Here is a 230,686-nt window from a genome sequence, read left to right on the forward strand (position 1 = left end):
AGAATTGAGGAATTGGAGAATTGAGGAATAGGAAAATTGAGGAATTGGAGAATTGAGGAATTGGAGAATTGAGGAATTGGGGAATTGAGGAATCGGAGAATTGAGGAATCGGAAAATTGAGGAATAGGAGAATTGAGGAATTGGAGAATTGAGGAATAGGAAAATTGAGGAATTGGAGAATTGAGGAATTGGAGAATTGAGGAATTGGGGACCTTCTATGCAAATTTGAATTTAAAACAATCCCTTAGGGATTGCACATCTATAGAATTAAAAATATTCCCAAGTATTTAGACCCCAGCGGGGTCTTTTTTTTGTATTTAACAAATAAAAAAAATAGTGAAAGTCGAAACCCTCACTATTTTGAATTTTAAAACATATTTTCTAAAGCTCTACAGTTCTTCAGTTCTACAGTTCTACAGTTCTTCAGTTCTACAGTTCTACAGTTCTACAGTTCTTAAGTTCTATTTCAGCGTTCTCTTCACTTCCTTCATTTCGTAACACTCAATCGTATCACCTACTTGAAGGTCATTGAATCCTTTGATAGAAAGTCCGCATTCGTAACCGAATTTAACTTCTTGAACATCGTCTTTGAAACGCTTAAGTGCTGAGATTTCACCCTCGTGAACAACCACGAAATCGCGAATTACACGTATTTTATGGGCACGTTTCACGGTACCATCTAAAACGTAACATCCTGCAACTGTACCAACTTTTGAAATCTTGAATACATCACGAACCTCAATATTCGCAGTTACTGCTTCTTCAAACGAAGGAGCTAATAAACCTTCCATTGCGGCTTTGATATCATCAATCGCCTGGTAAATTACCGAATACGTTCTAATTTCAATTTGTTCAGTTTCTGCCAAACGACGAGCATTTACAGAAGGACGAACTTGGAATGCAATAATTACCGCATCAGATGTTATGGCTAATGAAACGTCAGATTCAGATACCTGCCCTACCCCTTTATGAAGAATTCTAACTTGAACTTCGTCAGTTGATAATTTCAATAAGGAATCGGAAAGCGCCTCCACGGAACCATCCACGTCACCTTTGATAATAACATTTAATTCATGGAAAGTACCAATTGCCTTACGACGACCGATTTCTTCCAAGGTAATGTGTTTACGCGTACGTAAAGATTGTTCACGCAAGATTTGCTCACGCTTATTTGCAATTTCTTTTGCCTCGCGCTCATTTTCCAAACAGATTAATTTATCACCTGCTTGAGGAGCACCGTTCAAACCCAAAACCTGAACAGGAGTACTTGGACCTGCCTTGGTTACTTTGTTACCTAAATGATCAAACATTGCCTTCACACGACCATAATTGTCGCCAGCCAACATCATATCACCTATTTTCAATGTACCCGCTTGCACCAATAAAGTAGTTACATAACCACGTCCTTTATCCAATTCAGCTTCAATCACAGAACCTGTTGCACGTTTGTTTGGATTTGCTTTCAAATCCAACATTTCTGCTTCAAGTAAAACTTTTTCTAACAAGTCATTAACACCTAAACCAGATTTAGATGAAATTTCTTGTGACTGGTATTTTCCACCCCAATCCTCTACCAACATATTCATTCCAGCAAGTTCTTCACGAACCTTATCTGCATTAGCACCAGGCTTATCAATTTTAGAGAATGCAAATATGATTGGAACATTAGCTACCATTGCGTGATTGATTGCCTCTTTAGTTTGTGGCATCACAGAGTCGTCTGCTGCAATCACAATGATAACAACGTCTGTCACTTTTGCACCACGAGCACGCATGGCGGTAAATGCCTCGTGACCAGGAGTATCTAAAAACGTAACTTTCTTTCCAGAATCTGTCTGAACCGAATAAGCTCCAATGTGCTGAGTAATACCACCGGCCTCTCCAGCAGCAACTTTTGAACGACGGATATAATCCAACAAGGAAGTTTTACCGTGGTCAACGTGACCCATGATAGTCACAATTGGTGCTCTTGGTAATAAATCTGCCTCGTTATCTTCTTCTTCTAATTCAGAAGCTTCAATTTCTTCTTCTGCAGAAACAAAACTCACTTCATAACCGAATTCATCAGCAATGATGGTGATAGCTTCTGCATCCAAACGTTGGTTGATTGAAACGAACATTCCCAAACTCATACAAGTAGAAATAACTTCGTTTACAGAAACATTCATCAATGAAGCCAAATCTGAGGCTGAAATAAATTCAGTTACTTTTAAGATTTTAGACTCCTCATCTTGTGCCATTTGACGCAATTCTTCTTGCTCAGCACGTTGTTGACGTTTCTCTCTACGTTTGTCGGCACCAAAATTTTGCTTGGCACTTGTATTTTGCAAACGAGCCATTGTGGCTCTAATTTGCTCTTGAATATCTTTGTCAGATAATTCCTCTTTAGGGGCAACCTTCTGATTTGAATTTTGGTTTTGTCCTCCTTTTTTGAAGTCCTTACCACCTTTTTGGAACTTATCATTGCCACCTCCCTGACCTTGTGGTCTTGGATCTTGGTTGGCAGGACGAGGTTTCTCATCCTTGATTATTCTCTTTCTCTTTTGTTTGCGATCGCCTCCGCGTTCTGCTTGGGTAGGCAATTCAATTTTACCTAAAACGGTTAATCCTTTTAAAGTTTCACCTTTAGCCTCAATCAATTCAACCTCCTCCTCTTTGATGGGTTCAGCAGGAGCCGCCACCTCAACTTTTTCTTCCTTTACAGGTTCCACCGCTTTAACCTCTTCAACTACTTTTTCAAGTGGCTTTTCAGGTTCAGCTTTCTTAGGCTCTTCTTTTTTACGAACAGGATTACCTTTGCTATCCAATTCTATTTTCCCTAAAATCTTTAATCCTGGAGCATCTTTAGCTTCTTCCTTCTCCTCAATTGGAGCTACAGGTTCTTTTTCAACTTGCACTTCCTCCTTCACAACCGTTTTAGGAACCTCTACCACTACGGGCTCTGGTGCCTTTTCAATGATCGGTTCTACAACCTTTTCAACCGGTTTTTCTTCAGGAACTTCAACTTCAGGAGCTTTTTTAGGAGCCTCAGAAGCATCTAAGATTTGGTGTGCGCCGTACTCATTGGCCAACAAACTCAGTTGTTCAAAATTTAATTTAGCATTCGGATTGTTATCGACCTTATGCCCTTTAGCAGAAAGAAATTGTAGAATCGTAGACGTTCCTACATTAATTTGCTTTGCTACAAGGCTCAATCGCATTGTTTTTTCTTCTGCCATATATTTTTATAATTTCAATTTAATTTTTATTCAAACTCCGCTCTTAAAATACCTAAGATTTCCTCTATGGTTTCTTCTTCTAATTCAGTTCTACGCTCCAATTCTTCCTTGGAAAGGGCTAAAACTTGTTTTGCAGTATCTAAACCAATTTTGTGCAATTCATCCAAAATCCACTCATCAATATCATCTGCAAATTCTCTCAATTCTACATCCTCGTCATCCATCTCATCTTTTGGTACATCTCTGAATACATCAATCTCGTATCCAACCAATTTACCTGCCAATTTAATGTTTTGACCACCTCTACCAATAGCCATTGAAACTTGATCTGAGTTTAAGTATACCGCAATTCTCTTACGCTCTTTATCAATTTTCATAGAGTTTAATTTCGCAGGACTCAAAGTTCTTGTTACCAATAACTCCAAATTATCTGTGAAATTAATTACGTCAATATTTTCATTTTGTAACTCACGAACAATTCCATGAATACGAGAACCTTTCATACCCACACATGCTCCAACTGGGTCAATTCTATCGTCATAAGATTCCACGGCAACCTTTGCTCTTTCACCTGGCTCACGAACAATTTTACGAATTGTAATAGTTCCATCGTAAATTTCAGGAATCTCTTGCTCAAACAATCGCTCTAAAAATACAGGCGAAGTTCTTGACATGATGATTTTCGGCGTTCCATTCACCATTTCAACTTTGTGAATAACAGAACGAATTGTATCTCCTTTTTTGTAACGATCTTTAGAAATCATTTCTGATTTTGGCAAAATCAATTCATTATCATCTGCATCAATCAAAATTAACTCTCGACCTAAAGTTTGATAAACCTCTGCAGTCACCAAATCTCCTACTAAATCTTTATACTTGTCGAACAAACTCTCTTTCTCCAAATCTTTGATTTTTTGAATCAAAGTCTGGCGAGCCGTTTGTACCACTCTGCGACCAAAGTCTTCTAGTTTAATTAACTCTGCAACTTCTTCTCCGATTTCAAAATCCGGCTCAATTTCCTTTGCTTCAGCCAATGGAATTTTATCAAAATCCCAAATATCTTCTGAATTATCATCTACAATCTCACGTGTACGCCACATTTCCAAATCACCACTTTCCGGATTGATAATTACACTAAAATTCTCATCAGAACCATACTTCTTGCGAATCATTGTTCTAAATACTTCCTCCAAAACCGAAATCATCGTTGGTTTGTCGATGTTCTTTTCTTTGGCAAAATCTGCAAAAGAGGAAATCAATTCTGCACTATTCATTGCATCTATTTTTAAAATGAAACTTGAACTTTTACTTTATCTATTTCAAGCATCGGAATCTTAACCGTTTCCTTTGCTTGTATTACTCTATGCTTAACCGTTTTTTCAGGCAATATTTCCACCTCATTATCCTTAAAGCCCTTCAACTCACCTTCCAAACTCTCCAATTTCTTTCTCCAAACCTTAACTTTTCTACCCAAATTCTTCTCAAATTGCCAATCGTATTTCAATGGCGCATCAACTCCAGGAGAAGAAACCTCCAAATTGTATGCCCCTTCAATCCATGACTCTTCTTCCATTACAAATGACAACTTACGACTCAAAAGCGCACATTCATCAATTGTAACACCTTCTTTTGTATCGATCAAAATGGTCACTTGGTTTCTCTTTAATCCAGGACTCACCTGAATATCCACCAAAAACAAAGGCCCTTCCCCTACATAATTCAATACCCAACCTTTAATTCTTTCAGACAAATCAGCCATTTTATTCAATTTTAAAAACAAAAAGAGGGATTCAAAACCCCTCTTCTTGCTATAAATCTCTGCAATTTACCATTATTTTTTCGAATTTCAATGAAAAAACATATTATTTCCTCCCAATTACAAGATAATTCCCGTTTTCTGACAAAAATTTTGTTACTTTGGAACAATTTAAAATTTTAACCTTCAGCTATTCATTCATTATGGCTTATCAATTACTTAAAGGAAAAAAAGGAATTATTTCAGGAGCATTAGACGAAAATTCTATCGCTTGGAAAATTGCACAACGTGCTCATGAAGAAGGAGCAACTTTCACTTTAACAAACGCGCCTATCGCTATGCGTATGGGCGAAATAAATAAATTAGCTGAAGCTTGTGGTGCAAAAATCATTGGTGCTGACGCTACTTCTATCGAAGATTTAGAAAACTTATACGACGAATCGATGGAATTCCTAGGAGGCCCAGTAGATTTCGTACTTCACTCCATCGGAATGAGTACTAACATTCGTAAAGGTCGTGAATATGGCGATTTAAACTACGATTGGTTCATGAAATCATTGGATGTTTCCGCGCTTTCATTCCATAAAATGATGCAAGTAGCTCAGAAAAAAGATGCTATTGCACAAGGTGGATCAGTTGTTGCTTTATCTTATATTGCAGCACAACGCTCATTCCCAGATTATACAGACATGGCTCAAGCAAAAGCAATGCTTGAATCTATCGCTCGTTCGTATGGATATCACTACGGAAAAGCTAAAGGTGTTCGTGTAAATACGGTTTCTCAATCGCCTACTAAAACAACCGCAGGTACAGGTATTAGTGGTTTCAATGCATTTTATGAATATGCTAATTCAATGTCGCCACTTGGCAATGCTACAGCAGACGACTGCGCAGACTATGTAATTTCATTATTCTCAGATTTGACAAGAAAGGTAACTATGCAGAATTTATTCCACGATGGAGGCTTCTCTTCTGTGGGTATCTCTGCTGATATTGTTGAATTGATGGAATCTAAAAACGCCTAATAGTTTTTGATTTCTATGTCTCGGTCTTTATTGTTTATTTTTTGCCTCACCATTTCAAATTTTATTTTTGGCATAACTAACAATGGAGACCGATTTCCATTTCCACCAGATTCACCCAACAGACTCTTTTTTATCCAAAGGTCCAACAACGCAAATTGCGTAGTTTATGATGCAAATTTGACTGGTAAACTTCTAAAAGGAAAAGACCCTGTCCATACGTATTGGATTAGATTTGCCGACAAAGGAGAAAAAGAGGAGCTGACCACCATCCAAAGAACTTTAGCCTACGGACTTTACACCAACAAAATCAACACCAACGAAGACGCCTACGAAGGCTACTTTTTAGCCTATCGCAAGCGAAAATTCATTGTCAAAACTACTCCAGATGGACCAGTAGCGCTTTTTCCCATCAACGGAAAAATGCAAATCCTTAAACGCGTATTCGTTAGTGTTGACGAATCTGGCTTTATGCCATCTGTAAACTACATTGATCTATTTGGTAAAGATGTGGTTACTGGGAAAGACATTTTTGAGAGGTTTAAACCGTAGACAAGTAAGCAAGTGAGCAGAGTGAGCTAGTTATGAAAAAAAAAGTATACATATACTTGCTCACTCTGCTCACTTGCTCACTCTGCTCACTTGCTCAATGGCTCACTGGCTCACTGGCTCACCACAACTCCCACTTGCCCCATCACCGGAACCCCACTATACCCATACAATTCAGTAATTTTTTGGTTCAGTACGTTTTTAAACAATAAATTTATTCGTGCTTTTGGATGAACCTGATAAGAAAAAGACACATCCATCCAATGATAAGAATTTAAATCCTTTTGAACAGTAGTAAATGTTGCATCATCGTAAACCAAATCAATGCGCTTATCTACAAATTGGTAGGTCAAATTCGTACTTATTTTTTGGAAAAGCGGAACATTTGCTTGAATAGTCAACTGATTGGTTGGTCTTCTAACTAAAAAGTCTTTTTTGTTCCATACGCCATTTTCCTTTAGTTCCGTAGAACCTACTAAATAGGTATAATTTCCTGAAAATTTCACTGATTTTATCTTTGTTGATGCCTCAATTTCCAATCCCGAACTTTTTTGTGCAGCAATATTATAGTATTGTCCATAGGGTGCTTCGTTTTTCGATTGAAATCCAATACCATCCTTTAATTCTTGATTAAACCATACGGCGCGGAAAAAATCAGTGCCTTTTTTGAACTGAACTCCTAGTTCAGTTGTTTTACTTTTTTCGGGCAATAAATTCTCATTGCCATAGGCCGAAAACAATTGATATAAGGATGGCACCTTGAATCCGGCATTCAAATTTCCAAACAGCTTCCAATTGGTATTCAGTTTTAGATAAGGATTGATTGAATACGTTGAAAAGGTCCCAAAGGTAGATTGCTTGTTAATTCTTCCTCCAATTTCAATTCCAAACTTTGCCCATTCCTTTTGCAAGGTCAAATAAGTAGCCCAAATAGATTGCTTAGCTAATTCAGGTTTTATTTCAGGAGAAGAAAATCCATACCCAAATCCATAATAGAAATCAGATTGTGCTGTATGCTGCCATCTATATTCGGTTCCATAAACTAATTGAAAAAGATCCCTAATTTTAGATTTTGCATACATTTCAAGGCCTTGACTCAAACCAGAATATTCTGCAAAGTAATAGCTATTGTAAGCATTTATAGGCACATAAGTGGAATCATCCTGAAATCTTCTTTTTGAAAAATCGCTAAAAAATCTAAGATAATAATCGCTCAACTTACCTACATATTTCAATTGTCCATTTACTGAAACAGCATGCGCCTTGCTGGTATAATCTAAATCGTCCGTAAAGGGTCCTGCATCTAAATTACCGGTATATTGTGACCAATTAACCTGTGTATTAAATTCCAAACGATTTGTTAGGAAGGAGGTCCATGCAAACCTAAATTGTTCCCGTTGAAAGCCATCTGCCTCTCCATTGGCAACATCGGCTGCTGAAAACCCATTTGCCTTGAGGAGAGAACCCGACAAAGCCACAACATTAGATTTCCATTTATTTTGAATAGAAAAACTGGGTGAAAAATATCCCAAATTTCCTGCAGAAATTGAGGCATAGGCTTCCAATTTTTTGTTAGAATTTTTATGTGTTACAATATTTATCACTCCGGCCATAGCATCTGAGCCATATAAAGTAGATTGCCCCCCTTTCAGCACTTCAATTCGACTTACCTGACTTAAATCCAACAAATTCCAATCAAACACCTGAGAAATATGTGAAGGATCATTTAAAGGAAAACCATCTACTAAAATTAATACTTGACCAGTATTTGAGCCACGCATATACAATTCTTGATTTGCCCCCCAGGCACTTCTTGCACCCACACTTTGCAAACCTGCTTGGGCTTGCAGTAACTCTACAATACTTTTTCCCTGCGCCTGTGCAATTTGGGCAGAATCGATGATGGATACGACCTTTCCTGTACGCGACAACTTTTCCTGAAATTTGGGAGCAGAAATAAATACTTCCGACAATTCAACAGATTTTTGCGCATAATTTAGAAAAAAGGAAAAACTGAAAAAGACTGTAAAAAAACAGCTTTTTGAAAAAAAATAATTCATAAAACGGCCTTGCGGCATAAAAAATAAAAAATACTCGAACGCTCAATCCGAACTCATCCTCCGTGAATTTTGACCAAGAATTGATTTGGGCAGGTTTCCTGACTCATTTTCCTTCCTTTTCGTCTTCCCAGCTTTTGCCAGTGACATTAATGAAAAGTATTTTAAAAACTTACAGTTGCGGGGACAGTCTTGGCATCTCACCAAATTCCCTATTAAGTTAACAGCTTTGAAAACTGCAAACACCGAAATCTTCTGCAAAATTATGAATTATGAGTTATGAATTATGAATTAAGGGGAAATTATTGTTAATTGTTAATTGTTAATTGTTAATTGTTAATTGTTAATTACAATTTTGAAATTCATAATTCATAACTCATAATTCATAACTCATAACTCATAATTCAAACCATGCCCCGCTGCCAATGGGTTTCCAATGACCCACTTTATCAAAACTATCACGATACCGAATGGGGTGTTGCATTGCATGACGAAAGGGCTCTATTTGAATTACTTATTTTAGAAGGCTTTCAGGCGGGATTAAGTTGGATAACAATTCTAAAAAAAAGAGAAGATTTCAGAAGTACCTTTGAAAACTTTGATTACAAAAAAATTGCAAATTGGAGCGATCAGCAGCTGGAAATTGCACTTCAAAACCCAAAAATTGTTAAAAATCGTTTAAAAGTATATTCAGTAAGGGCAAATGCGATTGCTTTTTTAAAAATTCAGGAAAAATTTGGTAGCTTTGATAATTACATTTGGGAATTTGTAAATTTCCAAACCATAAAAAATCATTTCCAATCTAGTAAAGAATTACCTTCCAAGACAGAACTATCTGTCCAAATAAGTAAATCTTTGAAAAAAAATGGATTTAATTTTGTGGGACCTACCATCGTGTATTCGTTTATGCAGGCCGCTGGACTCGTAAACGACCACACAAAAAACTGTGATTTATACTAAATGAACAACCGGATTGTTATCATTCCTACCTACAATGAAATCGAAAATATCGAGGCAATCATCCATGCCGTTTTGCATCTTGAACCGGCTTTTGATATTTTAATTGTAGATGATGGCTCTCCAGACGGCACAGCAAACGTTGTAAAATCTTTACAAACTGACACTCCCAACAGAATTCATTTACTGGAAAGAAAAGGCAAATTGGGCCTAGGAACTGCTTATATTGCAGGTTTCAAAATAGCCCTAGAAAAAGGCTATGAGTTTATTTTTGAAATGGATGCCGACTTTTCTCATAATCCAAATGACTTGGTAAAACTATATGCTACTTGCTCCAATGGAGGTGCAGACATGTCGGTAGGCTCTAGGTACATCAAAGGATTAAATGTGGTTAATTGGCCCATTGGACGCGTCTTGATGTCATACTTCGCCGGATTTTATGTTCGATTTATTACTGGCATGAAAATTCAAGATGCAACTGCTGGATTCGTTTGTTATCGCAGAAAAGTTCTCGAAACCATTCCTTTAGATCAAATCAAATTCATTGGTTATGCCTTTCAGGTAGAAATGAAATTTACTACATGGAAATACGGATTTAAAATCATTGAAATTCCCATTATTTTCACAGACCGAACCAAAGGGGAAAGCAAGATGTCTGCCAATATTTTCAAAGAGGCCATTTTTGGTGTAATTCAAATGAAAATTAGTAGTTTATTTAAAAGCTATCAAGCCTAATTATGTCTTACGAAGTCCTTAAATCGCTTCATATTATTTTTGTCATCAGCTGGTTTGCAGGTTTGTTTTATTTACCCCGTCTTTTAGTTTACCATGTTGAGTCACAGGACAAACCAGAATTGGAACGAAATATTCTTTCTACCCAATTTGAAAAAATGGCAAAATTATTATTTAATGCAATTATGGTTCCTGCCATGGTCCTCACATGGATTACAGGACTAAGTTTGATCTACACAGTTTATTGGGAAGCATTTGCTAGCTTAACTTGGCTACATTTAAAACTAGGATTTGTGATTTGTATCACAATTTACCACTTTTACTGCAGATACGTAATCCAACAATTTAGAGCTAAAAACTTTATTCACTCGGGTTCATTCCTCAGATTATTCAATGAAATAGCAACAATACTTCTTGTGGCGGTAGTCTTTCTTGTTGTTGGAAAAAACACCATAGATTGGGTGTATGGACTGGTCGGATTTATACTTTTTGCAGTAGTTATTATGGTAGCAGTAAAGGCAGTAAAGAGGAAAGAGGTAAGAGGTAAGAGGTAAAAGTTAAAAGTTAAAAACTCTTACCTCTTACCTCTTACCTCTTACCTTCTACTCCCTCTCCATCCCACGTTTAATATCTTTTTCTTTAATATCCTCTCGCTTATCATATAACTTTTTACCCTTAGCAAGCGCTATATTGATTTTAGCAAATCCTTTGTCAGTAATAAATAATTTGGTTGGAATAATAGTTAATCCAACATTTTTAAGTTCGTTTTGTAATTTTTTCAACTCCCTTTTACTTAACAATAATTTGCGATCGCGTAAGGGCTCATGATTGTAATGAGTACCTTCTTCATACTGAGAAATATGAAGGTTTCTAATGTACAGTTCATTTTGAAAAAACAAACAATACGCATCGGTAAGATTCACTTTACCTTGGCGAATGGATTTTATTTCAGTCCCTGTCAACACCAAGCCAGCCGTAAAAGTTTCCAAAAAATGATATTCAAAGGAAGCCTTTCGGTTGTGTATTTCAAGTGTTTTTTGAATTTTATCTTTTGCCATTAGCCAAAAAAAAGCCACACAGGAAACTGCGTGGCTCCATTGTAATTTATTTTTTTATTTTCCCGACTTCTTAGCCGCGTATTCTTTGTTCAATCCATCAAGAATTTTTTCAGTAACATCAACCGATTCGTCAGCGAATAAAATTCCACCACCGATTCTAGAATATCCTAACACAAATTCAAATTTATTGTCCTTGTTAATTTTCTTGATATACTCACGAATGTTGTTGTATAACTCTTCGTTTTTCTTTGCTTGCTCTTGTCCTAATTCAGCTTGTTTTTGTTGAGAATATTGTTGCAATTCTGCACCTTTTTTCTTCAAAGTCAAATCAGCAGCCTGCAATTCTGCTTGAGTCATAGCTGATGCTCTTTGTTGAATAGCAGCAACCTCTCCTTGTAAAGATCTTTCTTTTTGACCCAAATCAACTTGTAAACGATAACCTTTATTTTCAAACTCTTTTTGAGCATCTTTGTAAAAATCGTATTTAGTTAAAAGGGAATCTGTATTAACAAAAACGATATGTTTTCCATTTGCAGCAACAATTCCAGCTCCAGAACTAGATCCACCATTTTGTTTGTAAATTAAAAATCCAACCACAAGGGTTAATACTGCGCACCAAATTAAGGGTAAGTTTTTCACGTTTAGTATATTATTATTAATGTTCGCAAAAATAGTATAAATGATTGAGTTGTCCTAAATTTTTTTATTTGGCTCTTAATTTTGCCCCTGCTAGCGTCCAAACTCCGCCTATTAGCCCGCCAACAATTGATGTGCATACATAAAGAAGTATTACATTTCCGCCCAAAGGCAAGATTGATGCCATTTTTTCTGGAAGAGTACTAGGATGCGTTTGAGACATCCATATAGCCGAGATCAACCATACGAGAGCCCCTGACAAAAATCCAAGCCAAAAGGGTTTAAAATCTAATTTAATCAAATAGGACAAAACCCCAAAAGCAATGCCATAGGCATACCAATTAAAATATAGGCTGGTTAAGATCCCAACGCTAAAAAAAATTATTAATAACAATAAGATTCCACTTTTTTTCATAACAATTATTTTTTCACCTCCCCCTTCCCCCTCCTTGCGAAGGAGGGGGTGGCGCAACGCGCCGAGGGCGGTCAATTATTTCAACAAAAACAACTTTTTTTTAATTCTATTTGAATTTTGATTCACATCTTTCAAAAAAAGTAATTCTTTCAACTCTCCTTTCGCCCAAGTATCAATTAAATCGTCGTAATGGGAACTCCCTGGATTGCCCGATTGTCCACCTGGATAAACACCATATGCTTTTGGATTTCCTTTTTTTGACAATTCTACTACCAATCGCCAAGAAGGCCCTGATTTAGTAGAAGACGCATTTACTATACCGCTACCTCCTCCTATCGGAATTTTCAATCTACTCAATGCATCCATGCCTGGAATTAAATGGCGAACCCCAGTTTCTTTGGCTTTGTACCATTCCCAATTTTCACCCAAAGCACCATTTTTGTCTTGTAAATCTTTCATTCCTTGATTAAAGGCTGCAGTAACATCCTCATTAATCGTTTCAATTTGCTTAGTTTTTATATTATCAAACCATTTAGCACCAGGAGTTTGCAAAAACATGAGCAAGGTTCTATCAATGGAAGGTTGATTCATCGGAATATGCTCATCTGCTGCAAATTCATCATTCCAAATCGTATCCATTAAAACATCTATCCATTTGTCGAAAATTGTAGGTGCTATTTGATGAGGATCATTTACTAAATTCCACTTTTTTAACAATTCCAATGCTTTTTTATTTTGCACTTTTTCAACATCCAAATGGGTCAATAAAATTGGAATCCATCTTCTAGCACGCATGTTGAAATTATCGTTTTGGAGATTACGTAAGGAATCAATTGTTATTTTTTGCATCACCTCTAAACGTTCATTAATTCTTCTTCCCCTTTCTGATGGTGAAAATTGCCAGCCTAAATAATAAGGGTAACTCGGATCCGTTGAAAATTGATTTGCTGAACTAACAAATTGTCGAGATGGATTTTTCACATGTGGATTTTGATTTTGTGGAATATAACCCACCCAATCAGCTTTTGCATCTGTACCATCTAATAAATATTTTCCCTGCAAATGTGACTTAAGGGGAAATTTACCGTTTACCCAAAGTGCAATATCGCCTTCATTACTTGCAAAAACGAAGTTTTGAGCAGGAGCCGACATATCTTTTAAAGCATCCACATACTCGTCATAATTTTTAGCTCTATTTAAATTATAGAACATACTAACTTCTTTCGATTTCTCAAGGGCAGTCCATCGCAAAGCATGTCCAACTGGAATATTAGACTTAAATGGTTTATCATTTGTCAAATATACAACGGGCCCATGGTGAGTAAAATAAATAGAATCAACTACCTCTTTACCTCCCTTAATCTTATATTTCTCAATTCTCAAAGTTGTTTTCTTCCATTTTCCATCATGAAAATATTCCTTTTTAGAAGCATCTTTGAATTTAACCTGGTACCAATCTAATACATCGGAACCCACATTAGTCACACCCCAGGCAATATTTGAGTTAAATCCAGCAATTACATGTGGGGCGCCAGGCATGGTTGCTCCATAAACATTTACTCCGGGTGCATGTAATTGAATCTGATACCAAATTGAAGGTAAACTCAAAGTTAAATGTGGGTCATTGGCTAAAATGGGCATTCCTGAAAAGGTTTTAGAACCCGCAACCGCCCAGTTATTTGAACCCAAATTTGGATCCTTTTCTGCTTGATTTATGGCACTGCCCAACCCTACAAAATCTTTAGGCCCTTCCGGAGTTTGCAAAGGCTTAAAATCCCAAGCAGTTCCTTTTGGAATAATTGGACTTTCTTCAAAAGGATAATTAGGAAACAAATCTTCTGCGACATCCTTTCCATAAACTCGAAGGATATTGGTCATTTTAAGATCATCTGTCCCACTGGCCAGAACGAATGACATATTTTTCAAAAACAAAGCAGATTTCAAAGGAGTCCATTTTTCAGGAGCATAATTCAATAATTTGTACTCTAAAGGATAATCTTTGGGACTTAAACTTTCGATATATTTATTAACTCCTTCGGAATATGCCTCAACTGCGACTTGTGCTTTGGGGTCACTTTTCATACCTTCAAGCGATTGCTCTGCCCCATAAACCGCACCCATTCTTCTTTGGTATTTATCTGATTCTAAACCTTTTTCTCCTACCAATTCTGCAATTCTGCCACCCGCGAAATGCGTTTGAAATTCCATCTGCCATAAACGATCTCGCGCCGTTAAATAGCCTTGTGCGAGGTATAAATCGTGCTCATTTTGAGCAAAAATATGTGGAATACCCATTTCGTCCACTAAAACCTGAACCTCTGCTTGAAGGCCGGGAATTTTTAGTTCTTCTTCTAAACCAGCTGTCTGCTTTCGTTCAGCATTTTGCCAAAAACCTTGAAAAGGGCTTAGCAATTTACCCATTGGGGGCACAGAGCCCAATGAACTATTTAACAGATAGGTTATTACAAAGGCAAAAAATAGCGGGAAAATTTTAGAAATTATTTTCATAGAATGATGATGAAATGCAGTAAATTCTCAAGATTTTTTATAACTTTTAGTTGACAATTTATATAATTTCAAAATCAAAACCAATTTTATCTTCCTTATGAAAAGAAGAAACTTCATCCAACAAGCTGGCTTCTTAGGACTTAGCAGTTTTTCCGTTCCCAATAATACAATCCATTCAGGCAACCCAGAACCTGTTATCATTGCCACTTGGAAAAATGAAGGTGCAACAAAAGCAGGTTTTGATAAAATTATACAAACTGGGAAAGCACTCGACGGCGTTGAGGCTGGCGCGTGGATTCCCGAAGCAAATCCTGAAGAAACAACCGTGGGTTATGGAGGTTTTCCAGACCGTGATGGACATGTAACCTTAGATGCATGTATCATGGACCACAAGGGAAATGCAGGATCCGTTACATTTTTGGAAGGTATTATGCACCCAATTTCGGTGGCTCGTGCCGTTATGGAAAAAACGCCACACGTAATGCTTTCTGGAGAAGGAGCATTACAATTTGCCCTTTCGCAAGGATTTAAAAAAATGGATTTACTGACTCCAAAGGCAAAAAAAGCCTGGGAAGAATGGAAAATTAAATCAAAATACGAACCCAAAGTAAATATTGAGCGACATGATACCATTGGCCTATTAGCCCTGGGTAAAGAAGGTGAAATCGCTGGTGCTTGTTCTACTAGTGGAATGGCTTTTAAAATGCATGGCCGTGTGGGCGACTCCCCTATCATAGGAGGTGCTGTTTTTTGTGATGATGAGGTCGGAGGAGCATGTGCCACAGGATTAGGAGAATTTGTAATGAAAACGCTTGGCTCTTTCCTAATTGTAGAATTCATGCGAAATGGCATGAGCCCTCAACAAGCTTGTGAAGCTGCCATTATGCGTATTGTTAAACGTTATAATTACAAGGAATTTCAGGTTGGATACCTTGCAATCAATAAAAAAGGTGATGTAGGAGCTTATTCTATTCAAAAAGGTTTTAACTTCACTATTACAAAAAATGGGCAAACTAAAGTAATTGAAAGTGCCTCCTACATGAGTTAATATTGGATTTATGGAAAAAGCCGTAAAAAAAAGCAGAACAAAAAAGAAGTTTCTTATTGAAGCCGCCTGGGAAACGTGTAACCAAGTAGGTGGAATTTACACGGTTATAAGAACAAAAGTTCCTGCCATGGTGGAAAAATGGGGGGATGATTATGCTTTAATTGGACCTTATTTCCCACAAACCGCTGCCGCTGAATTTGAACCCTTGAAGGTAACTGATGAAACTCCTTTAGAACGTGCGGTAAGCTTTGTTCGTAAACAAGGCTTTGATGTTCATTATGGCTATTGGCTTATTACCGGCAAACCTAAAATTATTTTATTTGATATAAACAGCATTATTGATAAGGTTAATGATATCAAAGGGCGACTATGGCTTGATCACAAAATTTCTACTTTAGGTGCTGAAGAATTAGTCAATCAAACCATTGCGCTTGGTGAATTAATACGTTATTTTTTAAGTCAATTAACCATTGAATTCAACGGAAAAACAGATTTAGTGGTACATTTCCATGAATGGATGGCCTCCACTTGTTTGCCTGATTTAAAGAAACAAAAGGTTAAAATCTCAACTGTTTTTACCACGCACGCAACCATGTTGGGTAGGTATTTGGCTGGAAATGTCCCCAATTTTTATGATTTAATTGATACTTTCAATTGGCATAAAGAAGCTATTCATTATGGAATAGAGGCTCAAGCAACTTTTGAACGAATGGCTGCCCAAAAAGCAGATGTTTTAACCACGGTAAGTGATATTACTGCCAAAGAATGCCAATATTTTTTAGGCAGAATCCCTGAATTAATCCTTCCAAACGGATTAAACATTCAAAGATTTGCAGCCCTACATGAGCACCAAAACTTGCATTCAAAGTACAAGAAAAGTATTTCTGAATTTGTGATGGGTCATTTTTTCCAGAATCAGCCGTTCGAATTAGACCAAACCTTGTACTTTTTTACCTCTGGCAGATTTGAATACAGCAACAAAGGATATGACTTGTGCATTGATGCATTGGCGCGACTAAACCATAAAATGAAGGAGTCTGGTTCGAAAAAAACCGTGGTCATGTTTTTCATTACTCGACAACCTTATCATTCTATCGACCCCGAAGTTTTGCATTCTCGTGCCGTATTAGATGAAATTAGGGAAAATTGTGAGGCGATTGAAAAGGAAGTGGGTGATAAATTATTTCTGGCATCGGCCTCCTCAAACGACTTAAGTTTACCCGATTTAAACCAGTTTGTAGATGAATATTGGAGAATGCGTTTGCGGAGAACCGTTCAAACGTGGAAAACCAACAAGCTGCCTAAAATAGTAACGCATTTATTGAAAAACGAAGACGATATCATCCGCAATTTACACAGAACTCAATTGCTCAATAAACCAGATGACAAGGTGAAAATTGTTTATCACCCAGATTTTGTGGTCTCAACCAATCCCTTATTTGGTTTAGATTATGGACAATTTGTACGAGGTTGTCATTTAGGCGTTTTCCCTAGCTACTACGAGCCATGGGGCTATACTCCATTGGAATGTATGGCACGCGGTGTCCCTACCGTAACCTCAGATTTATCAGGTTTTGGAGATTACATGATGCAAATTATGCGCGACTATGAGCAATGGGGTGTAAGTGTTGTCAATAGAAAAAGCCAATCGTACGACGAGGCCGCCGAACAATTGGCTAATCAATTATTCAAATTTGTACAACAAGGTCAAAGAGAACGAATTCTTCAAAGAAACCGTGTTGAATCTATTGCAGATACTTTCGATTGGTCTAACCTGCGGAGTTATTATGACACTGCGCATGAACTTGCTGGTATGAAAAGTAAAAAGTGAGCAAGTGACCCAGTGAGCAAGTATAGTTTTAAAGTAACTTGCTCACTAGCTCACTTGCTCACTTGCTCACTGGCTCACTCAAGCCTACGGCTTATTAGAATCCACTGGCAACCTTTGCTCTCTATTCGCAATATCCCAAGCCATATAAAACACTAATCGACCAACTTTTTGGGCTTTTTCGAACTCAATTTTATCCACATCATCTGTCGGTTGGTGGTAGTCGGCATGGACTCCATTGAAGAAAAAGGCAACAGGAACTCCGTGCTTAGCAAAATTGTAATGGTCTGAACGATAATAGAAACGGTTCACGTCATTTGGGTCATTGAATCTATAATCCAAATCTAAACCTGTATGTTTTTTGTTTTGATCTTCCATGATTTGATGCAAATGAGAAGATAATTTATCTGAACCAATTACATAAATAAAATCTGGTTTACCCACGTGCTCATCATCATCACGACCTACCATGTCAATATTTAAATCACAAACCGTATTGGCCAAAGGAAATAAAGGATGGCGTGAATAATATTCAGATCCCAACAATCCTTTTTCTTCACCAGTAACTGTCATAAACAAAATACTTCTTCTAGGTTTTTTGCCTTCTGCAGCCGCTTTTCCAAAAGCTTCTGCCAATTCCATTACAGTTACAGTGCCAGAACCATCGTCATTAGCTCCGTTATTTATTTGTCCATCAAATGAAATACCGATGTGATCATAATGTGCTGTTACTACTATTACTTCGTCTTTCTTATCGGTTCCTTCTAAAAATCCAACTACGTTATAGGTATCCACTGGCTTTTCTGATCGCTCAATTGTTACCTCGATAGAACTTGGATTAAATTTAGATGCTATTGATTTTTTTTCAGTGCCCAATTGAGCTTTGAATGCCAACAAAGTTTTAGCATCTGTTCCTAATAATTGAGCTGCCATATCGGTTGAAATTACCAAAACTGGAAACTCCGCTGAGGCATCTTTAGTATCTTCCGTAAAGACCATGCGTTCATTGCCAAAACGTTGAGCCATCACTTGGCGTTGACGAACAAAATTTCCGAAAGCCACCTCATCGCGATCCGTAATTAATATTAATCCCTTCGCTCCAGCTTCTTTGGCATATTTCATTTTTTCCTTCCAACCATCTCCTTTACCAAAGGCTGATGGATCTTTTGTTCCTGAAAGAACATAATTTCCATTGGCATCTTTTGCCTCGCCTTCAAACGCTAAAAGTAAATTTCCTTTAGCCTTTAAGCCTTTAAAATCTTGAAATCCTTCTTTCTGAATCCCAAAACCAATAAAATTTACTTTGAATTTCGAATTGGCTGCAACAGGTGCCAAGGCGTTTGCCATAAAATCTTTTAAATAAGCAAATGTCTTGCCTTTGGATTGCAATTCGACCTTTGTCCATGCGCGATTCACCAAATCAACTTTTTGAAAATAACTACCATTGACAGGAGCTAGACCAACTGATTTAAAATGATTCGCAATATATTGGGCTGCTACCCATTGCTCTTTGGATCCGGTATTTCTACCTTTTAAGCTATCCGAAGCAATAAAGGTTAAATGTTTTTCTAAATCTTTTGCTTTGATGGTAGCAGCATATTGTACTGCCAGATCTTGTGCGAACAGTCCGAAACCAGCACAAAACACCAGCAAAAACAAGCTAAATTTCTTCATTTTTAGAGATAATTATTTGTTGATTAAAATATTAAAAAACGAAGATAACAATTCCGTGATAAATCACATAAAATGCGTAAATTTGTCGCTTGAATTTCACCTACATTTTTCATCAATTATGATTTCTAATTTTAAGTATCGCGAGGATTTTTCATTACGTCACAATAATTCAAATCCAGATGATATTAAAAAGATGCTTTCAGTCATTGGAGTAGATAGCATCGATACGTTAATTCAACAAACTGTTCCTGAAAAAATTCGTTTGAAGCGTCCACTTCAATTACCTGAAGCGCAAACTGAATTTGAATTTCTACAAGATTTCAAACAGATTGCACAACAAAATATTGTTGCCAAAAGTCACATTGGTTTAGGCTATTATAACACAATTGTACCTTCAGTAATTTTAAGAAATATTTTAGAAAATCCATCTTGGTACACTGCTTACACTCCTTACCAGGCTGAAATCGCACAAGGAAGATTAGAAATGTTGTTGAATTTCCAAACAATGATCATTGATCTTACGGGTATGGAAATTGCAAATGCATCTTTGTTAGACGAAGGAACTTCTGCGGCAGAGGCGATGAATATGTTGTATCACCAACGCCCATCTTCCAAAGAAAATGCAAAAACCTTGTTTGTTTCTGAATTATGTTTACCGCAAACTATTGATGTATTAAAGACTCGCGCTGAGCCTATCGGCATTCAGATCGAAATTGGGAATCATGAAAAAGTTGAATTGAATAATGAAAAATATTTTGCTGTTTTAGTTCAATATCCAGCAGCAAATGGTGAAGTATTTGATTACCAAGATTTAGTTGGAAAAGCCAAAGAAAAAGAAATTGCCACAATTGTTGCCGCTGATTTATTAGCTTTAACCTTATTAACTCCTCCGGGTGAATGGGGAGCCGATGTGGTAATTGGTACCTCACAACGCTTAGGAGTTCCGATGGGCTTCGGTGGTCCGCATGCTGCTTATTTTGCAACTTTAGATAAATACAAGCGTTTTTTACCTGGCAGAATCATTGGTGTATCAGTAGATTCCGAAGGTAATCGTGCACTTAGAATGGCCCTTCAAACACGTGAACAACATATTCGTAGAGAAAAAGCTACCTCTAATATTTGTACTGCTCAGGTTTTATTATCGATCATGGCAGCCGCCTATGCTGTGTACCATGGTCCTCAAGGATTAAAAAATATATCTGGAAAAGTATTTGGCTTAACCACTTTACTTGCTGCAGGGTTAAATAAACTTGGATTTATAACAGAAAATAAATCCTATTTTGACACCTTAACTGTTCAAACTGGAGATTTAACAGCAGAAATTAGGGAAATTGCCGAAGAGAAAAATCGCAATTTTCTCTACTATAAAAAAGACAGCTCAAAATTATCCATTTCTTTAGATGAGACTACTTCTGAAGAGGATGTAACAGATATTTTAGCAATCTTCCAACGTGTTTTAGGCAAAGGAATAATTGGTGAAGAATTGGAACTTAAAAATCCATTAGCTCCTAATCAAATTAGAACTTCTGATTTTTTAACTCATCCAGTTTTCAATTCATACCACTCAGAACATGGTATGTTGCGTTATTTAAAATCTTTGGAAAACAAGGACCTTTCCATGGTGCATTCTATGATTTCTTTGGGATCTTGTACCATGAAATTAAATGCAACCTCAGAAATGATACCCGTAACTTGGCCTGAATTGGGAAACATTCATCCATTTGCGCCTGCTTATCAAACCAAAGGTTATCAACATTTAATCATTCAATTGAGTAGATGGTTGTGTGAAATTACAGGCTTTGCAGCCATGTCAATGCAACCTAATTCCGGTGCACAAGGCGAATATGCGGGACTAATGGTCATTCGTGCCTATCACGAATCTAGAGGAGATGCCCATAGAAACATTGCCTTAATTCCATCATCTGCACACGGAACAAATCCTGCCTCGGCAGTAATGGCTGGAATGAAAGTGGTAGTAACTGCTTGTGATGAAAATGGTAATATCGATGTAGCAGATTTACGCGCAAAAGCCGAGGAACATAAAGATAATCTTTCTTGTTTAATGGTTACTTATCCAAGTACCCACGGAGTATTTGAAGAGACCATCATTGAAATTTGCCAAATGATTCATGAATTTGGTGGACAAGTGTACATGGACGGTGCTAATATGAATGCACAAGTTGGGCTTACTTCCCCAGCAACCATTGGAGCGGACGTTTGCCATTTGAACCTACATAAAACTTTCTGTATTCCTCACGGTGGAGGTGGTCCTGGAATGGGTCCAATTGGGGTAGCTCCGCAATTAGTTCCGTTCTTACCAGGACACGTAATGACTGATTCAGTTGATGCAGAAAAACATGGTGCAGTTTCTGCTGGTCCTGTAGGTTCAGCAAATATTCTGGCTATCTCCTATGCCTATATTGCCATGATGGGAGCAGATGGATTAACCCAAGCAACAAAAACTGCTATATTAAACGCCAATTATATCAAATCAAGACTTGAAAAAGAATTTTCAATTCTATATACTGGATCTAAAGGACGTTGTGCTCACGAAATGATTGTAGATTGTCGACCTTTCAAACAATCTGCTGGTGTTGAAGCCGAAGATATCGCAAAACGCTTAATGGACTATGGTTTCCATGCACCTACCCTATCCTTCCCTGTGGCTGGCACCTTGATGATTGAACCAACAGAATCTGAAAATTTAGACGAATTGAATCGATTCATTGATGCCTTATTAAGCATCCGTGAGGAAATAAAAGAGATTGAGAATGGTTCTGCCGACAAAGCAAATAATGTTTTAAAAAATGCTCCGCATACTCAATCGGTTGTTATTTCTGGTGAATGGACTCGTCCATATTCGCGCGAAAAAGCTGTTTTTCCATTGGAATATATAAAAGCCAATAAATTCTGGCCTAGCGTTTCAAGAATCAACTCTGCCCACGGAGATAGAAATCTTGTATGTGCTTGCGAGCCAACAAGTTCTTATGCATAAATTTTTTCTCCCCCAGCCGGGGGAGAAAAATAAAATAGTATGCTTGCATAACATTTCATAATTTTTGGTAAATTAGGTTCTCAATAAAACCTAAACTACCTACCAATGAATCGTTCCATCAAAAAAGTAGCTATACTAGGCTCTGGAATAATGGGTTCAAGAATTGCATGCCACTTTGCTAATATCGGTGTGCAAGTACTTTTATTAGATATCGCTCCCAAAGAATTAACTGCTGAGGAATCTGCCAAAGGTTTATCCCTTGAAAAAGTTAAAAATAGAATCGTTAACAATGCCTTTCAACAGACCTTAAAAGCAAAACCTGCTTCATTATATTTGGATTCATTTGCAAATCAAATTACACTCGGTAATTTTGACGATAATTTGAAAGACATTACTACTGCAGATTGGATCATTGAAGTAGTTGTTGAAAACCTGGAAATCAAAAAAACGATCTATGAAAAAGTTGAACAATTCCGGAAGCCAGGTACACTCATAAGTTCCAATACTTCTGGAATTCCTATTCATTTAATGACGGAAGGTCGCACAGAAGATTTCAAAAAACATTTTTGTGGGACACACTTTTTCAATCCCCCAAGGTATTTGAAATTATTAGAAATTATTCCTACAGATCATACTGACCCTCAGATCATTGATTTTATTCAAAAATATGGAACCAATGAATTAGGAAAAACTACTGTTATATGTAAAGATTCCCCAGCTTTTATCGCCAACAGAATTGGCGTTTATTCCATGATGCAAACCATGAAAGTGGTGGAAGAATTAGGATTAAGCGTTGAACAAGTTGACAAATTAACCTCAAAAGTTGTTGGTAGACCAAAATCAGGTACTTTCCGACTTTCAGACGTGGTTGGCCTCGACACTACTGTCCATGTAGCAAATAATTTATACAAAGCTCTTTCAACAGACGAAAGTCGCGAAATTTTCCAATTACCATCGATGCTTCAAAAATTGATGGAAAATAATTGGTTAGGCGATAAAACTGGACAAGGGTTTTATAAGAAAGTAAAAAATGAAAAAGGCAAAAGTGAAATTTTAGCACTTGACCTAAAATCATTTGAATATAAACCAACACAAAAAGTTTCCTTTGAGACTTTAGAAAGAACCAAAGCCATAGATTCTTTGCCTAAAAGATTTGGATATCTGCTGGAAGGCAAAGATTTAGCTGGAGAATTTTATCGAAAAACCTTCCTAGATGGTTTCCGATATGCTTCATTCAGAATTCCCGAAATAGCCAATGAATTGTACAAGATTGACCAAGCCATTTGTGCAGGATTTGGATGGGAAATGGGCATTTTTGAAACTTGGGATGCCATTGGTGTAGCCAAAGGGGTTGAGCTGATGGAAGCAAATGGACTTTCCCCTGCCCCTTGGATAAAGGAAATGCTAGCTTCAGGAAATGAAAGTTTTTACAAAAGTCAAAATGGAAGTTTATTATTCTACGACCAGAAAACTAAAACCTATCAAGAAATTCCTGGCTCTAAATCCACTATTTCTCTAAATATTTTGAAGCCAGAAAAAGTCGTTTTCCAAAACGATGATGCAAGCATTATAGACATTGGAGATGAGGTAATATGCCTTGAATTTCATTCCAAAATGAATACCATGGGACAAGGGGTTTTGGAGGGATTACAAAAGGCTATTGATTTAGCCGAAAAAAATTACAGAGGTTTGGTTGTTGGAAATGAAGGAATAGAAGCCTTTTCAGCTGGAGCAAACTTAGGCATGTTGTTCATGTTTGCAGCCAATCAAGAATTTGACGAGGTCAATCATATGATTGCCTTGTTTCAGCAATCCATGATGCGTGTGAGGTATTCATCCATTCCTGTTGTGATTGCTCCTCACACTCTTGCACTTGGAGGTGGAACCGAAATTTGTTTGCACTCCGACAAATTAGTGGCACATGCAGAATTATACATGGGTTTAGTGGAAGTTGGAGTTGGCTTAATTCCTGCAGGTGGAGGAACAAAAGAAATGGCCTTACGAATGGGCGATGCCCGCCAAAAAGGTGACATCGAATTGAATCGTTTACAAAATGCCTTCATGAATATTGCAACTGCTAAAGTTAGTACTTCTGCTCATGAGGCGAAAGAAATGCAGTATTTACGAAGTTTCGACAGAATTGTATTGAATAGAAGTCAACTGATCACCGAAGCAAAAAATGAAGTATTAGGCCTTGCCAATGCAGGTTATGTTCAAAAACAACCAAGAAATGACGTTTGGGTGGAAGGAAAACAAGGATTGGCCCTTTTCAAAGCAGGTATTCATGGCATGAGGAAAGGCAACTATATTTCCGATCACGATGCAAAAATTGCAAATAAATTAGCCTTTGCTATTTGTGGAGGCGATTTAGATGCCCCTCAGTTTGTGAGTGAGCAGTACTTATTGGATTTGGAAAGAGAAGCCTTCTTATCCTTATCCGGAGAACCAAAAACATTAGAAAGAATTTCCAGTTTATTGGGTGGAGGAAAACCACTTAGAAATTAATAAGCTTATGAATGCATATATCATAGCCGGTTACCGCACAGCAGTTGCCAAAGCCGGAAAAGGAGGGTTTAGAACCATGCGACCTGACACCTTGGCCGCAGAGGTTATCAAACATTTAGTTGCCCAAATTCCAAGCCTTGATCCAGCACGAGTGGAGGATCTAATTGTTGGAAATGCCATACCAGAAGCTGAACAAGGCATGCAGATGGGTAGATATATATCTTTGATGTCGCTACCTGTAAATGTCCCCGGATTCGTCATCAATCGGTATTGTGGCTCGGGATTAGAGGCCATTGCTTTGGCATCCGCAAAAATATCTTCAGGTTTGGCTGATTGTATCATTGCCGGTGGTACAGAATCAATGTCCATGGTGCCCATGATGGGACATAAAACCGTTTTAAATTATGATTTGGCAAACAATACCCCAGACTATTATATTGGAATGGGTTTAACTGCTGAGGAGGTTTCCAAGATTTACCAGGTTACTCGAGAAGATCAAGATGCTTTTGCCTTTAATTCTCACCAAAAGGCCATCGCAGCCCAAAAAGCAGGGAAATTTGATGGGGAAATTGTTCCTATCAAGGTTTCAGAAAACTATTTTGATCAAAATACTGGCAAAAAAGCTACCAGAGAATGGATTGTAACAAAAGATGAAGGTCCTAGAGCCGATACATCTTTGGAAGCCCTTGCTAAATTAAAACCAGCCTTTGCAATGAATGGTTGTGTAACTGCAGGTAATTCATCCCAAACTTCCGACGGTGCAGCCTTCGTAATGGTGGTTTCTGAAAGATTATTGAAAGAGTTAAATATAGAGCCAATTGCCCGCATGGCCAGCTATTCAACTTATGGAGTAGAACCAAACATTATGGGTATTGGGCCAGTAGAAGCAGTTCCAAGAGCCTTATCAAAAGCGGGACTTCAATTGAAAGACATTGAACAAATTGAACTTAACGAAGCATTTGCCGCTCAAGCCTTGGCTGTCATAAAAACCCTAAATATTAATCCTGAAATCGTAAATGTAAACGGGGGAGCAATTGCTCTCGGTCACCCACTGGGTTGTTCTGGGGCAAAACTTTCGATTCAATTAATCAATGAGATGTCGAGAAGAAACCAAAAATATGGCATAGTTACAGCCTGCGTTGGTGGAGGACAAGGGGTAGCGGGGGTGTTTGAAAAATTATAATTGTTAATTGTTAATTGTTAATTGGTTAATTAAATAAAGACCTAAGGACTTTACTTTCATAGCTCGGGGTGGCAACCCGGGGAATTGTAATTGGTTTACATCACCTATTTATGTAATGCAAAAATCCGAAATTCGACAACTATTTCTTGCCAAACGAGAGGCCTTAAGCGAGGAAGAATGGAACAATTTGAACAACAAATTGGCATTAAATATTATTCAATATATTCAAACTTTACCATCAAATTTAAACGTCGGTTCTTTTTTACCGATGGAGCATAAAAAAGAGATTTCAACCCATTTGTTCCATTCACAATTAGAAGGATTTCCATTTTTACATTCATTATGCTTTCCAAGAGTAGCGGAAAACAATCAAATGACTTTTTATAAAATTTCTTCTGAAAATGATTTAGAACTTTCCCAATGGAAAATTCCAGAACCCAAGGCAATTGAAAAACATTTATTGAGTCCTGAATCCCTACACCTACTTTTTATACCACTTTTGGCTTTCGATATAAATGGCCAACGCGTTGGATATGGTAAGGGTTTTTATGATCGATATTTAGAAAAGTGTAATTCAAATTTAATAAAGGTAGGATTAAGCTTATTTAGTGAACCAGTTGAAATTGATGATTTACATGCAAATGATATACCTTTAGATGTTATCATAACTCCTTATAAGGTAATAGGTAATAGATAAAAGGTAAAAGAATGTTGATTTAAATTTTCTCTTACATCTTACATCCAACATCTTACATCTTACATCTTTTTTTATTATTTTTACACTCTTAAACCCTTTGGCATTGTGAAATTCAAGCATTTAGTCTTTTTTTTCGGCGTTGTTTTTGGGCAGCAAATTTTAGGTCAAAGTATTCAAAATTCTGCCTTAGAACCGATTGAAACCAGACTAAATTGGTGGGGTCAAAAATTTATTTACAAAAATCAAATTATAGACCAACCGCTTGCTTTACAAATTCCACTTTTGGAGGCCAAGGACCCAGAAGTTTCATATGAATTCCTGAAATTTAAAAGTCAGAGGAAGACTATGAGAATAATTTCAGGATTGACGACGGCTTTTGCTTTATATTCAGTTTTTGAGAGCAGCCGGGTGTCAGATGGGTTTTACTGGTCGGTAGCCGGTACAGCAGCATTGGGCAATGTGATATTGGCCTCTGTGAGTATGAAACACCTAAATAAGGCTTTAAAGAAGTATAATAGTTTAGTACCTAGTAAAATAAGTTTTCAAGTTTCAGGTGGTAGGTCTCAGAATGGGATAAATCCACAACTTGGAATAAATTATCAATTTTAAAACAAAAAAAATGAAAGTTGCAGTTGTAGGCGCCACAGGTTTGGTAGGCGGCGAAATCTTGAAAGTTTTGGCGGAAAGAAATTTCCCAGTTACAGAATTAATTCCAGTAGCGTCTGAACGCTCAATTGGTAAAAAGGTAAGCTTCAAGGGTAAAGACTATGAAGTAGTTGGATATGATACTGCAATTGCGATGAAACCAAACGTTGCTATTTTCTCCGCTGGTGGAGGAACATCCTTGGCTATTGCTCCAAAATTCGCAGAAGCGGGAATTACAGTGGTTGATAATTCATCTGCTTGGAGAATGGACCCAACTAAAAAATTAGTAGTTCCTGAAATCAATGCAAGTACTTTAACTCCAGCAGATAAAATCATTGCAAATCCGAACTGCTCAACTATTCAAATGGTAGTTGTTTTGAATCCTTTGCACAAAAAATATAAAATTAAGCGTGTAGTAGTTTCTACCTACCAATCGGTAACTGGTACTGGTAAAGCAGCAGTTGATCAATTATTTGATGAAAGAGCAGGCAAAGAAGATTATGCAAAAGTGTATCCGCATAAAATCGACTTGAACGTATTACCTCACATCGATGTATTTTTAGATAATGGTTATACGAAAGAGGAGATGAAAATGATTTTGGAAACCAAGAAAATCATGATGGACGACAACATTGCTGTAACTGCAACAACAGTTCGAATCCCTACCATCGGTGGACACTCAGAAGCGGTGAATATTGAATTTGAAAACGAATTTGATTTAGCTGAAGTTCGTGCAATGTTAGAGGCTGAGGAAGGCGTAATCGTTCAAGATGATCCAAAGAATTTTGTTTACCCAATGCCAATTACAGCACACGGTAAGGATGAAGTTTTTGTAGGTCGTATCCGTAGAGATGAAACACAGCCAAAAACCTTAAACCTATGGATTGTAGCAGATAACTTGCGAAAAGGAGCAGCCACAAATGCAGTTCAAATTGCTGAATATTTGGCCAAAAATAATTTGATTTAATAAATATGTTAGGCCGGTTCATCCGGCCTTCTTTTTGATATGACTCGATTAAGCGTAAACATCAATAAAATAGCAACCCTTCGTAATTCTAGAGGTGGAAATAATCCAGATTTAATCCAAGTTGCTTTAGACTGCGAAAGATTTGGGGCAGAGGGTATCACTGTTCATCCAAGACCAGACGAGCGACATATCCGTTACCAAGATGTTTATGATTTAAAAAAAGTAATCGCAACTGAATTTAACATTGAAGGGAATCCTTTGGAGGATAAATTTTGTGAATTAGTCTTGGCAGTTAAACCTGCCCAGGTTACCTTAGTGCCTGATGCATTAGGACAAATAACCTCCAATCATGGTTGGGACACCATCATAAACAAAGATTTACTAATTAAATTAATCGACCAATTTAAGTCTGCCGGAATTAGAACATCTATTTTTGTTGACCCTGTTTTAGAAATGATAGAAGCCGCAGCTGAAACAGGTACTGATCGTATCGAATTATACACAGAACCCTTTGCAACAGAATTTCCAACGAATCCAACGACTGCCGTTGCCCCTTACAGAAAGGCAGCCTTCAGAGCAAACCAATTGGGCTTAGAAGTAAATGCCGGCCACGATTTAAGCCTAGAAAACCTAGCATTTTTCAAAGCCAATGTAAATCCTCTACATGAAGTTTCTATTGGTCACGCACTCATTTGCGATGCCTTGTATTATGGATTAGAGAATACGATTCAGTTGTATAAAAGGCAGCTTAGTTAGGGATTAGGTATAAGGGATAAGGTGTAAGGTTTAATTAGATTTTAATTGTATCTATTTCCATAAAATCCTCTACAAGTGGAATCCAATATGTTTGGACAAATTCATTGTGTAGAGAATGATTAGAATAAGCATCATAAATTTCTTGTGTATCAAAAATCATTGAGAAAAAATATTCAAAGTGATTTTTAGTGCTAATTTGTTTAGAAATTTCCAATTTTTGTACACCTGAAATTGATTCCAAATTCTTCAAAGCTTTGAAAAATTCCAGTTTTTCTTGTTCAGAAACTGCCGGTTTGAATTTTAAAACTGCAGTGTGACTAATAGGAGATAACATATTATTTTTTTATTGTCCAATTAATGGAATTTTCAATCATTTTTAAATAATCTGGATTAGTCCAAACATCTTTAGAGTGTCCCATAGAGGTATAAAATGCCTTTCCTTTTCCCATTTGACGATACCATGCCACGGGGTGATATTTACCCATTCCAAAGTTTTTATCCTTTATCCAAAGCATGTTTCCGTTTGGAATAATTTTATCTCCATCGATATAATACAATACTTTTGCACCTTTGGGCTGACTCAAAAACACGTACCATTCATCCGTATTATTCCACGATTTAGCTAAATTCTTTCCAAGTAAGGTATCAATATCTGTTTCTAATTTCACCTCAGTTTTTTGTAAATGTGGATTGATGGAATGGTGAGAAAATACAGCCCCTAAAAATTCATTGGTATACCAATCCCAAGCATGATGCGAATTATCTCCTGCCCCATGAATTCCAAGCAAGCTACCACCATTTTCTACATATTCCTGTAAGGCCTTTTGCTGCTCATCACTAAGAACTCGACCAGTAGAATTATTAAACACAACCACCTTGAATTGTTTCAATTGCTCCGCATTGAATACTCCACCCTGCTCCGTTGCATAAACATACCAATTATTTTTTTCCTCCATTTTCTTAATGGCGGGAATAGATGCATCGATCGATTCGGCATGTCGAAATCCTGTAGTTTTAGAAAAGACCAAAATGGCAGATTTGTTTGCAGGAATAGACAAAACGGGCTTTTCTGTTTCATAAGATACTGGAAAGCCATTTTTTACTTTATAGAAAAACATAGCACCAACACCTACCAACAATACGATCAAAACTAAAATTGTCCCAAAAAATATTTTTAAAAACTTTTTCATAGATATATTTTTTACCTCATACCTTATCCCTCATACCTTATCCCTTATCCCTCCTAAATCCTCTCCCCAGTCAACACCACAGCCCCTCCAGCAACTGAAAGTTTGATCGACTTTACCGCATCATTTGCTTTCGTAAAGGTCACTTCGGCATCATATCCTCGTACATTCGTAGTAAATGATCCAACATCTTTAGTTGAGGAAAGCAATGATTTTTGTCCATCATTTGCATCGGAAGTTAAATACAATTGTCCTTCTGCATAACTGATAACTAAATTCTTTACATATTCATTTTCAATCATTTTAAAAGTACCTGCAAAAGAACTTAAGCCATTTTCTATGGCTAAAACTCCTTTTATTTCTTGTCCGGAACCCATAATTTTACAGCCCACTACCTTACCATTTGCTCGAGAAAATTCAATGGACAAATCTCCTGATCCAATTGCAAATTGATCGACAGCCTTCCCTGCAGTTAATTCTGAATCTGGAAAACCCTCGGCAATCACCATTAATTTGGCATCACGTAGTTCAACTTTCACTTTTTTTACATAAGGATTATCCTCTAAATTAAAGGTTCCAGGATAATCAGAAAGATTTTGAGCAGAAAGACCAAAGGCTGCAAATAAGATAAAAGCAATTGAAAGAAGGGAATGTTTCATTTTGAGTTATAAGTTATGGGTTATGGGTTATGGGTTATGGGTTATGGGTTATGGGTTATGAATTATGAATAATCGAAGGATAAATATAACAATTTTTAACTTTTAACTCTCAACTTTCAACTTTTTTGTTTTGTTTTTAAAAAGTTTTACCTACATTTGAGACAGATTATTCATACACCAAAAACCTAGGAAGGAGAAATTACATGTAAAAACCTCTACGTTAACCAATTTTTAATTTTTATGTTTATTAAGAATCAAGTTAGCGATGCAGCGTTAATCTCCGCCTATCTTCAAGGGAATGATAAAGCCTTTGAAACTCTTGTAAAAAAATCTAAATCTAAAGTTTACACTACTATTTATTTAATTGTAAAAGACCGTTACATTGCCGAAGATCTTTTGCAGGAAACCTATATAAAGGCCATTGATGTAATGAAGTCGGGCCGATACAACGAGGAAGGAAAATTTATGCCCTGGATTGTTCGAATTGCCCATAATTTAGCCATTGATTATTTCCGAAAAGATAGAAGATATCCAACAATTATTTTAGAAGATGGTTCAATGGTTTTCAATAGTTTTGAATTTTCAGAAGATTCTTTCGAGGATATACAATTAAAACAAGATCAGATCGTTAATATACGAGAGTTAGTAAAAAGGCTACCAGATGAGCAACGTGAGGTCCTTGTTTTGAGACATTATGAGGAATTAAGTTTTCAAGAAATAGCCGATTTAACCCAAGTGAGCATAAATACAGCTTTAGGTAGAATGCGATATGCATTAATTAACCTAAGAAAAATGTTAAACCAACAAGAACTTGCCTATGACGCAAAACTTTACCCCAAATGAAAAAACCACCAGTAAATCAAACAATTCAGAAATTTTACAAATGAATATTTCCTCTTTAGAAGATGAACTATTTGCTAATGAAATTTTTAAAAAATTAGATGATGAGCTATTGGAGCCTTCCGAATCTATAATTAGCAAGATTATAGCGTATTCAAAAAGGTAAAAAAAAGATGTTGTGGTTCTCACAACATCTTTTTCAAATTATTCCAAAATTGGATTTTAAGCTGTTTATCCGAATCTGTTAAACTATTTAATGTTTTTGGAAAATAGTAGAAAAATCTATTTGCCTTTTCAATGGGCTCAGGTTTAAGTTTCAAGAATTCAAAAGCGTGACCTAAAAATACCATTTTTGATGAAGTAGATTTTTTAACAAAATCTCTCATTTGTTCTATACTCCAACCCTCAGCTGGTTGAAATGTAAATTTTTCTTCAGGGAAACTAAATGGTGCAGAAGTAAAAATTGCTAGTACACTTTTTCTGTCCGCCTCTTCACCTATTATTAACCATTCGGTTTTGATGCCGATGGTTTCACCATCGGTTACTTGAATTTCAAGTACTTCGGACTTGTTAGAAGATTCGTTTTCATTTTTTCCGGTAGTTTCACTGCCGGTTACTTGAATTTCAAGTCCTTCGGACTTGTCCTCTACGCGCTCACTCTGCTCACTCTGCTCACTCTGCTCACTCTGCTCACTCTGCTCACTCTGCTCACTTGAAATCCTATAGATCTCATCAAACTGATACAGCGCTTGCAGATCAACCTTCTCCATTTTAAGCTAACTTTCCTCTCAAGACACAAGCCTCACGGTCTGGTCCTGTAGAAATAAAATTGATTGGTAAATTCAAATGTTTCTCTAAAAATGCAATATAAGTAGCTAATTCAGCTGGTAATTCTTCAAACTTACGCATACCTTCCAAGGAACAATTCCATCCTTTTAAGGTTTCATAAATTGGAGTCACCTTCACATCACATATATCATAAGGAATTTGATCAGTTACCGAACCATCGGGCATTTTGTAACCCACACAAACATTAATTTCCTCAAAAATATTCAATACGTCAACTTTCATCATGATTAATTGAGTTACTCCATTAATCATCATTGCATATTTTAATGCCGGCAAATCAATCCAACCACATCGACGAGGGCGACCAGTTGTTGAACCAAATTCTCTACCCTCCTGACGCATTCTCTCCCCTACCTCATCTTCCAATTCTGTTGGGAATGGGCCAGAACCTACGCGAGTTGCATAAGCCTTGAAAATTCCATAAACCTCCCCAATATTCTTTGGAGCAACTCCTAAACCAGTACAAGCACCAGCTGTAACTGTATTAGAGGATGTAACAAATGGATAAGAACCAAAATCAACATCCAACAATGAACCTTGTGCACCTTCAGCTAAAATGGTTTTACCTGCTGTAAGGGCTTTGTTGATAGAATATTCAGAATCTACCAAAGCAAATTCTTTCATAAAATCTACAGCCTCAAAAAATTCTTTTTCAGCAGCTGCTAAATCATATTCAAATTGGTAAACATCTAAAATTGCTTTATGACGTTCTACCAAAGCATTGTATTTTTTTGAAAAATCAGCCGAAACCATATCGCCCACACGTAATCCCTGGCGAGAAATTTTGTCCGTATAAGTTGGACCAATTCCTTTCAAGGTACTTCCAATTTTCGCATCTCCTTTTGCTTTTTCGTAGCAAGCATCCAACAACCGATGCGTCGGGAGAATGATTGATGCCTTTTTAGACACCTCTAAGTTTTTTCTTAAATCTAAATTAAATTTGGCAAGGCCTTCTATTTCCTTTTTGAAAATAATCGGATCTAAAACAACTCCATTTCCTATGATGTTTTGTACCTCTTGACGGAAAATCCCTGACGGAATTTGGTGTAAAACATGCTTAAATCCGTCAAATTCTAAGGTATGTCCTGCGTTTGGACCACCTTGAAAACGTGCTACAACCTGATAACGTGGGGCCAATACGTCAACAATTTTTCCTTTCCCCTCATCTCCCCATTGCAAACCTAATAATACATCAACTGCCATAATTAATCTTGATTTCTTGCCTGATACTGCGCCTTAAACTCGCAATTTTTTCGGGTACAGGAACCGTAAAATATTAATGAATGGTGCATGACATTAAACTGTAACATGTCACCTACTAAACTCTGAATTGTTTGAACGCGAGGATCACAAAATTCTGTTACTTTGTGACAATCGGTACAAATTAAATGGTCGTGCTGTTTTCGACCGAAGGACTTTTCAAATTGTGCTTGATTTCTCCCAAACTGATGCTTAGCTACCAAATCACATTCTACCAACACATCCAAGGTATTATAAACGGTAGCACGAGAAACCTGATATTTCTTATTTTTCATGGAAATATAGAGCTCCTCCACATCAAAATGATCGTCTCTCAAATAGATTTCCTCCAAGATGGCAAAGCGCTCAGGCGTCTTTCGCAAACCTTTGTTTTCCAAATAGGCAGTGAAAATTTTCTTGACCGAATCTAACTTATCTTGTTCCTGAGACATCTACTATAAAAATCACGTAAAATAAGGCAAATTTTCTGTAAAAAACTAAAAATTCTCCCTCGAAACCTCAATTACTCCAGGCACGTTTTCCAACTCATGCACCAGCTCATCTAGGTGCTGAGTATCCTGTATCATAAGTGATATTTTTCCTTCAAATAATCCTTCATTTACACCAATCGTAAGTCCAGTAATATTTACTTTCAATTCTGATGAAATCAATTTGGTCACATCATTGATTAATCCCACTCGGTCGATTCCTCTAATGATTAAATCAACCACAAAAGACATCTTAATTTGACTCGTCCATTGGGCTTTGATTACGCGATCACCATGTCTAGAAAGCAGCTCTGTTGCATTAGGGCAGGCATTTCTGTGAATTTTAATCCCTTCATTGATTGTCACAAAACCAAACACTTCATCACCTGAAATTGGGTTACAACATTTGGCTAAGGTGTAATCCACCTTGTCCATATCCTCGCCAATCAAGAGTGTATCTGATTCCTTCCGACCTTCTTCAATGCGCTGCATTTCTTTTTTAAAGGTCTTGGTATCCACAATTGGAGCCTTGATAGCCTTTTCTGCCTGTTTCCTTTCCTGCAATTCACGGGCAGATTTCCAATGTTTTAATTGGTCAATTGACAAATAACCTTTACCAAATCTGTAAAACAAATCATTGGCATCTTTTGCATTAAAATAAGCACGCAATTGATTGGTGATTTCTAAGGTCAAAGCTGAAAATTGAAAATGCTTCAGTCGTGCTTCAATCATATCTCGACCTTGAACGACATAAACCTTATTTTCCTCCTTGATAAATTCTTTTATCCTCGATTTAGCTTTTGTGGTTGTAACAATTCTCAACCAATCTTCCGAAGGTTTTTGTTTAGAAGAAGTTAAAATTTCAATCTGATCCCCATTGGCTAATTTGTGCGATAAGGGCACCAATTTGCCCCCCACCTTAGCACCAATACACTTCGCACCTACTTCAGTGTGAATATCAAAAGCAAAATCTAAAGCGGTTGATCCCGCCTGCAAAACTACTAATTTACCTTTGGGTGTAAACACAAAAATCTCCTCATGATACAGTGAATTTTTGATATCATCTACCAATTCAACAGCAGATTGTCCCCGGTCATTCGATTCCAATGCCTCACGAACTTGACTTAACCAAGACTCAAAGGCCTGGGAAGTTCTGGTATCTGTTCCCTTGTATTTAAAATGAGCCGCAACACCTTTCTCTGCAATTTCATCCATTCTCTTGGAACGAATTTGAACCTCCACCCAGCGACCTTCCTTGTCATTTCCAAATGGCAAACTCATCACAGTGGTGTGAAGGGACTCATATCCATTTGATTTTGGAGTAGAAACCCAATCTTTTAATCGACTTGGATTGGGACGATAGTGATCGGTCACAACTGAATAAACCTCCCAACAATCTGCTTTTTCCCTATCCAAAGGCACATCCAATACAATTCGAACGGCAAATAAATCGTAGATTTTCTCAAACGGTGTATTGCTTTTTTTTATTTTATTGTAAATTGAATAAATTGATTTTGGACGACCTTTAATCGTGTAATTCAGATTCTTTTCATCCAATGATTTTTTTATTGGACGAATGAAATGATCCACAAAATTTTCTCGGCTTCGCTTATTTTCGGTTAATTTATTCGCAATTTCCTTGTATGCTTCAGGCTCAGTATATTTCAAACCTAAATCCTCTAACTCGGTCTTTATCGCATTTAAACCCAAACGGTGAGCCAATGGTGCATACAGATAGATGGTTTCGGAGGCAATTTTCATTTGCTTTTCCTTAGCCATACTCGTAAGAGTGCGCATATTATGTAATCGGTCTGCACACTTAATTAAGATTACCCGAATATCATCTGAAAGTGTCAATAACATCTTTCGGAAATTCTCTGCTTGTTGGGAAGTACCGTATTCAAATGTGCCAGCAATCTTAGTAAGACCATCTATGATGGAAGCAATTTTGGGATTAAATTGCTTTTCAATGTCTTGAAGCGTCACATTGGTATCCTCTACTACATCATGCAATAAAGCTGAAATGATAGAAGTTGTACCTAAACCAATTTCTTCCACACAAATTTGAGCAACTGCCAATGGATGGTAAATATAAGGTTCACCAGATTTCCTACGCATGTCTTTATGCGCCTCCATCGACATCAAAAAGGCTTTTTTAATTTGCTTGGCATCGTCATCTTTCAAAAACGGCTTTGCTGTTCGTAATAATTTACGATACCTTTTTAAAATCTCTTCACGTTCTTTTTCTGGTGATTTTTGCATGGTTTGTCCTGGGGTTTCACCACAGGTTATTTAAAATTGAACCCCTGCGGGGTTCGTTGTAATTGCTCATTATATCCCGGAGCTTCGCACCGGGCTATTTAAAATTGAACCCCTGCGGGGTTCGTTGTAATTGCGCATTATATCCCGGAGCTTCGCACCGGGCTATTTAAAATTGAATCCCTGCAGGGTTCGTTGTAATTGCTCATTATATCCCGGAGCTTCGCACCGGGCTAAGCAAGTAAAGTCCTTCGGACTTTGTAAAGTCGGTTGCTGAGCCTGTCGAAGCATCACTTTTAACTTTTAACTAAAAGCGCTACTCCAGTCGCTGCAATACCTTCTCCCCTTCCTACAAATCCCATCCCTTCTGAGGTGGTTGCTTTGATGGAAATATCTTCAACGTCAATCTTCATGACTTGCGCTAAATTTTCTTTCATTGCTGGTATATGTGCATTTAATTTGGGTGTATCTAAAATAATAGTTACATCTGCATTAGACAACTCAAAACCTTTTTCACGAATCATTTCCATTACTTTTTTCAATAATTCAGTTGAGGCAACACCTTTCCATTGTGGGTCTTTGTCGGAAAAATGATAGCCAATATTTCGCATATTCGCAGCGCCCAAAAGTGCATCACACAAGACATGACAAACCACATCCGCATCTGAATGTCCTTGAGGACCCTTATCAGATGGAATTTGAATTCCACCTAAAATACAAGGGCGACCCTCCACCCATTTATGCACATCATAGCCTTGTCCAACCCGAATTTTCATACAGTAATTTATTGATTTTTTTGATACCAAAGCACATGATGCTTATCTTTTTTTATCAATTTATCTGACCAAAAACGAATGTCATCAAGCGTAACCGAATTGATTTTTTCAGATTCTAAATTAACACCATTGGCGTCGCCGGCAAGTGCCGCAATGGCTAAATTCATAGCCTTATTCAACACCTCAACCTCCATAAATACCAAAGATGATTCCGCTTGATTTTTCACTTTTTGTAAAGATTTTTCAGAAATACCTTCTACTAAAAATCTATCAAGAGTATTGTACAACTCTGCCATTGCTTTTTCATAAGTAATTCCTTCACAAACTGATCCTTGAATCACCAACAATCCTGGATCCATTGAACCCGTCATATAGGCACTGATTGAATCAAATATCCGTAATTTTTGCACCAATTCAATGAATAAAAAAGACGAATCACCACGTCCTAAAAGATCCGAAATTAAATCAATTGAGTGATAAGGTTTTTCATACCTACCCACTACAGGAAATGCCAAGTACAAACAATTTGCAGGCACATTTCCCTTGATTTCTAAAAAAGTATTTTCAGACAACACCTCCTCTTGAGGTAGTTTTCTTTCTAATTTTTTACCTGCATCTATTGGCGCAAACCATTTTTCACACAAAACCTTAACCTCATCCAATTTTACTCGACCTGCTACCACCAAAATAGCATTGCTCGGATTGTAAAACGTATTAAAAAACTCCTTAACGTCTTCTAAGGTTGCCTCCTCAATATGTTTGATATCTGCCCCAATGGTTGGCCATTGATAGGGGTGCTTTTTGTAAATTATAGGTCGCCATTTCAACCAAACATCTCCATAAGGTTGATTCAAATAACGCTGCTTAAATTCCTCAATCACCACTTTACGTTGCACTTCCAAAGACTGTGGATTAAAAGCCAATTGCTTCATTCGATCCGATTCCAACCAAAATGCTGTCTCCAAATTTTGATAGGGAACAGAAATATAATAATTTGTTAGATCTGGTGTTGTAAAGGCATTATTTTCACCACCAACTCGCTGAAGGGGCGTGTCAAATTCGGGGATATTTTCAGAACCTCCAAACATTAAATGTTCAAATAAATGAGCAAAGCCAGTTTTACTAGATTTTTCATCCCGAGAACCTACATCATAAATAACATCCAAAACGGCCAAGGTGGTGCTTGGATCCTCGTGAACAATAACCTTCAATCCATTATCCAGCTGAAACTGCTCAAATTGTATCATAAACTAAAAAATATTGACAAAAATAATCATTCTGCTCGAAAAACCTTATTTTTGTAGTAGATTATCAATTAAATGATTCTTAGAAAAATCCTATTTTTTTTACTGATTTCGTTTGTAGGGCAAGCTCAATTGCTTAAAGATGCATGGGCCCGCAAGACAATCAAGTCGGGCTTAGATGCCATGTATAGCTTTGATTTCAATGAATCAAATGCTACTTTCAATCAATTAAAGACAAAATACCCTAACCATCCTTCCAGCTATTTATTGTTAGCGATGCAAATGGAATGGCAATATTTTCCCTTACAGGATCATCCAAATCAAAAAAATTCTTACAAGTCATTACTTGAAAAGTCCTATAATTTAGCCTCAAACGCATACGAAAAAAATGAGGAAGATTTAGAAGCTGCATTTTTTTGTTCGGCATCTTTGGGATTTTTAGCAGCTCAGGAAGCTGACAGTCAAAATTTCATGAAAGCAGTATCTTATGCCAAAAATGCCTACGGTTTTTTAAAAATTGGCATAGATAAAGTAGAATTGCAACCTGAATTTTTATATGCAACTGGAATTTACCATTATTACCGCATAGCCTATCCCGAATTGCATCCCATCATCAAACCGTTTATGTGGTTTTTTAAGGATGGCAATAAACGATTAGGATTAAGCCAACTAGAAAAAGCTGGCTCAGAAACTGTGTTCGTTCAAAACGAGGCTCAATTTTATTTACCTTATATCCTGAATAAATACGAAGGCACTCCAGCGGCTGGACTAGGAATTTCAGCCAATTTAATCAAAGACCATCCGAATAATTTAATTTACATTTTGCAAAGGGCAGAATTATTGACCTTGACTAAAAATTTTGAAGCTGCTGAAGATTTTTGTGAAAAATTACTACAATCGAAAAATAAATATTTTCAAGGATGTTATTACACCTTGGAGGGAATGAAATACGAAGCACAAAAAGATTACACAAAAGCAGAGGCCTTTTATTTAAAATCAACATTTTTCCCATTTGAAGAGCGATTTACAAAAGATATCAGAGGATTAAGTTACCTAGGACTTGCCCGAATTCATTTGAAGAAAAACCAAAAATCCATTGCCAAAAAATATGTACATTTGGCGGAAAATTTTGTTGAATATAAAAACTCTTTAGAGGAGCTGGAGCGACTAAAAAAATAATTTGAAATGCTTAAACTACTTCGAATTTCTTACATACCGCCCAAAATTGTCCCATTTATTCAACATCAATTTGTAGAAAAAAAACCTACAACTTTCAAGGAGGCTTACCGCTTATTTTTTGACAATTTCATTGCAATTTCAGATGCAATAACTTTCGAATTAAACAAATTAGAAGATTTTGAAGCAATTGAAGTAGTAATTAATCATACGCAATTACAAGAATTTTGGTTAAAGGAAAATTCCCAAAAAACGAACTTGAATGCTTTGGAAATTCTCCATGAACAAGTCAATTTTTACCAGCCAGATGTGATTTTGGTAAATACCGGACTCATTCAAGAAACTGAAATTAGAGCTATGGCTCCCAGGGGATGTTTTATCATGGCCTGGGATGGTTTTGTCAAACCTTTACTGCAGCAAAATAAAAAGTACGACCTCATTTTAACTTGCCTAGATTCCATTCAACATAAATTTGAAAAAATAGGAACCAAGTCGGCCTTACTTCCTTTTGCATTTGACCCTCGAGTTTTAAATTTTGTAGATTCCACTAAAACAGAAACTTGTACTTTTAGTGGAAGTATTTCCGCCGTTCATCAATCGCGATTGAATTTCTTACATAAATTAACAAAATCTGGACTAGATTTCAACCTGTACCTTGGAAATTACGACACTGGATTAAATCCTTTTTCAAGAACCATTTTGCGCGAAATCATTCAGAACAAAAACAGTAGAAATTTGTTGAAAATTTTCCAATTACAGGCAAATAACAACAAGGGCGGTTGGGGATTAGAAATGTATAAAATTTTAGCAAGATCTGTTTCTACTCTCAATTTCCACGGAGATGAGGTGGAAAAAGCTTGCAATATCCGTTTATTTGAAGCAACAGGTTTTGGAACTTGTTTGGTAACCGATAACAAACCCGGCTTGGAAGATTTTTACAAAAAAGATGAGGAAGTTCTAACTTTCGACCATATTGATGACCTCATTGATAAATTAAAGTACTTGGAAAATAATCCACAAATTGCTCACCAAATTGGTGAGGCCGGTAAAGCCAAGGTTTTCAGTTCTCATTTATGGGAACATCGAGTGCAAGATTTAGTTTCAATCATTCATAAACATATTTAAAAGTGGGGATTGTAATCAGACAAAGCATCAAATACTCAATCTTAAGTGCCTTTGGCTCGTTGATTGGAGCATTAAGTGTGCTTTTCATTTACCCCTTAGATCTTTCACTGTATGGATACGCCAATGGAATCAATAGTTTAATTGTATTTTCGGCACCAATTTTAGGATTCAGCAGCAATGCCATTCTGACCAAGTATTTTCATTCCAAATCCCTAAATGCTGGCCAAACCCTTTCCCTATCATTTGTTTTCACTAGCCTATTTTCAATAAGTTTAAGCCTATTCGTTTTTTTTGCACAAAAACCAATTTTTCAAATTTTACAAAAATCAGGTTATAATACATTATTTTTGGAGGAGAATCTGTTTTACATCCTTATTGGGGGAATTGCCTTGGCCTTTATCTCACTTCTAACGAATCTTTCTGCAAATTTTCAACGAACAGTCGTACCAAATTTAATTCTAAATTTAGGTGTAAAATTAGTATTCCCCCTATTAATTCTTGGGGCCTATTTTGCTATACTTTCCAAAACTTCAGTTTCATGGATTCTCATTACCTATTATGTTTTAGCCTTATTATTTCTCTTTTTTTATACCTACAAAATAGGACAAAAAAGAGATTTTAGTTTTGAAAAATTCAAATTTAAGTCGATCCCCAAAAGCCTATTTACCTTTACCTTCATTTCCGGATTTACAGGAGTAGCCAATTTACTGGCAAGCAAATTAGATATTTTGGCCTTGGCCGGCTTTGGAAGTTTAGAAGACATAGGAAAATATTCCATTGTATTTTTCATTGCAAGTTTTATTGAAATTCCAATGGCTGGCATCTCAAGTATTTCGGCACCGATTATTGCCAAACACTTAGAAGAAAAAGAATATGCTGAATTGAACCAATTGCTTAAAAAAGTGTCAAACACATTATTCCTTTCTGGAACTTTTTTATTCGTAGTTTTGGGAAGTATTTTTCAAAACTTGGGAGATATTTCAGGACATTCCGAATTATTCAATAAAGGAATAAATGTATTTTTAATTTTAGGTTTAGCCAAATTAGTCGATATGGTAACAAGCCTCAACACACATGCGATTAGTTACTCAAAATTATACCATTACAATTTATATTTTGTTATTATCTCTGCGATCTTCAATGTATTTTTGACGTATTTTTTTACCACAAAATATGGTATCACAGGAACAGCTTTAAGTATTTTGATTTCTATTACACTATTTAATTTACTTAAATTCATTCTTCTAAAAATAAGTTTCGATCTAAATCCTTTTTCAAAAGTTACATTCAAAATATTACTCATACTAATCATTTTGTCTAGTTTAAATTATTGGATGCAGACTAATTTAAATGCATTTTTAGAACTCATTTTAAAAGGAAGTTTATCCGTGATTTTATTTTTAATTTTATTGAAAATTATCAAGCCTATTCCGGAAGTGGATGAAAAAATATTTTCCAAAAACGGATTACTTCGAAATATTTTTAAGAAAAATTATATTCGTAAAAATTTAGGATTTTAATTGACAAAATTTTGAAAAAATTATTCTCCAAAATACCCATCTTAAGAGAGCTTGTCCGACAATTTGAGATTTCTCAATTCAAAAAAAATTGGAGAAAAATGAACACTCATAATTATACGGTTCCGGGCGACAGACCCTTTCCAATCAACAATGTCAAAGTAGGAATTCATTCCTACGGGGAACTCAATGTACAAAGTTTATACGAGCAAGAAGGTGAATTTTTACAAATCGGAGATTTTGTTTCAATCGCTCCAGGTGCTTGGTTTATCTTGGGAAACAATCATCAAACAAATACCCTGACAAGCTACCCACTTTGGTCTAGATTTATCGCATACAATCCCATCGATTCTACCACAAAAGGCCCAATTATTATCGAAGATGAGGTTTGGATTGGCACCAATGCATTAATTTTAAGTGGTGTTAAAATCGGTAAAGGTGCCATTGTAGCCGCGGGTGCTGTGGTAACCAAAGATGTCCCCAATTATGCCATAGTGGGAGGCAATCCCGCAAAAATTATCAAATATCGCTTTTCAGAAGAGGTAATTTCTGAACTAAATAAGGTAAATTTGAAGGATTTTCCCCTTGATAAAATCAAAAACAATATCCAAGAAATTTATAAAGAAATTAAAACCCCAGAAGACTTAAAAACCCTATTAAATAGAATAATTGTTAATTGTTAATTGTTAATTGTTAATTGTTAATTGTTAATTGTTAATTGTTAAAAAACTATAACTCATAACCCATAACTCATAACTCATAACCCATAACCCATAACTCAAAAAAATGTCCAAAATAATTGCCTTTTACCTTCCCCAATTCCATCCCATACCAGAAAATAATGCTTGGTGGGGAGAGGGTTTCACGGAATGGACAAATGTGGGTAAGGCAAAACCACTTTTTAAAGGACATTACCAACCCCGCGTACCAGCCGATTTAGGATATTATGATTTACGTTTGCCTGAATCGAGAATTGCTCAGGCAAAAATGGCAAAAGAATATGGAGTAGATGGATTTTGTTATTGGCATTATTGGTTTGGCAATGGCAAACGATTAATCGAAAAACCATTTGAGGAGGTACTTCATTCAGGAGAACCTGATTTCCCTTTTTGTTTAGGATGGGCAAATCATAGTTGGGAAGACAAACAATTTAATGCAGAGGGAACTTCCAAGCTATTAATTGAACAAAAATATCCAGGTAAGGAAGATTACATTCTACATTTCAATTCCTTACTAAAAGCTTTTAAAGATCCTCGATATATTCAAATAGAAAACAAACCTGTCTTTTATATCCATTCACCTTATCGAATTCCCGACATTCAGGTTTTATTTCAAACTTGGCAGGAATTAGCAAAAGAAAATGGATTGAAAGGAATTCATTTTGTTGCCAATACCTATAATATGGAGGATATTGAGGTCTTTTTACAAATGGGGTTTGATGCAGTCAATACGGTTCGCATGTTTCATATTTTCAAAAAAGAAAATGACTTCCTTTCCGCATTGAAATCAAAAATTGGCAAATTACTTTTAAAAAAAGGACAAGTGGTTGATTACGCAAAGGCTGCCAAATTCTTTTCGGGCAAAGAGGACGAATCCGAACATGTTTATCCAAGTATATTCCCCAATTGGGACCATTCCCCGCGCTCAGGTAGAGGCGGACATATTTTGCACAATTCTACCCCTGCAAAATTTAAAAAACACGTTAAAGAAGTGCTAAGATTAACAAAAAAGAAAAATCCACCACATCAAGTTATTTTCCTTCGATCTTGGAACGAGTGGGCGGAAGGAAATTATATGGAACCCGATTTACGATTTGGCAAACAATATTTAGAAGCTTTAAAAGAAGCTAGAAGCGAAGAAAATTTTTAAAAATATGGGAGCAACTATTCAAATGGTGGACTTGAAAAGTCAATACAATCGCTTGAAAGGTCCAATTGATGAGGCCATTCAATCGACAATTGACAACACCCGCTTCATCAAGGGTCCCAATTTTACTAAATTTCAAGAGGAATTATCAGCTTATTTAAACAATGCGTACGTAATTGCTTGCGCCAATGGGACCGATGCCCTTCAAATCGCTTTCATGGCGCTGAACCTTGAAAAAGGTGATGAGGTAATCGTTCCAGCGTTCACTTACGCTGCAACGGCAGAAGTCATAGGCTTATTGGGTTTAACGCCTGTTATGGTAGATGTTGATCCACAAACCTTTAATTTAACAGTTGAAAATATACGACCAGCACTTACTTCCAAAACAAAAGCCATTGTACCGGTTCATTTATTTGGACAATGTGCAGAAATGGAAGGTATTTTAAAATTTGCCAAGGAACATAATCTGTATGTTATTGAAGATACCGCTCAGGCAATTGGCTCAACCTATACCTTTTCAGATGGCACAAAAGAATTTGCAGGCTGTATGGGAGATATAGGAACTACTTCCTTCTTTCCTTCCAAAAATTTAGGCTGTTTTGGAGATGGTGGCGCTATTTTCACTAGAAATACAGAATTAGCAGAGCGCTTACGCATGATTGCCAATCACGGACAAGCCAAACAATATTTTCATGAAATCATTGGGGTAAATTCACGCTTAGATGAACTTCAAGCTGCTATATTACGTGTAAAATTGCCTGAATTAGATGATTTCAACGAAAGAAGAAGAAATGTAGCGGATTTTTACGACCAAAGACTAAGTAAAATCCCAGAGATTAGCACACCTTTCAGAAACCCGAAATCCAGCCATGTTTTTCATCAATACACTATCCTAGTGAAGAGTGAGCGAGTGATTAGTGATCGAGTGGAAATTGGGGGGCGTAGAGATGAATTAAAAAACTATTTAGCAACAAAAGGAATTCCCAGCATGATTTATTATCCAATGCCCTTGGATGAGCAAAAAGCCTTCAGCAGCATTGGTCGAGTGGTTGGTAATTTGGAGAAAAGTAAACAACTTTGCAAGGAAGTCCTTTCTTTGCCCATTCATACAGAAATGGATGAAGAGCAATTAACTTACATAACTGAACAAATCATTGAATTCTTCAAACAACAATAATCCTTTTATTCACCCAACTGCAGTAGTTGACGATGGTGCGCAAATTGGCAATGGAAGCAAAATTTGGCACTTTTCTCATATCATGCCAGGTGCTGTGATTGGGGAACAATGTAATATAGGACAAAACGTAGTTGTATCGCCCAATGTAATATTGGGTAAAAACGTTAAGGTTCAAAACAACGTTTCCATTTATTCAGGAGTGATTTGTGAAGATGATGTATTTTTGGGACCTTCCATGGTTTTTACCAACATCTTAAATCCACGCTCTGCCGTCATTAGAAGAGATTCCTATATTAAAACCTTAGTTAAAAAAGGGGCAAGCATTGGCGCAAATGCGACAATTGTTTGTGGAAATGAAATAGGAGAATTTGCATTAATTGGTGCTGGGGCAGTAATTACAAAACCTGTTAAGCCGTTTGCATTGGTGATTGGGAATCCAGCCCGACAAACGGGTTGGGTGAGTGAATACGGACATAAATTACAATTTGACGAATCAGGACTTGCTATTTGTCCTGAATCTCAACAAGAATACAAATTAGATCAAAATACAGTAAAACGAGTTAAATGAAAAATTTTGCATTAATTGGTGCAGCGGGGTACATTGCACCTCGACACATGAAGGCCATCAAAGATACAGGCAATGATTTAGTTGCGGCCTTTGATCCCTATGATGGAGTTGGAATCATGGATAGCCACTTCCCAAATGCCGATTTTTTTACAGAATTCGAACGTTTTGATCGCCATGTTGATAAATTAAGAAGACAAGGAAATCCCATTGATTTCATTTCTATCTGCTCTCCCAATTATTTACATGATGCCCATATCCGCTTTGCATTAAAAAGTGGTTGTGATGTAATTTGTGAAAAACCCTTGGTGCTCAATCCATGGAATTTGGACGCAATTGCAGAAATTGAACAAGAAACAGGCAAACGCGTTTATTCTATTTTACAATTGCGCTTACACCCAAGTATCATTGCTTTAAAAGAAAAAATTAAAAACGGCCCGAAAGATAAGGTTTATGATATCAATCTAAACTACATCACTTCTCGCGGCAAATGGTATCATAGAAGCTGGAAAGGGGTTTTAGAAAAATCAGGAGGAATTGCAACCAATATTGGTGTACACTTTTTTGATATGTTGAGCTGGATTTTTGGAGAAGTTCAAGAAAACTTAGTGACTTCTATCAATTCCGAAACTGCAAAAGGGAATTTGAAATTAAAACAAGCCAATGTAAATTGGTCACTGAGCATAGACTACAACGAAATCCCCGAACAAGTCCGTTTGCAAGGAAAAAGAACTTACAGAACCCTGACAATTGAAGGGGAAGAAATAGAATTTTCAGATGGTTTTACAGAATTACATACCAAATCTTATGAAGAGATTTTGAAAGGAAATGGGTTTGGAGTGATGGAGAATAAAACTGCGATTGAGATAGTGAGCAAGATTAGAGGTAATAGGTAATAGGTAATTGGTAATAGGTAATTGGTAATTGGTAATTGGTAATTGGTAATTGATGAATCCCATGAAAATAGCAATGCTTTCTTTTCACCACAACAATGGGGGGGCTGCAATTGCTTGCGGGCGATTGGTGAAGGCATTGAGAGAAAATGGACATGAGGTACACTGGATCGTTCAGGAAGGAGGAATATCCAAAGAATATGATTCTTTAGGAAACACATTTTTTCAAAAAATTGGAAATTACATACGATTTGTAGCTGAGCGACTTTACTTCTTACCATTCGAAAAAAATAAATCTATCCGATTTCTTTTCAATCCAGGCATATTTGGACAAAACCTAAGCCATCATCCATCCATTCAATCAGCAGATATCATTCATTTGCATTTTACCAATTTTGGGTTTTTGTCCATTCAAAATATTCAACAACTGCTAGCCTTAGGCAAGCCTGTGTTTTGGACTTTACACGATATGTGGGCTTTCACCGGTGGTTGTCACCATTCGGGAACCTGCGAAAATTACCAGTCGCAATGTGGTTTTTGTGAAGAATTTATAAAAAAACCAGCCAAAAATGATTTATCAAATCAACTATGGCAGAAGAAATTAAAGGCTTTCAAAGCACCAAATTTACAGGTAATTACTTGCTCAAATTGGCTAAAACAAAGAGCACAAAAAAGTAGTATTCTCAAAAATCACAACATTTCTGCAATTCCAAACACTTTAGATTCTCATCAAATTTTTGTCCCGAATCCTAAAGAGAAAGCTAAAAAAGCACTAGATTTAAATACTGACCTCCCCTTGCTGTTGTTTGTAGCTGTCAGACCCAACGCAATCAAAAAAGGATTCAAACAATTTATAGAGGCAATAAAAATCCTAGAATCTCAAACAAATTTTCAAATCGGAATTGTTGGAAACGTAATAGATAAATCTGTTTTTGAGTCCATAAAAACAAAAATACATTTTTTTGGACACATTTCAGAGCTTGAAAAAATGGCAATGATTTATCAAGCGGCCGATACTTATATCACCACCTCTTTGGAGGAAAATCTACCGAATACCATCATGGAGGCCATGGCATGTGGAACTCCCTGCGTTGGATTTGAAATAGGCGGAATACCAGAAATGATAGACCATCAAAAAAATGGATATGTGGCCAAAGCTTTTGATACGGCCGACTTTGCCCATGGCATTCTTGAAACAATAAAAAATAAAGAATCATGGGGCAAATTAGCCAGAGTAAAAGTTGAAGAACAATATGCAGAAAAAATCATTGTCCAAAAACATTTGGAAGTCTATCAAAATGCGCTGAACAATGAAGTATAAATTGAGCATCATCACTATCACCTACCAGGCCAAAGACTATATCAATAGTACCTTGCAATCTGTGTTTGAACAAAAAGATTTACAAGCTGTTGAATATATTGTAGTCGATGGCGCTTCTACAGATGGCACTTGGGAAATTATCCAAAATCATTCGGACAAAATTCAACAAAAAATTTCTGAAAAAGATAAAGGAATTTATGATGCAATGAACAAAGGCTTGCAAATGGCAACTGGAGAATATGTGCTTTTTTTAAACGCTGGTGACACCTTTGCAAACGCTGAAACACTTTCTAAAATCTTAAAAGACTTAGAAGGCAAACCCGATGTATTATACGGCGAGGCTCAATTCATCAACCTAAAGCATGAAATTTTAGGACTCCGCTCGGACCTAACTCCCCAAAAATTACCCACTCAAGCTACTTGGAAAGACTTTAAATTTGGCATGGTAATTTGCCACCAATCCTTCATTGCAAAAAAAACCATTGCACCCTTATTTGATTTAAAATATCGCTTGAGTTCCGACGTTGATTGGGAAATTAATTGCTTGAAACGTTCAAATAAAATCCAAAAAACAGACTATCCGATTTCCAATTACCTCATGGGTGGAGCCTCCGTACAAAACCTAAAAGATTCTTGGAAGGAAAGATTCGAGGTATTAAAATCACATTTTGGCTTAATACCTACCATTTTCCATCACCTATTTATTATATTTAGAGGATTAATTTTTGCCTTTCAAAAAAAGGGCAAATATTGGTAATAAATATGAAGAATTATTTAGCCATCTTTTTTTTGATTGCATCAACATTTATAATTAATGCGCAGAAATTTCATTTGCGTTCCGGTGTAGGCATAAGCAGTTTAAATTGGTATGAAAACCAATCAACAGCTAATTTTTCTTTTCAATTAACTTACCAAAAACCCAACTCAAGCAAGCTTTTTTTTAGTGAAGTGAAAACCTTTGGTAACATTGCCAATTCAAAGGTTGATCCTGCTCATTATGAATTTATTCCATACCAAATGCAGGGACAAACTCAACCCATGGAATTGGACATCAATAAATTATCTGCAACCTATAGAGGAGGAAGTGCTGAAATTGGTGTATTATTTAACCAAACTAGAGGTAAATCCCAACCTTTTCTATCGCCAGAGGTAAGTTTTTTCAGTATTTCTTTGGCTAGAAAAATATCTACCGACATCACACAATATGTAGAGGAAGAAAAATATGCTTTACATGGATTATCTGCCGGATTAAATTTAATTCTGCCAGGAAAAGCAAAATGGATTTTTTCAACTAAGGCATTTTTACCAATCTTAACAAATTTTACACTGTACGGTAGATATATTGGGGTTCCTTATGAAACAAGCTCTCAAAAAAATGAAGTTAGTTGGAGAAACCAAGTAGAAGTTGATATTAAAAAATTCAATTTTGGAATTGACTATGATCTGTATAATTTGGGGGGTACAGAAAATTTAAAATCAAAAACTATTTTCAATAGTCAGAATAAAATGTTATCCGTCTATATAAATTATTTATTTTAAGTGTTGAAAGCCTATTATCTACCCTTATTATTTGCAATTTCCTTTTCCGCTTTTTCACAAAATACAAGTACTGAACTTCCCGATGTGGTAGTTCATAGTTTTGAGAAAAATAGAAAAAAATTAAGCAATCCTGATGCTATTTCTCATCTCGACTCCCTGCAATTGCGCATAAATTCTGGCACATCTTTTGTCAATGTTTTCAATGCTATCACCGGAGTGAAAATGGAAGAACGCTCGCCAGGAAGCTACCGACTAGCCATTCGTGGCAGTTCGCTTCGTGCACCTTTTGGCGTTCGCAACGTGAAAATTTATTGGAATAATATTTCCTTAACAGATGCTGGGAACAATACCTATTTCCAACTATTTGAACCCGATTTTTTCCATCAAGCCACTATTTCTAAAGGACCTTCTGGCGGACTTTACGGCGCTGGTACGGGTGGAACGATGCAATTGAACTCAATTATTAATAATTCACCCTTCGACAAGCTCAGGGACCGATTAACAATTAACAATTCATATAATTCTTTGGGGGGAAACAAGCATACATTCGACCTGAATTTTGGAAACAAATCAATCCAAAACCGGGTTTACGTTTCCTACAGAAATCAAAAAGGATACCGGGAACAATCGGATATGGAAAAGACTTTCCTTAGTTTCCAAGCACAAAAATCCTTTGGCGATGCGGGAAGAATTGAATTTTTAAGTTATTATGGCAATTTACGCTATCAAACACCTGGTGGACTAACGCTCACCCAATATTTGGCTAATCCCAAACAGGCTCGTCCTACGGTAGGTACTGCAAAAGGTGCCATCGACCAAAAAGCAACCTTTTACATACAAAGTTTTTTCTCAGCCTTATCCATAAAAAACCAAATAGATAATCATTGGGCATACGATGCTTCTCTAGGATACCAACAGAATGATATTCAGAACCCAAGTATCAGAAATTACGAAATTAGAAACGAGCCAAATATCAATTCAAGAGGGGTTCTCCATTTCAAAAACGATGCCAATAATTTCTCTTGGGATGCCGGTTACGAGTTTTTATCCGGAAAATTCAATAGCTCAACCTATGCCAATAATTTAGGAGAAAAAGGAGCTTTACAAGTGGAACAAAATGCGCAAATAGAACAATATACAGCATTTTTCCAAACCGACTACCAAACTAAAAACCATTGGAATTTTACTATTTCTGGTAGTTTAAATAAACTTTGGACCAATTTAAACAATCCAGAAACGGTATTTTCTCCCCGCATTTCAATTGGTAAAAAAATAGGACAAAATCAATATTTGTTGGGCAAAATAGCCCATGGATTTTCACCTCCTAGCATTGCAGAAATTAGACCGTCAAGCGCGGTTTTGAATCCCAACTTACAAGCAGAAAAAGGCTGGAATCACGAATTAACCTACCGAAATAATTTTACAAAAGGTAATTGGGAATTAACTGCCTATTGGTTTGAACTGCAAGAAAGTATTTCATTAAGACGTACCGCAGATGGTGCAGATTATTTTGAAAACGTTGGACAAACCCGACAAAAAGGAATTGAAAACACCTTCAATTACAAGCTAAATAAATTATTAACACTAACCGCTGCCACAACCTTGCAAGATTTTCACTTCATCAATTACAAAAGTGTAAACACTAACTACAGTGGCAATCAATTAACGGGCACCGCACCTTTTGTTCAATCTTTTGTTGGAGTTGTTCAAGTTCATCCAAACTTCAACATCATCCCTCAATTCATTTATACCGATGCCTTGTATCTAAATGACGCAAATACAGACCTCCTTCCAGCTTCAAGATATTGGAATTTAAAATTTAACTATTCCAAGAAAATTAGGAATTTCGGGACAAAAATTTGGATAAATCTTGACAATGTCTTGAACGAAAACTACAGCTCGGGTCCCGATTTAAACGCTGTCGGAGGACGTTATTACAATGTATCTATGGGAAGAAATTTCAGCCTTGGACTTCAATTAGAATGGTAATGAACAAAAAGGAACGTTTTGCAGAACTTGTAAATCATTTTTCAACCCATTTCCCTGAGGCAGAAACAGAACTCCATTATTCCAATCCATTTGAATTATTGGTTGCAGTGGTTTTATCTGCCCAATGTACCGACAAGCGGATCAACCAAGTTACACCAAAATTATTTGAGCGTTTTCCGAATCCACAAGCCTTGGCCGACAGCTCAGTGGATGAAATCTTTTCATACATCCGTTCCGTCTCCTATCCTAATAACAAGGCAAAGCACTTGTTGGGTTTAGGGCAAAAATTAGTAGATCAATTTGAGGGAGAAGTACCATCTACCATTGAAGATTTGCAAACCCTACCGGGTGTTGGGCGAAAAACGGCTAATGTGATAGTTTCGGTAATCTACAACCAACCCGCCATGGCGGTCGACACACACGTTTTCAGGGTTTCGCACCGACTGGGACTAGTTCCTAAAACGGCCAAAACGCCTCTTTTAGTAGAAAAAGCATTGGTCAAACATTTACCAGAAGAGATCATTCCGAAAGCACATCATTGGCTTATTTTACACGGAAGGTACGTTTGTTTGGCAAGAAGTCCGAAATGTGAATCTTGCAAAATCACAACTTTTTGTCAATATTTTGAGAAAACAAAAGGCAAGAAATGAGTACCCTTGAAATCATAGGAGTTATTTTATCGATCTTGGGCGTAGTTTTTACAGCCCAAAAAAAGATGATTGCATGGTACATCAACATCTTGGCTTCCTTGGTGTATGGATATATATTTTATGAAGCGAATTTGTATGCGGATGCAGAGTTGCAAGTTTTTTTTATAGGCTCCGCCATTTATGGCATTTTTCAATGGTCTAAAAATCAAAAAAATTGGCAGGCAACCAATTCACAATTTAAGTCTTTAGCCATTGGATTTATTTTAACTCTTAGTACAGGAAGTCTATTGGGATATTTTCATCAACAATTCACCCAAAACGTATCCTTCCCTTATTTTGATGGAATTTTAACGGCAGCATCCATTTGGGCAACTTACCTAGCTGCACATCAAAAACGAGAAAATTGGATTATTTGGATGGTAATTGATGCCCTTTATGTCCTTATGTATATCTATAAAGACCTTTACCTAACAGCAGGCCTATACGGATTATTTGTGGTATTGGCGTGGAGAGGACTTTTTAAGTGGAAAGTGGAAAGTTGAAAGTGAAAAATTATGCAATCCCATTTCAACTTTCAACTTTCACCTTTCCACTTTCCACTTTCAACTTTCCACTTTATCTAGGTATTCCATCAACTTATCCTTAGCCAAAGAAAGAGCGATGGCAATGGCATAAGAAGTTAGAACGGAACCGATGGCAGAGCCTTCTTTGGATTCTGACTTTTCGTTTTTTTCTTTTTTATCGGAGCCAGACAATAAAGAATAAAGCAAGTAACCACCTGCCACAACAGCACCAGCAACTAAAATTTGGGTACCACGCACCTTGGCAGTTTCTTTAAGGTCCTCTATGGATTGATTCAATTCATTCTGAAAAGTTTGAGCCTGGGCTTCCAACTCTTCTCTATTCGGCTTCTGGCTCATAGTGTATTTCTTTGGTAGATTCTTCCGCCTCCTCTGAGGTCTTGAAAGTCGGTTGTTTTTGGAAAGACCAAAATAAAATTAGTCCAACCAATAAACTTAAAACGGCCATCAATAAAAATCCAAGGTAAGAACTTTGAAAATAATCGTTAATGGCAAATGCGAGTGCGAATAAAATAAACAAAAAGGCAACGGCCAAGGCAAAGGCGGCGAAAATAAATTTTACCACCTTAATCAAAAAGGCTTCAATTGCCTCTTGAACATCCAATTTGATCAATTCAAATTGGGTTCGCAGGTAATTTGTCAATAAATCAACTATTCGATTATTGTCAAAAAGTCCCATTTATTTTTGTTTTAATTTAGCCTCAATAGAATGTTGTGTATGAGGAACTAAGCGAAGGCGATCTTTAGAAATCAATTTACCTGTTTCGATACAAACTCCATACGTTCCATTTTTAATACGCATTAAAGCTTTTTCAAGATTTTGGGCAAACTTTTGTTGTCTACCAGCCAACTGGTTTAAATTTTCTTTTTCAGCTGTATCTGCACCATCTTCTAAAACTTTTGAATTTCCCGAGGTATCATCGGTACCCGAATCATTTTTTTTACTGATGGTTGCCATCAAATAGTTTAATTCAGATTTAGTTTCCTCTAATTTCTTTAAAATGATTTCCTCAAATTCTTTCAATTCCTCTGCGGAATAACGTTGTTTTTCCTCGGCTGCCATAATATTTTAGCGTAAATTTTTTGTAAATAGAACCTGTACAAATATACTTAATTAGTGGAAAGTGGAAAGTGGAAAGTGGAAAATTATTTTTTTATTAAATTTTAAAACTAAAAACTAAATTAAACTTTTCACTTTTCACTTTCAACTTCTTTTCCTGATTTTTATATTCAAAAACTCTACACCTACAGAAAAGGCAATGGCAAAGTACAAATAGCCTTTGGGGATGGCGCCGATGTGGTTGCCGAGGATGCTAAGTTCTGAATTATGAGAAGCCTCAGCGATGAGCATGAATCCGATCATGATGAGGAAAGAAAGTCCAAGCACTTGTAAAGAAGGGTGATTGTTTACGAAATCGCCAACGGGGCCAGAGAAAAGCATCATGATGAGTGCAGATAGGATAACGGCGATGATCATGATGAAGATTTGGTCGGAAAGTCCGATGGCAGTCAGAATGGAATCGATAGAGAACACCAAGTTAATCACTGCAATTTGAATGACCACGTTCATCATTTTTTTTGTGGCATTTGGTTTTTCAATCGGGTCTAGTGGCGATTCCACATGTTCAATTTTTTCATAGATTTCATTGGTGGCCTTGTAGATGAGGAATAATCCACCGAGAAAAAGAATGACTGCTTGTCCAGACGGGGCAGCTTGTATAAAAGTTGAATGAAAATGCAGAAAAGGTTCTTGAAGTGAGATCAGGAAAGATATTCCAAAAAGCAAAAGAATTCGAAAACCCATGGCCAGGAAAAGTCCGATATTACGAGCTTTACCTCGTTCCTCCTTAGGAAGTTTGGAAGATGCTATAGAGATAAAGATTATGTTATCTATTCCGAGAACGATTTCCAGAAAAGTTAAAGTGATTAAGGAGACGATGGCGTCTAGTGTAAAAATGGAACTCATAATTTTTTCTTGCAAAGATGTTGGAATTCAAGCAGATAATCAATGGGGGCACAAATTTTTCAAAAAAACTTATATTTTTTTAAAAGCAACTCTTGCAAAAAACAAAAAAATCTACCATCTTTGCAGACCAATTCAACGGAATGGTCTAATAGCTCAGCTGGTTCAGAGCACCTGCCTTACAAGCAGGGGGTCCTAGGTTCGAATCCTAGTTGGACCACCATTCAAAACACAAAAACACCTTTCACCTCAAATGGAAGGTGTTTTTTTTATGCCTTTAATTTTGAGGAATAAAAAATCCCCTAACCCACTGAAGCAGGGCACATTATCTCCAAAAAAAGTATAACTTTAAATTGATGTTCATGTCTAATTTTATTAAACCTATAATCGATGAGTATTCAATTGACGATTAACAAGAAAAAAGTGTCTTTGGATATCGATCCAAATACACCTTTACTTTGGGCCTTACGGGATCATTTATCACTGAAAGGAACCAAATATGGTTGTGGAATTGCCCAATGCGGGGCATGCACCGTTTGGGTGAATGGTGAAGCTACTCGTTCCTGCGTTTTACCTCTTTCTGCTGTGGCAAATGCAGATGTAACCACCATTGAAGGATTAAGCGAAAAAGGCGATCATCCGGTGCAGGTAGCTTGGGACCAATTGGACGTTCCGCAATGTGGCTATTGCCAAGCGGGACAAATCATGACCGCTGCCTCTTTCCTAAAGAAAAATCCGAAACCAAGCACGACAGAAATCATAGATGGGATGTCGGGAAATATCTGCCGTTGTGGCACTTACCACCGAATCCAAGAAGCAGTTAAATTGGCTTCTGAAATAGCAGCAAAGAAAAAAACTAGCTCCACCAAAAAATCGGCAAAAGCATGAAAAATTCAAGAAGATCATTTTTGCAGCAAACCGCCTTGGCAACCAGCGCCTTTTGCTTGGGTTTCGATTGGTTTAAAGCAGAGGGCAAGGCAGGCGCTATGGTCGCTTCAACGGTTGAAGCAGGCCGATTCAATGCGTATTTAGAGATTTCATCCCTAGGAAAAGTAATTATCTATTCACCCAATCCAGAAATTGGACAAGGAATTAAAACGGCTTTCCCTGTTGTGGTGGCTGAGGAATTGGATGTGGATTGGAAAGATGTAGAGGTGCGTCAATCAAATTTGGATACCCAACGTTTTGATCGACAATTAACAGGTGGTAGCGGTGCCCTCAAACATTCGTGGGATCGCTTGCGAAAAGCCGGTGCTACGGCTCGACAAATGTTCATTCAAGCAGCAGCCCAAACTTGGAAAGTGGATCCGAGTGCCTGTAAAACGGCAAGCGGTTTTGTGATAGGACCTGCTGGCCAAAAAGCGAGTTATGGTTCTTTAGCTTCTTTGGCAGCTACCCTACCTGTTCCGACAGAGCCAACCTATAAAAATAGAAAGGACTATAAAATTATCGGAAAACGTACCAAAGGCGTAGATAACGCAAATGTGGTTACGGGGAAGCCAGTTTTTGGTTTAGATATTGAAAAGCCTGGAATGGTGATTGCGCAAATCATTCGTCCACCATTTGGGGCAACATTGAAATCGTTCGACGCAACGGATGCCCTAAAAATGCCAGGGATTATTGATGTTGTATCATTCAAAAATAAAGTTGCCATTGTAGGCCAAAGTACTTGGCAAGTGATGCAAGCACGTGCTGCTGTATCTTGTAAATACGATGGACAAAATTTAGAAAGCGAATCGACTCATAAAAAGTGGTTTGATGAGGGAATGGTAACAGAAAATGCACAGGTGAATCGAAAAGATGGGGATTTCAAAGCAGCTATTGCAAAGGCGGCCAAGGTCGTAGAAGCGACTTATGAGTGTCCGTTTATTTCCCATTCTCCAATGGAACCGATGAACTTTTTTGCGGATGTGCGTTCGGATGGGTCGGTGCTATTGGCAGGTCCAACACAAGTGCCTCAGTCTGCTCAAAAGGCTGTTGCTACTTTGCTGAATCGTGATGAGAAGAAAATTGAAGTAGAATTAAGTAAAATGGGTGGTGGATTTGGACGTAGATTAAACAATGATTATGCGCTAGAAGCAGCAGAATTGTCGAGCCTCATCAAAAAACCCGTAAAGGTTATGTGGACACGTGAAGACGATATGATGGGAGGTATTTATCGACCGGCAGTTCGCTATCATTTCAAGGCAGGCTTAGATGCTGCTGGAAATATGATTGCCTTTTATTTACGCGGAGTTGGATTAAATGCAGGCAATTCTACTCGACAAGACAACTTCCCGGTAGGAGCCATTGAAAATGTATTAATTGAATCGGTCAATCAAGTTTCTTCGGTTACCACAGGACCTTGGCGCGCACCTATTACTAATTTCTTAGGCTATGCAGAGCAGGCCTTTTTAGATGAAGTTGCAGAAGCAGCGGGTAAAGATCCGATTCAGATGCGATTGGATTGGTTGGCGCGCGTGAAGAGCAATCCAGTGGGTAAGATTACTTATGAACCCGATCGATTTATTGAGGTGATCAAACAAGCAGCTGAAAAATCGAATTGGAAGAAAAAACCGGGAGTTTCTCAAGGATTCAGTGTGTATTACTCGCATTTATCCTATGTAGCGCAAGTGGCGGATGCGGTAATGGTGAATGGAAAACCGAAAATTACACACATAACAGCTGTAACGGACTGTGGAGAAGTAGTGAATTTAAGTGGTGCTGAAAATCAAGTAAAAGGTGCTATTATTGATGGCATCGGTCATGCGATGTTTGCCAAATTGCGTTTTAATGAAGGGGTGGCATCACCATCAAATTTTAATTCCTACCGATTAATTCGCGGAAATGAAATCCCTACGATAGATGCACATTTTGTGGACAATGGCATTGCGCCAACGGGTTTAGGAGAACCGGCCTTACCACCAACGGGTGGTTCGGTGGCCAATGCGATATACGCCGCTTCAAAAAAACGCTTATATCGTCAACCATTTGATATTTAAGAAAAAGGTGCAGATAATGCACCTTTTTTTACTTATTTAATTCAATTTATGAAAATACTGATTATTTGTTTCTTTGGCATTTCTTTTTTGGGTTTTGGACAAAAGGCACCGTTTCTAAAAGATGCTTTAAACTATCGTTTGGGGGCATCAGTTAATCCAAAAAATAAATAAATCTTTTTTCTACTCCAAAGCCTTCATCAGGTTTTCATAAAAATGCTTTTGAGTTGACTCTTTTTCCAACCAAGGAAAATGACCACTTTGCTCAATGAATAGAAACTGTGACTGTGGAATAACGGATTTGATATCATAGGCAGCAAATCCAACCGGGTCTTGATACCCTTGAATGATAAATGCTGGACCTTTATACTTTTTCAAATTTATCATTCGTTGTTTCTCTTTTGCAGCATAGTCGGCTACCATGATTTTATTTATTCCAGCCTGTCCAGAATTTTGGAGAAATCTATTGCAGCCTTTGACTTTAACGCAGCTTCACGATCGAAAAAATACCCAGGCCAAATTTGCTTCATTCCAGGCTTTTCAGCAAGATCTTCGGGGCGAAGTCTCATTTGGATATTGTCTGAAAAATAATTGGCAAATTTCATACTCGGACTCCCAGAACCCACAAAAACCAGTTTTTCTACTTTTTCTGGATTTTGCGCACAATACTCCATAGATAACATTCCTCCCCAAGACTGACCGATTAAAATTAATTTTTTCAATTTTAACTCACTTCGCAGGGCTTCCAAATCTTCTATGTATTTTTCCAATGAAAGTGTTGTTGAATCAATTTTTGGCATGATGGTTTTTCCTGTCCCCCTTTGATGCAAGATAATTGAGCGAAAATTTTTACTTAAAAACTCATGAATCGGATACACATAATCTGGGTTTAATCCGGGTCCACCCGAAAGCAAAATAACAGGTGTTCCTGTTCCTTTTTCTTCAATAAAAATAGCTGTTTGGTCTTTGCTTTTAATAAAATAGCCCTCTTGTGCAAGGACTGAAATTGTAGAAATAAAAAGAAGTAATCCGATTAGTCTGATTCGCATGATATTTTTTTTAGGATCAATCAAATTGATTAATTCTAATTTAAATTAAAAATGAATTTTGTACCGATTTTCACAAAAAGGAACATTTTAAAAATTAAACAACAGAATATTTTATAGGTTTTAAATAAGTTAGAGGCTGTAAATTTAAAGTACAATTAAACTAAAACTTATATCATTATGAAAAAATTAATCTTACCCCTATTGTTTGGAACAATTCTTTTTACCTCTTGCGAGAAAGCCGCAGAAAAAAAAGAAGCTGTTAGTGCCGATTCATTGAAAGCATCCGTAGAAGCTTGGAATGTAAAATTTGAAGAAATTGTAAAAAATAAAGACTCTGTAGGTTTTGCCAATTTGTATTCAGAAGATGCTGTAAGAATGAACCCAAATTTTCCATCAACGGAAGGAAGAGCGGCCATCCAAAGAAGTGTGGTAGAACCGTTTAAAGTTATTGGCTCAACTAATCTTACCATGACAGATGCCATTGGTGATGAAAATACGATTACTACCTTTGGAACCTATGAGCACTTTTTACCCGATGGAAAATCTTTAGAAAAGGGTAAATACATGGGAATCCTTAAAAATGTTGACGGCAAATTAATTTCAATCAGAGATATTTGGAATTCTGATTCAGCTGCATCGCTCCCACCAACCAAATAATTTATTTACACATAAATTAATTTAGAAAACGGAGTGAAATTAAATCCCAATTTAGGTAAAATTGGGATTTTTTGTAGGCTAAAAATTAATTGAATTTTTGATAAAAAGCCTGATTAGCAATAGCCAGCATTGGTTTGTCGCCCGAGCTGTCACCATAGGCATAAATTTCTTTATAATTGTCTAAATTATATTCTTGCAAAATCCGAGAAACCTTTTCATCTCCATGGCAATTTTTACCTATTAAATTACCGCTTATGTTTCCTTGTATAATTTCCAATTTACTTGCCAAACAATTTATGTCTTGAGAAACACACCAAGGTTTCAACCAATTTTCTGCAGATGCAGAAACAAGGACAACCTCATGACCTGCTTTCTGGTGCCATTTCATTTTTTCATAGGCTTCTTTCCTGAGCATTTTCGGAATTATTTTCTCTGAAAATTGATCGCAATAATTTTGAAAGGTAGTAACAGGCATTCCCGCAAAGAAGAAGTGTAAATATTTTTCTTTTGTAAGTTGACGGTCAATAAGTCCTAATTTAAAACCAATTAAAGTTGGTAAAAGTAAAAACATACCCCAATAAAAATACCCATTACCATATACATATTTCACTATGGCAAACATGGAATCCTTGTGGGTAAGTGTTCCGTCGAAATCAAAAAAAGCAATTTGTTTTTTCACAGGCTCAGTTTCTTGAAAATACCTTCAGGAATCAATCGAATGATTAACATGATCCATTTCCAAAACCACTTTATATAAACAATGTCTTGCTTTTTTTCTAAGGCATTGTAAATCGAATTTGCCACATCCATGGGTTGCGCCGTTAGAATTGCAGGCAAATCTAAATTTTCCGTCATTTTGGTGTACACAAATCCGGGTAAAACGGTAGTAACTTGTACTCCAAATTTGAACAACTCGTTTCGTAAGCCTGAAAGGTAAGCAATTAATCCAGCCTTGGCACTTCCATAAATGTAATTAGAACCCCTTCCTCGTAAACCGGCCACTGAAGCAATTCCGGCAATTTGTCCCTTTTTATTTTCTTTGTAAGTCCGAGAAATAATATTTAGAATCGATACAGCTCCTGTGTAATTTACTTGAATTGTATTTAAGAGGATGGAAGAATCTGTCACTGCTTTTTCATTTTCTTCCATGAATCCAAAAACCAAGATACTTGTTTCAGGAACAGTAGGAAGTGATTTCCAAAAATCTATGTGGCTCTCCAGTTTTGTAGCATCAAAGGCTATTGTTGTACAATTTATGTTGTATCTAATACTTACATCGGATTGCAATGAGTTTAAATCATTTGGATTTCTGGCAGCCAGTAGCAAATCATACCCTTTGGAAGCATATTTGCTGGCCAAGGCTCTACCCATATCAGAATTTGCACCTAAAATTAAAGTTGTTGCCATTATAATTTAATTTGAAGTCGTTTAGATTGTAGTGAAATGAATTTTGAAGGATTGTATTTTCCCAATATGGACACAAATTTTTGTGCATTGGGGTAGGTTTCAAAAAACATTTTGGATTGCATGCGTGCATCTTTTGATAAATAAATCCGCCCTTTATATTGTAAAACTAATTCATCCAATTCATCTAAAAATGGAAACAGATTTTTACGCACCGGCAGGTCAAGGGCCAGTGTGTAACCTTTCATAGGAAAAGAAATAAGGCTTTCGTCTTCACCAAATATTTTTAAAACTGCTAAAAAAGATGCATGACCATTGCTGGAAATTTTCTTTAAGATCTCTACTAAGCCTTCACGCGATTCAAGTGGAAGTACGAATTGATATTGAACAAATCCTTTTTTGCCATATCCCCTATTCCAATGTTGAATGGCATCTAAGGGATAAAAAAAGGGTTCATAGGATATTACATTATTAATTTCTCGTTTGAACATTTTGTTGTAATAGAGAAAATTAAAAATAGATACAGTCAATTTGTTTAAAAGAAATGATGGCAGGTAAAATGGCAGTGTCAGTAATTTCTTTTTAGGCAATTTTAAAGGTGATTTTTGTAAGGATTCTGGCAAATCTTCCACTTTAGCATGCTCACCCAACATTAAAATGCTTCGACCAAATCCTTCACCCGATTTCAGACAGTCAATCCAGGCAACTGAATAGGTATATGAACTATATTTATCTAACAGTTCGATGATTTCATTCAGATTTTTAGCTTTAATCATTTTTTGCTTGATATAAGCTGTTTCAATTTTTTTCAATTGGAACTTCACTCGAGTAATAATTCCAGTTAGTCCCATACCACCGGCAGTGGCATGAAACAAATCTGAATTCTGAGTTGGCGAACATGTCAAAATTTCCCCTGAGGCGATCATCACATCCATTTCAAGCACGTGCTTGCTAAAGCATCCTTCCACATGATGGTTTTTTCCATGAACATCTGAAGCAATTGCCCCACCAACAGTAATATATTTTGTTCCGGGTGTTACTGGCAAAAACCAACCTTGGGGTACAACAAAATCCAAGATGGATTCCAAGGTAATTCCTGCCTCTAGTTCAATGAGGCCTGTTGAAGAATCGAAACCTAGTAAATGATTAAATTTTAAGGTAGAAAATACATTTTTTGCTAAAGAAGCATCTCCGTAACAACGTCCCATTCCGCGAGCAATAACTTCCTCGGATTTCGACAATTTTTCCTCCAATTCACTTACTAGAGAAAAGGATTGTTCGTTTGATTGTATCACTGGGTAATTCCCCCAGTTACTGATACTTTTCTTCATATTTAAAATGTAATATCCTTCTTATAGATAAGTAAATAAAAACTCAGTATCCAGAGAAGGAGTGTAATTTGTAAAAATCGATCTTTGTATAAGATTTTTGTAGGAGACCCAGAATCATTTTGCACAAAGATAATTTGTAAATAGCGCAATACCCCCACTAATACAAAAATACTTGTATAAAATAAATGCTGAGTTTTAAGTCGTGCCACCACTTCCGGACTGATACAATACATGAGGTAACATACTAAAATAACAGAACTTACAATGGTTATACTAACATTTAAAAACTCTTTATTGTAGCCATCAATTGCCTTTCTCATTTCAATTCCGGATGACATTTGTAATAAAACATCATCTCTTCTTTTGCCCAATGCCATAAATAAGGCCAATAAAAAGACCATCAAAATTAGCCACATTGAAAGTGGAACATTTGCCAAAACGGCACCTGCATGAATGCGTATAACAAAGCCAATGGCTATTATTAGCACATCAATAATGGGAATATTTTTTACGCCGAAAGAATAAAATAGATTTAATATAAAATAAAACGAGAGGTATAAAAAAAAGATTTTATTTAATAAAAATCCGCCTACAAAAGCTACAAGAAATAAAACCACTGCCAAGGCTAAACCCACAACTGGATTAATTGTCCCTGCTGCAAAAGGTCGATTTTTTTTCACTGGATGCTGCGCATCTTTAACTCGATCCTGATAATCATTAATTACATATATGCTACTGGCAGCAAAAGAAAATAAGAAAAATCCAATAAATAAATCTAAAGGTAAAGGTCCAAAAAAATCTCCTGCAAAAAATATAGGCAGGAAAAAAAACAAATTTTTAACCCAATGACTTACCCGTAGCAGTTGAAAATATTTCATTAAAAATTACTTAAAGAAAATATAAGACTAATTTATAGCCAATTTTCCTTTTATAAAAGAAACTTTAAATGTTTCAAAAGGAATTTGGTTGGAATAAATTTCAATCTGGTGCATTGAATCTGCTTCTTCTTTCAACTGAAAATAATAAGTGAATTTATTATTTGAAAGTTTAACATAATACACATCTCGAAAAGAATCCCCTTTTACTTTAATATCTATGAGTTTTTTTAGTTGTTCAGTGGGGGTATTCGAAATTGTATATTCCTTTTTGACCTCCAAGTTTTTAATCAATAAATTTAAATCTGTGTTAGGATCAAATTGTATAACTTGAAATGAAAAGGGAATAAACTCGTTAAATACCTGTAAATGTTCAGGAATAGCACCGGTTATACCACTAGGAATATGAAAAATTTTGGGTTTAACTAGGTCCACTTTACCATTTTTTATTTGCTTGGCCCTCTCTCTAAAATGAGCATTAGGAAAATAATTAGCCATGTAATTTGATTTATAATTTAAATAATTAAATCTCCTTTCGAGATACAAATTTTTTAGTGGTACTATTGATACGTATAAATTAAAGAAAAAATGCACGAGTGCCAGGAGTATCAAAAGGGGCGTAAATCGTTTAATTCCACCAACATTTTGTCGTAAAAAAATCAAGAGTAATAGATAAAACGTTAATGCCGAATAGAGGTAATATCTATTCTCCATGTTTTGCCGTAGGAAAAAGCTACTCAACATACAAGCAGCACTCCAAACTATCAAACCAATTATAACTTCATTGTGATTTTCAGAAGTAAAATCTAATTTTTCTTTAAATACATTTTTACAAAAATTAAATGAAATAACACTAAAAAAAAGGAAACTCAAAACCTGCAAGATGAGATAGCCTTTATTGAAGGGCGGACTTAAATACGTCCACAAAAGTTTCATTTTCTGGTGATTACTAAATTCAATTAATGGCGAAGTACTCAGAGCATTATTATCTGATGGTTTAAACATGAACAATAAAATTGCAATTCCAGTTGGGGCAATTAATTGCAAAAGCTTCGCTTTTTTGCGAAAGGCAAAAAACAACCAAATTGGTAATAAAAGTAGTCCTTGAGCTGAGCTAAAAAATCCACAAACCATTAACAAACCCGAAAGATTTATTTTATTTTCTCTCATTTTTTGCAAACTACCAATCACAAAAATGAGTACAAAAATGTTTTGAATAGCAAGAGGATTCAAATACATATCCCAAAACATGGGTAAAAATACTAGAAGAGAAAGTAAAACGGATTCGTTAAGGTTCAGCTTTAACGACTTATAAATTTGAAATAAAAAATAGGCAAATAAAATCGTTCCAAAATAAATTATTTCTTTCAAATCTATTGCTTGATGAAAAAAGTAATCTATTAAAAATACAATTTTTACAAAAAATAAAACGTGCTCGTGGTGATAGGAGAAAATTTCCCCAATTATTTGAATTAAATTGGGGAAATGTACCGTGTTATAAACAAAAGCCAAAGGATTTATTTCATCATAATACAGGGAATTTATAAAAACATAATGCCCTAACAACAAAGCGGTTACGAGTGGTAATATAATGAGAATACCCTTTAAGCTTAAATATTTCATACATTTAGTTTCTAATTCGACTAAATACCCTTATTTAAACAACAATGGCGCAAAGTTGTTTAAATAAATGCGCCAATTGGCCCAGGTATGTCCACCCGAATTTACGAAGAAAGTATGCTTTAAGCCATTATCGGTCAAAGTTTTGTCTAATAAGCGTGCAGGCTCAATCAAGAAGTCCGTATCACCGCAGGCTAAGAAATACAATTTATAACCAGCTTTTTTCAAACCTTGAAATTGTTGATTGTATTCCGCTTTCGACTTATCATCTGGCATACGAATACCGTTGCTCAATGGACAAATGTATTGGAAAAATCCTGGATTCAAATTGGTTACGCGAATGGTGTGACCCGCTCCCATCGATAAACCTGCAATTGCTCTTGATTTTGGATTGGCAATGACTTTAAAGTTTTTCTCGATATACGGAACTATATCATTTACAATACTATTCACATACAAATCAGCAAATTTTGGATCTGCCCTATCGTAGGTTTTTTCTGGAAGCATAGTAGTTTTAGCAGCTTGTTGACCCGGATTACCATTTGGCATCACTACCAACATGGGCTTTGCTAAACCTTTTTCAATCAAATTATCCATGATTTGACGTGTTCTGCCCATTGTGCTCCAAGCGTCTTCATCGCCACCAGCACCGTGCAATAAATACAAAACAGGATATTTGTCCTTACTTGTTTCATAGCCATAAGGTGTGTACACAAACATGCGACGATTCACTCCAATCGTTGGAGAATCGTACCAAACCTGAGATAAGTTTCCGCGCTTGCCTGCTTCAAAGTAATTGGCAGTAGCCTCGCCTGGAATCAACAACACACTCAAATAACGTGTTCCATCACGTTGCATTAAAATATTATTGCCATCATTTACGGATAAGCCATCTACGATAAAACTATAGGTGTATAATTCGGAGGCGGGTTTGGCAATAGTTGCTGACCAAAGTCCCGACTTATCTTTTTTCAGTAAAACTGCCTCACTCGGCTTGCTCATCCAAGAGCCTAACACTTTTACGGTGTCGGCATAAGGTTGAGAAATGCGAAAAGAGACTTCATTTCCTTTGATTTCTGGTGAAATAATAGGTTTGGGAGCTTGAAAATTTGCCAATTCTTGCGCGAAAGAGGCAAGTCCGACTAACAATAAAATGGCAGATAATATATATTTCTTTTTCATTTGAATTCGTTTTTTAAAATTTCGACAGATGATTATTTAAATAGAAGTTTTCCAAAAGTATTTAGATAAACTCTCCAATTGGCCCAAGTGTGTCCGCCCGGGGTCACAAAAAAGGTATGTTGCAATCCGTTTTTGGTTAACAAAGCATCCGTACTTTTAGCCAAATCCCATAGAAAATCTTCGTTACCGCAAGCGAACCAATACAATTTATACCCTGCATTTTTTACACCTTGTAATTTTGCTTCCATTTCTGGAGTCACATTACGCAAGCCAATACTCAATGGGCAGATGTAATTAAATGTTCCTGGGAATTCATTGGTCACGCTAAACGTATGCCCACCTCCCATAGAAAGTCCAGAAACTGCGCGATTATCTGCATTTGGAATTGCGCGGAAGTTTTTCTCTACATAAGGAATAATGTCTTTGACAATACTGGTGATGTATAAATTTTGGAATTTAGGGTCATTGCGATCGTACACTTTTTCTTCCATCAAGGCAGTTTTTGCCGTTTGCTGTCCCGGATTACCATTTGGCATCACGCAAATCATGGGTACAGCTTGTTTTTTCTCAATTAAATTATCCAAAATTTGTACCGCGCGACCCATGGTGCTCCATGCGTCTTCATCGCCTCCGCCACCATGTAACAAGTAAAGTACAGGGTAGTTTTGCGTGGAAGTTTCGTAGCCATAGGGAGTGTAAACGTACATTTGTCGATTGGTGCCAATGGTTGGACTGTCGTACCAAACTTTTTTCAGATTTCCGCGTTGGTTGGCCTCCACATAATTGGCAGTAGTTTCACCAGGCACCAACAAAACACTTAGGTAGCGAACGCCATCACGCTGTAAAAAAATGTTATTCGCATCGTTAACAGAAAGTCCATCCACAATAAAATTATAGGTATATAATTCTGCAGCAGGTTTAGGAACGGACACAGACCATGTTCCCAGTGAATCCTTCAACATATTAGTAGAAGAATCATAACTTTTCATCCAAGAACCATACAAACGAACCAATTTGGCTTTTGGGGCAGAGATTCTAAAAGTGACTGTTTTTTCTCCAATTTCCGGTGAAACGATAACTGCTCGTCTGAAATTTGCCAATTCTTGAGCGTAAGAATATGTGACTGTAAGAGTCAGAACAAAAAGCATACCCAGGGTATACATTTTGTTTACAAATGTTTTTGTTTTCATGTTTAAATAGGTAGTATGATTTTAAAAAACCAAGATACATGAAAACAATGACTAATTCATAAATTAGTTCATTAGCTTTAAACGAAATACGAAGAAATTTAAAATCTATTTATCTTCTTCAGTATCTTCTTCTTCCAAATTTTCAGGTTGATTATTTATTTCAGAACCAGATGTATCTGCTGCAACAGTATCAGCTGAAACGACTGATGAATCTTCTATTTTAGGAGCGCGTTTCGGCCCAGAGTAAACCTCAGTTAAATGCCAAAAAATCAATTCTTTACCTGATTTTGATGTGAGACCATCAATTGTTAAAGGAGTGATTTTTTTTTGATGGTCGACATCCACATGAAAATAGTGCAAGGTCGTCAAATCTTCTGACTGTCTCATTTGAGAAATCTTACTATTAAATATACCTTTTAGACTCCATTCATCATACGAATAGTTATCATTTAATCTTTTATTTAAATCTGTATTTAATACGGTTCTTAAAGCTATTTGTTCATTTAATTTGGAAATCAAATTTTCCTTTTCCACATCAATATGGCAAGTTTGGAAAACATCACCATTTTCACCTAGTAATTCAATTTGAATCCTATTTTCTTTGGTATCATAAAAAAGATTTACATCGCCTTCATTTAAAAAACTTTTATTACCAAATGAAGCAAAATAATTTTCTTCTCGTTTATATTTTAATTTTGAATCTACTATATGAAAAGTTAAATATAATTCATGCGGAATTGTTTCATTAGAAAATACAGTAAATTGGATATCACCCCATTTTTGAATTAAAAATTTTTCAACTACTTTTTTCTCTTCGTCATTCAAACTCTTTTTCGAGCATGAGGCTAAAAAGAAAAGAGAAACAATTCCAAAAAAGAAAATTAGGAATTTAGATATGCTCTTTTTCATATATTATTTTATGAGTATTATACAGTTAAAAATCAATTCTACTTTTTATATTTTTGTTTAAATCCACAATTTTTACATTTATATGTTACAGTTTTTGAGGGAAACAAAAAATGATAAATAATTAAAACAATCCCCAAAATAATTGATATAAACGAAATAGTTCCTAATCCTGAAGCTGAAACGGAACCGCCATTGTATTTACTTGCACCTGGGGTTAAAAGGGCAAGTAATGGGATGCCAAAAACAAGAAACAATCCTATTCCAAACAAGCTTATTTCCTTTTCAAACTTGAATTGGCTACAATTAGGACATTTTAATTTCATAGCTTCATTTTATGAATTTTGTGGATTATTTATATTATCCCTAATGATAGAATCCGCTTTGCCGTCATTATTAACATCAGAAATTACGGTATCAATTTTTCCATCGTGATCCATATCTGAAGCTACTCTATCAATAAAACCATCATGATTGGTATCTAATGCTACTAAATCAGATAATCCATCACCATCCTTATCAATAAAAACTGTATCGACTATTCCATCATTATTGGTATCGAATGAATCTTCCACCCCATCACCATCTGTATCTATACCGTAGGACGTTTTGTTTGTACTTGAGCCATCAATTAATGATTGAATTAATTTATATAAACCCCACACAAAAAGAACAACTGAAATTATTCTTTTAATTTTTACGTTCATTGGAGATTTTTCGAAAAATATACCTAGGATAATAGACGACAATAAAGATGGCACATAAAATATTAATGGTATAAGTGTTATACTCTTTAAAGAAACAGATAATTCACCAATAATCATATTGGTTAAAGTATATCCAATGGACAAATAAATTGAAATTAATGCACCTAACTTAATATATCCTTTCCATGTTAAAGTTATGTCATATATATACCTATAATAATAAAAGCTCAAACCAATAATAAATGCATTTATAAGAAATGTACCTATAAATACCGAATCATCGTCAATAATAACATAATCAATTATAGCAAAAGGAAATAATGATAATACAAAATAGGTTAATGAAAATTTTAGAGAAAATTTAAAAAAATTCGTCCTATCGAATTCAAATAGTTTATTAATATTCATCTTGTTATTTGTGTTAAATTTTCATGTTAAAACTCCCATAAATCGGAAAAACAATTTTATTACAATCCTGTCATTTTATTTCAACATTTTAAGATTAAAAGGTTAATTACCTATTAAACTTAAAAATTGCAATTCAATCATCTATTACAATTTAGATTTAAGAAAATTTTTTAATCAAGTTTTAAATCCGAAAAAAATTATGGAAAATCAGAAAAAATCATCAAAAAAAACAATTCTAATTATTGTAGGAATTTTAATCTTAGGAGGTGTTTTCTTAAACAAACGAAAATCATCCTCAAGCTCGTCAGGTGATTCTACTTCTAAAAAATGTTACGACATGGACGCATATGATAAAGGGCACTACGAAGGCACCTCAAACAGAAATATGGTGGCAGACTGCGACTATTTTTGGGAGATGGATAATGATGGCAAAATGTCAAAACAATGTTTTTGCGAAGGATATAACGATGGCCATAACAATTAATTTGTTTTAAAAATTGTTGTAGAAAATTGAAATCTAAGATATTTAAATTAGTTTCAGGAGTATTTGGATTGTTTTCGTTGATATTTTTAGGTTGTGAAATTTCACCAGATTTAGGTAAAATTATTGACGATGAAAAAAACATCCGATTCATATTAAATGATGGACTGAATGATGATCCAAAATTCAAGCTGAAAAAAGATGCAAATGGATTTTATTATTTTAACTTAATAAATCCTAATCAGAATATTCAACGAATTTCAGTGAGATTGTTGGATTATTGCAATGTTATTTCAACCAAATGCTGTGGTAAAAGACAAAAAATCGATTAATTAAAATGAAAAGATTTAATTAATGAAAATATTGATTATAAAATCAGAGGTCTTTTATTTATAAGAAAGGAAGATTGAAAGAAATTGGTCTAGAACAACTTCTAGACCAATTATATTAAAATATTTTATCTATCGCAAACATCCTCTATTCATAGCTTCTTGTACCCTTTGAGTCCTTTCAGACTTTGAAATACTTTGAGAATAATTTTCGCAATCTCTTTGAAGCTCACTATTGAAATTATTAGTATTTATTAATTGGGCATTAGTAACACAATCACAAATATCTGGTGCGCTTAAATTACTAGCAGATGTACTTGAACTTCCACTATAACTTGTCTGAGGTTTATTTTTACCAGCATTTGCAAGTACAACAACAGCCAATACAGCAGTAATAATCCATCTAGTTTGTTTTGTCCATAATTCATTTTTCCACATTTGGTATAATCCAATTGGAAAGAATAAGACTAAGAGAATAATTGTACCGTTTGGCTTTTGATACCATTTTTGTTCTGAAGAATTTTCCATAAAAAAATTGATTTAAGGTTTATAAATTATATTTAATTACTTTTTTGTTGAAACGATTCTAATCAGACGAGTGGTAGGCTTAGCATTTCTACAAGAATAGCAAGTTCCATACTTTGCATTAGATTCAACATATTTATCATTTGTATTATAAAATCTTTTATCAGAATCAGTTGTAAGCCCCCCTATTGATTTAAATAAATTTACATTTAATTGTTTTGCCCAATTATCACAAAATTCTAACACATCAAATGATGGAACTTCCCAATCATGGTAACCGCCAATATTTAAGGAATTATAATTATTTTTCAATTCATTTTTATCTCCTTCTCCCAAATCAACTAATGAAAGAATTAGGTCCTGACCATTATTTGATACAATTACAAATCCACCTTGCCGATATTCTAACCATTCGCCTGCTGATTTAATTTTATAACCGTTTAGCTGTTCAATTTCCTTTAAAGAACGATAATCTAAAAAGGAATAGTTGCCTGCTTCATCACCATTCGTCAAAAAATCAAATCGAACTTCATTATTAGAATAACCACCTCCAATTAATTTAAGATTAGATTTTGATTTATTATAACCGTTTACTATTTCCGGGCTTATATTAAATGAGGTAAAATAAATATTTTGAAAGTCAATTAGAGTTTGAATGGCGCTGAAACTATATTCCGACCTTAAAAAAAAATCATTTTGCTTACCTAAATAATTAATAGAGACTTTAAATAAGTTTTTACCTAAGGCCTTATATGACTGTATTTCTGAATTTGTCATACCAACAGACCTTAAGGTCTTCAACATATAATTGGCTGTAAAATCCATATTCTTATTCGCATTTAAGGTGATTGTTAATGGAACTGCCCAATTAGTATTTTTAGAATCCAAAGCTTGAGGATTACCAGAATTAATTTTATAATCTAATGAAGTAAGTAAAACTTTATTCATCAATCCGACTAATTCATATACACTCTGAGATTCTCCAATCTCATTAAGCATTTGCTGTTTAATATTAGCAGCAAATAACCCTCCCTTAAATTCAACTTCAATACCCTTTGATTGCACAAAACTTGTTAATTTACCTACTGAAACCAAAGATTTAATAGTTGTTGACCAAGTTCCATCTGGTAATTGAGTTTCATTTAATAATTCAAAAGATTTTATATTACCATTAGCAACTGATGCCATTTGATCTGCAACTACTTGATCATTCAAAATTTCAGTTTTGGAGGATATAAACACTCCAAATGCCTGCTCAATAGCATTTCTAAGCGCAGATTGTTTAGATTCGCCTATGGATTTCCCATTTCCAGTTGCTGTGACATAAACATCTTGATTTTCAATATTTTTACCAAAAGCATTAGAAAATGGCAAAAGAATGAGGACAAAGAAACATAAGATATTTTTCATATTATTTACTTATTTAATTCACGATAAAACACAAACACTTTTTTATTATTAAAATCAAATTTCAAAAGACTTTCTAAACCTTCCACAAAACCAAAAGATTGTTCTTTTAAAATTTCCGTTGAACTTGAAATTGATTCACTTGCATTCTTTTCAGTTGTAATAATTATATCCGAACTAATTGTAGACCCATTAAATAATGTATTTGCTTGTTGTTTCGCTTTAATAATAGCAACTCGATCCATTAATGACTGATTGGTATATTTTTGAGGATCTAAGCTAACAATTGAAACAAAAAATTTATTATTTGGGCTAGAAATGATTCTAGCTCCTTCAAAAGCCTCTTTTTTGTACTTTTTTTCAATAAAATTAGAGAGGGGCTGACATAGAAATAAAACCCTAGATACGATATTGGCTTGATCAATTTGTCCCAAAAATTCAAACTTAATAAATGGCTCTGAAAAAGAATCAGAAGCAATATTTTGCACAACTTTTAAATTTGAATCAGGATTTATCGAATTAGATGTAACTGGTATTGCTACAACATAATAAGTTTGTTCTTCTCCTTGTAATATTTTACCGCCCTCAAAAGGTGTTGCACTATACATCCTTTTGACAAAATTGGTCATAGCAACTTTTTCTTCATCAAAAGATTGAGCATTTAATATATATTGCTTATTAAAAAATAATACCAAGAAAATTAGTACATATCTAAATTTCATATTTAGAAAAAAGATTTATTAAAAGTCCCCATTGAATTTTGTAATCAGCATTATCAAATATTGGATTAGCCCAATCGCCAATATTAGATTTTTCACCAGGTTCCAACATTTGAAAAATTGGATGTTCCTTTTCACCATTATTTAAAAAATTGCGTTTTTTAGAAGAAATGGCAAATAAAATATCTTGTTCATTGGCACTTAGGCCCGCGCCTAAAATGATCAATGGTTTATTTATTATTGCGTCAAACCAAGAATATTCGGGTTTAAAATCAAAACCATTTTTCTTTTCATCTTTTTTGAAATTTTGCCTTAAGATTTCAATAGATGATAATTGATTCCCATATTTACGAGTACTGAGAATTAGTGATTTATTATGATAAACATCACCATGCGGGTGCCAAAATTTTATGCCATTTAATTCTCTATACCTAAAATTTGATTTTGAGTATATTTTTTTAAATAAACTTCCTTTCTTATTGTAATCAGTGGTTGTTTTTTTACTGAATTTTATATTGAAGGTTGAAGCATATTTTTCTTCTAAAATGGTATCAAAATTTAGGTTAATTACATCAGAAATGAGGTTAGGGTTGAAAATCTTCAGGATATCTGAATTATAATTAGTCTCAACTATTTTACTTAATCGTACTAATTCCTTAGATAAATCTTCAGTTAAATTCTTTTCCAATTCATGCCCCTGCTTTGATTGAGTGTTACTACTAAACGTAATTATTTGTTCAAAATCAATTAAGAAGTTATTGCTTGTCCTAAATTCAACTTTGTTTAAATTTTTAATATAATCAATTAAACATTGCCAATCTTTTAGCTTATAGAAATCTGAATCTTTAGGATTTAAATTCGACAAGAATTCTTTATGAAAACCTGAACCAATTAGTAAGGTAAATTTTAATTTTTCCGTATTCCAATAATGGTTAAATTTTACATTCATAAAAATTAAAATGTTCTTACAGCAATAAATAGATAGCCTAAATTTTCAGAATCTGTATTATTAAACTTATTTCTATTGGCAGGGGTGTTTATGTAAATAAAATAATCCCTATCTGCTTGAGTTGAACTCCAATAACTGTTAAAAGTTCGGGTATCTCCATTTTGTTCATAATATCGTAGAAAACCTAAACCATAAGATGTATAATAATTAATAATGGAATCTAATTCATTTTTATTTGGCAATCTCCAATCATCAAAGCCATTACTTATAAGTTCATTACACGCTGAATTTGCTTCTTTCCATTTCATCACACCTAAATCTAAAATTGATGTAACTAAACCATGACCCTCTTTTTCAAAAATAACTAAACCACCTTGTTTAAAATTTGAAACAACTCCTCTAGGTATCACTTTAAATCCATTTAATTTATTGACCTGATCAATGGTAAGGGTATAACTATGATTTATATTAGAAGCAAGCTCCCCATTTGTTAAAAAATTGAAATTAATTTCCCTGGTACTTGCTCTATTCCATTCATTATATTTTGCAAAATTAGATCGAATAGAAATTCCTTCCCGTCCAGATGGAAGATTAATAGAGTTTTTGGGTATTGGGAATAAAGTTGATTCCACATTTGATTCTAATTGAAATAAAGATTTGTAAAAATCCCATTGTGAAGCTAAAGTCCTAATTATTCCAAAACTAACTTTCCTTCTTAAATAAATAGTTTTTTCTACTCCTTGGTACTTAATTATAACTGAATAAATTGGCTTATTTAAATTCTTATAATTTAAAACCTCATTTTCGGTTAAACCTATCGCAGCTAATGTCTTAATGAAATAATTGGCACAGAAATCCATATTTTTATTTGCTGTAGATGAAATAATCATTGGAATTTCCCATTTTTCACTTTTTTCATCCAGCGATTTAGGTTCACCAGTTTGGACAGAAAAATCGAACGATTTTTGCATGTTTTCATGTAAAAAACCAAACATTTCACTTACTACATTTATCTCGGCTTGCTCGTTTAATAATTGCTGCTTTATATTTATAGTAAAAAGTGCACCTTTAAATTCTACATTTAAACCTTTTGCTTCTGAAAAACTAATAAGTTTAGTGACCGAAACAACAGCATTTAATGTCAATCCCCAACCACCATCAGGTAATTGAGATTCATTTAAAATTGTAAAAGATTGAATATTACCGGAAGAGACCGATGAAATTTGATCCGCAACTAATTTATCATTTAAAATTTCAGTTTTGGATGAGATGAAAGCCCCAAATGCCTGTTCAATCGCAGAACGTAAAGCTTGTTGTTTGGCTTCCTCTTGTGTTTTACCACTTCCACTTACTATAATTGAAACAGTTTTGTCTGCCTCTTGTGCCATTGTAGAAATACAAAAGCTAAAAATTAATAGGAAAGAAACGAGTATTTTTTTCATTATCTTAAAAATATAAATCGATTAGTAGTAATTTGTTTGGGTTGATTTTTGGCATAAGTAACTGCTACTTCACGGTAGGAATTTATGCGCATTTTATCTAATTCAAAGTTCCTATTTGCTGATTTTTCATTTGCAATAGCTTCCCGTTTTGATTGTTCCTCAGCAATACGCATAGATTCTTTTTTCAATGCTATTTTATCATTGTATTGCTTCAATTTAAATTCCCATCTCGCTTTCTGATCAGCTCGTAATTTCTGCTCGATTCTTTTAACTAATTGCTTTGCCTCCTTTTGTGCAGAAGAATTTAAAGGGATATCTCCAAGTAATTCAGTCGCCTGTTCTGCAGATTCAATGTTTAATCCGGATGCCCAAATAGCATTAGCTTTCTTGAAAATGATTAAACCTTCGGTATCAATTTTTCTTTGATAGATCTTGGCTAACGTATCCAAACTCTTAAAATAACATTGTTGACAAACTTCTGGAACAATTGATAAATCATATATTGCTTTATCAAACCTCCCTTGTTTCGTATCAATTAAAGCCTCTTTTAAGATAAAATCACAATTAGTCAAATAATAAGAGATGATTTTGTTTTTACCTTCTTCAATTAATTCTTTCAATTTTACATTCTTGAAATCTATTCGTTTGAATGCATCGATATAAGATTGGTTTTCATTAGTACCAATTCCAAGACTTGAGATGGAAGTATTTGAAAAGATGGTTTGATTTACAAGATCTGCTATAATGAAGTTGATTTCAATCTTTTGAGAAACTTTTGCAGGTGGACCAGGAACTAAATCCTTTGATAATACATTTATTTTGGCTGTGATGACAAATCGACTATCTATACTTGTTCCTGCCAAACCATAATTACTTGTTACCTGTTGTAATTTATTCAAAAGCAATTGCCTTGCTTCATGGGGCAAATCTTTGTTTTCAGGATAATCTGCAGTCAGAACAATTCTACCAAAGTCATCTAATTTTTGCTGAGAAATCCCTTTAAAGGAACAAAAAAGTATAAATATTAAAATTATCGTAATTCTCATTTTTCTCCCAAAATTATAATTGCCTCCCCTAATCCCCTATTCAATAATTTAGATTCAATCCCATAGGGAGAATTTCTTAAAAATTTCTGTAAATTTCTGGCAAACTGTCTTGCATCAATTCCGTTGGACTTGTCATCAAGCAAAGGAATTTTAACTTGTTCAAGCCGCAATAAATTTTCAGATGATTCAGAATTATTATATTTTCCTTGAACCGTATTTTTATTCATCCATCCTAATATTACATCGGTCAATTCCTCACCAGAAAATTCTGTTTCTAAATCTTTATCCCAAGACCCAAACTTTCGAATTGTCAATTTTATTTCACGACCATTGATACTCATGTCGTTAAAATGTTGATTTAATTGGTCGGAAAATTTATCAATATGCGACATTACTGCTGTTTGTAACATCACTGGGGTGATTTCAGAGCTAGGCAAACCGTTTCCAGTGGAAGAAGCAATTCTTTTACTTGTAAAGGAGTCAAATGCTTCTAATGTAAATGAAATAATTTTTCCTTGATCTGTTTTATTAACTTTCCACCAAATTTGAATAATAATGTCAGCTTTGGATTGATTTTTCAAGATATCCAATGGAGATTCAGAAATTGAACTTCCTGAAGTTTTTGAAGTAGTTAGATTATTTTCTGCATTTCTTACCTCAATCGCTTTTATTTCTTGCTCTGCATCCTTCAAGGGAAATCCTCTATCAATCATCAATGATCCAATTTTACTGATAACCTGTCCAATTTCGGTATCCTCTTGAAAAGCTTGTTTGTAATTAGGAACTTTCATTTTCATCCCTTGATTATCAAAATCTGTAATAAAGTAGCGTTGAATACACCAATTATCAGACGGTAAAATCATAATAGTTGGTTTTTTGGATTGCCCCATCAGAGTATGTCCAAAAACAATGAAAATAACTAAAAAACAAAATTTCAAATTCGTGACCATTGCAATTAAACCCAATAATAAATGAATTATAACCTTTTTAATAATTAACACTTTTACCAAACAAATCTATTTAGGTAGGCAGTAGAAGAATAATTATATTATGAAAAATAGGTATTTCACCTATTTATACCTATTCCTATTCTTAAGTTTTCACTTGAAAGGATATATTTGTACAAGGCCTTGTAAGCCCATAAATTCTTTCTTACAAATCTTTTAGTATAATGCGAAAAACAGTCCATTTGAAATCTATCTTTGTTTTCTTGTTGATGGCTTTTTTGCATAGTCAAACCTTTGCAAATTCACATGAACTCAAATGGTTTAGTTTGGAGTTTAAAAAAATGATTAAAATTGACCTTCAAACCAAAGAAGTGTTTATTGAAAATCCCACTTTTAAACGTTTTGACACTTTTGGAAAATTAGCTACAACACATCCAGAAATCACTTCACTTGATTGCAATTATTTTAACATCAATGAATTTAAATTAGGTGATAAAAATATTATAAGTATCATAGGAACTAGTTTGGTCTATCAGTTTGTTCACCAAAATAATATTTTTACACTTATTCGTTTAGACAAATCTACTTTCAAAGGATACAACTTTTTTGCCTATCAATTTGTTAGAAAAGATACCTTATATAGTATTGGGGGATATGGATTTTGGCATTATTCAAAGGAGCTTACCTATTTTGATGAAAAAAATAAGGGTTGGGAAATCTACAAATACAACAACGATGGACCTGCTGAGGTTACCTATGATGTTTGTGGTTATGATGTAAAGTCTGATGGTATTTGGACACTAAATTTCATAAGCCCAGAACAATTAAAGGAAGGTAAAAATGAACAAAAACTCTATTTTTATTCCTTTAAAGATAAACTTTGGGAAGAAAAAGGAAGAATAAATCATGCCGCTTTCAATAAGTACAACGTCTCTTTAGATAAATCATCTTGGGCAAATGATCATTTTATATTTAATCAAAAAGAAGGAAGTTTTATAGTTGACCCTACAAATAATAAAATTTATGTGAACGATTTAAGTAAAGGTAGATTTTGGGGGAATGGAAATGACATTTACGAATACCAGGATAGTATATATTTTTATAAACCGCTAGAATTAAATCCCTACGAAAAATACCTTTCCAATAAAATGAGTTTTAAAGAAATATTTTCTCATTTTAAACCCATTGAAGAATCATTTGTTGATACCAGTTTTGTAATTTCAAAAACAAATTGGCTGCTTGTTTTGATTCTGTTAATAGGCATCTACTTTTCAAAAAAAATCTATTATTTTTTCCAAAAACAAAGTTCACTTTTCAATACAAATGAATTAAATTTTTTGAAACTTTTACTTAAAAATGAATGTGGATTGAATACAGATGAATTGAACCAATTTTTGGACATCGCAAAAAAGAATATCGACATCCAAAAAAATCAAAGAAATCAATTCATCAAACAAATCAATTCCAAATTTCAAATTAAATACGGGGGTGAGAATTTAGTAGAACGCAAAAGCTCAGAAGCCGATAAAAGATTTGTTAATTATGTATTAAATCAAAAGTACCAAACACATCTTAAGTCAATCATTCATTAAGGTGCGGCAAATCCAGATTTCGCTAAATCATTAAATAATTTTTCTGCTTTGTTAACCCCATCCGAATTGTTGATATCAAAATATCGATACACCTCAAGATCCGTTTTATGGATGGCATTTTCTTGAATTGCCCCTTGCGATTTATAAGCTGAAATGACCCAATCTGCCACAATTTTGTAACTTAATTTATCATTTTCCTTAAAACGAAAGGCCCTATTTAGGGTGAAATATGGAACATTTGGTTTTATTTTTGTCTCAGGAAATCCTTTTAATTCTACAAACTCTAGCGGCTTGGCGCCCAATGTGGCCGGACTACCTGCCAATATGATCGGTTTATTTGGACTTTTCATTCGCTTAACTGCCCGTAAGGCCATCAGAACCGCTGTTTTGTGATGACCGTGTTGACCTTCATGGGGTAGCATGGTCAATACAAAATCGTACGACCGATCTTGCAAGATTTTATCTAAACGACTTTCAATCAAGGGAATATTCCAATTTTTACCGGAAATATAGGGCGTAGGATCGGTGGTGTACCAATCATCGGGTTGTTCCATAAAATGGATATTTCGAATACCCATTATTTTAGCAGCATCTAAAATTTCTTGTTTCCGAATCAATGGTAGATGATCACGAGCAGTTAACGAATCCGTTAAATTTAAACCATAATACATAGCACCCAATTGAGAATCAGCAAATCCTCCTCCTCCGTCTGTCATCACGGCCATGTCGACAATTCCTTTTAGCTCATGGGTAATTTTAAACAAGGAAACCGAAAAACTAGTTTCATCGTCGGGATGCGCAGTAACAACTAACACTTTGGGGCCTTGGGCATTCAAAGACGTGCTCCACAATACACTACAAAAGAATAATAAAAATCGACAAAGAATTGTTTTCATAATGAAACTGGTTCAAAAGATTATAAATTTTTCTTCTTCAGTTCACTCACTGCATAATTGGCTGCTCTTGCGGTCAATGCCATGTAAGTTAAGGATGGATTTTGTGTTGAATTACTAGTCATTGAAGCACCATCCGTAACAAATACGTTTTTACAATGGTGAAGCTGATTCCATTTATTCAACATGGAAGTTTTAGGATCTGCTCCCATGTGCACTCCACCCATTTCATGAATGTCTAATCCTGGTTGGAAAAATTTCCGATTATTAATTTTTATATTCGTAAATCCAGCCAAAGTTAGCATCTCTGTCATTTGCTCATGGTAATCTTGCTCCATTTTACGATCATTCTCATCTTTTAAAACATGTAATCGTGCTAATGGAACACCCCAAGCATCTGTCAATTTCTTATCCAATTGAACATAATTGGTTTTCTTTGGAATGGTTTCACCCATAAAATGAGAGGAAACAGTCCAATTGCCATATTTTTTTTCCAGCAAATGATCTTTCAACTCCGTTCCAAACCCTTCCTGATTTAATTGAATGCCTCTTGATGCAGAGAATCCGGCAGCATATCCTCTTAAGAAATTAGGCGTATCTTGCTTAAACACATTTCTGAACCTTGGGATATAAGAGCCATTCGGACGAATACCTTCAGGTTTACTTTCTTTCATTCCCTCATATTCTGCGGTCATACCAGTTTGGAAGTTATGAAAGTGCATATACTTGCCTAAAACTCCTGAGTCATTACCCAATCCATTCGGGAAACGAGCAGATTTTGAATTTAACAAAATGAGGTTTGTATTGACTGTTGAAGCATTCACAAAGATTATTTTCGCATAAAATTCCATTTCCTCTTTGGTGTTGCGATCAATCACTTTTACGCCTTTTGCTTTCCCTAATTTCTCATCATAAATAATGGAATGCACAACTGAATCAGGTCGCATAGTTAAATTTCCAGTCATTTTTGCCCAAGGCAAGGTGGAAGAATTTGAACTAAAATAACCCCCATACGGACAGCCTCTTTGGCATAAATTACGATGCTGACATTTGGCTCTTCCTTGCTTGTAATGTATCTCACGAGGCTCCGTCAAATGAGCACATCTGCCTATAATAACTGGTCTGCTACCTTTGTAATATTTTGCCATTTGATCGGTAAAATGTTTCTCAACACAAGACTGCTCATGCGGAGGTAAAAAATCACCATCGGGTAATTGCTCCAAGCCATCTTTATTTCCGGAGACGCCTGCAAAATATTCCACATGACTGTACCAAGGAGCTAGGTCTTGATAAGTAATCGGCCAATGATTATCAAAACCATCTCTGGCCGGACCCTCAAAATCAAATCGACTCCAACGTTGTGTGCCTCTTGCCCACATCAATGATTTTCCTCCTACTTGGTAGCCTCTAATCCAAAGAAAGGGTTCTTCTTGAATGTATGGATGTTCTTTGTCTTTTACAAAAAAGTGCTGCGCATCTTCGTTAAATGCATAACATTTACTTGCAATAGGATTTTCATCTTCCAATGCTTTTGGAATTTGATTTAAATGCTCGAATTCCCAAGGTTCCATCATGGTAGTTGGATAATCAACCACATGCTGAACATCTCTTCCACGCTCCAAAACCAACGTTTTTAAGCCTTTGTCACAAAGTTCTTTGGCTGCCCAGCCGCCTGAAATACCTGAACCAATGACGATGGCATCAAATGTTGATTTTTGTTTACTATCTATATTAAAATTTGCCATTACTTAGGAATTAATTGGGGTACAACCATGATAAAAACCAGGAGCAATCGTATAATTACGATGTTTCGTTAAAAAATATTCAGAATTTATATATGCCTGAATAGTTAATTTTTTTAAGATTTGAAGTACCATCTTATCCTCTGAGCTTCCTCTTGCCTCAATATTTTTTAAAAAATCAATTTGCCCTGCCTCAGGAAGTTTTTCAAAACCAGTTTTGAAAAGTCTTTTACATTGTTCATCAAAACTTGCTAATCCTTGCATGAATGCCTCCTGAGTTTTCGTATCAAAACAATCCTTTACCATGCGCTCAATAAATTTGTCAGCTCCTACTGATTTACCACCTGGAATATCCGTTTCAGGCAGAATTGCCTCTACTAAAGCTGAAATCAATTGACTTGATCCCTGAAAATTTTCTGACCTCCACCCATGTGCCCAATTGGGCAAACTCATGGCAGCCAAAGAAATACTCATTTGCTTGAGCAACAATCTACGACTATAATTCATATTGTATGTTGATTTTTTTACCGGTTTTAACTGCTTTAAAAATAGCATCCACAATGAACATGTCCTTTAAACCTTCTTGACCATCCACAGGTATTTCTGGCACTTTATTGTCTAAAATAATGGCTGCCATCTCATCCATTTGTCTTGCTTGATGCGTAATATGCTGTTTTTGAATTTCACCCAAATGCGTCCTTCCCTTGATTGGCCCATATCCTGTACTAGGTTGCATTTCTGCAAAACCCTTAGTTCCTGTTAAATAGAATTTATCTAAATAATTTAAGGAATAGGTTGATAAACAAGAAGCTGTGGCACCACTCGGAAATCCCATCTGAAACGTAATCGTTTCATCCACCCCATCTTTAAATTTCTCGAAATTTGTTTTTGTTTCTTGAGCAGTTACCCAAATTGGATCTTCACCCAACATGTAACGAGCCCCATTGATGGAATACACACCTATGTCCATCATGGCTCCACCACCTGCTAATTCTTTCTTCAATCGCCATTGACTTGGATCACCAATAATAAAACCAGAAAGCCCTTGAAAAAACAGTGTTTTTCCAAATTCTCCTCTTTGCCTCATCCGAACAATTTCTAAGGTAATGGGTTCAAAGTGCATCCGATAGCCAATTAATAATTTTACACCATTTTGCTGACAAGCATCGATCATCTTTTGCGCTTCCTTTGCATTGATAGCCATTGGTTTTTCGCAAATCACATGTTTACCCGCTTCTGCAATTTGAATCGTATTCGGACAATGCAATGCATTGGGAGTGGTTATATAAACTGCATCAATTGATGCATTATTTTTTATAGAGGCTACATTGGAATAATTGTATAAAGAGTCGGACTCCACACCATATTTTGAAGCAAATTTGGAAAGCTTTTCCGGACTCCCACTGATGAGTCCTGTTATTTTAGCTCTTGTGCTTTCCTTAACAGCATTTCCTACTCTTTCTGCATAAGATCCAAGACCCATTTGGGCAAATCGTAAAATAGACCCTTCTGCGATTTCTGGTTTGGCCTTTAGAGGTTTAAATGAGTTGGCTAACAAGGGTAATGCCAAACTCTGTATAAATGTTCGTCTGGTGCTCATAGGTTAAATCGTTTTATAAGTATTTTGGTTTAGACTAATCTTCGTCCTCTTCTCCAGCATTAAAAATGGCAGCTCTGCGAGGCGCAGGCATTACAGAATCTTCTCCTTTTACAGCCTTCCAAATCACTTCCGAAAATTCTAAATCAGGTACGGAATCTTCTTTTTTGAAATTGAAGGAGGCCGATTTGATGGCGCTAGGGGTTTCTTTTACGTTTACATCAAATAAACTGATATTGGGCAATAAGGCTTCAAAAGGCTTCACATTTGCTTCCTTTGAAAAACTTTTAAACATTGGGGTTGCTGCTGCATCGTATTGACTCATTGGCGGCAAGCCCAAAATTAATTCGATTGTGCGCAACATGGAAGAGGTAGAATAGGGTGTGTGATCAATAAATCCTCTTTTCACAAATCCTCCCGCCAAATAGGCTGTGGTACGATGGGCGTCCACGTGGTCTGGACCATTCTGCGCATCATCTTCTACAATAAAAATGGCCGTTTCTTTCCAAATTGGCGATTTTGAAAGATGTTCTACAAATAATCCAATCGCATAATCGTTGTCAGCTACATAAGAGAAGGGAGTTTTCTTGCCAATTCGTTGTCCTTCCGTATGGTCGTTTGGAAAGTGTAAAGAGTTAAATCTTGGCACCTCATTTTTGGCTAACAAACGGTCGAAATCACGTTTCCACGCATGGAAACGATTGGTATCCATGATGTCTTGATTGAAAGAAGCAAAATCTGGACAAAAATGATCCGCAATCACTGGAATATTCGGCTTGAAATTGTCAGCAAATTCACCGTAGGTACGATAAGAAACGCGTGCTCGCTTACAATAATCCCAGATAAATCCATTCTTTGGATTGGCGATCAAACGGTTTCCTTCTCCATCGTATTTACCTCCACGACCCCCATAAGAAGTTGGCCAAGTTTTTTCCAAATAATCGGTTGCATGCGCAGAGGTTGACCAGTTATGTCCATCCGAACTCACTTCCCCATCTACAAAAAAGTTATCCAACAACACAAAATCCTTTACTAATTTATGTTGGTTCGGCGTGTATTTTTCACCAAATAACAACAAAGTTGTATCGCCATTACCTCCAGGCACATCGGCAAGCACTTGGTCGTAGGTCCGATTTTCCTTCAAAATATAGAATACATATTTGATCGGTGAAGCGTCACCAACCTTCATCGGAATCGGATTTCCTTTTTCACCGATTGCATTGTTTTCAATTTCTTTGGTGTAAGGTGTGTTCTCATAAACCGCTTTAGATAAAATGGGCAATTCTGTTGCGCTTGGTTCTTTGAAAATTGACATCGTCCCTTTCATTAATCCACCAATATATCCCGTGCGCACTTTTCTGTTGTTATCGGATTGCTGATAAGTAACCGTTTGCTTTTTTTCAATGGGGTTAGGTCCATCTGGATTTGCGAAAGAAGAAAATCCTTTTCCATTTGCGACAAAAACATTTCCATTAATTACTTTCAATGCCGTTGGATACCAACCCACTGGAATGAATCCCATGGAACGTGATTTTCCTGGATTTTCTACCTCAAAAACAGCTAAACAGTTATTGTCGGCATTTGAAATATATAAACGCTCCTCATCTTTCGATAAGGCCAATCCATTGGTTGAACTACCTTCTAAGGCATTAGGCACCAAAGCAGCGTTTAAGACTTCAATTTCTTTTGCCAATTTGGTGTCGATCACCGAAACTGAATTATCGTTTGCATTGGCCACGAATAAAAATTTACCATTTTTTGTCATGACCATTTCGTTCGGGTGGTCGCCCACAGGAATAGCGGAAGAAAAAGTTTTGGTTTTGATGTTAAAAGGTAAAATTTGCTTTGCACCCCAAACGGAAATGTATAAAGTGGAAGTAGATTTTTGCAAAATACAAGTGAAGCCTTCTGCTGGAAGTTTGAAAACATCTTCAACAGATTTCGTTTTAGTATTTACCACATACAAGGAATTATTGTCCTTGGTAACCACATATAATTTGCCCGTTTCAGCATCCAATTCAATTCCGGCGGGAGAAATAATTGCTTTCGGATCTGTGCTTAAATTAATTTTCTCCCCCTCTACTAATTGGTTATTTTGAACGGTAAATGTCAATATACAATTATCGTTTCCACCCGAAGCGTAAATGGTTTTGTTATCAGATCCAAATTTCAATCCGTACCAAGATTTAGGCAATTCTTTGGAATCCAAAACCTGCTTTGTTGCCACATCAATCAATTGCAAACTTTGAATACTTTGACCGTTATTGGTAACAGCAATATATTTTTGGTTGGGAGAAACCACTACATTTAAAGGAAGGTCTCCTAAAGCGATGGAACTTCCATGAGGCGACAATTTCCATCCATTGGGTAAAGTTACCTGCTTGGATTTTAATTGATTTTGCAAATTATCTTGGCCATTTCCCATAAAAGGAAGCAAAGCCAATAGGCAGCAGAGGATTTGATTTTTCATAGATTAAAAAGAGGTTAAATCAATGTAATCGAAAGATAAAAATTATTATTGATTTTTTGATTAATCCTCTTTTAACCCAATGTTATAAAATTAAAATTTAATCAACTTTAAATGAACACTATTCCCAGAGTCATTTAATGCATTTAGCCTAACAATGTAGGTACCTGCATTCATGGATTTAAGGGAAATGGTAGTTCCAGATTCGTAATGATTTTTACTTAAGACTACTCTCCCTAAGACATCTAAAATATCTAATTGAACTTCTTTCGCAAAAGCACTTTCAAACTCCACTCGAAGTAAATCTTGTGTAGGATTTGGAATAAGTCGAATACCTGTGGGCTCCATTTGATTTCCCAAAACAATTTCACAGCCACTTGCATTTACTTTTGCACCTGCTGGAGTATTGGCACATTTGTCAAGCTCATTTTTAACGCCATCTCCATCATCATCGGGCCTTTTGTCTAAAGATTTATCCTTAATAATTAACATATAATTTTCTTGACCTTTGGTATTTGGATCTAAATCAAGTTTAATTGAGGGATGCACCACCTCTAATGCCCCATCACCATCCAAATCCACATAATCGTAGTAATTCCGATTTAAACTATTAGCAATTGACCCATAATTTTTATCAACACTTGAAAACAAGGAATGGTAATTAGGTTTTGATTTGTATTCAAATTTTTTACTGTTTGGATTAAATGCAAAATATTGAAAATCTGAAGTGTTATTCCATAAATATTTGGGACTTAGGGTATTTACAAAAGGAACTAAATCTAAATTTCCATCAGAGTCCAAATCTATTATATACATACTACTCTCATTGGTAAACCATTTACCAAAATTCTTTTGATCGGGTATGAAATTGGATGTAGTATTTTTTAGCTCACCCTTTGTATTTGTAAACACCAAAATTTGATTATGAGGTTCTAACAATACCAATTTGTCTGGCTGTTGATCTAAACTTCCTAAACCAGAATATTGATTTGTCATGTAGATGATAAATTCCGGATTTCCATCCGAATCTAGGTCTTGTTTTTTAAATGCCCTTAAACTTTGATTTCCGGGATTGATTGGATCTTTTGCTTCATATACCATGTCTAATTTCTTCGGATTTAAAAAATCAAACTGTCCGCTGCCTAGATTTTTATAGGTATACAAATAATAATTCTTCGTATCTAAAACTTTCCCAATTCCTATTAAGTCCAATTTTCCATCACTATCCAAATCGTCTAAAATCAGACGACCCTCAGGAAAAAAAATATCCGTTTTAATTCTTTTAAGATCGAAATTTCCTTTTCCATCGTTTGTCATTACCACAAAACACCAATCCTGAGTTGATTGTGCCATTTCAACGAAATCTACATCACCGTCATTATCTATATCACCCGAACCGATGGAGTGAATGGAATAAAAAACTTTTTGGCCACTTGCGTCTTTATCGTTGGTACTATTAATTTTTCCGACCTGATCTTTCAAATATGTTTGATCGTTTAAAGAATAGTATCTATTCAATTTAAACTCATCTTTATTATAATCATCGCCCACTTTATGGTTATTGTTTTTGTTTAACCACAACTGCAAATTTTTGTAATTTTCGGGACCATTATTGATTGAATGATAGTGTTCTCCTCCTTGAAAAATCTCCAATTTCCCATCTTTATCAACATCCACTAAATCATAATTTTGAATGTTATGAAAAATTGAATAATCCAAATAATTCGGATTTCTATACACCTCAAAGTTTAAATTCCCCTTGTTTTTAAAATAGATCGGGAGAGACAATTGTCCAAATGAAATATCAGTATTTAATGCATTGACGTAGGTTGTAGAATGGATTAAATCCATTTTTTTATCTTGATTAAAATCTAAAGGAATGGTTCCCCTGTCGAAAGGCGGATGAAACTCCTCTAATCCAAATACCATTCGCTGTTTTTCATTTTCGTAGGCAAATGGATTTTTCAAGGCTAAAACTTCAACTTGATCACTTTTAAAAATTGAAATTGGAGAAACTGCATAAGAATTAATTTCATCACAAACATCTCCAATACCGTCTTTGTCTGTATCTAATTGATCTGGATTATAGGATTTGGGGCAATTATCTGCATCATCCGTAACGCCATCCTTATCAAGATCCGACAAATTAAGTTCGACAATGTCAATGTTTTGATCCATGCGAATTTGCATGATCTCGTAAATCCCATCTTCGTTAAAATCAATTGGTATTTTAAAACCTAACCATCTACCACTTACTTCCTCAAAAAAATTATTTGAATTATTACTATTTGGGAAAATCACGTGTGTTTTTTTGAATTTTCCTTTATCATTGATAAATACAAAGTATACCCACTGCCCATTCAATTTTTCATACCAACCACCTTGGGGAACAATGTCCATATCGCCATCTGCATCTAAATCTACTACATGAATCCCATTTGCATGGCTATCAGTGTTGTCATAATTTTCATTATTGGAAAAAAATTGATTGGAAATTTCCTTCCCATCGAGAGAAAAAATTGAAATTTTATTTTTTCGATTATCTGAACTTTTATTATTTCCCCACTGAAGACAAATAAACTCTAGTTTGCCATCTAAATTGATATCCTCCCACCAAAAACCCCAATCCGTGTTGATTTCATAGGGTTTTTCAGCTTGAAGAACTCCCAGATCAATTGTATTTTCATAAGTAAATCCCGATTTTAAATTTACTTTATGAATCGTATTTTCACGAATAATGTAATCATCTAAATTATCCTGACTGGGATAATTAATCATTGGAGTAACAGCACCTGTTTTTTTATTCCAATTTTTGGATTTATAAGAAATAAAATAAGCTACAGAGTCGCCCATTATTTTAATGGATTCCGGAAAAGATTCTCGATAATTCAAACTGTTGGGATCACTTTGAGTATAAGGAATTTTATAGTGAAAACGTCTGTTCCATTTATTGTCTTTGGACAAATTATAAGAATAAAACAAGTATCGATATCCTAAATCTTCGCGAATTATTTCATTCCCAAAAGACCCTTGAATTGTCATAAACAATACTTCTTTATCACCATCACGATCAATATCCATTAATCGTGGCTCCTTTTGTTGTAAGTAATCATACCCAAAATAATCATCACCCAACAAATAACTAAAACCCTTACCAGAATTTAGTAAGAAATTATCTGGAAAATTATTTTTACCCGGAGCATAACTTGGTGGTTGATTACCTGGCTGACCATGATAATTTTGGGTGTATTGATATATATCAAGGTATCCATCCTTATTAAAATCTTTTGACATTTCTGTCACATACCCAAAATCGGAATGTTGAACATGTCGATAATTTACATTTTCAATAAACGAATTATTTTTATTAGCAGAATTATTAAAAAAAACACTAGAAACGTATGCCTTTTCAGGATTACCAGCATAATTAATAAACAGGTCTTTCAGACCATCATTATTAAAGTCCGCAAATTCGTAATACCTACTCACATGAAATCGATCCCTTATTCCCAAATTTTCCAAAAATGGCATAGATGAATCATCAAATTTTAATACATTTTGTACAATAGATTTGACTTTAATGACTTGACCTTGAGATTGAATAGTTACTAGTAACAGTAAAATAAAAAATCTATTTAACATTAGCTTTGAAATTTATTTGCTTTGTTCTAAATATACCCAATTTCAAAAAAGTTCACCTCCCCAAAAGCCTTACAAATATGTTATTCGAGTTATAATAACATAATTATGGATGGAAGAAATTTAAGGATAAAATATTTCTTTACATTTACAATCGAAATAAGAAATACACTTGAAAAATTACACCTGCTTTCTCTTTATTTTATTTTTGATTGGATTCGGAACGCAAACGAATGCCCAAATAAAATCGCTTGAATGGAAACCAGCAGGAGCAAATCTTTTACGTAGTAGGTTAAACTTAGAGACGCTACAGGAGGAAATGGAAATTAGTTCCTCCAATTGGAAAGCCGTATCAAATTTTGAAATAGATTCAGAAGAATTACAAGCACTGAAAACCAAATATTATTTTGGTGACCCATTTATCTTGACAAATCATACCATTCGCTTTGTTATTCAAGGAACTGGAATGGTATTTGACTACGATACTATTCGTAAATCGCTCAAACGGATTGACAAAACGATTCACAGTGGCTACAATTTTTCTGCCAGTAGATTTTACCGAAATAATATCCTATTTTCTGTAGGCGGAGGCGGTTTTTGGAATTATAATCCACGAATTACCTACTTTGATGATAAAACCTCTAAAGAATGGGAATTGTATAGGCCCAAAAATGAAGGCCCTGCTATTATTGAGGAGGGTTACCAAGGGTACTCCAAAAAGGCAGATGCTTTTTTTTCAGGAGGAGGACTGAAAAAGAATTTCTTAGAAAATGAAGAATTTGAATACCAAAAAGATTTTTACTCCTTTGATTTCAAAAGTAAATCCTGGAATAATTTAGGGGAAATAAATGCCAAATTAAAAGTTAAACAATCCACCACCATTTTTTGGAATGGTACACATTTTGTGCAATTTGGACGCGATAAGGTTTATTTGATCAACCCAATAGAAAATAAAGTTTTCGTTTACCAAGACAATGCAACCTATTTTGAGGAGGGCAATCATTACTTTATAAAAAATGATACCATTTTTTATACCAAACCACAAAACCTTAACAGTCCCTTATTCATCATTCCAGTGAATGAGTTACTTAAAAAATCGACCTATGTTGGAGAATTTTATTCCAAGGATTTTACTTTTGAAATCATCCTCATTATTCTCCTCATTTCCCTTTCCGTTATTTTGTTTATTAAATGGAAAAAGAAAAAACATAAAACTTTAGATGAAACGGAAAAGAAGGTATTGAATTACTTTTTGAAATCTTCCAACAAATCTATTACCACCATTGATTTGAACGAAATACTTGACTGCGCCCATAAATCTCAAGAAAGTCAGAGAAGGGCCCGACACATTACCATCAACCAAATAAATGATTTCTTAGAACAGGAATTTCAAATTCAACAGGCCATAGAAAGAATCCCTTCTGAAGATGACAAACGAATCATTCATTACCAATTGAAAAAAGGGATTGAACAAAAAATTGAAAAGATTTTAGAAATATAATTTTTTGGACAAACCATAGGTCCTTGAGTCCTACTGCAAAGAATTTGGGATAAATTAGTACTTCTAAAGTAATTTTGAATTATCAAAAATAGGTTTTTACAGCAAACTCAAATTGATTTATGAATATTTTTTTAATTGAATTAATATTTGTTTGTTCATAAAATATAAGCAATGCTTTTTTATAGTCTATCGAATCTACAGTTCTGAAGGAAATAGGACAAAAATGGTTGAAAATCAGGATTGCATTGCTTATTATTCTTGCTGTACGTTTATTCCCATCAGAAAACGGTTGAATGTAAGAAATCAGAATCAAAGCTAATAAGGCTTTTTCAAATACATTTGTCTTTGAATTAATTAACTCGCACATTTGAACTAACGCTTCTTTAATTTGAAATTCATTTTCTAAAGGAGTATAATTTGTTCCAGAAATACCAACTCTCCTTTTTCTAATATTCCTATTGATATCCAAATTTTTCACAAGTAAGGTATGAATATCCTCAATGGTTGCAACCGAAAGTGGTTCAATATAAGTAGGATTACTAACTATAAAATCTATTGCTTCTTTATGATTCAAAAGCATTTGGGCCTCCGCTTGTGTTTTTCCTGAAGCAGTTTCCTTTTCTTTTAAAAGTAGTTCAGTTTCTAACAAGGAATACGTATTTCCCTCAATTTGAGAAGATTTCCATGACAAATCAATTGCCAGCCTTTCCATCTCCAAATGATATTCGCTTGGAGAAAGTTCAGATATATTCTTTAGAAATTTTTCTTGCAAACCCTCTAATTTCAATATTTCATCTTTTGTAAATAATGAAATATTAACAAGAATTTCTGAAATTAAATCAAGATTAAAGCTTTTCTGAATGATTCGATCATCTATTTCCTTTTCAAAATACTTCGATGGGTCAATGGGTCTAATAACATCAAAAACAGGGCTAATCTCATATTTAGTCCCCTTTAATTTACCCGTGGAATAAACTATACCCTCTGCAATAAGGGCTTGAAGCAATCTTTTTAAGGTTGCAATGCTAATCTCCTCAGCAATCCCCAAAAGAATTTCTTGGGAAGTACACTTGGGATTTATTTTGATAAATTCAATTACCTGATCTGAATAAAAGCTTTTATTTCTTGCCATGACCTTATATTATAGCTCATTATAATTAAATATAAAGCTCAAATATACTAAAATGTGAGCTATATTATCCTACCACTTGAGCTATATTTTAATTAAAACAATTCCTAAACTTTACAATCTCGCATCCACCATCTCTCTATCCAAGAAGGATTTGATGTCAAAAATAACTACTGAACTTTTAGAAAAATCTGGGAAATTTAATTGGAGAAACTCCTTGTGAGAAACCGCCAAGACAATGGCGTCGTATTGTGTATGGATAGCATCTAACAAATTGATGCCGTATTCTTCCTTCACCAACTGTTTATCGGCATGTGGATCATAGCCATGCACTTCTAAGCCAAACTGTTGCAATTCGGTGAAAATATCCACCACCTTTGAGTTGCGGATATCCGGACAATTTTCTTTGAACGTAACGCCCAAGATTAAAGCCTTTGAACCCTTGATGGCAATACCCTTTTGGATCATCAGCTTGACCACCTTATTGGCCACGAACATGCCCATGTTGTCGTTTACGCGTCGGCCCGACAAAATCACTTGCGGATAATAGCCCAAGCTTTCTGCCTTATGTGCCAAGTAATAAGGATCCACACCAATGCAGTGTCCGCCTACTAGTCCCGGTTTATAAGGTAAGAAATTCCATTTGGTACTGGCGGCATCCAGCACATCGTGCGTATCGATACCGATGCGGTCGAAGATGAGAGCCAATTCATTCACGAAAGAGATATTCACATCGCGCTGTGCGTTTTCAATCGCCTTGCTTGCCTCCGCCACTTTGATGCTTTGGGCTTTGAAAGTTCCGGCGGTAATGATGCTTGCATACAATTGATCCACCTCTTCGGCAATGGCAAGATTAGAGCCTGAAGTCACCTTTTTGATTTTGGTTAGGGTATTTATTTTATCGCCCGGATTGATGCGTTCTGGGGAATAGCCGCAAAAAAAGTCCTGGTTAAATTTAAGTCCCGACACTGCTTCCAGCACCGGCACGCAATCCTCCTCGGTACAGCCCGGATACACGGTAGATTCGTAGATGACGATGTCCCCACGTTTCAACACCTTACCCAACATCTCAGAAGCCTTTTTCAGCGGACCTAAGTCCGGCGCTTTGAACTGATCGATTGGTGTTGGCACAGTCACGATATATATTTGAGCCGATTTCAAATCCTCGGCATCAGATGAAAACGTCAAGAGTTTTGCCGCAGCAATCTCCTCCGAAGAAGACTCCAAGGTACGGTCCACGCCCTGCATCAATTCCTGGATACGCCCCTTATCGATATCAAATCCAAGGGTATCATACTTCTTCCCGAACTCCACGGCAAGAGGCAAACCCACATACCCTAAACCAATAATTGCAATTTTCTTAGACATGTTGCAAGTTAATAAAAAAGGACCACAGATTATAACCGCAGATGGCGCTGATGAAACTGATTGCGCTGATTTCATTTTGTAGCATTAAATTATATGCAAAAAAATATAACAATGAAAATATTTGTAAAATTATATGTATTTAAATATATTTTACTAATTTTACAAAAATTGACTGCAAAAGCATATAATGAAGACATTAGATACATTTCTAAAAGAGAAGCGCAAACAAGCAGGACTCACACAAATGGAATTTGCGGAACGCGCAGGAGTTGCGCTGACTGTCATTCGAAAGATAGAGCAAGGAAAAGGAAATTTGAATTTAGAAAAGGTAAATCATGTCCTTTCTATGTTTGGACACATATTAGCTCCTATTTCAAACAAAGAAATTGACCCTGTAGAAACTAACAGATGAGAAGTGCAGAAATATATTATCAGGAAATACTTGCCGGTATCCTTACAGAAACGGATGAGGGTTATTTTATCTTCCGATATGACGAACAATACGTGTTACAATATCCCAAGAAATTTTTAACCTTTACAATGCCTGTTAGTAAATTTTCTTATCGTGAGAAATATTTATTTTCATTTTTCGAAGGACTTATACCTGAAGGTTGGCTATTGGATGTTGCAAAGGAGCATTATAAAATTAACCCCAACGATCGAATGGGTTTATTATTAGCTTGTTGCCAAAATTGTATTGGAGCGGTGAGTGTTAAAGCAATTGAACAAACTAATGAATAGAAAATGCTTATACTGTTATGTGGAGTTATTGGATAACCATCTTGGTGATTATCATCCAAAATGTAGTAATGCATTTTTCGGAAGTCCTGAGGCGCCCTTATTAAACTATTCATTAGATGAAATGCATAAGCTTGCCAAAGAAGTTGTAGTAAATCAAATCGCTGTACCGGGTGTTCAAGCAAAACTTTCATTAATGGATGAAACCATTGCAAATGAAAAACGAAAGCGATTAACTGTTATTGGCGCTTTAGGAGGTAATTATATTTTCAAGCCGCCTTCTGAATTTTATCCAGAAATGCCCGAAAACGAACATTTAACTATGAAAATTGCCTCTGAACTAGGAATTTATACAGTGCCATCAAGTTTAATCAGATTAAATTCGGGTGAATTAGCCTATATCACGAAACGAATTGATCGAACAATTGATGGCCAAAAGATTCACATGCTCGACATGTTTCAAATTACCGAGGCTGTTGATAAATACAAAAGTACGATGGAGCGAGTTGGGAAGGCCATAGGACAATATTCATCTGATACCTTATTAGATAAATTAAAATTATTTGAATTAACTATTTTTTGCTTTTTGACAGGCAACAATGATATGCATTTAAAGAATTTTTCTATGATCTTGTCGAACGGCAAATGGAATATGGCCCCGGCCTATGATTTATTGAATGTAAATTTGGCCAACCCAAAAGATAAAGAAGAGCTGGCTCTTAGTTTAGAAGGCAAAAAAAGAAAATTTTCCATCGTGCATTTTGAAAAATTTGGAGCAAACTTAGGGCTAAATAACAAACAAATACGAGGAGTATTTAAAAGATTTGAAACAAGTAAATCTAGCATACAAAATCATATAAACTTGTCCTTTTTGAGCAAGGAAAGTAAAGACAAATATTGGAATATTGTGGAGAAAAAGTTTAAGGCAATTGAAGCCTAAGGTAGTGCAGTGTGGACCACACTAATCTTGACCACTAATTACGCTGATTAGATTGATTTTAAAGGATTATTGGATAAACTGCGCACCGAAATGCGTACTAAATCTTATATGCTCTAATTATAGAAACCAAAAAAATTGGAAAAACCTTATCCAAGTTTCCATTTTTATTAGCCTCATGTATATATCGTTTCACAAACTCCTCCTTATCCTTAATCCCTGATTTCTTTATAATATTTGGAATTATTTTCGAGGCATCGAGTTTAGATAATAATCTATCGTCTAATTCCGTAGATACAACTTTATCCAATAGGAATTCCAAAAATTGGTTCTTACCTAATATATCCTTTTTGTTTTCTAAAATTGTTTCTAAGATAAAATCAGATACTTCTGAAGAGTTTTTATTTAATACAATCTCAAGTATTTCTCTGTCTAATAAATAATTTTCAAGGCAATATTTATCTAAATGAATAAAATTTCTTTCCTCTGGAAATTCATTTCCCTGATTGTCACCATCTACTAAAAAAATAGTCTTGCCCCATTCCCCTATTTTTTTTGAAGATTTAAATAACGATTTTACATTACTACAATTTCCACATTTTACACAGGTTACTTCAGTTCCAATCTCCTTAGATAACAAACTTATAATCAATTCATGAGTTGAATCTTCAACGAAAAAAGTCAACCTATCAAAGTCTCCAAGCTTAATAATTTCGGTAATTTCTCCAGCTAATATTGTTTTGATCTTATCATTCGGTCTGTTGGATAAATCAATTTCTCCAGATTCATTCCAATATAAAAATTGAGTTTGTTGCAGAAAACTTTCCCAAAATATTATTCTACTATGAGTTATAACAATTATCTGTTTACCAAAAGATTGTGAAAAATCAACAAAATAATTGAATAATTTCTCCTCCAAATGCCAATTTAAATGTGTTTCAGGCTCATCTATAAAAATTGTATCGCATAAATTTCGATTATCATATAGATTTAAAATTAAGGATAATATTTCTTGTTCTCCAAGTGAAATAGATTCGATAGGAACAATTCCCCGATTACCTTTATCCAATTTTATCTCTGGCCGTCCCAATTCTGATGACCAAGTTGCTATTAGATTATAACCATCAAATATTTTACTTATAACTTGATTAAATTCTTCCGAAACCTCATTCATATTGACTTTCTGGTCACCACCTAATTTATTTTTTTCATTAAATGACCTATAAAATAATTCTCCTATTGAGGGATATGTTTTATAAGTATTGTCTTCAAATTGATTAAAAACAGACATATCCATATGAGATTGCGGCACCTGATTTTTTAAACTTTCAAGAACGGCATTTATGTTGCGTTTTTCAGAATTCCTTTTCGGACTAATAAATATCGCTTTTAGTTCGGCATCTGCATTGCTAAACTTTAACTTTACATCACCTATTTCTTGACGCATTGGATGAGAACTCCCCCTATTTGCCATTGAAACGGCAATTGCCTGGACAAGTTTTGTTTTTAATGTCCCGTTTTCTCCGCTTATAATATTAAGACCTGAATTGAAGTGAACTATTTTTTTAAATTTCCCTTCAACCATATCTACCTCTACAGATGTAATATATTGCACCATTTTAAAAATATTTAATTAGATGATTAAAATTTCACCTAAACAATATAATTTAAAAAAAACTCATGAAAGAATTATTTAGGACTATTTCTTATCAATTTGATTTTTGATTTATTAAACTGCAGATCAAGTAATTTTTACAACAACATCTATTTTTGTTTTATTAACAAAATATTATAATTTTGACACAGCGCGATTTTATAATTTTGACACAGCACGATTTTATAATTTTGACACAGCACGATTTTATAATTTTGACACAGCACGATTTTATAATTTAACAACAAGAATATGGCAAGTCCATCAGAAAAACTCGCCGCCTCATTAGAGGTTTTGAAAATATTACAGGACAAAGGGAAAATTGCTATAAAAAATAGCGAATTAACCCGAATACATAGGGAAAGATTATTAAAAAATGGCTTTATTCAAGAAGTTTATTCTGGTTGGTATATCATTTCTTCTCCTAATTTAACTTATGGAGAAAGCACCTCGTGGTATAGTTCGTATTGGAAATTCTGTGAGCAATATTTAAACTTTTTATATAAAAATCAGTGGTGTTTGTCTGCAGAACAATCTTTAATGATCCATGCCGGAAACTGGACTGTTCCTAAACAATTAATTATAAAATCTCCTAAGGCTAATAATTTCAAAACCGACTTACCATTTGGCACGTCCTTATTTCATATGAAATCGGAATTACCTAATAAAACAAGAGTGGAATTGGTTGATGGATTGAGAGTATTGAGTTTAGCGAGTACATTGTCAACTATCTCATCAAATACATACACTCAAAATGCAACAGATGTACGTACGGCATTATCTTTAATAAAATCATCTTCTGATATATTAGCCATATTGTTGGACGAAGGCCAATCAACAATTGCAGGGCGATTAGCGGGTGCTTTTAGAAATAATAATAAAGATAAAATTGCCGATGAAATTATCAAAACAATGAAAGGACTTGGATATGATGTCCGTGAAAGCGATCCATTCAACCAAAAATTGAAAATTACAATTTCATCAAAAGACGCATCACCTTATGTAAATAGAATAAGAATAATGTGGGCAAATTTTAGGGAAATAATAATTAATCACTTCCCTAAGGCCCCAGGTTTACCAAGTGCAAAAGAAAATTTCATACGTACAATCAATCAAAATTATGTTACTGACGCTTACCACTCTTTGTCTATCGAAAGGTATCAAGTAAGTCCGGAGTTAATTGAACTTGTTAGAAATGGAAGTTGGAACCATAAAGAAAATGAAGCTGACCGAAAACAAAGAGATGCAATGGCTGCTAAGGGATATTGGGATGCTTTTCAGATGGTAGAAAAAAGCATCAGGAAGGTGTTAAATGGAGCGAATGCAGGCGAGGTTTTAAATGATGATCATAGCGATTGGTTTCGTGCTTTGTTTGGACCCAGTGTAATTTCTGGCATATTAAAACCTTCTGATTTAGCCGGCTATAGAAATAATCAAGTTTATATTACCAATTCAATGCATGTTCCATTAAATAAGGATGCAGTTCGAGATGCAATGCCTGAATTAATGGATTTATTAGCACAAGAAAGTGAAGCATCGGTAAGGGCTGTATTGGGTCATTTTATTTTTGTATTCATACATCCATACATGGATGGTAATGGGAGAATGGCAAGATTTATAATGAATTTAATGCTTGCATCTGGTGGATATCCTTGGACAGTTATTCCCGTACAAGAAAGAAGTAAATATATGAATTCTTTAGAAGAGGCTAGCGTGAATTTAAATATAAAACCTTTCGTAGAACTAATAAGTCATTTAGTAAATGAAACAATGAAAGGCACTCCAGTTGCTACCATTTAGTTTGTTTTAAAATACAAAATTTCAAAATAACCATTAGGTTAAATTTGAAATTATATTCTTAAACATATAATCAGACTAATATTTATCAAATTATATGCATTTAAATATATTTTTAAAGATTAATGAATTTTCGAAGTTTACCGGTATTTGTAAGTGTAAGTACCCCTGTAAGTATCCCTAATTAACAGACAGTCAAAACTGTAGATATGGGGTTTTTAAGTACTTTTTCTTTCCATTCCTTAGGGGTTAAATTCCCTAAAGATTCATGGGGTCTTTTGTAATTATATTCTTCAATCCACTCATTTGTTAATTTTCTTACATCGTTTAGTTCAAAAAAAAGATAAGCATCAAGTACTGCTTCGCGGTAAAGACGATTAAATCTTTCAATAAATCCATTCTGCATTGGTCGTCCTGGTTGGATGAATTGTAAGGTTATTTCTTTAACATTACACCAAATCTCTAAATCCTTCGAGGTAAACTCTGGCCCGTTGTCTGAACGAAGGACAGCAGGTTTTCCTCTTTCATCGATAATTCTTTCTAAAGTTCTAATAACACGCTTAGAAGAAAGCGAAGTATCAATTTCGATTGCTAAGGCTTCTCTTGAACAATCATCCATTACATTAAACGTACGAAAGCGTCTACCGCTTACTATGCTGTCGCTCATAAAATCCATGCTCCAGATTGCATTTACATTTTTCTGGGTCGCTAAAGGCTGCTTTACACGAGCTGGTAATCTTCTTTTCCCTTTACGCTTACGGTTAAGCTTTAATAGTTTATAGACTCTGTAAACCTTTTTATGATTCCAAACATTACCTGCTCGCCTCGAGTAAGCAAATAACTTCCTAAATCCATAAGAAGGGTGCTTGAAAGCTAAATCTTGTAAGACTTCAATCACTTCAGTATCATCTTTCTTACTTTGATAATAATACTGTGACCGAGGTAATTTAGTCAGCTTGCAGGCCCTGCTAACAGGTATTTCATACTCCTCAACAATTTGCTGAGTTAATTCCCTTTGTTGGCAGGACCCCAACCTTTTTTTGAGATTACATCCTTTAAAACGGAATGGTCTAAACTCAGCTCTGCAAACATCCGCTTGAGCCTAAAATTTTCCTCCTCAAGCTCTTTTAATCGCTTTACATCACTGACAACCATTCCGCCATACTTATTCTTCCACTGATAAAATGTGCCTTCGGCAATGGCATGTTCTCGGCAAATATCTCGAACGGTTCTACCGCTCTCTTGCTGTTTCAAAATCGAAACAATGTGTGTTTCTGTAAATCAGGTATTCTTCATATGCAATTTAAAATTAAAGGTTTTTTCTTCAATTTTAAACTTTCTGCTATTTAGGGCCACTTACATCAGTAAAGTGTTCTGCGTTCAAAAATCTGAACTTGAATTTTTAAGTAACGAATTCTATCAGATAATAACCAAACATGCAGGATTTAAATAATTATTAAATTTTCATAAGTTTCAATTTCCCAATATTATAGTTTGAAGACCACTGTATTCCCACAATTCAAAACCCATGGCATTTATTTCTTGATGAGGTAAATTTGCTCCTTGAGGCAACAAAACCCAAAGTCTACCAAATGCCTGTGTAGCATTTACATTCTGAGGAGAAGAAGCAGTAAAATTGCAAAAACAACATTTTTTTGATCTGAATCTTTTAATATATCGATTTATAACTGGAACTTCCAAAACTGTTTCCAAAGATGAATTCAATTGCTTAATACCTTTTAAAGATGCTGAGGCAAAATCATGTCGATTCTTTATTTCATTAAAAATAAAATCACTCTTATTTGTTGTAAATACAATCGCATCACATCTCTTTTTACCATGCTGAAATGCATTATTTTGTTTTGAAATAAATCTATCATAATCAAATATTAATACTTCACTATTTTTTTCATTCCTATATTTAGCCTCTCCTTTTTCAAAGCTAGAAATTTTAACTTCTTTATTAACATCTATTAAACCAAAGTTTAAATTATTAGTTTTTTGACAAACATCTAACTCATTGTGATTCATTAGACTATAATATTTAACAAACTTCTCAATCATATTCATCTGTTATTTTAGAAATCGAATTGTATGAATTATAAATGTCGTTTATAGTATCAGAAAGTGAATTGGTATTAACTAATCTCTCATTTTGAATGATTAAATCTTGCAACCGCCCTTCAGAAACCTGATAAACGCCCAATTTTGAATAGTCATATTGTGCGAACTCTTCACTATTTTCGTCATATGACTTTATCATTAAATTTAAATGATTTATAATATAAGGGCTATGCGTTGATATAAAAAGACTCATATCATTTTCATTTCTCATAAAACAATCTCTTATTAATTCTTCCATTAATTTAAATTGTGCATCTGGGAAAAGGCTTAATTCCGGTTCTTCAATATGAATATATATTTTTTTACCTAATTCACTTAAATTCTTTGTTGGTCTAAAATCTGTTAGGCTATCTATTGAAGATAAATAGCTCAACACAGAACGATTAAAGGCATCTTCAAATTCAAATTTAGAAGCAAAATATTTTGAAATTAAAGTGATTGGTGCAGAGCTTTGTATACCTGAAGAACTATTTTTAAACTCAAGTTCAAAATCACTATTAATTGATTCAATTTTATATTCTTTTCCCTTATTCGTTTTCTTAGATATAAATTTTAATCCTACATGGTTTAATTGAACACTCTTTAAAATGTCTGAAGCTAATTCAAAATCTTTAAAAACCTCATGAAAGTAAAATCCTAAATAAGCCCCCGCAAGTGATGCACTTCTACTTGCCCAAAGTGGAATAATATTTCTATTTTCTGTTATAAAGCTAACTTTTGTAAAATGCAAATTTTTACTTGATATCAAATTTGAACGATATAATTTTTTATCGGAATATTTAATTATTATCTCTTCACCACTTTCAAATTTAACTTTATAAATTATCCGAGTATTGGGGCCCAAAAATTCTTCTAATCCACTATATTTAAAATGTTTTACAATGTGGAACCTAAAGGGACTTTTAGAAATTTTACTATTTTTAAGATAGGAACGAATATTTTCCATCTTAAAAATATATCTAAACAATGAAATGCATTTCATCAATGTACTCTTTCCGCTCCCTGATTCGCCAATAACCACTGTAAATGGTTTTATCTCTTCGATATTAACTTCTTTTAAGGGACCAAAATTTTGAATTAATATTGACTCTTTCATAATCCCATTATTAAATGTATTTTTCTTATTTTTTATGGACATCAAATTTAGAGAAATTAATTTCTAATTAAACTATATTCTACAGGTTTTTAATTTATATTTAACCAAGAGTCCCATTTTAATCCTAATTTAATATATGCTATAACACATAAATAACCTATTAATAACCTATTCCCTGCGGAATTCACCTCCTAAACCATAGCTTAGAGGGCAATTTATGCAAGCTAATATTCATCAGGACTAAAAAGCAGGCATTTAGATTAATTCGTATAATTACAACTAATAATCATGGTTAATCACAACTTTCCGTTATTAATTAAAATTTAAAATGACAAACACAAAAAACATTAGTAAAAAAAAATTAATTTTAGCGACAATAATAAGATTTTCATTTAATGGCGGAAAATAATTAAAAAAAATAAATAATGTTTACAATTATTAAAACAATTTCTTTTTGCCTCTTTTTAAGTACTTATTTAACAATATTTGCTCAAAAATCTAATTCATTTTATTTGAATAGTGGAATAGATTTTTACGTGTCGAACAACAATATAACACCCTATTGGTTAAGAAATAATCAATATGGCAAAGTTCCATTAAAAAATCCAACAACGGTTATTGATCTTAGGATGGGAAATGTTTACAAACTAAGAAACACAAAGTATATTTTAAAGTATGAAATTGAATTAACCAAACAATTTGGTCAAGAAAACAATTTTTGGATAACACAAGGATATTTAGGTTTAAAAAATAAATTATTTGACCTTTATTTTGGAAGAAGAAGAGAAATATTTGGCTTGGGAGACACATTATTGACATCTGGTTTTTATGCATGGAGTGGGAATGCTGTACCAATTCCAAAAATTCAAATAGGATCAAACGGATTTATCAATATTTTCAAAGGAAAAATAGGTCTGTTTTTTAATTATGCTCACGGATGGAGAGACAACCAAATGTATATTAAAAATGGCTTTTTACACCAAAAAAGCATCTATTTCAGATTAGGAAAACCTCATAATAAATTTAATCTCTTTTACGGTATTAACCATCAAGTATATTGGGGAGGTCAAAGGTTTGATGATAATAATAATCTTAATGCAACCTATGGTAGTGGTTTGGCATCGTATTTTTATGTCGTTACTGGAATTAAAAGTAAAAATCTTGTTAATCCTGATGAAAATTCAAATCCTGACGAATTAGGAAATCAATTTGGAAATCATCTAGGTTCAATCGATATTTTGGCATCATATAAATCAAAAATAGGTGAAATTTCAATTTATAGACAATTTGCGTATGAAACGGGTAGAATTTTAAATTTAACCACTGCAAATGATGGAATTAGTGGAATAAGTATAAAAATGGGAGCAAATAAAATAATTGAAAAATTTAATATAGAATATATTTACACCTTCAATCAAGGCTATTTTGATTCTGGTATTTCTAAATTTTTAAATTTGAAAGATACACATGAGGGCGAAAGAGAGAGCTATTTCAATCATTCATATGGCCCATGGCAATATTGGGGAAAAGGTATTGGCACACCCATTATAATTTATAACCCAGATAGTGGAAATGGTAATGATATTTTTTTTTATAAAAATGCAATAAAGGCCATTAGTATAAATACAATAGGATATTTAAAAAATATAAAATTAAGATATTTAATAAAATTTAGCCATGGCACCTATTACACTCCATCAAAATATATGACTTATGATGAACCTACTGATCCTGAGAAACAATTTTCTATTGGAATAAATTTGGAAAAAACTCTAAATAAAGAAATAAAGTTAAATTTAGGTATAGGTTTGGATTCTGGAAAAATGTTAAAAGAAACAATTGGGGGCAAATTAGGATTAAGATATTTTTTAAGATGATTTTCATTCTACTCTTCCTTCCCTATTTGTAACAATATTATTTGCCCCAGGAGGTGGTAATGGTGATAATTTTTTCTTTCTAGAAGCAATTTGCAAAATCAAAGAATTCGCCTTACAATTTCTTAATATTACAACAAGATTTACTAATGCTTTTTCTTTAGAAACTATTGCGACGATCGTTAAAAAAATCAATTTTATATCTAAAAGAAAACTTCTATTTTCAATATAAAATATACCCAACATACTTTTACCAGGACGAATTAATTGATTGTATGCGATATCGGGATCAATTTGGTCCTTCAATATATCTCCTTCATCTGAGAAAACAATAGAAGAGAAATCAGTTATGCCAGGCTTGACAGTTAATAATTTTTTTTCTTCTAATGTGTAAAGATCTGTTTCTCTTTTGACATTTGGTCTTGGACCAACTAAACTCATATCCCCTAATAAAACATTCCAAAGTTGTGTCAACTCATCAAGTTTATATTTTCTTATAAATTTGCCTACTCCTGTAATACGTTTATCATTTGATGAGGTAGAATCCACACCTGATTTATCTGCATTTACAATCATAGACCTAAGCTTGATCATTCTAAAAAGTTTTTCTTTTTTACCTACCCTAGGAGCAATATAAAATGGAGAGTGCCAATCTTGTATCCAAACTAAAAACATAACTGGTATTAATATAGGTGACGCCAATACTAGACCAATGAGTGCACAAATAAAATCAAATATCCTTTTCATTTTTATTTAACTAAATCAATAATTGTTTCAATAATTTGTTCTTCTTTGATATAATATAATTGCTCTAATGCCTTACTTGTTGGAGCTGGCGAATCCGGCAAAGTTATCCTTTTAGGAGAACTTTTTAAAGCTAATAAGTCCACTCTCTCAACTATTGAAGCAATTATTTCTGACGCAATTCCACATGAACTCCAGTCTCCATCAACAACTAATAGTCTACCAGTTTTATTTACAGATTGAATAATGTTTTCCAATTTCAATGGATTCAAAACTCTTAAATCAAAAAAATCTGATTTTATCCCTTGTGTGTTTTCGAGATGTTCACAAGCTTTTTCACAAAGCAATGAAGTATAGCTGATCCCAACAACAGTTATATCATCCCCATTTCTAAGTTTTTGTGGCAATACTTCGTTTAAATCTAAGATTTCAATTTCTGTGTATTCTTCTTCTTTTTCATACAACCAACGATCATCTAAAAACACTACAGGGTCATTTGATAATACACTTGATATCATTAGATCTCTTGCGTCTTTAGCTGTATAAGGCATAACCACTTTCAATCCTGGAATATGAGCAAACCAACTATGTAACGATTGTGAATGTTGTGCCCCTTGCTCTCCACCCCTATTAATTATAGCTCTAAATGTTGCAGGGGCAGTAGAATTCCCGCCAAACATGTGACGCCATTTTGCCGCTTGTGTAACAATTTGATCAACCGCAAGTAACATAAAGTCAACTCTTGGATGTACAATCATTGGTCTGTAGCCACAAATTGAAGCACCTACAGTCGCGCCAGTTGTTGCCAATTCAGAAACAGGACAATCAATAACTCTATCTTTACCAAATTTCTTATCTAAATCAGTCATTGTGGCACCTACATACCAAGGGCTCCACAAACCTTGACCTATAATAAAAAAGTCGGGATGATTTGTTAATAAGTACTCGTAAGCCTCTAAGATGCCTGCTGCATATGTTGTTGTTTTTTTCATCAGTTTAAGAATAAACTTGTGTTATTAAAAATTCATTTTCCGGAAATGAAGCAAGTTCAGCCTTTTCCCAATCGGAATTAATTTTATTTTGAATTTCATGATTCAAATACTGATATTCACTTTCAGTTAAAACACCTTCATAAATAAGCGAATCTGCTAATCTTTTGATAGGGTCTCTTTTTTTCCAAGAATCCAGTTGAGCACCGCGTTTCACCCCAACGTCTATGTCATCTCTATGTCCAACATGACCTTTCCATCTATAAGTAAATGCCTCAAGATAGTATGGTGTGTTTGAACTCCTCATTGATTCAACTTCAGATTTAAGCAACTTATACATTCCTACTACATCATTTCCATCTACCGTATTGTAATTAATATGATGAGCCTTAGCAAATCTAGAAGTGGAATTTGATGGCTGTCTTAAATCAATGTGTAAATGGCTGGCAAAAAGATTATTCTCACAAACATATAGAACAGGAAGATTCATAATTGATGCCATATTTAATGACTCATGTAGAACTCCCTCTTCACAAGCACCATCGCCAAAATAGCTAATTGATATATCTCCAGCTTTATCCATTTTGGCTGCTAAACCAGCACCCGTTGCAATAGGAATTGTTGCTCCAACAATTGGAACCGACCCTTTAAATCCATTATCATTATCGACAATGTGCATAGACCCCCCCATACCATGAGAACAACCATCATATTTACCAAGTACTTCTGCAAACAATGAATAAGTATTTTCATTTAGCGCTAAAAAATGAGAATGAGATCTATGAGCCCCAAAAGCACGATCTGACTTTCTCATTACTAATGAAACTGCCACCCCTATTGCTTCTTGACCTATGCCCAAATGACAGGGACATTTTATTTTACCAGATTCAACGTGTTCTGAAAGCTTTTCTTCTGCTTTTCTAATTAGCACCATCTTTCTTAGCATATCTACAAGCAATGACTTTTCAATACCTTTAATGTCAATCCTGTCCCTAAATTTTGATGGATCAATTAATTCATTTACTTCTTGTTTCATTAATTATAAAAATTTACAATTTGTTCACAAACATATTCTACATCATCATTTGTCAATGCTGTGTTCATTGGAATCATCAAACATTTAGTAAACATTTCCTCAGTGTACGGAAGTCCAACACCAGTAAACCCTAAACTCGTTATTGAATGTACTGGCTGCCCACTCCATTGAATTAGTGTACCAACACCATTATCTTTTAGATGCTGCTTAAGTTCATCTCTTTTAAATGCTTCTATTTCATAGTTTTGATAAACATCATAATAATCTGGATTTGAATTTGGAGCTGGAGGAAGTTTGAGCTGAGGTAATTGCCCTAATCTATCTTGATACATTTGTGCTATTTCTCTTCTTCTTTCAATTTCCTTGGAATAAAATGTAAGCTTAAAATCAAGTATTGCAGCTTGTAAATTATCTAGTCTTGAATTAAATCCCCACATAACAAATACACCATCATCATTTCTTCCATGGTCTCTATATAACATTACTTTCTCATACATGTCTTTGTCATTTGTAACAAAACCACCAGCATCTCCAAAACTGCCTAAATTCTTAGCAGGGTAAAAACTAATCGTTCCCCCTTTATCGAAAGTACCAACTCCGTTACCTTTAAACTTTGCTCCTAAACCTTGTGCCGCATCTTCCAATATAATCAGGTTAAATTCACGTGCAATTTTCATTAATTCATCCATGTCACAACATCTACCATTTACTTGTGTAGGTAATATTGCTTTAGTCTTAGGAGTTATTAATTTTCTAACTGAATCTGGGTCAATCATATGATCTTCTTTACAATCAGCTGGAACTGGAATTGCCCCTACAAAATGTATTGAAGCAGCAGTTGCAATGTATGTATGAGAAGCAAATATTACCTCGTCACCTTTTCCAATACCAGCTGCCATTAATGCGATCCAGATTGCATCTGTTCCATTCGCTAAACCGACAGCATATTTAGTACCAGCAAATTTTGCTAGATTTTCCTCAAAATCACGTAAATCTTTTTGAAGAATATATGCCCCTCTATAGCCGACATCCTTAAAAATTCTTACAAAATCTTCTTCATGTGATTTGAATAAATGAGGGTAATTAAAAAAAGGAACATTTTTCATAATCTTAATTTTATTAAATTTATTTTATATTTTTATTAGTTATTTTTCAACCCTTATAACAACTTTAAATGCAAATTTATTGAGCATTGGAAATAAATAATCCATTTTAGAGACTATCTTCGCAACTTTATTGTCATCAAAAAATATTTTTAAAAATGGACAAATAAATACAAATGTCCCGAAATAGCTCACTTTAATTTCTTTAAATAATTTATCTATTTTTTGTAATAATTTAATATTGGGCATTCTTTTCAAAGTACTAAATGATCTCCTGTTATTTAAATAATGATAATATCTATTAAGTCTATAAAAAATATTATGATTAAATGAATCAACACAAATAAAAACACCACCAGGTTTTAACACTCTTTTAACCTCGGATAAAAACACCTCCTGGTTCAAATAAGAAAGGCTCCCAATACAAGTTATAAGATCAAAAGAATTATCTTCAAACGGTAAATCTTCAACATCACATGTTCTAAAATCAACATCTAGATTTAATTCAATAGAACGTTTTTTCGCTATTAATATGCTATTTTCAGCATAATCTAATGCAATCACATTTGCACCGTAAGAAGCTGCAGTAAAAGAGTGAACTCCATCTCCACAACACAAATCAAGTTGTTTTAAATTTTTATTCTGACCTGCTAACTCTGCAATTAAACTTTCGTATTTAACATATGGGGCTTGTAAATAAGCTGGATATGCATGACTGCCTAAATTTGAAGTAATCCCAAAAGATGAATTAAGTTTTTCTTTTGAAGAATAATTATACCTATTTTGCTCAATCAACTTATCATTTAATTCCATTAATAATTTTTAAGTTTTTTCTCACTGTAAAAAGAAATGCAATTTTCAATATGACTCAAATAATTCTTATATACCGTGGTAGAGTCAAAGTTATTATTATAAATTTTATTAATGTTATTTTTTAATTGTGATTTATCAAATTTGGAGTTAAGAGCAAGTTTAATAACTGATAAAAACGAATCAGCATCATCATAATTAAATCCAATATTAAAATCTGTAATTAGTTGCCCTAACTCACTATTCTTTAAAGAATTTAAGATAGGTAACCCAGCTGACATATATTCAATTGATTTACCCGGGATTGCATTTAAATAATTTTCCTTCGATAAAAATGCACATAATCCAAAGTCGGATAGTTTCATTAACGAGTAAATTTGAGATGCTGAAACAAAACCTGGGAAATGCACATTATCTAGGTTTTGAGTTTTACTAACTAATTCATTTAATCTATCTCCTGAACCGCAAATTACAAATTCAACAGGTAATTTTTGGTCAAAAGCAATTTTTATACAAGTTACAATTGTGTCCCAATCACTTTGATATCCAATAGCTCCAAAGAAACATATCCTTAATTTGGCTCTATTAGAAAGCATAGTTCCCCAATAGTTATCTGCTTTTATTAACTCTGCCTCACTATATTGATTTTTTAAATACCCCAGTGGAAAGACTGCGTCATATTGATTTTTTTTTCTTTTAGCTTTCCTTAAAGCAATTGACAAAAAACCCTCTGTTACACCCAATACACCTGTTGCATTCAGAAATATATTATTTACTCTTCTAATTAAAGGGTATAACAATATCTTTCCTAAGAATTTAAAAGGTTTTGGTATTAAATCTATATAAACTTCAGGCCATAAATCACGATAGTCAATTAAAATTGGAATATTATTGATTTTAGCATAAGCAATAGCAGATTCACATAGCCCTATTGTTGGAAATGCTGAAACTATTATATCTGGTTTTTCCTCTTCTAATATTTTTTTTTTGAAAATTTCATTTACATTATTGTGGTCTCTAATTCTTTCAAATGAAACATTTTTTCTATACCCTCCACCATTAATAGCTATCATTTTGAAATTAGTCCCAATTTTGCAATCGATAGTATTCTCAAAAATCTGCTTCTTGGTAAAATGACTAAACGTTGATGTCCACCATGTCACATCAACATCTTTTCTATTCTCTAATATATACTTAGACAATATCCCTGTTCTATGTAATCTTAATTTATTATCTGGATGGAATATTGGTTCCCCTATAGTTACTAACCAAATTTTCATTGATTTTATTTTGATTTATAAAACTCTTTAATACAATCTACTACATACGCGATAGATGTAGAATCTAGTTCAGGATACATTGGTAATGATATAATTTCTTTATGATGTTTTATTGAATTAGGAATTAAACTTAGATCTGTATTTAGATGTGAATATGCTGGTAATAATGGAAGCGGGGTAGGATAATGAATAGCAGTCTCTATACCCTTAGAACTCAAATATGAAACCAACTCATTCCTCTCCTTAACTCTGATTACATACAAATGGAATGAATGAAATGAATTTGCTCGAACTTTAGGAATTTGTACGGAATTTAAATCCTTGAGCAATGAATTATAGATCATTGCATTATTATTTCTTTTTAGATTCCAAGAACTAAGATGCGGTAACTTGACACTTAAAACTGCGGCTTGAATCCCATCCAATCTACTGTTAATCCCTTCCATTAAATGTTCATGTTTCTTTAAAGCCCCATGATTTGCATACATTCTAAATTTATTACTTAGGCTAGAATTACTAGTCAAAATACACCCAGCATCACCATAAGCACCTAAATTTTTTCCTGGATAAAAACTAAATGTAGAAGCATCTCCAAAAGTCCCAACATATTTACCATTTAACATCGAAAAATGAGACTGAGCACAATCTTCGACTACAAAAAGTTTGTGCTCTTTAGCTATTTTCATAATACTTTCCATGTCAGCTGCTTGACCATATAAGTGCACAGGAATAATAGCTTTAGTCTTTTTAGTAATTGCTGATTCAATTTTAATTGGATCAATTGTATAATATTCGTCAATATCAACAAAAACAGGTTTTGCCCCGGTTTGTGAAATAGTTTCAGAAGTTGAAATCCAACTTGAAGCTGTTGTTATAACTTCATCTCCAATCCCAATTCCTAACATTTTAAGCGTGATGTAAATTGCATCAGTTCCATTTGCAACTGAAACGCATTCTGGGACTTTATATAATGCTTTAAAATCCTCTTCAAATTTTTTGGGGTATTTACCGCCAACAAATGCTAATTCATCTATTACGCCTAAAATTGCACTATCAATTTCAGATTTCAATGATAGATATTGTGTCTTTAAATCTGCAAATTTTACTTTCATGATCTTTTTATTTTTTTTTTGCTGGATTACCGAAATAAATACCCGGTAAATCAATATTTTTAGTAACAACTGCCCCTGCTCCTATTACGACATTATCACAAATGGACACTGGCAAAATCGTTGCATTACTACCAATTGAGACATTATTCCCAATATACGTATTCTTCCATTTAGCTTTATTACCCATTGCCGGCCCACCGTCTTCAAATAAATCATTTATAAACATAACACCGTGCCCAATGAAACAGTTTTCTCCAATAGTTACCAATTCACAAATAAATGAATGTGATTGTATTTTAGTAGATTTTCCAATTATTACATCTTTTTGAATTTCAACAAATGGTCCAATAAAAACATCATCATGTATTTCGCATCCATATAAATTGACCGGCTCAACAACTTTAACATTTTCACCAAATATTACATTAATAATACCGTTTCTGTGAAGCTTTAAATTTTCAGACATATCTAAATTTATTTTTTAGCTGAATTGTATATTTTTTCAATGATTTCAACAGTTTTTAAACCATCAAACAAACTGGCACTGATACTGGCACGATTATTCAATACATCTATTAAATTTTCATATACTTTATCATGATTACTCATAGAGCCAACATATGTTCCATAATTATTAGGCTTATTACCTTCTGCTAGATTTTCAATCTTATAATTTTTAATATTTTGATATTCAAGTTCATTTAAATACTGCCCACCAATTTTCACAGTTCCATTTTCTGCAAAAATCGTCAAAGACCCCTCCATATTTTTTTCAAAGCTATTGACTGTATAATTTATTGTTCCTAGTGCCCCATTTTTAAACTTGACAATAACAACACCAGTATCTTCAAATTCAATAATGTCTTTATGAGCAAAATTATTTACAAATGAATGAATTTCATCTACATCTCCAATCATCCAATATAATAAATCAATAAAATGACTAAACTGTGTAAAAAGTGTACCTCCATCTAAGTCAAGTGTCCCTTTCCATGAATTTTTGTAATAATCAAAATTACGATTCCAAAAACAATTAAGTTGAATACTATAAATTTCACCTAAAACACCTTGATCAATTACTGATTTTACAGCCTCAACAGGTGGATTAAAACGATTTTGTTTAATGGCAAATAATCTTTTATTGTGCTTTTCAGCGGTCCTAATCATCTTTCCGCAATCAGTGGAGGTCAATGCCATTGGCTTCTCGCAAATTACATTCAATCCTGCATTCAAACATTTTATTGAATGCTCTGCATGTAAACCATTAGGACTACATATGGCAACAACATCAATTTCAGATTCTGATTTAATCATATCATCAATATTATAATATGCACGAGCAGAGTACTTACTAGCTAAATCATTTGCCTTTTCTGGAACAATGTCACAAACTGAAACTAAAGTAGCTTTATTAAAAATATGTTCAGCATGTCGTTGAGCAATACGTCCACAACCAATAATTGCAATTTTAGGAATCATAATTTATAAATGTTTAAAATTTTATCTAATACTGAAGTTAAAGCAAATTCGGAAGCTATAACTGTTAAGTCCTTTGGTTTATCAACCAACAATTTGGAATATAGCTTAATAATATTTTTGGCAATAAATAAAGGGTCTGGCTTTGATACAAAACAAAATTCAGTTCTTTTAGAAATTAGTTTCAAATCACTAACATCAGTTGAAACAAAAGGAGTGTTACATGCAAGTGCCTCTTTAATAATATTAGGCCAACCTTCATATTCAGAGGTTAACAATACAACATCGCATGCAGATAAATATTTAAAAATATCTTGATGAGGTACATTTGATATAAAAATAAATTCAAGATTTGGAATACTCTTTTTTGCAATTTCAATTGATTTAAGTGCTAGAGGTATATTTTTAATAGAATTATTAGAATCTATTGAACCAAGTCCAATTAAAAATGTATTATTTTTAATTCCAATCAAACTCTTTGCCTCAAATTTATCCATTGGATAAAAGTTATCTAAATCAATTCCATCTGTCACGACAGAGATTCTGTGCTCCAAATCAGGAAATTTATTAACAAGCTCAGCTTTAATTCGATAGGACATTACTATAATTGAATCATATCTACCTAAAGAAAAATAAGTTAAACGAGTAGCAATATAAGACCTAATTCTTCCTACAAACCCTTGATTAACATGATAATACCAATCTGAACCACGGATTGAAAGTACTTTAAATTTAGCTTTTAATAGTGATGTTAAAAAACCATTCCCAGAACCATATTGTGAATGCAAAATGTCAGGATTCAAGTTATAATATTTAAATAACTGAAATACAAAATAAAATGGATTGAAAATTTTTTTAAAACATATTTGTCTAATATCAACACCACGTTTAGAAAATTGGTTTAGTTGAACAAACATAAAAACGCCTGAACTAACAAATTTATCTCTAAACGAATGTGTCCAAACAATATCTTTCATCTGCATCAGTTTACTTTAGTAAAAACCAAGTTTTTGGACATAATTGCCAAAAAATAAAAAATAAAAATACCTAAAAAAAATGATCGCAAACTTAATATCATTCCACCCCGAACTGCACTAACAATAAACGCTTGAAAATATGTAACAAAAATGAAAATAGATGTAGGATTAGAATTAATTTTAACCAAAATTGACCTATATAGGACAGCAATAAATGCCGAAAAAAATATAGAAGTTATTAGAACACCTAAATTACCAAATGACCAATAGCCATCTATTAACACAAACATACCCATCCCCCCCCCTTGGGAATAAACATCTTTATAAAATACAGAGGCAAATAACTCAGAAGTAGGTAATGGTCTGTTATCATAGAAAATCCTAGGAATAAAAACTAAAAAATCATTAAGCAAATTAACCCCATATGTAAATTCAAAGCCATTATTAATAATTTCATGTTGAAGCTTTTGCAGATTAATACTTGTTTGCAGTTCACTACTATTTTGCAACTTTAAAAATGAAAAGCCATATTGATTATAAAATGATTCAAATAAAGTAATCATTTGAGAAAAATCACTTGCAGATCTAACAATGGGGATAATATTAATAATTACATAAACCCAAAAAAAGCCTACAATCAAAAAAACAGCTTTTATAAAATTTATGGATTTAAAAATATTTGTAGTGAAATATAAATAGAAAAAAATGAACAAAAAATAAGAAACAAAAACTGCTCTCGTACCAGATAGAAATGAATGAACAATTAACAGAGCACAGGGAATAATATATATAATTTTTAGAAGACTTTTTGATTTCTTAAATTGTTCTAAACAACTATAAATTAGTAGAAAAATAGGAGTAGTTTGAAAAAAAATCTCAACAAGTGCAAATTCTTTATTGTTTCTATATTCTAATCTAGAATCAAAAGCAACCTCACCATATGACTTAATGTCTGACAAATCAAATTGAGAAAATATACCTGTAGGATTAACCAAAACACTGATTAAAATATAAAAAAATATTATATATTTAAAAGTGACAGGGTTGACAGAAGGTATAACCTTTACAATAACCTTCGATTTGATAACCCAAAAAAAACCAATATAAAATCCTAGCAAACCCAATATACAGGTAATAAAATATTCTAAGCCTATATTAAACCCAAAACTATTTCCAAAAATATCCTCTTGATTTTCATAGAAGTATAATAAGCCCGCAAATGAATAAATAAAATAAATTAACGGGAACAAAAAAAAAGGACTAAAAAAACTAAATTCACCAGCCTTTTTACTGTAAAAAGTAAAAAGAGTGAACGATAAAAAAAAAATAATTAAATAAATTAAAGTTAGATCCAAGTCTATAAATTATGAAAAAAATTAAATAATCTAAGTCCGTTAATTTTAAGACCAAATATATTCTGAGAAATATTTCTAGCACCGTCGCCTAACTTTTGTCTTAAATCCAAATTTAAAACTAGTCTTTCAATCTGATTAGTAAGCTGCTCAACATTGCCATCTTCAAAAAACAAAACATCTTTTTGATCTGTAAATACTGTTGCTAGTTCACCTGTATTAGACGCTATTATAGGTTTACCCATAGAAGCAAACTCACCAATTATTGTCGGAAATGCATAATCAGTAAAACCATCTTTAAACTGAGGCAAAGCGAAAATATCTGTAGCAGAAAATGTTTCAATTAATTCTTGTTCTGTTAATTTGCCCGTAAAAAATATATACTCTTCCAAAGAATATTCTTTAACTAATGAATATAAATCAGGCTTAAACTTATTATGCGAAACATTGCCTACAAATAATAACAAAATATTTTTATACTTTATACTTAAATTCCTAATTGCCTCAACTAGTAATTCTGAACCCTCATAATACCAATAGGATCCACAAAAAGTAATCAATACCTTATCTGAAAAATTATTTGTAGCTCTAAATTTAATTGCAGACTTATCGCTACATTTAAAATTTAAACTATCAACTAATACCGGCAAAATTAATGTAGGTGTAGATAGAGGTAAACTTCTTTTTAATGATTGATTAATGACAATGTTGAAATCAGTAATTTTATTTAAAATACTTTCAGTTGGTTTAACTATAAATAAAAGTTTAATCTTATTAAGAAAACCAGATCTCATTATCTTATTTTCAGAATGCTTATCACAAATCTCTAATCCAAATTTTATACCAAATACTTTAAATAAAATCATCAAAACGATGCTATCGATAATCGTATTGTAAAATATTACAAAATCATATTTGTTCTTTTTTATTTTTTTAAAACAATCAAAATAAAAATGTAATCGGCTTAACAAGGGGAAATCATATTTTTTCCCAAAAGATATTATTTTAGACTTAAATGATGGAGGTAAATCATAATTGGTAACATTTCTCCATCTAGGTTGTAATATATCTGCTTCAATACCCACCAAATTCAAAGATTCACAAATATTAATAACTCTTCTATCGTTGGCAGATAAAAAATTAAAATTGGGTACGCAAGAATCATATAAAACACCTATCTTCATTTAACTGCTAGATTATATGCTGAAAGGATATTATTCATACAATTACTATACATCAGTTTTTGCTTTTGAATTTTAGAATTATACTTCGCCTTATTTCTAAACTCTTCATCAAGAATCATTTTTCTCAGCAAATATGACATTGCTAAAACATCATTAGGATTAAACTGAAATTCAGGATCACCAATAGTATCTGGTAAGGATGTGACATTTGAACAAATTACGGGTCTCTCAATAAAAATTGCCTCTATTAATGGAAAGCTGCCTGCCTCATATTTAGTTGGAACGACAACAAATAAAGCATTTTGATATAATGAGAATAACGTTTTTTCATTTTGAATTCCGACAAAATGTACTCTTCCTTCAAGACCAAGACTTTTAATAAGTGGCCTAATAGTATCATAATAATAATCATTAATTCCTCCTGTACAAACTAAATTAATCTCGATTTCATTAATTTGAGTAAGAGCGTTTAATAAATTTATATGGTTTTTATGAGGCCAAGTATTTGCTGGATACAATATATATTTAGATGGAATACTTTCATTTAGTGATTCAACAATTTCATGATTGGAATTCAAGAATTTACTAAACCAAAAATCGTTAAAATCTAATAAAACAACTGATATTTTATCAGGAGAAAGATTAAAGTATTTCTGTAAATCTAACTTTACATGTTCATAGCTTACAATTACATGCGAAGCACGATCAAGACAATCCATGTAATTGAAAGATCTGACAAATCTGTCAAAAGCAGAAAAGTATTCTGGATAATGTAGCTCTTGTACATCATGCATAGTACAAATAGTCCTTACATTTACATATGGAGTATATTGAAATGGAGAATGAACAATATCAATTTTATACTTCCTTACTATTCTATTTAAATAACTGTAATAACTAACCCTGAATTTTTTTTGTGCTCTAATTAAAACAAAGTTAATAAACCGAGTTATATTAAATAGAAAACGCTCAAATTTTGATTCTAAACTAATTGAACGATTTATAAGTACAAAGTCTAGCCGTTTAGAACTTTCAATTATATTGAGAAGTTCTTGATCTAAATTATTTGTCAATATAAAATATTGATTACTCAAATCCTTCTCCAGAACTTTTAGTAAACCTAAAGCATATTGCCTTGTACCGCCACTATCTTGAGATAAGTTTGGAACATATAATAAAATTTTCATCAAAAAATTTCAATTTGATTAGTCCTAGTATTAAAAAACTGCATATCCTTTAATATCTTCTGTCTATCAGCAAAAGAATTATAATTTAAACTTCCGTCACTATTTCGACTTTCCCTGAATTTTGACATAATGTAACCACCTTTACAATCAAGAGCTTGGATTTGAGATTTATTTATATCTGCTCTTATAAAATATGCATTATTCCCGGCTGAATTACATCCTACAAATTCGTATCCCTTTTCCAAAGCTAAATCATAAAGAGATAATAAAGATGAACCAGCAAATAAATTACTAAAATGCACATTACCTCGAACAAAATTAGGATCATAAGGAATGGTCAAAGCACGTTCACAACCAAGAATACTATTATATTCCATAATTACAATTTCAGGATTAATAACTTCAATCGCTTTCCAAATCCAATAATCATTTCCATCAATATCAATATGCAATATCCCAACATCTCCAATAAAGCCGTTTTGGGTTAAAATATCATTTATATTTCCCGTGTTAATAAAATGCTTCACTGCTGTAATATCATGCTTCCAATAAATTGTATCATTTTGAATATAATCAATGTTGCTTTGAGAACCATCTATTATTAGTCCTGTCCAATTATCATTTAACAACAAAAATCTAGTGTTAGATTCCAAATAATTCTCTACACCAAATTCAATAAAAGTTTTCGTTTCAATTTTTAGTTTATTTATTAAATATTGAATAATTCCATCATCTCCCCATTGTGAAAAAACTTTAAATTCTGCCTCACTAAGTTTTGAAATATTATTTAAATTCATTTTTAGCAACTTAGCATTTATAACTCCTTGATTATAAATTAATTGCTCAATATTCTCCTTAAATATTCTATTAAATAGAATTCTAAATAACCTTTGTACAATTTGAATAATTCTATTTTTCATCTCGAATATTTATAAACTCTTTAAAGTTTTTAATTGTGATACCTTTATATTGAGCAAGATTCAAAGGTGGATTTATCATCGCCCTAATAAATCTTTTAATTTTATTTTCATCCCACAACTCATCTATTTCTCCATCATATGGACACCCCCTTTTGTAATATTTACCTAGTTGGTTTTGTGGTTCACCAACATATCCACTAATTACCCTGTCAAAAACATTTTCAAATTCCAAAATCGCCTCAAACATAACTCTATTGTATAGATTAACCTGTAAATCCCAATCTTCAAGAACTATTTTTTTTTGAAAAATAATATTCCCTCTATCTATTTTTTCATTTATATAATGGTAAGTATATCCTACTTCATTTTCACCATTAATCATTGCCCAAGTTAAACTACTACAGCCTTTATAATTTGGTAATAAAGATGGGTGTAAATTAAATATTTTATTATTAACCAAACTTATCACTCCATTATCAATAATATACGGATAATAAATACTGCAAATTATATCAGGTAAAAAAGGTAAATTTTCAGAGTTAATTTTATCTAACGAATACGATATATTTCTATCTTTACACAACTGCACTAAATCTGGCACGTAATATTGGGATTCACAAGTATATACAAATACATTATAATTTCTTTTAATTAATATATCTAAGGCTTTGCAACCACTCCAATTATACCCACATAATATCACATTCATAATTTAATATTTAACAGACTAGTTACAATATAAGTTAGATCCTTCTTACTTAAATCTGGATAGCTGGGTAAATTTATTCCTCTTGATGCCAAATCAATCGCTATGGGGAATGTATCTTTAGAATTTAAATACATAGGCATAGTATGTACAGGATAAAAGAGTGGTCGCGTTTCAATTCCTAAGTTTTTCAATTCCAAACGAATTACATCTCGTAAATTTCTATCTGGTACTAGAACAGAGCACATCCAATAAGAGTTAGATACATCTCCTATACTTTCATGAAAGATATAATCTGTGTTTTTAAATGATTCTTGATAAAAATTTGCAATTTCAGACTTCTTTAACAGAATATCATTAACATTTTCTAGTTGAGCAAGTCCAATTGCAGCCTGTATATTTGTCATTCTATAATTATATCCAATAATATCATGCCAATATTCTCGATTGACAGCCAGACCTTGCCCTTTTAAATTAACAACTTTTTCGTACAGCTTTTTATTATTACTAACAACCATTCCACCTTCTCCAGTAGTAATTGTTTTATTTCCAAAAAAGCTAAAAGTAGATATATCACCAAAAGTTCCGACATGTCTATTTTTATATTTTGATCCTATTGCTTCTGCACAATCTTCAATTAAAAAAAGATTATGTTCCTTGGCAATTTTAGATAATTCATCCATATTACATGGGTGACCATATAGGTGAACAACCATAATTGCTTTAGTTTTACTAGTAATTTTATTCTTAATATCTTCCGGATCAATTTGCCAGCTATTTTTAAGTGAATCCACAAAAACAGGTTTAGCACCGGTGTAAGAAATTGCATTAACAGATGCAATATATGTAAGTGTAGGTACAATTACTTCATCCCCTGATGATATATCTAAAGCTAATAATGCCAAATGTAATGCTACAGTACCATTGCAAACACTTGCAGCGTAATCAATATTTATAAATTTCGAAAATTCCGTTTCAAATTGATTTATAAATTTTCCTTTAGAAGAAATCCAAGTAGAATCTAAACATTCATTTACGTACTTTTTTTCATTTCCATTTAAACTTGGACGATAAACAGGGTATAAAAAATTATTCATATGAGTATAATTAGGAAAACCAAATTCCAATTGCCTTGTTGTTTATAATTAGATAATATTGATAAAGTGAAATTAGAGGATTTACAGAAATACTCAAACAAGTAGCTAGTATAATTCCGTCAACATTCATACCAAAATACTTGACAAACAAATAACACAAAGGAATATTTACAATAGAGGCCATTAAGCTTATATAGAACTGAATTTTAATTTTACCAATACCATTTAAAAAATAGACATAAATGTTACTGTATGTAGAAATTAAAATAAAAATTCCCATAAAAATAGTTAGCCTACGTGGCACAATAATACTAGTGCCCAACCAGAACTTATATATATCAGAAGACCAAAAAATTGTAACTAAAACTGCAACTGCAAGTAAAATCCATACAACATTCAAGCCCCAAACAGCTTTTTTAATCCATGTAAAATCAGCCCTTATGAATGCTTCATTAAAAGCAGTCCACAAAGGAGTCAAAATGATTGTCCAAGCAAAAATAAATGAGCTAAATAGTTTATATGGTATATTATATAATGTAACCTCTTTGGGAGAAAACAATGAATTTATAATTAAATTATCTGATGAAAATATCACCAGAGATGCTATTTGAATTGCAAAAAACTTTAAACTGACTGAAAGAATATCAGCGGTATTTGAAAAGTTCACTGTCCCCCAATTTGGGGAAATTAATTTAAACTTATTTTTAAAAAGAAAAATCGATACACAAAACAAAAATATTATAGGTATACCATTCGAAACAATATTTAACCAAAAAAGCTTATTTTGTGTAACAGTTTTTGATAATAATACCAATCCTAAAAATACAAATGCATTAATTATAAAATTATTTCTGGCTACAATATCTGCTCTTTGATGAGCAAACAAAATCGAATTTATTAAATCCAAAATAAATCGAGCAGAAAAAAATATTATTAGTGTTGGCATTAGTATTTTCAAGTTAGCACTATCTGCATTTGATGTTTTAAATACTAAACCCCAATCTATAAAAATGTTACAAAACAAAAAGATTACAATTAAAATCAATACTATAATAAAAAAAATAAAATAAGATGTCGATACCAAAGACCTAGATGTTAATATATTTCCTTGAGTTATATTTTCACATAATTTATTTTTTAATCCATTTCCAATTCCAAGATCTAGCAAGGAAATCCAAGATAAAACAGAACTAATCGTTAGCCAAATTCCATAATTTGAAGAATCTAAGAAATTTAGAAATATTGGTACAGATAAAAAATTTAAAACTACACCAAAGCATTTATAAATCGCTGAATAAAAAATGTTATTTAATTGACCAATAGTTCGTTCACCTAAGTTGTTTTTGTTAAGTATATTTAATTTCATTACATCTTTTCTTTAATCCTAAAACAAAGCTATGAACAGAAATTAAAAAACATAAACTATTTAGAAATTGAATCCCCAACTAAAATTTTTATTTGAAATTTTCTTTTTAATTATATTGATACATTTTTAAATAGTATCAAATCGCTCTCAACCATCTCTTTAACTAAAGCAGGCAAATCGTATTTAGGCTTCCATCCTAATTTAGACTTTGCTTTTGTTGGATCGCCTAATAACAAATCTACCTCAGTTGGTCTATAATATTTAGGGTCAACTCTTACAACTTCACGCCCTAATTCAAGTTGATATTCACCATTACATTTATGTATAAAACCAACTTCATTTTCACCCTCCCCCTTAAATCCTAATTCAATTCCTACTTCAGCAAATGACATTCTTACAAACTCGCGAATCGTAGTCGTTACTCCTGTTGCTAACACAAAATCTTCTGGTATATCTTGCTGTAAAATTAACCACATTCCTTTAATATAATCTTTTGCATGTCCCCAATCTCTTTCAGAGTTTAAATTACCTAAATACAAACAATCTTCCTGTCCTAAAACGATTTTTGCTGTTGCTCTCGTAATTTTTCGAGTAACAAAAGTTTCTCCTCTTTGTGGAGACTCATGATTAAATAAAATTCCATTGCATGCAAACATATCATAGGCTTCTCTATAATTTACTGTAATCCAATAGGCATAAAGCTTTGCAACAGCATAAGGAGACCGAGGATAAAATGGAGTAGTTTCAGATTGTGGAACAGCTTGAACCAAACCATATAACTCAGATGTAGAGGCTTGATAAATTTTTGTCTTCTTAGTCAGTCCTAATAATCGAACTGCTTCTAATATTCTCAATGTACCTATACCATCAGCATTCGCAGTATATTCAGGTGAATCAAAACTTACATGAACATGGCTCATTGCGGCGAGGTTATATATTTCATCAGGTTGAACTTCCTGAATGATCCTTATAAGATTTGTACTGTCAGTTAAATCCCCATAATGCAAATGAAGATTTCGATCCGGTACATGAGGGTCTTGATATAAATGATCAATTCGCTGTGTATTAATTAGTGATGATCTACGTTTAACTCCGTGAACTTCGTAACCTTTTTTCAATAAGAATTCAGCAAGATATGCTCCGTCTTGACCTGTAATTCCTGTAACTAATGCCTTTTTCAAATTAATAAAATTTATCGACCTATACTGTAATATTCTATACCAAATTCCTTTAAATCATCACGCGAATAAAGATTTCTACCATCAAAAATGACTTTATTTTTCAAAATTTGTTCAATTTTTTCAAAATCAGGAATTCTAAATTCCGACCACTCTGTAGCAATAATTAAAGCATCTGCCCCTTTCAATGTTTCATAAGGATTCATTGAATATTTAACAGAATCACCTAAAAGAACTTTCACATTATTCATTGCTTCTGGATCATATGCCGAAATAGTAGCACCTGAATTCAGTAAAGATTGAATAATATATAATGCTGGCGCCTCACGTATATCATCCGTATTGGGCTTGAAAGCCAAGCCCCAAAGAGCAAAATGTTTCCCTTTTAAATCATGATTAAAGTGTGCTTCAATTTTTGGAATCAAATGAGTCTTTTGAATCTCATTTACCCTTTCAACTGATTTCAAAATTTGAAAATCGTAATTAACTTCCTCTGATGACTTGATTAATGCTTGCACATCCTTTGGGAAGCAAGATCCTCCATAACCAATACCAGGAAAAAGGAATCGTTTACCAATGCGTTTATCACTTCCAATACCACGTCGCACCATATCAACATCCGCCCCTAAACGCTCACACAGTTGAGCAATTTCATTCATGAATGAGATTTTAGTAGCAAGAAATGAATTAGCAGCATATTTGGTTAACTCAGCACTTTTTTCATCCATATAAATGACTGGATTCCCTTGACGCACGAAGGGTGCATAGAGATCTCCCATCACTTTTTTCGCACGATCAGAACTTGCCCCAATAACAACACGATCCGGTTTCATAAAGTCTTCCACAGCAACTCCCTCACGTAAAAATTCAGGATTGCTAACCACATCAAATTCAACTTTGGCATGTTTTGCAATAGCAGCCCTAACTTTATCGGCTGTACCTACTGGAACAGTACTTTTATCAACAATGACCTTATAGTCTTCTAATAAATATCCTAATTGATCTGCTACTCCCAATACATACTTTAGGTCAGCACTGCCATCTTCTCCTGAGGGAGTTGGCAATGCCAAAAATACAATTTGAGCTCCCTGAATACCTGATTTTAAATCAGTGGTAAATTTCAAGCGGCAATCTCTCAGGTTCTTAAGAAACATCTTCTCCAGACCTGGTTCATAGATCGTAATCTCTCCTTGAACTAATCTTTCAATTTTAGCTTGATCAATATCAACACAAGTGACTGTATTTCCTGTCTCTGCAAAACAAGTTCCTGAAACTAGTCCTACATAACCTGTACCTATTACTGCTATTTTCATTTTACTGTATTTGCGCACCAAACTGCGCACCAAACCTTTTTATTTTTGATGATTTGCGTTAATCTGAAATTTTAAATAAAACTATTTAACGCTGTAAATCAACGAATTAATGATTTACGATTATTTGAGTATATGAGTGAGCCGAATGGACCACACTAATATATCCTCACCTTGCTTCCGCCAAAACCATTGAAGCGTTCTATGTCTTTAACTACTCCGTAGCGGATGCTTTTGTTGAGGATGGGTTCTACTTTGTCTATGAGTTGAATCAGGTAGTTTTTGTCTATTTTGCCAATGATTAATAAGTCAATCAAGGGCGAATCGACACCTGAGGCGAGGTCTCCGGTAAGGTACACTTCTTGAACGTTACCGAGTTTCTTGATAATATCCTCTACCAGCGTTTCAATGCCAGCATATTTCATCACTATACCGCGGATCGATTGAAACATGGGGTGAGAGTCATTGACGGAGTATTGTTTGACTTTCGTGTTATCTGCCTCCTCAGTCTCTTTGATCAAACTCATATCACGCAGTTTTCCCAATTCCAAACGGACCGTATTGGAACTGACATCAAAATCTCTCTCTAGTCCACGTAAATGGACCCTGGAGTCTGGATTAATAAAAAGCTTGAATAATAACCTGGCGCGAATTTTGCCAGAAAAGAGTTGATCGATCAATGAATAAAGTAATAGAGGCCTTCCACGGCTTCGCCATCCTCAGTCCCATAAAAAATGTTCCTAAGCATGACACAATATTGAGTAGTAAATTTACTGATATTGTTTCAGTTTAGGAACAAAAATTATGTAAAAAATGTGTAATTATATATATTATTACTAATTATGGGTTATGGGATATGGGTTATGAGTTATGGGTTATGAGTTATGAATTATGAATTTTTTTTTGAATTCAAATTGAATCTAAACTCATAACCCATAACCTAAAACTCATAACTCATAACAACAACGCATAACCCATAACCCATAACCCATAACTCATAACTCATAATAGCTCTCCCACCCCTTCCTAGGCGCTGGTCCTTGAAGCATCATATTCGCCTCTTTGTGGTTCGTGATTTGCTTTTTCTTCGGGTCGAAGTCTAATTGGGCATTGAACTTTTGAGCGATGACGCCTAAAGAGAATACCTGACTTAATGGGCCAGCAATGGAAAATGGAGATCTTGTCTTCTCTTGTCCTAAGCAGGCTTTTAGGTAATTGGCATAATGGTTGGATGGTGAAACTGGAACTTCTGGGAGTTTCAAATCTTTGGCTGAATCGCCTAATATGCTGAGCGTGGAGCCATGGGAACCGCCTTTGAAGGTTAATTCTTTGCCGTAAATGATCTTGCCGGGATTCAAATTGGAGGACTGAATCTTGCCATTACTTGCTGCTGGGATGTTCGGGTCTAGGGCTGAATTGCCAAAGTTGTCAGGTAATGGAGGTAAATTATTGATGCCATCGTACCAGGTAATGTCCATGGCTGGCATGTCTTTGCGGGCTGCGAATTTGAATTGAATGGTGGATGACTGCGGATAGAAGAAGGAATTGTGCCCGTCTGCACGCAACATGTTGATGTTGGTTGGCAAGCCTAATTCCAAAAACTCATGGGCGGTGTCCATCAAGTGCGCACCCCAGTCGCCCAATGCCCCTAAGCCGAAATCGAACCAACAACGCCATTGGCCATTGACGAAATCTTTGTTATAGTCGTGCTTTTGCACCACTCCATGCCATAAATCCCAATCTAAAGTAGATGGAATTGACTCCGCTGCTGGGAATGATTTAATAGTTGTATCCCATCCATGCCATCTTCGTGGTGAGTTCATGTGGGCCGACATGGCTGTTATATCTTTAATAATGCCTGCTTCTTTCCAAGCCTTGAACTGGAAATAATTGCCTTCCGAGTGTCCTTGGTTACCCATTTGGGTCACTAATTTTGGATTTTTCTTGGCAGCAGCCATCATGATTTCAATCTCTTGGAAGGTACGTGCCATTGGTTTTTCCACAAATACGTGCTTGCCAGATTTCAAGGCATGCATTGTTATGGGGAAATGTGAGTGATCGGGTACGCCAATTAACACGGCATCAAAATCTTTTCCCATTTTATCGAACATCACGCGATAATCTTGGAAACGAGGAACGTCTGGGAATTTCTGAAGAACTGGCAGGGTTTGAGAAGCACCCATGTCCACATCGCAGAATGCTACAAATTCGGCTAAGCCGGTTTTCGACATCGACATCACATCGTTGCCGCCTTGGTTACCGATACCAATACAAGCTAGTCGAACTTTTTCGCCTTGAAAATTTTTAAGGATTCCGAAAGACGAAACAAAAGGTAAAGAAGATAAAAGCGTTGCCTTCTTGACGAAATCGCGCCTAGAAGCATTAGTTGTATTTTTTTCCATGAGGTTTAGATTTGATTTTCTAAACTAAGGAAAAAAAATGAAAAATCTACTCGGTTTTTTCTTTATTGAAAATTTCAAATGCCTGTGGTTTAAGCTGGTAACAGACAAAACGCTTGTCCTCATCGAGCGTAACCCTAAAAATGGCATCGTGTAGGTCAAAATTTTCTAAGTAAAAATTATTGAAATTAGTAATAAACTTGGAACGGTATTGTCGCTGGGTATCAAAAGCCTTTTGGTCGCAACCCAGTATTTTAGAAATTTCTTCGGTGGTAAACATGTAATCTAGCCCTTTGATATGTACGAATTCCATTAAACTTCTTCCGCCAGATGGAAATAAAGACCAAATGGAGTCATTTTCATTGGTTGAATGGGAAGACCGAGTATGGGAATTTTTGCTAGATTTTGAAAATTTAAAAAAGGATAAAATACCGATGGTTAAGGTTAGAATTAATATCAAAATCTCTCTCCAGAATTTAGGCACAATTTGAGGCTCATAAAAATTAGAGATTTTTACTGAATATTTACGGAGATCAGCAACGGACATGGAATCCAACATTTTCTTATCATTGCCTTTGGTAAAACCTTTGCGGTATGAATAAATCATATTTCCAACAGCATAATTTTCTTGAACGGATCCAAAAAATAATTTATTGGGGCCATCATATCTAAAAATTTCATTGGAAACTGGATCAATCCAAATCCCATATTGGTAGGAATCGATTACATAAAATAATTCCTTTAAAAAATTCAAATGGTTTAAGGCCATGTTGTATTTCATCAGGACAGAGGTAGAAACATTACCTAAATATTTCCATTGCATGGTTTTCAAATCCAATTCAAAATAACGTACGTAATCTTGTTTAGAGTAATCGTAATCTTTCCCTGGTTCAATGGCGTAAATTTTATCTTTCTCAACATCATACCCCGCGAAATCAACTAATATACGATCTGGAACCACCTCACCGTACGTATTCACCATTTCCCACTCTTTCTTTTTAAAATCGTAAGATGTTAAAGTGGCATTGCTTTTCCAGAAACCAGAACCCCCTAATGAGAAAAGTTTTTCTTTTCTGTAAAACTGTAGAGCAAGAAAATTGTACCCCCTGTAATAAGTTTCATCAATGCGTGTAAAAGTGGCTTCTTTTCTATTGTATAGAAATACAAATCCAGTACCAGGAACCGTAAAAAACACTTCAGAATCATTTTTACGAAACCCATTAACCACTAGGTTATCTGAAGAAAAAAGATCTGTAACCGAAAAATTAACTAATTTGAAGGGATGAGTGTTGAGAACTTGGTGGGTAAAATTTTCGGTTTGAATTTGCTGTGTTTGTAAATTAAACACTTCAAAGGTTTTAGACTTAGAATCTAAATAGGTAAATTGAAATGAGCCAGCATTTAAAAAGTATGTGTAAAAAGTCATACACATAATCAGTATCTTGTATCTCATACGCTTCAAAATAGGGTGATATATTGAAACAAAAAAATATAAAAATTTAGTAATAAATGAGAAATAACACGTTTATTACATATATACACATATTTTTATACCTTTAAAATTTGGTACAATTTTAGGCAAATTTCTTGAGATGTGAAATTTTCCAAAAACAATTTTCTACTATTTTTGGCATTACTTATTAAGCTATTTTTCGAGTTTGTAAAATTTTCTAAAATATTTATAAGTTCCTGAAAATCAGGATCAATAACTATTCCTGCTTGATAAGCTTTTACAGATTGAGCAAAACCGATGCGACTACTAAAAATACAAGATTTGCCATAAGCAATAGCTTCTAAAGCAGCAATTGAAAATCCTTCAGAATAGGAAGGTAAAACAAAGGTATTGCAACGCTTAAATAAATAATCTTTTTCGGCACCTTGCACCATACCTGAGACAAATCTGTCCTTATTTGGATAATTGCTACAATATTCATTTAATTGAGGTGAAAAATCATCCTCTGGTCCGGCTATAATTAATTTAAATTGACCCGGCAGTTTTTGGGAAAATTCTTGAAAAGCAGCAAGCAAAATATCCAGTCCCTTTTTAAAGGAAATTCTGCTGAGAAATAAAAATACCTGTTCAGATTGTCCAATAAATTGTTCAATCGATTGTACAAATTCAGGATTTGGATCGCCGAAGTTTTGCTCCAAAGGATCCTCGATGCCATTACCAATAAAAAATATTTGTTCCTTTTTATGTGGGAATAATTGCAGTAAAGTAGCGTATTCCTCATCATTCATGGCATGCAATATATCTGCACGCGCTAAGCATCGCTTTTGGAACAAGAGCCAGAATATCTTTTTAATCCATTTAGATTTCTGCATCATGAAAGGATCCAAAAATCCGTGAATGGTAACAATTTTTTTGGCTCTATTGGGAATAAGGAAAGGCAAAATGGTGCCGAAATGCCATAAGCCGTGAATATGTATATAATCGTAGGCATTTCTGTTTTTCCAAAACCAGGTAGCCATAACCATCGAAAAATCGGGTAGTATTCGCGCCAGGAAACCTTTAGGGAATTCGTGCACACGCATACCCGTAGCAAGCTCATATCTATTCTGTTCCGGGAACATGGGACTTGCCACCTCAATCTGCATACCTTTCGATACTTGAAATTTCGAATGGTTTAGGATAAAACTAGAAGGTCCGCCGGTTTCCCAGCTGTAAGAACAAAAATGAAGTAAAGACTTGTGAGTGCTCATAGAATATTTCACAAAGGTATTAAAAGTTTTAAGCGATTCCGCAAACCGTCCTTTAGACGCTGTGGAGATAGGACTTGAAACTCGTCTAAATGTTGAAAAATGAAATCTTCCAATTCGCGATTAATTTCCATTTTTAGTTCTATAATATAAGTCGCCTCTGTTTCCGACAATTTTTGAGAAGCATGGATCGGATATTTTTTCAAATAATTTAGCAGCCAAGAATTGGATTTCAGAGCTAATTCAATACGTTCGGGTTTTTGTCCAGCCGCTTGTTGGCTAATGATGCCAAGAATATGGTCAAAATAGGTATTGGGTTTAAAATCGGTAGAGATGCGTACCTCATATTTTTCGGGGAGCGAGTTTACTTCCAAAATTCGGTCCAAGGCAAAGCACCAGAGGTCATTTACATTTGGACGGACCAGATGCGAATCCTTTTTAATTGGGTAAAACAATAGGTACCAACCCGTGTACCAGCCATTATTGTATTCCTTAATCAAAACAGGTAAACCCTTCAAACGCTTCAGTCCGGAACTTTGTTTCAAACCCTTGTGCACCAGTTCCACCACTTCCAAGCGATAAATCTTTTCCATGAGCGGCTCCAGCCATTGTTCGCCCGATCGCTCACCATCCTTAATCAATTGCAGCACTGGCCAAGTAACCTCTTGGTGGTATTTGGAGAGTCGGTTTTCGAGACCGATGGCTGCTAATTTCTGAAAAATACCCTTTCCGGTGCCATCGGTAAACAAGTGTTTGTTCAATTCGATGGACTGCGACAATTGCTCCATTTCTTGCTGAGAGAATCCTGAAAAGGCAGTGAGGTTTTCACGGATGAGGTAGAATTCATTGCGTGCACGGGAGAATTTAATGAGCTCCCCCTCCTTTTCCAGATCGGGAAAACGTTCGGCGAGCAAGTCCTTTAAATCGCGCATATCGCGATTAAAACTTCGTTCGGAATAGGAAGGCAAATCAAATTTTTCTGTCAAATAGTGAGAAAAAGACTGAAAATTGACCGTAAAGCCCTTTTTCATCAAACAATTGTTCAATTCACGAATTCTATCGAGTGTATTCATTTGCAAGTAAACCGCCACATTTTGGCGGTTTACAAAGATACATTTGTATCAATAAATCATACAAATTATGAACGCAAAAAATTTAGGAAGTAAGCAAAAACCAGGTATTTTGGCTATTTATTTTCAGGCTGCGGCTGGATTGGTACAATTTTTACATTTGGCAGACGAGCCAGAGAATGCCAAGGCTTGGGAATGGTCGTTTGTATCTAGCTGTTTTTGTGCTACGTTTTTCTTGGGATTTTTACCCATATTTTTTTATTCGATACAGGAATTGATTTTATGGGAAAAAATTATTTTGGTGAGTCACTTGGCGTTTTTAAGTATAGGTACACTATTGAATAAAATTTACAAGTAATTTGTATATTAGTATTCTAAACCTATTAAAGATGATATACGGATTGGGCCTTTTGGCCTTCAGTTACATTGCTGGACAATTGTTTGGCGATTTCCTTGGAGAATTAATTGGAGTGCAGGCGAATGTGGGAGGGGTTGGATTTGCCATGTTGTTACTCGTTTTATTGCACAATTATTGCAAGAAAAAGAATTGGGTAAAGGGTTCATTCGATGAAGGCATCAGCTTTTGGTCGCAATTGTATATCCCTGTAATTGTGGCAATGTCGGCGAGTCAAAACGCAGTTTTAGCCTTTAAAAATGGTTTTTTACCCCTGATTGCGGGTGTTGGAATTGTGGCGCTTGGGTTTATATTGGTTCCAGTTGTTTCAAAAATCAAATAGTAGCAGGATGGATGTTTTAGGATTTTTTGAGAAAAATGGAATGGTGACCGGATTTTTGGTCATTGCGGTAATCATGCTTTTGGCGGAACAAATTTCAGTAAGAATTTTGCACAAAAAAATACCCGGATCAGCCATAGCGATTGTCATGGGATTGTTTTTAGCCTATTGGGGCGGCATGCAGACAGGAGGAGAAAAGGGAATTGCGGATATTCCGTTTTTTGGCGGGTTTAAATTAGTGGGTGGCTCCATGTTTCGTGATTTTTGCATTGTTTCTACGGCCTTGGGAGTTAGTTTTCCGGTCATTTTAGAGGCAGGAAAAGCAGGAATTATTTCTTTGGCAATGGGATTAGCCGTAACCTTTGTATTTGGAGTAATTATAGGATTAGGCTTTGGTTACAGAGATGCCGAAAGTTTGGCAACTATTGGAGCAGGGACATTGACCTTTATTGTGGGTCCCGTAACCGGTTCTGCTTTAGGGGCAAGTTCAGACGTTATTGCCTTGAGTGTGGCCACAGGCGTGGTGAAGGCCATTGGAGTGACTATTTTCACTCCATTGATTGCGAAAAAGATTCATTTAGACAATCCACATTCGGCCATGGTATTTGGCGGATTGATGGGTACTACTAGTGGAGTAGCAGCGGGATTGGCTGCTACCGACCAGAAATTAGTGCCTTACGGGGCTTTAACAGCCACATTTTATACTGGATTGGGCTGTTTGCTTTGTCCGTCTGTATTTTATTTGGTGTTAAAAATGTTCTTTTAGAAAAGCTTTTTCAATTCATTTTTGGTCACCTTACCCATGGCATTTCGTGGTAATTCCTCCACGAATAGGTATTTTCTGGGCACACGGTACGCGGGCATTTTTGTCCGCATGAATTGATTCAATGCATCGGAAGAAGTGTTTTTATCTGAAAGAATCACCACGGCTGCTACTACTTCTCCCCATTCTTCATCGGGTAAACCAATGACTGAACAATCGGAAACACCCGAATGTGTTCTAAGGACCTCTTCAATTTCAAGGGCTGATAATTTATAGCCACCCGATTTAATGATATCGGTGGAGTTTCGGCCAAGGATTTTGTAATAACCGTCAGCTATTTCCGCCACGTCACCTGTTTTGAACCAGCCGTCCACAAAAGACTCCTCAGTAGCTTTCTGTTTGCCCCAGTATTCTTTAAATACGTTAGGACCTTTGATTTGGATTTCACCCGGTTGTCCAGTTACTTCCTTATTTTGTTCGTCTACCAAACGCACCTGTACGCCCGGCAATGGCATCCCCACGTGTCCGGCCCTTCTTTCTCCGTGATAAGGATTTGAGATGGCCATTCCGATTTCTGTCATGCCGTAACGTTCCAACAAACGTTGTCCACTCAAGGCTTCCCATTTTTCCATGACGGAAACAGGAAGTGCAGCAGAACCCGAAATCATTAATCTGAATTTCGACATGATTTGCTTGTAATAGGTACGTTTTTCGTCGGAAAGTGATTCTAAATAAGTAATTAATTTAAAATAAATGGTTGGAACGGCCATGAATACATTCAATTGTCCTTTTTCAAAAGCCGCAAAAATACCTTCTGGACTAAAAGAAGGCATAAATTCTACTTTACCACCCACATATAAGGTACAAGAAATCACGTTGATGATTCCATGGATATGATGTAAAGGTAAAACACAAAGTGTATGGTCATTGGCAGTATATTCCCATGCTTCAACTAGTGATTTTATTTGTGCTTCTATGGTATGATGCGTGGTTAGCACCCCTTTTGGAAGGCTTGTTGTACCGGAGGTGTAAAGGATCATTGCTCCTCTCGACATTTCAATACTTGGCAGCGTTCCACTTTCCACTTTACACTTTCCAGTTTCCACTTCCTCCCCAATTACGATTAGTCGGATATTATTTGCAGAACAATAGTCGGCAACTAAAGATTTAAAATTTTCGGAGCAAATGAAGGTTTTAGCACCTGTATCTTCCAAGATATATTGAATAGAATCCATGGGATGAGCAACCGCGATGGGAACCGCAATGCCTCCGGCCAACCAGATACCCCATTGGGTAGCTACGTAGTTGAAACCAGGGTTAACCATAAATGCGACCGCAGATGACGCAGATAAGTTTATGGAAACAGCTATTTCCTTAGCCTTATCTAACAATTGGGCATAGGTAAATGATTGTCCGTCAGAAATAATGGCAATTGAATCTCTATATTTGAGCGAATTAGTTTGAAAATAATACATGTTAAAATAAGGATAATTTTAGGTCAATTTCTTTTAATTTTCCATTTACAATAGACTCCAATTCATCTGAAATCACACATTCAAGATCCGAAACAGCTGTTTTCTTTAGTTTGGAAATTTCACGTAAAATTTCTTCATCTGATTTAGCATCTAACATGTTCAATTTATTAGAAACTAATTGACAATTGTAAGAAATCTGCTTGACCAAAGGTAGCAAAGGCTGCAGATTTATAGATTTTTTAGATTTTTTTTCAACGTAAGTATACAAAGATGCCCATTTGTTCAATTGGGCAATCAATTGATTTCGTTTCTCTACATTTAGTTTATCTTGTAAATAAGTTTGAATCAAATCTCTAAATTCCATTTTAGCATAAGAATCTGATGGTAATGCATCTGCAAATTGCTCGAAATGTGAAAACTGATTAGATGTAGGTTGGGTCATAACATTCATCAAGCGTTTAAAACCTCTCAGAGGAGTTAGGATTCCGAATAATTCTCTGTCGGTATCAGAGAGGGCTTCACCTAATAAAACTTGCAGGTGATTTTCAGATTGGGCCTGATGTTGCAATCCTAAACTAATCAAATGTTGGTCGAAAGCTTGGAGATTCTGATAAAAAGAGCTCACATTTTGTTCTTCTTTTGCAGACCACAAACGAGCGGCGACTGATATTGCACGAGGCCAAATACGCAGTTCAAAATTATTTTTATCAACCAATTCGGTCCAAATAGCTGCTTCTCCACCTAAAACACCCTCATCGGATTTCAAATTTAAGATTTCAGGATTCATGTAATGAAAGGCCGAAGACATAAAATAATCCAGATAAAAACCGCGAGAAATTATTGTTTGCTGCTGATTGCTCGCTACTTCATGAGCCTGTAAAACCTTTCCCATCATAGCAGGTTTCCATAATTGCACAAGCATATCCTTGCTCATATTTGGATGAAAACCCTCCTCCCAGACAACGGTTTTCTTTCCAATTTTTTTTAGGATTTGATTTAATCGTTCTCCAAAATAAGCTTGCAATTCATGTTCATTCGCAATCTTTTTGCTTTTCATAAAAGCTTGAATGGAAGGATTATTTTTCCAAGCAATGCCATTGTTTTCATCCATGCCTATATGAAAATAAGGACTTGGAAATAATGCAGCCATCTCCTTAAACAATCCTTCTAAAAATTTATAGGTCTTTTCATTTGCCGGATTAATGGTAGGTGTAGCCTGCGAATTAATCATTTGAGTAATCGACATCAGATTTACCTTCGCACCTTCTTCAATAACAAATCGAGGGCCAATGGTGTATTCCTTATCTTCAGAAGCTAAATCTCGATAACCAACAAACCAACTTTTTGAATGTCCCGGTAAATCAAATTCAGGAATTACTTCAATATTTCTTTCAGTTGCATAGGAAACAATTTTTGCAATTTCTGCCTGCGTAAAATACTCCCCATTTGAACCCTTTTGGTGCAATAAAGGATACTTTTTAGATTCGATCCGAAAGCCCTCATCGTCGGAAAGATGCAAATGTAGCACATTCATTTTGGATGCAGCCATTGCATCAATACTTCTTTGAATTCGATCCAATGGAATAAAATGTCTAGCTACATCAATCATTAATCCACGATGTTTAAATCGTGGCCAATCGGAAATTTTAACTTGAGGTAAAAAATAGCTTACAGAATCTGATTGAATCAATTGGGCTAATGACTCCAATCCATGTAAAATACCAGCATCTGATTTTGCTTTTAAGGAAATATCCGATTGAATTTTTAATTCGTATTCTTCTAAAGATGACGATTGGCCCTTCCATTTTTCATCTACTTGCAAATTCAAATCACTTGGTAAAGAAGACAAATTAGATACTTTTATCAATGTCTTTTTCTCCCAATTGAATTGAAATCTATTGATTGCTTGACGTATCTTCTCCGATTGATCTTGAGAAATTACAATATTTAATTTTTTGTTGAATCGCAATCTGCCATTTGAAACTTCAACTTTTTGGGGGATTGGTAAAATTGGTATTTTCTGTGCAAAAGTGGATATAAACAAGCACAACCAAAGCAAAATGCTTAGGGATATTTTTTTCATATTAAGGTTTAGAATAATTACTGCAATTTATTCAAAAATGCTTGAATTTCAGAAGCAATTTGAGGTATATCTTGATTATTCATGCATTTAAAATGACCTTTCGGACATTTTTTTAATCCAAAATGGGAACATGGCTGACAAGACAAACCAGGAACTAAGGCATCGTATTTGAAATTTTGGGCCTTATCGGGGTAAAATGGATAAAATTGTAATTTAGGGGCAGTTCCACCCCATAGCATGATCAAGTCTTTTGAAAAAGCACAAGAAATATGCATCAAACCGGTGTCATGTGCTACTACCAAAGCAGCATCTCTAACCAGCATGACAGATTGATGTAAATTAAATTGTCCGCAGGTATTCCAGACCTTATCGGGGAAATGCTTTGCAATTTCTAGACCTTCTTCTTCCTCCTTTTTACCTCCAATAACTAATACTTTGGCATCAATTTTGCTAATGAGTTCAATGATTTTATGTGTTGGAAGTTTTTTGGTAAAATAAGTCGCACCAATAACTAAGGCAACATAATTCTTTTGAAAAGGTGCTGGAATCTCTGGAGCAATTGTTTCTTTTGGTATAAAATAGTCCTGACCCTTGCCATCATAACTTACTCCCAAGGGTGCCAGCGTATCCACAAAACGAAGAACAATATGTCGCTTGGGCATTAAATTAATCCCAAATTTTGTCAATAAAAAACGTTGAAAAATTGCCTTATTATAAGAAAAAGCAGGTTTTCTCAAAGCCAATTTCAATCGTAAGGTTCTCAGATTTTTATGCAAATCGATGACATAATCGAAATTTTCTTGTTTTAGAGAATTTACAAGTTCCGAGAAACTATCATCTAGGTAATGAAATTTAGTAATATAGGGATTACCCTCTGTTACTGCCTTCATCGACAATTTTGTCGCATAATGTATCTCTACATTTGGTATTTGCAATTTAGCGCAGCGAATGGCGGCACTTGTAAGCGCAATATCACCTATGGAGGAAAAACGGAGGAAGAGAAGGCGCATATTTAATTGTTAATTGTTAATTGTTAATGGTTAATGGTTAATTGTTAATTGTTAATGGTTAATGGTTAATGGTTAATGGTTGATGGTTGATGGTTGATTGTTAATGGCTAATGGTTAATGGTTAATGGTTAATGGTTAATGGTTAATGGTTAATGGTTAATGGTTAATGGTTGATGGTTAATGGTTGATGGTTAATGGTTAATGGTTAATGGTTAATGGTTAATTAGATAAAAAATAAGTTTTTTTATACAAATTATAAGTCTTTTATTTCTTTTAAAATATTGGATAAAATACCTTTACCGTATAACCACAAAAATATGAAACAAAATATAATTAAAGATAAATCTTCAATCTTTGCAATAGAAATAGTCAAATTTTGCGAAATACTTTTTAAAAATAAAGAATTTATAATTTCTAATCAATTAAAAAAATCAGGAACAAGTATTGGAGCACAAATTAGGGAAGCCGAACATGCACAATCCAAAGCAGATTTTGTCAATAAATTAAGTATTGCTCAGAAGGAGACGAATGAAACGATCTATTGGCTGGAAATTTTATATAATCTAGAATTTACAGATAAAGAGGAAATTCAAAAATTACAGAATTCAGTTATTGAATTATTAAAAATTTTAACTTCAATTATAAAGAGTTCCAAAAAAAATCTTAAACATTAAACATCAACCATTAACAATCAACCATTAACAATTAACAATTAACAATTAACAATTAAACTACTCCGTCCACCCATTCTGCCCATTCAGAGGCATGCAGCCGATGAATTTGCCGGGGATTGGGTCATAAACTAAAAAGTCTTTTCCAATTTTTTCGGAAGAAAAATAGCCCATTAATGTTAAGCTTTTGAATCGTCGAAAAAAGGTAATCGGTGCTGGATTTTCAACTAAGACTATACCCCACATAGTAGGAGGAAAATGAGGGGAATCAGCATCTAATCGGGTTAATAATTTTTCTTTTTGTTCTTTAGCTAGGCTCAAATATGGCTTGGTAAACTGGAGAATCGCTTGCTGATCTAACTCTTGAATACCTTCTTGAAAAGCCTTTTGATCCTTTTTGCTCATGGTATCTTTAACCATCAAGGCAATAAATTCGGGCACTTTTAATTCAATGGCGCCAGGACTTTGCGTTTTTGGACAAATAGTTTCTGCAATATCTTGCACCATTGACCACTGAAATTCATTAAAAATTGTAGGTATGTCTGCAGATGTTTTTTCCCAATCGGAAAGAATTTTGCCAATTTTTGTTTGACTCATAGCAAGCCCTAACAGAGCTGCACTATTTTTGATATATTCTCTTCTGTCCATGGCTTACAAATTTTTCTTTTTAAGTTCTGAAACGGCAAAATTCACGGCCCTTGCAGTTAAGGCCATATAGGTAATACTTGGATTCACGCAATTGGCTGAAGTCATACAAGAACCATCGGTAACGAAAACATTTGGTACACCATGTATTTGATTGTGTGCATTTAATACTGAAGTTTTCGGATCTCTACCCATTCGAGCAGTACCCATTTCGTGAATTCCGTTTCCGAATCCACCCACATTATCAAATGTAGCTACATTTTTAAATCCAGAGGCTTCCAACATTTCTGCGGCATCAGTTGCCATCCGCTTGCGCATTTTCCACTCATTATCCTTCAAACCTGCATCCAATACTAATTGTGGGATTCCCCATTTATCTTTTAATGTTTCATGTAAAGTCACTTGATTTTCGTGGTAAGGAAGTGTTTCGCCAAAGCCCATCAAACCCATAGACCATCCGCCAGGTTTCATTAAACCATCCTTGAATTCGGCTCCAACACCGGCGATACTGTTGCCTCTTCCCCAATCGGCTCGACCAGAATTGGCAGCTTGGTAATCGTACCCTCGTAAAAATTCTGGCACTTTGGTTTGCGGAGAAATATTAACAAATTTTGGAATGAACAAAGAAGTGGGTTTTCGACCCTTGTAATACATATCCTCAAAACCATCAAAAGTTGCCGTTGCACCCACATGGTAGTGATGATCCATCAAATTATGCCCTAATTCACCCGAATCATTTCCTAATCCATTCGGGTAACGAGCAGATTTCGAATTCAACAAAATCTGTGTTGTCCCTAAAGTTGAGGCGCATACAAAAACAATTTTGGCTGCATATTCAACAACCTCAAACGTTTCTGCATCAATCACTCGAACACCCTTTGCTTTATTCGTTTTTGGATCCATTATAATAGAATGAACGATGGCATTTGGTCGAATCGTTAAATTTCCTGTTCGATTGGCTGCAGGTAAAGTAGCAGAATTGCTACTAAAATAGGCACCATACGGACAACCGCGAGAGCATCTATTTCTGTTTTGACATTCACTTCTTCCTAATTCAATGTGCCAGGGTTGCGCTTTAGTAATATGTGCAATTCGACCAATCGTAACCGGTCTATTTTTGAATTTCTTTTCCATTTCAGTGCGGAAATGTTTTTCCACACAATTCATTTCAAATGGGGGCAAAAACTCTCCATCTGGTAAATGGTCGAGCCCCATTTTCTCGCCAGAAACCCCAATGAATTTCTCCACATAGGAATACCAAGGCGCAATATCCTTATAACGAATAGGCCAATCGATTCCAATTCCTTCACGAATATTCGATTCGAAATCATAATCCGACCAACGATACACTTGTTTTCCCCAAGTTAGGGAACGGCCCCCTACCTGATTGCCTCGAATCCAGTCGAAACGTTGCTTTTCTTGGTAAGGATTTTCGAGGTCATTGGTAAAAAAGTGTTTGGTAGAATCGCCAACAAATCCGGATCTGATTTGAACGTGATGTTTTTGGGTATCTTCCAAAGTCATGGCTCCGCGGTGTTCCATGTCCCAGGAATCCATGCTCATAGTTGGATAATCCTCCACATGTTTCACCATTCGGCCTTTTTCAATCACTAAGGTTTTAAGTCCCTTTTCACATAGTTCTTTCGCGGCCCAACCCCCAGATATACCTGAACCGATTACAATTGCATCAAATTTTTTCATAGTTCAATAGTTTTCCACTTTCAACTTTCCACTTTCAACTAAATTAGTTACTCATTAGGTACGCTTTTATAAATTCATTAATATCGCCATCCAATACTGCTTCTGTATTGGAGGTTTGGTAATTGGTTCGGTGGTCTTTTACGCGTCGGTCATCTAAAACATAACTTCTAATTTGGGATCCCCATTCAATTTTCATTTTACCGGCTTCAACCTCTGCACGTGCTGCGTTTCGTTTATCAATTTCCAATTGGTACAATTTGGATTTTAATAAACGTAGAGCTACTTCTTTATTTTGTAATTGCGAGCGCTCTTGTTGACAAGCGATGATGATTCCCGAAGGTTTGTGGGTCAAACGAACTGCCGTTTCAACCTTGTTAACATTTTGTCCACCTGCACCACCAGAACGAAAAGTATCCCAATCGATATCGGCAGGGTTCACATCAATTTCAATGGAATCATCTACCAAAGGATAGACGTAAACGGAAGCGAAAGAAGTATGTCTACGCGCATTGGAGTCGAATGGTGAAATACGCACCAGGCGGTGCACACCATTTTCGGACTTCAAGTTTCCGTAGGCAAATTCCCCTTCAATTTCGATGGTTACCGACTTAATTCCGGCCACATCGCCATCATTGATGTCAGCAACCTTAACTTTAAAATTATTTTTTTCAGCCCACATGCTGTACATACGTAACAACATATTTGCCCAATCTTGTGATTCGGTTCCTCCGGCCCCTGCATTTATTTCAAGCACAGCACTAAGGTTATCTCCCTCATCCGACATCATTTTTCGGAATTCAAGTGAATCTAAAAGGTCTTCGAGTTTTTTACCTTCGGCATCTACCTCCTCTTCAGTGGCTTCATTGAGGTCATAAAACTCCCAAATGGTTTCTAAGTCGCCAAGGTATTCAGAAAGTTGGTCGAAACCTTCTGTCCAAAATTTTAGTCCACGGAGTTCTCGTAAGGTAGTTTCAGCTCTCTCTGGATTATTCCAAAAATCTGGATCGAGCGTTTTGGTTTCTAATTCTGATATGTCGTATTTCTTCTTGTCGTAGTCAAAGATACCTCCTCAAAGCCTCTATTCTGGCTTTCAGGTCATTGAACCTGTCTTTTGTCATTGTTAATTGTTAATTGTTAATTGTTAATTGTTAATTGTTAATTGTTAATTGTTAATTGTTAATTGTTAATTGTTAATTGTTAATTGTTAATTGAGTAAAAATAAATTTACTTATACAAATTATAAGTTAATTATTTCTCCAAAATTAATTAACTAAATAAATTTGTTCACTAACCACAAAAATATGAAACAAAATATAATAAAAGACAAATCCATATTATTTGCAGTAGAAATAGTAAGATATTGTCAGCTTCTTATTCAAAATAAAGAATATGTAATCTCTGGCCAATTAAAAAAATCTGGTACAAGTATTGGAGCTCAAATTAGAGAAGCCGAACATGCGCAATCAACTGCTGATTTCATTCACAAAATGAGTATCGCACAAAAAGAAGCGAATGAAACAATCTATTGGTTGGAAATTTTAGAAATCGTTGAAAAAGTTGAAAAAGAAAGAATTGAAAATTTAAATAAATCAGTAATTGAGTTACTCAAAATTATTACATCAATTATTAAAAGTTGCAAACAAAGCAAAAACAATTAACAATTAACAATTAACAATTAACAATTAACAATTAACAATTAACAATTAACAATTAACAATTTTCTCGTAAATTGCACCCTAATTCTAAATTCAAGCAAGACAATGTCGCAACAATACGATTTAATCGTGCTTGGTTCCGGTCCTGGAGGATATGTGGCCGCAATCAGAGCATCACAATTAGGCTTAAAATGTGCTGTAGTTGAAAAGGAATCTTTAGGTGGAATTTGCCTTAACTGGGGTTGTATTCCAACAAAAGCCCTTTTAAAATCTGCACAAGTATTTGAATATATTAAACATGCATCTGACTACGGAATTACTGTTAAGGGTGCAGAAGCGGATTTCAATGCGGTAATTTCTCGCTCAAGAGGAGTAGCAGATACCATGAGCAAAGGTGTTCAATTCTTGATGAAAAAGAACAAGATTGATGTTATCATGGGTTTTGGTAAAATCAAGCCAGGAAAGAAAATTGAGGTGACAGATGCTGATGGAAAGGCTACAACTTATGAAGCTAAAAACATCATGATTGCAACGGGTGCTCGTGCGCGTGCTTTGCCAAATATTCCAATTGATGGAGAGAAAGTAATCGACTACCGCAAGGCTATGAGTCTTTCAAAGCGTCCAGATTCAATGGTAGTAATTGGTTCTGGTGCTATTGGCGTTGAATTTGCTTATGTTTATGCTGCTATGGGAACAAAAGTTACCATCGTAGAATTCTTGCCAAATATCGTTCCGGTTGAAGACGAAGATGTTTCCAAAGAATTGGCTAAGCAATACAAGAAATTAGGTATTGAAATTTTAACAAGCTCTAGTGTAGAGTCGGTTGATACCAAAGGAAAAGGATGTAAAGTTTCTGTAAAAACTCCATCTGGAAACCAAGAGATCAATTGCGATATCGTACTTTCTGCAGCTGGTGTAATTTCAAATTTAGAGAATATCGGATTAGAAGAAGTTGGTATCATTGTTGATAAAGGTAAAATTCCAGTTTCTGCTTACTATGAAACAAATATCCCAGGATATTATGCCATTGGAGACGTAACTCCGGGTCCTGCTTTAGCACACGTTGCTTCTGCAGAAGGAATCATTTGTGCAGAGAAATTGGCTGGACATAAAACGGAACCATTAGATTATACAAATATTCCTGGTTGTACGTATTGCTCTCCTGAAATTGCTTCAGTGGGAATGACAGAGAAAAAAGCAAAAGAAGCTGGATACGATATCAAAGTAGGTAAATTCCCATTTGTAGCCTCTGGTAAAGCAACAGCCGCAGGTGCACGTGATGGTTTTGTAAAAGTAATTTACGACGCTAAATATGGCGAACTATTAGGTTGCCACATGATTGGCTACAATGTAACGGAAATGATTGCTGAGGCAGTTGTGGTTCGCAAATTAGAATCCACTGCACATGAGATTATGAAATCTGTTCACCCTCACCCAACCATTTCTGAATCCTTCAAAGGGGCAACAGAAGCTGCCTACGGTGAAGCAGTAGATTTATAAAAGTATAAAGGTTCGACTACAATAGTCGAACCTTTATACTTTTATAAGCAATTTTACTTTTGGGATCATGGCCTTGGATTGCAATGGTTCCATTTTTTATGACCCTTAATTTATTACCCTCGTTACGATTAGGCGTTTCAGGCTGTGTGTAATCAACAACGGTAACTCCATTTAATTTAGTCACAATTCGATTGCCCTTTACGGTAATATTCATTTTATACCACTGATTGTCCTTTACATTCAATTCGGCCACATCAACAATATTGTACAAAGATGCAGATCTGCGCCAATCGGTATGGGAATTATTCACTTGAATTTCGTATCCGGCTTTTGGCCAATCATTTGGCAAAAATTCCGTACAAACGTACACTCCCGAGTTGGCCCCCGGATAAGTCATAATTTCAGCTTCTAACTCAAAATCTTTGAAATCGTGATTTGCTACAGGACCGTTGTAGAACAAATGATTTCTTGGCCCTTCAACCATTAATAAGCCATCTTGAACAGAAAAGGTTTGGGTATTGTCAGACATCTTCCAGTCGTTCAAATCCTTCCCATTGAATAAATCAATCCATTTTTTAGATTGAGAAAATCCCGACAAGGGTAATAGCAGTGCAAATAAAAATATTTTTTTCATCGTTAAAATTTAGTTTTGCACTAATTTATGAAAAAATATTAATTTTTTATGCCAATTTTCTTTTACTTAATCGCTTCAACATAGCCGCATGGTAAATTATTGGGAATACCAATAAGATAAATAAAGTTGCGGTAACTAATCCACCTATGATAACAATGGCCAAAGGTTTCTGACTTTCAGAACCAATACCTGTGCTCATGGCAGCAGGCAATAGACCGATAGCAGCCATGAGCGCGGTCATAACAACAGGTCGGGTTCTTAATTTTACGGCATTTAAGATTGCTACATCTAAATGGGGTTCTAATTTATGTTGAATTTGAATTTCTGAAATTAAAATCACGCCATTTTGGATACAAATACCAAATAAGGCGATGAATCCTACCCCGGCAGAAATACCAAAATTAATTCCGGTTAAGTGCAAGGCCACAATACCACCTACCAATGCGAAAGGCACATTGATGAGGACATATCCTGCATCTTTTGCATTGCCAAACATGATGAATAATAGGACAAAAATCATCAATAAACTTATAGGAACGACTTGACCTAAACGATTGGTGGCCCGCACCTGATTTTCAAACTCACCCGCCCAACCGATGGAATATCCCTCAGGTAATTTAATGTTTTTAATTACTTTTTGTTGAGCTTCGGCAATGGTACTTCCTAAATCTCGATCACGCACTGAGAATTTCACACCAATAAAACGTTTGGTATTGTCTCGATAAATAAAAGCAGGACCTGTGGCTTCTTCCAAGGTTGCTATTTCTTTCAAAGGAATCTTCTCCCCTTTGATTGTAGGAATCATCAAACGCATTACATCCGATTCATTGGTTCGATAATTTTTATCAAAACGGATTCGAATATCAAATTTCTTTTCGCCTTCATATTTTTGGGTGGCAGTTTTTCCTCCAATGGCCATTTCAATTACAGCTTGCGCATCGGCCTTGGTGACCCCATAAATCGCCATTTTCTCTTCATCCAATAAAATCTCCATTTCAGGTTGTCCTACATTTCTAAGAATACCCAAATCTTTTATCCCTTCCACATTTTTGATTTGATTCATTACCTGGTTAGACAAATCATTCAGGGTATTCAAATCATCCCCATATATTTTGACGGCATTGGAAGCATTCATACCTGCAACCGCCTCCGCTACATTATCAATAATGGGCTGAGAATAATTGTAATTGATTCCTTGGTAATTTTTCAAACGGTGGTCCATTTCATTTACCAATTCATCCAAGGTCAATTTGCGTTCCCATTCTTCTTTAGGCTTTAAATTCACCTGCATTTGAACGTAGTAAAATCCACTTGGGTCTGTACCATCATTACTTCTACCCACTTGCGACAATACCCCATTTACCTCAGGAAATTTCCGCAATTCACTTCGTAAAGTTTTAACCATTTTTACCGTTTGAGGCAGTGAAGTGCTCATTGGTAATTTGGCCTCAACCCACAAAGCCCCTTCGTTTAATGGAGGTAAAAACTCCGTACCCAACCATTTAATGGAGAAAATAGAAGCAAAAAAGATTACAATTGAGAAAACGAGTGTAGTTTTTTTATTAGCAAAAGTCCAACGAAAACCTCTTTCAACCCTTGAATTAATAAAATTGATAAAGAAATTATGTTTTTCCTTCACATTTTTATTCAAAAGCATCGAGCTTAAAACCGGCACCAAGGTAAGTGTAAAAATTAAGGCTCCTAAAAGTGCAAAACCAAGTGTAAATGCCAATGGACTAAACATTTTTCCTTCAACTTTTTGAAAGGCGAAAATTGGCAATAAGGCGGATATAATAATTAATTTAGAAAAGAAAATCGCTTTTCCAAGACCTGTTCCTGTCTTTTTAATCAAACTCATTTTAGCGAGTTTATTAAACTTTTCCATTCCTAATTTTTGGGCCTTGTGGTCAAGGGTCACAAATAGTCCCTCAACCATTACTACTGCACCATCAATAATAATACCAAAATCCACAGCCCCTAAGGAAAGTAAATTAGCGCTCATACCTTTTAATTTTAAACACAAAAAGGCAAACAATAAGGCGAGAGGAATTACGATAGAAACGATAACTGTTGTCCTCCAATCGGCCATAAAAACAAATACAATGACAGTAACCAAAATAATTCCTTCTAATAAATTATGCATTACCGTTTTGGTACAGTAAGCCATTAAATTATCACGGTCATAAAAGGTTACCATTTGTACATCTTTTGGAAGAACCTTGGTATTTAATTCGTCAATTTTGGTTTTTAATCGTCCTAATACTTCAGATGGATTTTCGCCCTTTCTCATAACCACAATTCCTTCCACCACATCATCATTTGTATTTAAACCAACCTGGCCCACACGTGGCAAATTGCTTTCAACAACCGTTGCAACGTTTTTAACCATTAATGGGTTGCCATTGTAATTATCAACAATCGTATTTTCAATGTCTTCAATGGTTTTCAAAAGCCCGATACCTCGCACCACAAAAGCTTGCCCATTTTTTTCTATCACATCACCCCCCACATTCAAATTAGATTTTGAAATGGCCGTATATAATTCCAATGGGGTCAGGTCATATTTTTGCAATTTGACTGGGTCCATGGCAATCTCATAAGTCTTTTCTCTACCACCAAAGGCAACAATATCTGCCACCCCAGGTACTGCTCGCAATTGTCGGTCTATGGTCCAATTTTGAATCGTTAACAATTCTCTTGAATCACGTTCTTTACTTTTTAAGGTATATCTAAAAATTTCACCCGTTGGACCATAAGGGGGTTGTACGTCAGGCTCTACACCCTCTGGAAGGGTTACTGTATTTAAAAGGTTATTTACTTGTTGACGAGCAAAGAAATCCTCCACATCATCCTCAAAAATCACTTTAATTACCGAAAGTCCAAACATAGTTATGGAACGCACGTTTGTCTTTTTCTGAACAGAGTTCATGGAAATTTCAATCGGTGTGGTTACAAACCGTTCGACTTCCTCGGCACTACGACCATTCCATTCGGTTACAATGATGATTTGTGTATTTGTAACATCAGGGAAGGCTTCAATCGGAATATTGACATAAGAAACCACGCCGGCGATGGTCAATAAACCTACCCAAAACAGTGTAAAAAATCTGTTTTTCAGGGAAAAAGCCAATAAATTTTTGATAAACTTATTCATATCCAATTAAAATTCGCTGTGTACTCTAATACTAAAAACGTGAACGGGACCGCGGTCTTTGTTATACCCCGGATTGATCACAAATTGATAATCGGGAGTTAAATAAACATTTGGATGGATTTGGTACTGATAAAATCCTTCCAAAATCTGCTCACCTCCATAATTTAAATTTCCATCACCAATCATAAATCCCATTCCGCCTTTTTGTTGGAATTCTTGATGTGGTTTTGAAAGTCCGTTTCGAACCAAGGCAAAGGCCATGTAATCATTTTTTCGATTCCATTTTTGACCGGCAAAATGTACCCCAAAAGATATTGATTCATCAATTTCCGTAAATGCCCAGGTTTCGTTTTCACCGTCATTCCAACTATATCGACCGAACAATCCCCACTCATCCTTGTATCCAATTTCACCATTTAGAGCAAATCCTGATTTGGTTCGGTATTCTTGTCGGGTGGGTCCCAAATTAGGTACACCAGATTGGGAATTTGCTAATGCATAATTACCCATAGGTGCCTGGTTACGATACAATAAGGTTCTAAAAGTTCCTTTCCAGTTGTTCGACAAAGTGAATGGCTTAGTAAATTCAAAATTCATACCATTCGCTTTGTCGTAGCGATAATCTAAAACTGGGCCATTTGGAGTGGTGGGAACCGCTGCAAAGGCAAACTTTAAAGAAAATTTTGGTTGAAAGTATCCAATGTAAATGCCTGATGTATATCCTCTCGTATTGGCAGCATAGTCCCAAGCACCTGAACTCATCAAAGACCAGTTCATAAAATGCGTTCTAGGATCATGCGCATACGTGTTAAAATCAAAATAATCTGCTAGTCCAAACTTACCAACCACCACTTGAAGGCTTTCATCTTTTTCCAAATCAAATTGGTGGGACACAAATAAACGGGCCACATAAACCACTGGCTCTGGATTTCCAATACGAAACGTTTCACCGTTGGTAAATCCACCCATCCCTTTGGCAGCAGAAAGACCCTTTCCTCCCGATAATTCTGGATTAAAGGTAAAGTGTGTCTTTTTACTCAAAGGCACATCTAAAAATAAAGTGGAGGTTATAGACATAGCTCCTTCTTCACTTGAAATCAATGAATTATCACCTGAATACTTGGCTGAAAAAGCTGGATGATATTGGTATATGGCAGTTTGTTGGAAATGAACGAAATATTTGCCCAGAGAATCCTGGGCAAATATAGTACTCACCATCATCAAACTAAATAATACAAATATTATTTTCTTTACAACCATTTCAATCGTTAAGCGCATCATAAATCAATAATCCGTTCGCAGAAATCACCTTCTCACCTGATGTTATGCCGTGTGAAATATAGGTTAGATCGCCCACGGTACGATATACCTCAACTTGTCTGGTTTCAATAGTAGTTCTATCTTTAAATACCATCACCCATGACTTACTTTTATCAAACAAAACTGCTGAATTAGGTACTGCAACCATATTTTGATGCTCCGAAAAACGCACCGTAATTGTAGCATTCATTTCTGGCTTCAATTTATAATTTGCGTTAGGAATTCTTATTCTTGCCTTCATAGCTTTGGTATCTGGATCTATAGCAGAAAAAATCTTATCAATTTTACCCTTGTATTTATCATCTGGATAACTCAAAGTAGCAACCTCTGCATCGTATCCTACTTGAACCCTTGAAACATCACTTTCATTGATATTAGCAATTGCCCAGACCTCATTAATTTCTGCTATTGAAAATAGCGCATCTGCTTTATCTGCCCTGATTTGCTCATTTGGACTCACATTTTTAGCTATTATAAAACCATTCATGGAAGCTGTAATGTTATAAATTGAGCCCTTCTTTAGATTATAAATATTGAAAACTTCATTTATTCTGCTTAGTTCAGCATTTTGACGTTCAAGCTCTCTTTGAGCAGCCACTACATCTTTTTCAGAGGCCAATTTTCCCTTAAATAAGTCTTTTGCCACTTGCAAATTCTTTTCTGCCACAGCCACATCACCAATCGCATCCAAGCGGTCGCGTTCAAAGCCAGCGACCTCACCACTTCGAATGACCGCTAAAACTTGCCCTTTCTTCACATAATCACCTAACTCTACATTAATTTTAATAACATTACCTCCAACTAAAGAATACACATCAGCCAATTTGTTGTTATCTGCCTGAATTTTTCCAAACAATTTCAATTCATTTTTTACGTCCTCTTCCTTAACCGTATAGAATTGGCAACGAGCCATCATGGTATCACTTAAACGAAATGCCTTTCCGTTATCAGCATTTGCATCTTCTTTTTTACTACAAGAGATTATGCCAAAAAATCCTATAAAACTTAAAATAAATATCTTTTTCATATTAAAATAAATCTTTTCCAGTACTTAGTTTGATTTGCTCCGCTGACGTTGCCAATTGCATTTGAGAACGTGCCATTTCTGACAAAGCATTGTTATACGACTCAAAAAAATCAACAAATTCAATTAAACTCACATTACCTTTTTTGAAATTTTCAGTAATTCCCTTTAAAGTAATTTCAAAATCTTCATTGTATAATTTTTTGTTTTTTTGATACTCAGAAACAGTTTGTTGATACTGCAAATAATTCCCCTTTACTTCCGACTGCACCTGAACCTTTATTGCATCAAATAAAAAATTCTTTGATTGTACCTGCGTTTCAGCAGATTTAATATTTCCTTGGTTTCGATTAAACCACATCAAGGGCACACGAACTCCCACGTTAAATTGTCGCAAAAATGCACCACCTCTTTGGTCATAATTGGCATAAAGAGTCATATCCGCTTTCGACAATCTTTTTTGTAAATCCAAGTATTGACTTGCAATGTCCATATCCTTTTTACCCATTTGGATGTCAGTTCGATTTTGCAAAGCCTCCTCTAAAAGGTAATCCAAATTAAAGGGCATTACTAATTTAGTAAACTGAGAATCTTCAATGTTTGGCATCACAATTTTATTGGTTTGTAATAAAATCTGCACCTGAGATAAAGTTGCATAGTAATCGCCTGTTACTTGCGCTCTTTCATTTGTTAGATTCAAATAAACGCCTTTCAAACGCACAACGTCCTTTAAAGGAATATTTCCACGTTTGGATTGCTCCTCATAAGCGCTCAAAATCTCGTCTAACATTTTCAGTTGGCGATTATATTTTCCAATTAATAATTGCTGTTGGTTTAGTTGGTATAATCCTGTGTGCAATTCGTATTTCAATTGTCGCACTAAATCTTGAAACGACAATTCAGCCATTTCCACATTTTTTTTTGCCAAATCAATTTGAGATTTTCTTTTTCCACCCATTAAAATCAATTGCTCAAATTGAAAATTTTGCTCACCAGAACCTCCAACATGAAAGATTTGATTATTTTCCGGATCAATGGCATTAATTTCTGCAGTCAATAAGGGATTCGGATATAAAGAGGCCTGCAACAATTGTGCCTTTTGATTACTGATGTTTAGACCAGATGCCAACAATTGGTAATTGGACTTTAAAAAAATATCATCTGCTTGTTGAATGTTTACAAACAAAGTATCAGGTGCAGCAAAAAGCCCCACATGAACCCATAACATACAAAAAGCTCCTAAAAATCTACTTAATAACTTCATAAATTTGAAAACTTGATGCAAGATTTAAATATTCAACTTAAAATGACCTTAAATTTTATTATTTTAAAATAAATATTTACTACCTTTAAAAAATCCAAGTTTCTAAATACTTCAAATGAATAAAAAGCAAAAAATTTTATTGGTTGAAGACGACAAAACCCTAAGCAAAAACCTTAGAGATTACTTAATTCAAGAATCATTTGATGTAGATACGGTTTTCGATGGATATTCTGCCATCCAGGCTATCTCTAAAAAATCCTATGATGCGATAATACTAGACCTTGATTTACCCATTAAAAATGGATGGGAGGTTTGCAAAGAGATTAGGGAAAATCAAGACACAAGCCCAATTTTAATGTTAACCGCCTTTGATGATTTTGATGACAAAATTCAAGGTTTTGAAATGGGGGCAGATGATTACATCACAAAACCATTTTTCATGAAAGAGGTTGTGGCTCGTCTCAAGGCCATTTTAAAACGCTCATCGAGTAAATCCAAAACTATTGAGAAAGAAATTTGGGTGCACGATTTACACATTGATTTAGAAAAAAAACAAGTTAAGCGTAACAATATTTTAATTGAGTTAACCCAAAGAGAATATAATTTATTGTTAAAGCTCGCACAGGCTAAAGGTAATTTTGTTTCTAAAAATGAAATAAATAAAGAAATTTGGGGAGGATCATTAGATGAACACAATAATACGATTGAAGTGTATATTAATTTTTTACGCAAAAAAATTGACAAACCCTTTTCAACCAATTTACTGCGAACTAAAATAGGATTTGGATATTACCTCTCAGAAAATGAACATACGAAGTAGAATTTTATTGTATTTCTCCTTATTATCAATGACCAGCACGGCTGTGTCCTTTTTTTTGATTTACACCTTATTTTACAATTACAGACAAGAAGAATTTCAGCAACGCATTAAAGACCACACAATTTCTTCGATTACCACTTTAGGAGAATCCGAAAAATTCAATCAAAATATTTTACAGGCATTAAATGAAGTTTCTGTTAATCGCTTGTACAAAGAAAAGACCCTGATTTTTAATCAAAACAAAAAACTCATTTATTCTTCCATTGATGATACAGTCATTGAATTTTCAAACGATATTTTAAAAGAATTAAATGACAAAAAAGATGTGGTTGAATCGCGCGAAAATGAATTTGATGTCATTGGAATGCGTTACATCTTCAATGGAAAAATCTTTTATGCAATTACAAAGGCACATGATGTTTTTGGTTATACCAAATTAAATTTCTTAAAAGTCACTCTAATAGTTTTGTTTTTTGTCATTTCAGGATTAATCCTATTAACATCCTTTTTACTTTCTAAACAAATTACAGAACCACTGGTTCAAATGGCATCGGCCTTAAAAATCATTAATATTGAAACGCAAAATTTACATTTGCCTACACCTGAAATCAAAGATGAAATTTATTTGTTATCTGAAAGATTTAACGAATTATTAAATAGTCTCCACTCCTCCTATAATTTTCAAAAAAATGCAATTCATCACATTTCTCATGAATTAAAAACCCCCATTGCCGTTTTAGTTTCCAATTTGGAAATGGTAGAATTGGAGAAAGATCCTGAGAAGATAAAAACAGAATTGCAGGCTATCAAAGCCGACAGTAAAAAATTAGGTGATATGATTAACATTTTGTTAGACATTGCCAAAGTTGAAAGCCAAACCCATTTAAATTTTTCTAATCTTCGACTCGACGAATTAGTTTTTGAGAGTATAGAAAATTCGAAAAAAATTGAACCTGCATTTATTTTACATTTTGAAATTGATGAAAATTTTGAAAATGAAGAAGACATTTCCATTGTTGGCAATCAACGTTTGATGGGCATGGCCATTCAGAATTTAGTAAACAATTGTTTGGCTTATTCCAATAAAAAAGAAGCGAAGATCAAATTAAAGAAACAATTGGGGCATATTTATTTAAGCTTTGAAAATCCGGGAAATCCAATTTCCCCCGAAGACCAAAGCCAATTGTTTAGCGATTTTTTTAGAGGAAAAAATAGTGAAGGAACGCGTGGCCTAGGCTTAGGATTATCTTTAGTAAAAAAGATTTTAGATTTGCATCAGGCAAAAATTGAATATGAATATGAGAATGGTATGAATAAATTCACAATCTGTCTTAACCACAGATTACATTGATGAAAAGGATTACACAGATAAATAAATTCTTAAATTCATATATTCTCATATTCCTATATTCAAATATTCCTCATGGTTGAACCCTTCAAAATATTTCAAATGGATGCCGAAGAAGCGCAAAAAATTGCAGCTTCTGCCAATGAGCCCCATTCGCATCAGTATGAAGAATTAATTATTGGAATAGAGGGACAATTGGAGCATTACATCGATTTCAAAGAGACAATTGTTGAAGCGCCTTTCATCAGTTTTGTTACCAAAGGGAAAGTGCATCGGGTAAAAGTTTTGCTAAAAGACAATAATTGTAACATGTGGGTGCTTCGCTTCAAAAGTGAATTTATACCAGAAACTACTTTTCAATTGTATTCACTGTACCACGACAACTCAAACCTGATATTACCAGCAAATACCTGTTTTAAACGATTGACTAATATTTGTGAAATCATAAACGAAGAATATACAGCATCCAATCCGGATTATTCCGTGATTCGACATTTGCTGAGTGCACTTTTCACAATGATTGAATCCGAACGAAAAAAACAAGAAGATGGAGAAAATGTATTGCAAAAAAATCAGAGTCAGACCTTCAAAAACTTTTTAAAGATATTGGAGGAGAATTTCAGGCGACCAGAAGGTGTTGAATTTTATGCCGAAAAGCTTTTCATGTCGTCGAGAAATTTGAATAAAATTTGTCAAACTATTTTACAGCAATCGGTTTCGGAAATCATTGAAACAAGAAAATTAATTGAAGCCAAAAATTTATTAGTCAGTACGGATAAAACTATTTCAGAAATAGGTTTTGAATTGGGATACAACGAAAAATCGTATTTCACCAACGTTTTCAAAAAGAAATCTGGACAAACTCCAAGTGAATTTCGGGAAGAAATGAAACAGCTGGTTTCCTAAAATTACAACAGCTTGTCCGAAAACTATTACCCATCCCCTTTTGATTTGTTGCAATTTTGCAGTGTAAATTTTAAATCAAACATTGAATCAATAAAGACATGGCAAATTCAGCAAAATGGGTTTTAGACCCTTCACACAGTGAAATTTCTTTCAAAGTAAAACATTTGATGATCTCCAATGTAAAAGGACAATTCACCAGTTTTTCAGGAAACATCGAAGGTGAAGATTTTACAAATGCTCCTATATCAGTTTCTATTGCAACCAACTCAATTCATACCAATGATGAGGGACGTGACGGCCATTTAAAATCAGGAGATTTCTTTGATGCGGAGGCTTTTCCAGAAATTACATTTTCTTCAACATCTGTTCAAGTAATAGACGAGGATAATTTCAAATTATTAGGACAATTAAAAATCAAAGGAGTTTCCAATCCTGTAACTTTGGATGTTGAATTTGGTGGTATTGGGACTGATCCTTGGGGAAATCAAAAAGCAGCATTTTCTGTCAGTGGAAAAATCAAGCGTAGTGATTTTGGTTTAAATTGGAATGCAGCTTTAGAAACAGGTGGTGTTTTAGTTAGTGATGAGGTTCGTTTATCTGCAGATGTTCAATTTGTAAAGCAAGCATAATCTGTGAACAGAAAAATTGCTATTAAAAATTTAGCACTTTTACCATTTTTGGCACAAACTAAAATGAAAGAACTAAATAATTTAACAAGTTCCTTTAACAGCACGGAGAAAATGCCCGTGCTGTTTTTAGGACATGGTAGCCCAATGAATGCCATTGAGGAAAATGAATTTGTGAAAGGCTTCCGAAAAGTTGGACAAGAAATTCAAAAGCCCAATGCCATTTTATGTATTTCGGCCCATTGGGAAACTCGCGGAACGATGGTGACGGCCATGCAAAATCCACCCACGATTCACGATTTTGGTGGATTCCCAAGAGAATTATTTGAAGTTCAGTATCCTGCGCCAGGAAGTCCAGAGTTGGCAAAAGAAACCAAAGAGTTAATTAAATCTACTGAAGTAGGTTTAGACGACAAATGGGGCTTAGACCATGGAGCTTGGTCGGTCATCAAACATTTATATCCGAAGGCAAATATTCCAGTTATTCAGATGAGTTTGGACTATTACCAAGGTCCGCAGTATCATTACGAATTGGCCAAACAAATAAAATCTTTGCGGGAAAAAGGAGTATTAATAGTAGGAAGTGGCAATTTGGTACACAATTTACGCATGGTAGATTGGAAGCGATTGAATGACACCTATGCATATGATTGGGCAGAGGAGGCCAATACAAAGATGAAGAGGTTCATCAAAGAGGGCGACCATAAGTCCTTAATAAATTACGCTCAACAAGGAAAACCCTTCCAATTAGCTATTCCATCACCCGAGCATTATTTACCTTTATTATACACCTTGTCCTTGAAAGATGAGAAAGATTCCATCGAATTTTTCAACGACAAACCGGTGGCTGGGGCATTGACGATGACGTCGGTGAGGATTTCTTAAGAATATAGGAATATAAGAATTGGGGAATATGGGAATATGAGAACTGGGGAATTTGAGAATATAAGAATATAGGAATATAAGAATCTGAGAATAAAGGTTGGTGGCTGAGGTCGAGAGACTTTTTTAAAAATTCTTCAATTCCCCAATTCTTATATTCCTAAATTCTAAAAATTATCCATCCCAACGGGATGGCACGTCTCTAGCAATTCGGATTGTGACAAAGATTTTTCGACCCCAGCGGGGTCGGATAAAATAAAAATGACCCCAGCGGGGTCATACAAAATAATGAAACGATTTCAATTTCTATAGATGTGCAATCCCGCTGGGATTGTAAATATTTAGATTCCTAAACCTAGGCTTCGATTTCCCTCGCTTGGCATCAGCCACCTGCCTGAATTCTCAAATTCCCCGATTCTTATATTCCTATATTCTTATATTCCTATATTCCTATATTCCTATATTCCTATATTCTTATATTCCTATATTCTTATATTCACCGATCCCCAGATTCTCGAAGTAGCAGAGGGGAAGGGATTCGAACCCTCGATAAGCTTTAGGCCTATACACACTTTCCAGGCGTGCTCCTTCAACCACTCGGACACCCCTCTGTTTGGGACTGCAAAGATAGAACAATCTACCTTGCCCTGCAAGTTCTAATTAATTCTTCAAGTCATAAAAGGCATCAATATCCTTTTTAAATTGAATTAATGAAGGCTTGTGAATATAATACATGTGTCCAGATTCATAGGTATGCACTTTTACTCTACTTCTTTGTTCAGGACGAAGGAACATGTGTTCCAAATCATACATTGCCGTAAAGTACGGCGTTGCAAAATCGTAATAACCGGCCCCCAAATACACCTTTAAGTGTGGATTTTTGGCCATTGCATCACGTAAACTTTCTGCTACATTGAGGTATTTATTTTGCACATTGGAATAATCCCAGGGATACACATTTCCGAAAACATTATAAGTTTTTTCATCTTTCCAATTCAGCTCTTTTTGCAAATAATCGTTAATTGTAGCAGTAAAAGGTCCATCTATATTAGCAAAAGAAGGATCAAAATCTACATATTCCCCTGCATCATCAAAATTTCTACCCGTAAATCGGGCATCCAATCTACCAATACTCAAACCATCTTTTCTTCTCAATTCTTTATAAAACCGATTTTCATCGATACGTAAATTACCTAATAGATAGAAATTCTTATCGATTCCAGTGAAATAAGCTAACTTTTCTGCCACTTTATTTTTGTCTGATTCCGACAACCAGCCACCCTTTAAAAGAGCAGAGGCATATTCGCCCAAAGCAAATTCCTCCGAAGACTTTAACACCTCTTTTAAGGGTTTATTCAACAATTCTGACGACAATTTCTTATGATACCAAGCTGCAGCGGTGTACGATGGAATGTATAAAGCTCGTGGTAAATCATTTCCAATAGCTCCATCATTGGTACCAAAATTTAAAACAGCTGAAATCAAAATCACTCCATCCAAATAAATTCGATGGGCGTCTTGTAAATGTTTGGATAATCCTGCTGCTCGGGTAGTTCCATAACTTTCTCCAGCTAAATATTTAGGTGATGCCCAGCGCTCGTATCGACTTAAAAAATGTTGTATGAAATTCCCAAAAGATTTTATATCTCCTTCAAATCCATGGTAATTGGAAGCAGGTTCTCCAACAGCACGCGACAAACCCGTGCTTACCGGATCAATAAATACCAAATCCGTTTTATCTAACCAAGAATATTCATTTTCTATTATTTTATGTGGGGCTGCCAAAGCATTTCCCTCGTCGTCGAGTGCAACTCGTTTCGGTCCCACTCCACCCATGTGCAACCAAAGAGATGCAGAACCGGGTCCACCGTTAAAGGTAAAGGTTACAGGACGTTTTGCATCATCGTCTCCATCCTTTTTATAATAGGTAAAAAATATCTTTGACAAGACCTTGCCTGTGTCGGCTTTTAACTCCAAATAACCCGTCTGAACTTGGTAATTGATCAATTTTCCACCGATAGTCACCTTATGACTTGACTTAACAACCTTCACGCCAGCAGGTATAACTTCTTCTTTCACTGGTACTGGTACCCCTTTTTGTGCAATTGAATTTAAACTTAGCAAAAGCACTAAAATTAAAAATCCTTGTTTCATAGTAAAATAATTTTGAACGAATATAAATATTTTCTTGCCAATAAAAATATATGTATTAACTTTGTATAATCTATATATTATATAGACTAATTAGATTTATAAAAAGCAAGTATATGCAAAGTTTTCGTTCGGAAATAGAGAATCCCTTAGTAGAAAAAGACATCATTGATTTGGCCAAAAAGATTGCGCAATTCAAGGCTGGAGAGATCCATGAAGAGAAATTCAGAAGTCTTCGTTTGGCTAGAGGTGTGTATGGACAGCGCCAGCAGGGAGTTCAAATGGTTCGTATCAAATTGCCTTATGGTAAAATTACCTTTAATCAATGGAAACGAATTTCAGATATTTCGGATGAATATTCTACAGGAAATTTGCATCTAACCACTCGACAAGATATTCAAATTCACTTTGTTTCCTTAGACAGAACTCCAGAATTATGGTCTAAATTGGAACAAGATGACATCACCCTGCGTGAGGCTTGTGGAAATACGGTTCGAAATATAACGGCATCTCCTACCTCAGGCATTGACCCGAAGGAATTATTTGATGTGAGTCCACATGCTGATGCGGCTTTTCGTTACTTCTTGAGAAATCCGATTTGCCAGGAAATGGGGCGTAAAATCAAGATCTCTTTTTCAAATACAGACGAAGACACATCTTTGGCCTATTTACATGATTTAGGATTCATTCCCAAGATCCAGAATGGCCAAAAAGGCTTCCGAGTAGTTGTTGGAGGTGGATTAGGAGCACAACCTATGTTGGCAAAAGTAGCACATGAATTTTTAGCGGAAGACAAAGTAATTCCATACATCGAGGCAGTATTACGTGTTTTTGATCGCCACGGAGAAAGAAATTCTCGACACAAAGCGCGTATGAAATTCTTGATTCAAAAAATTGGCTTTGAGGCATTTGTTGAATTAGTGGAAGCAGAAACAAAGGCATTGAAAAACCATTCAGTTGGCATTCAAGATTCGGCCTTATGGGATGTTGAAATTCCAAGTAAGGCTTCATCTATGGAAGTAAATAGAAGTGAGGAATACCAAACATGGTTACAATCCAACACCTTTGAGCAAAAGCAAAAAGGATACCATGCCGTTTATGTTCGTGTTTTAAATGGAAACATTTCATCAGACACTTCTCGTTCATTGATTCAAGCTTTGGATGGATATATTGGAAACGACATTAGAGTGACAATTAATCAGGGATTGATGTTAAAATTCGTTCCAACAGTGAATTTATCTTATGTTTTTGATGTATTGAAGTCTCACCAATTGGCAAGTCCAGGCGCTAATTCAGTGGCAAATATTACCGCTTGTCCAGGAACAGATACTTGTAATTTAGCTATTTCAGATTCAACAAACATTACTTCGAAATTAGAATCAGTAATTGCCGAGGATTTCCCAGAATTGATTCATAACAATGAGTTAAAAATCAAGATTTCTGGATGTATGAACTCATGCGGACAACATGGAATGGCCTCAATTGGCTTCCACGGTTCGTCTTTGAAGGCTCCAGACAAAAGAGTTTTACCAGCTTTGCAAGTACTTTTAGGTGGAGCAACTTTGGGGAATGGCGAAGGTAAAATTGCGGATAAAGTCATCAAGGTACCGTCTAAAAGAGGTCCGGCAGCTTTGCGTGTCATTTTAAATAATTACGAGGAAAATGCGAATGAGGGAGAATATTTTTACCAATATTATGATCGACAAGGAGAGAAATATTTCTACGAATTATTGAAACCATTGGCAGATTTAAGTCAAATCCAAGAAGATGAATTCATCGATTGGGGTGCATCAGAGAACTTTGTCACAGAAATTGGTGTAGGAGAATGTGCGGGTGTAATGATTGACCTGGTAGCTACTCTATTATTTGAGGCGGATGAAAAATTTGAATGGACAGAAGCTGCATTTGCAGACAAGCGTTGGGCAGATTCAATCTATCACGCCTATTCAGTCTATATTTCAGCTGCTAAGGCTCTTTTATTAGACAAAAGTGTTACAGTTTCTACACAAAATCAGGTCATAACTAAATTTGATGAAAACTTTGTTCAATCGGGTGATTTCAGTTTTGATACTTCTTTTGCAGATTTAGTTTTGCAAATCAACCAAAATGAACCATCAGAGGCCTTTGCAAGTAACTACATTGCAAAAGCAAAAGCCTTTTTAGAACAAGCCAAAGAATTTCGCCAATTAGTAACAGAAAAGTAATGTTAGCAAATTTTTGTCATTTCAAAGGATTAGAACCCCAACCTCGATTAACCGTTGTAGGTGCAGGGCCAGGTGACCCTGAGTTAATTACTCTTAAGGCTGTAAAGGCAATTGCCTCTGCAAATGTAGTTCTCTATGATGCCTTGATAGATCAAAGTTTGTTAGACCATTGTTCAGAAACTTGCGAAAAAATATATGTTGGTAAAAAACCTGGAGAGTCACATTCTCAAGATGTCATCAATCAATTAATTGTTGAAAAGGCATTTGCCTTGGGACATGTGGTTCGCTTAAAAGGTGGCGACCCATTTGTTTTTGGAAGAGGACAAGAAGAAATTGATTTTGCAGAAAAATTTGGATTAATTACCGCCTATATTCCGGGTATTAGTTCTTCTATTTCAGCTCCCGGAGCAGCCAATATTCCTTTAACAGTAAGAGGTGTTTCTGATGGCTTTTGGGTAATGACAGGCACCAAATCTGATGGAAGTTTAAGCTCTGATTTACAATTAGGCTTACAATCAAATGCCACTTTGATCATTTTAATGGGAATGAATCAATTGGAATCTATTTCAAAGATTTGTCAAAAAAACGGAAGAGGAGAAACTGCAGCTGCGATTATTCAATCAGCCACAACACAAAATCAAAAATCAGGATTTGGATATGCAGGCGAGCTTGACAAAATCGCACAAAAGCACGACCTTCGTAATCCCGCTGTAATTGTTATTGGTGAAGTAGTACGATATGCCGACAAGCAGTGGTGGGAAAATGTAAACAAATCCATTCAAAATTATGACAAAGAGAGTTAATATTTCAAGTGGTTCACCATTTGAAGACGTTTTCGGTTATTGCCGTGCTGTAAAATCAGGGAATTTATTAGAAATTTCAGGAACGGTTGCCTTAGTAGATGGCGACAAAGTAAAGGAAGATGATTTTTACGCACAAACTTACAACATCATTGAGCGCATAGCTCAAGTTTTAGAAGAAGCTGGATCATCCATCAATGATGTGGTAAGAACAAGAATTTTCACAACAGATATTTCTAAAAACCTAGATATTGCCAAAGCACATGCTGCATTTTTTGGTTCCGTAAAACCAACCACAGGTATTTATGAAATTTCGGCATTGATTGACCCGAAATATAAGGTTGAGATTGAGTTTACGGCAGTAGTAGGATAGTGAGCTAGTGAGCAAGTAAGCGAGTAAACTTTACTTGCTCACTAGCTCACTTTTTAACTTTTCGACAGAAATTGGTACCACTCCCACCGATTCACAAACCAAACCGCCTCCTAAATTGGCTAGTGAAGCAATTTGTCGAGCTGGTAAGCCAAGTGCTAAGGCGCAAGCCGCAATGGCAATCACAGTATCCCCTGCACCGGAAACATCTGCAATTTGACGAATATGTGCAGGAATTTTTGCATTATCTTCCTTATAATCGATATAAACACCGCGCTCAGAAAGGGTTACAAAAACACCTTCCATTTGCTGTGATTCTTTAAATTTTTTAACGGTTTTTGGCAAGTTTTCATCGGTCAAATCATCTGAAGTTAAGCCCAAACCACCTTTTAATTCAGATAAATTGGGTTTAAACAAACTTACGCCAGAATAGGCAAAGAAATTTCTCTTTTTGGGATCTACAACAGTAGGAATACCTTGTGTTTTTGCCAATGAAATGATGGCCTGAATTAGATCCTCAGATAGCACGCCTTTGTCATAATCCTCAAAAATAATGACCTGAATTTTTGGCAAAATAGTTTTTACCTCCTCCAATAATTTTTTCTCAATTTCCTCTGAAACTAGAGAATCTACTTCCGAATCAATACGCAATAATTGCTGAGAACCTGCAATAATTCGCTCTTTCACTGTAGTGGGTCTGGTAGCATCCGTAACAATTCCACGAACCTCCACCCCCTCATTTTGCAATAAATCTTTAAGCGATTTACCCATCTCATCAGCACCAACCACCGACACCACATAGGGCTTTGCACCTAAACTGACTAAATTTCTCACCACATTACCGGCACCTCCTAATCTAATTTCCTTTTTAGTAGCATTAACTACGGGTACTGGTGCTTCAGGTGAAATGCGCGTAACTTTTCCCCAGGTATAAGCATCAATCATTAAATCGCCAATGACCAATACATTCAAATTCGTAAATCCTTGAAAAATTTGTTCTTTTGTCAACATAATTATCCACCAATGGTGGTCATTGATTCATTTATAGTATTTTTTCTATTATTTTCTGCCTCAAATCCATCCACAGGACGTTTTTGATTCAGGTTTATCAAGATATTTCGCAATTCGTCATCTGAAACACCTGAACGAAGATACGTTTTCAAATCAAAAACTCCATCATCATATAAACAGGTTTTCACTTGTCCTTTTGCTGTAATGCGCAATCGATTACAGGTTCCACAAAAGGTTCTGCTATGGGCAGCAATAATTCCCACATCCCCTTTAAATCCTTCCATTTGATATCGCTGAGCAGTATCACCCATCATCATTGGAATTTCGAAAATATGGTCAAAACCTTGAAAAAGAAGATCTTTTATTTCCAGCCAATTTAATGTTTCCACCTTCTCTCCTTCTCCATTAAAGGGCATCTCCTCTATAAATCGAACAGAAACAGGATATTCTTTGGCAAAATTTGCAAGGGCTAAAATATCTTGTTCGTTTTTGCCCTTCATCACCACGGCATTGATTTTAACTTTAAAATTCAAATCCAACATACGATGCAGCGAAGCCATGACCTGTTCATACTCATCTCTTCGAGTAATTTCATGAAAACGAATGGGATCTAGAGAATCCAAACTTAAATTAATGGACCGAACACCCAAAGCATTCAATTCCTCCAAATAATTTCCCAGCAAGACCCCATTACTTGTAATACAAATTTCTAAGGACGGATGCTTACTTATTTCTTGAAGAAATTCCATGATACCCTTTCGCAAAAATGGCTCTCCACCCGTTAATCTAACTTTGGTAATTCCCAATCCGACCAAAACATTGACCAATCGCGACATCTCCTCCCAAGAAAGCAATTGCTTTTCTTGCAAATAAGCTATCCCTTCGGCAGGCATACAATACGTACAACGTAAATTACAACGATCAGTTACAGCCAATCGCAAATAATCTACTTTTCTACCATGATTGTCAATTAATCCTTTCGACAAATTCAAATTCATCCCTTAAACTCGTATCTTTGCAAGTATACAAAGGTACAAAAACGTACACCAAAAATGAGCATCTACACCGTTTTACTATTTGGTATAACAAGAGATTTATTAAAAGAAAAGTCGATAAGCCTTGAATTAACGGAGCCACCTACAGCCAGTGATTTGTTAAAACACTTAAAATCAAGCTATCCAGCTCTTCAAAATCTACCTTCTTTGCGCTTGGCAGCCAATCACCAATTTCCCGAAGCAGAAGATCTTATTTTACCTGGAATGGAAATAGCCCTAATACCTCCCGTTTCAGGTGGCTAAACTTAAAAAAATCCTATTTTTACCACCAAACTAACTTATAATCGACTATATTTGTAGACTATAAGAAAACATGAGCTTAACATCCTTATTTTTAGGCATCTTACTACTTCCTTGGATCTCAGGGATTTTATTATTGTTGCTTTTGAATAAAAAGAATAACGTAGGTGCATGGTTTTCAACAATCCTTTCAACCGTTCTACTCGTTTTACTAGCGCAGTTTTCATGGTTACAAGAAAAGGATTTATCACTTTCCTTCCCCTGGTTTTCCATCGGCAAACAATTATTTGACCTAAATTTTTACATAGATTCCACAAGTCGAGCCATATTGTTGCTCGTAGGCCTTGCCAATTTTTGTGTCCAAGTATTTTCTATCAAATACATGGAAAAAGAGTCCAACAAAACACGCTATTTTATTTGGGTAAACCTATTTGTGGGCAGTATGATTGGACTTTTGGTAGCTGATCAAATTTGGATTTTTTATGGATTTTGGGAATTAGTTGGCGCAAGCTCCTATTTCATTATAAGCTTCTGGCATCATAAAAAATCGGCTATAAAAGCTGCTAAAAAAGCATTTTTGTTAAATCGAATTGGTGATTTAGCACTTTTAATTGGTTTATTTTTACTTTCTAAACATTTTGGAGTAAATCAATTCTCCCAAATGCAAGTTTCAACATTTGGACTTTTGGGAGGTATTTCCGGATTTCTTTTGGTTTTGGGGGCAACAGGTAAATCAGCCCAGTTCCCTTTGATGTCGTGGTTACCTGATGCAATGGAAGGTCCAACTCCGGCATCAGCATTAATTCACGCAGCAACAATGGTTACAGCGGGTGTATTTTTAGCTATAAAAGTATTTCCTTTAACATCAGAGTTAACGCATTTAACTTATGGCATTTTCGGTGGAATATCCTTTTTAAGTGCCTCAATTTTTGCCCTATTCCAATCTGATATCAAAAAAACATTGGCCTATTCTACCATTTCGCAAATTGGTTTAATGTGGATGGGCTTGGGTTCAGACGCGTCTTTATTTCATTTATTAACGCATGGGTTTTTCAAGGCAGGACTATTCCTTTCTGCCGGTGCTATTATCTTTTATGTTCATGAGCAGGACAAAAAACACGAAATAGATGCTCAGGATATTAATAACTTAGGAGGTTTATTGAGGAAAATACCGGTCATTTCAATTTCATATATTATATTTTCATTGGGATTAATTGGACTTCCTTTATCAAGCGGATTTTACTCAAAAGAAAATTTAGCAGGCTATTTGATTGAACAAAGTCAAAACTCAAGCTATGCCAATTTGTATTACTTTTTGGTAATAAGCCTTGGCATAGGTGTGATTTTGAGCACTATTTATACGAGTCGACAGGTCCTTTTGATCTTTGGGGGTCAACAAAGATCCAATTTGGAATTCACCAAATCAAATTCCCCAATTTATTTTCAAATTCCACTCATTTTATTGGCCATATTAAGTTGTGGATTCCTTTTTTCTTTTAATCCAATACACCTTTCAACTTCCAAGTTGATCCAATTTTCAGGAATTGAATTAGTGGAATCTCCTACCTATTGGTTGGTATTTAGTGTTTTTGCTTGGGCAATCGGACTTTTACTTGCCTTTAAATTTAGAGCAAAAATTCCCGCTAAAAATTATCAATTTATAGAGTTATTTTGGCCAAAATTATTTAAAACTGGAGTTCGATTCGCAAGTTTTCTACAAAGTAAATTTGAACGAACCCTCGATTACTTTTTTGATAATTTAGCCAAATTACAAGTAATTTTTGCCCATTTAATCTCTTGGCTTGACCGATGGGTGGTTGATGGTATTTTAGTAAAAGGCAGTTCAAAAATTTCATATATTTGGGGAAGCGTTTTAAGTAAATGGCAGTCGGGTAAAGTGCAATCTTATTGGGCTTGGCTAAGCATAACTTTTGGGCTTTTTCTATTGTATTTTTTATTATGACATTACCTATTTTAAGTCTTATCATTTGCATCCCTCTGCTGGCAGCCTTAGTTTTAGCCAGTGGAAAATTGAAAGGATATGCGCAACAAATAAGTTTAGGAGCATCTCTCATTCAAATTGGGTTATTGATAAAACTTGCCCTAGGCTACCAAACTTCCACAGCTACCTTTCAATGGGTAGAACAACACGACTGGATACATTTTTCACTCGGTTCTTTGGGACAATTTGTCGCGAAATATCACCTGGGAATTGATGGCCTATCATTTGGATTAATTATTTTAACGGGAATTATTAGTTCAATAGCTATTTGGAATTCAGATAGTATCAAGGAAAAAACTTCCTCTTACTTTGCTCTAATCATGCTATTGAACGCTTCTTTAATGGGCTGTTTTTTGGCAAAAGATTTCCTGTTGTTTTATTTATTTTTCGAATTCATGTTGCTACCCATGTACTTTTTAATTGGTATTTGGGGCGGACCACGAAAAGAATATGCATCCATCAAATTTTTCATATATACCCTTGCAGGCTCCTTATTTATTTTACTTGCCCTTTTGGCCCTAGGCACATCGTATATAGATCCATACGAAACAGCCTTAGCGATAGATTTCATTCAACCGGGTCAAGCATTTTCTGCGGAAAATGCCCAAATGATCCAAACCGCAATTGCAAATGGGGAAATTGCCTCAGACAAATGGGTACATTCCTTTGATGCTGCTGTGTTTGCAGACCTAAAAAATTGTTATTACAAAAGCATTTTACATCCTGATTCTGCCTGGGTTTTGGGAAATCTTTCTGCCAGAGAATGGGCATTTTGGTTATTATTTATTGGATTTGGCATCAAATTACCCATAGTACCCTTCCACACCTGGCTACCTGATGCGCACGTTGAGGCGCCAACTCCAGTTTCGGTTTTACTTGCTGGGGTTTTATTGAAAATAGGGGCTTATGGCTGGCTACGATTCACATTGCCATTTTTTCCTAAAGAAGCTTTAGAATTTAGCAATATTTTATCAGGAATTGGGGCAATTTCTATCATTTACGGTGCTTTTAATGCACTTGCAATGACTGATTTAAAGAAATTAGTTGCCTATTCATCTATTTCTCACATGGGATTTGTACTACTTGGAATTGCCTCATTTACAGCAGAAGGCTGGCAAGGCGCCATATTTCAGTTGATTTCTCATGGAGTTTTATCATCTCTTTTGTTTCTTTTGGTCGGAGTAATTTATGACAGAACCCACGACAGAAGTATCCAAAATTATTCCGGCTTAGCGCAAATAATGCCAGCCTACACCTTCATCACCGGCCTAGCCTTTTTTGCATCACTAGGCTTGCCAGGCTTTTCTGGATTTATTGGAGAATTTTTCAGTTTAATGGGTTCATTTAACTCTCAACACAGTTCAGCTATTTGGGCGATCCTGGGTGGGCTTGGAATCATTTTAGGGGCAGGTTATTTTCTTTGGACCTTTCAAAAAATGTTTTTAGGCAAACAATATTTGAAAAATTCAGAATGGCTACTTTCAGATTTAACCAGGAAGGAAAAATTAAGTTTGTATTTTTTAGGAATTTCTTCCCTACTATTAGGTATTTTTCCATCGATAATATTTAACTTAACAGATAATTGGGTCAGTCATTTGATCAACCAATTGTTTTAAACGAAATAAACCTATTTAAAAATATGAGCAACCAATTTTCAAGAAGAGATTTATTAAAAAGCTCTGCTGGCTTAGCCGGTTTAGGACTTTTTAATTTTGAAGAACGATTCACAAAATCCGATCTAGCAACTAATGCTGCATTAAAAGGCACCGTACAGCACTCAACTTGTCGTTGGTGTTACCAATCCATTCCATTTGAAGAATTGGTAGTAAATGCAAAGAAAATCGGATTAACTTCTATTGAATTAACAGGTCCCGAAGAATGGGAAATTTTGAAGAAACACGATATGACCGCTGCCATTGGTTGGGGTAAATATCCGGCCGGCATGAACATACCAAGCTTTTTCAATGAGGTTAAAAACCATGACCAATTAGTGGCCTTTTACGAAGATTTAATCCCCCGTGCTGCGAAAATGGGCGTTAAAAACTTAATCTGTTTTTCAGGTAACAAAAACGGAATGAGCGATGAAGATGGCTTGATCAATTGCAAGAAAGGTATTCAACGTGTCATGAAAACTGCTGAAAGATACAATGTGACAGTTACCATGGAATTGTTGAATTCAAAGGTCAATCATAAAGATTATCAAGCTGATAATACCGAATGGGGTGCTGCGCTATGCGAAATGGTTGGTTCTGATAAATTTAAATTATTATACGATATCTACCACATGCAAATTATGGAAGGTGACGTAATTGCAACCATCAAAAAATACCACCAATACATCTCACACTACCATACCGGAGGAGTTCCTGGTAGAAATGAGATAGATGAAACGCAAGAATTAAATTATGCAGCCATCATTAAAGCAATTTATGATACAGGATATAAGGGCTATATCGGCCAAGAGTTTATCCCGGCAAGACCAGGCAAAATGGCCTCTTTAGAGCAGGCAGTTAAGATTTGTGATATTTAATCAAGTTACTGATAATTTATTAAATAGCTGATCAACAACTAGTTATCAATAAAAATAATCACCCTACTGATAATTAATTGGTAGGGTTTTTATTTGCCTTTTTTAATTGACTTGTATGGATTTATTTTGATAAATCTAACCACAAGTCCAATGAAAAATATTTATATAATTCTGATTTTAATTTTAATTCGCACTGCCGGATTATCCCAGTGCATCAAGGTCACCAAACAACCCCAAAGTCAAATAGATTGTGAAGGAAATAGCATTCGAATGATTGTTGAATCAGATGCAAAGACATTCCAATGGGAAAAGAAGCGACCAACAGATTCCAAATTTACCTCAATTTCTGGTGCGACGGCATCAAATTATCAAATTTATCCAAGTGGAGGAACAACACATCCGGATGGAACACTTTACCGAGTAAAATTAAGTATCGGAACATGTTCAATTTATTCTGAGGAGACAAGCATTTCCTTAAATACTATTACAAACATTACGAATACTACTTTCTGTGAACGCAGTTCGGGAATCTTACAAGCTAATTTACCTGAAAATTCCTTGAAGAGAGCAAAATCATTTCAATGGACTACCTCTGTCAATGGAAGTGCATTTCAAGATATAATTGATGGCGAACAATTTGATGGGAGTAAAAGTCAGAATTTAACCTTAAAAAATGCAAGTTTAGCAAATCAAAGTCAAAAATTTAAAATTAGGGTTGAATTTGAGGTAAGTGGAAACAATGACAATGATGGCTCCACAAGTAATCTAAATCAAACACCCACCTGTCCAAGAACCTCCAATGAGGTAAGTTTAACCATCAAAACATCTCCAACCCCTAGCCATAGTGTAGCTTCTTACAAAGGTTGTGTAAAAGAAGAGATTCCTGTCAGTTCTACAGGCTGTTCCCCCTATACAACAATTTGGTACAATGATAAAAACGAAAAAGTTGCCGAAGGTGCAAGGCCCAACTTTGTTCTACCGGATTTTGACACTCATCATTTTACAGCAACATGTTTAAAAAGTTCTTGCGAAAGTCTACCGAGTTCTGGTATAAATGTAAGTGCATTTAATAAACCAGACGCTGTAACTAATATAGGCACTCCCAGCTCTATAACGTCTGGAAGTAGTATTATTTTTAAGGCCAGTGGTGGCACAAACAATATTTGGTATTTAAACGAATCAGATCTAAATCCAATCAGTACTGCCTCAACTTTAACCCTTAAAAGTGTTGAAAATACTACTGAAAATGATATCAAAATAACACGTTGGGTGAGCCAAATGATAAATAATTGCGAAGGCCCAAAAATACCTATTGAGGTAAAGATAAAAACTAATTTTGTTCCTACACCTACACCTGATCCAAACCCATCTCCTCAGCCTATTCCTGAACCTAATCCAATCCCAGAACCAACTCCTGACCCCAACCCAACACCGGTACCCCATCCGGAACCAATACCTGCCCCGACGCCTGTTCCTGATAATATGCCTGACCCACAACCAGAGCCAATTCCGGAACCAGTTTGGATAGATTTATTCCTAGACATTCGCAAAAACTGTTACAAACAAATATTCGAAATTAAATCAACTAATTGTCCAACAAAGGTTGATTATTATGAAAATATTTCAGGAGATTATTTAGGAAGTAGCGACCCTTATGATTTCATTGAAATCAATGGAAAATTGAATCAACAAGTTATTGCAAAGTGCAATAGTACTTATTATAACCCATCTATATTTAGCCTTTCAAATATTGCTAGACCAGAGGTATTGAATACTGTGGATCATAAAAAATTTGTATGTCCTGAGGACAACATCACCTACAAAACACAAACGAATACAGATGGTAATTTCTCGCATTGGGAAAAAAATGGTCATATCATTGCGAACCAAAATGAATTTCAAATACAAGCCGACTCCAATACCATTGAGTCAGTTTATTGGAAAAATGACTGTGTATTTAGATACCCAAGTCAACCAATTGAAATTAAACCCAAACCCTATAAACCAGAGATTTTAAATACAAAAAATACATTTTGTAGGGGCGAAAAACTACAAATCAATTCCTCACCTTATAATCAAAAAGAATATTTGTGGTCCAATGGAGCCAAAACTCAAAATATTGAAATTGATACGAGTCAAAACTTAAATTTACGAGTCAAAAATGAATTTGATTGTTGGTCAGAACCAAGTGATGTAGTGATTTTTAAACAATTAGAAAAAGGTATTAAACCACATTTAAGCAGTAGTACTCTTCAATTTTGCGATGGAGAAAATGTGCAAATCAACTCTTCTACAAAACAGGAAACTATTTGGAGTAATGGAAATTTAGGTGAAATTATAAAAGTATCAGAAAGCGTTACAATTTTTGCACAAACAAAATCGAAGGACGGTTGTTGGTCAGACAGTAGCAATGTAATCATACTAACTAAAAGAGAAAATCCGGCTCAACCAATTATAACATTCCCTTTTAATAGGCTTTTGAGAGGACATAAATCAAGTCCCACAGAAACCTTGAAGTGGTATATAAATAATAAATCCATAGAAAATTCTACAGAAGAATTACGTATAAATGAATTATGTGAAATTGGACTGCAAAGCACAAAAGCTTATGAGGATAAGCAAGGTGAAATTCTTACCTGCAAATCACCCCTTAGTAAATTACAAATAGCCAATTTGGAACCTTACCTAGACATGCTTGTTTACCCAAATCCAAGTATAGATAAAACGATAAAAATCAATACTCCTGTGGATTTTCAAACAGGCACTTTAAGAATAATAGATTTAAAGGGGGAAGAAGTATTTGAAATGGATGTACAAAACCGTGACAATCCAATTCAAATTAACTTACATAATTTACATACTGGCAATTATTTTTTACAAATAATAACACCTCAATGGGTTGGGCAGAAACATATATTTTTAAATGAATAATTAATCTAAATTCACTACTTATTCATAAATCCCCATAGCAACCTTCTCACTTATCTTTTTAGGGGCTACCCAAGCAAGGGCGGCTCCTAATTTATTTATAAAACCAGTAATCACCTCCGGTTTTTGAGCAAACATACCATCAATTGCCAATTGAGCAACTTTTTCTGGAGTCATTGTTACTTTTTTAGCAGCCTTACGAGCTTTTTCTTGCAAATTTGCTCGGTCGTTAAAATTAGTATCGGTAGCCCCAGGGCTAACGGAAGTTACAGATATACCTTTATTTTTCCATTCATGGTGTAATCCTCGTGAGAAATTTAGCACAAATACCTTAGAAGCTGCATATAAACTCATTAAAGGAATAGCTTGATATGCCGTTGAACTTGCAATATTTAAAACATAAGCTTCACCTTTACCAGATAAAACTGGAAAAAATTTGTAACACAGTTCAACAACAGCATTTACATTCACTTGAAGCATTTTTTTATGCTCTAGTAAATCATAATCCTCAAAGGGTCCAACTAATCCATAACCAGCATTATTTACTAAAATGCGGACATCTACTTCTTTTTCCAACACCCATTGAAATAATTTTTCAGAAGAATCTTCCAAACCCAAATCAATTGGTAAATATTCTACAATACGGTGATATTTACGTTCAATATCTTCCTTAACAATTTGCAATTCATAGGAATTACGGGCCGCAATTAGTAAATCATAGCCTTTAGAAGCCAAAATAAATGCAATTTCTTTACCAATTCCTTTACTCGCACCTGTAATTACTGCGTATGCCATCTTTAATTTTTTTACAAATTTAAATGAAAATGGCTGTCAATTGACAGCCATTTTATTCTTTATTTTTTCGGTGCTGCAGGTGCTGCAGTACTCCCTGGATTAAAGTATTCTTTAATTTCAGGATCATCTGGTTTAATTTCTTGAGCCTTTAAGAAGAATTCTTTCGCTTTTGCTTCGTCTTTTGTAAAGGTTAAGTGGTGACCACCGATTGCCTTATAAGCTTCAAACAATTGATTTTTATCTTCTTTATACTGTGTATTTTTCTCTGCACGAAGCGTTTCTACCGTAGACACGAATTTCTCGTAATAAGGAGTACTCATTCCCTTTGTACCATAGTCAATAAAGTTATTGGCTCTTGCACGGTTTATGTAGAATGGAGGCCATTTATCATTTATTGCAATTGCTTTAGCAAAAGATGAGTCAGAACGCATAGCCATGTTCATACGAGCAGTTGTGTCAGCACGTGGAATAAAAGCTGCTGTCAAATAAAAGTCCATTGCAACTTTGAAATAATCACCTGAACCAACAGTTTGCTTTTTCTTTTCTTTCCACTCAATTGCTTTTAATCCAGCATTGGCAGCATCCATATATCTTTTTTGCTTGTATCTAATGTCATGGATCATTGAATAAATATTGTTATTTGTATCCAAAGGGGCTGCTTTTTCAAAATATGTTATAGCAATAGAATCCTTCCCTAAACCTTGGTAACCTTTTCCAAAATATAAGTCATCCATGAAATAAGGCTTAACTCCTCTCTTCACCATACCATCTAAGTTATCAACTCCTGATTGGAAATTACCCATCTCCACGTTTGAATAACCCTTCATACGGAAAATATCATCATCTTTTACGCCCTTTTGCTCTGCATCTTGTGTAAATTTCATTGCCCCCTCATAGTCTTTAGACAGGAACAATAATTTTGCGGTTTCTAAAGTTACTTCTGGAGTAGCCTCAGCTCTTTCAAGATATCTTCTAAAATAACGTGAAGCATTTTTAAATTGATTTCCAACGATTAAATATTCACCATAACGCTTGATTGCAGGAGCATAGGTTGAATCCAAATCTAAAGCCTCTTTATATCTTGCTTGAGTTTCTTTATAGTTCTTACCTCTTAAATAAACAACTCCAATTTTTACCTTAGCTTTGATATTCTTAGGATCTTGCATTAATGCCTGCTCATAAGCAGAAACTGCATTACCACCATCATTCTTTACTAAATAAGCATCACCTTTCACTAAATATTGCTCAGGTGTAGGTAATTTTTTAGTTTTTTCTTGAATCAAATCAATTAATCGAATAGCTTCAGCTGGATCGTTGTTTGTAATTTTCTCATCCTGACCAGTCACATAATACATCTCATATGCCTCAGCAATACGATACATTACGTCTATGTTTTTGTTTTTGGTCTCCGCCAAAATACGATCGAATTCAGCTTTTGCCCCTGCCAAGTTCTTCTGACCAACCATAACACTACCTAAACCAACCTGGTTTAAATAATTTTTAGGATCTGCTGCTTTACCCTTTTCAAAAGTAGCTTTTGCATTATCAAAATCTCTGCGGGTCAAATAATAATAACCCAAATAGAAATAATTGTCTCCAGTAGGAGCAGCAGCAACAAGTGCTTCAAATACCTGCTTTGCTTTACCTGGTTGGTGGCGATCAATTAAATGAAGTCCTTCCTGAACGGTCTGACCATAAGAAAAGTTGGCTACTAAAGAAAATGCCAACCCTAAAATCCACAAATTAAGTTTCTTCATTGTTTTAATTTAATTACTATGTTGTTTTCTTAGGCTTATTGAAATAGTTCAACAATTTACCAAAAAAGTTTAATTGGTTTAGAATACAAAAATAATGATTTTAATCAAATTTTCCATCATTATTTTAGAATTTTTACTTCTTATTTATCTCAAAAGTACGAATTGTAACTGGTCGAGTTAAGGGAATCAATCCTGCTTTCAAAACAATTAACTGACCCATATCTCCACAAACATAATTAACAAATCCAGTACCAAGTCCCAAGTGTGCTTCTTTTAAAACAATTTTGGCTTCTCTACGGAACGGATACTTTTTCAAGGCAATATTATAGCCAAAAGGTTGATAATATTCATTTTTACTCAAACCTTTTTCCTTGGCAAATGAAATAACGTTTACAGAACGAATAAAACCCAAGGAAGTAGGATTATCGCCATCACTAATCCAATTTGAACCAATTAAACCAACAGCATTGCTGTGCGACTTTACATAGGATATCACTTTCGGATTATCACCTACCTCACGCACTCGTAAAGTTGCATTACCTGGAATTTTAAAATAATCAACCAAAAATTTAACATTGCTTGAATTATTTTTATCTACTACTAATTCTATTTGCTTCGAACCTGTACCCAATAATTGGTTTTTCAAATCTTCAACAGCCCAAGCAGTATCCGTATTTGATTTATGGGTAATACAAGCAATCCCATCTGCAGCAAATCGAAAACTTCTATAGCTTATATTTTCACGTACAAAGGTTTCCTTTTCTTTCTCTGTCAAATCCCTAGTAATAATAATTCCACGTACCTTGTCATTCAATAAATCAGCAACTGCCTGATTTTCGGGCTGTATATTCAATTTAATCTTGGCATAATGTGCATTATTTTCAAATGCAGTTTTTTCAGCGTTCATCAAATTGCTAAAAGAATCATCAACCCCTAAAGATATTTCACCTTTGATAGGAGTATCATCAAATTGCTTTTTTTCTGATTTGGAACAGGATAAAATCAAAAAACAAGCTACCAAAATCAATAAATTATTCTTCATCGGAGTAGGTACCATATTCATTTTCATTTGAATTTTTATAATAAACATAGGCTCGCCACAAACGAAACAGGCCATAAACAATAAATAATATACCGAGTAAAAATTTGACAGGAGTTTCGTCTCCTAAATACCCTAAATCGAAATCAGATTCAAAAGCTACAAAATATCCAAGGGCAATATATATAATTGCCACTAAGGTTCTAAAAAACAAATTAAAATAAACGGCCCAAGGTTTTTTCATAGGAGGAAATAAAATTCAAATTAATAAAATACAAGGAATAAAAAAAGGCCTGCTGTTGGGCAGGCCTAATTTTATTTTAACCAATTAATTACTCAGATAACTGGAATGTAATTGGCTGTGTAAAGCGTGAACGAACTGCTCTACCTGATTGCTTACCTGGATTCCATCTTGGTCCAGATTTAATTACGCGAATAGCTTCTTCGTCGCAACCAAATCCAACCGATTTAATCACTTGAACATCTTGGATAGATCCGTCAGTATTTACAACGAACTGAACATAAACCTTACCTTGAACGTTTGCACGTTGCGCGGCAGCAGGATATTTCAAGCTACGTCCTAAATATCTAGCGAAAGCAGCAATACCACCTGGGAATTCAGCATTTTGCTCCACCGCTGTAAAGATTTCCTCTTCAACTGGTTTTGGTGGTTCAACTGGAGTTTCCTGGCCTTTAGCATCCGGATCAACCGGCGCCTCATAAGACTCATCAACACCTTTTACTGTTTCGTTTGCAGTATTTCCTTTTACCTCTTCTGGTGGAGGTTCAGGTTTTGTTACCTCTTCATCATGTTTGATTTCTGGAGGTAAGAACTTAGTAGTTGTTACCTTAGGAATCTCCTTAGGTGGTGGAGGTGGCGGTGGTGGAGGTAATTCCACTTTCTTTGCCGGAGGTGGTTGCTTAATATCCATTGTTTCTGCAACAACTTCAACCTTATCCTTATTTTCAGCTGTGATCTGCTTCCAGAATGCAGCTAATAATAAAGCCCCAACAAAAAGTGAAGAACCCAAGATCACCGACCTCTTGATAACTTTCGGATACGTTGTCCTTAAGAAGAAAGCGCCAAATTCTCGGTTCTTATCCTTAAAGATAATGTCATCTAAGGTAGCATTTTGGCTTATTACTTGTTGTGACATAGTTTAAATTAATTTTAAATTTCTAAAAAGGCTTGTGCCTATTATTTACCTGAACGTTTAATCAACGCTTCTGTATCTGGATCAATTTCTAATAAAGCATAACGCTTATTGTTAGTAATTGCACACTCGTCAATCATGTCTATCACATTGCGATATTTCGCTTTTTTTGTAGGCTTCATAACGATAGTGAAGTTATTTCCGATCTTAGCTTTCATATCCGCAATTACTTTACGAATACCAGTCTCAGAATAATCTGTCACCTGTAATACAGTAGCTGACTCACTAGGAATACCCTGGTAATAATACACCTTGAACTCATCTGGAACAACCGTTACGGTTTCAGACATTTTTACAGGTGAAGTTTGGGTATTGTCCTCCGTTTTATCAGGCATATTCAACTGCATGGTTACGGGCTTTGCCAACGTTGTCGTCAACATGAAGAAAGTAATCAACAAGAAACCTAAGTCCACCATTGGTGTCATGTCGATTTTGGTCGACATTTTTTTACTACGTTTCTTCCCGCCTTTCTTACCCCCACCGGAGCTATCTATTTCTGCCATTTTTTTCTCTTGTTAAAACGTTACTTATTGAGGTCTTTTCTCTGGAGATGTTATCAACTGGAAGATATTAATATTCTGTGCTTGTAAAGTTCCAATGATATCACTGAAAACTTTATAATCAGAATTTTGATCTCCTTTGATAGCAATCTTAAGTGAAGGATTTGACAATTTAGCATACCCAACCCAGTACGACAATTCATTGTTTGAAGAATCGATTGGAATACCTTTTAAAAATCCTTTACTTTTTGCTTCAGAAGGTTTTAAATTTAACACCTGACGCATAGCACCTGCTGGAAAGCCAACTACTTCTGAACTCATGTAGTTTTTTTTCATTTCAGCTGTTAAAGCAATACCATACTTGTTGGCCATACGCTCTAACATAAATTCACGTGCCATCATGTCGTCAGTTGCCAAATAAACACCACCTTCTTTGGCTACACTAAGGGTAATAATACCATCCTTAGCTTTCAAAGCAGTTTCAGAGATAGAGCTTGGAGGGGTGATCGTTACAGCTTCTTCTGGACGGAACTTTGCGGTTAACATAAAGAACGTCAAAAGAAGGAATGCCACGTCACACATCGCTGTCATATCTAGCGAAACACTGGTTCTTTTGGCTTTTACTTTTGGCATAACAATTAAAATTTGAAAGTGTTAAAATTTATTTCTCAGAATAATTCCTGAGTATTCAATTTCAAAATATTAATTGTGGTGTGTAGCGTAATTTTGGTTAACGCTTAAGCCAATTTCATCAATGCTGTAAGTTAATTCATCAATTTTTGATGTAAACAAGTTGTAAGCAATGATACAAATAGCAGAAGTACCAATACCCAATGCAGTATTTACAAGGGCCTCAGAAATACCATTTGCAAGAGCAGAAGCGTCTGTAGATCCACCTGAGTTACCTAAAGCAGAGAACGCTTTGATCATACCAACTACCGTTCCTAAAAGACCCAATAAAGTTGATACAGATGCTAAAGTTGCAACGATTGTTAAGTTTTTCTCTAACATTGGCAATTCTAATGAAGTAGCTTCTTCAACCTCTTTGCTCAATGCAGCTAATTTTTGCTCTTTGTCTAAAGAACCATCAGTAGTTAATTGCTTGTATTTCTTAACAGCAGATAAAGTAACGTTACCTACTGAACCTTTTTGCTTCTCACAAGATTTGATAGCACCTTCAACATCATCTTTGTCTAAAGAAGCTTGAATGCTACGTACGAATGCGTTAACATCGCCAGTTCCTTTAGCCTTACCGATTGTAATTAAACGCTCGATAGAGAAAGTTAAAGCAGTTAAGAAACATGTCATCAAAACAGGTACGATGATACCACCTTTGTAAACGATACCGAAGTAATCGCCGGCAATTGGGTGACCTTCATTAGTGCCTCCTTCAAAGTGAGAGCCATCTCCCATCACAAAAAGGAAAATCAATAATGCGATGACAAATAAAATGATTAGAACGAATCCTGCAGGAATACCGCCTGATTTTTTCTGTGGTGCAGCCGCTGGCTTTGCAGCAGCTGGTTTTGGTTGTTGTGTACTCATTAGTTTGGTAATTTGGGGTTAAAGAATTATTTGTTAAACAAAACTTTTTGTCAAATTTCTAAGGGTGGTAGTTTTCATAGTTTTATACCCTTTGGCCTTTGACAGAAAACAAAAGTAATGCAATTCTAATTTAAAATTTATATACCCACAATATCCTTACTGTTAAATTTTTTCTTAAGAATTTTCAATCATTGTACTATCTTGATATTTTCTCCCAAAATCCCCTAAAATCAGAGTACTTTTTTGAGAATAAAAAAATTTAAAAAAATTTAAAAAAATTTAATTTTCTATTTCCTTCTTTTCATTTTTTTTGAAAAACCATACCTTTGATTCAAATTTTTACAAAATGGATTCCCCTTTTAAATCCCAAAATTCGAAAGAGCACGCTAGAAAAAATGATAGCCAAAGTTTAAAAGATGCCATAGAATCTTTGCTAAAAGTATATCAACTCGAAAGTAAATTTCAAGAATCATATATTTCGGCAAATTGGGAACAAATTGTAGGCAAACCCATTTCTTCCAGGACTACTGAAGTTTATGTTTCTAAAGAGAAATTATTCGTAAACATTAACTCAGCACCCTTGAAAAAGGAATTACTTTTGGCGAAACAAAAATTAATTCAATTGATAAATCAAGCAGCAAACAAAGAAATCGTTAAAGACATTATCTTTTTATAATATGCACATAATTCCATGTTTAAAACCGGGTGACAAAGTTGCAATTGTTTCTCCAGCCTCTCCACCTAAATCGACAGATTGGGAATTAGGCTTAAAAGTTTTAGAACAATGGGGACTAGAAGTTATCTGCGCTCCAAACCACTTAAACACACACTTTGGTTTAGCAGGAACTGATCAGCAGCGTTTAAGTGACTTACAATGGGCTTTAAATGAACCAGACATAAAGGCTATTTTTCCAATTAGAGGTGGATATGGAACGAGTCGAATCATAGACCAAGTAGATTTTTCAAATTTTGCAAAATACCCCAAATGGATAGTTGGATTTTCCGACATCACAACACTTTTAATGCATTTAAATGCACTCGATTTCCCAAGCCTGCATGCGCCAATGCCTCATAATTTTTTGCAAAACGGCGGGGACATTGCACTTAATAATCTCAAAAAATTCCTTTTTGAGGGTGAATTTAATTTAAAAACGCCTCCACACCCATACAATACTTTTGGAAAAGTGGAAGCCCCAATTATTGGAGGAAACCTTTCCATATTAGTTCATTTAATAGGTACACCAAGCTTTCCTAATCCAGAAAATACGATATTATTTATAGAAGATATTGGCGAAAGATTATACCATGTGGATCGAATGATGGTACAATTAAAAAGATCAGGTATCCTTTCACAACTTACAGGAATGATTGTTGGAGGCTTCACTGATTGCGAGGAAGCATCATTGCAAATAGGAAAAGATGCTTACGGAATTATTGCAGAACATACCCAAGATTTCAATTATCCCATCGCTTTCGACTTTCCTGCTGGTCATATTCCTAATAACCAACCTCTCTTGATGGGACAAAAAATCAGTTTGCTGATAAATTCTACAGAAGTCCAATTAACTTATACGAATCCTTAAATTTAATTCATTCCTTTGTTAAAAAACCACTAGGTATGTTAACAAAGACTTTCGGCTGTGCCGTTTTTGGCGTTACTGCGCATTTAATCACGATAGAAATAAATGTTAGTCAAGGAACCAAATGCTTTTTGGTAGGACTCCCAGACTCCACCATCAAAGAATCCATCCAACGCGTTGAATCAGCCATAAAACATTTTGGATATTTTTTCCCGAGAAAAAAAGTTGTTATCAATTTAGCTCCAGCCGACATACGAAAAGAGGGCTCGGCTTATGATCTCCCTATAGCCCTTGCAATTTTACATGCCTCAGAACAATTGTATTTGCCATTGATTGAGGAATTTGTAATCATGGGCGAATTGTCGCTAGATGGGCAACTTCGACCCATCAAAGGGGCATTACCAATGACTTTAGAAGCAAAAAAGCGTGGACACAAAAGATTTTTATTCCCAAAAGAAAATGCGGAGGAAGCAGCTATTGTAGACGGTGTAGAAGTATATGGTATAGATACTTTAATGGAGGCCATTCAATTTTTTAAAGGAAAGGATTTGATCATTCCTACTCCCAATAACTCCAATGAACTTTTTAACTTGCAAAAATTTGAGTTTGATATTGACTTTTGTAATGTTCAGGGACAAGAAAATGCCAAAAGAGCATTTGAGATTGCTGCAGCGGGTGGTCATAATATCATTTTAATTGGCCCACCTGGAGCTGGGAAAACGATGCTAGCTAAACGAGTCCCAACCATTTTACCTCCCCTTTCCCTCTCAGAAGCTTTAGAAACTACAAAAATTCATTCAGTTGCTGGAAAACTCAAAAAACATGATGCACTTGTAGCCAAAAGGCCCTTCAGAAACCCTCACCATAATACCTCAACTGCTGCTTTGGTTGGTGGAGGATCTAATCCCCAACCTGGAGAGATTTCTCTTGCTCACAATGGCGTGTTGTTTTTGGATGAGCTGCCTGAATTTTCAAGAAACACCTTGGAAGTATTAAGGCAACCGCTGGAGGATAGAAAGGTGTTAATTTCTAGGGCCAAATGGTCGGTGGAATTTCCTGCAAATTTTATGTTAGTAGCCAGTATGAATCCTTGTCCATGTGGATACTTTAATCATCCAATGAAAAAATGTGTTTGTGGCCCTGGTGTAGTTCAAAAATATTTAAATAAAATTTCAGGACCCTTATTAGACCGCATTGACATCCACTTAGAAATAACTCCAGTAAAATTTGAAGAATTAGCCTCTACAGAAATCTGTGAAAAAAGTGAATTAATTCGACAAAGGGTGTTGGAGGCTAGACAAATACAACTTAATAGATATAAAAAAACTATTGGTGTCTATAATAATGCTATGATGAACTCAGAACAAGTAAAAAAATTCTGTAAACTTGACTCAACAGGCAACCAAATAATACAAAAAGCTATGGAAAGGTTACAGCTTTCAGGAAGGGCCTATGAACGTATATTAAAAGTTGCCAGAACAATTGCAGATTTAGAAAAAAAGGATGCAGTTGAAACAGTTCATTTAGCGGAGGCGATCACCTATCGAAATTTAGATAGAGAAAATTGGGGAGGATAATGTAATTTTGGAAAAAATCAATTTAATGAAATCTTTTAAATCTATTGTACTATTTATTCTCTTTACAAACCTCTCAACTGGCATTGCGCAAACTTTAAGCAAGCCGATTGGATTTTTAAATTTGCCTTTAACAATTGAAGATATTTTTAAAAACGAAAATAATTCTGCAAAGCCAGTGTTTTTAGAGGCTTTTTTGCCCACATGCCAACATTGCATAGCTTACAATAAAAATCTGGATAGTCCTGAAATTAATAAATATTTAGATGACAACTTCCAAGCCTATCGAATTGATGTGTCTAAAAAAGAGGTCAATGATTTTTTAAGGTCGAAAAAAATTGTAATCAACAGCACTCCAACTTTTTTAGTTTTCAATCACTATGGCGTTTTGATGAATATTGAAGAGGCGCAACCTGAATTTAATTCCATTGAAGGCATAAAAGAGCTTTTAAACAAGGCAAAATCTCCCACGCAAAACCAATTTGCTAGATTTGAAAATTATAAAAAAGGGATTTTTGACAATAATAGTTTACAGGACATTGCCTTTTATTCCAAAATGAGTTGTGATACTTTGAACAATATTGAAATAGTAAACAAACTAACCAACAATTTAAAAGAATCTGAATATGATTCAGAAATTGCCTACAATATTGTTTCAAAAATGATGATGGATGAGCAAAATCCTTTATTTAATTATTTTGTTAATCATACTTCAAAATATGAATCCTATGCAGATGCAAATCAAATAAAAAGAGCCATTGAAAATGTAATCATGATTGCTCTTTATCAAAAAAATGCGAAAAATTTTTCCTTCGAAAGGTACAATAAAATGAAAAGAGAATTGATTTCCATAGGAATTCCTTTAAAAAGCGTCCACTCTCGTTTTATATACTATGAAGTATTAAAAGACCTTGAAACAAAAAATATTTCAAATGCGACCAAACGAATCAAAACCTATTATGAGGGCAAGCCGATTCCATCTAGAGAAAAGGAATTTTGGTGTGGGGAACTTAAAAAATTTAATACTGCCCATAAAGTTTGTCCTCTCTAATATTTTCGGTAAATTTAAGATTAGTATTCTCATCAGCCTATGAAAAATTCAAACCTACTGAGATCAGCCACTTTTTTAGCAATTATCCTTATTGCTAGTAGCTTTACCCCAATTCCATTTATTGGGGAGGAAAGTTTAGAAAGTGTATTTAAACGAATAAAAAATGAGGTCGAAAGTAATTCACAAGCCTACGACAATTTAGGAAATGCTTGTAAAACTTTAGGGCATCGACTGACAGGTAGTTTAAATGGCAAAAAGGCGGAAGAATATGCATATAATTTGTTTAAAAAATATGGTTTTAGAGATACCAAGTATCAGGGTTTTCAAGTTGAAGCCTGGGCAAGAGATACTGTGACCTTACAAATTGGTCCACCCAAATCAGATAATATCAAGGATGTAAAAGTAGTTTCCTTAGCCATGACACCCGTTGAGGCAAATATCAATGGGAGCATCATAGACGCTGGAAATGGACTGGATGAGGATTTCGAAAAAATCAAAAATGATGTTACGGGTAAAATTGTATTAATGAATATTGGTTTGTTGGATGCTAAGCCCGGACAAAAAAACCTACATCGTTCAGAAAAAACTGCATTAGCCATAAAAAATGGCGCAATTGGAGTAATTTTTGCCAATACCGTAAAAGGAGAAGTATTATTAACAGGAACTGCCTCTGTAACAGGAAATTTAATATCTATTCCGGCGGTTTGTGTTTCCTTGGAAAGCGGAATGGAAATCAGAAATTGGCTTCAATCGCAACCAAAACTTTTGGCAATGATTGAAATGCATAATGTGAGTAAACCTATTAAAGCAAGAAATGTGGTTGCTACTTTAAAGGGAGAAAATTCCAAATTGAAACATGAGAAAATAGTTATTGGGGGACATTTAGATTCTTGGGATTTAGCTCAAGGAGCAATCGATAATGGCCTTGGTTCATTTTCAGTCATTGATATTGCAAGAACCTTTAAAGCTCTCGGACTTAAAAGTAAAAGAACCATCGAATTTGTTGCCTTTATGGGTGAAGAAGAGGGCCTTTTAGGCTCGAAAGCCTACATTGAACGTGCAAAAAAGACAGGGGAATTAGAAGATGTTGTTTACATGATTAATCTGGATATGACCAACAATGTGTATGGATTCAATGCTGGCGGTAGAAATGAATTATTGCAATTGTTTAAAGATTTGGGGGATAAAGTAAAGGCTATTGACCCTGAATTTGGTAATCAAATTACAAATGCAGCAGGTTTGCATTCCGACAATCAATCCTTCCTTTTAGAGGGAATACCTGCAGGAACTCCCAATGGAAAATTAGAAAAAGGTGTTTTAGATTGTTACCATGCCAATTGTGATGGATTTTCGTTAGTCAATAAAAAGGAAATGGAAAACACTGTAAAATATACCGCCATGTTGCTTTATGGGGTAGCCAATACAGCCAATTTCCCAGCAAAAAAACTAGACTTTTATTCTACAAAAGACTTTTTTATTAAACAAAATCTACGTCGTGAATTAGAACTCGGAAATGAGTGGCGATGGGGAAATGATTAATTTACTATAATTTATTAACTTTGCTTAATTGTAATTATATCGAACCTTATGAGTATCCAGAATCCATCTTTTTTTGATCACAATATGGAATTTGTACCTGAAACTTCTTTCAAATCAATTATTAAGGTAATTGGAATTGGAGGCGGTGGATCAAACGCCGTGCAGCACATGTTTAAAATGAACATCAAAGGTGCTGACTTGGTGGTTTGTAATACTGATTCACAAGCTTTAGCCTCCAATTTGGTAAAAGCTAAAGTAAAGTTAGGTGAGCATGGTTTAGGTGCTGGAACTGATCCTGAAGTAGGCAGAAAAGCCGCGGAACAAAGTATAGATAAGGTCGAAAATATCTTGACCGATGATACAGAGATGGTATTTATCACAGCTGGTATGGGTGGTGGAACAGGTACAGGTGCAGCCCCAGTAATTGCAGAATTAGCTAGCAAAAAAGGTTTGTTAACTGTTGCGGTAGTAACTGCCCCTTATTCATGGGAAGGTAAAGACAAAATTAAATATGCAACTAACGGAATAGAGGAATTAAAGGAACATTGCGATACTGTTTTGGTTGTAATGAACGATAAATTAGCGCAAATTCACCAAGATCTACCCGTAAAAATGGCTTTCGCAAAGGCGGATGACGTTTTAGCTAAAGCAGTTAAATCTGTGGTAGATGTAATTGCAAAACCAGGTGAAATAAATACTGACTTCATGGACGTGAAAAAAGTATTGAAAAAAGCTGGACAGGCCATGATGAGTTCCGCCACAGGAACGGGCGAAAATCGTGCTTTAAATGCAATTCAAGAAGCATTAGAATCGCCTCTTTTAAATGCGCAAGAAATCAAAGGAGCAAAAAGAATCCTTGTTACGGTTTCTACAAGTAATGAAAACTCACTCCGTATGAGTGAACAATCGGCCATAATTGACTTCTTGATGCAACGTGTGAATGAACAAGCAGATATGGTTAAGTTCGGTGTTTCTACGGACGATACCTTAGGTGATGACCTTTACTTAACAGTTATTGCAGCTGCCTTCGAGCATACGCACAATGCGATGGATGAGTATTTCAAAACAGATACGAGCAATTACGAAACAGGTTCATCAAATATATCTTCTGGCCAAACCATCGATTTAGATGATTTTGGAAATTCAGCAGCCGCTTATATTGAAAACGAAGAAATTCGTTTTGAGAAAATGATCGAAAATTATGAAGTGGACGGATTTAAGTCGGCCGATTTCAACATTCCAACTTACCAAAGATTCAAAATTCCTCTTTACGATATTAGTAAAATTCCACAGGAAGAGTGGGAGGAATCTGAATTGTAAATTGTTAATTGTTAATTGTTAATTGTAGAAATTCATGATTTTTAATTTCTCCATGATTTCTGCAATTACTTTTTGGTCTGCATAAAACACATCAAATTCGGAAACGCTTTCAAGACCACCCATGGAGATGTCGGGTTTTTGGAATTCCATTAAACCACGTTTAGATTTTCTAGCACTCAGATGAATGGCGTGACAACCGATAGCTAAAAACTGTTGAAAATTGTGCTCATTTACCCCACTTCCCGCCATTATTTCAATTTCATTAGTTGACTTTTCAACCATTTGAGCCAAAGTTTCCAACCCATCAATGGCTTTATTTTTTTGACCCGAAGTTAAAATACGAGTAAAACCAATTTCTTTTAAAATTTCTACTGAACCAATCGTGTCTCTGGCCACATCAATAGCCCGATGGCAAGTTACAGGCAAGTTTCCTGCATTTTTCTTAATTTCTTCTAAAAATGCCACATCCAAATCGCCATTGGGAAGCAATGCGCCAATTACAAGCCCATTGACACCCGCCTCAATCAAAGCTTCAAGTTCATACCGAATGGTATCTTTTTCCATCGAATCATAGCAAAAATCGCCTCCACGAGGTCGCAACATCGCATGAACCTCAATTGAAGTTGAAGCTTTTACTGCTTTTACTAATCCTGTTGAAGGCGTAGTTCCGCCATCCCAAGGAGAAGTGCATAACTCGACACGGTGGGCTCCTGCCCGATCTGCGGCAACGCAAGAAAACAAAGAATAGGCACAAACTTCAAGCTTGGGAAGGTATGAATTCATTGAAAAATTTAACGATTTGATAATATTAATGAATATTTTAAGAAAATTTATAAAGAAAACTTTTAAAAACTATTTTTTATTTTACTTTTGCACACAAATTAAGAATAATATTATGTATTGGACATTAGAATTAGCTTCCTATTTAGAAGATGCTCCTTGGCCAGCGACTAAGGACGAACTTATTGACTATGCCATCAGAACGGGTTCCCCATTAGAGGTGGTTGAAAACTTGCAAGAATTAGAAGACGATGGTCAGCCATTCGAAAGCATCGAAGAAATTTGGCCAGATTACCCTACTGAGGAAGATTTCTTCTTCAATAAGGACGAATATTAATAGAAAGTGGTTCAAAACTGAACCACTTTTTTTATTTCATTTGCCAAATGAGTATCACGAAGACTTATACCCCATCTACGGTCCAGGATATCGTCTAAAGAATTGGCCATTTCAAATGTTTTCAAATATTCAATTTCACCTAATAGGTAAGGCTGATTGGGAATAATTTCTTTCAAACCGTCTTTTTGCGACTCGCAGAAACTAAGGACAAGACCTTTTTCTGGCCCATAAATTTCTTGTAAATGTTTCAAGGTATGCGATGAAATGCTATTTTTAGAAACCAGTTCGTCAAATATTTTGGGATCAAAATCTACTCCTGTAAATAAATTATAATGCTGCGTTTTGCATCTGGTTTGATAAACTGAAAACACTTCTGACTCCAACATATCAAGTGTATCCTTTGCCATAACCCGATATGTTGTCCATTTCCCACCCAAGATACTCACCAATTTACTTCGCGAATCTACTTCAACCACATGATCACGAACAATCGATTTTGTATCTTGAGGCATGGCCTCAGAAATTTGGGCTTCAATTAAAGGACGTTGGCCTACAAAAACTCCAGAAATATCTTCCAATGATGCTTTTTTTGCAGAAAAGCGATTAAAGTAATCTAACAAATATACTTTTTCCTCTTCCAAAATTGGAGGACTTTCCTTTAATTTATCGGGCTCATCGGTTGTACCAACCAGCACATAATCTCTCCAAGGTATCACAAAAACCACTCGGCCATCGTCTGTTTTAGGAATCAATAATGCTTTTTCACTTTCCCAAAAAGATTTATGTAAGACAATATGGGCTCCCCTGCTAACCTTTAATCGATTGTGCAATTTAGGATTTGCCATTTTTCTTATAGGGTCTGCGAAAGGTCCTGCCGCATTAATTACAGCTTTTACAGGTACTTCGAGCGTTTTTCCTAACTGGTTATTTTGGAGAATTACTTTTTTAATTTTAAGACTTTTGGGACTTAGTACCAAATCTTTTAATTCGGTGTAATTTATGACATGAGCCCCATTTCTGGCGGCAGCTTTGGCTACAGAGAGCGCATATCGAGCATCGTTGAATTGTCCATCGTAATACAAAATACCACCCTTCATCCCATCTACATTTAAATGGGGAAGAATCTTTTTCAATTGCTCATTGGATACGCTTTTTGATGGCAGCAAATTTGTTTTTCCTGCTATTTGGTCATATAGCCACATTCCAATCCGATAGTAAATTCGGTCAAACCACGAATAACATGGAGTTAAAAGTGCTAAAGGGTGTGCTAAATGAGGTGCATTATCAATCATCGACCGACGCTCATGAAGAGCCTTGTAAACCATGTGAAATTGTTGCCAATCAAGTGTTTTAACAGCTTGTTCTAAATACCGAACTCCGCCATGAATTAATTTAGTAGATTTCGAAGAAGTTTGAGAGGCAAAATCACCTTTATCGATTAATATGACCTTATAACCACGTAAGCTGGCATCTAAAGCAATTCCAGTTCCAGAGGCACCTGCCCCAACTATGCAAATATCATAACCGATTTCTGCATTCCGCTTAATATCTTCCCAAACTTGAAATTGATTGAAAACCATTTTAAATAATCAAAAAAGTACTATTAGGCTACAATTTACTAAGTTAGAAAAAAAATAATGTAAAAGATTCTGTAAAAATTGATAAAAATGAAGAGATTTTTTAATTTTGCAATCCTTTGAACAAATCGTAAGGAAGAAAAAAGAAATTCGAGAAGAATTGAATTATGGCAAAGAAAGATATTAAAGAGGCTATTGAGATCATTGAGAGTCCGGAAGCATTACAACAAGAGTTCAATAAAGTCCAAAATGCTTTTGAAAAGAACAAATCAAAAGTATTTTCGGTAATTGCAGGAGTTGTGATAGTTATTGGTGGATATTTTGGATACCAATATTATGTTTCTGCACAAGATGCTGAAGGAGAAAAGAAATTATTTAAAGCTGTATATGCTTTTGAAAGTGATTCTTTATCTGCGGCATCCAAAGATTTTGATAAAATAGCTAATGATTTTGGTGGTAATACACAGAATTTGGCTGACTTGTATTTAGGAGTAACCCTTTTAAAGCAAGGTAAATTTGATCAGGCAATTGAAAAATTGAAAAATTTTAGCTCAAAAGATTTATTAGTTCAGGCAAGAGCTTACTCGCTTATAGGAGATGCATATACAGAGAAAAAAGCCTATGCTGATGCGATTTCTTATTACCAAAAAGCAGCAGATTACAAACCAAATAAGTTTTTCACACCAATGTATTTGTTGAAATTAGCTTTGGCAATGGAAGCAAACAAGCAAGATAAAGAAGCTTTAGAGGTTTATACAAAATTAACTGATAACTATCCACAATCATCCGAGTCTATTCCTGCAAAGAAATATAAGGCTCAATTGGAAAGCTCTATCTCTGAATAAGAATTAAATTTTCAAAATATAAGGGGTAAGGGCTTGGGCTTTTATCCCTTTTGTTATTAAAAGAAAAGACGAGAGACGAGAGATAAGAGACGAGGTAAATAGGTAATATAAATAATAAAATATGTCTTCGGCGGATAAAAATTTAAGTGAATTTGTGGCAAACAATTTGCCAGATATTAGTAACAAGAAATTTGCAATTGTTGTTTCTGAGTGGAATGAGACTATTACAGGAGCTTTATACGAAGGTGCTTACAATACCCTTTTAGCTTATGGTGCTAAGGAGGAAAACATCATTAAGGCGGAGGTTCCTGGAAGTTTTGAATTAAGTTTAGGTTCGCAAAAATTTGCTCAAAAGGAGGAAATTGATGCGGTAATTGCCTTGGGATGTGTTATTCAAGGAGAGACTAAGCACTTTGATTTTATTTGTATGGCAGTTGCCAATGGTATCACAGAAGTAAGTTTGAAGTATAATAAACCTGTTATTTTTGGCGTATTAACTCCCAACACAATGCAACAGGCATTGGATAGAGCGGGAGGAATTCATGGCAATAAAGGTGATGAGGCTGCGTTTACAGCCATAAAAATGTTAGCAATTTAAAAGTAAAATTATGCAAGTTTGGAAATTTGGAGGGACCTCAGTTGGAAAGCCCGAGCGCATGAAGTCGATTCGACAATTGATTACGGAAGACGGAAAAGCTAAAATTGTTGTTTTATCTGCACTTTCAGGAAGCACAAATACCTTATTATCAATATCAGAGTCATTAGTTAATAAAAATACGGCGGAAGCTAAGGCAAAAACAGCCGAATTACGTGCACATTATGATCAATTCTTAACGGAATTGTATCAGACTCCTGCTGGTTTAGGTAAAGGTCAGGCGATTGTAGAAAAAGAATTCAACTTCATTCAACAACTGATCGACACACCTAATTATGGCGCTAAGCAAGAAAAAGAAATTGTTGCTTTAGGAGAATTGCTTTCCACTCAAATTTTTGAAGCCTTTTTACAAGAAGAAGGTGTAAATTCTGTTTTATTACCTGCCTTAGATTTCATGGTAATTGATGCAGACAATGAACCTGTATTTGCAAAAATTGAAGAAAACATTGCTAAAGTTCTTAAAGCAAATGCCGGAAAAGAAATATATATCACCCAGGGATTTATTTGTAGAAATCCTGCTGGGGAGATTGATAATTTAAAACGTGGAGGATCGGATTATACGGCCTCATTGATAGGCGGAGCAATTTCTGCAGAGGAAGTTCAAATTTGGACTGACATTGATGGAATGCATAATAACGACCCACGAATTGTAAAAAACACATTTCCAATTCGCGAATTATCCTTCGAAGAAGCAGCTGAATTAGCTTATTTTGGAGCAAAAATTTTACACCCAAGTACCATTACTCCTGCCAAAATGAAAGGTGTTCCGGTTCGTTTGAAAAATACCATGGAACCAAGTGCCTATGGCACCCTGATTTCAGACAAAACAACGGATACGGAAATTAAGGCCATTGCCGCAAAAGACAACATTACAGCTATTTATATTCACTCAACTCGTATGTTGAATGCGTATGGATTTTTAAAACGTGTGTTTGAAGTATTTGAAAAATACAAAACACCTGTTGATATGATTACCACTTCCGAGGTTTCTGTTTCGGTAACTATTGACCAAACCGCTCACCTTGAAGACATTATGCGTGAGTTGAGAGAATTTGCTGAATTAGAAGATCCAGATGCTAATCAAGTGATTATTTGTATTGTTGGAAACTTCTTTGCAGATAAAGAAGGTATTGCGATCAAGGTTTTGGATGCCATGAGAAACATACCAATACGTATGATTTCTTATGGAGCATCTGAGCACAACATTTCATTACTTGTTGATGCAAAACACAAAAATGACTCATTAAACGCTTTGAACGAAGGTTTATTTTAAAAATACTATGTTAACCATTCCATTTATTCGTACCAATACCGAGCAAACAATAGCAGGTTTAAAAAAGAAAAGATTTGCAGATGCAGAAGCAATTGTTAAGCAAATTCTTGAATTAGACGAGGTTCGCAAAAACTTGTTACAGCAAGCAGAACAGGCCTTGGAAAAATCCAATGCCATTGCCCGCGAGATTGGTGGATTAATGAAATCGGGACAAACGCAGGAAGCTGAAGCTAAAAAAGCTGAAACTGCAGAGTTAAAAATTAAAATCAAGGAATTTGGGGAGGCAGCAAAAAAGGCCGAACAAGATGTGCAAGATGTATTGGTTACTTTACCCAATTTACCTCATTCATCAGTGCCTGAGGGCAAAACTGCTGATGACAATGAAATTACCTTAACCTGGGGAAAGGTTCCAAGTTTTGATTTTGAACCATTGGCTCATTGGGATTTAATCAAAAAATACGATATCATCGATTTTGATTTAGGAAATAAAATTACAGGAGCAGGTTTTCCAGTATACAAAGGAAAAGGGGCTCGTTTGCAAAGAGCTTTGATTAATTTCTTTTTAGATGAGGCAATAAAGGCAGGTTATTATGAAATTCAGCCACCCATCTTGATCAATGAAGATTCTGGTTTTGGAACCGGACAATTGCCCGACAAAGAAGGGCAAATGTACATCACACAAGCAGAAGGCTTATACTTAATTCCAACAGCTGAGGTTCCAATCACCAATTTATACCGTGATGTTATTTTAACTGAAAAAGACCTTCCCATAAAAAATGTAGGCCACACACCTTGTTTCCGTAGAGAAGCAGGTTCCTGGGGGGCGCATGTTAGAGGCTTGAACCGCTTACATCAATTTGACAAAATAGAAATTGTACAAATAAGAAAACCAGAAGAATCGTACCAGGCACTTGAAGAGATGTCGACCTACGTTCAAGGACTTTTACAAAAACTAGGATTGCATTATCGCGTTTTGCGTTTGTGTGGAGGAGACATGGGATTTGCTTCGGCATTGACATATGACATGGAAGCATGGTCTGGTGCACAAAATCGTTGGTTAGAAGTAAGTTCGGTTTCTAACTTTGAAACTTTCCAAGCAAATCGTTTGAAACTACGTATGAAAGTAGATGGAAAATCAGTGCTTTGCCATACATTAAACGGCTCTGCTTTAGCCTTACCAAGAATCGTTGCCTCTATTTTAGAGAACAACCAAACCAAAGATGGAATTAAGATTCCTGAGGTATTGGTTCCGTATTGTGGGTTTTCAGTGATCCAGTAAAGTAGGCTTCGAGAGCCTCAGCCTACTTTTAGGTGCCTGAGGCTCTCGAAGGCACGGCTCACTCAACTATCAGTCGAAACCCTTCTCCGTGCAGATTCTGAATCTGAATTCGAGAATCCTCCTTGAGCATTTTGCGAAGTTTTGTCATGTAGACATCCATGCTACGCGCATTGAAATAGGTATCGTCGCCCCAAATGAGTTTAAGCGCAAAACTTCTACTTACAGGTTTGCCTAAATTTTCGCACAAAATTTTCATTAATTCATTTTCCTTTGGGGTAAATTTTTGTTCTACTCCATTAAAAACAAGTTTCATTTTATTCGGCAAATAAAGATAATTTCCGATTTCAATTTCTTCTTTTAGGCTTGAAATATTTTTTTCACCTGAAGTACGTCGTAACACTGCTTCGATTCTTGCCAAAAGTACTTCCATAGAAAAAGGCTTGGTCAAATAATCATCTGCCCCAACTTTGAATCCCTGCAGGGTATCCTCTTCCATCGATTTGGCTGTCAGAAAAATAATGGGGACATCCAAGTGATTTGCGCGAATATCCTTTGCCAAGGAGAATCCATCCTTTTTAGGCATCATAACATCTAGCAAACACAAATCAAAAGGTGATTTCACAAAGTAATCTAAAGCCTCATCACCGTTGTTTGCCCATGTAACCTCAAAACCTTTTTTCTTTAAAAATTCGGATAGCAAAAGACCCAAATTAGGATCATCTTCTGCCAATAATATAGCTGTGGTTTTCATCTTTATTGTTTAGGGAGTGAAATTTCAAATGTACTACCATCTCCTAATTTACTTTTAACAAGCACCTTGCCATCGTGTGCCTCAACAATCTTTTTTACATAACTTAGTCCTAGACCAAATCCCTTCACATTGTGAACATTTCCTGTAGGAACTCTATAAAAAGGCTCAAAAATATTATTAATTACCTCTTTTGAAATACCTATTCCTTTATCCTGAATAAAAATTTGAATATTTTTTTCAGTTAATTGCAAGGAAATGGATATATCGGGTTGGTTTTCTGAGTATTTTATGGCGTTATCAATCAAATTAAATACAACATTTGAAAGGTGAACCTCATCTGCTTGAACAAATACCTCCTCATCTGGTAAATCGAGATGCAATTTGCCATGATTCGAAAAAATCACTGGACCATTAGCTTCAGCGATATGTTCAATCATTGCTTTTAAATCAATATTTTTCTTCTTCAAAACAATTTCTTCTTTCTCCATTTGGGCCGTTTGCAAAACACGCTCTACCTGATTTCCCAAACGTGTATTTTCTTCTCGAATAATTCCCAAATATTTTAAAATCGAATTATTTTTCAAGATTTCTGGCTCCTCTTGAATCAATTGTGTTGCCAAAGAAATGGTAGAAATAGGTGTTTTAAATTCATGGGTCATGTTATTGATGAAATCGTTTTTGACCTCTGCCAATTTCTTTTGTTTTAAAATCATAGAAACAGCCCAATAAAAACAAACCATTACAATTAATAAAAGAATAAAAGAAGCCGCGAAATTCAATCCCATGGTTTCCCAAATAAATGCTCTTTGGCCGGGAAAATAAAGTTTTAATTGATGATTTGTTGGATGCAAATCATTCGGAAATAAATTGGTCGAAAACAAATTTGGACTTATTTCTACCTTAGAAATCTTTTTATTTGAAAGGAAGACCCAGTTGTTATGATTCGCCCCTGCGCCAAAAATTCCATAATAAAAAGGTAAACGAATTCCCTTCAAAGACAATTCGAATTTAATCAAACTATCTAAAAGTGCTGGGGCAAATCGCTGTTGAATAGGTCTTTCCTTGAACAAAAAATCAGAAAAAAGCTCTTTTGCTAATTCTTTTTTATGGTCAACTTTAATGTTTAATTTAATGGCTTTGGATTTCTTATTTGGATCAACAGGAACTTCATCAATAAGTTTATCCAACTTTTTTTGTTCTTGCAGCCTTCTCTCCATTTCATTTAAATCCGGACCTAATTGATACTCCTCCGTTATTTCGGCTATTTGTCCGTTGGGAAGCATGATTTGCTTTTGAACCCACACAAAATCTGAAGGGGCAACAAATTGCTCCAAATTTTGCCTGTTTTTTTCACTTTCTACTTTCCACTTTCCACGTTCTCCTTTCCACTTTCTACTTTCCACTTTTACTTTTCCACTTTCCACTTTAAACTTTTCGCTGCCTACTAACTTTGCAGACAAAGCCCTTTCCTTTTCTTGTTCGAATTCAAATGATTTTTTCCGCTCGGCCAACACAAGGAGCTCTTGTTTTTCCAATTTTCGTACCACTTGGTCTAAACTACTACGAACTTCTGCTGCAAAATTTTCTTCTTTAGATACAAGCATATATCCTAACCAATAGGCTTGAAAGGCAATCAAACCTAAAAGAGCTAAGCTCATCAAAAAGATAATCCAACGTATTTTTTGCTTTGTCATACAATTAATCGTTTACAAAATTAAAAGAATTCTTTTGGAATAAATCCACTAAAAAATCCTGTTAACACTCTTTAACATGTATCAATTCAAAAATTATGTATGTTTGTATTCTATAAACAAGCATTATGAAAAAATCTATTTTATTATTTGCAATGATTGCTTCGGCAACATTTGCTTATGGACAAACAGAAAAAAAAGAACAAAGAGTACGAATTGTAACCATTGAAAATGGTCAGAAAAAGGTTGTTGAAAAGGTGATTGCAGATGGAAAAGATATTTCTGAGGAAATTAAAATCATGGAAGACACTTTACAAACAAAAGATGGTAAAAAACGAATGATCACTGTGGATGTGCGGGGTGACCGAAGAATGCAATCGCCACAGAGGGAAATAATTGAAGGTCCCCAAAAAGAAATGCGCGTATTTAAGTTTAAAGGTGGAGAAGAAGGGGAAGAAGATGTGATTCGCATTTTACCTGGTAGACCGGGAGATCCTGGAATGCCTACAGGTCCTATGGGTGATAAGGAATTTAGAAAAATCCACAGAAATGTAATGATTAATGCGGATATTATGCAATTGGATGAAATGGGTTCTGCAACCATCAAAGCTTTACGCATTCAACCAAATACTCCATTCAATGGCAAATTCAATGTACATTTCAAAGCGCCAGAAAAGGGGACTGTAACAATTTCTGTAACTGATTTACAAGGGAAGGAATTGGCAACTGAGCAGCTAAAAGATTTTCAAGGAGAATATTTGGGACAAATAGATATTAAAAAATCTGTAAAGGGTGTTTATTTTGTTCGAGTGGTACAAGGAAACGATGGCGCGGTTAGACGCGTGAAAATAGATTAAACAATAAAAAACCCCGCTAAGCGGGGTTTTTTATTAAAATAACTGTCCAGTTTTCGCATTGGGTTCAAACCCTAAATGGCGATATGCTTTTTCAGTGGCTTCTCGACCACGAGAGGTTCTTTTCAAAAAACCTTCTTGAATTAAAAACGGCTCATAAACTTCTTCGATAGTTTCAGCCTCTTCTCCACAAGCAGTGGCGATTGTAGAAAGTCCCACGGGTCCACCTTTAAACTTCTCAATAATGGTCATCAAAATTCGATTATCCATTTCGTCTAACCCATTTTGATCAACATCTAATGCAGAAAGTGCATATTCAGCAATATGTGAATTAATAATACCCTCTCCTTTTATTTGGGCAAAATCGCGAGTTCTTCTCAACAAATTATTGGCAATTCTTGGCGTTCCTCTACTTCTTCTTGCTATTTCGTAAGCACCAGATTCTTCAATTGGCATTTTTAAAATGGCTGCAGATCTCGTAACAATGGTAGTCAATAATTTAGAATCGTAATATTCTAAGCGAGCATTGATACCAAAGCGAGCACGCAAAGGCGATGTTAGCAATCCTGCACGAGTAGTTGCACCGATCAAAGTAAATGGATTTAGACCTATCTGAATACTTCTGGCATTAGGTCCAGAATCAAGCATGATATCAATCTTGTAATCTTCCATGGCGGAATACAAATATTCCTCAACGATGGGATTCAAACGATGGATTTCGTCAATAAAAAGTACATCATAGGGCTGAAGATTAGTTAATAGTCCCGCTAAATCAGATGGTTTATCTAAAACGGGTCCCGAGGAGATCTTTAAACTCGAACCCAATTCATTGGCAATAATATGTGACAAAGTGGTTTTTCCTAAACCAGGAGGGCCATGCAGTAGCACATGATCTAGGGCTTCCTCTCTTGCCTTTGCTGCATCTACAAAGATTTGCAAATTATCAATAATTTTACCCTGACCCGTAAAGTCGTCGAAGGACAAAGGTCTTAAGGCCTTGTCGATATCCTTGTCTTGTTGACTTAAGGAACTTGGATCTCCGCTTAAATAATCTTCCCGCATAAATTTACTTTAAACAAAGATAAAAATTTAATCAAACGCTTGTATTCATTTTTTTTGTTCTCATTATTTTTTAGCTTTGAAAAATTAAACCTTTTAACAAATGAGTTCTATTTTTTGCGGCGAATTGGCCGGAACAGCAGCCTTAATCTATATTGGGAATGGAGTTGTAGCAAATATGCTACTAAAAAACACAAAGGGAAATAACACAGGATTATTGGCAATAGCTGCTGCCTGGGCATTTGCGGTAACGATTGGAATATTTATTTCCACTTATTTCGGTAGTCCTGGTGCACATTTAAACCCGATGGTAACTGTGGCGGAATGTTTAAAATCTGGGGATTGGAGTAATTTTACAACTTTTGTTGGAGCCCAAATCTTAGGTGCAATGTTAGGGCAATTTTTAGTTTGGTTACATTATAAACCGCATTTTGATGTTACCGAAGACCCAGGAAGTATAAAAGCCAGTTTTTGTACAGATCCAGCCATTAAAACTACGCCATTCAACCTTATTTCAGAGGCTTTCGCCTCTGCCTTTGCCATTGTTGCTTTGGGAAGTTTCTCAAGCGTCCCACATGGATTAGGTCCATTTTTGGTAGGTATATTAGTTTGGGCTGTTGGACTTGGATTAGGCGGAACCACTGGTTATGCCATTAATCCTGCCCGAGATTTAGGTCCGCGTATTATGCATGCAATTCTTCCCATTAAAAACAAAGGCGGAAATGATTGGGGATATGCATGGATTCCAGTTTTAGGTCCATGCCTTGGAGCTGCCATTGGCGTTTTTATTTTAAGTTTAAAATAATTCAACATGTATATAGGATCCATTGACCAAGGAACTACCAGTTCCCGATTCATCATATTTGACAAAAAAGGCGACATCATTGCGATGGGCCAAAAGGAACACGAGCAAATTTATCCACAGGCCGGTTGGGTAGAACATAATCCCGAAGAAATTTGGAAAAACACCCAAGAAGTTATTGGATTAGCCCTGGGAAAAGCCAACCTTTCTGCTAAAGATATCGCAGCGGTAGGTATTACTAATCAACGAGAAACAACTGTCGCTTGGAATAAAAAAACTGGAAAACCTTATTACAATGCAATTGTTTGGCAGGATACTCGAGTGGGTTCTGAATTAGCCGAATTGGCCAAAGATGGTGGAATGGATCGTTTTCGAGGCAAAACTGGACTTCCATTGGCGGCGTATTTTTCCGGATTAAAACTTCGTTGGTTATTAAATAATTGTGAAGGTTTACGAGAAGATGCCGAAAAAGGAGAAGCCCTCTTTGGAACAATGGATACTTTCATTGCCTGGCATTTAACAGGTGGCATAGAGGGAGGTTTACACATAACTGACGTTACCAATGCCTCCAGAACACAATTGATGAATTTGGAAACCTGCCAATGGGATCAAGAAATTTTAGACATCTTTAAGATTCCCAAAGCTATGCTCCCTCAAATTGTATCGAGTTCAAAAGTATATGGCACGGCAAAAGGTGTTTTAAATGATGTTCCCTTAGCTGGTATGTTGGGTGACCAACAAGCTGCCTTAGTTGGACAAACCTGCTTTGATCCAGGTCAAGGAAAAAACACTTATGGAACTGGTTGTTTCTTATTGATGAATACTGGAACCAAACCAATTCCTTCCAAATTTGGTCTATTAACTACTGTTGCCTATCAATTAGGTGATGAGCCTGTACATTACGCATTAGAAGGCTCTGTAGCCATTACGGGGGCATTGGTGCAATGGTTAAGAGATAATTTAGGAATCATAAAATCGAGTCCGGATATTGAAAAATTAGCTAAAGAAGTAGAAGATAACGGCGGGTGTTATTTTGTCCCAGCATTCTCTGGACTTTATGCGCCTTATTGGAAATCTGATGCACGTGGGGTTTTGGTTGGGTTGACGAGATATATCAATAAATCACATATTGCTCGTGCTGCATTAGAAGCTACCGCCTTTCAAACCTGGGAAGTATTAGAAGCCATGGAAAAGGATGCTGGCATACCAATTAATTCACTTCGAGTTGACGGCGGAATGGTGGTCAATCAATTATTGATGCAATTTCAGTCGGACATCATTGGCCAAGAAGTAATTTGTCCAAAAATCATTGAAACCACTGCCTTAGGAGCTGCTTATGCTGCAGGATTGGCTGTTGGGTATTGGGCAAATCTGGAGGATTTGAGAAAAAACTGGGCGATTGCTGGCACTTGGAAACCTAAAATGGAGATGAGCAAAAAAGAAAAACTTCAAAGCCAATGGAAAAAAGCTGTCACTAAGAGTTTTGATTGGGAGGAGGAGTAGTCAATTGGAACTAAATCATTTGACTAAAATAAATTTATCAAACAACTTTTAAATCAAAGGTTTAAATTGCAGGGGGAAAGGGGCGGCATTGTCCCCTAAAAAAATGTTTACAAAGTTCCAAACAGTAAACTGATAATTCTAAAAATAAACAATAAAAAAAGGCTGAAGAAATTCAGCCTTTTTTGTTACTATTTAGATTTTACTTTAGGTTCTATTTCGATGGTGGGAGTTTCAACCACCTCATTTTTCTGATACCCCAATATATTCAACATAGAATCGCTCGTTTGTTCATTGGAAAACAGCTTTGTTGTAATCGTCCCATCTTCTAATCGATCAATAATTACATGCTTTGGTGCAGGAATTAAACAATGTTGAATACCGCCATAACCACCTAAAGATTCTTGGTAAGCTCCCGTATGGAAAAATCCAACGTATTGACGCTCTTTTTCTTCCTCATAAATAGGAAGATAAAGGTCGGCACTATGCGCTTCTGTATTATAAAAATCCATAGAATCACAGGTCAAACCACCCAAGTTAACCTTTTGATAGGGTGATCCCCAGTTGTTTACAGGCAACATGATGTATTTTTGGTTCATTCCCCAAGAATCAGGCAATTGGGTAATAAATGAACCATCTATCATGTACCAAAGCTCTTTATCATTTTGCAATTTTTGGTCAATGATTTCATACAAAACTGCACCACTTTCACCAACCGAATAAGATCCAAATTCGGTGAAAATGTTTGGCACAGGAACATTGTTCTTACTGCAGATCCAAGCAATCGATTCCACAATTTCATCCACCATGGCCTGATAATCGTAGTTGAATTGCAAAGAAGTTTGAATAGGCAATCCTCCTCCCAAATCAATAGAATCTAATTCTGGACAAATCTTTTTTAGTTCACAATACTTGTAAATAAATCTACTTAACTCAGACCAATAATACGCAGAATCTTTGATTCCCGTATTGATGAAAAAGTGAAGCATTTTTAAATTAAAACGCTTATTAGGTTTTATTTTTTCTAAATACAATGAGGTTACATCTGAATATCTTACTCCCAAACGAGAGGTATAAAATGAGAAATCAGGCTCTTCATCAGTTGCGATTCGAATAGCGATATTCGCCTTTTCAGCGGTAACCGAATTCAAATAATAATCAATTTCTTTAAGGTTATCCAAAACTGGAATACAATTGAAACCATCATTGATCAATTCGGAAATATATTGCAAATACAAAGGTTGCTTGTAACCATTGCAAAGAATATAAGTCGATTTAGCAATCTTTTCCTTTTCGTATAAAGAGCGAATAATTGGAATATCAAATGCCGAACTTGTTTCTAAATGGACATTATGCTTAATAATCTCTTCAACAACAAAAGAAAAATGGGAAGATTTAGTACAATAACAATAGGTGTAATTCCCCTTGTAATTGTATTTTTTAATCGCATTACGAAAAAGTAATTTAGAATTTTCGATATGCTCACCAATCTTTGGTAAATAACTAATCTTTAGGGGTGTGCCGTATTGCTTAATAATTTCCATCAAAGGAACATTGTTAAACAACAATTCATTATCCTCATTAATGTTAAATTCCCTCGTTGGAAATTCAATAGTTTGATCAATTAGATCGATGTAATTTTTCATTAGGCCTAACCAATTTTAAGATAGCCGATAAAACGACAAAAGAAAATTGTGCAAAACTGCAATAAAAGTATGTACTTTGCAAAAAATCTTGCTTAGATCTATGTTAAAAATTCATTTTATAGCGATTGGTGGTGCAGCAATGCACAATTTGGCATTGGCTTTACAAAAAAATGGTCATCAAATCACAGGTTCAGACGACGAAATATACGAACCTTCCAAATCGCTCTTACAAAAAAATGGACTTTTACCTGATTCTGAAGGATGGCATCCAGAAAAAATTTCCAAGGATTTGGATGTAGTTATTTTAGGTATGCATGCAAGAGCAGACAACCCGGAATTATTAAAAGCACAGGAATTAGGTTTACGCATTGAATCCTATCCTTCTTTTTTATACGAATACAGTAAAAACAAGCAACGCATTGTAATTGCAGGTAGTCATGGAAAAACAAGTATCACATCCATGATTTTACACGTATTAAAAAAATTAAATCGCAAATTTGATTACCTTGTTGGCGCTCGAATTGAAGGTTTTGAACTTATGGCCCAGCTTTCTGATGCCCCCATCATTATCATCGAAGGCGATGAATATTTGGCTTCTCCCCTCGACCGCAGAGCTAAATTTCTATTATACCAACCGCACATTGCCCTTGTTTCTGGTATTGCTTGGGACCACATGAATGTATATCCGACCTTTGAGTCCTACCAAGAAAGCTTTAAAGAGCTCATTAAGAATTTACCCAAAGCAGGAACCTTAATTTATGATGAAACTGATCCTATTTTAAAGGAAATGCCAAAATTGAGTCAGGACGATGTCATCAAAAAACCTTATAAAGAGCACCCTGCCCTAATAGAGAATGGAAAAACGATCTTGAAAGGTGATGATGGTGTAAAATACCCAATTACTGTTTTCGGTAACCATAATTTAAAGAATATCAATGGTGCACGCTTGATTTGCGAACAAATTGGCATTGAAGCAACAGAATTTTACCAAGCCATTCAAGACTTCAAAGGTGCTGCTAAACGACTTGAAATTGTAAAAGATAATGGAAAAAGCATTGTTTTTAAGGACTTTGCCCATGCCCCGTCTAAGGTAAAAGCTACAACCGAAGCCGTAAAACAGCAATTTCCAGAAAGAAAATTAGTTGCCTGCTTAGAATTGCATACATTTTCAAGCCTAAATCCAGCCTTTTTGCCACAGTATGAAGGAACTTTGAATTTAGCAGACGAAGCAATTATCTTTTTAAGTGAGCATGCTCGTGCTATAAAAAGAATGGATAAAATTGAAGAAGAAACTGTTCAAAATTATTTCAAACACTCGAAATTAACAGTAATTAGAGATAGAGAAGAACTTGAGAAAGATCTAATATCAAAAGATTGGAGTAATGCCAATTTGTTGATGATGTCGTCAGGGACCTTCGATGGAATTTCATTCCAAGAATTGTAGTAAGCCAGTGAGCCAGTGAACTAGTATTCTAAACTTTGCTCACTGGCTCACTTGCTCACTTTTAACTATTCAATATCGCATCCAACTCCGCCTTAAACCCAGTCAATAACATTTCTTTAATGGAAATCTTTCTCTTTTGAGTATTGATTTTACTTTGAATAGGCTTATCAGCAATTGTACCATCTGACTCAACTTCAGCAATAAAAACTTCCAATTCGCTACGCTCTTTTTTGCTCATGTAATCCATCTGATTAATCATGATTTTCAATTGCTCTAAACGAGGTTTTTCACTCAAATTGGCATGGCGATAAGAAATTACACGCAAAAGGTAATTCATTTCAAAAATTTTGTCACAAACATTTCTAAAACGCTCTGACAAACCTCTATCCACCATTTTTACCTTCGCAGACAAATCTTTCCATTTCATCAAATTTGCCTTTGCCAATTCTGCCGTTTTTACCATATCCTCCTGATTCTTGAATTTTTCTTCCAATTCACGAGTCATGTCTTGCATTTCCTGCACACGAGGATCAATTTTGGGTTTCACTACAATGCCTTTTGAGCGGTTGTAGGAATCAAAATACATATCATTTGCCTTTTTAAAGGCTTTCCACAATTGAGATTGCTTTTTAGGAGGAAGACCCAAAATGGTTTTCCATTCTTTTTGCATCTCCTTCACTTTTTCTATGGTACCATCAAAATCACCCGATTTTCTCATTTGGTGAACTGAGTCCACGTAAGATTGCAGGGTATTGATTTTCTCGTCAATGATTCTATTTTTCTCTTCAAAAAAGGCTCTTCTTCTCAAGAAAAAGCTATCCACAATTTCTTGAAATTCATTGGATAATTTATCTTGAAATTCACGATCTACTGGTCCCGTTTTTAACCATTTCGCCTTCACTTCCAAGAAACGGTCTGTAGATTCTACTACTTCATCTTCAGCTAAAATAGCTTTTGCATCTTCAATTAAAGCACGTTTGATCTCAAGATTTTTTTCTTGATTAACTTTAATTAAATCCGACAAATAAGACTCTAATTTGTTTAATTGATCAAATAAAGGAAGAAAATCACCTAAGCCATCAAATTCGGCAAGGTAGGTTTTCATTTGTAAAACCTTTGTTAAAAATGATCCTTTGTTCTGAACTTCATCAATTTGTTGAACCAATTGATCAACTTTAGTTTTTGCCAATTCAAATCGTTTTACGAAATATTGAAGGGCTTCTTCTTCAGTGGTTCTTACAAATCCAATTTCTCTCTCCGGGAAATTTAAGTAAGATTTAATATACACTTTGCCATCGCGACAAAAGCCGTATAAATTGTTTGAGGATTCCATAATTTTAATAAATGAGCGTTTGGCAATACCTTAACTCATTGTTTTTAAATAAAGTAGTATAAAAAATTGAGGTTCAAAAATAGAAAAATAATTTTCAAAAACAATAAACTGTCATTGTATTTTGCAAAATTTAATCTGAAACCTTTTAAAAACTAAATTAATAGCAGGGATTTTCCGATATTTGTGGGAATAATCCCAACAAAATGAGCAACGAAACCATTATTTTTTCGATGGAAAGGGTGTCAAAAACCATCCCACCTCAAAAAACAATCATCAAAAATATTTATTTATCCTTTTTCTATGGAGCTAAAATTGGTGTTTTAGGTCTAAACGGATCTGGAAAATCAACCCTACTTCGCATTATTGCTGGAGTAGATAAAAATTACACAGGAGATGTTGTTTGGTCACCAGGCTATACTGTTGGTTTATTAGAACAAGAACCCGTTTTAGATCCCAATAAAACAGTTTTAGAAATTGTAGAAGAAGGTGTAGCTAACGTAAAAGCCTTATTGAAAGAGTTTGATGAAATCAACGAGGCCTTTGGCGACCCGGATGCAGATTTTGATAAATTAATGGCTCGACAAGGAGATGTTCAAGAAAAATTAGATCATTTAAATGCTTGGGAATTAGACAATAAATTAGAAAAAGCAATGGATGCCTTGCGTTGTCCACCTGCTGATGCGAAAGTTGGCGATTTATCTGGTGGAGAAAAGCGCCGAGTTGCCCTTTGTCGTTTATTGTTACAAGAACCTGATGTATTATTGCTAGATGAGCCCACCAATCACTTGGATGCAGAATCCGTTTGGTGGTTAGAAGAGTTTTTACGCCAATACAAAGGAACTGTTATTGCAGTAACCCACGACCGTTATTTCCTAGACAATGTAGCAGGATGGATTCTTGAATTAGATCGCGGTGAGGGTATTCCGTGGAAGGGTAATTATTCATCTTGGTTAGAACAAAAACAAAATCGCTTGGCCCAAGAAGAAAAAACCGAATCAAGACGTCAGAAAACTCTTCAAAGAGAATTGGAATGGGTTAAAATGGCTCCAAAGGCTCGACAAGCAAAATCAAAAGCACGTATTGGCGCTTATGAAAAATTATTGTCTGAAGAAAATAAACAAAAAGAAGACAAATTGGAATTATTCATTCCAGCGGGTCCACGTTTAGGAAATAAAGTAATTGAAGTACAAGGAGTTTCAAAAGCCTTCGGTGATAAATTACTATTTGAAAACTTAAGTTTCCAATTACCTCCTGCAGGAATTGTCGGTATTATCGGGCCAAACGGTGCCGGTAAAACTACTTTATTCAAGTTAATCACCGGCCAAACAAGTCCTGATGCAGGTACATTTGAAGTTGGAGAAACTGTTAAATTGGCCTACGTTGACCAAGAACATCATCAATTGAATGCCGAAAAATCAGTTTATGAAACGATTTCAGACGGCAACGACTGGATCATGTTGGGCGGCAAACAATCCAATGCAAGAGCTTATGTAAGCAAGTTCAACTTCGGCGGCGCAGACCAAGAAAAGAAAATTGGCATGCTTTCAGGGGGCGAAAGAAACCGTGTCCATTTAGCCATGATGCTAAAAGAAGGTGCAAATGTCTTATTACTAGATGAGCCTACCAACGATTTGGACGTGAATACATTACGTGCTTTGGAAGAAGGTTTAGAAAATTTTGGAGGCTGCGCAGTGGTTATTTCCCACGACCGTTGGTTCCTAGATAGAATTGCCACCCATATTTTAGCCTTTGAAGGCGACTCGCAAGTCGTTTGGTTTGAAGGTAATTATTCAGAATACGAAGAAGCGAAGAAAAAACGCTTGGGAGATGTTACTCCACGAAGAATTAAATTTAAAAATATCAACTAAATGAAAGGAGTTATCACAGTTGTATTGCTCATTCTTTCCAACATCTTTATGACATTGGCATGGTATGGGCATTTACAATGGCGTGAAAACTCTTGGCTAAAGCATGCAGGTTTACTGACAATTATTTTATTTTCCTGGGGATTAGCCCTATTAGAATACTTTTTTCAAGTACCCGCAAACAAAATTGGTTTTAAAGAAAACGGAGGTCCCTTTTCATTTTTTGAATTAAAAACCATTCAAGAAGCCATTTCATTAATTACATTTACCTTATTTTTAATTTTCATTGTAAAAAATGAAAAATTAGCGTGGAACCACATTGTTGGGTTTTTGCTAATCCTATTGGCCGTTTATGTGATTTTTAAAAAATGGTAAGTAAATTGAACGATTATGAACTCTAGAGAAAAAATTCAAGCAGTAATTTCAGAAATGAATAAGGTGGTCGTAGGGCAAGAAAGACTTATCAACCGTCTTCTCATTGGTCTTTTCTCTGGAGGTCACGTGCTTTTAGAAGGGGTACCCGGTTTGGCCAAAACTCTTACAATCAACACCCTTGCCAAGGTTTTAGATTTACATTTTCATAGAATTCAATTTACCCCCGATTTACTTCCTTCAGATTTGGTAGGGACAATGATTTACAATCCATTAAAAGGAGAATTTGATGTAAAAAAAGGACCTATTTTTGCCCAAATTATTTTGGCGGATGAAATAAATCGTGCCCCAGCAAAAGTGCAATCTGCCCTTTTGGAAGCTATGGCCGAAAGACAAGTTACCATTGGAGACACCTCTTATTTACTGGAAAAACCCTTTTTGGTTTTGGCAACCCAAAATCCAGTTGAACAAGAAGGTACATTCCCATTACCGGAAGCCCAAGTGGACCGTTTCATGATGAAGGTTCATTTGAATTATTTAACCAAAGAGGAGGAATTGGAAGTAATGCGAAGGATGTCTGATATCAACCACGTTTCAGACCCTAAAACGGTTATGAATCTTCAAGATATTTATACAATTCAAAATGAAATCAATGATATAACCATTTCTGAAACTTTGGAAAGATATATCATTGAATTAATCTTTGCTACCAGGAATCCAGCTGATTATGGACTTACGCAAGAGGCCAACTATGTTCAGTTTGGTGCATCCCCACGTGCAACCATCCAATTGAATTTAGCTGCAAAAGTTACAGCCTATTTGGAGGGCCGAGATTACGTTTTACCTGAAGATATCAAAGAAGTTGCCCCAGATATTTTAAATCACCGCATCATGCTATCTTACGAAGCAGAAGCAGAAAATATCACAACCTTGGATATTATTCAAACTATTTTGAATACGGTTGCAATCAATCGATAAACTTATTCAACCTAAGGCTTTTTAACTCCCTTATTAAACTGAAAAACGTTTTCTTGTTTACTGGTCTGCAAGAATTTGACACTTTTCAAAAGTAAATTTTCGGCAAACTGAATATGATAAGCTTGATCCGCAGAAAGTTGTGAATCTACAAGTTGAATATTTTTAATTGTCATTTCAGGTAAACCCCTTACCATTAATCCTGTTTTAGCATTTTGCGCTACCACATTCTCCATGAAAATATTTTGGAATTGCGGTGTACCATCTGTAACTGGTTCCGATTTAATTTGTGGGGTTTCTGATCCGTTTCCGAAAGTAGCCACCGGGTCCTTACCCTGGTAATACATATCCAAAATAATTGCCTCACCAGCAATATTATTCATGGAAATATCCTTTATATAAACTTTCTCCACAATGCCACCTCTCCCACGTGCAGTCTTGAAGCGCAATCCAACATCAGTTCCTAAAAACTGACAATTTTGAGCAAATATGTCGTGTACTCCACCAGACATTTCGGACCCTATTACAATGCCTCCATGTCCATGAAAAACAGTTGAATTACTGATATTCACGAAAGCAGTAGGTCTTCCTCTTTTTCTTCCTTGCTCATCTTTACCCGACTTCAAACAAATGCCATCATCACCTACATCTATTTTGCAATTATTTACATTCACATATTCACAAGATTCAATATCCAAACCGTCTGAATTTTGTGCATACCAAGGATTTTTAACCACTAAACCTTGCAAAGTAACATGTGTACAAAGCAATGGATGTACGGTCCAAGCTGGACTATTTTGAATAGTAAAATCTTCCAATAAAACCTCATCACATTCAATTAAAGACAATAAATTAGGGCGAAGAAACTCCTTAATTTGGGCTGTATTAGCAAGAGTGTATCCAGCATCAGTTCTACCTGCATTCGGGTCAGCTGCTCCTTTTAAGGCTGCTGCGGTGGGATACCAAGTGTCTTTTTTCTCATTCAAAACTCCATTTTGAATCAATTTTTCCCATTCGCCTACTGTTAACTTCTGCTTTTTTACAGGCCGCCAAGCCTCTCCTGCACCATCGATTATTCCTGTACCAGTAATAGCAATTTTTCGTAAATTTTTACCAGATATAGGCGATTTCACCCGTATTGCCTCCACTCCTTCCCAAAAGGTTTTCACCAAAGGGTAGTCGAAAGATTGTTCTGAAAATTGCAACAATGCTCCTGCTGCCAAATGCAAATTCACATTAGATTTCAATTCGATGGGACCAGTTCTCCAAAATCCTTTGGCAATCAATACTGTTCCACCACCTTGATTAGAGCACTCGTTGATAGCCTGTTGAATTGCAACTGCATTATTAAAACTCAAATCATTTTTGGCACCGAATTTTTGAATATCAAAAGTATCTAACTTAAATACTGGCTTTGAAACTACCGGGATTTCATATTGGTATTTAGCATTAAAATCAGATTTTTTCAAAAAGCTCTTCAAATGTTCCGTAGATTCCTCAATGGCTTGAGCGACCAAATTGGCCATTACTGAGGCCCCATAATAGGTGAAATGCGTGTCATCCGCTACCCCTTTTTTATACTTTTTGTAGGCAGTATTTGTTGGCAAATGCAAAAAGATTTTTTCAGAGGCTACAGGACCAAGTTTTTCAATTAAAGCTCTTGATTTAGCTTCCATATCAATAAATATTGCCTTTTCTTTGAAAGCAACCTCCTTTGCCACCTTTGGATAATCTCCATGTTGATCTACAAAATGTCCGGTTGAATCGAATTTTCTCCGCTGAATGGATGATAAAATCACGGGAATACCTCCCTTTGAACGAGTTTCTTGAATGTACCGGGTTAAATTTTTTCTATAATCTGTCTGAGCAGCTGCATATCTACTCGTATCAGAAAGTTTAGCATCATTGTGTCCGAATTGAATAAACACATAATCACCCGGTTTAATTTGATCAAAAACCTTTGCCCATCTGCCTTCTGTTCTAAAACTTTTTGTACTTCTACCATTATAGGCATGATTTTGCACTTCTACGGCCTCATTGAAAAGTCCTGCAAATGGAATTCCCCAACCAGTTTCCGGATAATCCGCTGGCAATTTATTTGCCATTGTAGAATCTCCAACTAAAAAAACACGCAATGGTTCATTGGGCTTGAAAGCAAAAACAAGTAAACTAAGCAACAGGAAAATAAAGAGTCTATTCTTCATAAAATTCATTTTAGACAAAAGCAACATTTCGTTAAAAATTACTTATAAAAAAAGGCTGTCTTCCAACAGCCTCTTTTCTATTTTGTTTTGATTAATAAACTCGGGTTAATCATAAACCGTCCCGATTTCGTTCCATAAAGGGCTAAACCGGTTGAAAAGGCCTCAGGAACCTCCAATTTGATTTTCATTTTGCCTGTATTAACTGCTTCCTGAATGGAAAGTGCAGGAATGTTTACCTGTACCCAATACCCATACGTGCCAGCCTCATTTAATTCATGATTTCTCGGCTGGTAATGCCAACTCAAAATTCCTTGATGATCAGCAGGATCATCCTCTAAATCCACAGTACCAGCTAATTGGGCATTTGCAAAAATTTGAACAATTCCTGGATTCTTGTAAGAGTCTGTTTGTGGATAGGAATTTGGATTTTTACTAGGATCTGAGGTACCCTTACCTAACATATAATCTCCTTCCATTTTACCAGAATCTACACGATCTTTTCCTAAAAGTGGCTTAGGCGAAGCCTCCACAAAAAAGCTAACTTGTGCTATATCTCCTTCCTTAAGGTTGGAAGGCCAATTGAATTCATATTCATAAAATCCAAATCCCGCGCCATTTAATTTGTGACCATCTACTGCCCTCCAATCTTTTTTACTCCATTTCAAAGCAGTTGGATTTTCTAGCGAGGCTTCAATAAGTTTTTGTTTAGGATCAGATGGTTGAATATTCCCATTTTCAACAATGACATTCACAAAATTCTGGTGTAAAATTGCACCATTGTCGTCTTGTAAAATCAAATGAAGTGTATTGATCGAACGATCTTTTGGCAATTCAAGGGTTAGATCTTGAAGTTTTTGAACTGACCACGGTTTAAAATCAATTAAGCGATTATTTTCCCACCAAGTTTTCCTCTCCCCCCAAGCAGTTTGACCTTCAAAAATAACTTTCAAATGTAAATTTTGACCTAATTTTGATTGATCCGTTAAAGCAGACAAGGTTAAAGGAATAGTTAACTTTTCCCCTGCCTTTCCTGCAAAAGTAATTTCCTGGCCAGTAGAAATGTAAAAGTCAGCATGTAAATCTTTCAAGGACATCCCTTTTGCCAAAGCTCCCAAGCCCGTTTCCTTTTCGGTTCTATCAAATTTGTAATAGCCATTCCATTCATTAATCACGTCGTGGTGTTCTGTATATAACCATCCAGCCACTTTGATATTATTTCTGAATGCATTCATGGCCTTGTGGTAGTCGAAAGTATAATCTACATCTCCTGTACTATTTTTATACCCCCAAACATTCCCAAATTCAGAATTTATCATGGGTTGTTTGCCTTGCTTGTAGCCTTTTTCAAAATTCCAGGTACTGCCTTCAAATGTACTATCTGATTGTTTTTTCAGGAATTCATCCCATTCATAACCTGGCAAATAAGAGTGCCAAGAATGAATATCAGTTTCCGTATGTCCGAAACCGCAGCAAATTGAATTATCTTCTACCAAACGACTCATGTCCAAATCCTTGGTCAAATGGTACATTTCTGTAACCCACTTTTGGGTAGAAGGCAAATATTTTGATTTTTTCTTCCCATTTTCTTCAACCTTGGTAGTTAAGCCCCACGTTTCATTAAATACAATCCAAGAAAAAATAGATGGGTGATTAAAATCTCTTTTTATCATTTCTCGCAATGTAAATTCAGCTTCCTTTCGCATCAATTCTCCTGGTTCTCCCCAAGAATTTGGCAAATCTGCCATAACTAAAAGGCCTAATTTATCAGCCCAATACAACTTTCTTGGAATTTCGGCCTTAATGTGCGTACGGATACCGTTCAAACCAATTTTTTTAGAACGAACGATTTCATCGTACATAAATTTGTCAGTTGGAAACGTATAAAACCCTTCAGGATGATAACTTTGATCCAAAGCTAATTTCAAATAAATGGGTTTATTATTTAAGAAAACGTATGCAATATCAGAATTTGGCAGAAAATCTGCTGTTATTTTTCGCATGCCAAAATAACCCGAAAACTGATCCATTTGCTCCGCATCCCCTAACTGAACCTGGTAATCGTACAAATAAGGATCTTCCAAAGTCCACAATCGTGGTTTTGGAATTGCGATTGAAAAATTAATTTCCTTTGAACCAGCAGGTACTTCTTTTTGAAAAGTAATTCCTTCCTTCGTCTGAATATGAGTTTTGAGCGTTAAAGCCTTTGAAGTTGCTTGGGGAAAAATAGCCTTCACCTGAATTAAATTCTTATCAATATCCGGAGAAATTTCAAAAGCCTCCACGTAATCCACCCCACGCGATTCTAAATAAATTGTTTGCCACAATCCACGAGCATTTCCATAACCTTGCTTTCCATACAAGGTAAAATCGCGACGCTTATCATCCACGCGAATCACCAATGACTGTTCTTTGTCATACTGCAAATATGGGGTTAAATCAAACGAAAAAGGGGTATAACCACCTTGGTGAGAGCCTAATAATTTGCCATCCAAATATACATGCGTTTCCCAATCAGAAGCACCAATAACTACAAAAGTTCTTTTTTGCGACCAAGCCTTTGGCACCTTGATTTTTTTATGATACCAACCAATGTCAGCCAAATCTTTTTGACCCGACAAAACCGAAGCCCAAGAAAAAGGCACATTGATAATTCCTTTTTGAATATTCGCTGGATTTGCAAACCATTTTTGCTTTTGACCTATATCTAAGGAATCAAAGGCAAAATCCCATTGGCCATTTAAATTTTTCCAATTCTCTCGATAAAAATCCGGACGTGGATGTTCCGGCAAGGGCATTTGCGCCTGCAAGAAATAACTTGTAAACAATAAACTGAATAAATAGGTCTTAAAATTTTTCATAGAAAATAATTGAGTGCAATTCAACAAAAATCGGTAAAATATCTGAATCTTTTTAATTTAATTTTAAATTTGTTATATGGTAAAATTCGAGGAATTAAAAAAGAAAATACCCACTCAAATTACGGTTTTAGGTGGTGGAAGTTGGGCAACGGCATTGGTTAAAATTTTATGTGAAAATAATGTTAAAATCAAATGGTGGATACGTAGAAAATCCGATGTTGATTTTATACGAAAATACAATCACAATCCAAGTTATCTGACCGACGTTGTCATTAATCCTCGAAAAGTAAAAACTTATCACAAAATGTCGGATGCCTTAAATGGTACAGAATATATTATTTTAGCCATCCCTGCTGCATTTATTCCAAGTACTTTAAAAGATTTACATGCCAAACATTTTGAAGGCAAAAAAATTGTCTCAGCCATCAAAGGTATGATTCCGGATGAAAATATATTGGTAACAGATTGGATGGAAAAGGCTTTCAACTTACCTCTTGGAAATTCTTGTGTGATTGCAGGTCCCTGCCATGCAGAAGAAATTGCATTAGAAAAACAATCGTATTTAACGATTGCATCTCCAAAAGTTGAAACAGCTCAATCCTTTGCCAATTTACTAAACAGTCGATTTTTACAAGCGCATGCCATTGGCGATTTATATGGAGTAGAATATTGTGCAGTAATCAAAAATATAATTGCAATAGCCTGTGGAATTACCAGAGGACTTGGATTTGGGGACAATTTTCAAGCTGTTTTGGTTTCGAATGCCATGCAAGAAATCAAAGTGTTTTTAGACAAGGTTTATCCTGCAACGGAAAGAGATCTAAATAGCTCAGGGTATCTTGGTGACCTACTAGTAACCGCCTATTCTCAATTTTCTAGAAATAGAACATTCGGAAATATGTTAGGTAAAGGGTATTCTGTAAAATCTGCACAAATGGAAATGAATATGATTGCAGAAGGTTATTATGCGGTAAAAAGTATTTACCTAATCTCCAAATCACATGATTTAAATCTGCCAATCATAGATGCTGTTTACAACATCGTTTACGGCAAGGCAAATCCGAAGGAAGAAATGGGGCGATTGAAGGGACACTTAAAATAATTGAAAGTTGAAAATTGAAAATTATTAACTTTTAACTCTCAACTTTCAACTTTCAATTCTCAACTCCTCCTAATTTTCTCCGCTGTAATAGCCAATTCCTCTTGACTTGGTCTAAGCTTTGGATTGCTGAAATTCATATCAGACATGACATTCATAGGTACTAAATGTATGTGAGCATGAGGAACTTCAAGTCCGATAACGGTTACACCTAATCTCTTACAAGGAATTGCTTTTTTGATGGCAGGGGCAACAGATTGAGCAAATTTCATCAAATCGGCAAGAACATCTGGCTCTAAATCGAAAATATAATCCACTTCTTGTTTTGGAATTACCAATGTATGACCTTCTACTAAAGGCATCACATCTAAGAATGCCAAAAAACGATCGTCCTCCGCAATTTTATGACAAGGAATTTCTCCGTTTACGATTTTTGTAAAGATTGAGCTCATATTATTCGATACGCTTTAGGTTACATTTTGAGACTGGACGGATAATTAAAGGTACTTTTTCTACCTTAACAGCATCACTATCTAATCCAAACCACTTATCTTCTGAATTTGTAAACTGTTTCATAAAGAAGTAAGCCTTCATAATCAATCGATCAAAAAGAGGCATTTCATTATCATACGATAAGAATTTCTCCAAAACTACAAATCTAAAATCACCAATAACATTTTGTTCGTTCAAAGATTTATACTGGGAAGTAATATCTACTTCTCCCCTTGCCACCATGTCCTCTACAACTTTTCGGAAGTACAAATTAATTCTTTGTTCAACTCTAAAACCTAATTTGAAGTTAATTTTAATGATATCATCTGGCTCAATAACCGTCACTTTGTAATCCATTGTATACGGATCATCCATGGTATCCACATGAACGAACCAATAAATATCTGCACGCTTGGGTCTTCTTTGGAAAATAGAATAAATGATTTTAGATTCGATATCTCCCATTTTCCCGGCATTCGACATAAATACTAGGTGCGATGCATATTTGGGTATCGTTTCATCCTTGCTCAATTCCTTCAAAGGTTCTACGTAATCAGATAATTTTTCATATTCGGTCAAAACTTTTTTAATTCTAGTTGCACGGAACCAAACATACATAACGAAAATAATTATGCCCGCAATAAAAAGCGACACATAACCCCCATGCCAGAATTTCTGTAAGTTGGCAACCAAAAATGAACCCTCCAAAGCCACATAAACAATGAAGAAAATCAAAATTAACCAATGGTCAATTTTCTTAATATGTAAATAATAAGCCATTAAAGTGGTTGTCATTAACATGGTCAAGGTAATAGCTAAACCATAGGCGGCTTCCATGTTAGACGATTCCTTAAAATACATCACTACACCCATACAACCCATCCACAAGAAAATATTAACCGAAGGCACATACAATTGACCCTTCTGATTTGATGGATAAACTAAGCGAACTTTTGGCCAAAAATTCAAGCGAATAGCCTCAGAAATTAAGGTAAATGAACCCGAAATTAAAGCTTGGGAGGCAATGATTGCCGCGGCGGTTGCTACCATAATTCCCGAAAACAAGAATTCGCGCGGAATGATTTCAAAAATCGGTTTTCTACCAGCCAACAACATTCCTTCGTGGTGTATCAACCAAGCACCTTGTCCAAAATATTGTAAAATCAGCATTATTTTTACAAAAACCCATGAAATTCTGATGTTTTCTTTTCCACAATGACCTAAATCAGAATACAAGGCCTCGGCTCCTGTTGTACAAAGAAAAACGGCACCTAAGGTCCAAAATCCTGCACTTCCTGCCTGATGTGTGGTCAATAAATTAAAGGCATAGACTGGAGAAATTGCTCTTAAAATACTCCAATCGTTGTTAATCCAAAGAATACCAGTTAAACCCAACATACCAAACCAAATGGTCATAACGGGTCCAAAGAAACGACCAACTATTTTTGTTCCAAAAATTTGAATGATAAATAAAACAGTCAGAATAATCATTACGATGGGTACAGTATCGGTCACCATCGGATTTCCATTTTTCAGTTTAAGCATTTTTAAACCTTCTATAGCGGATGCTACGGAAATAGGAGGAGTTATGATTCCATCTGCCAAAAGAGTGGCACCACCAATGATAGCTGGTAGCGTTAACCATTTTGCATGTCGGCGTACCAACGCAAAAAGGGCAAAAATTCCTCCCTCACCTCTATTATCAGCTCTTAATATGAGGATTACGTACTTTAAGGTGGTTTGTAGGGTCAATGTCCAAAAGATACATGACAATCCACCTAACACTGTTTCTTGTGAAATGGGAGCATTACCAATGATCGCCTGCATAACGTAAAGTGGGGAGGTACCAATATCACCGTAAATGATACCTAAGGCAATTAAAACTCCCGCAGCAGAGGCGTGGCTTTTATGTTTATGGTCCATTAGAAATTATGGGGTAAAAATATCTTCGATAGAGTATATGTTAAAAATGCAATTATTCAAATAAATTGTACTATTTCAAAGCGTTTTCTTGAACAATTCCAAGAAAAGTGGACAAATATAGAGAATTTTTTATTACTTCAATTCATAATAATAACCAAAGATTATATTCATTTCATCTTGGGAAGTAAAACCAAAAGTAATTAAATGATTCGTATTATTTTCATAAGTTACTACAGAGCTTAAACCCTCATTTGCAGCAAGTTCAATTGGCTTTGTGAAATTAATAACTTTGGGATGTTGCCAATCCGTATTTTCATAAATAACTTCGCCATCACGCGCCCCTCCCTTAATTTTAATTTGAAATTTCTTTCCCCATTCGTGAAAATGGGAGGTTAATGCCACGATGGCCACTTTTTTCCCAAAGGTAAAATCAGTAGTAATTACAGTTGTTTTATTAGCAGGCAAGCCAAAATTCGTGTTATTAAAATCAATCATTTTAACAATATTTTTAACCTCAGCTGCAGGGATAGAATATAGATTCACATAATTTTCGCCATAGGCAATTTCTGTGGTTCTATTAAAATAATGTGGATTTACATCTATACTAGCCTGAACAGGCATTTCTAAGGCAGTACCTTCCGGAAAAGTATAATCGGAATTGGGATCTGTGCCCCCACCTAAAAAAACATGATTTGCCAATTGCAAATAAGTTAAAACATTCAGACTATTGTCGGAATTTCGCAAATCTCGAATTTCATTCAAAGCAGGTGCAAGGAGCTTATTTTTAAAATCATATAATACTAAGTGATGGCTATTGGACCTTGATTTCAATTTTATCCGGTTTATATACACTGGTTGTGTATTCCCCAAGGGTAATCGAACGAATAATTCTCGTTCAAAATTTGCTTGAATGGGAAACTTTGGAATCGACAATTGATAGCCAGTCTTCCCTTCTTTTTGCGGGGTTTCCAATGGAACAAAATTCGCATCTGGAATATAATGTGTTGTTGAATTACTTAATACAGCCTCATCAACTACAGAACCCTTTTCAGGAGCACCGGCCTCAATCCATCGCTTGACAAATTCCAATTGTCCTATCGTTAGAGGTTTCCCTCCCAAAGGCATTGACGCACCATAATCTATTCCAGCGTGATGCGCATTATCCCAATTTAATTTATGGTATAAAAAACTTGAATTAAGATTTGACTTGCTTACTAAAAGCAATTTTTGATTTAATGCGTTTAAATTTTTAGGCTGTTTGTCTATCAAATTAGCATAACTTAGAGAGGAAGAAGCTAATACTAAACCATGCTGAAGATAACTAGCATCTGCAGAAGAAAGATGACAACCTGAGGTCGCACAAGTTGGGGTTAAAATCTGTTCTTGAATGATTGCAAAAGATGCCTTGGGCTCAATGGGTGCTGGATTTAAAGTTGTTTCACTTGGCCGAGAGCAGGAGAAAACAAAAATTAGCTGAAATAAAAATAGGATTTTAATTAGTGGATTTTTCATTTGAGGGAATAGGTATCAAAATTTTCTTCAGGTGTAATATGCAACACGTTCGTCAAAACCAACAAGACTAATTTCCTAGAAGCAAGCCAAGTTGGCAAATTTGCAAGTTTTTCAAACTCTTTCAGGGTTATTTTTTGATTCTTTTGAAGGTAAGTGATTAGCAATTTTTCGGCCTCTCCATAGGTAAATTGAATCCCATCTTCATCCCAGCGGCGTAGAATTTGTTTCATTTCTTTGGTTGCCTGAATACTTTTATCCTTGTTTCGAACAAAACATTTAGGATGCTCATCCTCTGGCAATTGTACAAAATGAGGCTTTTCTAAACTTGGAAAAACTTGATATACAAGAATGGCCCTTTGCTCATTTAAGGTGATTTTGTATGAAACGAATGAAAAAGCCGGAAAACAAAACTTTTCAATGGCCTGATCCATTACAAATTGATCTTCATCTGGAAATTGAAGTCCGGCAATTTCGCCTAAATCGCCTACGCCTAGCAATAAAGTACCACCATTTGAATTAGCAAATGCAACCATTTCACGAACTATTTTTTCGGGAAATTTCACCTTCATCTTAAATTCCAATTGATAACCTTCACCTTTTTTTACGAGTTGTTTCAGGTCCCGCAAAGTAAGCATTTCATAGGGAGCGGACTCCTCATTTTGATCATCCAGAAAAAGAGTTTCAAATCCAGATTGCATACAGAAAACATTGATAGTTGAAGTTACAAAATTCCTTTTTCAAATTAACATATTTCAAAATTTTAAATTAAAAGTATAGTAATTCAATAGACATTGTGTATTTTTGTAAAAATTTAATGCAGATGAACTGGCAGAAATTAGAAAAAGAGCTACAAAAACTAAGTTTAGAGGACAGATTAGCACAAATTGCAAATCTTGCCCAAGCTAGTGAAATTGCATTTTCCACCTCTTTAGGGCAGGAAGATCAAGCCATAACTCATGCCATTTCAACTCAAAAATTGGGGTATAGAATTTTCACTTTAGACACTGGTCGACAATTTCAAGAGAGCTATGAATTGATTGACTTAACCACCAAGAAATACCAACTTAATTTAGAAACATTTTTTCCAAAAACAGAAGCAGTGGAAAGCCTGGTTAAGGAAAAAGGATTTAACTCATTTTACTATTCCATTGAAAACAGAAAAGAGTGCTGTGGAATACGTAAAATTGAACCTTTAAACAGAGCCTTAAAGGGTGTGAAAATTTGGATTACCGGTTTAAGAGCTGAACAATCGGAAAACAGAAGCCAAATGCCGATGTTTGAAGTAGACGAAAGCAGAGATTTAGTAAAATTCAATCCTTTGATCGATTGGACATTTATACAATTAGAAAACTATCTAAATATAAATAAAATTCCGCAAAACCCTCTACACAAAAAAGGATTCATTTCCATTGGATGTGCACCTTGTACAAGAGCCATTACCGAGGGAGAACATCCTCGCGCTGGTAGATGGTGGTGGGAGGAGTCTCAAAAGGAATGTGGGTTACACAAATAAGTGAAAAGTGGAAAGTGAAAAGTGGAAAGTGGAAAGTGGAATATTTCAAGCCCGTAGGGCTTAACTTGCTTAACCCGGTGCGATAGCTCCGGGATATATGACGAATAAAACAACAAACCCTGAAAGGGTTGACTACAATAACCCGGTGCGATAGCTCCGGGATATATGACGAATAAAACAAGTAAAATGTCAAACATTAACGACAAAATCGGGCAATTTCCAAGAAGATTAGAGGATGAATCCATCTATATCATGAGAGAAGTGGCTGCCCAATTTGAAAGACCCGCTCTTTTATTTTCTGGCGGGAAAGACTCCATTACATTAGTAAGATTAGCTCAAAAAGCCTTTTATCCGGGAAAAATACCGTTCCCTTTGGTGCATATCGATACAGGTCACAACTTCCCTGAAACCATCGAGTTCAGAGATTGGTTGGCAAAAGAAACCGGAGCTGATTTAATTGTACGCTATGTTCAAGATTCTATAGATCAAGGTAAAGCGAAAGAGGAAACAGGTAAATATGCTTCTCGTAATGTTTTACAAACTGTAACACTGTTAGACACTATTGAAGAATTCAAATTTGATGCATGTATCGGTGGCGCAAGAAGAGATGAAGAAAAAGCAAGAGCCAAAGAAAGAATCTTCTCTGTTCGTGATGATTTTGGGCAATGGGATGCTAAAAGACAAAGACCGGAATTGTTCGATATGTTAAATGGTCGCATTGCTGTTGGAGAAAACGTTCGTGTTTTCCCAATTTCCAATTGGACAGAATTGGATGTTTGGAATTACATCAAAGAAGAAAAAATGGAAATCCCAAGCATATACTTTGCTCATAAACGAGAAGTAATTGAACGCGACGGAATGCTTTGGGCAGACTCAGAATTTTTAAACAAAGACGCAGAAGAAATTCCTTTTGAAACAACTGTGCGTTTCAGAACAGTGGGTGATATGACTTGTACTGCAGCAGTTTCTTCTGAGGCAGCCGATTTAGACACCATCATTGAAGAGATTTTGGCAGCAGAGATTTCAGAGAGGGGAGCCAGAATTGATGATAAACGCTCTGAAGCAGCCATGGAAAAAAGAAAACAACAAGGGTATTTTTAAGCGACAACACAATGGATATTTTAAGAATTGCAACAGCTGGATCTGTAGATGATGGGAAAAGCACTTTAATTGGTCGCCTTTTATATGAAACTCAATCCATCACAAAAGATAAAATCGAAGCATTAGAATCGGCCTCTAAAAGAAAAGGTTTAGACTTTTTAGATCTTTCCCTTTTAACAGATGGACTAATTGCGGAAAGAGAACAAGGAATCACTATCGACGTTGCTCATATTTATTTTTCAACTCCCAACCGTAAATACATAATTGCGGATACTCCCGGACACGTTGAATACACTAGAAACATGGTTACAGGGGCCTCTACAGCAAATGTATCTTTGATTTTAATTGATGCGCGTCAAGGGGTAGTTGAACAAACCGCTCGACATCTTTCCATCGCATCCTTATTGAGAATTCCAAAAGTTGTTGTGTGTATCAACAAAATGGATTTGGTGCAATACAGCGAAGCTCGTTTTAATGAAATCATTGAAAGCTTAAAACCTTTGATTTCCAACACACAATTTGAGGGACAAGAAATTTCTTACCTTCCAATATCTTCTTTATTTGGACAAAACATCACAAAAAAATCAGATCAAATGAACTGGTATACAGGTGAAAGTTTGTTGAACGAATTAGAAGCTTATGAATTTGCAAATCAATTATCACAAGCAGAATCCAGATTTCAGGTTCAATGGGTAATTCGTCCAAAAACTGAGGAATTTCACGATTACAGAGGATATGCAGGGAAAATTGCATCAGGCACTTTTAAGGTGGGAGATAAAATTAGAGTATTGCCAACCGGACAAGAAAGCACCATTTCAAGCATCGAAAAATTCCAAGATAAATTAGAAAAGGCGGATGCCGGTGAATCGGTTGTTATCAGTTTAGCAACAGATGTCGATATTTCTCGTGGCAATACCTTAGTTTTAGCAAATGATTTGGATGCACCTCAAATGAAAGAATTTTCTGCAAAAATTTGTTGGTTAGATCAACAAGCTTTAGTACCAGGAAAAACTTATTTATTACAACATGGAGTTCATTTAGGAAAAGCCAAAATCAGTCAAATTGAATCCCGATTAGACGTTATCAACCAAACCGTTGAAACAGATATTCAATCACTGAAACTAAATGAAATTGGCAGCATTTCATTGCGCACTGCACAGCCAGTTATGGCAGACGCCTATGAAAAAAATCCTGCAAATGGATCCTTCATATTAATAGATGAATTCAGCAATTCAACCGTCGGAGTTGGATTTTTAAATTAATAAAAAAGGGCTTCAAAATTGAAGCCCTTTTTTAATTAGCTAATTCAAATATTACTTCAATCTCCACAGGTATATTATCTGGAAGCGTTCCCATACCCACAGCACTTCGTACCCCAATCCCGTTTTCTTCTCCCCAAACTTTGGCAAAAAGTTCACTACAACCATTAATCACATAAGGATGTCTTTCAAAATCACTTGTTCCATTCACCATTCCCAAAACCTTAATCACGCGCTTGATTTTGTTCAAACTACCCAATTGAGCTTTCAAAGTGGCTAAAATAGTCAAACCAACTTGTTGAGCTGCTAATTTACCTTGCTCCATGTCCAAATCTTGTCCAATTCTTCCAATGATTAACTTTCCATTGGTTTGAACAGGGCCATGACCTGAAACATAATAAAAATGATCCACCTTTAATCCGGGCTTATAAACTCCCAAAGGTTTGGGGGCTGGAGGTAATTCCAAACCCAAGGAGGCGAAATTCGCCTCAGGACTCTTTTGTTCCATATAATTGATGTATTATTTCTGATATTAAACCTGTCCAACCTGTTTGATGATTTGCTCCTAAGCCTTTGCCCGTATCGCCATCAAAATACTCAAAAAACAAATGATGCTTATGAAATTCTTCATCATTTTGAATCTTATCATATTCGCCATACATTGGAAATTTACCATCTTTTCCTTGCTGAAACAAGGCCAATAATCGCTTAGAAACCTCTGAGGCGGCATCCTTTATGTTAATCATTTGCCCGGAATTGGTTGGAAATTCCACTTCATAATCTGAACCATAATAAGCTGAAAACTTACGCAATGAGTCAATTAACAAGAAATTCATTGGAAACCAAATGGGTCCTCGCCAATTTGAATTTCCCCCAAACATATCACCCGTTGATTCAGCAGGATTGTATTCAACTTGAATAGTACCTCCTTCTAATTCAAACTTGTATGGGTTTTCTTTATGGTATTTAGACAAAGTTCGAATACCGAAGTCCGACAAAAACTCTTCCTCATCAAACATTCGCTTCAAAATCATTTTCATACGATGGCCACGTAAAATGGACAACAACCTACTCTCCCCTTTTCCTGGTTCGTACCAGCGAGAAATCAGGCCTGCCAAATCTGGGCGATTGTTTAACACCCATTCAACTCTGCGCTTAAATTGAGGTAATTTTTCCAACAATTCAGGAGTCAAAACTTCCACTGCGAACAATGGAATTAATCCCACCATCGACCGGACTTTTAATAATTCTGCTTGCCCATCTTCTCGATGCAACATATCATAATAAAACTGATCATCTTCATCCCAAAGATTCAATTTATCTCCACCAATGGCTTGCATTGCACCAGCAATGTGTAAGAAATGCTCAAAAAACTTGGAGGCCATATCTTGATAAACAGGTTTATCAATAGCAATTTCGCAGGCAATTCGAAGCATATTCAGGCTATACATGGCCATCCAACCTGTTCCGTCAGCTTGTTCTAAATGTCCACCAGTAGGTAATTCAGCCGAACGGTCGAACACCCCAATATTGTCCATCCCAAGAAAGCCTCCACCAAAAATATTATTTCCACCTTCGTCTTTTAAATTCACCCACCAGGTGAAATTCAATAACAATTTGTGAAAAATTCTTTCTAAGAAATCGATATCTCCTTTTTCATTAATTTTTTTATCAATTTCATAAACCTTCCAAGTTGCCCAGGCATGCACAGGTGGATTCACATCTGAAAATGACCATTCGTAAGCTGGAATTTGGCCATTGGGATGCATGTAATATTCACGCAAAACCACCGCCAATTGTCTTTTTGCAAAATCAGGATCCAATCTTGCCAATGGTATCGTATGAAATGCTAAATCCCAGGCCGCAAACCATGGATACTCCCATTTGTCGGGCATGGAAAGAATATTGGCAGCGTATAAATGTCGCCATGAATTATTTCTACCATGCTTACGAGCAGGATGCGGTTTAGGCATCGATGGATCCCCCTTCAACCACTCATGTACATTATAATAATACCATTGCTTGGTCCAAAGCATACCGGCATAAGCCTGACGCTGCAAATCTCTGAGTTTGAAATCCTTTAACGAGGCATGCAAATCATCATAAAATGCATCTGCTTCTTTAATTCTATCTGAAAAAACCTCTTCAAAATCTGCAAATGGAGTTTTTAAACTTTTTGCACTTAGGCGAAGTTTATAAACCTTGGTTTCGCCCCCTTGTAATTTATCTGAAAACTTAAAAGATGCTTTTGTTCCTATGTGATTGGGATTAACTGCGTCTTTTTGCTTGTTTACAATATAGTCGTTGATACCATCTTTCGTGTATTGAGCATATTTGGGAGCAGAATAAAGTCGTTCGAAATTTGTTTCGTTATCGCAAAAAATCAATTCGTCTGCATTTTCTGCATACAATTTGAAACGGCCAACAATCTTATGATCAATTTCGATAAAAGAGTGACCTACCCCTGTAAGCATAGGTTTATAGGAATAATTTTCGTATCCCCAACACCAAGTATTTCTAAACCAAATGGTCGGCAAAACCGTGACAGGAGCAGCGGCTTTCGACTTATTTGTAACAGTTACTTTTATACAAATATCTTGTTCATCCGATTTGGCATATTCCATGAAAATATCAAAATACTCATCTCTATCAAAGATTCCAGTATCTAGCAATTCATATTCAGGCTCTAATCGGCTACGTTTTTTGCTTTCGTCGATAAGTTTTTGGTATGGAAAAGTTTGATGAGGATATTTGTACAACATCCGCATGTAGGAGTGCGTCGGCGTAGAATCCTCATAATAGTACAATTCCTTTACATCCTCCCCGTGGTTCGACTCATTTCCTGTCAGGCCAAAGAACCTTTCCTTTAAAATATGGTCCCGATGATTCCAAAAAGAAAAGGCAAAACAAATATGCTGCTTATTGTCTGAAATACCTCCTATACCCTCTTCACCCCAACGATAGGCTTTAGAACGAGCCATATCGTGTGAAATGGTATTCCAAGCATTTCCTTCAGCAGAATAATCTTCACGAACAGTACCCCATTGACGTTCAGTCAAATAAGGACCCCATTTTTTCCAACCTTTATTATCGTTTCTTGTTTTTAACCTAGCACGCTCAGCACCAATATCCACCATAGAGTATATAAAATCAATTTTCCAAAAAACAAAAATATGGATATTTCCCTTAAATTGCATCTTAATTATTACAAATACACTTTATGACAAAACACCTATTTACCTTAATCGTAGCAATTTGTATTTTTTCAAGTTGCTCAGACAAAAAATCTTCTGAAAATCCAAATGCAGATTTTAATAAAATGTTGGATACTTATTACGAAGACCAACTTGTTTTAAGTCCTATTTCGGCAACATTTAATGGCGACAATCGTTACAATGACCAATTGACAATCGACTTTACAGATGGCCAAAGAGCAAAATTTGCTGATTTTTTAAACAAATACGAAGAAAAATTAAAATCCTTCAACCGAGACGAGTTGAATGACAATGATCAAATTTCCTTTGATATTTTAAAAAGAGAATTAGACTTAGGAAAGGAAGGATTACAATTTAAGGACAACCTAATGCCCTTGAACCAGTTTTATGGGTTCCATTTAACATTTGCACAACTAGGAAGCGGTTCTGTGATGCAGCCGTTTGCAAATGTAAAAGATTATCAAAATTGGGAAGCCAGATTACACAAAGGTGCAGCTTATTTAGACAGTGCACAGGTTTATTTCAAAAGAGGAATCCAAGAGAATGTTGTTTTACCAAAAGCATTGGTGGTAAAGGTAATTAGCCAATTGAAAGCTTTTGATGTAAAAGACCTCAAAGAAAGTACATTCTATGGACCCTTGAAGCAATTTCCAAAAGAATTCAGTTCAGCTGATAAAGAAAAATTTACCAAAGAATATACGAACATTTTGACGACTGAAGTCCTACCGTCATATAAACGTTTAGCAACTTTTCTTGAAACAGAATATTTACCCAAAGCAAGAAGCACATCTGGTATTGGAAGTATTCCAAACGGAAAAGCATATTATCAATATTTGATCAAGGTATTAACCACAACCGACCAACCCGCAGAAAAAATTTATGAAACGGGACTTGCTGAAGTAAAACGCATTCGATCAGAAATGGAAAATACAAAAAATGCCGTAGGATTTAAAGGTGATTTGAAGGCTTTTTTTGATTTTTTAAAAAATGACCCTCAATTTATGCCATATAAAACTCCAAAAGATGTTTTGGCTGCCTTTCACAATATTCATGAGCGAATGAAACCTCAACTGAGTAAAATGTTTGGTAAAACGCCAAAAACACCTTTTGAGATCAGACAAACCGAGGCATTCAGGGCTGCCAGCGCCAGCGCAGAGTATTTTCAAGGAAATTTGGAGAGCAATCGACCTGGAATTTTTTATGTTCCTATATTAGATGCAACTAAATTTACCACCACATCTGGCATGGAAAGCTTGTTTTTGCATGAAGCCATTCCTGGACACCACTACCAAATTGCTTTACAACAAGAGAACAAAGATTTACCGAAATTTAGACGTTTTGGAGGAAATTCTGCCTATGCAGAAGGTTGGGCCCTTTATACAGAAAGCTTAGGAAAAGAATTGGGTCTTTACAAAGATCCTTACCAATACATGGGTGCACTTGGTGATGAAATTCATCGTGCCATACGCTTGGTAGTAGATGCTGGGATGCACTCAAAAAATATGACCAGAGAACAAGCCATCAAATTCATGATGGACAATGAACAAATTTCAGAAGAAGGTGCAACTGCGGAGATTGAAAGATATATGGCCATTCCAGCCCAAGCTTTGAGCTACAAAATTGGAGCTTTGAAAATTAGAGAAATCAGAAACAAATTAGCTCAAGAAAAAGGGAAAGAATTCAATATTTCTAAGTTCCATGATGAGGTTTTGGAGGATGGAAATTTGCCTTTAGATGTGTTAGAAAGAAAAATGTTGAAAAAATAATGGAATTTTTTACTCCAGTAGAAGAATTACATTTTGAACAAACCATCAACCCAGGGCAAAAAATCATTTCCCTGGGTTCTTGTTTTGCTGAGACAATGGGCGAAAAGCTGAGTAAATTACCATTAGAGGTAATTTCTCAACCCTTTGGAACACTTTTTCACCCCTTGTCCATCCTACGACTTCTACAAGACCTTTCCATTGAAAAAACGCAGATTTATCGTAGAGATGGGCTTTTTGTCCATCCACACTTTCATTCCAAATTTGCGAGTCCCACTGCTCAAAAATTGATTGAAAAATTAAAAATTGCACATGAAAATGTCCAAAAACAACTGCAAAATTCAGATTGGTTAATCATCACCTTTGGCACTGCCTTTTATTATTTCGATAAGGAGTTTCAACTCAATGTGGCCAATTGTCACAAACAACCAGGTCAACGTTTTGAGAAGAAACTGAGTAAATTGGAAGAAATTGTTTCTCCTTGGATTTCATTTTCGAATGAACTTATGGCAAAAAATCCCAGCTTGAACATACTATTTACATTATCGCCTGTTCGCCACACGAAAGACGGAATTCAAAACAATCAAATTTCTAAATCCACCCTTCGTTTGGCCATACACGAAATCCTCCAAAGCACTAAAAATACGCAGTATTTCCCAGCCTACGAGTATATTTTAGATGAATTAAGAGATTATCGGTATTTCAAAAAAGACCTCATCCATCCCAATGAAATTGCAGAAGAGTTTGTGTATGAGAAAATGAAAGAGAGTTTGTTTGGGGAGGAATTACTAATTTCTTCAAAAGATTCAGAAAAATTGGAAAAGCGAAAGGGTCACATTTGACCTCCCTAAACCCATCTTTGACCTCCCCCAACCCCCTCCTTCTTAAGGAGGGGGCTTTTTTTATGAAAAATTTTAATTTAAAATACAATATACCTACCTCCTCCTTTAAAAGGAGAGTCCTAATTAGTGATGCAAAATATCTAAAAAAAGAAAATCAAACTCCCCCTCCTATAGAAGGAGGGGGCTGGGGGGAGGTCAAAACCGCACAAATTTTATTTAAAACACTTTCCAATTCATTAAATACCCTCCAATTCGAAAATCTCAAGACATTGAATCCATATCCGTGTAGAATACTTTCGCGCTCTTTATCGTATCTCTTTTGTTCAGGAAGCAAATGAATTGAACCGTCCACCTCAATCACTAACTGTTTCTCAGCGCAATAAAAATCAAAAATATAGTTTGAAAAACTATGTTGCCTCCTAAACTTCTTGCCTAATAATTTTCGATTACGAATCTCATCCCAAAGTATTTGTTCAGCATCAGTTTGGCATTTTCTTAAAGTCCTTCTTAATTTCTTTAGATAAATCAAATTGTGATATTCCATTTTATGTAGTGGTTAAACCGTCCCATAAAAATACACCCAAACAACTTCAAGAAACTGATAAAATTTCCGTAATTTGCACCCAAATTGAAGAATTACATGGGTGAGTTAACCGTTACAAAAGAAATTATTTTAGGTGCTTTAAGCACTGTACAAGAACCCGATTTAAAGAAAGACTTGGTAACCTTGAACATGATCAAGGATATCGAATTGGGCATCGGTGAAGTTCGCTTCACTGTTGTTCTAACAACTCCTGCATGTCCTCTAAAAGAAAAAATTAGAAAAGATTGCGAAGACGCAATCCATAAAATTGTCCACCCAGACCTAAAAATCATCATTAACATGACCGCTGAAGTGACCTCTTTGGCAAGTCAAGACCCATTAATCCCTGGTGTAAAAAATGTAATTGCTGTAGCGTCCGGTAAGGGTGGTGTAGGAAAATCAACTGTAACCGCAAACCTGGCGATTGCATTAAAAAATGCTGGGGCAAAAGTTGGGATTTTGGATGCCGATATCTCTGGACCTAGCATTCCTGTAATGTTTGGTGCAGAAGATATGCAACCTTTGGTGCAAGAGGTAAATGGGAAAAATCGTATTCAGCCAATCAATCAATACGGCATTAAAATGATATCTATGGGCTTTTTAGCGCCAACGGAAAGTCCAGTACCGTGGAGAGGTCCTATGATGACCCAAGCGCTTCGCCAATTTTTTGGAGACACACATTGGGAGGATTTGGATTACTTGTTAATAGACCTTCCTCCCGGAACATCGGATATCCACCTAAGCTTAGTACAATTGATCAAAGTTACTGGTGCAGTAATCGTTACAACTCCTCAAAAAGTTGCACTTTCAGATGCTCAAAAAGGATTACAATTCTTTAAACAAGCAGGAATCAATGTGCCCATTTTAGGATTGATTGAAAATATGGCCTATTTCACTCCAGCAGAATTACCCGACAATAAATATTATTTGTTTGGAAAAGATGGCGGAAAAGAATTAGCTAAAAAATACTTTATACCATTTTTGGGTGAAGTTCCTTTAGTACAGGCCATTAGAGAGGCAGGAGACGAAGGAAAACCAATTGCAGCTCAGGAAGTTCCTGTAGCAAAAGCCTTTCAAGAAATAGCTTCTACTCTGGCTCAACGAATTGCTATTGTGAATTCAAATTTGTGAACTAATTTTAAGTATGGAAAATCACCCACTCTATTCAAAAATCCAAGCAGCTTTAGATAGCATTAGACCCTATCTGATTGCCGATGGTGGCAATGTGGAAATTGCGGAAATAACTGCAGATAACCAACTTTACTTAAATTTAGTTGGCGCTTGCAAGTCTTGTAATATGTCAGCAATGACATTTAAAGCTGGAGTAGAGGAAGCCATTCGAAGAGAAGTTCCTGAAATTATTTCCGTAAAAGAAATCAATCAATTGGTATAAAATGATGAGAATTGGTATATTTTTTGGTGGCGCAGCCAGAGAAAGAGAAATAAGTTTTGCGGGTGGGAAAACCGCAATGGCACATATCAACAAATCATTATTTACACCTGTACCAGTTTTTGTAGATAGCCTTGGTAATTTTATTCTGATCAAAGAAGAACTTATTTTTTCTGAATCTATCAGAGATTTTTATCCACCTAAAGCCTACCAAAAAGAACCTTTCAATGTTTATTTAGAATCTCTTGAAAAATTTGATTTAAAAGAAATTCTAAAAAATGTAGGTTCCCAAATCAAGCCTGAAGATTTTAAAAATCATTTCGACTTCGCATTTATTGCCATGCACGGACCAGGCTGCGAAGATGGAAGCATCCAAGGCCTCCTCGAATGGTACGGCATTCCCTATTCTGGACCAAGTATCCTAGGAAGCTCAATCGGTATCGATAAAGCTAAACAAAATGAATGGCTCGAAAAAAGTGTTGGCCTTGAAAAAAAATATTTCATTCTACAACGAGCCGATTACGAAAAATATGGCCGTGAAACACTTTTTGAACAAGTAAAAAAGGCAATCGGAATTCCATTTGTGGCAAAAGCTCCTCATCAAGGGAGTTCCATAGGTTTGGCATTTGTTAAACAAGACAACTTAGAAACCTTCGACCAAGCAATTAAAAAATGCTTGTTCATCCAAGAAATTTACAGAGAAAACTGGACGACCTTTTCAACTGATGACAAAATTGAACTCCTTCAAAAAATGGTCAATTTGGACGAAGGAATTGGGTTTCCAGTAACTTTCAATGGTAAAATCATTCAGCATCCTAATACCTTATTGGCTGATTTAGAAGAATATTTTAAAAACTCTGTTACCAAAGCAAGCATCCATTCAATCCACTCTGAAGACGCTATTCTATTGGAAGCATTTGTCGACGGCAGTGAATTTAGTTGCGGCGTAATTCAAACACCTGCCGGAGAGGCTGTGGCCTTGCCACCTACAGAAATTGTTATCGATGAATCAGTTGAAGTTTTCGATTTCAATGCCAAATATAAATCAAAAGCTACACGCAAGCGCATCCCAATGGAAACCAGCTTGAATAACTTACAAACCATTCAGGCAATGGTGAAAAAGGCTTTTGAAGACCTTGGATTTGGTGTATGTACTCGTATTGACGGTTTCGTAAGAAAAGACAATGTTGTTATTTTACACGATCCAAATACCATCCCAGGAATGTCGCCAAGCTCCTTGATTTTCAAACAAACGGCTGAAATCGGATTGAATGTAACAGATTCCTTAACCTATTTTATTCGTCAATCGGTAAGAGAACGTTTGAAATCAGGAAAAAACTATCAGGCTTTCAAATTCTTATTAGACCAGCTCGACAATGACATTAAAAATTTGAAAGCGGCCAATTCAAGACAGGAAAATATTGTTTTGGAAATTGACCCGAAAAATATCGAAGATTCATTTCAAAAAGCAAAAGACAAGGTTAGAGAACTCGCATCAGCAGGAAATATAGCCTATCAAGTAGTGATAGACTTAGAAATTGAAGAAGGGTTGGTTCAAATTCCATTACATACCTCCCATTTAGCAAAAGAAAGTGGTAAGGAATTGTTGGAAACAATCAAAAAAGGTATTCATCCCTTAATAGCACAAACTAGACAAAATGCCATTGAAATAACCGAATTTTACACCTAAAATTATGGATTTAGAAGCATTAAAATACCCGATGGGTCGCTTTAAGGCACCCGAAACCATCGATACGGAACAACGAAAAATTTGGATTGAAACAATTGAAAATTTTCCAATTCAACTTGAGGCATTTGCCAAACAATTGACCGAAAAACAATTAGAAACACCTTATAGACCTGAGGGCTGGACTGCTCGACAAGTCATTCATCATTTATACGACAGCCATACCCATTGTTACGTACGCATGAAAGCTGCCTTGACGGAAGGTGAAAATCCGGAAATCAAAGATTATAACGAAAATGCTTATGCCAATTTATCCGATGGAAAAAGTGGACCCATTGAATTTTCAATTTTAGGCCTTAAAGCTCTTCACTCTCGTTGGACCTATTGGATGAAAACCTTCACAGAAGAAGATTGGGAAAAATCTTACTTCCACCCAACCCGACAAATCACTTATAAACTTGACAAAGTCCTTGGCATTTATGCTTGGCATTGTTTACACCATTTGGAGCACCTAAAAATAATTGTTAATGGTTAATGGTTAATGGTTAATGGTTAATGGTTAATGGTTGTCTACTAATTTTTTATTTCCAAATTTCACTTTATAATTTTAATTAACAATTAACAATTTATAATTAACAATTAATATGTTCCTCGCTCCCAACGCCTCAGTAATGGGGCAAGTAACTATTGAAGAACAGGTCTCTATTTGGTATGGAGCTGTGATCAGAGCTGATGTTGAAAAAATTCACATTGGACAGGGTAGTAATATTCAAGACAATGCAGTGTTGCATGCAGACCCTGGACATCCAACGATATTGGCCAAAAATGTAACTGTGGGACATTCTGCTATTGTCCACGGCGCACAAATTGGTGAAGGAAGCATGATTGGCATGCATTCAACCATTTTAAATGGGGCAAAAATTGGCAAATTTTGTTTGATTGGCGCAGGGGCATTGGTCAAGGAAGGCATGGAAATTCCAGACTTTTCTATGGCTGTTGGCATTCCTGCAAAGATCATCAGAACTCTAAATGATGAGGAAATCGAATGGTTAAAAAAATCGGCACCTCATTATATAGCCATGGGAGAGCGACATGCCAAAGGAGAATTCCCCTTAATTAAACAAGAAGACTTAGGCTAATGCTAGATCTTATTCTTATTCGCCATGCTCATGCGGGTCCACACATTGAACCCGATTTTGATAGAAAACTTTCTTCTCGCGGTGAAATAGAAGCACAACAAGCTGCACAAGTTTTAAAGTACTCAAACCATAATCCAGGTCTTTGGCTCGTTTCATCTGCTATTAGATCCCATCAAACAGCGGATATTCTTTTAGAATCAAATTCAAATTTACTTTTAGACCGAAAAAACGACCCCAAATGGTATGAAGCCTCTGGCTCCTTATATCAAAATTATTTAGAATTAGAAAGTTGTACAACTATCTATTTAGTAGCACACAACCCTTCCATATCCTATTTGGCAAGTTATTTATCCAATACAAATATTTTCATGGAACCAGGCAACATTGTACATTTGCAATGGAATAAGCTCGATTCATGGAAAGAGATCACAAAAGCTTCCGCAAGTGTAAACTATCATTTTTATGGAAAATAAACCCAATAGCAACAATAAACTTTTCCGTTGGATTCTGATTATTTTCACGCTAATCATGATCGGATTTGGCATTCACATGGCCAGTAAGACTACGGCACCGTGGAACAAAAACAAAGTGAAAAGTGAAAAGTGGAAAGTAAAAAATTGAAAGTTGAAAGTTGAAAGTGGAAAGTTGAAACTTAATACATAATAGATAAAAAATGAACACTTTTCACTTTCCACTCTCCACTTTCCACTTAAGTATTGGTTGCGGTTCTGGTCTCTGGGAAATCAAACAAATGTTTGAAAATCCAGTAAGCAATCTAATCCTTTTGGATCCTAACAAAGAACTTCTCAATACGGAAGATGTGTATGCAACTGTTCAATATTTCTCCAAAATATATCAAAAGGAATTAGTCACAAGTATTCAAATTCTTCAACAGAAGGCCGTAAATATTCCGCTTGAGGACAAATCAATTGATGAAATCTGGTTTTACAATTCCTTACACGAAATAGACAGGTTAGAAGAAAGTATTCAGGAATGCTTTCGCTTACTTAAGCCAAATGGGAAAATTATAATCGAGGAGGAATTATCTCACAATGAAAGAAAAATCCATGAAGGATGCCTAAAACCCTTATTTTTCGAAAAGGAAATTATAGATCTTTTCGAGAAATTCAAATTACTTTCCAATGAACCTAAAGATGAAAAAGCAAACTACCTTCGATTCGAAAAGTTCTAAATCTTAGATTTCAAATAAGAAACCACTACATCTAAACCCTTTTCAAAGTGATTATTATTAGGTATAACTAAATCAGCGTGAAATTTATGGGGTCGAATATATTCTTCATAGGTTGGCTTCACGTGAAATTTCCAACGATACATCACATCTTGCAAATCATATCCACGCTCCTCATTATCACGCTTAATTCTACGTTTTAGTTTGATTTTATCCTTAGCATCTATAAAGATTTTCAGATCCAGTAAATCTGCTACCTCTGGGAAATGAAAGACAAAAATACCTTCAACAACCAATATTTTCCTGGGATGAAAATGCATCATATCGGGCACTTTTGTTTTATTATTGAAGGTATATTCCAAACGACTAACCACCTCTCCTCTTCGTAAGGCCTCAATGTCTTTAGCAAATTCCCTTTCATCAATAGCCCCAGGCAAATCAAAATTTTCGATTCCGTTATGATCTCTAAATTGTTGTTGAATAGGTCGATAATAATTATCCTGTGAAAGCAAACAGATTTCATCTTCCTCAAAATACTGCATCAATTGCTGTAAAAATAAGGTTTTCCCCGACGCACTTCCTCCCGTAATCCCTATAATGAAGGGTTTTTTAAAATCTGACATATTTAGTTTTGATGAATATTATCCAAATTGAAATGTAATCCTTTATTTTCTTTTTGCGCTATGGCATGTTTAATGACCAAATAGGCAACGTTTATCATATTTCTTAATTCGCACAAAGGTACCGTAATTTTTGATTGTCTGTACAATTCTTCGTGTTCCAAATAAATCAATTCTAATCGGTCATAAGCACGTTTTAAACGTCTATCTGTTCGCACGATACCAACATAATTACTCATGATAGACTCCAATTCCTTGGCCATCTCTGTCACTAATACTAATTCTTCTGGATGCCTTGTACCCTCATCATTCCAATCTGGAATACCAAGTGGAAGCTCCTGCGTTCCAAATTCTTCAACGGATTTTAGAAAGGCACGGTGGGCATATACAATTGCCTCAAGCAAAGAATTAGAAGCCAAACGGTTGGCACCATG

Annotated in this window: 207 protein-coding genes, 2 tRNA genes, 1 pseudogene and 1 riboswitch (1 of these 211 cut by a window edge); of the genes and pseudogenes, 93 read left to right on the forward strand and 117 right to left on the reverse strand. The window is 35.3% G+C overall.

Annotation, left to right across the window (positions count from 1 at the left end):
- Positions 1–461 precede the first annotated feature (461 nt).
- From infB to EOJ36_RS03540, 3 genes are read right to left on the reverse strand one after another with little or no spacing between them, the layout of a single operon-like run.
- Positions 462–3,218 carry a translation initiation factor IF-2 gene (infB, locus tag EOJ36_RS03530; RefSeq protein WP_127802655.1) on the reverse strand — a complete coding sequence of 919 codons (2,757 nt, stop codon included), beginning with the start codon at positions 3,216–3,218 and terminating at the stop codon, positions 462–464.
- A gap of 26 nt (positions 3,219–3,244) precedes the next feature.
- Complete coding sequence (nusA, locus tag EOJ36_RS03535) at positions 3,245–4,492, reverse strand: transcription termination factor NusA (RefSeq protein WP_127802656.1); 1,248 nt, start codon at positions 4,490–4,492, stop codon at positions 3,245–3,247.
- Positions 4,493–4,503: 11 nt separating this feature from the next.
- Complete coding sequence (locus EOJ36_RS03540) at positions 4,504–4,977, reverse strand: ribosome maturation factor RimP (protein ID WP_127802657.1); 474 nt, start codon at positions 4,975–4,977, stop codon at positions 4,504–4,506.
- Between the two features lie 200 nt (positions 4,978–5,177).
- On the opposite strand from EOJ36_RS03540, the gene EOJ36_RS03545 reads away from it, so the two are divergent.
- The gene (locus EOJ36_RS03545) at positions 5,178–5,999 is read left to right on the forward strand and encodes an enoyl-ACP reductase FabI (protein WP_127802658.1); all 822 of its coding nucleotides are present in this window, start codon (positions 5,178–5,180) and stop codon (positions 5,997–5,999) included.
- 15 nt (positions 6,000–6,014) lie between these two features.
- Positions 6,015–6,548, forward strand: a complete 534-nt coding sequence (locus EOJ36_RS03550; protein WP_127802659.1) for a DUF4833 domain-containing protein — start codon at positions 6,015–6,017, stop codon at positions 6,546–6,548.
- Between the two features lie 110 nt (positions 6,549–6,658).
- On the opposite strand, the gene EOJ36_RS03555 is transcribed toward EOJ36_RS03550, so the two are convergent.
- The gene (locus EOJ36_RS03555; protein WP_164847831.1) at positions 6,659–8,518 is read right to left on the reverse strand and encodes a TonB-dependent receptor plug domain-containing protein; all 1,860 of its coding nucleotides are present in this window, start codon (positions 8,516–8,518) and stop codon (positions 6,659–6,661) included.
- A gap of 158 nt (positions 8,519–8,676) precedes the next feature.
- A riboswitch (cobalamin riboswitch) is annotated at positions 8,677–8,867 on the reverse strand.
- 146 nt (positions 8,868–9,013) lie between these two features.
- Between EOJ36_RS03555 and EOJ36_RS03560 the strand changes: the two genes are divergently transcribed.
- The 3 genes from EOJ36_RS03560 to EOJ36_RS03570 are packed head-to-tail and all read left to right on the forward strand — an operon-like array spanning position 9,014 to position 10,845.
- The gene (locus EOJ36_RS03560; protein WP_127802661.1) at positions 9,014–9,562 is read left to right on the forward strand and encodes a DNA-3-methyladenine glycosylase I; all 549 of its coding nucleotides are present in this window, start codon (positions 9,014–9,016) and stop codon (positions 9,560–9,562) included.
- Positions 9,563–10,294 carry a polyprenol monophosphomannose synthase gene (locus EOJ36_RS03565; protein ID WP_127802662.1) on the forward strand — a complete coding sequence of 244 codons (732 nt, stop codon included), beginning with the start codon at positions 9,563–9,565 and terminating at the stop codon, positions 10,292–10,294.
- 2 nt (positions 10,295–10,296) lie between these two features.
- Positions 10,297–10,845 carry a CopD family protein gene (locus EOJ36_RS03570; protein ID WP_127802663.1) on the forward strand — a complete coding sequence of 183 codons (549 nt, stop codon included), beginning with the start codon at positions 10,297–10,299 and terminating at the stop codon, positions 10,843–10,845.
- 48 nt (positions 10,846–10,893) lie between these two features.
- Here EOJ36_RS03570 and smpB read toward each other — a convergent pair whose 3' ends face one another.
- The 4 genes from smpB to EOJ36_RS03590 all read right to left on the reverse strand — a co-directional run bounded on the left by smpB (position 10,894) and on the right by EOJ36_RS03590 (position 14,821).
- Positions 10,894–11,349 carry an SsrA-binding protein SmpB gene (gene smpB, locus EOJ36_RS03575; RefSeq protein WP_127802664.1) on the reverse strand — a complete coding sequence of 152 codons (456 nt, stop codon included), beginning with the start codon at positions 11,347–11,349 and terminating at the stop codon, positions 10,894–10,896.
- A 54-nt stretch (positions 11,350–11,403) separates the two neighbouring features.
- Complete coding sequence (locus tag EOJ36_RS03580) at positions 11,404–11,988, reverse strand: OmpH family outer membrane protein (RefSeq protein ID WP_127802665.1); 585 nt, start codon at positions 11,986–11,988, stop codon at positions 11,404–11,406.
- 64 nt (positions 11,989–12,052) lie between these two features.
- The gene (locus EOJ36_RS03585) at positions 12,053–12,400 is read right to left on the reverse strand and encodes a hypothetical protein (RefSeq protein ID WP_127802666.1); all 348 of its coding nucleotides are present in this window, start codon (positions 12,398–12,400) and stop codon (positions 12,053–12,055) included.
- A gap of 75 nt (positions 12,401–12,475) precedes the next feature.
- Positions 12,476–14,821 carry a penicillin acylase family protein gene (locus tag EOJ36_RS03590; protein WP_238944394.1) on the reverse strand — a complete coding sequence of 782 codons (2,346 nt, stop codon included), beginning with the start codon at positions 14,819–14,821 and terminating at the stop codon, positions 12,476–12,478.
- 184 nt (positions 14,822–15,005) lie between these two features.
- On the opposite strand from EOJ36_RS03590, the gene EOJ36_RS03595 reads away from it, so the two are divergent.
- Positions 15,006–15,956 (forward strand): isoaspartyl peptidase/L-asparaginase family protein, encoded by a 951-nt coding sequence (locus EOJ36_RS03595; protein ID WP_127802668.1) that lies wholly within the window; start codon positions 15,006–15,008, stop codon positions 15,954–15,956.
- Between the two features lie 10 nt (positions 15,957–15,966).
- Positions 15,967–17,787, forward strand: coding sequence for a glycosyltransferase (locus EOJ36_RS03600; RefSeq protein WP_127802669.1), 1,821 nt, complete (start codon positions 15,967–15,969; stop codon positions 17,785–17,787).
- A gap of 84 nt (positions 17,788–17,871) precedes the next feature.
- Here EOJ36_RS03600 and EOJ36_RS03605 read toward each other — a convergent pair whose 3' ends face one another.
- Entirely contained in the window at positions 17,872–19,458 is a 1,587-nt protein-coding gene (locus tag EOJ36_RS03605) for a M28 family peptidase (RefSeq protein ID WP_127802670.1), read from the reverse strand.
- A gap of 118 nt (positions 19,459–19,576) precedes the next feature.
- Here EOJ36_RS03605 and gcvP point away from each other — a divergent pair, with 118 nt between their 5' ends.
- The 7 genes from gcvP (at position 19,577) to EOJ36_RS03640 (ending at position 29,206) form a co-directional block, all read left to right on the forward strand.
- Complete coding sequence (gcvP, locus tag EOJ36_RS03610; protein ID WP_127802671.1) at positions 19,577–22,453, forward strand: aminomethyl-transferring glycine dehydrogenase; 2,877 nt, start codon at positions 19,577–19,579, stop codon at positions 22,451–22,453.
- 105 nt (positions 22,454–22,558) lie between these two features.
- On the forward strand, positions 22,559–24,958 hold the full coding sequence (locus EOJ36_RS03615; protein WP_127802672.1) for a 3-hydroxyacyl-CoA dehydrogenase/enoyl-CoA hydratase family protein: 2,400 nt from the start codon (positions 22,559–22,561) through the stop codon (positions 24,956–24,958).
- A 7-nt stretch (positions 24,959–24,965) separates the two neighbouring features.
- Positions 24,966–26,141 carry an acetyl-CoA C-acyltransferase gene (locus tag EOJ36_RS03620; protein ID WP_127802673.1) on the forward strand — a complete coding sequence of 392 codons (1,176 nt, stop codon included), beginning with the start codon at positions 24,966–24,968 and terminating at the stop codon, positions 26,139–26,141.
- Between the two features lie 115 nt (positions 26,142–26,256).
- On the forward strand, positions 26,257–26,838 hold the full coding sequence (locus EOJ36_RS03625) for a 5-formyltetrahydrofolate cyclo-ligase (protein ID WP_127802674.1): 582 nt from the start codon (positions 26,257–26,259) through the stop codon (positions 26,836–26,838).
- Positions 26,839–26,943: 105 nt separating this feature from the next.
- Entirely contained in the window at positions 26,944–27,447 is a 504-nt protein-coding gene (locus EOJ36_RS03630) for a hypothetical protein (RefSeq protein WP_127802675.1), read from the forward strand.
- Between the two features lie 10 nt (positions 27,448–27,457).
- The gene (locus tag EOJ36_RS03635; protein ID WP_127802676.1) at positions 27,458–28,450 is read left to right on the forward strand and encodes an aspartate-semialdehyde dehydrogenase; all 993 of its coding nucleotides are present in this window, start codon (positions 27,458–27,460) and stop codon (positions 28,448–28,450) included.
- A 39-nt stretch (positions 28,451–28,489) separates the two neighbouring features.
- Positions 28,490–29,206, forward strand: coding sequence for a pyridoxine 5'-phosphate synthase (locus EOJ36_RS03640; RefSeq protein ID WP_127802677.1), 717 nt, complete (start codon positions 28,490–28,492; stop codon positions 29,204–29,206).
- Positions 29,207–29,240: 34 nt separating this feature from the next.
- Here EOJ36_RS03640 and EOJ36_RS03645 read toward each other — a convergent pair whose 3' ends face one another.
- The 3 genes from EOJ36_RS03645 to EOJ36_RS03655 are packed head-to-tail and all read right to left on the reverse strand — an operon-like array spanning position 29,241 to position 31,052.
- Positions 29,241–29,540, reverse strand: coding sequence for a Dabb family protein (locus EOJ36_RS03645; RefSeq protein WP_127802678.1), 300 nt, complete (start codon positions 29,538–29,540; stop codon positions 29,241–29,243).
- Between the two features lies 1 nt (position 29,541).
- The gene (locus EOJ36_RS03650) at positions 29,542–30,396 is read right to left on the reverse strand and encodes a ThuA domain-containing protein (protein WP_127802679.1); all 855 of its coding nucleotides are present in this window, start codon (positions 30,394–30,396) and stop codon (positions 29,542–29,544) included.
- A 53-nt stretch (positions 30,397–30,449) separates the two neighbouring features.
- On the reverse strand, positions 30,450–31,052 hold the full coding sequence (locus tag EOJ36_RS03655) for a hypothetical protein (protein ID WP_127802680.1): 603 nt from the start codon (positions 31,050–31,052) through the stop codon (positions 30,450–30,452).
- A 240-nt stretch (positions 31,053–31,292) separates the two neighbouring features.
- On the opposite strand from EOJ36_RS03655, the gene EOJ36_RS03660 reads away from it, so the two are divergent.
- Positions 31,293–31,895 (forward strand): RNA polymerase sigma factor, encoded by a 603-nt coding sequence (locus tag EOJ36_RS03660; protein ID WP_127802681.1) that lies wholly within the window; start codon positions 31,293–31,295, stop codon positions 31,893–31,895.
- Between the two features lie 182 nt (positions 31,896–32,077).
- On the opposite strand, the gene EOJ36_RS03665 is transcribed toward EOJ36_RS03660, so the two are convergent.
- The 6 genes from EOJ36_RS03665 to EOJ36_RS03690 all read right to left on the reverse strand — a co-directional run bounded on the left by EOJ36_RS03665 (position 32,078) and on the right by EOJ36_RS03690 (position 38,750).
- Positions 32,078–32,662, reverse strand: a complete 585-nt coding sequence (locus EOJ36_RS03665; protein WP_127802682.1) for a hypothetical protein — start codon at positions 32,660–32,662, stop codon at positions 32,078–32,080.
- Position 32,663: 1 nt separating this feature from the next.
- Positions 32,664–33,944 (reverse strand): adenylosuccinate synthase, encoded by a 1,281-nt coding sequence (locus tag EOJ36_RS03670; RefSeq protein WP_127802683.1) that lies wholly within the window; start codon positions 33,942–33,944, stop codon positions 32,664–32,666.
- Between the two features lie 2 nt (positions 33,945–33,946).
- A complete protein-coding gene (locus EOJ36_RS03675; protein ID WP_127802684.1) occupies positions 33,947–34,432 on the reverse strand; it encodes a Fur family transcriptional regulator in 486 nt (161 codons plus the stop codon).
- A 45-nt stretch (positions 34,433–34,477) separates the two neighbouring features.
- On the reverse strand, positions 34,478–36,730 hold the full coding sequence (locus tag EOJ36_RS03680) for a RelA/SpoT family protein (RefSeq protein ID WP_127802685.1): 2,253 nt from the start codon (positions 36,728–36,730) through the stop codon (positions 34,478–34,480).
- 293 nt (positions 36,731–37,023) lie between these two features.
- Positions 37,024–37,503, reverse strand: coding sequence for a 2-C-methyl-D-erythritol 2,4-cyclodiphosphate synthase (ispF, locus tag EOJ36_RS03685; RefSeq protein WP_127802686.1), 480 nt, complete (start codon positions 37,501–37,503; stop codon positions 37,024–37,026).
- A gap of 8 nt (positions 37,504–37,511) precedes the next feature.
- On the reverse strand, positions 37,512–38,750 hold the full coding sequence (locus tag EOJ36_RS03690; RefSeq protein ID WP_127802687.1) for a M16 family metallopeptidase: 1,239 nt from the start codon (positions 38,748–38,750) through the stop codon (positions 37,512–37,514).
- Positions 38,751–38,822: 72 nt separating this feature from the next.
- On the opposite strand from EOJ36_RS03690, the gene EOJ36_RS03695 reads away from it, so the two are divergent.
- The 14 genes and pseudogenes from EOJ36_RS03695 to pnuC all read left to right on the forward strand — a co-directional run bounded on the left by EOJ36_RS03695 (position 38,823) and on the right by pnuC (position 53,107).
- Complete coding sequence (locus EOJ36_RS03695) at positions 38,823–39,926, forward strand: tetratricopeptide repeat protein (protein WP_127802688.1); 1,104 nt, start codon at positions 38,823–38,825, stop codon at positions 39,924–39,926.
- 6 nt (positions 39,927–39,932) lie between these two features.
- A complete protein-coding gene (locus tag EOJ36_RS03700; RefSeq protein ID WP_127802689.1) occupies positions 39,933–41,048 on the forward strand; it encodes a CgeB family protein in 1,116 nt (371 codons plus the stop codon).
- A gap of 2 nt (positions 41,049–41,050) precedes the next feature.
- Positions 41,051–42,568 carry a lipopolysaccharide biosynthesis protein gene (locus tag EOJ36_RS03705; protein WP_127802690.1) on the forward strand — a complete coding sequence of 506 codons (1,518 nt, stop codon included), beginning with the start codon at positions 41,051–41,053 and terminating at the stop codon, positions 42,566–42,568.
- Positions 42,569–42,936: 368 nt separating this feature from the next.
- A pseudogene (locus EOJ36_RS12115) lies at positions 42,937–43,108 on the forward strand (DapH/DapD/GlmU-related protein); the annotation flags it as partial.
- 243 nt (positions 43,109–43,351) lie between these two features.
- Positions 43,352–44,434, forward strand: a complete 1,083-nt coding sequence (locus tag EOJ36_RS03715) for a glycosyltransferase WbsX family protein (protein ID WP_127802692.1) — start codon at positions 43,352–43,354, stop codon at positions 44,432–44,434.
- A gap of 4 nt (positions 44,435–44,438) precedes the next feature.
- Positions 44,439–45,608 carry a DegT/DnrJ/EryC1/StrS family aminotransferase gene (locus EOJ36_RS03720; RefSeq protein ID WP_238944395.1) on the forward strand — a complete coding sequence of 390 codons (1,170 nt, stop codon included), beginning with the start codon at positions 44,439–44,441 and terminating at the stop codon, positions 45,606–45,608.
- On the forward strand, positions 45,586–46,176 hold the full coding sequence (locus tag EOJ36_RS03725) for an acyltransferase (protein WP_238944396.1): 591 nt from the start codon (positions 45,586–45,588) through the stop codon (positions 46,174–46,176). The genes EOJ36_RS03720 and EOJ36_RS03725 overlap by 23 nt, the downstream gene beginning before the upstream one ends.
- Positions 46,173–47,069, forward strand: coding sequence for a Gfo/Idh/MocA family oxidoreductase (locus tag EOJ36_RS03730; protein WP_127802693.1), 897 nt, complete (start codon positions 46,173–46,175; stop codon positions 47,067–47,069). Before EOJ36_RS03725 ends, EOJ36_RS03730 begins: the two co-directional genes overlap by 4 nt.
- Before the next feature lie 61 nt (positions 47,070–47,130).
- Positions 47,131–48,387, forward strand: coding sequence for a glycosyltransferase (locus tag EOJ36_RS03735; protein ID WP_238944397.1), 1,257 nt, complete (start codon positions 47,131–47,133; stop codon positions 48,385–48,387).
- Positions 48,377–49,144 (forward strand): glycosyltransferase family 2 protein, encoded by a 768-nt coding sequence (locus tag EOJ36_RS03740; protein WP_127802695.1) that lies wholly within the window; start codon positions 48,377–48,379, stop codon positions 49,142–49,144. Before EOJ36_RS03735 ends, EOJ36_RS03740 begins: the two co-directional genes overlap by 11 nt.
- 5 nt (positions 49,145–49,149) lie before the next feature.
- Positions 49,150–49,926, forward strand: coding sequence for a hypothetical protein (locus tag EOJ36_RS03745; protein ID WP_127802696.1), 777 nt, complete (start codon positions 49,150–49,152; stop codon positions 49,924–49,926).
- Between the two features lie 3 nt (positions 49,927–49,929).
- Positions 49,930–51,915, forward strand: a complete 1,986-nt coding sequence (locus EOJ36_RS03750; RefSeq protein WP_164847833.1) for a TonB-dependent receptor — start codon at positions 49,930–49,932, stop codon at positions 51,913–51,915.
- Entirely contained in the window at positions 51,915–52,565 is a 651-nt protein-coding gene (nth, locus tag EOJ36_RS03755; RefSeq protein WP_127802698.1) for an endonuclease III, read from the forward strand. The genes EOJ36_RS03750 and nth overlap by 1 nt, the downstream gene beginning before the upstream one ends.
- The gene (gene pnuC / locus EOJ36_RS03760) at positions 52,562–53,107 is read left to right on the forward strand and encodes a nicotinamide riboside transporter PnuC (protein WP_127802699.1); all 546 of its coding nucleotides are present in this window, start codon (positions 52,562–52,564) and stop codon (positions 53,105–53,107) included. The genes nth and pnuC overlap by 4 nt, the downstream gene beginning before the upstream one ends.
- Positions 53,108–53,167: 60 nt before the next feature.
- On the opposite strand, the gene EOJ36_RS03765 is transcribed toward pnuC, so the two are convergent.
- The 4 genes from EOJ36_RS03765 to EOJ36_RS03780 form a co-directional block, all read right to left on the reverse strand.
- Complete coding sequence (locus tag EOJ36_RS03765; RefSeq protein ID WP_127802700.1) at positions 53,168–53,485, reverse strand: hypothetical protein; 318 nt, start codon at positions 53,483–53,485, stop codon at positions 53,168–53,170.
- Positions 53,466–53,825, reverse strand: coding sequence for a phage holin family protein (locus EOJ36_RS03770; RefSeq protein WP_127802701.1), 360 nt, complete (start codon positions 53,823–53,825; stop codon positions 53,466–53,468). The genes EOJ36_RS03765 and EOJ36_RS03770 overlap by 20 nt, the downstream gene beginning before the upstream one ends.
- A complete protein-coding gene (locus EOJ36_RS03775; RefSeq protein WP_127802702.1) occupies positions 53,826–54,209 on the reverse strand; it encodes a TraR/DksA family transcriptional regulator in 384 nt (127 codons plus the stop codon).
- Positions 54,210–54,350: 141 nt separating this feature from the next.
- Positions 54,351–55,112, reverse strand: a complete 762-nt coding sequence (locus tag EOJ36_RS03780; protein WP_127802703.1) for a TerC family protein — start codon at positions 55,110–55,112, stop codon at positions 54,351–54,353.
- Positions 55,113–55,254: 142 nt separating this feature from the next.
- On the opposite strand from EOJ36_RS03780, the gene EOJ36_RS03785 reads away from it, so the two are divergent.
- The 3 genes from EOJ36_RS03785 (at position 55,255) to EOJ36_RS03795 (ending at position 58,090) form a co-directional block, all read left to right on the forward strand.
- Positions 55,255–55,332: transfer RNA gene (locus EOJ36_RS03785), tRNA-Val, on the forward strand.
- A gap of 167 nt (positions 55,333–55,499) precedes the next feature.
- Positions 55,500–55,997: a (2Fe-2S)-binding protein gene (locus tag EOJ36_RS03790; protein ID WP_127802704.1), complete on the forward strand. Its 498-nt coding sequence runs from the start codon at positions 55,500–55,502 to the stop codon at positions 55,995–55,997.
- Positions 55,994–58,090 (forward strand): xanthine dehydrogenase family protein molybdopterin-binding subunit, encoded by a 2,097-nt coding sequence (locus EOJ36_RS03795; RefSeq protein WP_127802705.1) that lies wholly within the window; start codon positions 55,994–55,996, stop codon positions 58,088–58,090. Before EOJ36_RS03790 ends, EOJ36_RS03795 begins: the two co-directional genes overlap by 4 nt.
- Positions 58,091–58,270: 180 nt before the next feature.
- Here the strand turns inward: EOJ36_RS03795 and EOJ36_RS03800 are convergent, their stop codons facing one another.
- Together EOJ36_RS03800 and EOJ36_RS03805 are read right to left on the reverse strand one after the other, a co-directional pair.
- Positions 58,271–58,510: an alpha/beta fold hydrolase gene (locus EOJ36_RS03800; RefSeq protein WP_127802706.1), complete on the reverse strand. Its 240-nt coding sequence runs from the start codon at positions 58,508–58,510 to the stop codon at positions 58,271–58,273.
- A gap of 8 nt (positions 58,511–58,518) precedes the next feature.
- Positions 58,519–59,136, reverse strand: a complete 618-nt coding sequence (locus EOJ36_RS03805) for an alpha/beta fold hydrolase (RefSeq protein WP_127802707.1) — start codon at positions 59,134–59,136, stop codon at positions 58,519–58,521.
- A 177-nt stretch (positions 59,137–59,313) separates the two neighbouring features.
- Between EOJ36_RS03805 and EOJ36_RS03810 the strand changes: the two genes are divergently transcribed.
- Positions 59,314–59,793: a YybH family protein gene (locus tag EOJ36_RS03810; RefSeq protein ID WP_127802708.1), complete on the forward strand. Its 480-nt coding sequence runs from the start codon at positions 59,314–59,316 to the stop codon at positions 59,791–59,793.
- Positions 59,794–59,878: 85 nt separating this feature from the next.
- On the opposite strand, the gene EOJ36_RS03815 is transcribed toward EOJ36_RS03810, so the two are convergent.
- The 9 genes from EOJ36_RS03815 to EOJ36_RS03855 form a co-directional block, all read right to left on the reverse strand.
- A complete protein-coding gene (locus EOJ36_RS03815) occupies positions 59,879–60,472 on the reverse strand; it encodes an HAD-IB family hydrolase (protein WP_127802709.1) in 594 nt (197 codons plus the stop codon).
- Positions 60,469–61,200, reverse strand: a complete 732-nt coding sequence (locus EOJ36_RS03820; RefSeq protein ID WP_127802710.1) for an SDR family oxidoreductase — start codon at positions 61,198–61,200, stop codon at positions 60,469–60,471. Before EOJ36_RS03820 ends, EOJ36_RS03815 begins: the two co-directional genes overlap by 4 nt.
- Complete coding sequence (locus tag EOJ36_RS03825) at positions 61,200–62,528, reverse strand: FAD-binding oxidoreductase (protein ID WP_127802711.1); 1,329 nt, start codon at positions 62,526–62,528, stop codon at positions 61,200–61,202. The genes EOJ36_RS03820 and EOJ36_RS03825 overlap by 1 nt, the downstream gene beginning before the upstream one ends.
- 2 nt (positions 62,529–62,530) lie before the next feature.
- Entirely contained in the window at positions 62,531–63,406 is an 876-nt protein-coding gene (locus EOJ36_RS03830) for a decaprenyl-phosphate phosphoribosyltransferase (RefSeq protein WP_127802712.1), read from the reverse strand.
- A 27-nt stretch (positions 63,407–63,433) separates the two neighbouring features.
- On the reverse strand, positions 63,434–65,026 hold the full coding sequence (locus EOJ36_RS03835) for a hypothetical protein (RefSeq protein WP_127802713.1): 1,593 nt from the start codon (positions 65,024–65,026) through the stop codon (positions 63,434–63,436).
- A gap of 30 nt (positions 65,027–65,056) precedes the next feature.
- Positions 65,057–66,205, reverse strand: a complete 1,149-nt coding sequence (locus EOJ36_RS03840; protein WP_127802714.1) for an esterase — start codon at positions 66,203–66,205, stop codon at positions 65,057–65,059.
- A gap of 32 nt (positions 66,206–66,237) precedes the next feature.
- On the reverse strand, positions 66,238–67,395 hold the full coding sequence (locus EOJ36_RS03845) for an esterase (protein ID WP_127802715.1): 1,158 nt from the start codon (positions 67,393–67,395) through the stop codon (positions 66,238–66,240).
- 105 nt (positions 67,396–67,500) lie between these two features.
- The gene (locus EOJ36_RS03850) at positions 67,501–68,304 is read right to left on the reverse strand and encodes a hypothetical protein (RefSeq protein WP_127802716.1); all 804 of its coding nucleotides are present in this window, start codon (positions 68,302–68,304) and stop codon (positions 67,501–67,503) included.
- A 332-nt stretch (positions 68,305–68,636) separates the two neighbouring features.
- The gene (locus EOJ36_RS03855) at positions 68,637–69,050 is read right to left on the reverse strand and encodes a hypothetical protein (RefSeq protein ID WP_127802717.1); all 414 of its coding nucleotides are present in this window, start codon (positions 69,048–69,050) and stop codon (positions 68,637–68,639) included.
- Between the two features lie 565 nt (positions 69,051–69,615).
- On the opposite strand from EOJ36_RS03855, the gene EOJ36_RS03860 reads away from it, so the two are divergent.
- Both EOJ36_RS03860 and EOJ36_RS03865 read left to right on the forward strand, forming a co-directional pair.
- Positions 69,616–69,900 carry a hypothetical protein gene (locus EOJ36_RS03860; RefSeq protein WP_127802718.1) on the forward strand — a complete coding sequence of 95 codons (285 nt, stop codon included), beginning with the start codon at positions 69,616–69,618 and terminating at the stop codon, positions 69,898–69,900.
- A gap of 26 nt (positions 69,901–69,926) precedes the next feature.
- Positions 69,927–70,229, forward strand: a complete 303-nt coding sequence (locus tag EOJ36_RS03865; protein ID WP_127802719.1) for a YegP family protein — start codon at positions 69,927–69,929, stop codon at positions 70,227–70,229.
- A 129-nt stretch (positions 70,230–70,358) separates the two neighbouring features.
- Here EOJ36_RS03865 and EOJ36_RS03870 read toward each other — a convergent pair whose 3' ends face one another.
- The 7 genes from EOJ36_RS03870 to EOJ36_RS03900 are packed head-to-tail and all read right to left on the reverse strand — an operon-like array spanning position 70,359 to position 77,264.
- A complete protein-coding gene (locus EOJ36_RS03870) occupies positions 70,359–70,754 on the reverse strand; it encodes a hypothetical protein (RefSeq protein ID WP_127802720.1) in 396 nt (131 codons plus the stop codon).
- 36 nt (positions 70,755–70,790) lie between these two features.
- A complete protein-coding gene (locus EOJ36_RS03875) occupies positions 70,791–72,161 on the reverse strand; it encodes a hypothetical protein (RefSeq protein ID WP_127802721.1) in 1,371 nt (456 codons plus the stop codon).
- A gap of 5 nt (positions 72,162–72,166) precedes the next feature.
- A complete protein-coding gene (locus tag EOJ36_RS03880) occupies positions 72,167–72,880 on the reverse strand; it encodes a hypothetical protein (RefSeq protein WP_127802722.1) in 714 nt (237 codons plus the stop codon).
- Positions 72,870–73,826, reverse strand: coding sequence for an SIR2 family protein (locus EOJ36_RS03885; RefSeq protein ID WP_127802723.1), 957 nt, complete (start codon positions 73,824–73,826; stop codon positions 72,870–72,872). Before EOJ36_RS03885 ends, EOJ36_RS03880 begins: the two co-directional genes overlap by 11 nt.
- A gap of 5 nt (positions 73,827–73,831) precedes the next feature.
- Entirely contained in the window at positions 73,832–75,268 is a 1,437-nt protein-coding gene (locus EOJ36_RS03890; protein WP_127802724.1) for an Lcl C-terminal domain-containing protein, read from the reverse strand.
- Positions 75,268–76,314 (reverse strand): hypothetical protein, encoded by a 1,047-nt coding sequence (locus tag EOJ36_RS03895; protein WP_127802725.1) that lies wholly within the window; start codon positions 76,312–76,314, stop codon positions 75,268–75,270. The genes EOJ36_RS03890 and EOJ36_RS03895 overlap by 1 nt, the downstream gene beginning before the upstream one ends.
- On the reverse strand, positions 76,311–77,264 hold the full coding sequence (locus tag EOJ36_RS03900; protein ID WP_317125896.1) for a DUF6175 family protein: 954 nt from the start codon (positions 77,262–77,264) through the stop codon (positions 76,311–76,313). Before EOJ36_RS03900 ends, EOJ36_RS03895 begins: the two co-directional genes overlap by 4 nt.
- 221 nt (positions 77,265–77,485) lie before the next feature.
- Between EOJ36_RS03900 and EOJ36_RS03905 the strand changes: the two genes are divergently transcribed.
- Positions 77,486–78,853: a hypothetical protein gene (locus tag EOJ36_RS03905; RefSeq protein ID WP_127802727.1), complete on the forward strand. Its 1,368-nt coding sequence runs from the start codon at positions 77,486–77,488 to the stop codon at positions 78,851–78,853.
- Here the strand turns inward: EOJ36_RS03905 and EOJ36_RS03910 are convergent.
- From EOJ36_RS03910 to EOJ36_RS03935, 6 genes are all read right to left on the reverse strand, one after another.
- A complete protein-coding gene (locus EOJ36_RS03910; RefSeq protein WP_127802728.1) occupies positions 78,850–79,749 on the reverse strand; it encodes a PIG-L family deacetylase in 900 nt (299 codons plus the stop codon). The two genes, EOJ36_RS03905 and EOJ36_RS03910, sit on opposite strands and share 4 nt — an antisense overlap.
- A gap of 20 nt (positions 79,750–79,769) precedes the next feature.
- On the reverse strand, positions 79,770–81,491 hold the full coding sequence (locus tag EOJ36_RS03915; protein WP_127802729.1) for a GMC oxidoreductase: 1,722 nt from the start codon (positions 81,489–81,491) through the stop codon (positions 79,770–79,772).
- A 3-nt stretch (positions 81,492–81,494) separates the two neighbouring features.
- Entirely contained in the window at positions 81,495–81,995 is a 501-nt protein-coding gene (locus EOJ36_RS03920) for a gluconate 2-dehydrogenase subunit 3 family protein (RefSeq protein ID WP_164847834.1), read from the reverse strand.
- On the reverse strand, positions 81,985–83,088 hold the full coding sequence (locus EOJ36_RS03925) for a Gfo/Idh/MocA family protein (protein ID WP_127802731.1): 1,104 nt from the start codon (positions 83,086–83,088) through the stop codon (positions 81,985–81,987). The genes EOJ36_RS03920 and EOJ36_RS03925 overlap by 11 nt, the downstream gene beginning before the upstream one ends.
- Positions 83,089–83,122: 34 nt before the next feature.
- Positions 83,123–85,555 carry a bifunctional YncE family protein/alkaline phosphatase family protein gene (locus tag EOJ36_RS03930; protein ID WP_127802732.1) on the reverse strand — a complete coding sequence of 811 codons (2,433 nt, stop codon included), beginning with the start codon at positions 85,553–85,555 and terminating at the stop codon, positions 83,123–83,125.
- Between the two features lie 90 nt (positions 85,556–85,645).
- Entirely contained in the window at positions 85,646–89,194 is a 3,549-nt protein-coding gene (locus EOJ36_RS03935; RefSeq protein ID WP_127802733.1) for a T9SS type A sorting domain-containing protein, read from the reverse strand.
- A gap of 169 nt (positions 89,195–89,363) precedes the next feature.
- Here EOJ36_RS03935 and EOJ36_RS03940 point away from each other — a divergent pair, with 169 nt between their 5' ends.
- Positions 89,364–90,692: a hypothetical protein gene (locus tag EOJ36_RS03940; RefSeq protein ID WP_127802734.1), complete on the forward strand. Its 1,329-nt coding sequence runs from the start codon at positions 89,364–89,366 to the stop codon at positions 90,690–90,692.
- Between the two features lie 82 nt (positions 90,693–90,774).
- On the opposite strand, the gene EOJ36_RS03945 is transcribed toward EOJ36_RS03940, so the two are convergent.
- Both EOJ36_RS03945 and EOJ36_RS03950 read right to left on the reverse strand, forming a co-directional pair.
- Entirely contained in the window at positions 90,775–91,824 is a 1,050-nt protein-coding gene (locus tag EOJ36_RS03945) for a Fic family protein (RefSeq protein ID WP_127802735.1), read from the reverse strand.
- 111 nt (positions 91,825–91,935) lie between these two features.
- A complete protein-coding gene (locus EOJ36_RS03950) occupies positions 91,936–93,189 on the reverse strand; it encodes a nucleotide sugar dehydrogenase (protein WP_127802736.1) in 1,254 nt (417 codons plus the stop codon).
- Between the two features lie 187 nt (positions 93,190–93,376).
- On the opposite strand from EOJ36_RS03950, the gene EOJ36_RS03955 reads away from it, so the two are divergent.
- The 3 genes from EOJ36_RS03955 to EOJ36_RS03965 are packed head-to-tail and all read left to right on the forward strand — an operon-like array spanning position 93,377 to position 94,867.
- A complete protein-coding gene (locus EOJ36_RS03955) occupies positions 93,377–93,601 on the forward strand; it encodes a helix-turn-helix domain-containing protein (protein ID WP_127802737.1) in 225 nt (74 codons plus the stop codon).
- Positions 93,598–93,930, forward strand: a complete 333-nt coding sequence (locus tag EOJ36_RS03960) for a HipA N-terminal domain-containing protein (protein WP_127802738.1) — start codon at positions 93,598–93,600, stop codon at positions 93,928–93,930. Before EOJ36_RS03955 ends, EOJ36_RS03960 begins: the two co-directional genes overlap by 4 nt.
- Entirely contained in the window at positions 93,923–94,867 is a 945-nt protein-coding gene (locus EOJ36_RS03965; RefSeq protein ID WP_127802739.1) for a HipA domain-containing protein, read from the forward strand. Before EOJ36_RS03960 ends, EOJ36_RS03965 begins: the two co-directional genes overlap by 8 nt.
- 97 nt (positions 94,868–94,964) lie before the next feature.
- Here the strand turns inward: EOJ36_RS03965 and EOJ36_RS03970 are convergent, their stop codons facing one another.
- The gene (locus tag EOJ36_RS03970; RefSeq protein WP_127802740.1) at positions 94,965–96,482 is read right to left on the reverse strand and encodes an AAA family ATPase; all 1,518 of its coding nucleotides are present in this window, start codon (positions 96,480–96,482) and stop codon (positions 94,965–94,967) included.
- 288 nt (positions 96,483–96,770) lie between these two features.
- Here EOJ36_RS03970 and EOJ36_RS03975 point away from each other — a divergent pair, with 288 nt between their 5' ends.
- On the forward strand, positions 96,771–98,318 hold the full coding sequence (locus EOJ36_RS03975; RefSeq protein WP_127802741.1) for a Fic family protein: 1,548 nt from the start codon (positions 96,771–96,773) through the stop codon (positions 98,316–98,318).
- A 181-nt stretch (positions 98,319–98,499) separates the two neighbouring features.
- Here the strand turns inward: EOJ36_RS03975 and EOJ36_RS03980 are convergent.
- The 3 genes from EOJ36_RS03980 to EOJ36_RS03990 all read right to left on the reverse strand — a co-directional run bounded on the left by EOJ36_RS03980 (position 98,500) and on the right by EOJ36_RS03990 (position 101,535).
- A protein-coding gene (locus tag EOJ36_RS03980) for an IS3 family transposase (RefSeq protein ID WP_394342708.1) occupies positions 98,500–99,581 on the reverse strand; the annotation gives its coding sequence in 2 pieces (ribosomal slippage) (positions 98,500–99,335 and positions 99,335–99,581; 1,083 coding nt in all).
- 207 nt (positions 99,582–99,788) lie between these two features.
- On the reverse strand, positions 99,789–100,379 hold the full coding sequence (locus tag EOJ36_RS03985) for a hypothetical protein (protein WP_127802742.1): 591 nt from the start codon (positions 100,377–100,379) through the stop codon (positions 99,789–99,791).
- Complete coding sequence (locus EOJ36_RS03990) at positions 100,372–101,535, reverse strand: AAA family ATPase (protein ID WP_164847835.1); 1,164 nt, start codon at positions 101,533–101,535, stop codon at positions 100,372–100,374. The genes EOJ36_RS03985 and EOJ36_RS03990 overlap by 8 nt, the downstream gene beginning before the upstream one ends.
- Positions 101,536–101,960: 425 nt before the next feature.
- Between EOJ36_RS03990 and EOJ36_RS03995 the strand changes: the two genes are divergently transcribed.
- On the forward strand, positions 101,961–103,412 hold the full coding sequence (locus EOJ36_RS03995; protein ID WP_127802744.1) for a capsule assembly Wzi family protein: 1,452 nt from the start codon (positions 101,961–101,963) through the stop codon (positions 103,410–103,412).
- A gap of 3 nt (positions 103,413–103,415) precedes the next feature.
- Here the strand turns inward: EOJ36_RS03995 and EOJ36_RS04000 are convergent, their stop codons facing one another.
- The 24 genes from EOJ36_RS04000 to EOJ36_RS04115 all read right to left on the reverse strand — a co-directional run bounded on the left by EOJ36_RS04000 (position 103,416) and on the right by EOJ36_RS04115 (position 129,408).
- A complete protein-coding gene (locus tag EOJ36_RS04000) occupies positions 103,416–104,156 on the reverse strand; it encodes a sugar transferase (RefSeq protein WP_127802745.1) in 741 nt (246 codons plus the stop codon).
- A 2-nt stretch (positions 104,157–104,158) separates the two neighbouring features.
- Positions 104,159–105,145, reverse strand: coding sequence for an alpha-ketoacid dehydrogenase subunit beta (locus EOJ36_RS04005; RefSeq protein ID WP_127802746.1), 987 nt, complete (start codon positions 105,143–105,145; stop codon positions 104,159–104,161).
- Between the two features lie 4 nt (positions 105,146–105,149).
- The gene (locus EOJ36_RS04010) at positions 105,150–106,178 is read right to left on the reverse strand and encodes a thiamine pyrophosphate-dependent dehydrogenase E1 component subunit alpha (protein ID WP_127802747.1); all 1,029 of its coding nucleotides are present in this window, start codon (positions 106,176–106,178) and stop codon (positions 105,150–105,152) included.
- On the reverse strand, positions 106,178–107,284 hold the full coding sequence (locus EOJ36_RS04015) for a DegT/DnrJ/EryC1/StrS family aminotransferase (protein WP_238944398.1): 1,107 nt from the start codon (positions 107,282–107,284) through the stop codon (positions 106,178–106,180). The genes EOJ36_RS04010 and EOJ36_RS04015 overlap by 1 nt, the downstream gene beginning before the upstream one ends.
- A gap of 39 nt (positions 107,285–107,323) precedes the next feature.
- Positions 107,324–108,094: a class I SAM-dependent methyltransferase gene (locus EOJ36_RS04020; protein ID WP_127802749.1), complete on the reverse strand. Its 771-nt coding sequence runs from the start codon at positions 108,092–108,094 to the stop codon at positions 107,324–107,326.
- Positions 108,094–109,371: a glycosyltransferase gene (locus EOJ36_RS04025; protein ID WP_127802750.1), complete on the reverse strand. Its 1,278-nt coding sequence runs from the start codon at positions 109,369–109,371 to the stop codon at positions 108,094–108,096. Before EOJ36_RS04025 ends, EOJ36_RS04020 begins: the two co-directional genes overlap by 1 nt.
- Before the next feature lie 5 nt (positions 109,372–109,376).
- Complete coding sequence (locus EOJ36_RS04030; RefSeq protein WP_127802751.1) at positions 109,377–110,483, reverse strand: DegT/DnrJ/EryC1/StrS family aminotransferase; 1,107 nt, start codon at positions 110,481–110,483, stop codon at positions 109,377–109,379.
- A gap of 7 nt (positions 110,484–110,490) precedes the next feature.
- On the reverse strand, positions 110,491–110,949 hold the full coding sequence (locus tag EOJ36_RS04035; protein WP_127802752.1) for an acyltransferase: 459 nt from the start codon (positions 110,947–110,949) through the stop codon (positions 110,491–110,493).
- A gap of 8 nt (positions 110,950–110,957) precedes the next feature.
- A complete protein-coding gene (locus tag EOJ36_RS04040) occupies positions 110,958–111,962 on the reverse strand; it encodes a Gfo/Idh/MocA family protein (RefSeq protein WP_127802753.1) in 1,005 nt (334 codons plus the stop codon).
- Positions 111,959–112,936 (reverse strand): glycosyltransferase family 4 protein, encoded by a 978-nt coding sequence (locus EOJ36_RS04045; protein ID WP_238944399.1) that lies wholly within the window; start codon positions 112,934–112,936, stop codon positions 111,959–111,961. Before EOJ36_RS04045 ends, EOJ36_RS04040 begins: the two co-directional genes overlap by 4 nt.
- Before the next feature lie 5 nt (positions 112,937–112,941).
- On the reverse strand, positions 112,942–114,291 hold the full coding sequence (locus EOJ36_RS04050) for an O-antigen polymerase (protein WP_164847836.1): 1,350 nt from the start codon (positions 114,289–114,291) through the stop codon (positions 112,942–112,944).
- A 2-nt stretch (positions 114,292–114,293) separates the two neighbouring features.
- Positions 114,294–115,472, reverse strand: coding sequence for a glycosyltransferase family 4 protein (locus tag EOJ36_RS04055; RefSeq protein WP_127802755.1), 1,179 nt, complete (start codon positions 115,470–115,472; stop codon positions 114,294–114,296).
- Entirely contained in the window at positions 115,469–116,659 is a 1,191-nt protein-coding gene (locus tag EOJ36_RS04060; RefSeq protein ID WP_127802756.1) for a glycosyltransferase family 4 protein, read from the reverse strand. Before EOJ36_RS04060 ends, EOJ36_RS04055 begins: the two co-directional genes overlap by 4 nt.
- Entirely contained in the window at positions 116,659–117,579 is a 921-nt protein-coding gene (locus tag EOJ36_RS04065; RefSeq protein ID WP_127802757.1) for a hypothetical protein, read from the reverse strand. Before EOJ36_RS04065 ends, EOJ36_RS04060 begins: the two co-directional genes overlap by 1 nt.
- The gene (locus EOJ36_RS04070; RefSeq protein WP_127802758.1) at positions 117,569–118,288 is read right to left on the reverse strand and encodes a formyltransferase family protein; all 720 of its coding nucleotides are present in this window, start codon (positions 118,286–118,288) and stop codon (positions 117,569–117,571) included. The genes EOJ36_RS04065 and EOJ36_RS04070 overlap by 11 nt, the downstream gene beginning before the upstream one ends.
- Entirely contained in the window at positions 118,285–119,382 is a 1,098-nt protein-coding gene (locus EOJ36_RS04075) for a DegT/DnrJ/EryC1/StrS family aminotransferase (protein WP_127803420.1), read from the reverse strand. Before EOJ36_RS04075 ends, EOJ36_RS04070 begins: the two co-directional genes overlap by 4 nt.
- A 10-nt stretch (positions 119,383–119,392) precedes the next feature.
- A complete protein-coding gene (locus EOJ36_RS04080; protein WP_127802759.1) occupies positions 119,393–120,748 on the reverse strand; it encodes a lipopolysaccharide biosynthesis protein in 1,356 nt (451 codons plus the stop codon).
- 110 nt (positions 120,749–120,858) lie between these two features.
- Positions 120,859–121,929 carry a GDP-mannose 4,6-dehydratase gene (gene gmd / locus EOJ36_RS04085; RefSeq protein ID WP_127802760.1) on the reverse strand — a complete coding sequence of 357 codons (1,071 nt, stop codon included), beginning with the start codon at positions 121,927–121,929 and terminating at the stop codon, positions 120,859–120,861.
- Between the two features lie 11 nt (positions 121,930–121,940).
- Positions 121,941–123,239, reverse strand: coding sequence for a UDP-glucose dehydrogenase family protein (locus tag EOJ36_RS04090; protein WP_127802761.1), 1,299 nt, complete (start codon positions 123,237–123,239; stop codon positions 121,941–121,943).
- A 155-nt stretch (positions 123,240–123,394) separates the two neighbouring features.
- Entirely contained in the window at positions 123,395–123,916 is a 522-nt protein-coding gene (locus EOJ36_RS04095; RefSeq protein ID WP_127802762.1) for an ArsR family transcriptional regulator, read from the reverse strand.
- A 315-nt stretch (positions 123,917–124,231) separates the two neighbouring features.
- Entirely contained in the window at positions 124,232–125,638 is a 1,407-nt protein-coding gene (locus EOJ36_RS04100) for a Gfo/Idh/MocA family oxidoreductase (protein ID WP_127802763.1), read from the reverse strand.
- Positions 125,639–125,684: 46 nt separating this feature from the next.
- The gene (locus EOJ36_RS04105; RefSeq protein WP_127802764.1) at positions 125,685–127,088 is read right to left on the reverse strand and encodes a hypothetical protein; all 1,404 of its coding nucleotides are present in this window, start codon (positions 127,086–127,088) and stop codon (positions 125,685–125,687) included.
- 95 nt (positions 127,089–127,183) lie between these two features.
- Positions 127,184–128,338: a glycosyltransferase gene (locus EOJ36_RS04110; RefSeq protein WP_127802765.1), complete on the reverse strand. Its 1,155-nt coding sequence runs from the start codon at positions 128,336–128,338 to the stop codon at positions 127,184–127,186.
- An 8-nt stretch (positions 128,339–128,346) separates the two neighbouring features.
- On the reverse strand, positions 128,347–129,408 hold the full coding sequence (locus EOJ36_RS04115; RefSeq protein ID WP_127802766.1) for a helix-turn-helix transcriptional regulator: 1,062 nt from the start codon (positions 129,406–129,408) through the stop codon (positions 128,347–128,349).
- 67 nt (positions 129,409–129,475) lie between these two features.
- Between EOJ36_RS04115 and EOJ36_RS04120 the strand changes: the two genes are divergently transcribed.
- Genes EOJ36_RS04120 through madM form a run of 3 tightly spaced genes read left to right on the forward strand, consistent with a single transcriptional unit; the run spans position 129,476 to position 130,905 of the window.
- Positions 129,476–129,763 (forward strand): hypothetical protein, encoded by a 288-nt coding sequence (locus EOJ36_RS04120; protein WP_127802767.1) that lies wholly within the window; start codon positions 129,476–129,478, stop codon positions 129,761–129,763.
- A 31-nt stretch (positions 129,764–129,794) separates the two neighbouring features.
- The gene (locus EOJ36_RS04125) at positions 129,795–130,142 is read left to right on the forward strand and encodes a malonate transporter subunit MadL (protein WP_127802768.1); all 348 of its coding nucleotides are present in this window, start codon (positions 129,795–129,797) and stop codon (positions 130,140–130,142) included.
- A gap of 7 nt (positions 130,143–130,149) precedes the next feature.
- Positions 130,150–130,905, forward strand: a complete 756-nt coding sequence (madM, locus tag EOJ36_RS04130) for a malonate transporter subunit MadM (RefSeq protein ID WP_127802769.1) — start codon at positions 130,150–130,152, stop codon at positions 130,903–130,905.
- Here madM and EOJ36_RS04135 read toward each other — a convergent pair.
- From EOJ36_RS04135 to EOJ36_RS04145, 3 genes are read right to left on the reverse strand one after another with little or no spacing between them, the layout of a single operon-like run.
- Positions 130,902–132,377, reverse strand: coding sequence for an acyl-CoA synthetase (locus tag EOJ36_RS04135; protein WP_127802770.1), 1,476 nt, complete (start codon positions 132,375–132,377; stop codon positions 130,902–130,904). The genes madM and EOJ36_RS04135 overlap by 4 nt on opposite strands.
- 1 nt (position 132,378) lies before the next feature.
- Positions 132,379–134,460, reverse strand: coding sequence for a beta-N-acetylhexosaminidase (locus EOJ36_RS04140; RefSeq protein ID WP_127802771.1), 2,082 nt, complete (start codon positions 134,458–134,460; stop codon positions 132,379–132,381).
- 17 nt (positions 134,461–134,477) lie between these two features.
- A complete protein-coding gene (locus EOJ36_RS04145; protein ID WP_127802772.1) occupies positions 134,478–135,470 on the reverse strand; it encodes a glycosyltransferase family 9 protein in 993 nt (330 codons plus the stop codon).
- Between the two features lie 317 nt (positions 135,471–135,787).
- On the opposite strand from EOJ36_RS04145, the gene EOJ36_RS04150 reads away from it, so the two are divergent.
- Positions 135,788–136,144, forward strand: coding sequence for a four helix bundle protein (locus tag EOJ36_RS04150; protein ID WP_127802773.1), 357 nt, complete (start codon positions 135,788–135,790; stop codon positions 136,142–136,144).
- 57 nt (positions 136,145–136,201) lie between these two features.
- Here EOJ36_RS04150 and EOJ36_RS04155 read toward each other — a convergent pair whose 3' ends face one another.
- From EOJ36_RS04155 to prfB, 3 genes are all read right to left on the reverse strand, one after another.
- Positions 136,202–136,789, reverse strand: a complete 588-nt coding sequence (locus EOJ36_RS04155) for a gluconate 2-dehydrogenase subunit 3 family protein (protein WP_127802774.1) — start codon at positions 136,787–136,789, stop codon at positions 136,202–136,204.
- Positions 136,790–136,792: 3 nt separating this feature from the next.
- Positions 136,793–138,487, reverse strand: coding sequence for a GMC oxidoreductase (locus EOJ36_RS04160; protein WP_127802775.1), 1,695 nt, complete (start codon positions 138,485–138,487; stop codon positions 136,793–136,795).
- Positions 138,488–138,530: 43 nt separating this feature from the next.
- Positions 138,531–139,605, reverse strand: a protein-coding gene (gene prfB, locus EOJ36_RS04165) for a peptide chain release factor 2 (protein ID WP_127802776.1) whose coding sequence is annotated in 2 segments (ribosomal slippage) — positions 138,531–139,544 and positions 139,546–139,605 — 1,074 coding nt in all. Because the reading frame shifts where the segments join, the coding sequence is not laid out codon by codon here.
- A 183-nt stretch (positions 139,606–139,788) separates the two neighbouring features.
- Here prfB and EOJ36_RS04170 point away from each other — a divergent pair.
- Entirely contained in the window at positions 139,789–140,145 is a 357-nt protein-coding gene (locus tag EOJ36_RS04170) for a four helix bundle protein (RefSeq protein ID WP_127802777.1), read from the forward strand.
- Positions 140,146–140,247: 102 nt separating this feature from the next.
- Positions 140,248–141,642, forward strand: a complete 1,395-nt coding sequence (gene lpdA / locus EOJ36_RS04175; protein WP_127802778.1) for a dihydrolipoyl dehydrogenase — start codon at positions 140,248–140,250, stop codon at positions 141,640–141,642.
- Between the two features lie 16 nt (positions 141,643–141,658).
- Here the strand turns inward: lpdA and EOJ36_RS04180 are convergent, their stop codons facing one another.
- From EOJ36_RS04180 to EOJ36_RS04200, 5 genes are read right to left on the reverse strand one after another with little or no spacing between them, the layout of a single operon-like run.
- A complete protein-coding gene (locus tag EOJ36_RS04180) occupies positions 141,659–142,276 on the reverse strand; it encodes a 3-keto-disaccharide hydrolase (RefSeq protein ID WP_127802779.1) in 618 nt (205 codons plus the stop codon).
- 46 nt (positions 142,277–142,322) lie between these two features.
- The gene (locus tag EOJ36_RS04185; RefSeq protein WP_127802780.1) at positions 142,323–145,430 is read right to left on the reverse strand and encodes an efflux RND transporter permease subunit; all 3,108 of its coding nucleotides are present in this window, start codon (positions 145,428–145,430) and stop codon (positions 142,323–142,325) included.
- Between the two features lie 6 nt (positions 145,431–145,436).
- Entirely contained in the window at positions 145,437–146,711 is a 1,275-nt protein-coding gene (locus tag EOJ36_RS04190; protein ID WP_238944400.1) for a carbohydrate porin, read from the reverse strand.
- A complete protein-coding gene (locus EOJ36_RS04195; RefSeq protein ID WP_127802781.1) occupies positions 146,692–147,777 on the reverse strand; it encodes an efflux RND transporter periplasmic adaptor subunit in 1,086 nt (361 codons plus the stop codon). Before EOJ36_RS04195 ends, EOJ36_RS04190 begins: the two co-directional genes overlap by 20 nt.
- Before the next feature lies 1 nt (position 147,778).
- Positions 147,779–149,038 (reverse strand): TolC family protein, encoded by a 1,260-nt coding sequence (locus EOJ36_RS04200; RefSeq protein ID WP_127802782.1) that lies wholly within the window; start codon positions 149,036–149,038, stop codon positions 147,779–147,781.
- Between the two features lie 115 nt (positions 149,039–149,153).
- Here EOJ36_RS04200 and EOJ36_RS04205 point away from each other — a divergent pair, with 115 nt between their 5' ends.
- From EOJ36_RS04205 to ygiD, 5 genes are all read left to right on the forward strand, one after another.
- Positions 149,154–149,858 (forward strand): response regulator transcription factor, encoded by a 705-nt coding sequence (locus tag EOJ36_RS04205; RefSeq protein WP_127802783.1) that lies wholly within the window; start codon positions 149,154–149,156, stop codon positions 149,856–149,858.
- Positions 149,842–151,209 carry a sensor histidine kinase gene (locus EOJ36_RS04210; RefSeq protein ID WP_127802784.1) on the forward strand — a complete coding sequence of 456 codons (1,368 nt, stop codon included), beginning with the start codon at positions 149,842–149,844 and terminating at the stop codon, positions 151,207–151,209. The genes EOJ36_RS04205 and EOJ36_RS04210 overlap by 17 nt, the downstream gene beginning before the upstream one ends.
- A 99-nt stretch (positions 151,210–151,308) precedes the next feature.
- The gene (locus EOJ36_RS04215) at positions 151,309–152,112 is read left to right on the forward strand and encodes an AraC family transcriptional regulator (protein WP_238944401.1); all 804 of its coding nucleotides are present in this window, start codon (positions 151,309–151,311) and stop codon (positions 152,110–152,112) included.
- 98 nt (positions 152,113–152,210) lie between these two features.
- A complete protein-coding gene (locus EOJ36_RS04220; RefSeq protein WP_127802786.1) occupies positions 152,211–152,741 on the forward strand; it encodes a YceI family protein in 531 nt (176 codons plus the stop codon).
- A gap of 63 nt (positions 152,742–152,804) precedes the next feature.
- Positions 152,805–153,623, forward strand: a complete 819-nt coding sequence (ygiD, locus tag EOJ36_RS04225; RefSeq protein WP_127803424.1) for a 4,5-DOPA-extradiol-dioxygenase — start codon at positions 152,805–152,807, stop codon at positions 153,621–153,623.
- A 520-nt stretch (positions 153,624–154,143) separates the two neighbouring features.
- Here the strand turns inward: ygiD and EOJ36_RS04230 are convergent.
- Both EOJ36_RS04230 and EOJ36_RS04235 read right to left on the reverse strand, forming a co-directional pair.
- Positions 154,144–154,231 (reverse strand) — tRNA-Ser (locus tag EOJ36_RS04230).
- 49 nt (positions 154,232–154,280) lie between these two features.
- Positions 154,281–155,774 (reverse strand): S10 family peptidase, encoded by a 1,494-nt coding sequence (locus tag EOJ36_RS04235; RefSeq protein WP_127802787.1) that lies wholly within the window; start codon positions 155,772–155,774, stop codon positions 154,281–154,283.
- A 113-nt stretch (positions 155,775–155,887) separates the two neighbouring features.
- Here EOJ36_RS04235 and EOJ36_RS04240 point away from each other — a divergent pair, with 113 nt between their 5' ends.
- Genes EOJ36_RS04240 through EOJ36_RS04250 form a run of 3 tightly spaced genes read left to right on the forward strand, consistent with a single transcriptional unit; the run spans position 155,888 to position 159,148 of the window.
- Positions 155,888–157,975 carry a nitrite reductase gene (locus EOJ36_RS04240; protein WP_127802788.1) on the forward strand — a complete coding sequence of 696 codons (2,088 nt, stop codon included), beginning with the start codon at positions 155,888–155,890 and terminating at the stop codon, positions 157,973–157,975.
- Positions 157,975–158,778 (forward strand): uroporphyrinogen-III C-methyltransferase, encoded by an 804-nt coding sequence (gene cobA / locus EOJ36_RS04245; RefSeq protein WP_127802789.1) that lies wholly within the window; start codon positions 157,975–157,977, stop codon positions 158,776–158,778. Before EOJ36_RS04240 ends, cobA begins: the two co-directional genes overlap by 1 nt.
- Entirely contained in the window at positions 158,762–159,148 is a 387-nt protein-coding gene (locus EOJ36_RS04250) for a RidA family protein (RefSeq protein WP_127802790.1), read from the forward strand. The genes cobA and EOJ36_RS04250 overlap by 17 nt, the downstream gene beginning before the upstream one ends.
- Positions 159,149–159,178: 30 nt before the next feature.
- Here EOJ36_RS04250 and EOJ36_RS04255 read toward each other — a convergent pair whose 3' ends face one another.
- Both EOJ36_RS04255 and moaA read right to left on the reverse strand, forming a co-directional pair.
- Positions 159,179–160,156 (reverse strand): bifunctional heptose 7-phosphate kinase/heptose 1-phosphate adenyltransferase, encoded by a 978-nt coding sequence (locus EOJ36_RS04255; RefSeq protein ID WP_164847838.1) that lies wholly within the window; start codon positions 160,154–160,156, stop codon positions 159,179–159,181.
- Between the two features lie 2 nt (positions 160,157–160,158).
- Entirely contained in the window at positions 160,159–161,142 is a 984-nt protein-coding gene (moaA, locus tag EOJ36_RS04260) for a GTP 3',8-cyclase MoaA (RefSeq protein WP_238944402.1), read from the reverse strand.
- A 66-nt stretch (positions 161,143–161,208) separates the two neighbouring features.
- On the opposite strand from moaA, the gene EOJ36_RS04265 reads away from it, so the two are divergent.
- The 5 genes from EOJ36_RS04265 to EOJ36_RS11930 all read left to right on the forward strand — a co-directional run bounded on the left by EOJ36_RS04265 (position 161,209) and on the right by EOJ36_RS11930 (position 168,914).
- Positions 161,209–161,454 (forward strand): MoaD/ThiS family protein, encoded by a 246-nt coding sequence (locus EOJ36_RS04265; RefSeq protein ID WP_127802792.1) that lies wholly within the window; start codon positions 161,209–161,211, stop codon positions 161,452–161,454.
- A 70-nt stretch (positions 161,455–161,524) separates the two neighbouring features.
- Positions 161,525–163,414 carry an NADH-quinone oxidoreductase subunit 5 family protein gene (locus EOJ36_RS04270; protein ID WP_127802793.1) on the forward strand — a complete coding sequence of 630 codons (1,890 nt, stop codon included), beginning with the start codon at positions 161,525–161,527 and terminating at the stop codon, positions 163,412–163,414.
- The gene (locus EOJ36_RS04275) at positions 163,411–165,069 is read left to right on the forward strand and encodes a complex I subunit 4 family protein (RefSeq protein WP_127802794.1); all 1,659 of its coding nucleotides are present in this window, start codon (positions 163,411–163,413) and stop codon (positions 165,067–165,069) included. The genes EOJ36_RS04270 and EOJ36_RS04275 overlap by 4 nt, the downstream gene beginning before the upstream one ends.
- Positions 165,070–165,092: 23 nt before the next feature.
- A complete protein-coding gene (locus EOJ36_RS04280; protein WP_127802795.1) occupies positions 165,093–165,983 on the forward strand; it encodes a hydroxypyruvate isomerase family protein in 891 nt (296 codons plus the stop codon).
- A 150-nt stretch (positions 165,984–166,133) separates the two neighbouring features.
- Positions 166,134–168,914: a T9SS type A sorting domain-containing protein gene (locus EOJ36_RS11930; protein WP_164847839.1), complete on the forward strand. Its 2,781-nt coding sequence runs from the start codon at positions 166,134–166,136 to the stop codon at positions 168,912–168,914.
- Between the two features lie 18 nt (positions 168,915–168,932).
- On the opposite strand, the gene EOJ36_RS04290 is transcribed toward EOJ36_RS11930, so the two are convergent.
- The 8 genes from EOJ36_RS04290 to EOJ36_RS04320 form a co-directional block, all read right to left on the reverse strand.
- Complete coding sequence (locus tag EOJ36_RS04290) at positions 168,933–169,706, reverse strand: SDR family NAD(P)-dependent oxidoreductase (RefSeq protein WP_127802797.1); 774 nt, start codon at positions 169,704–169,706, stop codon at positions 168,933–168,935.
- Positions 169,707–169,765: 59 nt separating this feature from the next.
- Positions 169,766–171,463 (reverse strand): tetratricopeptide repeat protein, encoded by a 1,698-nt coding sequence (locus EOJ36_RS04295; RefSeq protein WP_127802798.1) that lies wholly within the window; start codon positions 171,461–171,463, stop codon positions 169,766–169,768.
- A 133-nt stretch (positions 171,464–171,596) separates the two neighbouring features.
- Positions 171,597–172,532 carry a PstS family phosphate ABC transporter substrate-binding protein gene (locus tag EOJ36_RS04300; RefSeq protein ID WP_164847840.1) on the reverse strand — a complete coding sequence of 312 codons (936 nt, stop codon included), beginning with the start codon at positions 172,530–172,532 and terminating at the stop codon, positions 171,597–171,599.
- On the reverse strand, positions 172,495–172,746 hold the full coding sequence (locus EOJ36_RS11935; RefSeq protein WP_164847841.1) for a hypothetical protein: 252 nt from the start codon (positions 172,744–172,746) through the stop codon (positions 172,495–172,497). The genes EOJ36_RS04300 and EOJ36_RS11935 overlap by 38 nt, the downstream gene beginning before the upstream one ends.
- A gap of 88 nt (positions 172,747–172,834) precedes the next feature.
- The gene (locus EOJ36_RS04305; RefSeq protein ID WP_317125897.1) at positions 172,835–173,539 is read right to left on the reverse strand and encodes an energy transducer TonB; all 705 of its coding nucleotides are present in this window, start codon (positions 173,537–173,539) and stop codon (positions 172,835–172,837) included.
- 161 nt (positions 173,540–173,700) lie between these two features.
- Positions 173,701–174,219, reverse strand: coding sequence for an ExbD/TolR family protein (locus EOJ36_RS04310; protein WP_127802801.1), 519 nt, complete (start codon positions 174,217–174,219; stop codon positions 173,701–173,703).
- 24 nt (positions 174,220–174,243) lie between these two features.
- A complete protein-coding gene (locus EOJ36_RS04315; RefSeq protein WP_127802802.1) occupies positions 174,244–174,849 on the reverse strand; it encodes an ExbD/TolR family protein in 606 nt (201 codons plus the stop codon).
- Between the two features lie 69 nt (positions 174,850–174,918).
- On the reverse strand, positions 174,919–175,761 hold the full coding sequence (locus tag EOJ36_RS04320; RefSeq protein ID WP_127802803.1) for a MotA/TolQ/ExbB proton channel family protein: 843 nt from the start codon (positions 175,759–175,761) through the stop codon (positions 174,919–174,921).
- A 346-nt stretch (positions 175,762–176,107) separates the two neighbouring features.
- On the opposite strand from EOJ36_RS04320, the gene EOJ36_RS04325 reads away from it, so the two are divergent.
- Genes EOJ36_RS04325 through ftsZ form a run of 6 tightly spaced genes read left to right on the forward strand, consistent with a single transcriptional unit; the run spans position 176,108 to position 182,825 of the window.
- Positions 176,108–176,437, forward strand: a complete 330-nt coding sequence (locus EOJ36_RS04325; RefSeq protein ID WP_127802804.1) for a DUF721 domain-containing protein — start codon at positions 176,108–176,110, stop codon at positions 176,435–176,437.
- A 1-nt stretch (position 176,438) separates the two neighbouring features.
- Complete coding sequence (locus tag EOJ36_RS04330) at positions 176,439–177,344, forward strand: S66 peptidase family protein (protein ID WP_127802805.1); 906 nt, start codon at positions 176,439–176,441, stop codon at positions 177,342–177,344.
- A 35-nt stretch (positions 177,345–177,379) separates the two neighbouring features.
- Complete coding sequence (locus tag EOJ36_RS04335) at positions 177,380–178,918, forward strand: YifB family Mg chelatase-like AAA ATPase (protein WP_127802806.1); 1,539 nt, start codon at positions 177,380–177,382, stop codon at positions 178,916–178,918.
- A gap of 25 nt (positions 178,919–178,943) precedes the next feature.
- Positions 178,944–179,966: a thioredoxin domain-containing protein gene (locus EOJ36_RS04340; RefSeq protein WP_127802807.1), complete on the forward strand. Its 1,023-nt coding sequence runs from the start codon at positions 178,944–178,946 to the stop codon at positions 179,964–179,966.
- Between the two features lie 39 nt (positions 179,967–180,005).
- Positions 180,006–181,505: a M20/M25/M40 family metallo-hydrolase gene (locus tag EOJ36_RS04345; RefSeq protein WP_127802808.1), complete on the forward strand. Its 1,500-nt coding sequence runs from the start codon at positions 180,006–180,008 to the stop codon at positions 181,503–181,505.
- 48 nt (positions 181,506–181,553) lie between these two features.
- The gene (gene ftsZ, locus EOJ36_RS04350) at positions 181,554–182,825 is read left to right on the forward strand and encodes a cell division protein FtsZ (protein WP_127802809.1); all 1,272 of its coding nucleotides are present in this window, start codon (positions 181,554–181,556) and stop codon (positions 182,823–182,825) included.
- 18 nt (positions 182,826–182,843) lie between these two features.
- Here ftsZ and EOJ36_RS04355 read toward each other — a convergent pair whose 3' ends face one another.
- Positions 182,844–183,608, reverse strand: coding sequence for a copper homeostasis protein CutC (locus EOJ36_RS04355; protein WP_127802810.1), 765 nt, complete (start codon positions 183,606–183,608; stop codon positions 182,844–182,846).
- A gap of 112 nt (positions 183,609–183,720) precedes the next feature.
- On the opposite strand from EOJ36_RS04355, the gene EOJ36_RS04360 reads away from it, so the two are divergent.
- Positions 183,721–183,942, forward strand: a complete 222-nt coding sequence (locus EOJ36_RS04360; RefSeq protein ID WP_127802811.1) for a DUF2795 domain-containing protein — start codon at positions 183,721–183,723, stop codon at positions 183,940–183,942.
- A gap of 11 nt (positions 183,943–183,953) precedes the next feature.
- Here EOJ36_RS04360 and EOJ36_RS04365 read toward each other — a convergent pair whose 3' ends face one another.
- A complete protein-coding gene (locus EOJ36_RS04365) occupies positions 183,954–185,522 on the reverse strand; it encodes a glycerol-3-phosphate dehydrogenase/oxidase (RefSeq protein WP_127802812.1) in 1,569 nt (522 codons plus the stop codon).
- A gap of 164 nt (positions 185,523–185,686) precedes the next feature.
- Here EOJ36_RS04365 and EOJ36_RS04370 point away from each other — a divergent pair, with 164 nt between their 5' ends.
- From EOJ36_RS04370 to serS, 4 genes are all read left to right on the forward strand, one after another.
- Positions 185,687–186,364 (forward strand): tetratricopeptide repeat protein, encoded by a 678-nt coding sequence (locus EOJ36_RS04370; protein ID WP_127802813.1) that lies wholly within the window; start codon positions 185,687–185,689, stop codon positions 186,362–186,364.
- Positions 186,365–186,485: 121 nt separating this feature from the next.
- A complete protein-coding gene (gene ribH / locus EOJ36_RS04375; RefSeq protein WP_127802814.1) occupies positions 186,486–186,962 on the forward strand; it encodes a 6,7-dimethyl-8-ribityllumazine synthase in 477 nt (158 codons plus the stop codon).
- Positions 186,963–186,972: 10 nt separating this feature from the next.
- Positions 186,973–188,292, forward strand: a complete 1,320-nt coding sequence (locus EOJ36_RS04380; protein ID WP_127802815.1) for an aspartate kinase — start codon at positions 186,973–186,975, stop codon at positions 188,290–188,292.
- Positions 188,293–188,299: 7 nt separating this feature from the next.
- Positions 188,300–189,571 carry a serine--tRNA ligase gene (serS, locus tag EOJ36_RS04385; RefSeq protein WP_127802816.1) on the forward strand — a complete coding sequence of 424 codons (1,272 nt, stop codon included), beginning with the start codon at positions 188,300–188,302 and terminating at the stop codon, positions 189,569–189,571.
- 58 nt (positions 189,572–189,629) lie between these two features.
- Here serS and EOJ36_RS04390 read toward each other — a convergent pair whose 3' ends face one another.
- The gene (locus EOJ36_RS04390; RefSeq protein WP_127802817.1) at positions 189,630–190,322 is read right to left on the reverse strand and encodes a response regulator transcription factor; all 693 of its coding nucleotides are present in this window, start codon (positions 190,320–190,322) and stop codon (positions 189,630–189,632) included.
- Between the two features lie 2 nt (positions 190,323–190,324).
- A complete protein-coding gene (locus EOJ36_RS04395; protein ID WP_127802818.1) occupies positions 190,325–192,016 on the reverse strand; it encodes a sensor histidine kinase in 1,692 nt (563 codons plus the stop codon).
- Positions 192,017–192,141: 125 nt separating this feature from the next.
- Here EOJ36_RS04395 and EOJ36_RS04400 point away from each other — a divergent pair, with 125 nt between their 5' ends.
- Complete coding sequence (locus EOJ36_RS04400) at positions 192,142–192,870, forward strand: T9SS type A sorting domain-containing protein (RefSeq protein ID WP_127802819.1); 729 nt, start codon at positions 192,142–192,144, stop codon at positions 192,868–192,870.
- Positions 192,871–192,903: 33 nt separating this feature from the next.
- Here EOJ36_RS04400 and ruvB read toward each other — a convergent pair whose 3' ends face one another.
- Positions 192,904–193,929 carry a Holliday junction branch migration DNA helicase RuvB gene (gene ruvB, locus EOJ36_RS04405; RefSeq protein ID WP_127802820.1) on the reverse strand — a complete coding sequence of 342 codons (1,026 nt, stop codon included), beginning with the start codon at positions 193,927–193,929 and terminating at the stop codon, positions 192,904–192,906.
- A 100-nt stretch (positions 193,930–194,029) separates the two neighbouring features.
- Here ruvB and EOJ36_RS04410 point away from each other — a divergent pair, with 100 nt between their 5' ends.
- Positions 194,030–194,731 (forward strand): MIP/aquaporin family protein, encoded by a 702-nt coding sequence (locus EOJ36_RS04410; protein WP_127802821.1) that lies wholly within the window; start codon positions 194,030–194,032, stop codon positions 194,729–194,731.
- A gap of 6 nt (positions 194,732–194,737) precedes the next feature.
- Positions 194,738–196,231: a glycerol kinase GlpK gene (glpK, locus tag EOJ36_RS04415; RefSeq protein WP_127802822.1), complete on the forward strand. Its 1,494-nt coding sequence runs from the start codon at positions 194,738–194,740 to the stop codon at positions 196,229–196,231.
- A gap of 188 nt (positions 196,232–196,419) precedes the next feature.
- On the opposite strand, the gene EOJ36_RS04420 is transcribed toward glpK, so the two are convergent.
- Positions 196,420–197,874, reverse strand: coding sequence for a type III PLP-dependent enzyme domain-containing protein (locus EOJ36_RS04420; RefSeq protein ID WP_127802823.1), 1,455 nt, complete (start codon positions 197,872–197,874; stop codon positions 196,420–196,422).
- A 100-nt stretch (positions 197,875–197,974) separates the two neighbouring features.
- Between EOJ36_RS04420 and EOJ36_RS04425 the strand changes: the two genes are divergently transcribed.
- Positions 197,975–199,318, forward strand: coding sequence for a UDP-N-acetylmuramate--L-alanine ligase (locus EOJ36_RS04425; RefSeq protein WP_127802824.1), 1,344 nt, complete (start codon positions 197,975–197,977; stop codon positions 199,316–199,318).
- 61 nt (positions 199,319–199,379) lie between these two features.
- Here the strand turns inward: EOJ36_RS04425 and EOJ36_RS04430 are convergent, their stop codons facing one another.
- A complete protein-coding gene (locus EOJ36_RS04430; RefSeq protein WP_127802825.1) occupies positions 199,380–200,651 on the reverse strand; it encodes a DUF349 domain-containing protein in 1,272 nt (423 codons plus the stop codon).
- A gap of 203 nt (positions 200,652–200,854) precedes the next feature.
- Here EOJ36_RS04430 and ettA point away from each other — a divergent pair, with 203 nt between their 5' ends.
- The 3 genes from ettA to EOJ36_RS04445 are packed head-to-tail and all read left to right on the forward strand — an operon-like array spanning position 200,855 to position 203,866.
- Positions 200,855–202,519, forward strand: coding sequence for an energy-dependent translational throttle protein EttA (ettA, locus tag EOJ36_RS04435; protein WP_127802826.1), 1,665 nt, complete (start codon positions 200,855–200,857; stop codon positions 202,517–202,519).
- A complete protein-coding gene (locus EOJ36_RS04440; protein ID WP_127802827.1) occupies positions 202,520–202,891 on the forward strand; it encodes a DMT family protein in 372 nt (123 codons plus the stop codon).
- Between the two features lie 15 nt (positions 202,892–202,906).
- Entirely contained in the window at positions 202,907–203,866 is a 960-nt protein-coding gene (locus EOJ36_RS04445; protein WP_127802828.1) for an AAA family ATPase, read from the forward strand.
- An 11-nt stretch (positions 203,867–203,877) separates the two neighbouring features.
- On the opposite strand, the gene EOJ36_RS04450 is transcribed toward EOJ36_RS04445, so the two are convergent.
- Together EOJ36_RS04450 and EOJ36_RS04455 are read right to left on the reverse strand one after the other, a co-directional pair.
- Positions 203,878–206,067: a glycosyl hydrolase family 28 protein gene (locus EOJ36_RS04450; RefSeq protein ID WP_164847842.1), complete on the reverse strand. Its 2,190-nt coding sequence runs from the start codon at positions 206,065–206,067 to the stop codon at positions 203,878–203,880.
- A gap of 77 nt (positions 206,068–206,144) precedes the next feature.
- The gene (locus EOJ36_RS04455) at positions 206,145–208,925 is read right to left on the reverse strand and encodes a glycoside hydrolase family 2 protein (RefSeq protein ID WP_127802830.1); all 2,781 of its coding nucleotides are present in this window, start codon (positions 208,923–208,925) and stop codon (positions 206,145–206,147) included.
- Between the two features lie 76 nt (positions 208,926–209,001).
- Between EOJ36_RS04455 and EOJ36_RS04460 the strand changes: the two genes are divergently transcribed.
- On the forward strand, positions 209,002–210,027 hold the full coding sequence (locus tag EOJ36_RS04460) for an NAD(P)H-dependent glycerol-3-phosphate dehydrogenase (protein WP_127802831.1): 1,026 nt from the start codon (positions 209,002–209,004) through the stop codon (positions 210,025–210,027).
- A gap of 59 nt (positions 210,028–210,086) precedes the next feature.
- Here the strand turns inward: EOJ36_RS04460 and EOJ36_RS04465 are convergent, their stop codons facing one another.
- The 4 genes from EOJ36_RS04465 to EOJ36_RS04480 all read right to left on the reverse strand — a co-directional run bounded on the left by EOJ36_RS04465 (position 210,087) and on the right by EOJ36_RS04480 (position 214,649).
- The gene (locus tag EOJ36_RS04465; RefSeq protein WP_127802832.1) at positions 210,087–210,476 is read right to left on the reverse strand and encodes an HIT family protein; all 390 of its coding nucleotides are present in this window, start codon (positions 210,474–210,476) and stop codon (positions 210,087–210,089) included.
- A gap of 1 nt (position 210,477) precedes the next feature.
- Positions 210,478–212,439 carry a KUP/HAK/KT family potassium transporter gene (locus EOJ36_RS04470; RefSeq protein ID WP_127802833.1) on the reverse strand — a complete coding sequence of 654 codons (1,962 nt, stop codon included), beginning with the start codon at positions 212,437–212,439 and terminating at the stop codon, positions 210,478–210,480.
- A 132-nt stretch (positions 212,440–212,571) separates the two neighbouring features.
- Positions 212,572–213,951 carry a monooxygenase gene (locus EOJ36_RS04475; protein WP_127802834.1) on the reverse strand — a complete coding sequence of 460 codons (1,380 nt, stop codon included), beginning with the start codon at positions 213,949–213,951 and terminating at the stop codon, positions 212,572–212,574.
- Positions 213,948–214,649 carry an AlbA family DNA-binding domain-containing protein gene (locus tag EOJ36_RS04480; protein WP_127802835.1) on the reverse strand — a complete coding sequence of 234 codons (702 nt, stop codon included), beginning with the start codon at positions 214,647–214,649 and terminating at the stop codon, positions 213,948–213,950. The genes EOJ36_RS04475 and EOJ36_RS04480 overlap by 4 nt, the downstream gene beginning before the upstream one ends.
- Before the next feature lie 122 nt (positions 214,650–214,771).
- On the opposite strand from EOJ36_RS04480, the gene EOJ36_RS04485 reads away from it, so the two are divergent.
- The 3 genes from EOJ36_RS04485 to EOJ36_RS04495 all read left to right on the forward strand — a co-directional run bounded on the left by EOJ36_RS04485 (position 214,772) and on the right by EOJ36_RS04495 (position 217,827).
- Complete coding sequence (locus EOJ36_RS04485) at positions 214,772–215,464, forward strand: phosphoadenylyl-sulfate reductase (RefSeq protein WP_127802836.1); 693 nt, start codon at positions 214,772–214,774, stop codon at positions 215,462–215,464.
- Between the two features lie 186 nt (positions 215,465–215,650).
- A complete protein-coding gene (gene cysD / locus EOJ36_RS04490; RefSeq protein ID WP_238944404.1) occupies positions 215,651–216,565 on the forward strand; it encodes a sulfate adenylyltransferase subunit CysD in 915 nt (304 codons plus the stop codon).
- Positions 216,566–216,576: 11 nt separating this feature from the next.
- Entirely contained in the window at positions 216,577–217,827 is a 1,251-nt protein-coding gene (locus tag EOJ36_RS04495) for a sulfate adenylyltransferase subunit 1 (protein WP_127802838.1), read from the forward strand.
- A 31-nt stretch (positions 217,828–217,858) separates the two neighbouring features.
- Here EOJ36_RS04495 and EOJ36_RS04500 read toward each other — a convergent pair whose 3' ends face one another.
- Both EOJ36_RS04500 and EOJ36_RS04505 read right to left on the reverse strand, forming a co-directional pair.
- A complete protein-coding gene (locus EOJ36_RS04500; RefSeq protein ID WP_127802839.1) occupies positions 217,859–218,332 on the reverse strand; it encodes a RidA family protein in 474 nt (157 codons plus the stop codon).
- Complete coding sequence (locus EOJ36_RS04505) at positions 218,313–220,961, reverse strand: MGH1-like glycoside hydrolase domain-containing protein (protein ID WP_127803428.1); 2,649 nt, start codon at positions 220,959–220,961, stop codon at positions 218,313–218,315. Before EOJ36_RS04505 ends, EOJ36_RS04500 begins: the two co-directional genes overlap by 20 nt.
- Positions 220,962–221,044: 83 nt before the next feature.
- On the opposite strand from EOJ36_RS04505, the gene EOJ36_RS04510 reads away from it, so the two are divergent.
- Together EOJ36_RS04510 and EOJ36_RS04515 are read left to right on the forward strand one after the other, a co-directional pair.
- The gene (locus EOJ36_RS04510) at positions 221,045–222,805 is read left to right on the forward strand and encodes a DUF885 domain-containing protein (protein ID WP_127802840.1); all 1,761 of its coding nucleotides are present in this window, start codon (positions 221,045–221,047) and stop codon (positions 222,803–222,805) included.
- Positions 222,805–223,644, forward strand: coding sequence for a GSCFA domain-containing protein (locus tag EOJ36_RS04515; RefSeq protein WP_127802841.1), 840 nt, complete (start codon positions 222,805–222,807; stop codon positions 223,642–223,644). The genes EOJ36_RS04510 and EOJ36_RS04515 overlap by 1 nt, the downstream gene beginning before the upstream one ends.
- Positions 223,645–223,798: 154 nt before the next feature.
- Here the strand turns inward: EOJ36_RS04515 and EOJ36_RS04520 are convergent, their stop codons facing one another.
- Positions 223,799–224,188 carry an endonuclease domain-containing protein gene (locus tag EOJ36_RS04520; protein ID WP_127802842.1) on the reverse strand — a complete coding sequence of 130 codons (390 nt, stop codon included), beginning with the start codon at positions 224,186–224,188 and terminating at the stop codon, positions 223,799–223,801.
- A 96-nt stretch (positions 224,189–224,284) separates the two neighbouring features.
- Between EOJ36_RS04520 and EOJ36_RS04525 the strand changes: the two genes are divergently transcribed.
- The 8 genes from EOJ36_RS04525 to EOJ36_RS04555 all read left to right on the forward strand — a co-directional run bounded on the left by EOJ36_RS04525 (position 224,285) and on the right by EOJ36_RS04555 (position 229,635).
- Positions 224,285–225,358 (forward strand): Mrp/NBP35 family ATP-binding protein, encoded by a 1,074-nt coding sequence (locus EOJ36_RS04525; protein ID WP_127803430.1) that lies wholly within the window; start codon positions 224,285–224,287, stop codon positions 225,356–225,358.
- Between the two features lie 13 nt (positions 225,359–225,371).
- The gene (locus EOJ36_RS04530; RefSeq protein WP_127802843.1) at positions 225,372–225,620 is read left to right on the forward strand and encodes a NifU family protein; all 249 of its coding nucleotides are present in this window, start codon (positions 225,372–225,374) and stop codon (positions 225,618–225,620) included.
- Between the two features lie 4 nt (positions 225,621–225,624).
- Positions 225,625–227,307, forward strand: coding sequence for a D-alanine--D-alanine ligase family protein (locus EOJ36_RS04535; protein ID WP_238944405.1), 1,683 nt, complete (start codon positions 225,625–225,627; stop codon positions 227,305–227,307).
- Positions 227,308–227,311: 4 nt separating this feature from the next.
- The gene (locus tag EOJ36_RS04540; protein WP_238944406.1) at positions 227,312–227,839 is read left to right on the forward strand and encodes a YfiT family bacillithiol transferase; all 528 of its coding nucleotides are present in this window, start codon (positions 227,312–227,314) and stop codon (positions 227,837–227,839) included.
- A gap of 136 nt (positions 227,840–227,975) precedes the next feature.
- Complete coding sequence (locus tag EOJ36_RS04545) at positions 227,976–228,443, forward strand: gamma carbonic anhydrase family protein (RefSeq protein ID WP_238944407.1); 468 nt, start codon at positions 227,976–227,978, stop codon at positions 228,441–228,443.
- A complete protein-coding gene (locus tag EOJ36_RS04550; RefSeq protein ID WP_127802847.1) occupies positions 228,443–228,916 on the forward strand; it encodes a SixA phosphatase family protein in 474 nt (157 codons plus the stop codon). The genes EOJ36_RS04545 and EOJ36_RS04550 overlap by 1 nt, the downstream gene beginning before the upstream one ends.
- Entirely contained in the window at positions 228,906–229,064 is a 159-nt protein-coding gene (locus tag EOJ36_RS11940) for a hypothetical protein (RefSeq protein WP_164847843.1), read from the forward strand. Before EOJ36_RS04550 ends, EOJ36_RS11940 begins: the two co-directional genes overlap by 11 nt.
- Before the next feature lie 52 nt (positions 229,065–229,116).
- On the forward strand, positions 229,117–229,635 hold the full coding sequence (locus EOJ36_RS04555) for a class I SAM-dependent methyltransferase (RefSeq protein ID WP_127802848.1): 519 nt from the start codon (positions 229,117–229,119) through the stop codon (positions 229,633–229,635).
- Here EOJ36_RS04555 and udk read toward each other — a convergent pair.
- Both udk and nadB read right to left on the reverse strand, forming a co-directional pair.
- Positions 229,632–230,255: a uridine kinase gene (udk, locus tag EOJ36_RS04560; RefSeq protein ID WP_127802849.1), complete on the reverse strand. Its 624-nt coding sequence runs from the start codon at positions 230,253–230,255 to the stop codon at positions 229,632–229,634. The genes EOJ36_RS04555 and udk overlap by 4 nt on opposite strands.
- Positions 230,256–230,257: 2 nt before the next feature.
- Positions 230,258–230,686 carry the end of an L-aspartate oxidase gene (gene nadB / locus EOJ36_RS04565; protein ID WP_127802850.1) on the reverse strand. It continues 1,158 nt past the right edge of the window, so only the last 429 of its 1,587 coding nucleotides appear in the window; the start codon falls outside the window, past its right edge — the gene reads right to left on this strand; it ends in the stop codon at positions 230,258–230,260.

Source organism: Sandaracinomonas limnophila (genome assembly GCF_004005965.1).
GTDB lineage: Bacteria > Bacteroidota > Bacteroidia > Cytophagales > Spirosomataceae > Sandaracinomonas > Sandaracinomonas limnophila.

Coding starts and splice junctions, on each gene's coding strand:
- infB (WP_127802655.1), bottom strand. CDS start 3,218: ATGGCAGAAGAAAAAACAATGCGATTGAGCCTTGTAGCAAAGCAAATT.
- nusA (WP_127802656.1), bottom strand. CDS start 4,492: ATGAATAGTGCAGAATTGATTTCCTCTTTTGCAGATTTTGCCAAAGAA.
- EOJ36_RS03540 (WP_127802657.1), bottom strand. CDS start 4,977: ATGGCTGATTTGTCTGAAAGAATTAAAGGTTGGGTATTGAATTATGTA.
- EOJ36_RS03545 (WP_127802658.1), top strand. CDS start 5,178: ATGGCTTATCAATTACTTAAAGGAAAAAAAGGAATTATTTCAGGAGCA.
- EOJ36_RS03550 (WP_127802659.1), top strand. CDS start 6,015: ATGTCTCGGTCTTTATTGTTTATTTTTTGCCTCACCATTTCAAATTTT.
- EOJ36_RS03560 (WP_127802661.1), top strand. CDS start 9,014: ATGCCCCGCTGCCAATGGGTTTCCAATGACCCACTTTATCAAAACTAT.
- EOJ36_RS03565 (WP_127802662.1), top strand. CDS start 9,563: ATGAACAACCGGATTGTTATCATTCCTACCTACAATGAAATCGAAAAT.
- EOJ36_RS03570 (WP_127802663.1), top strand. CDS start 10,297: ATGTCTTACGAAGTCCTTAAATCGCTTCATATTATTTTTGTCATCAGC.
- smpB (WP_127802664.1), bottom strand. CDS start 11,349: ATGGCAAAAGATAAAATTCAAAAAACACTTGAAATACACAACCGAAAG.
- EOJ36_RS03585 (WP_127802666.1), bottom strand. CDS start 12,400: ATGAAAAAAAGTGGAATCTTATTGTTATTAATAATTTTTTTTAGCGTT.
- EOJ36_RS03590 (WP_238944394.1), bottom strand. CDS start 14,821: ATGGGTAAATTGCTAAGCCCTTTTCAAGGTTTTTGGCAAAATGCTGAA.
- EOJ36_RS03595 (WP_127802668.1), top strand. CDS start 15,006: ATGAAAAGAAGAAACTTCATCCAACAAGCTGGCTTCTTAGGACTTAGC.
- EOJ36_RS03600 (WP_127802669.1), top strand. CDS start 15,967: ATGGAAAAAGCCGTAAAAAAAAGCAGAACAAAAAAGAAGTTTCTTATT.
- EOJ36_RS03605 (WP_127802670.1), bottom strand. CDS start 19,458: ATGAAGAAATTTAGCTTGTTTTTGCTGGTGTTTTGTGCTGGTTTCGGA.
- gcvP (WP_127802671.1), top strand. CDS start 19,577: ATGATTTCTAATTTTAAGTATCGCGAGGATTTTTCATTACGTCACAAT.
- EOJ36_RS03615 (WP_127802672.1), top strand. CDS start 22,559: ATGAATCGTTCCATCAAAAAAGTAGCTATACTAGGCTCTGGAATAATG.
- EOJ36_RS03620 (WP_127802673.1), top strand. CDS start 24,966: ATGAATGCATATATCATAGCCGGTTACCGCACAGCAGTTGCCAAAGCC.
- EOJ36_RS03625 (WP_127802674.1), top strand. CDS start 26,257: ATGCAAAAATCCGAAATTCGACAACTATTTCTTGCCAAACGAGAGGCC.
- EOJ36_RS03635 (WP_127802676.1), top strand. CDS start 27,458: ATGAAAGTTGCAGTTGTAGGCGCCACAGGTTTGGTAGGCGGCGAAATC.
- EOJ36_RS03640 (WP_127802677.1), top strand. CDS start 28,490: ATGACTCGATTAAGCGTAAACATCAATAAAATAGCAACCCTTCGTAAT.
- EOJ36_RS03645 (WP_127802678.1), bottom strand. CDS start 29,540: ATGTTATCTCCTATTAGTCACACTGCAGTTTTAAAATTCAAACCGGCA.
- EOJ36_RS03650 (WP_127802679.1), bottom strand. CDS start 30,396: ATGAAAAAGTTTTTAAAAATATTTTTTGGGACAATTTTAGTTTTGATC.
- EOJ36_RS03655 (WP_127802680.1), bottom strand. CDS start 31,052: ATGAAACATTCCCTTCTTTCAATTGCTTTTATCTTATTTGCAGCCTTT.
- EOJ36_RS03660 (WP_127802681.1), top strand. CDS start 31,293: ATGTTTATTAAGAATCAAGTTAGCGATGCAGCGTTAATCTCCGCCTAT.
- EOJ36_RS03665 (WP_127802682.1), bottom strand. CDS start 32,662: ATGGAGAAGGTTGATCTGCAAGCGCTGTATCAGTTTGATGAGATCTAT.
- EOJ36_RS03670 (WP_127802683.1), bottom strand. CDS start 33,944: ATGGCAGTTGATGTATTATTAGGTTTGCAATGGGGAGATGAGGGGAAA.
- EOJ36_RS03675 (WP_127802684.1), bottom strand. CDS start 34,432: ATGTCTCAGGAACAAGATAAGTTAGATTCGGTCAAGAAAATTTTCACT.
- EOJ36_RS03680 (WP_127802685.1), bottom strand. CDS start 36,730: ATGCAAAAATCACCAGAAAAAGAACGTGAAGAGATTTTAAAAAGGTAT.
- ispF (WP_127802686.1), bottom strand. CDS start 37,503: ATGAAAATTCGGGTTGGACAAGGCTATGATGTGCATAAATGGGTGGAG.
- EOJ36_RS03690 (WP_127802687.1), bottom strand. CDS start 38,750: ATGATACAATTTGAGCAGTTTCAGCTGGATAATGGATTGAAGGTTATT.
- EOJ36_RS03695 (WP_127802688.1), top strand. CDS start 38,823: ATGATTCTTAGAAAAATCCTATTTTTTTTACTGATTTCGTTTGTAGGG.
- EOJ36_RS03700 (WP_127802689.1), top strand. CDS start 39,933: ATGCTTAAACTACTTCGAATTTCTTACATACCGCCCAAAATTGTCCCA.
- EOJ36_RS03715 (WP_127802692.1), top strand. CDS start 43,352: ATGTCCAAAATAATTGCCTTTTACCTTCCCCAATTCCATCCCATACCA.
- EOJ36_RS03720 (WP_238944395.1), top strand. CDS start 44,439: ATGGGAGCAACTATTCAAATGGTGGACTTGAAAAGTCAATACAATCGC.
- EOJ36_RS03730 (WP_127802693.1), top strand. CDS start 46,173: ATGAAAAATTTTGCATTAATTGGTGCAGCGGGGTACATTGCACCTCGA.
- EOJ36_RS03735 (WP_238944397.1), top strand. CDS start 47,131: ATGAAAATAGCAATGCTTTCTTTTCACCACAACAATGGGGGGGCTGCA.
- EOJ36_RS03740 (WP_127802695.1), top strand. CDS start 48,377: ATGAAGTATAAATTGAGCATCATCACTATCACCTACCAGGCCAAAGAC.
- EOJ36_RS03745 (WP_127802696.1), top strand. CDS start 49,150: ATGAAGAATTATTTAGCCATCTTTTTTTTGATTGCATCAACATTTATA.
- nth (WP_127802698.1), top strand. CDS start 51,915: ATGAACAAAAAGGAACGTTTTGCAGAACTTGTAAATCATTTTTCAACC.
- pnuC (WP_127802699.1), top strand. CDS start 52,562: ATGAGTACCCTTGAAATCATAGGAGTTATTTTATCGATCTTGGGCGTA.
- EOJ36_RS03765 (WP_127802700.1), bottom strand. CDS start 53,485: ATGAGCCAGAAGCCGAATAGAGAAGAGTTGGAAGCCCAGGCTCAAACT.
- EOJ36_RS03770 (WP_127802701.1), bottom strand. CDS start 53,825: ATGGGACTTTTTGACAATAATCGAATAGTTGATTTATTGACAAATTAC.
- EOJ36_RS03775 (WP_127802702.1), bottom strand. CDS start 54,209: ATGGCAGCCGAGGAAAAACAACGTTATTCCGCAGAGGAATTGAAAGAA.
- EOJ36_RS03780 (WP_127802703.1), bottom strand. CDS start 55,112: ATGAGTTCCATTTTTACACTAGACGCCATCGTCTCCTTAATCACTTTA.
- EOJ36_RS03790 (WP_127802704.1), top strand. CDS start 55,500: ATGAGTATTCAATTGACGATTAACAAGAAAAAAGTGTCTTTGGATATC.
- EOJ36_RS03795 (WP_127802705.1), top strand. CDS start 55,994: ATGAAAAATTCAAGAAGATCATTTTTGCAGCAAACCGCCTTGGCAACC.
- EOJ36_RS03800 (WP_127802706.1), bottom strand. CDS start 58,510: ATGGTAGCCGACTATGCTGCAAAAGAGAAACAACGAATGATAAATTTG.
- EOJ36_RS03805 (WP_127802707.1), bottom strand. CDS start 59,136: ATGCGAATCAGACTAATCGGATTACTTCTTTTTATTTCTACAATTTCA.
- EOJ36_RS03810 (WP_127802708.1), top strand. CDS start 59,314: ATGAAAAAATTAATCTTACCCCTATTGTTTGGAACAATTCTTTTTACC.
- EOJ36_RS03820 (WP_127802710.1), bottom strand. CDS start 61,200: ATGGCAACAACTTTAATTTTAGGTGCAAATTCTGATATGGGTAGAGCC.
- EOJ36_RS03825 (WP_127802711.1), bottom strand. CDS start 62,528: ATGAAGAAAAGTATCAGTAACTGGGGGAATTACCCAGTGATACAATCA.
- EOJ36_RS03830 (WP_127802712.1), bottom strand. CDS start 63,406: ATGAAATATTTTCAACTGCTACGGGTAAGTCATTGGGTTAAAAATTTG.
- EOJ36_RS03835 (WP_127802713.1), bottom strand. CDS start 65,026: ATGAAATATTTAAGCTTAAAGGGTATTCTCATTATATTACCACTCGTA.
- EOJ36_RS03840 (WP_127802714.1), bottom strand. CDS start 66,205: ATGAAAAAGAAATATATATTATCTGCCATTTTATTGTTAGTCGGACTT.
- EOJ36_RS03845 (WP_127802715.1), bottom strand. CDS start 67,395: ATGAAAACAAAAACATTTGTAAACAAAATGTATACCCTGGGTATGCTT.
- EOJ36_RS03850 (WP_127802716.1), bottom strand. CDS start 68,304: ATGAAAAAGAGCATATCTAAATTCCTAATTTTCTTTTTTGGAATTGTT.
- EOJ36_RS03860 (WP_127802718.1), top strand. CDS start 69,616: ATGGAAAATCAGAAAAAATCATCAAAAAAAACAATTCTAATTATTGTA.
- EOJ36_RS03870 (WP_127802720.1), bottom strand. CDS start 70,754: ATGGAAAATTCTTCAGAACAAAAATGGTATCAAAAGCCAAACGGTACA.
- EOJ36_RS03875 (WP_127802721.1), bottom strand. CDS start 72,161: ATGAAAAATATCTTATGTTTCTTTGTCCTCATTCTTTTGCCATTTTCT.
- EOJ36_RS03880 (WP_127802722.1), bottom strand. CDS start 72,880: ATGAAATTTAGATATGTACTAATTTTCTTGGTATTATTTTTTAATAAG.
- EOJ36_RS03885 (WP_127802723.1), bottom strand. CDS start 73,826: ATGAATGTAAAATTTAACCATTATTGGAATACGGAAAAATTAAAATTT.
- EOJ36_RS03890 (WP_127802724.1), bottom strand. CDS start 75,268: ATGAAAAAAATACTCGTTTCTTTCCTATTAATTTTTAGCTTTTGTATT.
- EOJ36_RS03895 (WP_127802725.1), bottom strand. CDS start 76,314: ATGAGAATTACGATAATTTTAATATTTATACTTTTTTGTTCCTTTAAA.
- EOJ36_RS03900 (WP_317125896.1), bottom strand. CDS start 77,264: ATGGTCACGAATTTGAAATTTTGTTTTTTAGTTATTTTCATTGTTTTT.
- EOJ36_RS03905 (WP_127802727.1), top strand. CDS start 77,486: ATGCGAAAAACAGTCCATTTGAAATCTATCTTTGTTTTCTTGTTGATG.
- EOJ36_RS03910 (WP_127802728.1), bottom strand. CDS start 79,749: ATGAAAACAATTCTTTGTCGATTTTTATTATTCTTTTGTAGTGTATTG.
- EOJ36_RS03915 (WP_127802729.1), bottom strand. CDS start 81,491: ATGGCAAATTTTAATATAGATAGTAAACAAAAATCAACATTTGATGCC.
- EOJ36_RS03920 (WP_164847834.1), bottom strand. CDS start 81,995: ATGAATTATAGTCGTAGATTGTTGCTCAAGCAAATGAGTATTTCTTTG.
- EOJ36_RS03925 (WP_127802731.1), bottom strand. CDS start 83,088: ATGAGCACCAGACGAACATTTATACAGAGTTTGGCATTACCCTTGTTA.
- EOJ36_RS03930 (WP_127802732.1), bottom strand. CDS start 85,555: ATGAAAAATCAAATCCTCTGCTGCCTATTGGCTTTGCTTCCTTTTATG.
- EOJ36_RS03935 (WP_127802733.1), bottom strand. CDS start 89,194: ATGTTAAATAGATTTTTTATTTTACTGTTACTAGTAACTATTCAATCT.
- EOJ36_RS03945 (WP_127802735.1), bottom strand. CDS start 91,824: ATGGCAAGAAATAAAAGCTTTTATTCAGATCAGGTAATTGAATTTATC.
- EOJ36_RS03950 (WP_127802736.1), bottom strand. CDS start 93,189: ATGTCTAAGAAAATTGCAATTATTGGTTTAGGGTATGTGGGTTTGCCT.
- EOJ36_RS03955 (WP_127802737.1), top strand. CDS start 93,377: ATGAAGACATTAGATACATTTCTAAAAGAGAAGCGCAAACAAGCAGGA.
- EOJ36_RS03960 (WP_127802738.1), top strand. CDS start 93,598: ATGAGAAGTGCAGAAATATATTATCAGGAAATACTTGCCGGTATCCTT.
- EOJ36_RS03965 (WP_127802739.1), top strand. CDS start 93,923: ATGAATAGAAAATGCTTATACTGTTATGTGGAGTTATTGGATAACCAT.
- EOJ36_RS03970 (WP_127802740.1), bottom strand. CDS start 96,482: ATGGTGCAATATATTACATCTGTAGAGGTAGATATGGTTGAAGGGAAA.
- EOJ36_RS03975 (WP_127802741.1), top strand. CDS start 96,771: ATGGCAAGTCCATCAGAAAAACTCGCCGCCTCATTAGAGGTTTTGAAA.
- EOJ36_RS03985 (WP_127802742.1), bottom strand. CDS start 100,379: ATGATTGAGAAGTTTGTTAAATATTATAGTCTAATGAATCACAATGAG.
- EOJ36_RS03990 (WP_164847835.1), bottom strand. CDS start 101,535: ATGAAAGAGTCAATATTAATTCAAAATTTTGGTCCCTTAAAAGAAGTT.
- EOJ36_RS03995 (WP_127802744.1), top strand. CDS start 101,961: ATGTTTACAATTATTAAAACAATTTCTTTTTGCCTCTTTTTAAGTACT.
- EOJ36_RS04000 (WP_127802745.1), bottom strand. CDS start 104,156: ATGAAAAGGATATTTGATTTTATTTGTGCACTCATTGGTCTAGTATTG.
- EOJ36_RS04005 (WP_127802746.1), bottom strand. CDS start 105,145: ATGAAAAAAACAACAACATATGCAGCAGGCATCTTAGAGGCTTACGAG.
- EOJ36_RS04010 (WP_127802747.1), bottom strand. CDS start 106,178: ATGAAACAAGAAGTAAATGAATTAATTGATCCATCAAAATTTAGGGAC.
- EOJ36_RS04015 (WP_238944398.1), bottom strand. CDS start 107,284: ATGAAAAATGTTCCTTTTTTTAATTACCCTCATTTATTCAAATCACAT.
- EOJ36_RS04020 (WP_127802749.1), bottom strand. CDS start 108,094: ATGGAATTAAATGATAAGTTGATTGAGCAAAATAGGTATAATTATTCT.
- EOJ36_RS04025 (WP_127802750.1), bottom strand. CDS start 109,371: ATGAAAATTTGGTTAGTAACTATAGGGGAACCAATATTCCATCCAGAT.
- EOJ36_RS04030 (WP_127802751.1), bottom strand. CDS start 110,483: ATGAAAGTAAAATTTGCAGATTTAAAGACACAATATCTATCATTGAAA.
- EOJ36_RS04035 (WP_127802752.1), bottom strand. CDS start 110,949: ATGTCTGAAAATTTAAAGCTTCACAGAAACGGTATTATTAATGTAATA.
- EOJ36_RS04040 (WP_127802753.1), bottom strand. CDS start 111,962: ATGATTCCTAAAATTGCAATTATTGGTTGTGGACGTATTGCTCAACGA.
- EOJ36_RS04045 (WP_238944399.1), bottom strand. CDS start 112,936: ATGAAAGATATTGTTTGGACACATTCGTTTAGAGATAAATTTGTTAGT.
- EOJ36_RS04055 (WP_127802755.1), bottom strand. CDS start 115,472: ATGAAGATAGGTGTTTTATATGATTCTTGCGTACCCAATTTTAATTTT.
- EOJ36_RS04060 (WP_127802756.1), bottom strand. CDS start 116,659: ATGAAAATTTTATTATATGTTCCAAACTTATCTCAAGATAGTGGCGGT.
- EOJ36_RS04065 (WP_127802757.1), bottom strand. CDS start 117,579: ATGAAAAATAGAATTATTCAAATTGTACAAAGGTTATTTAGAATTCTA.
- EOJ36_RS04070 (WP_127802758.1), bottom strand. CDS start 118,288: ATGAATGTGATATTATGTGGGTATAATTGGAGTGGTTGCAAAGCCTTA.
- EOJ36_RS04075 (WP_127803420.1), bottom strand. CDS start 119,382: ATGAATAATTTTTTATACCCTGTTTATCGTCCAAGTTTAAATGGAAAT.
- EOJ36_RS04080 (WP_127802759.1), bottom strand. CDS start 120,748: ATGAAATTAAATATACTTAACAAAAACAACTTAGGTGAACGAACTATT.
- EOJ36_RS04090 (WP_127802761.1), bottom strand. CDS start 123,239: ATGAAAATAGCAGTAATAGGTACAGGTTATGTAGGACTAGTTTCAGGA.
- EOJ36_RS04100 (WP_127802763.1), bottom strand. CDS start 125,638: ATGGAAAAAAATACAACTAATGCTTCTAGGCGCGATTTCGTCAAGAAG.
- EOJ36_RS04105 (WP_127802764.1), bottom strand. CDS start 127,088: ATGAGATACAAGATACTGATTATGTGTATGACTTTTTACACATACTTT.
- EOJ36_RS04110 (WP_127802765.1), bottom strand. CDS start 128,338: ATGAGCACTCACAAGTCTTTACTTCATTTTTGTTCTTACAGCTGGGAA.
- EOJ36_RS04115 (WP_127802766.1), bottom strand. CDS start 129,408: ATGAATACACTCGATAGAATTCGTGAATTGAACAATTGTTTGATGAAA.
- EOJ36_RS04120 (WP_127802767.1), top strand. CDS start 129,476: ATGAACGCAAAAAATTTAGGAAGTAAGCAAAAACCAGGTATTTTGGCT.
- EOJ36_RS04125 (WP_127802768.1), top strand. CDS start 129,795: ATGATATACGGATTGGGCCTTTTGGCCTTCAGTTACATTGCTGGACAA.
- madM (WP_127802769.1), top strand. CDS start 130,150: ATGGATGTTTTAGGATTTTTTGAGAAAAATGGAATGGTGACCGGATTT.
- EOJ36_RS04135 (WP_127802770.1), bottom strand. CDS start 132,377: ATGTATTATTTTCAAACTAATTCGCTCAAATATAGAGATTCAATTGCC.
- EOJ36_RS04140 (WP_127802771.1), bottom strand. CDS start 134,460: ATGAAAAAAATATCCCTAAGCATTTTGCTTTGGTTGTGCTTGTTTATA.
- EOJ36_RS04145 (WP_127802772.1), bottom strand. CDS start 135,470: ATGCGCCTTCTCTTCCTCCGTTTTTCCTCCATAGGTGATATTGCGCTT.
- EOJ36_RS04150 (WP_127802773.1), top strand. CDS start 135,788: ATGAAACAAAATATAATTAAAGATAAATCTTCAATCTTTGCAATAGAA.
- EOJ36_RS04155 (WP_127802774.1), bottom strand. CDS start 136,789: ATGGACAGAAGAGAATATATCAAAAATAGTGCAGCTCTGTTAGGGCTT.
- EOJ36_RS04160 (WP_127802775.1), bottom strand. CDS start 138,487: ATGAAAAAATTTGATGCAATTGTAATCGGTTCAGGTATATCTGGGGGT.
- EOJ36_RS04170 (WP_127802777.1), top strand. CDS start 139,789: ATGAAACAAAATATAATAAAAGACAAATCCATATTATTTGCAGTAGAA.
- lpdA (WP_127802778.1), top strand. CDS start 140,248: ATGTCGCAACAATACGATTTAATCGTGCTTGGTTCCGGTCCTGGAGGA.
- EOJ36_RS04180 (WP_127802779.1), bottom strand. CDS start 142,276: ATGAAAAAAATATTTTTATTTGCACTGCTATTACCCTTGTCGGGATTT.
- EOJ36_RS04185 (WP_127802780.1), bottom strand. CDS start 145,430: ATGAATAAGTTTATCAAAAATTTATTGGCTTTTTCCCTGAAAAACAGA.
- EOJ36_RS04190 (WP_238944400.1), bottom strand. CDS start 146,711: ATGATGCGCTTAACGATTGAAATGGTTGTAAAGAAAATAATATTTGTA.
- EOJ36_RS04195 (WP_127802781.1), bottom strand. CDS start 147,777: ATGAAAAAGATATTTATTTTAAGTTTTATAGGATTTTTTGGCATAATC.
- EOJ36_RS04200 (WP_127802782.1), bottom strand. CDS start 149,038: ATGAAGTTATTAAGTAGATTTTTAGGAGCTTTTTGTATGTTATGGGTT.
- EOJ36_RS04205 (WP_127802783.1), top strand. CDS start 149,154: ATGAATAAAAAGCAAAAAATTTTATTGGTTGAAGACGACAAAACCCTA.
- EOJ36_RS04210 (WP_127802784.1), top strand. CDS start 149,842: ATGAACATACGAAGTAGAATTTTATTGTATTTCTCCTTATTATCAATG.
- EOJ36_RS04215 (WP_238944401.1), top strand. CDS start 151,309: ATGGATGCCGAAGAAGCGCAAAAAATTGCAGCTTCTGCCAATGAGCCC.
- EOJ36_RS04220 (WP_127802786.1), top strand. CDS start 152,211: ATGGCAAATTCAGCAAAATGGGTTTTAGACCCTTCACACAGTGAAATT.
- ygiD (WP_127803424.1), top strand. CDS start 152,805: ATGAAAGAACTAAATAATTTAACAAGTTCCTTTAACAGCACGGAGAAA.
- EOJ36_RS04235 (WP_127802787.1), bottom strand. CDS start 155,774: ATGAAACAAGGATTTTTAATTTTAGTGCTTTTGCTAAGTTTAAATTCA.
- EOJ36_RS04240 (WP_127802788.1), top strand. CDS start 155,888: ATGCAAAGTTTTCGTTCGGAAATAGAGAATCCCTTAGTAGAAAAAGAC.
- cobA (WP_127802789.1), top strand. CDS start 157,975: ATGTTAGCAAATTTTTGTCATTTCAAAGGATTAGAACCCCAACCTCGA.
- EOJ36_RS04250 (WP_127802790.1), top strand. CDS start 158,762: ATGACAAAGAGAGTTAATATTTCAAGTGGTTCACCATTTGAAGACGTT.
- EOJ36_RS04255 (WP_164847838.1), bottom strand. CDS start 160,156: ATGTTGACAAAAGAACAAATTTTTCAAGGATTTACGAATTTGAATGTA.
- EOJ36_RS04265 (WP_127802792.1), top strand. CDS start 161,209: ATGAGCATCTACACCGTTTTACTATTTGGTATAACAAGAGATTTATTA.
- EOJ36_RS04270 (WP_127802793.1), top strand. CDS start 161,525: ATGAGCTTAACATCCTTATTTTTAGGCATCTTACTACTTCCTTGGATC.
- EOJ36_RS04275 (WP_127802794.1), top strand. CDS start 163,411: ATGACATTACCTATTTTAAGTCTTATCATTTGCATCCCTCTGCTGGCA.
- EOJ36_RS04280 (WP_127802795.1), top strand. CDS start 165,093: ATGAGCAACCAATTTTCAAGAAGAGATTTATTAAAAAGCTCTGCTGGC.
- EOJ36_RS11930 (WP_164847839.1), top strand. CDS start 166,134: ATGAAAAATATTTATATAATTCTGATTTTAATTTTAATTCGCACTGCC.
- EOJ36_RS04290 (WP_127802797.1), bottom strand. CDS start 169,706: ATGGCATACGCAGTAATTACAGGTGCGAGTAAAGGAATTGGTAAAGAA.
- EOJ36_RS04295 (WP_127802798.1), bottom strand. CDS start 171,463: ATGAAGAAACTTAATTTGTGGATTTTAGGGTTGGCATTTTCTTTAGTA.
- EOJ36_RS04300 (WP_164847840.1), bottom strand. CDS start 172,532: ATGAAAATGAATATGGTACCTACTCCGATGAAGAATAATTTATTGATT.
- EOJ36_RS11935 (WP_164847841.1), bottom strand. CDS start 172,746: ATGAAAAAACCTTGGGCCGTTTATTTTAATTTGTTTTTTAGAACCTTA.
- EOJ36_RS04310 (WP_127802801.1), bottom strand. CDS start 174,219: ATGGCAGAAATAGATAGCTCCGGTGGGGGTAAGAAAGGCGGGAAGAAA.
- EOJ36_RS04315 (WP_127802802.1), bottom strand. CDS start 174,849: ATGCCAAAAGTAAAAGCCAAAAGAACCAGTGTTTCGCTAGATATGACA.
- EOJ36_RS04320 (WP_127802803.1), bottom strand. CDS start 175,761: ATGAGTACACAACAACCAAAACCAGCTGCTGCAAAGCCAGCGGCTGCA.
- EOJ36_RS04325 (WP_127802804.1), top strand. CDS start 176,108: ATGGATTCCCCTTTTAAATCCCAAAATTCGAAAGAGCACGCTAGAAAA.
- EOJ36_RS04330 (WP_127802805.1), top strand. CDS start 176,439: ATGCACATAATTCCATGTTTAAAACCGGGTGACAAAGTTGCAATTGTT.
- EOJ36_RS04335 (WP_127802806.1), top strand. CDS start 177,380: ATGTTAACAAAGACTTTCGGCTGTGCCGTTTTTGGCGTTACTGCGCAT.
- EOJ36_RS04340 (WP_127802807.1), top strand. CDS start 178,944: ATGAAATCTTTTAAATCTATTGTACTATTTATTCTCTTTACAAACCTC.
- EOJ36_RS04345 (WP_127802808.1), top strand. CDS start 180,006: ATGAAAAATTCAAACCTACTGAGATCAGCCACTTTTTTAGCAATTATC.
- ftsZ (WP_127802809.1), top strand. CDS start 181,554: ATGAGTATCCAGAATCCATCTTTTTTTGATCACAATATGGAATTTGTA.
- EOJ36_RS04355 (WP_127802810.1), bottom strand. CDS start 183,608: ATGAATTCATACCTTCCCAAGCTTGAAGTTTGTGCCTATTCTTTGTTT.
- EOJ36_RS04360 (WP_127802811.1), top strand. CDS start 183,721: ATGTATTGGACATTAGAATTAGCTTCCTATTTAGAAGATGCTCCTTGG.
- EOJ36_RS04365 (WP_127802812.1), bottom strand. CDS start 185,522: ATGGTTTTCAATCAATTTCAAGTTTGGGAAGATATTAAGCGGAATGCA.
- EOJ36_RS04370 (WP_127802813.1), top strand. CDS start 185,687: ATGGCAAAGAAAGATATTAAAGAGGCTATTGAGATCATTGAGAGTCCG.
- ribH (WP_127802814.1), top strand. CDS start 186,486: ATGTCTTCGGCGGATAAAAATTTAAGTGAATTTGTGGCAAACAATTTG.
- EOJ36_RS04380 (WP_127802815.1), top strand. CDS start 186,973: ATGCAAGTTTGGAAATTTGGAGGGACCTCAGTTGGAAAGCCCGAGCGC.
- serS (WP_127802816.1), top strand. CDS start 188,300: ATGTTAACCATTCCATTTATTCGTACCAATACCGAGCAAACAATAGCA.
- EOJ36_RS04390 (WP_127802817.1), bottom strand. CDS start 190,322: ATGAAAACCACAGCTATATTATTGGCAGAAGATGATCCTAATTTGGGT.
- EOJ36_RS04395 (WP_127802818.1), bottom strand. CDS start 192,016: ATGACAAAGCAAAAAATACGTTGGATTATCTTTTTGATGAGCTTAGCT.
- EOJ36_RS04400 (WP_127802819.1), top strand. CDS start 192,142: ATGAAAAAATCTATTTTATTATTTGCAATGATTGCTTCGGCAACATTT.
- ruvB (WP_127802820.1), bottom strand. CDS start 193,929: ATGCGGGAAGATTATTTAAGCGGAGATCCAAGTTCCTTAAGTCAACAA.
- EOJ36_RS04410 (WP_127802821.1), top strand. CDS start 194,030: ATGAGTTCTATTTTTTGCGGCGAATTGGCCGGAACAGCAGCCTTAATC.
- glpK (WP_127802822.1), top strand. CDS start 194,738: ATGTATATAGGATCCATTGACCAAGGAACTACCAGTTCCCGATTCATC.
- EOJ36_RS04420 (WP_127802823.1), bottom strand. CDS start 197,874: ATGAAAAATTACATCGATCTAATTGATCAAACTATTGAATTTCCAACG.
- EOJ36_RS04425 (WP_127802824.1), top strand. CDS start 197,975: ATGTTAAAAATTCATTTTATAGCGATTGGTGGTGCAGCAATGCACAAT.
- EOJ36_RS04430 (WP_127802825.1), bottom strand. CDS start 200,651: ATGGAATCCTCAAACAATTTATACGGCTTTTGTCGCGATGGCAAAGTG.
- ettA (WP_127802826.1), top strand. CDS start 200,855: ATGAGCAACGAAACCATTATTTTTTCGATGGAAAGGGTGTCAAAAACC.
- EOJ36_RS04440 (WP_127802827.1), top strand. CDS start 202,520: ATGAAAGGAGTTATCACAGTTGTATTGCTCATTCTTTCCAACATCTTT.
- EOJ36_RS04445 (WP_127802828.1), top strand. CDS start 202,907: ATGAACTCTAGAGAAAAAATTCAAGCAGTAATTTCAGAAATGAATAAG.
- EOJ36_RS04450 (WP_164847842.1), bottom strand. CDS start 206,067: ATGAAGAATAGACTCTTTATTTTCCTGTTGCTTAGTTTACTTGTTTTT.
- EOJ36_RS04455 (WP_127802830.1), bottom strand. CDS start 208,925: ATGAAAAATTTTAAGACCTATTTATTCAGTTTATTGTTTACAAGTTAT.
- EOJ36_RS04460 (WP_127802831.1), top strand. CDS start 209,002: ATGGTAAAATTCGAGGAATTAAAAAAGAAAATACCCACTCAAATTACG.
- EOJ36_RS04465 (WP_127802832.1), bottom strand. CDS start 210,476: ATGAGCTCAATCTTTACAAAAATCGTAAACGGAGAAATTCCTTGTCAT.
- EOJ36_RS04470 (WP_127802833.1), bottom strand. CDS start 212,439: ATGGACCATAAACATAAAAGCCACGCCTCTGCTGCGGGAGTTTTAATT.
- EOJ36_RS04475 (WP_127802834.1), bottom strand. CDS start 213,951: ATGAAAAATCCACTAATTAAAATCCTATTTTTATTTCAGCTAATTTTT.
- EOJ36_RS04480 (WP_127802835.1), bottom strand. CDS start 214,649: ATGCAATCTGGATTTGAAACTCTTTTTCTGGATGATCAAAATGAGGAG.
- EOJ36_RS04485 (WP_127802836.1), top strand. CDS start 214,772: ATGAACTGGCAGAAATTAGAAAAAGAGCTACAAAAACTAAGTTTAGAG.
- cysD (WP_238944404.1), top strand. CDS start 215,651: ATGTCAAACATTAACGACAAAATCGGGCAATTTCCAAGAAGATTAGAG.
- EOJ36_RS04495 (WP_127802838.1), top strand. CDS start 216,577: ATGGATATTTTAAGAATTGCAACAGCTGGATCTGTAGATGATGGGAAA.
- EOJ36_RS04500 (WP_127802839.1), bottom strand. CDS start 218,332: ATGGAACAAAAGAGTCCTGAGGCGAATTTCGCCTCCTTGGGTTTGGAA.
- EOJ36_RS04505 (WP_127803428.1), bottom strand. CDS start 220,961: ATGGTGGATATTGGTGCTGAGCGTGCTAGGTTAAAAACAAGAAACGAT.
- EOJ36_RS04510 (WP_127802840.1), top strand. CDS start 221,045: ATGACAAAACACCTATTTACCTTAATCGTAGCAATTTGTATTTTTTCA.
- EOJ36_RS04515 (WP_127802841.1), top strand. CDS start 222,805: ATGGAATTTTTTACTCCAGTAGAAGAATTACATTTTGAACAAACCATC.
- EOJ36_RS04520 (WP_127802842.1), bottom strand. CDS start 224,188: ATGGAATATCACAATTTGATTTATCTAAAGAAATTAAGAAGGACTTTA.
- EOJ36_RS04525 (WP_127803430.1), top strand. CDS start 224,285: ATGGGTGAGTTAACCGTTACAAAAGAAATTATTTTAGGTGCTTTAAGC.
- EOJ36_RS04530 (WP_127802843.1), top strand. CDS start 225,372: ATGGAAAATCACCCACTCTATTCAAAAATCCAAGCAGCTTTAGATAGC.
- EOJ36_RS04535 (WP_238944405.1), top strand. CDS start 225,625: ATGAGAATTGGTATATTTTTTGGTGGCGCAGCCAGAGAAAGAGAAATA.
- EOJ36_RS04540 (WP_238944406.1), top strand. CDS start 227,312: ATGGATTTAGAAGCATTAAAATACCCGATGGGTCGCTTTAAGGCACCC.
- EOJ36_RS04545 (WP_238944407.1), top strand. CDS start 227,976: ATGGGGCAAGTAACTATTGAAGAACAGGTCTCTATTTGGTATGGAGCT.
- EOJ36_RS04550 (WP_127802847.1), top strand. CDS start 228,443: ATGCTAGATCTTATTCTTATTCGCCATGCTCATGCGGGTCCACACATT.
- EOJ36_RS11940 (WP_164847843.1), top strand. CDS start 228,906: ATGGAAAATAAACCCAATAGCAACAATAAACTTTTCCGTTGGATTCTG.
- EOJ36_RS04555 (WP_127802848.1), top strand. CDS start 229,117: ATGAACACTTTTCACTTTCCACTCTCCACTTTCCACTTAAGTATTGGT.
- udk (WP_127802849.1), bottom strand. CDS start 230,255: ATGTCAGATTTTAAAAAACCCTTCATTATAGGGATTACGGGAGGAAGT.